This is a genomic window from Sphingomonas sp. Mn802worker (genome assembly GCF_000382485.1).
Classification (GTDB): Bacteria; Pseudomonadota; Alphaproteobacteria; order Sphingomonadales; family Sphingomonadaceae; genus Sphingomonas.
On the sequence record NZ_AORY01000001.1, the window covers coordinates 168,721 to 345,738 of the forward strand.

The 177,018-nt window shown below is 66.5% G+C and carries 166 protein-coding genes, 3 tRNA genes and 1 pseudogene (1 of these 170 only partly in view); 93 read left to right on the top strand and 77 right to left on the bottom strand.

Annotated elements, in window-relative coordinates:
• Both moaB and SMN802W_RS0100850 read left to right on the top strand, forming a co-directional pair.
• On the top strand, positions 1–140 hold the 3' end of the coding sequence (gene moaB, locus SMN802W_RS0100845) for a molybdenum cofactor biosynthesis protein B (protein ID WP_019514986.1). 388 nt of this gene lie to the left of the window's left edge; the window shows 140 of its 528 coding nt (coding positions 389–528); the start codon falls outside the window, past its left edge; it ends in the stop codon at positions 138–140.
• Between the two features lie 46 nt (positions 141–186).
• Positions 187–1,269, top strand: a complete 1,083-nt coding sequence (locus SMN802W_RS0100850; protein WP_019514987.1) for a PA0069 family radical SAM protein — start codon at positions 187–189, stop codon at positions 1,267–1,269.
• On the opposite strand, the gene dnaE is transcribed toward SMN802W_RS0100850, so the two are convergent.
• Positions 1,266–4,781 carry a DNA polymerase III subunit alpha gene (dnaE, locus tag SMN802W_RS0100855; protein WP_019514988.1) on the bottom strand — a complete coding sequence of 1,172 codons (3,516 nt, stop codon included), beginning with the start codon at positions 4,779–4,781 and terminating at the stop codon, positions 1,266–1,268. The two genes, SMN802W_RS0100850 and dnaE, sit on opposite strands and share 4 nt — an antisense overlap.
• Here dnaE and SMN802W_RS0100860 point away from each other — a divergent pair.
• Positions 4,773–5,447, top strand: a complete 675-nt coding sequence (locus tag SMN802W_RS0100860) for an HdeD family acid-resistance protein (RefSeq protein ID WP_019514989.1) — start codon at positions 4,773–4,775, stop codon at positions 5,445–5,447. The genes dnaE and SMN802W_RS0100860 overlap by 9 nt on opposite strands.
• A gap of 2 nt (positions 5,448–5,449) precedes the next feature.
• On the opposite strand, the gene SMN802W_RS0100865 is transcribed toward SMN802W_RS0100860, so the two are convergent.
• The 5 genes from SMN802W_RS0100865 to SMN802W_RS0100885 form a co-directional block, all read right to left on the bottom strand.
• The gene (locus tag SMN802W_RS0100865) at positions 5,450–5,929 is read right to left on the bottom strand and encodes a glutathione peroxidase (protein ID WP_019514990.1); all 480 of its coding nucleotides are present in this window, start codon (positions 5,927–5,929) and stop codon (positions 5,450–5,452) included.
• Positions 5,926–6,519 carry a GNAT family N-acetyltransferase gene (locus SMN802W_RS0100870; RefSeq protein ID WP_019514991.1) on the bottom strand — a complete coding sequence of 198 codons (594 nt, stop codon included), beginning with the start codon at positions 6,517–6,519 and terminating at the stop codon, positions 5,926–5,928. Before SMN802W_RS0100870 ends, SMN802W_RS0100865 begins: the two co-directional genes overlap by 4 nt.
• Positions 6,516–7,160, bottom strand: coding sequence for an ABC transporter ATP-binding protein (locus tag SMN802W_RS0100875; RefSeq protein WP_019514992.1), 645 nt, complete (start codon positions 7,158–7,160; stop codon positions 6,516–6,518). The genes SMN802W_RS0100870 and SMN802W_RS0100875 overlap by 4 nt, the downstream gene beginning before the upstream one ends.
• A gap of 109 nt (positions 7,161–7,269) precedes the next feature.
• The gene (locus SMN802W_RS0100880) at positions 7,270–8,520 is read right to left on the bottom strand and encodes a lipoprotein-releasing ABC transporter permease subunit (protein ID WP_019514993.1); all 1,251 of its coding nucleotides are present in this window, start codon (positions 8,518–8,520) and stop codon (positions 7,270–7,272) included.
• A gap of 418 nt (positions 8,521–8,938) precedes the next feature.
• Positions 8,939–11,440: a TonB-dependent receptor gene (locus SMN802W_RS0100885; RefSeq protein ID WP_019514994.1), complete on the bottom strand. Its 2,502-nt coding sequence runs from the start codon at positions 11,438–11,440 to the stop codon at positions 8,939–8,941.
• Between the two features lie 200 nt (positions 11,441–11,640).
• On the opposite strand from SMN802W_RS0100885, the gene SMN802W_RS0100890 reads away from it, so the two are divergent.
• On the top strand, positions 11,641–12,111 hold the full coding sequence (locus SMN802W_RS0100890) for an Hsp20 family protein (RefSeq protein WP_019514995.1): 471 nt from the start codon (positions 11,641–11,643) through the stop codon (positions 12,109–12,111).
• Between the two features lie 108 nt (positions 12,112–12,219).
• Here SMN802W_RS0100890 and SMN802W_RS0100895 read toward each other — a convergent pair whose 3' ends face one another.
• The 3 genes from SMN802W_RS0100895 to secG all read right to left on the bottom strand — a co-directional run bounded on the left by SMN802W_RS0100895 (position 12,220) and on the right by secG (position 14,724).
• Positions 12,220–12,435: a hypothetical protein gene (locus SMN802W_RS0100895; protein ID WP_019514996.1), complete on the bottom strand. Its 216-nt coding sequence runs from the start codon at positions 12,433–12,435 to the stop codon at positions 12,220–12,222.
• Positions 12,436–12,580: 145 nt separating this feature from the next.
• On the bottom strand, positions 12,581–14,215 hold the full coding sequence (locus tag SMN802W_RS0100900) for a CTP synthase (protein WP_019514997.1): 1,635 nt from the start codon (positions 14,213–14,215) through the stop codon (positions 12,581–12,583).
• A gap of 128 nt (positions 14,216–14,343) precedes the next feature.
• Positions 14,344–14,724 (bottom strand): preprotein translocase subunit SecG, encoded by a 381-nt coding sequence (secG, locus tag SMN802W_RS0100905; RefSeq protein WP_019514998.1) that lies wholly within the window; start codon positions 14,722–14,724, stop codon positions 14,344–14,346.
• A 290-nt stretch (positions 14,725–15,014) separates the two neighbouring features.
• Here secG and SMN802W_RS0100910 point away from each other — a divergent pair, with 290 nt between their 5' ends.
• The 8 genes from SMN802W_RS0100910 to eda all read left to right on the top strand — a co-directional run bounded on the left by SMN802W_RS0100910 (position 15,015) and on the right by eda (position 22,422).
• Positions 15,015–15,344, top strand: coding sequence for a MarR family transcriptional regulator (locus SMN802W_RS0100910; RefSeq protein WP_019514999.1), 330 nt, complete (start codon positions 15,015–15,017; stop codon positions 15,342–15,344).
• Positions 15,345–15,582: 238 nt separating this feature from the next.
• The gene (locus tag SMN802W_RS18785; RefSeq protein ID WP_274543653.1) at positions 15,583–15,711 is read left to right on the top strand and encodes a hypothetical protein; all 129 of its coding nucleotides are present in this window, start codon (positions 15,583–15,585) and stop codon (positions 15,709–15,711) included.
• A complete protein-coding gene (argC, locus tag SMN802W_RS0100920) occupies positions 15,708–16,637 on the top strand; it encodes an N-acetyl-gamma-glutamyl-phosphate reductase (RefSeq protein WP_019515001.1) in 930 nt (309 codons plus the stop codon). Before SMN802W_RS18785 ends, argC begins: the two co-directional genes overlap by 4 nt.
• A 78-nt stretch (positions 16,638–16,715) precedes the next feature.
• Positions 16,716–18,179, top strand: a complete 1,464-nt coding sequence (zwf, locus tag SMN802W_RS0100925) for a glucose-6-phosphate dehydrogenase (protein ID WP_019515002.1) — start codon at positions 16,716–16,718, stop codon at positions 18,177–18,179.
• 58 nt (positions 18,180–18,237) lie between these two features.
• Positions 18,238–18,945, top strand: a complete 708-nt coding sequence (pgl, locus tag SMN802W_RS0100930) for a 6-phosphogluconolactonase (protein ID WP_019515003.1) — start codon at positions 18,238–18,240, stop codon at positions 18,943–18,945.
• An 86-nt stretch (positions 18,946–19,031) separates the two neighbouring features.
• Positions 19,032–20,858, top strand: a complete 1,827-nt coding sequence (edd, locus tag SMN802W_RS0100935) for a phosphogluconate dehydratase (RefSeq protein ID WP_019515004.1) — start codon at positions 19,032–19,034, stop codon at positions 20,856–20,858.
• Entirely contained in the window at positions 20,855–21,823 is a 969-nt protein-coding gene (gene glk, locus SMN802W_RS0100940; protein WP_019515005.1) for a glucokinase, read from the top strand. The genes edd and glk overlap by 4 nt, the downstream gene beginning before the upstream one ends.
• The gene (gene eda / locus SMN802W_RS0100945; protein WP_019515006.1) at positions 21,820–22,422 is read left to right on the top strand and encodes a bifunctional 4-hydroxy-2-oxoglutarate aldolase/2-dehydro-3-deoxy-phosphogluconate aldolase; all 603 of its coding nucleotides are present in this window, start codon (positions 21,820–21,822) and stop codon (positions 22,420–22,422) included. The genes glk and eda overlap by 4 nt, the downstream gene beginning before the upstream one ends.
• Positions 22,423–22,432: 10 nt before the next feature.
• On the opposite strand, the gene SMN802W_RS0100950 is transcribed toward eda, so the two are convergent.
• The 7 genes from SMN802W_RS0100950 to SMN802W_RS16115 form a co-directional block, all read right to left on the bottom strand.
• Positions 22,433–23,368 (bottom strand): serine hydrolase, encoded by a 936-nt coding sequence (locus SMN802W_RS0100950; RefSeq protein WP_019515007.1) that lies wholly within the window; start codon positions 23,366–23,368, stop codon positions 22,433–22,435.
• Between the two features lie 359 nt (positions 23,369–23,727).
• Positions 23,728–24,696: an endolytic transglycosylase MltG gene (gene mltG, locus SMN802W_RS0100955; RefSeq protein ID WP_026325608.1), complete on the bottom strand. Its 969-nt coding sequence runs from the start codon at positions 24,694–24,696 to the stop codon at positions 23,728–23,730.
• A 10-nt stretch (positions 24,697–24,706) separates the two neighbouring features.
• Positions 24,707–25,963: a beta-ketoacyl-ACP synthase II gene (gene fabF, locus SMN802W_RS0100960; protein WP_019515009.1), complete on the bottom strand. Its 1,257-nt coding sequence runs from the start codon at positions 25,961–25,963 to the stop codon at positions 24,707–24,709.
• Positions 25,964–26,077: 114 nt separating this feature from the next.
• A complete protein-coding gene (locus SMN802W_RS0100965; RefSeq protein WP_019515010.1) occupies positions 26,078–26,314 on the bottom strand; it encodes an acyl carrier protein in 237 nt (78 codons plus the stop codon).
• A 125-nt stretch (positions 26,315–26,439) separates the two neighbouring features.
• Positions 26,440–27,180 carry a 3-oxoacyl-[acyl-carrier-protein] reductase gene (gene fabG, locus SMN802W_RS0100970; protein ID WP_019515011.1) on the bottom strand — a complete coding sequence of 247 codons (741 nt, stop codon included), beginning with the start codon at positions 27,178–27,180 and terminating at the stop codon, positions 26,440–26,442.
• 26 nt (positions 27,181–27,206) lie between these two features.
• Complete coding sequence (gene fabD / locus SMN802W_RS0100975) at positions 27,207–28,166, bottom strand: ACP S-malonyltransferase (protein WP_019515012.1); 960 nt, start codon at positions 28,164–28,166, stop codon at positions 27,207–27,209.
• A 52-nt stretch (positions 28,167–28,218) separates the two neighbouring features.
• Positions 28,219–29,673 (bottom strand): ArnT family glycosyltransferase, encoded by a 1,455-nt coding sequence (locus SMN802W_RS16115; protein ID WP_019515013.1) that lies wholly within the window; start codon positions 29,671–29,673, stop codon positions 28,219–28,221.
• 206 nt (positions 29,674–29,879) lie between these two features.
• On the opposite strand from SMN802W_RS16115, the gene SMN802W_RS0100990 reads away from it, so the two are divergent.
• The 4 genes from SMN802W_RS0100990 (at position 29,880) to rplI (ending at position 31,673) form a co-directional block, all read left to right on the top strand.
• Positions 29,880–30,239, top strand: a complete 360-nt coding sequence (locus tag SMN802W_RS0100990; RefSeq protein ID WP_026325609.1) for an RcnB family protein — start codon at positions 29,880–29,882, stop codon at positions 30,237–30,239.
• 160 nt (positions 30,240–30,399) lie between these two features.
• Positions 30,400–30,843, top strand: a complete 444-nt coding sequence (rpsF, locus tag SMN802W_RS0100995) for a 30S ribosomal protein S6 (RefSeq protein ID WP_019515015.1) — start codon at positions 30,400–30,402, stop codon at positions 30,841–30,843.
• Complete coding sequence (gene rpsR / locus SMN802W_RS0101000) at positions 30,843–31,067, top strand: 30S ribosomal protein S18 (RefSeq protein WP_010163758.1); 225 nt, start codon at positions 30,843–30,845, stop codon at positions 31,065–31,067. Before rpsF ends, rpsR begins: the two co-directional genes overlap by 1 nt.
• Positions 31,068–31,079: 12 nt before the next feature.
• Positions 31,080–31,673: a 50S ribosomal protein L9 gene (gene rplI / locus SMN802W_RS0101005; protein WP_019515016.1), complete on the top strand. Its 594-nt coding sequence runs from the start codon at positions 31,080–31,082 to the stop codon at positions 31,671–31,673.
• 292 nt (positions 31,674–31,965) lie between these two features.
• Here rplI and SMN802W_RS0101015 read toward each other — a convergent pair whose 3' ends face one another.
• Together SMN802W_RS0101015 and mutL are read right to left on the bottom strand one after the other, a co-directional pair.
• On the bottom strand, positions 31,966–32,457 hold the full coding sequence (locus SMN802W_RS0101015) for a MarR family winged helix-turn-helix transcriptional regulator (RefSeq protein WP_019515018.1): 492 nt from the start codon (positions 32,455–32,457) through the stop codon (positions 31,966–31,968).
• Positions 32,458–32,531: 74 nt separating this feature from the next.
• Positions 32,532–34,301 carry a DNA mismatch repair endonuclease MutL gene (gene mutL, locus SMN802W_RS0101020; protein WP_026325611.1) on the bottom strand — a complete coding sequence of 590 codons (1,770 nt, stop codon included), beginning with the start codon at positions 34,299–34,301 and terminating at the stop codon, positions 32,532–32,534.
• A 134-nt stretch (positions 34,302–34,435) separates the two neighbouring features.
• On the opposite strand from mutL, the gene SMN802W_RS0101025 reads away from it, so the two are divergent.
• The 7 genes from SMN802W_RS0101025 (at position 34,436) to SMN802W_RS17450 (ending at position 41,970) form a co-directional block, all read left to right on the top strand.
• On the top strand, positions 34,436–35,476 hold the full coding sequence (locus SMN802W_RS0101025) for a rod shape-determining protein (RefSeq protein WP_019515020.1): 1,041 nt from the start codon (positions 34,436–34,438) through the stop codon (positions 35,474–35,476).
• A 13-nt stretch (positions 35,477–35,489) separates the two neighbouring features.
• Positions 35,490–36,407 (top strand): rod shape-determining protein MreC, encoded by a 918-nt coding sequence (mreC, locus tag SMN802W_RS16120; RefSeq protein WP_051083412.1) that lies wholly within the window; start codon positions 35,490–35,492, stop codon positions 36,405–36,407.
• A complete protein-coding gene (gene mreD / locus SMN802W_RS0101035; RefSeq protein WP_019515022.1) occupies positions 36,407–36,913 on the top strand; it encodes a rod shape-determining protein MreD in 507 nt (168 codons plus the stop codon). The genes mreC and mreD overlap by 1 nt, the downstream gene beginning before the upstream one ends.
• The gene (gene mrdA / locus SMN802W_RS0101040; RefSeq protein ID WP_019515023.1) at positions 36,913–39,054 is read left to right on the top strand and encodes a penicillin-binding protein 2; all 2,142 of its coding nucleotides are present in this window, start codon (positions 36,913–36,915) and stop codon (positions 39,052–39,054) included. Before mreD ends, mrdA begins: the two co-directional genes overlap by 1 nt.
• On the top strand, positions 39,051–40,157 hold the full coding sequence (gene rodA / locus SMN802W_RS0101045; RefSeq protein WP_026325613.1) for a rod shape-determining protein RodA: 1,107 nt from the start codon (positions 39,051–39,053) through the stop codon (positions 40,155–40,157). Before mrdA ends, rodA begins: the two co-directional genes overlap by 4 nt.
• A 121-nt stretch (positions 40,158–40,278) precedes the next feature.
• Positions 40,279–40,354 (top strand) — tRNA-Lys (locus SMN802W_RS0101050).
• A 299-nt stretch (positions 40,355–40,653) separates the two neighbouring features.
• Positions 40,654–41,970, top strand: a complete 1,317-nt coding sequence (locus SMN802W_RS17450; RefSeq protein ID WP_083925511.1) for a glycosyltransferase family 87 protein — start codon at positions 40,654–40,656, stop codon at positions 41,968–41,970.
• 200 nt (positions 41,971–42,170) lie between these two features.
• On the opposite strand, the gene SMN802W_RS0101060 is transcribed toward SMN802W_RS17450, so the two are convergent.
• On the bottom strand, positions 42,171–42,536 hold the full coding sequence (locus SMN802W_RS0101060; RefSeq protein ID WP_019515026.1) for a hypothetical protein: 366 nt from the start codon (positions 42,534–42,536) through the stop codon (positions 42,171–42,173).
• Positions 42,537–42,711: 175 nt separating this feature from the next.
• Here SMN802W_RS0101060 and SMN802W_RS0101065 point away from each other — a divergent pair, with 175 nt between their 5' ends.
• On the top strand, positions 42,712–43,512 hold the full coding sequence (locus tag SMN802W_RS0101065) for a S1/P1 nuclease (RefSeq protein ID WP_026325614.1): 801 nt from the start codon (positions 42,712–42,714) through the stop codon (positions 43,510–43,512).
• A gap of 59 nt (positions 43,513–43,571) precedes the next feature.
• Here SMN802W_RS0101065 and ald read toward each other — a convergent pair whose 3' ends face one another.
• Entirely contained in the window at positions 43,572–44,651 is a 1,080-nt protein-coding gene (gene ald / locus SMN802W_RS0101070; protein WP_019515028.1) for an alanine dehydrogenase, read from the bottom strand.
• Positions 44,652–44,761: 110 nt separating this feature from the next.
• Here ald and SMN802W_RS0101075 point away from each other — a divergent pair, with 110 nt between their 5' ends.
• Positions 44,762–45,244, top strand: a complete 483-nt coding sequence (locus SMN802W_RS0101075) for an Lrp/AsnC family transcriptional regulator (protein ID WP_019515029.1) — start codon at positions 44,762–44,764, stop codon at positions 45,242–45,244.
• A 43-nt stretch (positions 45,245–45,287) separates the two neighbouring features.
• Positions 45,288–45,860 carry a Uma2 family endonuclease gene (locus tag SMN802W_RS0101080; protein WP_019515030.1) on the top strand — a complete coding sequence of 191 codons (573 nt, stop codon included), beginning with the start codon at positions 45,288–45,290 and terminating at the stop codon, positions 45,858–45,860.
• Positions 45,861–45,863: 3 nt separating this feature from the next.
• Here SMN802W_RS0101080 and SMN802W_RS0101085 read toward each other — a convergent pair whose 3' ends face one another.
• Both SMN802W_RS0101085 and ettA read right to left on the bottom strand, forming a co-directional pair.
• A complete protein-coding gene (locus SMN802W_RS0101085; RefSeq protein WP_019515031.1) occupies positions 45,864–46,298 on the bottom strand; it encodes a hypothetical protein in 435 nt (144 codons plus the stop codon).
• Entirely contained in the window at positions 46,298–47,977 is a 1,680-nt protein-coding gene (gene ettA, locus SMN802W_RS0101090; protein WP_019515032.1) for an energy-dependent translational throttle protein EttA, read from the bottom strand. The genes SMN802W_RS0101085 and ettA overlap by 1 nt, the downstream gene beginning before the upstream one ends.
• A 107-nt stretch (positions 47,978–48,084) precedes the next feature.
• On the opposite strand from ettA, the gene SMN802W_RS0101095 reads away from it, so the two are divergent.
• The 5 genes from SMN802W_RS0101095 (at position 48,085) to SMN802W_RS0101115 (ending at position 50,935) form a co-directional block, all read left to right on the top strand.
• The gene (locus SMN802W_RS0101095) at positions 48,085–49,527 is read left to right on the top strand and encodes a M20/M25/M40 family metallo-hydrolase (RefSeq protein WP_019515033.1); all 1,443 of its coding nucleotides are present in this window, start codon (positions 48,085–48,087) and stop codon (positions 49,525–49,527) included.
• A 140-nt stretch (positions 49,528–49,667) separates the two neighbouring features.
• Positions 49,668–49,931: a hypothetical protein gene (locus tag SMN802W_RS0101100; protein ID WP_019515034.1), complete on the top strand. Its 264-nt coding sequence runs from the start codon at positions 49,668–49,670 to the stop codon at positions 49,929–49,931.
• Between the two features lie 24 nt (positions 49,932–49,955).
• Positions 49,956–50,207, top strand: a complete 252-nt coding sequence (locus tag SMN802W_RS0101105) for a hypothetical protein (protein WP_156818670.1) — start codon at positions 49,956–49,958, stop codon at positions 50,205–50,207.
• A gap of 158 nt (positions 50,208–50,365) precedes the next feature.
• Positions 50,366–50,809, top strand: a complete 444-nt coding sequence (locus tag SMN802W_RS0101110) for a DUF4126 family protein (protein ID WP_037522836.1) — start codon at positions 50,366–50,368, stop codon at positions 50,807–50,809.
• A 50-nt stretch (positions 50,810–50,859) separates the two neighbouring features.
• Positions 50,860–50,935 (top strand) — tRNA-Ile (locus SMN802W_RS0101115).
• Here the strand turns inward: SMN802W_RS0101115 and SMN802W_RS17455 are convergent.
• Both SMN802W_RS17455 and SMN802W_RS0101125 read right to left on the bottom strand, forming a co-directional pair.
• The gene (locus SMN802W_RS17455; protein ID WP_051083429.1) at positions 50,901–51,929 is read right to left on the bottom strand and encodes a hypothetical protein; all 1,029 of its coding nucleotides are present in this window, start codon (positions 51,927–51,929) and stop codon (positions 50,901–50,903) included. The two genes, SMN802W_RS0101115 and SMN802W_RS17455, sit on opposite strands and share 35 nt — an antisense overlap.
• Positions 51,926–53,632 (bottom strand): sensor histidine kinase, encoded by a 1,707-nt coding sequence (locus SMN802W_RS0101125; protein WP_019515037.1) that lies wholly within the window; start codon positions 53,630–53,632, stop codon positions 51,926–51,928. The genes SMN802W_RS17455 and SMN802W_RS0101125 overlap by 4 nt, the downstream gene beginning before the upstream one ends.
• 199 nt (positions 53,633–53,831) lie before the next feature.
• On the opposite strand from SMN802W_RS0101125, the gene SMN802W_RS0101130 reads away from it, so the two are divergent.
• On the top strand, positions 53,832–54,293 hold the full coding sequence (locus SMN802W_RS0101130; protein WP_019515038.1) for an Lrp/AsnC family transcriptional regulator: 462 nt from the start codon (positions 53,832–53,834) through the stop codon (positions 54,291–54,293).
• 70 nt (positions 54,294–54,363) lie between these two features.
• Here the strand turns inward: SMN802W_RS0101130 and SMN802W_RS0101135 are convergent, their stop codons facing one another.
• Positions 54,364–55,638, bottom strand: a complete 1,275-nt coding sequence (locus SMN802W_RS0101135) for a hypothetical protein (RefSeq protein WP_019515039.1) — start codon at positions 55,636–55,638, stop codon at positions 54,364–54,366.
• 150 nt (positions 55,639–55,788) lie between these two features.
• Here SMN802W_RS0101135 and yaaA point away from each other — a divergent pair, with 150 nt between their 5' ends.
• From yaaA to SMN802W_RS0101160, 5 genes are all read left to right on the top strand, one after another.
• A complete protein-coding gene (gene yaaA, locus SMN802W_RS0101140; RefSeq protein WP_019515040.1) occupies positions 55,789–56,544 on the top strand; it encodes a peroxide stress protein YaaA in 756 nt (251 codons plus the stop codon).
• Positions 56,541–57,224, top strand: a complete 684-nt coding sequence (locus tag SMN802W_RS0101145; protein ID WP_019515041.1) for an SDR family NAD(P)-dependent oxidoreductase — start codon at positions 56,541–56,543, stop codon at positions 57,222–57,224. The genes yaaA and SMN802W_RS0101145 overlap by 4 nt, the downstream gene beginning before the upstream one ends.
• Before the next feature lie 115 nt (positions 57,225–57,339).
• Positions 57,340–57,645: a hypothetical protein gene (locus SMN802W_RS0101150; RefSeq protein WP_026325617.1), complete on the top strand. Its 306-nt coding sequence runs from the start codon at positions 57,340–57,342 to the stop codon at positions 57,643–57,645.
• A gap of 117 nt (positions 57,646–57,762) precedes the next feature.
• Positions 57,763–60,543: a DNA gyrase subunit A gene (gene gyrA / locus SMN802W_RS0101155; protein WP_019515044.1), complete on the top strand. Its 2,781-nt coding sequence runs from the start codon at positions 57,763–57,765 to the stop codon at positions 60,541–60,543.
• Positions 60,540–60,899, top strand: a complete 360-nt coding sequence (locus SMN802W_RS0101160; protein WP_019515045.1) for a DUF952 domain-containing protein — start codon at positions 60,540–60,542, stop codon at positions 60,897–60,899. Before gyrA ends, SMN802W_RS0101160 begins: the two co-directional genes overlap by 4 nt.
• Here SMN802W_RS0101160 and SMN802W_RS17735 read toward each other — a convergent pair.
• Positions 60,896–61,326 (bottom strand): annotated as a pseudogene (locus SMN802W_RS17735) (DUF488 domain-containing protein). The gene SMN802W_RS0101160 and the pseudogene SMN802W_RS17735 sit on opposite strands and share 4 nt — an antisense overlap.
• Before the next feature lie 66 nt (positions 61,327–61,392).
• Here SMN802W_RS17735 and SMN802W_RS0101170 point away from each other — a divergent pair.
• The gene (locus tag SMN802W_RS0101170; RefSeq protein ID WP_019515047.1) at positions 61,393–62,397 is read left to right on the top strand and encodes an aspartate carbamoyltransferase catalytic subunit; all 1,005 of its coding nucleotides are present in this window, start codon (positions 61,393–61,395) and stop codon (positions 62,395–62,397) included.
• On the top strand, positions 62,394–63,605 hold the full coding sequence (locus tag SMN802W_RS0101175; protein ID WP_019515048.1) for a dihydroorotase: 1,212 nt from the start codon (positions 62,394–62,396) through the stop codon (positions 63,603–63,605). The genes SMN802W_RS0101170 and SMN802W_RS0101175 overlap by 4 nt, the downstream gene beginning before the upstream one ends.
• A 27-nt stretch (positions 63,606–63,632) precedes the next feature.
• On the opposite strand, the gene SMN802W_RS16135 is transcribed toward SMN802W_RS0101175, so the two are convergent.
• Positions 63,633–65,033: an SPOR domain-containing protein gene (locus tag SMN802W_RS16135; protein ID WP_019515049.1), complete on the bottom strand. Its 1,401-nt coding sequence runs from the start codon at positions 65,031–65,033 to the stop codon at positions 63,633–63,635.
• 172 nt (positions 65,034–65,205) lie between these two features.
• Between SMN802W_RS16135 and SMN802W_RS0101185 the strand changes: the two genes are divergently transcribed.
• The 3 genes from SMN802W_RS0101185 (at position 65,206) to SMN802W_RS0101200 (ending at position 68,267) form a co-directional block, all read left to right on the top strand.
• A complete protein-coding gene (locus SMN802W_RS0101185; RefSeq protein ID WP_019515050.1) occupies positions 65,206–66,228 on the top strand; it encodes an SPOR domain-containing protein in 1,023 nt (340 codons plus the stop codon).
• A gap of 262 nt (positions 66,229–66,490) precedes the next feature.
• Positions 66,491–67,723, top strand: coding sequence for a M20 metallopeptidase family protein (locus SMN802W_RS0101195; RefSeq protein ID WP_019515052.1), 1,233 nt, complete (start codon positions 66,491–66,493; stop codon positions 67,721–67,723).
• Positions 67,724–67,736: 13 nt separating this feature from the next.
• Positions 67,737–68,267: a biliverdin-producing heme oxygenase gene (locus SMN802W_RS0101200; RefSeq protein ID WP_019515053.1), complete on the top strand. Its 531-nt coding sequence runs from the start codon at positions 67,737–67,739 to the stop codon at positions 68,265–68,267.
• 4 nt (positions 68,268–68,271) lie between these two features.
• On the opposite strand, the gene SMN802W_RS0101205 is transcribed toward SMN802W_RS0101200, so the two are convergent.
• A complete protein-coding gene (locus tag SMN802W_RS0101205; protein WP_019515054.1) occupies positions 68,272–70,383 on the bottom strand; it encodes a histidine kinase dimerization/phosphoacceptor domain -containing protein in 2,112 nt (703 codons plus the stop codon).
• A gap of 275 nt (positions 70,384–70,658) precedes the next feature.
• Between SMN802W_RS0101205 and SMN802W_RS0101210 the strand changes: the two genes are divergently transcribed.
• Positions 70,659–71,777, top strand: coding sequence for a CaiB/BaiF CoA transferase family protein (locus tag SMN802W_RS0101210; RefSeq protein WP_019515055.1), 1,119 nt, complete (start codon positions 70,659–70,661; stop codon positions 71,775–71,777).
• Here the strand turns inward: SMN802W_RS0101210 and SMN802W_RS0101215 are convergent.
• Positions 71,771–73,060 carry a glucose/galactose MFS transporter gene (locus SMN802W_RS0101215; RefSeq protein ID WP_019515056.1) on the bottom strand — a complete coding sequence of 430 codons (1,290 nt, stop codon included), beginning with the start codon at positions 73,058–73,060 and terminating at the stop codon, positions 71,771–71,773. The two genes, SMN802W_RS0101210 and SMN802W_RS0101215, sit on opposite strands and share 7 nt — an antisense overlap.
• A 98-nt stretch (positions 73,061–73,158) precedes the next feature.
• Here SMN802W_RS0101215 and SMN802W_RS0101220 point away from each other — a divergent pair, with 98 nt between their 5' ends.
• Positions 73,159–73,695 carry a (2Fe-2S)-binding protein gene (locus SMN802W_RS0101220; RefSeq protein ID WP_026325619.1) on the top strand — a complete coding sequence of 179 codons (537 nt, stop codon included), beginning with the start codon at positions 73,159–73,161 and terminating at the stop codon, positions 73,693–73,695.
• On the opposite strand, the gene SMN802W_RS0101225 is transcribed toward SMN802W_RS0101220, so the two are convergent.
• Together SMN802W_RS0101225 and SMN802W_RS0101230 are read right to left on the bottom strand one after the other, a co-directional pair.
• Positions 73,682–74,962, bottom strand: coding sequence for an MFS transporter (locus SMN802W_RS0101225; RefSeq protein WP_026325620.1), 1,281 nt, complete (start codon positions 74,960–74,962; stop codon positions 73,682–73,684). The two genes, SMN802W_RS0101220 and SMN802W_RS0101225, sit on opposite strands and share 14 nt — an antisense overlap.
• Positions 74,963–75,137: 175 nt before the next feature.
• Complete coding sequence (locus SMN802W_RS0101230) at positions 75,138–76,466, bottom strand: MFS transporter (RefSeq protein ID WP_019515059.1); 1,329 nt, start codon at positions 76,464–76,466, stop codon at positions 75,138–75,140.
• A 110-nt stretch (positions 76,467–76,576) separates the two neighbouring features.
• On the opposite strand from SMN802W_RS0101230, the gene cyoA reads away from it, so the two are divergent.
• The 8 genes from cyoA to SMN802W_RS0101270 all read left to right on the top strand — a co-directional run bounded on the left by cyoA (position 76,577) and on the right by SMN802W_RS0101270 (position 84,596).
• Positions 76,577–77,722, top strand: a complete 1,146-nt coding sequence (cyoA, locus tag SMN802W_RS0101235) for a ubiquinol oxidase subunit II (RefSeq protein ID WP_019515060.1) — start codon at positions 76,577–76,579, stop codon at positions 77,720–77,722.
• A gap of 6 nt (positions 77,723–77,728) precedes the next feature.
• Entirely contained in the window at positions 77,729–79,735 is a 2,007-nt protein-coding gene (cyoB, locus tag SMN802W_RS0101240; protein WP_019515061.1) for a cytochrome o ubiquinol oxidase subunit I, read from the top strand.
• Between the two features lie 3 nt (positions 79,736–79,738).
• On the top strand, positions 79,739–80,374 hold the full coding sequence (gene cyoC, locus SMN802W_RS0101245) for a cytochrome o ubiquinol oxidase subunit III (protein WP_019515062.1): 636 nt from the start codon (positions 79,739–79,741) through the stop codon (positions 80,372–80,374).
• Positions 80,371–80,838, top strand: coding sequence for a cytochrome o ubiquinol oxidase subunit IV (gene cyoD / locus SMN802W_RS16140; RefSeq protein ID WP_019515063.1), 468 nt, complete (start codon positions 80,371–80,373; stop codon positions 80,836–80,838). The genes cyoC and cyoD overlap by 4 nt, the downstream gene beginning before the upstream one ends.
• Positions 80,835–81,530 (top strand): SURF1 family protein, encoded by a 696-nt coding sequence (locus tag SMN802W_RS0101255; protein ID WP_019515064.1) that lies wholly within the window; start codon positions 80,835–80,837, stop codon positions 81,528–81,530. Before cyoD ends, SMN802W_RS0101255 begins: the two co-directional genes overlap by 4 nt.
• Positions 81,531–81,533: 3 nt before the next feature.
• Positions 81,534–82,832, top strand: coding sequence for an ATP-binding protein (locus SMN802W_RS0101260; RefSeq protein ID WP_019515065.1), 1,299 nt, complete (start codon positions 81,534–81,536; stop codon positions 82,830–82,832).
• Complete coding sequence (locus tag SMN802W_RS0101265) at positions 82,829–83,374, top strand: response regulator transcription factor (RefSeq protein WP_019515066.1); 546 nt, start codon at positions 82,829–82,831, stop codon at positions 83,372–83,374. Before SMN802W_RS0101260 ends, SMN802W_RS0101265 begins: the two co-directional genes overlap by 4 nt.
• A gap of 94 nt (positions 83,375–83,468) precedes the next feature.
• The gene (locus tag SMN802W_RS0101270) at positions 83,469–84,596 is read left to right on the top strand and encodes an SET domain-containing protein (protein WP_019515067.1); all 1,128 of its coding nucleotides are present in this window, start codon (positions 83,469–83,471) and stop codon (positions 84,594–84,596) included.
• A 120-nt stretch (positions 84,597–84,716) separates the two neighbouring features.
• On the opposite strand, the gene SMN802W_RS0101275 is transcribed toward SMN802W_RS0101270, so the two are convergent.
• The 4 genes from SMN802W_RS0101275 to SMN802W_RS0101290 form a co-directional block, all read right to left on the bottom strand.
• On the bottom strand, positions 84,717–86,573 hold the full coding sequence (locus SMN802W_RS0101275; RefSeq protein ID WP_019515068.1) for a sensor histidine kinase: 1,857 nt from the start codon (positions 86,571–86,573) through the stop codon (positions 84,717–84,719).
• Positions 86,574–86,586: 13 nt separating this feature from the next.
• On the bottom strand, positions 86,587–88,458 hold the full coding sequence (locus tag SMN802W_RS0101280) for a putative bifunctional diguanylate cyclase/phosphodiesterase (RefSeq protein WP_019515069.1): 1,872 nt from the start codon (positions 88,456–88,458) through the stop codon (positions 86,587–86,589).
• Between the two features lie 66 nt (positions 88,459–88,524).
• Positions 88,525–89,442 (bottom strand): ROK family protein, encoded by a 918-nt coding sequence (locus SMN802W_RS0101285; RefSeq protein ID WP_019515070.1) that lies wholly within the window; start codon positions 89,440–89,442, stop codon positions 88,525–88,527.
• On the bottom strand, positions 89,439–89,882 hold the full coding sequence (locus SMN802W_RS0101290; protein ID WP_019515071.1) for a MarR family winged helix-turn-helix transcriptional regulator: 444 nt from the start codon (positions 89,880–89,882) through the stop codon (positions 89,439–89,441). Before SMN802W_RS0101290 ends, SMN802W_RS0101285 begins: the two co-directional genes overlap by 4 nt.
• Positions 89,883–89,988: 106 nt before the next feature.
• Between SMN802W_RS0101290 and SMN802W_RS0101295 the strand changes: the two genes are divergently transcribed.
• A complete protein-coding gene (locus SMN802W_RS0101295; RefSeq protein ID WP_019515072.1) occupies positions 89,989–90,900 on the top strand; it encodes an alpha/beta fold hydrolase in 912 nt (303 codons plus the stop codon).
• 35 nt (positions 90,901–90,935) lie between these two features.
• On the opposite strand, the gene glmS is transcribed toward SMN802W_RS0101295, so the two are convergent.
• The gene (gene glmS, locus SMN802W_RS0101300; RefSeq protein WP_019515073.1) at positions 90,936–92,759 is read right to left on the bottom strand and encodes a glutamine--fructose-6-phosphate transaminase (isomerizing); all 1,824 of its coding nucleotides are present in this window, start codon (positions 92,757–92,759) and stop codon (positions 90,936–90,938) included.
• A gap of 122 nt (positions 92,760–92,881) precedes the next feature.
• Positions 92,882–94,264 (bottom strand): bifunctional UDP-N-acetylglucosamine diphosphorylase/glucosamine-1-phosphate N-acetyltransferase GlmU, encoded by a 1,383-nt coding sequence (gene glmU / locus SMN802W_RS0101305; protein ID WP_019515074.1) that lies wholly within the window; start codon positions 94,262–94,264, stop codon positions 92,882–92,884.
• Between the two features lie 116 nt (positions 94,265–94,380).
• Here glmU and SMN802W_RS0101310 point away from each other — a divergent pair, with 116 nt between their 5' ends.
• Together SMN802W_RS0101310 and SMN802W_RS0101315 are read left to right on the top strand one after the other, a co-directional pair.
• Positions 94,381–95,049: an HAD-IA family hydrolase gene (locus tag SMN802W_RS0101310; protein WP_019515075.1), complete on the top strand. Its 669-nt coding sequence runs from the start codon at positions 94,381–94,383 to the stop codon at positions 95,047–95,049.
• The gene (locus SMN802W_RS0101315; RefSeq protein ID WP_019515076.1) at positions 95,046–95,405 is read left to right on the top strand and encodes a hypothetical protein; all 360 of its coding nucleotides are present in this window, start codon (positions 95,046–95,048) and stop codon (positions 95,403–95,405) included. The genes SMN802W_RS0101310 and SMN802W_RS0101315 overlap by 4 nt, the downstream gene beginning before the upstream one ends.
• Here the strand turns inward: SMN802W_RS0101315 and SMN802W_RS0101320 are convergent.
• The 4 genes from SMN802W_RS0101320 to SMN802W_RS0101335 are packed head-to-tail and all read right to left on the bottom strand — an operon-like array spanning position 95,344 to position 97,934.
• Positions 95,344–96,396, bottom strand: a complete 1,053-nt coding sequence (locus SMN802W_RS0101320) for a nucleotidyltransferase domain-containing protein (protein ID WP_019515077.1) — start codon at positions 96,394–96,396, stop codon at positions 95,344–95,346. The genes SMN802W_RS0101315 and SMN802W_RS0101320 overlap by 62 nt on opposite strands.
• Complete coding sequence (locus SMN802W_RS0101325; RefSeq protein WP_019515078.1) at positions 96,393–97,247, bottom strand: HprK-related kinase A; 855 nt, start codon at positions 97,245–97,247, stop codon at positions 96,393–96,395. Before SMN802W_RS0101325 ends, SMN802W_RS0101320 begins: the two co-directional genes overlap by 4 nt.
• Positions 97,244–97,519, bottom strand: coding sequence for an HPr-rel-A system PqqD family peptide chaperone (locus tag SMN802W_RS0101330; RefSeq protein WP_019515079.1), 276 nt, complete (start codon positions 97,517–97,519; stop codon positions 97,244–97,246). The genes SMN802W_RS0101325 and SMN802W_RS0101330 overlap by 4 nt, the downstream gene beginning before the upstream one ends.
• 4 nt (positions 97,520–97,523) lie before the next feature.
• Positions 97,524–97,934 (bottom strand): hypothetical protein, encoded by a 411-nt coding sequence (locus SMN802W_RS0101335; RefSeq protein ID WP_019515080.1) that lies wholly within the window; start codon positions 97,932–97,934, stop codon positions 97,524–97,526.
• 181 nt (positions 97,935–98,115) lie between these two features.
• Between SMN802W_RS0101335 and SMN802W_RS0101340 the strand changes: the two genes are divergently transcribed.
• The 9 genes from SMN802W_RS0101340 (at position 98,116) to SMN802W_RS0101380 (ending at position 106,965) form a co-directional block, all read left to right on the top strand.
• A complete protein-coding gene (locus SMN802W_RS0101340; RefSeq protein WP_019515081.1) occupies positions 98,116–99,321 on the top strand; it encodes a sensor histidine kinase in 1,206 nt (401 codons plus the stop codon).
• Positions 99,322–99,424: 103 nt separating this feature from the next.
• Positions 99,425–100,507 (top strand): substrate-binding domain-containing protein, encoded by a 1,083-nt coding sequence (locus SMN802W_RS16145; protein ID WP_019515082.1) that lies wholly within the window; start codon positions 99,425–99,427, stop codon positions 100,505–100,507.
• Entirely contained in the window at positions 100,507–101,883 is a 1,377-nt protein-coding gene (pstC, locus tag SMN802W_RS0101350; RefSeq protein WP_019515083.1) for a phosphate ABC transporter permease subunit PstC, read from the top strand. The genes SMN802W_RS16145 and pstC overlap by 1 nt, the downstream gene beginning before the upstream one ends.
• A complete protein-coding gene (pstA, locus tag SMN802W_RS0101355; RefSeq protein ID WP_019515084.1) occupies positions 101,876–103,171 on the top strand; it encodes a phosphate ABC transporter permease PstA in 1,296 nt (431 codons plus the stop codon). Before pstC ends, pstA begins: the two co-directional genes overlap by 8 nt.
• Positions 103,171–103,938, top strand: a complete 768-nt coding sequence (gene pstB, locus SMN802W_RS0101360) for a phosphate ABC transporter ATP-binding protein PstB (protein ID WP_019515085.1) — start codon at positions 103,171–103,173, stop codon at positions 103,936–103,938. The genes pstA and pstB overlap by 1 nt, the downstream gene beginning before the upstream one ends.
• An 11-nt stretch (positions 103,939–103,949) precedes the next feature.
• Positions 103,950–104,657 carry a phosphate signaling complex protein PhoU gene (gene phoU, locus SMN802W_RS0101365; RefSeq protein ID WP_019515086.1) on the top strand — a complete coding sequence of 236 codons (708 nt, stop codon included), beginning with the start codon at positions 103,950–103,952 and terminating at the stop codon, positions 104,655–104,657.
• 4 nt (positions 104,658–104,661) lie between these two features.
• The gene (gene phoB, locus SMN802W_RS0101370; protein WP_019515087.1) at positions 104,662–105,354 is read left to right on the top strand and encodes a phosphate regulon transcriptional regulator PhoB; all 693 of its coding nucleotides are present in this window, start codon (positions 104,662–104,664) and stop codon (positions 105,352–105,354) included.
• A gap of 144 nt (positions 105,355–105,498) precedes the next feature.
• Positions 105,499–105,981, top strand: a complete 483-nt coding sequence (locus SMN802W_RS16150; protein ID WP_019515088.1) for a hypothetical protein — start codon at positions 105,499–105,501, stop codon at positions 105,979–105,981.
• 84 nt (positions 105,982–106,065) lie between these two features.
• A complete protein-coding gene (locus tag SMN802W_RS0101380; protein ID WP_019515089.1) occupies positions 106,066–106,965 on the top strand; it encodes an SDR family NAD(P)-dependent oxidoreductase in 900 nt (299 codons plus the stop codon).
• A gap of 39 nt (positions 106,966–107,004) precedes the next feature.
• Here the strand turns inward: SMN802W_RS0101380 and SMN802W_RS0101385 are convergent, their stop codons facing one another.
• Positions 107,005–107,349 carry a DUF2794 domain-containing protein gene (locus SMN802W_RS0101385; protein ID WP_019515090.1) on the bottom strand — a complete coding sequence of 115 codons (345 nt, stop codon included), beginning with the start codon at positions 107,347–107,349 and terminating at the stop codon, positions 107,005–107,007.
• A complete protein-coding gene (gene epsC, locus SMN802W_RS0101390; protein WP_026325623.1) occupies positions 107,349–108,041 on the bottom strand; it encodes a serine O-acetyltransferase EpsC in 693 nt (230 codons plus the stop codon). The genes SMN802W_RS0101385 and epsC overlap by 1 nt, the downstream gene beginning before the upstream one ends.
• Positions 108,042–108,185: 144 nt before the next feature.
• Between epsC and SMN802W_RS0101395 the strand changes: the two genes are divergently transcribed.
• On the top strand, positions 108,186–108,956 hold the full coding sequence (locus tag SMN802W_RS0101395) for a sulfite exporter TauE/SafE family protein (protein ID WP_019515092.1): 771 nt from the start codon (positions 108,186–108,188) through the stop codon (positions 108,954–108,956).
• 71 nt (positions 108,957–109,027) lie between these two features.
• A complete protein-coding gene (locus SMN802W_RS0101400; RefSeq protein ID WP_026325624.1) occupies positions 109,028–109,930 on the top strand; it encodes a hydrogen peroxide-inducible genes activator in 903 nt (300 codons plus the stop codon).
• Position 109,931: 1 nt separating this feature from the next.
• Here SMN802W_RS0101400 and SMN802W_RS0101405 read toward each other — a convergent pair whose 3' ends face one another.
• The 3 genes from SMN802W_RS0101405 to pgsA are packed head-to-tail and all read right to left on the bottom strand — an operon-like array spanning position 109,932 to position 111,194.
• Positions 109,932–110,375 (bottom strand): molybdenum cofactor biosynthesis protein MoaE, encoded by a 444-nt coding sequence (locus SMN802W_RS0101405; RefSeq protein WP_019515094.1) that lies wholly within the window; start codon positions 110,373–110,375, stop codon positions 109,932–109,934.
• Positions 110,372–110,623 carry a molybdopterin converting factor subunit 1 gene (moaD, locus tag SMN802W_RS0101410; RefSeq protein WP_019515095.1) on the bottom strand — a complete coding sequence of 84 codons (252 nt, stop codon included), beginning with the start codon at positions 110,621–110,623 and terminating at the stop codon, positions 110,372–110,374. The genes SMN802W_RS0101405 and moaD overlap by 4 nt, the downstream gene beginning before the upstream one ends.
• A gap of 4 nt (positions 110,624–110,627) precedes the next feature.
• A complete protein-coding gene (gene pgsA / locus SMN802W_RS0101415) occupies positions 110,628–111,194 on the bottom strand; it encodes a CDP-diacylglycerol--glycerol-3-phosphate 3-phosphatidyltransferase (RefSeq protein ID WP_019515096.1) in 567 nt (188 codons plus the stop codon).
• Between the two features lie 176 nt (positions 111,195–111,370).
• Here pgsA and SMN802W_RS0101420 point away from each other — a divergent pair, with 176 nt between their 5' ends.
• From SMN802W_RS0101420 to SMN802W_RS0101435, 3 genes are all read left to right on the top strand, one after another.
• Positions 111,371–112,690 (top strand): MFS transporter, encoded by a 1,320-nt coding sequence (locus SMN802W_RS0101420; RefSeq protein WP_019515097.1) that lies wholly within the window; start codon positions 111,371–111,373, stop codon positions 112,688–112,690.
• 276 nt (positions 112,691–112,966) lie between these two features.
• On the top strand, positions 112,967–113,491 hold the full coding sequence (locus SMN802W_RS0101430; RefSeq protein WP_019515099.1) for a gamma carbonic anhydrase family protein: 525 nt from the start codon (positions 112,967–112,969) through the stop codon (positions 113,489–113,491).
• A 40-nt stretch (positions 113,492–113,531) separates the two neighbouring features.
• A complete protein-coding gene (locus SMN802W_RS0101435) occupies positions 113,532–114,506 on the top strand; it encodes an NAD(P)H-dependent flavin oxidoreductase (RefSeq protein ID WP_019515100.1) in 975 nt (324 codons plus the stop codon).
• 19 nt (positions 114,507–114,525) lie between these two features.
• Here the strand turns inward: SMN802W_RS0101435 and SMN802W_RS0101440 are convergent, their stop codons facing one another.
• Both SMN802W_RS0101440 and SMN802W_RS0101445 read right to left on the bottom strand, forming a co-directional pair.
• Positions 114,526–114,987, bottom strand: a complete 462-nt coding sequence (locus SMN802W_RS0101440; protein WP_019515101.1) for a DUF1465 family protein — start codon at positions 114,985–114,987, stop codon at positions 114,526–114,528.
• Positions 114,988–115,069: 82 nt separating this feature from the next.
• Entirely contained in the window at positions 115,070–115,264 is a 195-nt protein-coding gene (locus SMN802W_RS0101445) for a YdcH family protein (RefSeq protein WP_019515102.1), read from the bottom strand.
• A gap of 196 nt (positions 115,265–115,460) precedes the next feature.
• Between SMN802W_RS0101445 and SMN802W_RS17740 the strand changes: the two genes are divergently transcribed.
• Positions 115,461–115,619 carry a YdcH family protein gene (locus SMN802W_RS17740; protein ID WP_019515103.1) on the top strand — a complete coding sequence of 53 codons (159 nt, stop codon included), beginning with the start codon at positions 115,461–115,463 and terminating at the stop codon, positions 115,617–115,619.
• A gap of 61 nt (positions 115,620–115,680) precedes the next feature.
• On the opposite strand, the gene SMN802W_RS0101455 is transcribed toward SMN802W_RS17740, so the two are convergent.
• The 3 genes from SMN802W_RS0101455 to SMN802W_RS0101465 are packed head-to-tail and all read right to left on the bottom strand — an operon-like array spanning position 115,681 to position 118,318.
• The gene (locus SMN802W_RS0101455; RefSeq protein ID WP_019515104.1) at positions 115,681–117,090 is read right to left on the bottom strand and encodes a coniferyl aldehyde dehydrogenase; all 1,410 of its coding nucleotides are present in this window, start codon (positions 117,088–117,090) and stop codon (positions 115,681–115,683) included.
• Positions 117,091–117,113: 23 nt separating this feature from the next.
• Positions 117,114–117,554 (bottom strand): hypothetical protein, encoded by a 441-nt coding sequence (locus SMN802W_RS0101460; RefSeq protein WP_019515105.1) that lies wholly within the window; start codon positions 117,552–117,554, stop codon positions 117,114–117,116.
• Positions 117,551–118,318, bottom strand: coding sequence for a prepilin peptidase (locus SMN802W_RS0101465; protein WP_019515106.1), 768 nt, complete (start codon positions 118,316–118,318; stop codon positions 117,551–117,553). The genes SMN802W_RS0101460 and SMN802W_RS0101465 overlap by 4 nt, the downstream gene beginning before the upstream one ends.
• A gap of 117 nt (positions 118,319–118,435) precedes the next feature.
• Between SMN802W_RS0101465 and SMN802W_RS0101470 the strand changes: the two genes are divergently transcribed.
• The gene (locus tag SMN802W_RS0101470; RefSeq protein WP_019515107.1) at positions 118,436–119,623 is read left to right on the top strand and encodes an acetyl-CoA C-acyltransferase; all 1,188 of its coding nucleotides are present in this window, start codon (positions 118,436–118,438) and stop codon (positions 119,621–119,623) included.
• Positions 119,624–119,658: 35 nt separating this feature from the next.
• On the opposite strand, the gene SMN802W_RS0101475 is transcribed toward SMN802W_RS0101470, so the two are convergent.
• Both SMN802W_RS0101475 and SMN802W_RS0101480 read right to left on the bottom strand, forming a co-directional pair.
• Positions 119,659–120,537, bottom strand: a complete 879-nt coding sequence (locus SMN802W_RS0101475) for an MBL fold metallo-hydrolase (protein WP_019515108.1) — start codon at positions 120,535–120,537, stop codon at positions 119,659–119,661.
• A 68-nt stretch (positions 120,538–120,605) separates the two neighbouring features.
• Positions 120,606–121,685, bottom strand: coding sequence for a branched-chain amino acid aminotransferase (locus SMN802W_RS0101480; protein ID WP_019515109.1), 1,080 nt, complete (start codon positions 121,683–121,685; stop codon positions 120,606–120,608).
• A 73-nt stretch (positions 121,686–121,758) separates the two neighbouring features.
• Between SMN802W_RS0101480 and SMN802W_RS0101485 the strand changes: the two genes are divergently transcribed.
• The gene (locus SMN802W_RS0101485; RefSeq protein WP_083925515.1) at positions 121,759–122,262 is read left to right on the top strand and encodes a MarR family winged helix-turn-helix transcriptional regulator; all 504 of its coding nucleotides are present in this window, start codon (positions 121,759–121,761) and stop codon (positions 122,260–122,262) included.
• Between the two features lies 1 nt (position 122,263).
• Here the strand turns inward: SMN802W_RS0101485 and SMN802W_RS0101490 are convergent, their stop codons facing one another.
• The 5 genes from SMN802W_RS0101490 to SMN802W_RS0101510 all read right to left on the bottom strand — a co-directional run bounded on the left by SMN802W_RS0101490 (position 122,264) and on the right by SMN802W_RS0101510 (position 125,315).
• A complete protein-coding gene (locus SMN802W_RS0101490) occupies positions 122,264–123,058 on the bottom strand; it encodes a pyrroline-5-carboxylate reductase family protein (protein WP_037522859.1) in 795 nt (264 codons plus the stop codon).
• Positions 123,059–123,063: 5 nt separating this feature from the next.
• Positions 123,064–123,573, bottom strand: a complete 510-nt coding sequence (locus SMN802W_RS0101495; protein ID WP_026325627.1) for a YbjN domain-containing protein — start codon at positions 123,571–123,573, stop codon at positions 123,064–123,066.
• 64 nt (positions 123,574–123,637) lie between these two features.
• The gene (locus SMN802W_RS0101500; RefSeq protein ID WP_019515113.1) at positions 123,638–123,895 is read right to left on the bottom strand and encodes an accessory factor UbiK family protein; all 258 of its coding nucleotides are present in this window, start codon (positions 123,893–123,895) and stop codon (positions 123,638–123,640) included.
• A 27-nt stretch (positions 123,896–123,922) separates the two neighbouring features.
• Positions 123,923–124,483 (bottom strand): TspO/MBR family protein, encoded by a 561-nt coding sequence (locus SMN802W_RS0101505; protein ID WP_238560080.1) that lies wholly within the window; start codon positions 124,481–124,483, stop codon positions 123,923–123,925.
• A 79-nt stretch (positions 124,484–124,562) separates the two neighbouring features.
• Positions 124,563–125,315, bottom strand: a complete 753-nt coding sequence (locus SMN802W_RS0101510; RefSeq protein ID WP_019515115.1) for a TlyA family RNA methyltransferase — start codon at positions 125,313–125,315, stop codon at positions 124,563–124,565.
• Between the two features lie 234 nt (positions 125,316–125,549).
• Between SMN802W_RS0101510 and SMN802W_RS0101515 the strand changes: the two genes are divergently transcribed.
• Positions 125,550–126,215 carry an RBBP9/YdeN family alpha/beta hydrolase gene (locus SMN802W_RS0101515; protein ID WP_019515116.1) on the top strand — a complete coding sequence of 222 codons (666 nt, stop codon included), beginning with the start codon at positions 125,550–125,552 and terminating at the stop codon, positions 126,213–126,215.
• Here the strand turns inward: SMN802W_RS0101515 and SMN802W_RS0101520 are convergent.
• The 4 genes from SMN802W_RS0101520 to SMN802W_RS0101535 all read right to left on the bottom strand — a co-directional run bounded on the left by SMN802W_RS0101520 (position 126,212) and on the right by SMN802W_RS0101535 (position 129,594).
• Complete coding sequence (locus SMN802W_RS0101520) at positions 126,212–126,607, bottom strand: hypothetical protein (protein ID WP_019515117.1); 396 nt, start codon at positions 126,605–126,607, stop codon at positions 126,212–126,214. The two genes, SMN802W_RS0101515 and SMN802W_RS0101520, sit on opposite strands and share 4 nt — an antisense overlap.
• 25 nt (positions 126,608–126,632) lie before the next feature.
• The gene (dxs, locus tag SMN802W_RS0101525; protein WP_026325629.1) at positions 126,633–128,561 is read right to left on the bottom strand and encodes a 1-deoxy-D-xylulose-5-phosphate synthase; all 1,929 of its coding nucleotides are present in this window, start codon (positions 128,559–128,561) and stop codon (positions 126,633–126,635) included.
• Positions 128,562–128,653: 92 nt separating this feature from the next.
• On the bottom strand, positions 128,654–129,127 hold the full coding sequence (locus SMN802W_RS0101530) for a Fur family transcriptional regulator (RefSeq protein WP_019515119.1): 474 nt from the start codon (positions 129,125–129,127) through the stop codon (positions 128,654–128,656).
• A gap of 68 nt (positions 129,128–129,195) precedes the next feature.
• Positions 129,196–129,594, bottom strand: coding sequence for a MerC domain-containing protein (locus SMN802W_RS0101535; RefSeq protein ID WP_026325630.1), 399 nt, complete (start codon positions 129,592–129,594; stop codon positions 129,196–129,198).
• A 117-nt stretch (positions 129,595–129,711) separates the two neighbouring features.
• On the opposite strand from SMN802W_RS0101535, the gene SMN802W_RS0101540 reads away from it, so the two are divergent.
• The 4 genes from SMN802W_RS0101540 to SMN802W_RS16155 all read left to right on the top strand — a co-directional run bounded on the left by SMN802W_RS0101540 (position 129,712) and on the right by SMN802W_RS16155 (position 133,084).
• Positions 129,712–130,776, top strand: coding sequence for a COX15/CtaA family protein (locus SMN802W_RS0101540; RefSeq protein WP_019515121.1), 1,065 nt, complete (start codon positions 129,712–129,714; stop codon positions 130,774–130,776).
• A gap of 123 nt (positions 130,777–130,899) precedes the next feature.
• Complete coding sequence (gene rplM, locus SMN802W_RS0101545) at positions 130,900–131,379, top strand: 50S ribosomal protein L13 (protein ID WP_019515122.1); 480 nt, start codon at positions 130,900–130,902, stop codon at positions 131,377–131,379.
• Positions 131,379–131,927 carry a 30S ribosomal protein S9 gene (gene rpsI, locus SMN802W_RS0101550; RefSeq protein ID WP_019515123.1) on the top strand — a complete coding sequence of 183 codons (549 nt, stop codon included), beginning with the start codon at positions 131,379–131,381 and terminating at the stop codon, positions 131,925–131,927. Before rplM ends, rpsI begins: the two co-directional genes overlap by 1 nt.
• A gap of 308 nt (positions 131,928–132,235) precedes the next feature.
• Positions 132,236–133,084: a hypothetical protein gene (locus tag SMN802W_RS16155; RefSeq protein WP_019515124.1), complete on the top strand. Its 849-nt coding sequence runs from the start codon at positions 132,236–132,238 to the stop codon at positions 133,082–133,084.
• A gap of 69 nt (positions 133,085–133,153) precedes the next feature.
• Here the strand turns inward: SMN802W_RS16155 and glpK are convergent, their stop codons facing one another.
• Complete coding sequence (gene glpK, locus SMN802W_RS0101560) at positions 133,154–134,638, bottom strand: glycerol kinase GlpK (protein ID WP_019515125.1); 1,485 nt, start codon at positions 134,636–134,638, stop codon at positions 133,154–133,156.
• 116 nt (positions 134,639–134,754) lie between these two features.
• Between glpK and SMN802W_RS0101565 the strand changes: the two genes are divergently transcribed.
• The gene (locus SMN802W_RS0101565; protein WP_026325631.1) at positions 134,755–136,242 is read left to right on the top strand and encodes a glycerol-3-phosphate dehydrogenase; all 1,488 of its coding nucleotides are present in this window, start codon (positions 134,755–134,757) and stop codon (positions 136,240–136,242) included.
• Positions 136,239–137,018 carry a DeoR/GlpR family DNA-binding transcription regulator gene (locus SMN802W_RS0101570; RefSeq protein ID WP_019515127.1) on the top strand — a complete coding sequence of 260 codons (780 nt, stop codon included), beginning with the start codon at positions 136,239–136,241 and terminating at the stop codon, positions 137,016–137,018. The genes SMN802W_RS0101565 and SMN802W_RS0101570 overlap by 4 nt, the downstream gene beginning before the upstream one ends.
• 6 nt (positions 137,019–137,024) lie before the next feature.
• Here SMN802W_RS0101570 and SMN802W_RS0101575 read toward each other — a convergent pair whose 3' ends face one another.
• Entirely contained in the window at positions 137,025–137,696 is a 672-nt protein-coding gene (locus SMN802W_RS0101575) for a spermidine synthase (protein ID WP_026325632.1), read from the bottom strand.
• 189 nt (positions 137,697–137,885) lie between these two features.
• On the opposite strand from SMN802W_RS0101575, the gene SMN802W_RS0101580 reads away from it, so the two are divergent.
• Complete coding sequence (locus SMN802W_RS0101580) at positions 137,886–138,239, top strand: DUF6481 family protein (protein ID WP_019515129.1); 354 nt, start codon at positions 137,886–137,888, stop codon at positions 138,237–138,239.
• Positions 138,240–138,375: 136 nt separating this feature from the next.
• On the opposite strand, the gene SMN802W_RS0101585 is transcribed toward SMN802W_RS0101580, so the two are convergent.
• From SMN802W_RS0101585 to SMN802W_RS0101600, 4 genes are all read right to left on the bottom strand, one after another.
• Positions 138,376–138,450 (bottom strand) — tRNA-Glu (locus tag SMN802W_RS0101585).
• A gap of 76 nt (positions 138,451–138,526) precedes the next feature.
• Positions 138,527–140,272: a single-stranded-DNA-specific exonuclease RecJ gene (gene recJ, locus SMN802W_RS0101590; protein WP_019515130.1), complete on the bottom strand. Its 1,746-nt coding sequence runs from the start codon at positions 140,270–140,272 to the stop codon at positions 138,527–138,529.
• A 71-nt stretch (positions 140,273–140,343) separates the two neighbouring features.
• On the bottom strand, positions 140,344–141,030 hold the full coding sequence (locus SMN802W_RS0101595; RefSeq protein ID WP_019515131.1) for a 2OG-Fe(II) oxygenase: 687 nt from the start codon (positions 141,028–141,030) through the stop codon (positions 140,344–140,346).
• 61 nt (positions 141,031–141,091) lie between these two features.
• Entirely contained in the window at positions 141,092–142,081 is a 990-nt protein-coding gene (locus SMN802W_RS0101600) for an RcnB family protein (protein ID WP_019515132.1), read from the bottom strand.
• A gap of 214 nt (positions 142,082–142,295) precedes the next feature.
• Between SMN802W_RS0101600 and SMN802W_RS0101610 the strand changes: the two genes are divergently transcribed.
• Genes SMN802W_RS0101610 through SMN802W_RS0101620 form a run of 3 tightly spaced genes read left to right on the top strand, consistent with a single transcriptional unit; the run spans position 142,296 to position 145,588 of the window.
• Entirely contained in the window at positions 142,296–142,898 is a 603-nt protein-coding gene (locus SMN802W_RS0101610; protein WP_156818673.1) for a TetR/AcrR family transcriptional regulator, read from the top strand.
• The gene (locus tag SMN802W_RS0101615; protein WP_019515134.1) at positions 142,895–143,914 is read left to right on the top strand and encodes an NADPH:quinone oxidoreductase family protein; all 1,020 of its coding nucleotides are present in this window, start codon (positions 142,895–142,897) and stop codon (positions 143,912–143,914) included. The genes SMN802W_RS0101610 and SMN802W_RS0101615 overlap by 4 nt, the downstream gene beginning before the upstream one ends.
• A 60-nt stretch (positions 143,915–143,974) precedes the next feature.
• Positions 143,975–145,588: a choline dehydrogenase gene (locus SMN802W_RS0101620; RefSeq protein WP_019515135.1), complete on the top strand. Its 1,614-nt coding sequence runs from the start codon at positions 143,975–143,977 to the stop codon at positions 145,586–145,588.
• Positions 145,589–145,609: 21 nt separating this feature from the next.
• Here the strand turns inward: SMN802W_RS0101620 and SMN802W_RS16160 are convergent, their stop codons facing one another.
• Positions 145,610–148,456, bottom strand: coding sequence for a PAS domain-containing hybrid sensor histidine kinase/response regulator (locus SMN802W_RS16160; RefSeq protein ID WP_019515136.1), 2,847 nt, complete (start codon positions 148,454–148,456; stop codon positions 145,610–145,612).
• Between the two features lie 78 nt (positions 148,457–148,534).
• On the opposite strand from SMN802W_RS16160, the gene SMN802W_RS0101630 reads away from it, so the two are divergent.
• On the top strand, positions 148,535–150,571 hold the full coding sequence (locus tag SMN802W_RS0101630) for an NAD(+) synthase (protein ID WP_019515137.1): 2,037 nt from the start codon (positions 148,535–148,537) through the stop codon (positions 150,569–150,571).
• Between the two features lie 64 nt (positions 150,572–150,635).
• The gene (locus tag SMN802W_RS0101635) at positions 150,636–151,649 is read left to right on the top strand and encodes an SDR family oxidoreductase (RefSeq protein WP_019515138.1); all 1,014 of its coding nucleotides are present in this window, start codon (positions 150,636–150,638) and stop codon (positions 151,647–151,649) included.
• A gap of 4 nt (positions 151,650–151,653) precedes the next feature.
• Here SMN802W_RS0101635 and SMN802W_RS0101640 read toward each other — a convergent pair whose 3' ends face one another.
• From SMN802W_RS0101640 to SMN802W_RS0101660, 5 genes are read right to left on the bottom strand one after another with little or no spacing between them, the layout of a single operon-like run.
• Complete coding sequence (locus SMN802W_RS0101640) at positions 151,654–152,664, bottom strand: glycosyltransferase family 4 protein (RefSeq protein WP_026325633.1); 1,011 nt, start codon at positions 152,662–152,664, stop codon at positions 151,654–151,656.
• Positions 152,665–152,666: 2 nt separating this feature from the next.
• On the bottom strand, positions 152,667–154,277 hold the full coding sequence (locus tag SMN802W_RS0101645) for an alpha-amylase family glycosyl hydrolase (protein ID WP_019515140.1): 1,611 nt from the start codon (positions 154,275–154,277) through the stop codon (positions 152,667–152,669).
• A gap of 18 nt (positions 154,278–154,295) precedes the next feature.
• Positions 154,296–155,654, bottom strand: a complete 1,359-nt coding sequence (locus SMN802W_RS0101650) for a sensor histidine kinase (protein ID WP_238560081.1) — start codon at positions 155,652–155,654, stop codon at positions 154,296–154,298.
• Positions 155,655–155,672: 18 nt separating this feature from the next.
• A complete protein-coding gene (locus SMN802W_RS0101655) occupies positions 155,673–156,359 on the bottom strand; it encodes a winged helix-turn-helix domain-containing protein (RefSeq protein WP_026325634.1) in 687 nt (228 codons plus the stop codon).
• Between the two features lie 56 nt (positions 156,360–156,415).
• Positions 156,416–156,964, bottom strand: coding sequence for a DUF1003 domain-containing protein (locus SMN802W_RS0101660; RefSeq protein WP_019515143.1), 549 nt, complete (start codon positions 156,962–156,964; stop codon positions 156,416–156,418).
• 247 nt (positions 156,965–157,211) lie between these two features.
• Between SMN802W_RS0101660 and SMN802W_RS0101665 the strand changes: the two genes are divergently transcribed.
• The 4 genes from SMN802W_RS0101665 (at position 157,212) to SMN802W_RS0101680 (ending at position 166,603) form a co-directional block, all read left to right on the top strand.
• On the top strand, positions 157,212–160,511 hold the full coding sequence (locus tag SMN802W_RS0101665) for a glycosyltransferase (protein WP_019515144.1): 3,300 nt from the start codon (positions 157,212–157,214) through the stop codon (positions 160,509–160,511).
• Positions 160,512–160,800: 289 nt separating this feature from the next.
• On the top strand, positions 160,801–163,557 hold the full coding sequence (locus tag SMN802W_RS17745) for a bifunctional diguanylate cyclase/phosphodiesterase (RefSeq protein WP_019515145.1): 2,757 nt from the start codon (positions 160,801–160,803) through the stop codon (positions 163,555–163,557).
• Positions 163,550–164,749, top strand: a complete 1,200-nt coding sequence (locus tag SMN802W_RS17460) for a GGDEF domain-containing protein (RefSeq protein WP_019515146.1) — start codon at positions 163,550–163,552, stop codon at positions 164,747–164,749. Before SMN802W_RS17745 ends, SMN802W_RS17460 begins: the two co-directional genes overlap by 8 nt.
• A gap of 60 nt (positions 164,750–164,809) precedes the next feature.
• The gene (locus SMN802W_RS0101680) at positions 164,810–166,603 is read left to right on the top strand and encodes a diguanylate cyclase (protein WP_019515147.1); all 1,794 of its coding nucleotides are present in this window, start codon (positions 164,810–164,812) and stop codon (positions 166,601–166,603) included.
• Between the two features lie 63 nt (positions 166,604–166,666).
• Here SMN802W_RS0101680 and SMN802W_RS0101685 read toward each other — a convergent pair whose 3' ends face one another.
• The 3 genes from SMN802W_RS0101685 to SMN802W_RS0101695 all read right to left on the bottom strand — a co-directional run bounded on the left by SMN802W_RS0101685 (position 166,667) and on the right by SMN802W_RS0101695 (position 171,885).
• Positions 166,667–167,929: a histidine-type phosphatase gene (locus tag SMN802W_RS0101685; RefSeq protein WP_019515148.1), complete on the bottom strand. Its 1,263-nt coding sequence runs from the start codon at positions 167,927–167,929 to the stop codon at positions 166,667–166,669.
• Positions 167,929–170,745, bottom strand: a complete 2,817-nt coding sequence (locus SMN802W_RS0101690) for a TonB-dependent receptor (protein WP_083925529.1) — start codon at positions 170,743–170,745, stop codon at positions 167,929–167,931. The genes SMN802W_RS0101685 and SMN802W_RS0101690 overlap by 1 nt, the downstream gene beginning before the upstream one ends.
• 234 nt (positions 170,746–170,979) lie before the next feature.
• Positions 170,980–171,885 carry a helix-turn-helix transcriptional regulator gene (locus SMN802W_RS0101695; RefSeq protein WP_019515150.1) on the bottom strand — a complete coding sequence of 302 codons (906 nt, stop codon included), beginning with the start codon at positions 171,883–171,885 and terminating at the stop codon, positions 170,980–170,982.
• Positions 171,886–171,964: 79 nt separating this feature from the next.
• Between SMN802W_RS0101695 and cysD the strand changes: the two genes are divergently transcribed.
• From cysD to SMN802W_RS0101715, 4 genes are all read left to right on the top strand, one after another.
• Entirely contained in the window at positions 171,965–172,867 is a 903-nt protein-coding gene (cysD, locus tag SMN802W_RS0101700) for a sulfate adenylyltransferase subunit CysD (RefSeq protein ID WP_019515151.1), read from the top strand.
• Positions 172,867–174,798 carry a sulfate adenylyltransferase subunit CysN gene (cysN, locus tag SMN802W_RS0101705; RefSeq protein ID WP_019515152.1) on the top strand — a complete coding sequence of 644 codons (1,932 nt, stop codon included), beginning with the start codon at positions 172,867–172,869 and terminating at the stop codon, positions 174,796–174,798. Before cysD ends, cysN begins: the two co-directional genes overlap by 1 nt.
• Positions 174,795–175,544, top strand: coding sequence for a 3'(2'),5'-bisphosphate nucleotidase CysQ (locus SMN802W_RS0101710; protein WP_019515153.1), 750 nt, complete (start codon positions 174,795–174,797; stop codon positions 175,542–175,544). The genes cysN and SMN802W_RS0101710 overlap by 4 nt, the downstream gene beginning before the upstream one ends.
• Before the next feature lie 211 nt (positions 175,545–175,755).
• Positions 175,756–177,006 carry an NAD(P)/FAD-dependent oxidoreductase gene (locus SMN802W_RS0101715; RefSeq protein WP_019515154.1) on the top strand — a complete coding sequence of 417 codons (1,251 nt, stop codon included), beginning with the start codon at positions 175,756–175,758 and terminating at the stop codon, positions 177,004–177,006.
• The last annotated feature ends 12 nt before the right edge of the window (positions 177,007–177,018 follow it).

The window sequence follows — 177,018 nt, forward strand, 5'->3', positions numbered from 1 at the left end:
GCGGCACCTACATCTTCGCGCTGCCGGGCTCGACCGGCGCGGTGAAGGACGCGTGGGACGGCATCCTCAAGGACCAGCTCGACAGCCGCCATCGACCCTGCAACTTCGTCGAATTGATGCCGCGCCTGCTGGAACGCTAAAACGTTCGTTCTTGCTATGTTCTCAACACTGCCGTAGTTTTGAGGCATGGCGGCGGAGAAGAAACGGGCGACCAGAGGCGCGACGCTGAACGCGGAGAGCCGCCGCTTCAACCTTCCGCAAACCGAGGTCGACGGCGACTGGCTCGACGCGCGGGAGGTAATCGACGGCGCGTCGGCTCCGCTACGTACAACCGTGACGATCGAGCATCCACGCACGATCATCTCACGCAACACCTCGCCCGACGTACCTTTCGACCGCTCGATCAACGCCTATCGTGGATGCGAACACGGCTGCATCTACTGTTTCGCGCGGCCGAGCCACGCCTTTCACAACCTGTCGCCCGGCCTCGATTTCGAAACCAAGTTGTTCGCCAAGCCCGACGCAGCCGAACTCCTCAAGACTGAACTTCGCAAGCCCGGCTATAGCTGCGCGCCGATCGCGATCGGGACCAACACCGACCCGTACCAGCCGATCGAGCGCGACTGGCAGATCACGCGCGCGCTGCTGGAGGTGCTCGCCGCCTGCGATCATCCGGTCGTGATCACGACCAAGTCCGATCGTGTCGTGCGCGACCTCGATGTTCTCGCCGCGATGGCGGAAAAGTGGCAAGCAGCCGTCGCGATCTCGATCACCTCGCTCGATCCGAGTGTCGCAATGACGATCGAGCCGCGGGCTCCCACCCCCAAGCGACGGCTAACGGCGGTCAGAAGGCTCGCAGATGCAGGCGTGCCGACCTACGTCAACATGGCGCCGGTGATCCCGGCGGTCACCGATCACGAGGTCGAGGCGGTCGTCGCGGCAGCGGCCGACGCGGGCGCGCTCGGTGTATCGTACATCCCCGTGCGCCTGCCGTGGGAGGTCGCACCCCTGTTCCGCGCCTGGCTCGACGCGCACTTCCCCGATCGCGCGGGCAAGGTGATGGCGACGATCCAGAGCTTGCGCGGCGGGCGTGACAACGATGCGGGGTTCTTTACGCGAATGCGCGGGCAAGGCGTATGGGCCGACCTGCTACGCACGCGCTTCCGCATTGCACGCGCGAAGCACGGCTTTTCCGACGATCGCCGCCGGCTGAACCTCGATTGCTCGCGCTTTCGCCCACCGCCGGGCGCGCAGGGCGAGTTGTTCTAGCCGACCGCGCGCAGCCGCACTTCCTCCACGTCGAAGCTGACCGACGTGACACCCGCCAGCCCCTCGATCTGCTCGGCCAGTTCGGCGTCGAGCGAGAAGTCGTGCCCCAACAGCACGCGCGCGGTGCCGCCGTCCGGCACCGGCACGCTCAGCGTCACCTTGCCGCGCTGCCCGCGCCGCTCCCCGATCAGCGCCGCCAGCGCCGGTATCGCCGCCGCGTCGGTCAACGCGATGCCGAGCGCGAAACGGGTCGTCGCCGCGAGCGTCTCGAACGGCTTGATCGCCTTGATGCTGACGCGTGGCGTCTCCTCGCCGGGACGGCGGTCCAGCTCGACCGTCAGCAGCCCGCAACCGCCGATCCGCGCCGCCTCCTCAAGGTCGGCCGTGGTGCCGTCCTCGAAACAGGTCGCCGCGAACTGCCCCGTTGCGTCGGAACAGGTCGCCATCATGAACCGCCGCCCCCGCGCCGAGGTGCGCCAGCGCGCTTCCTCGACCAGCACCGCCAGCGTCGCGCCGACGCGCGCGCCATCGGCGATGTGAAGCTCGTTCAACGACGCAAAGGTGCGCGCACCATGCATCTTGGCGAGCATGCGGTGGCGGTCGACCGGGTGCGCGGAGAAATAGAAGCCGAAGGCGTCCTTCTCCTGCTCCATCCGCTCCATCAGACTCCAACGTGCGGTCGCCGGCAGCTTGATGACGTCGCCCGCATGACTTTCCTCACCGAACAAACCGCCCTGCCCGCTGGTGCGGCCGTGATGCGCGCTCGCTGCAACCGCGAGGATCGTCTCCGCGACCGCGTGTACGCCGGCGCGGTTGGCCTCAAGCCCGTCGAACGCACCCGCGGCCGCCAGCGTTTCCAGCTGGCGCTTGTTGATGAGGCGCGGATCGACCCGGTCGGCCAGATCGCTAAGGCTCTTGAATGCGCCACCTGAGGTCCGCGCCTCGACCAGCCGCTCCATCGCGCCCTCGCCCACCGATTTCAGCGCCGCGAGCGCGAAGCGGACCGCCAGCGTGCCATCCGTCGCCGTCTCGACGTCGAACTCGGCCTGGCTGGCGTTGATGCACGGTGGCAGCAGCTCGACGTTCATCCGCCGCGCATCCTCGACGAAGATCGCGAGCTTGTCGGTCAGGTGCAGGTCGTAGCACATCGACGCGGCAAAGAATTCGTGCGGGTGATGCGCCTTCAACCACGCGGTCTGGTAGGCGAGCAGCGCATAGGCGGCCGCGTGGCTCTTGTTGAAACCGTAGCCCGCGAACTTGTCGATCAGGTCGAACAGCTCGTTCGCCTTGGCCTTGGGAATGCCGTTCACCTCCTGGCACCCGGCGACGAAGATCGAGCGCTGCGCGTCCATCTCCGCCTTGACCTTCTTGCCCATCGCGCGGCGCAGCAGGTCGGCGCCGCCGAGCGAATAGCCCGCCAGCACCTGCGCGGCCTGCATCACCTGTTCCTGGTAGACGAAGATGCCGTAGGTTTCGGCCAGGATAGGCTCTAGCAGCGCATGCGGATAGTCGATTGGTTCGGTGCCCTGCTTGCGGCGGCCGAACGACGGAATGTTGTCCATCGGACCAGGTCGATAAAGCGAGACAAGCGCGACGATGTCGCCGAAGTTGGTCGGGCGCACCGCCGACAGCGTGCGCCGCATGCCCTCGGATTCAAGCTGGAACACGCCGACGGTGTTGCCGCTCTGAAGCAGATCATAGACGGCTGTATCGTCCCACAGCAAGGCATCGAGATCGACGGAGATGCCGCGCTTCGCAAGCAGTTGTACTGCCTTCTTGAGAACAGACAGCGTCTTCAGCCCGAGGAAGTCGAACTTAACGAGCCCCGCCCCCTCGACGTACTTCATGTCGAACTGCGTCACCGGCATGTCCGAACGCGGGTCGCGGTAAAGCGGAACAAGCTGCGCGAGTGGCCGGTCGCCGATCACCACGCCAGCGGCGTGCGTTGACGAGTGGCGCGGCAAGCCCTCGAGCTGCGTCGCCAGGTCGAGCAGGTGTCGGACCTGATTGTCGTTGGCATATTCCTTGGCGAGCTCGGGCACGCCGTTCAGCGCGCGCTTCAGGTCCCAGGGATCGGTCGGATGGTTCGGCACCAGCTTGGCGAGGCGGTCGACCTGCCCGTAGCTCATCTGCAGCACGCGGCCCGTGTCCTTCAACACCGCGCGCGCCTTCAGCTTCCCGAAGGTGATGATCTGCGCGACCTGATCGCGGCCGTATTTCTCCTGCACGTAGCGGATCACCTCGCCACGCCGCGTTTCGCAGAAATCGATGTCGAAGTCGGGCATCGACACGCGCTCGGGGTTGAGGAAGCGTTCGAACAGCAGGCCGAGCTTGATCGGATCGAGATCGGTGATCGTCAACGCCCAGGCGACCGCACTGCCCGCGCCCGATCCGCGCCCCGGCCCGACAGGGATGTCATGCGACTTCGCCCATTGGATGAAGTCGGCAACGATCAGGAAATAACCGGGAAACCCCATCTGGATGATGACGTCGAGCTCAAACTCGAGTCGGTCGCGATAGCCCTGCTTCCAGTCCGGCGCGAGCGGTTCTGCCGCGTCACCGGCAACCAACGTCAGTTGCTCGATCCGAACAAGCCGCGCTTCAAGCCCTTCGCGTGCGCGATCGCGAAGCATCGCTGCCTCACCTTCGCGATCACCGGCAAGGCTGGGCAGGATCGGCTTGCGCTTGGGTGCCGCAACGGCACAGCGCCGCGCAATTACCAGCGTGTTGTCAATCGCCTCGGGCAGGTCGTGAAAGAGCGCCCGCATCTCGGCCGCGGGCTTCATCCACGCCTCGGGTGAGCTGCGCGGGCGATCCTCGGTCTCGACGTAGGTCGAGTTGGCGATGCACAGCATCGTGTCGTGCGCCTCACCAAAGCTTGCTTCCTCGAAGCACGAGGGGTTGGTCGCGACCAGTGGCAGGTCGCGCGCATAGGCGAGATCGAGCAGCGCCTCCTCCGCCGCCTCCTCGATCGCATCGCCGCGGCGGACGAGTTCGACGTAGAGGCGGTCGGGAAACAGCGTCTGCAAACGTTCGGCGTAGCTGGCGGCGCGGGCCGGCTGATCCTCGGCGAACAGGCGCGCCAGCGCACCCTCTCCACCCGCGGTCAGCGCGATCAGGCCGACGGTATGCCGTTCCAGCGCATCGAAGGTGACGTGCGGCGCGTGTTCGAGCGGTCGGTCGAGGTGCGCCTGACTGACAAGCGCGCACAGATTGTCGTAGCCGGCGCTGTCCTGCGCATAAAGCGCGATCCAGTCGACCACCGGCGCATTGCCCTCCGGCATGTCGGGGCGGCAGAGGCCCAGCATCGTGCCGATCACGGGCTGCACCCCGGCGGCGAACGCGCCGTCTGAAAACGCCATCGCGGCGTAGAGGCCATTGCGATCGGTCAACCCGGCGGCGGGGAAGCCGAGCTTCGCCGCACGCTTGGCGATCGCCTTCGGATCGATCGCGCCATCGAGCATGGTGTAGCAGGAGAAGATGCGGAGCGGCACGAACCCGGAATGCGGCATCGCTTCAACCTAGTCGTGGCGCAGCGATTCTACCAGCGCGGAACCGTGTGCTTCGGCACCCGTTCGGCGGCGCAGACAGGAGTATCGACGATGATGGACGTGCGCGGCGCCAATCCGGCGCGACAAGGCGAGGTCGGCGCCGGCTGGGGCTGGATCTTGGCGTACGGCATCGTCTCGGTCGTCCTCGGCATCACTGCCTTCGTGTGGCCATTCACGGCAACCTTTGCCGCGACCGTCGTGATCGGCGCGTTCTTTTTTGTCGCGGGCGGTTTCGCGATCGCCGCGGCCTTGTTCGGCCATGGCAGTACGCAACGCGGTTACTCGATCCTGTTCGGCGTGCTCTCGCTGATCGTCGGCTTGGTCATGCTGCTGGAGCCGGCGACGGGTGCACTGTCCTTGACGCTGATGGTCGCGGTGTGGCTGGGCGTGCGCGGCGTGTTGGAACTGATCTACGGCGTTCGACTAAAGCGCGGGCGTGGCATGCTGATCGCGCTTGGCGTCATCAATGTACTGCTGGCGTTGTTCATCCTTGCGACAGTCCCCTTCTCTGCGTTGGCGCTGCCAGGCTATATTCTCGGGATCAGCTTCATCTTCGGCGGCGCGACCTCGATCACCGCGGCGGCAGACCATCGTAAGGGCGCCAGCGCGTTTGCCGTTCCGAGCTGAGACTAGAGCAGCGCCTCGATGTCCTTGCGCATCTCAGCGGGCTTGGTCGTCGGCGCGTAGCGTGTCACCACTCCGCCGCTGCGGTCGATGAGAAACTTGGTGAAATTCCACTTGATTGCCTTGCTCCCCATCACACCGGGAGCAGCAGCCTTAAGGCGTTCGAACAGCGGATCCGCATTGTTGCCGTTCACGTCGATCTTGGCGAAGACCGGAAACGTGACATCGTAAGTGAGCGAGCAGAAATTGGCGATCTCCGCTGCATCTCCGGGTTCCTGCGCGCCGAACTGATTGCACGGAAACGCCAGCACCTCGAACCCGCGTGGTGAAAGATCGCGGTGCAACGCCTCAAGCCCCTCATATTGCGGCGTGAAGCCGCACTTGGAGGCGGTGTTGACGATCAGCAGCACCTTGCCGCGCCATTGATCGAGCGATGTCGGCGTTCCGTCCGCTGCCCGAACCGTCATGTCGGTAATCGCGTTCATCTTTGTTCTCCGCGGGTGAGCAGATAATCCAAATTGCGGCGAACCTGCGGCCATTCGTGCGCCATGATCGAATAAACCGCGCTGTCACGGACCTCGCCCTCTGCGGTCACCATATGCCCGCGAAGGATGCCATCCAGCCGCGCGCCGAGCCGCTCGATCGCCGTACGCGACGCACGGTTGAGGACGTTAGTGCGCAGTTGCACGCACTGGCACCCAAGTGTGTCAAACGCATGCGTCAACATCAGCCGCTTCGCCTCGGTATTCACCTTGGTGCGCTGGACGCGCGGGGCATAGACGGTGCCACCGATCTCGAGCCGGCGATATGCCTCGTTCATCCGCATGTAGCGCGTGACGCCTGCCACCTCGCCGGCCGCGTCCAGCACGACGAACGGCAGCGCGCGCCCCGCCTCGACCTGTCGTTCAACCGCTTGGTACCACGAGCCAATCGTCGCAGCGTCGGGGACGACGGTCGCGAAATTCGGGCCAATCTCGGCAAGCGCAGCGACGATCGCGTCACAGTCGTCAGCCTCAAGCGGGCGGAGCGTGACGTGCCGGCCCGAGAGCGTCACCGCCTCGCGCCACGCGCTCACTGTAACTGGCCCTCGTGCAGCCGGACGATGCGATCCATCCGCTTCGCCAGCCGCTCGTTATGCGTGGCGACGAGTGCGGCGGAGCCTTCCTCGCGCACCAACCGAAGGAACTCGGCCAGCACGACATCGGCCGTATGCTCGTCGAGGTTGCCGGTAGGCTCATCCGCCAGGATCAACGCAGGGCGATTGGCGAGCGCGCGCGCGACCGCGACGCGCTGCTGCTCGCCGCCCGACAGTTGCGACGGGCGATGCGTGAGGCGATGACCGAGCCCGAGCACCGTCAGCAGCGTGGTCGCGCGCGCCTCCGCTGCGGGTCGCTCCGCCCCGTGGACGAGCTGCGGCAGGATCACGTTCTCGATCGCGTTGAAGTCGGCGAGCAGGTGATGGAACTGGTAGACAAAGCCCAGCTGGTCGCGGCGCACCGCGGTGCGCCCCCTAGCATCAAGTCGCGCCGCCTCCTCGCCCGCGATCCGGATCGAGCCCTCGAACCCACCTTCAAGCAGGCCGATCGCCTGCAACATCGTCGACTTGCCCGAGCCCGAGGGACCGAGCAGTGCGACGATCTCACCCGGCGCGATCGACAGGTCGACGCCGCGCAGGACGTGGATCGTTTCGGAGCCTTGCGTGAAGCTTCGCGCCAAGCCGCGGGTTTGGAGGACGGGGCTACCTGTGGAAACCCCGCCGTCGTCAGTCGCGGCAAAGCCGCCACCTATGGCGGCTCCGATGCGCCGGCCGATAGCGTCTTCGCCACTATTCATAGCGCAGCACCTGCACCGGGTCGGTACTCGCCGCTTTATAGGCGGGGTAGATCGTTGCTAGGAACGTCATGATCAGCGTGATGACGACGATTGCCGCGATTTCGACCGGATCGGGCTTGGACGGCAGCTCGGTCAGATAGCGGATCGAGGGGTCCCACAAATTCTGACCGGTCACGAGCTGGACGAAATTGACCACCGCCTGCCGGTAAAACAGGAACACCGCACCGAGCAGCAATCCCGCGATCGTGCCGAGCACGCCGATCGTCGTGCCGACCGTCATGAAGATACGCAGCATCGCGCCCCTGCTCGCCCCCATCGTACGCAGGATCGCGATGTCGCGCGTCTTGGCGCGCACCAGCATGATCAGCGAACTGGCGATGTTGAACGCGGCGACGAGGATGATAATGCAGAGCACGACGAACATCGCCACGCGCTCGACCGCCAGCGCGTCGAACAGTTCCGCGTTCAGCTGCCGCCAGTCGCGGATGATCGCATAGCCCTGCACCTTGGGTGCGAGCGGCGCGAGGATCTCGCCCACCTTGTCGGCGTTTGCGGTCTCAAGCTCGATCATGCTGACCGAATCGCCCATCAGCAGCAGCGTCTGCGCGTCCTGGATCGGCATGATTACATAGGCCTTGTCGTAATCGTAGATGCCGACTTCAAAGATGGCGCCAACGGTGTAGCTGACCTGCCGTGGCACCGTGCCGAACGGAGTCGACTGCCCCTGCGGGTTCCAGATCGTGATCTGCGAGCCGACGGTTGCGCCCAGCGCCTCGGCCAGCCGCGCGCCGATCGCAACGTTGCCGCTGCCGGGTGTCACCGCGTTGAGGCTGCCGACCAGCACCTTCGACCGGATCGTCGCATTGTCGCGGATGTCCTGCACGCGCATGCCGCGCAGCAGGATGAACTCGGCGCGGCCATTGTAGGTGGCAAACAGCGGCTGCTCGATCAGCGGCGTCGCTTGCGTGACGCCGGGTGTCGCCCGCGCGTCGCGCACCACCTGCTGCCAATCGGGCAGGCGACCGCCGACACCTTGCACCACTGCGTGGCCGTTTAGTCCCACGATCTTGTCGAACAGCTCGGCGCGAAAGCCGTTCATCACGCTCATGACGATCACCAGCGCGGCGACGCCGAGCATCACCGCGCCCAGGCTGAACCCGGCGACCAGGACAATGAAGCGTTCACCACGTCCGGGCAGCAGGTACCGGCGCGCGATCATGCTCTCGTAGCGCGACAGCAACATGGCCGCCGCTCTAGGACGCACGCCCGCGGCTGGCAACGGGGAGGTAGGTGGCGTTCATGTCCGGTCCCGGTGCCACGGCACACGCCCGGGCTGTGGCGAATAAATCACAGCGGCGACACAATCGGTTTATGCGTCGTTCATGACAGTCGACAGCAGAGCCCGCCTCACCTAGCAACACTGTACTGGCACACAGGCACAAGCCGTGGTTCGGGGAAAGCAGACCAGCCCCGCTTCAACCAAGTTGAAGCGTGCGGGCGGAATGCAGGATTAGGGGGCTGACGAGTTGATCGTCACGCAGGCGCCCGGGTCGGAAACGATCCGGGCGTTTGCTTTTGCACCGCCTGGAAATACTTGGTGACGTGGCAATCAGGGCATCTTGGCAAGTACAGGCGCGGCCATGTCGCCGCGCCCTCGTTCTTCAGAACGATGCCGAGAAGGTAAGGCCATAGGTGCGCGGGTCCCCCGGCTGCCCGACCACGAGCCCCGTATTGCCCGACTGCGTGGCGAGCAGCTCGAAATAGTCTTGATCGAAGACGTTGCGCACCCAGCCGAAGACGTTGAGCCGGCTGCCCTCGCGGTAACCAACCCGCACGTTGGAGATCGAATAACCGTTCACCTGCGTGTAGATCGACTCGGAGGGGTTGGACGAGAAGTTCGACCGGTAGCTGCCGTCGTAGCCGAGGTAGAAGTTGCCGTCGGCGCCGCCGAAGTTGGTCGGAACGCCATATTCCGCACCGTAGGAGAAGGCCCATTTCGACACGCCGGGAATGCGCTGCCCCGAGATGTTGCAGAACGGCAGGCTGTTGCCCGGCGTGCCAGCGGCTGCGGGCGTGCCGACGACCTGTCCGTTGACGATCGGCAGCGCGGTGCCGCCCGACAGCTCGGGTGGGCACGGCGCATCGGTGAAGCGCTGGTATTTGGCGTCGGTGTAAGCCGCATTGGCGTAGACGTTCAGCCGGCTGGTCGGCCGAAACGCCGAATCGATCTCTACCCCCCGCGTGCGGACATGCCCGGCATTCGCGAGATAGCCGCGCAGCACGCTCAACTGGCTGTTGGTGACGGTTGCCTGATAATCGAAGATGTCGGTCCAGAAAGCGGCGATGTTGACGGTCGCGCGACGATCGAGGAACTGGTTCTTGAAGCCGAGCTCGTAATGGTTGACCGTTTCGGGCTTTACGGTCGCGGTGGTGAGGAGCGGCAGGTTGTCGCTGCCGAGCGGCAGACCCGACAGGTTGATGCCGCCCGACTTGTAGCTGCGCGCATAGGTCGCGTAGAAATGATGGTCGTCGGACAGGTCGTAGGCCAGCGTCACGTCGCCTGAGACGTTCCAATCGTCGAAATCGGGCTGGTAGCTCTGGGGGGCCAATACGCCGCAGCGGTCGCGCGTCACGCTGCTCGCACCTTGTGCCGTCGCGGAACAGTCGAGCGTCGCGCCGCTGCCGGTGGTAACCAGCGAAAGGTAATCACCCTTCTTCTTGTCGTAGTTCACGCGCAGGCCCGGCGCGATCGAGAGACGGTCGCTGACGTGCCACGTCACCTTGCCGAACGCCGCCGCGCTGGTGTTGCTGAACCCGATCGTGTTGCGCGAGGTCAGCCCGTTCAGCACCGCGGGATTGCACGCATTGGCGGTGCTGGCGGGCGTGCAGCCGCCGGCGGGCGGGTTGAGCAGCCAGCGGCTCGCCGCCGAGCCCTGCACCTGCAATCCTTGCGTGTCGATCGTTTGATGGAAGTAGAACAGCCCGGCGACGTAATCGAGCGTGTGGCGACCGTTCGAGGCGATGCGCAACTCCTGGCTTACCTGCCGTTGCTGCGACGGGTTGGCGGACACGGTCGTGATCGGCAGGCCGATGAAGTCGCGGTCGTTTGAAGGCTTCCAGTCCCAGAACCGCCATGCGCTAACCGACGTCAGCGACGCCGACCCGAGATCGAGTTCGCCCACCAGCGACACGCCGCCAAGTTCCTGTCGCGCGCGCAGCGGCGTGTCGAGGTCGGTCACGCGATCGAACGCGTCCGTCGACGGCGGCGCATAGCCGAACGCCGCGACGAGTGCCGCATATTGCCGTGTCAGCGGGCGCTGCGTCGCTCCGGTGCGCACGTAATATTGCGCGCAGCAATCCGGGTCCTGGTGGTTGTAATCGCCAGACAAAGTGAGGTCGAGCGTGTCGGTCGCGTGCCAGTAGAGTTGCCCGCGAATGCTCTGATTGTCCTGTGCGTTGACGTACTCGCCGCTCGCGACATTGTAGACGGTGCCGCGCCGCCGTGTTACCGACGCGGAGAGCCGGGCGGCGAGCTTGTCGTCGACCAGCGGACCCGACGCGGACGCCTTCGCCTGGACGAAGTCGTAATTGCCCGCGGTCAGCTCGACCCGTGCCTCGGGCGTGAAGCTGGGTTTGCGCGTCGTGATGTTGATCGCGCCCGCGGTCGTGTTCTTGCCGTAGAGCGTTCCCTGCGGTCCGCGCAGGATCTCGATCCGCTCGGTATCGGTGAAATCGAACGTCGCCGAGGCGATGCGGCTGTAATAGACCTGGTCGACATAGATACCGACGCCCTGCTCGATCCCGTCGTTGGTGAGCCCGAACGGCGCGCCAAGGCCACGAATGTTCGCCGCCGAGTTGCGCGGATTGGTGGAGTAGAATTGTAGCGAAGGCTGCAATTGCGTCAGCCGATTGACGTTGTACGCGCCGGTATCCGCCAGCGCCTGGCCGCCGATGACCGAGATCGCGATCGGCACCTGCTGCACCGTCTCGCTGCGTCTCCGGGCGGTCACGACGATGTCGCCGCCACCCTGCTGCGCATTGCCCAGTCGACCGGCCGCAGTTTCCTGTCCAGTCTCTTCCTGCGTCGCGGGCGGATCGACGACCGGAGCAGCGGGCGATTGCAGCGCGGCCTGGGCGAGCAGCAGCGCGAGCGTGACGGTCATGGCGTGATCCCCTTTGTTTCACGCAGCGTAAGCGCGAAGGTGAAACCCTATCAATGAAGTAGATGTTTAGCGGCAGCTTGAAACGCTTCGCCGGTCTACCATCTTGTCTAATGCGCGGTGCCGCTTGATCGGGCCGGGCGATGCCGGCGTCGCGGACACCCGGACGCCGCTTTTCAACTCGCTCAACCAGAGGATTTGAGATGCGTTTCGACCTTACCCCCTATCGCCGCTCTACCATCGGGTTCGATCGTCTGTTCGACATGATCGAGGCCAATGCGCGCGGCGCATCCGAGAATTACCCGCCGTTCAATCTCGAGCGGATCGCCGATGATCGCTACCGCATCACGCTGGCCGTCGCCGGGTTCAGCCGCGACGAGGTGGAGATCACCGCGCAGCAGAACCTGCTGCTGGTCGCCGGGCGCAAGGACGACAAGGCCGAGGGGCCGAGCTTCCTGCACGTCGGGATCGCCAACCGCAGCTTCGAGCGCCGTTTCGAGCTTGCCGACTTCGTCTTCGTTGAGGACGCGCGGCTGAACGACGGACTGCTGGTGATCGACTTGGTGCGCGAGGTGCCCGAGGCGATGAAGCCGAAGAAGATCGCGGTGCGTACCGGAGCGCCGCTCGCCGCGGTGGAGAACGAACCGACTGCGGGTGAGGCCAAAGCCGCCTGAGCACGGCAGCACCGACCAGTTCGGCGCCTCTTTGCTCCCTTTAGAGGCGTCGTGGGGCGTCCGGGCAACCGCCCGGGCGCCTTTTCCTTTATTGCGCCGGCGCGGCCCTCAACCGGTGATGACGCGCAGGACCGCCAATCCCGCGGCAGTCAGAACGACGTGCCCCATGAAGTGGCGCGTCAGCCCCATGTCGGACAGCAGCGACAGGATCGAGCGATCGGTATCAGGCGGCAGGAAGTGACGCGGCCCCGCCTGCCTTGCCGAGCACATCACGGAACGCGCGTGTTGTGGCAGGCCGGCGGCCGCCGTTGCTGCAAATGACATGGATGCGATCCCCACCGGTCCCAATGCACCGGGTACAGCATGGTCACTGCACCTCGATCAAGCAGGCGGGTAGCATGAAGCGATGAACGACAGCTTGACCGGGACGGGCTGAACGTCGGCCAAGGTCAAGGCCGCAGTGCCCCTATTAGACGAGCCGGCTCTGCTTGACCGCAGCCGCGATGAAGCTGGCGAACAGGGGGTGCGGATCGAACGGCTTCGACTTCAATTCGGGGTGGAACTGCACGCCGACGAACCACGGATGGTCGGGCCGCTCGACGATTTCGGGCAACATGCCGTCGGGTGACAGGCCGGAGAAGACGAGCCCGCCCGCCTCCAATCGGTCGCGATAGGCGGTGTTGACCTCGTAGCGGTGACGGTGCCGCTCCTCGATCTCGTCGGCGCCGTAGACCGAGGCGACGACGCTGTTGCCGGTCAGCTTCGCCGGATATGCGCCCAATCGCATCGTGCCGCCCAGATCGCCGTCCACCGCGCGCTTTTCCAGCCCGCGCTCGCCCATCCATTCGGTGATGAGGCCGACGACGGGCTCGGGCGTCGGGCCGAACTCGGTCGAGGACGCCTGGGCGATTCCGGCAAGGTCGCGTGCCCCCTCGACGCACGCCATCTGCATGCCGAAGCAGATGCCGAAATAGGGCACGCGCCGCTCGCGCGCGAAGCGCACCGACTCGATCTTTCCTTCCGCGCCGCGTGATCCGAACGCACCCGGCACGAGGATCGCGTGGCAGGGCTCCAAGTGGGCAGCGATCTCGGCCTCGTCGCCCTCGAACAGCTCGGCGTCGATCCAGCGGATGTTGACCTTGACGCGGTTGGCGATTCCGCCGTGGACCAGCGCCTCGTTCAGCGATTTGTACGCGTCCTGCAGTCCGACATATTTGCCGACGACGCCGATCGTGACCTCGCCCTCGGGATGTTCAAGCCGCTCAACGATCTCTTCCCAGCGGCTGAGATCGGGTGCCGAGGATGGCGTGATGCCGAAGGCGCGCAGCACCTCCGAGTCGAGCCCTTCGCCATGATATTGCAGCGGCACGGCGTAGATGCTCTTCGCGTCGAGTGCGGGGATCACCGCACTTTCGGGCACGTTGCAGAACAGCGCGATTTTGGCGCGCTCGGACGCGGGCAGCGGCTGCTCGCAGCGGCAGACGATCACGTCGGGCTGAACGCCCAATGCGGCGATCTCGCGCACAGAGTGCTGGGTCGGCTTGGTCTTCAGCTCGCCCGCCGCGGCGATGTACGGCACCAGAGTCACGTGGATCGAGATCGCGTTGGCCCGCCCCTCCTCGTTGCGGAGCTGGCGGATCGCCTCGATGAAGGGGAGCGACTCGATGTCGCCGACGGTGCCGCCGATCTCGCACAGCACGAAGTCGAGATCGTCGGTCTCAGCGCGCGCAAACGCCTTGATCGCGTCGGTGACGTGCGGGATCACCTGCACCGTTGCGCCGAGATAGTCGCCGCGCCGCTCACGCTCGATGATCGTCTTGTAGATGCGGCCCGAGGTGACGTTGTCCGACTGACGCGCCGACACGCCGGTGAAACGCTCATAATGGCCGAGGTCGAGATCGGTCTCGGCCCCGTCGTCGGTCACATAGACCTCGCCGTGCTGATACGGGCTCATCGTGCCGGGATCGACGTTCAGGTACGGATCGAACTTGCGGATACGGACCCGGTAGCCACGCGCCTGAAGGAGCGCGGCGAGGCTCGCCGCCATGAGACCCTTGCCGAGCGAGGAAACCACGCCGCCGGTGATGAAGATGAACCGCGCCATGGGGATAAACGCCTAACCCTGAAATACGAACGACCACAAGCGCGCGGTCGCCCACGCGCGGCGAAATTCACGATGAACCGAGCGTCGACACCATGCGCGGTGTCGACAGTTAGACAAGCAGATGAAGCCTAGCGCGCGAGCGGCACGCCGTTGTCGGCCTGCGCCGGTGCGGCCGCAGCAGCGGCGTTGCGCGCCGCGTCGGACAGCGCATCCTGACTGGTCTGCGCAGGCGCAGCAGCGGCGGCCGGCGCGCGGCGCTGGAACGAGGTGTCGACTGAGGTCGCGTTCCGGTTCGCCGCCAAGAATGCGAGCAGGATCGAGAGGAGAATGAACGCACCCGCCAGCACCGAGGTCGCGCGTGTCAGGAAGTCCGCCGCGCCGCGCGCCGACATCAACCCCGACGGACTGCCGCTCGAAGTCAGGCCGCCGCCTTCCGAACGCTGCATCAGGATAACAGTAACGAGCGCGGCGGCGACGATCGCGTGGATGACGAGCAGGAAGGTGAACATGGACCGGGCGCGCACTTCTTTGGACGGGGGCGCCATGCCGGCGCGACGCGCGGCGACATAGGCGAGAGCGCCCGCGCAATCAACCGCGGGCGGCAGACGCTCCCTTCCCGCGCCTGCCGCGACCACCCGTTTTCGCGTCACGACCAGTGCTCGTCAATTTCGTGACGTTGCTGAAACCAGTGCGTGGACAGGACGTTAAGCAATCCAACAGCCCCGGAACGACTTTCCGGGACGCGAGCAATCGGGACGAGGCAGTGGCAGGTCTTATTCAGCCCGAACTTGGTCAGTGGATGAACGCGCTGGTCGATTACGTGCGGTCGGGTGAGCCCGATCTGACCAATCGACAGATGGCGTTGCTGCTGGTCGTCTATCTGCGGCCGGGCCCGCATACGGTGCGCGGGCTGGCGCGCGCGCTCAACGTGTCGAAACCGGTCGTCACTCGCGCCTTGAACAGGCTGGGGACGCTCGGCTATCTGCGCCGCCAACGCGACGACAGCGACAAGCGCAACATCTTTGTCGCACGCACATCCGAAGGGGCAGATTTTCTTGAGGAGTTCGGGCAGTTCATCGGCGACGGCGACGGCCATGCCACACCCGTCAGGGCCGCAGCCCACGCTTGATCGACCGACGCCCGAGCATCCTGCATCGGCTGGTACATCCGCTCACGTGCGTGCCGCCCGCCGTACCTTCGCCCTTACGGGACCCTCGCAAGTGCTCGACGCCAGCACCAATGCGGTCCGGCCCGACATCGCGGATGTGCGGCTAGCCGACCGTGTGTTTGCTCCACATTATGCGGCCCCGCTTCGGCGCACGTTATCGAGCAGTGTCGATCTTCGGGAATCACGCGGGCGCGACGCGTTGACGATCGCCCACCTGCCCGTGGGTGCGACATTCGACCTGCTCGACCTGACGGGCGGTGTCGCGTGGGGGATTGCAGTTGACGCAGGTCTCGTCGGCTATCTCGACGCCGATGTGGTAGCGACATGAGCGTTTCGGTCTTCATCGACGGGGCAGTCGGCACGACTGGGCTGGAAATTCGCGAACGTCTGTCGGGTCGCGGTGACGTTTCACTGCTGATTTTGGATGAAGCGCGTCGCAAGGACGAGTTTGCCCGGCGCGACGCGTTGAACGACGCCGATATTGTCATCCTCTGTCTACCCGACGACGCGGCGAAGGAGGCGGTGGCAATGATCGACAACGCCACGACCCGCGTGATCGACGCGTCAACCGCGCACCGCATCGCCCATGGCTGGACCTACGGCTTCGCCGAGTTGGAGCGCGATCAGGCCAAACGGATCGCGGGTGCGCGCTTCGTCGCCAACCCGGGCTGCTACCCGACCGGCTTTCTGGCACTCGTCCGCCCTTTGGTGCGCGACGGATTGCTGCCTGCCGACGCACTCGTGACCGTCAACGCGACCTCGGGCTATTCGGGCGGCGGCAAGAGCATGATCGCCGAGTTCGAGAGCGGCGCGGCAGCGACGGCATTCCGCCCTTACGCGCTGTCGCTCGGACACAAGCATGTGCCCGAGATGACGCGTCATGCCGGGCTGTCGCACGGTCCGGTGTTCCAGCCTGCCGTCGCGAACACCTACCGCGGGATGGTGGTTGAGGTTCCGCTTCACTTGACGCAACTTGCGGCCGGAGCGGACCGGCGGTTGGTCCTGGATGCTTTCGAAGCAACGTACGAGGGTTGCGGCCTCGTGCGGGTGTCGGACGACACACCGGCGACGATCGCGATCGAGGACGACGCGGGTACCGATCGCATGACTCTGCACGTGTTCGCGCATCACGATCTGCGTCAGCTCCGCTTGGTCGCGACGCTTGACAATCTGGGCAAGGGTGCGGCGGGCGCGGCGGTGCAGAACCTGAATTTGATGGCGGGGCTGGACCCGTTGGCCGGGCTCGCGCGCTAACGCCGCTGACCAACTCAACCCGCCCGAGCGGCCGCGCCTACCCAGGTGCACCGCGGGCACAACGACCACGGAGCCACCATGCAGCGCAACCCCGTCGGCAAACTCCTCCTGTTCGGCGCCACCGGCGACCTGTCGAAACGGATGCTGTTGCCGTCGCTTTACGGGCTCCACGCCGACGGCCTGCTGCCCGAGGGATTGGCGATCACCGGCTCGGCGCGCGGGGACGAGAATGACGACACGTTCCGCGAGATCGCGCGCACCGCGCTCGACGCGCATCTGAGCAACGATCGCAAGGACAAGGAGAAGATCGCCTCCTTCCTCCAGCGGCTGTCGTTCCAGCCCGCCGACCTGTCGGACGAGACGACGTTCCAGGCGCTTGCCGACAAGGTCGGCGACGTGTCGGATGGCCTCGCGATCTTCCTGTCGACCGCGCCGTCGCTGTTCGAGCCGGCGGTCAAGGGACTTGAGAAGGTCGGGCTGGCCGGCAGCACGGTGCGGATCGGGCTGGAGAAGCCGCTCGGCTACGACCTCGCCTCCAGCCGGGAGATCAACGACACCGTCGCGGCGGTCTTCCCTGAGGATCGGATCTTCCGCATCGATCATTACCTCGGCAAAGAAACGGTTCAGAACATCCTGGCGCTCCGCTTCGGCAACAGCTTCTTCGAGCCGGTGTGGAACGCGCAGGGGATCGACAACGTCCAGATCACGATCGCGGAAACGGTCGGACTGGAGGATCGCGCGGGTTATTACGAGGGCGCGGGTGCGCTGCGCGACATGATCACCAACCACACGCTGCAACTGCTCGCGCTGATAGCGATGGAGCCGCCCGCGCGCTACAGCAAGGACGACATTCGCGACGAAAAGGCGAAGGTATTCCGCTCACTGCGCGTCATGTCGCCGGCCGACGTGCCGCACAACACCGTGACTGGCCAATATGAGGAAGGCGCGGTCAGCAGCAAGGTCGTCAAGGGCTATGATGATGAGCTCGGCTACGATTCGGACGTCGAAACCTTTGTTGCGATCAAGGCGCATGTCGACAATTGGCGCTGGCAGGGCGTACCCTTCTACCTGCGTACCGGCAAGCGGATGGCGAAACGGCGTAGCGAAATCGCGATCCAGTTCAAGCCGGTGCCGCACTCGATGTTCTCAGGCCGCGGCGGGCTGCTGCAACCGAACACGCTCGTCATCCGCCTGCAGCCGGAGGAATATATCGAGCTGCTGGTGATGGCGAAGGAACCGGGCCTCGATCGGGATGGCGTGCGCCTGCGCGAGGTGCCGCTGAAGCTGAGCCTCGATACCGAGTTCGCCGGACAGCGCCGCCGTATCGCCTATGAGCGCCTGCTACTCGACCTGATCGAGGGCGATCAGACGCTGTTCGTCCGCCGTGACGAGGTGGAGGCACAATGGGTGTGGACCGACGCGATCCGGGCCGGCTGGGCGGCGAACGGGACCAAGCCGAAACACTATCCCGCGGGCACCTGGGGTCCTTCCGCCGCAATCGCGCTGACCGAGCGCGATGGCGTTACCTGGCAGGACGATTGATCGCACTGCCGTACCCGGCCCCAATTTCATGTGCCCAATTTCAAGTGAGTGAGTGACGATGACGACCGAGATCGAATGGTGGGAATATGACGACGCGGCCGAATTGGCCGATGCGGTCGCGGGCGACATCCAATTCGTGATTGAGAGCGCGATCGACGCGCGCGGCTCCGCCGTGATCGCGCTTGCCGGTGGCAAGACGCCTTTGCCTGCCTACACGAAGCTCGCACAGGCGAAGCTTGATTGGAAGCGGGTGACGATCATCCCTGGTGACGAGCGCATCGTGCCGCTGGGCGATGCGCTGTCGAACGTCACCGCACTGGGCAAAACGTTCATACCCAAGGGCGCGCGCGTGATGCCGATCGTGCCGAAGGCGACCGACGACTACAAGGCGGCGGGCCGCTCCGCCGATGCGTTGATGCAAGACCTGCATTGGCCGCTCGACCTGTGCGTGCTGGGCGTCGGTGGCGATGGCCACACCGCGTCGATCTTCCCCGGCCCCGATTATGACGAGGCGTTGAACGGTCCGCGCGAGCGTCGCGCGTTGGGCGTCATGCCCGATCCGTTGCCCCCGGAGGCGCCGGTCGCGCGTGTGACGCTTAGCCGCGCCGGCATCATCACCGCACGCGCATTGCTGATCGCGGTGACGGGCGATGCCAAGCGCAAGGTGATCGAGGATGCGATCAGCGAGGGGGCTAGATCGCCCTATCCGATCGGGCGCGTGCTGGCGGACGTCGAGTTGCCGGTCGACATCCACTGGGCGCCGTGATCCTGCGACCATATACGGCATTGTCCTGACGCCCTGAGCAATTAGAAGCGCCCTTCGACCAGCTCAGGGCAGATGGAAGTTTTCGCATGAACCCCGCCGTACAGGCTGTCACCGATCGCATCATCGCGCGCTCGCAGCCTACGCGCCGCGCCTATCTCGACCTGATCGAGCGCGAGCGCGACACGTGGATCGGGCGCCCGCGGCTCGGCTGCGCCAATCTGGCGCACGCTTATGCCGGCACGCCCGAGGACCGCGCCGCGATGCGCGACGGCGCGGGCATGAACATCGGCGTTGTCACCTCGTACAACGACATGCTCTCGGCGCACGCGGTCTATTACCGCTATCCTGAACAGATGAAGGTCTGGGCGCGCGAGGTGGGTGCGACCGCACAGGTCGCGGGCGGCGTGCCCGCGATGTGCGACGGCGTGACGCAGGGTTATCCGGGCATGGAGCTGTCGCTGTTCAGCCGCGACACGATCGCGCTGTCGACCGCCATCGCGCTCAGCCACGGCACGTTCGAGGGCGCGGCGCTGCTCGGCATCTGCGACAAGATCGTGCCGGGGCTACTGATGGGGGCGCTGCGCTTCGGGCATCTGCCGATGGTGATGGTGCCGGGCGGGCCAATGCCCTCGGGGCTGCCCAACAAGGAAAAGGCCGCGGTGCGTGAGCGCTTTGCGGTCGGCGAGGCGGGCCGCGAGGAGCTGCTCGAGGCGGAGATCGGCGCCTATCACAGTCAGGGCACCTGTACCTTCTACGGCACCGCCAACACCAACCAGATGATGATGGAGGTGATGGGCCTGCACATGCCCGGCGCCGCCTTCGTCAATCCGGGCACCAAGCTGCGTCAGGCGCTGACCCGCGCCGCGGTCCACCGGCTCGCCGCGATCGGCACGTCGAGCGATGACTATCGACCGCTCGGGCGTTGCGTCGACGAGAAAGCGATCGTGAATGCCGCGGTCGGGCTGCTCGCAACGGGCGGTTCGACCAACCACCTGCTCCACGTCCCAGCGATCGCGCGTGCAGCCGGAATCGTGATCGACTGGGAGGATTTCGACCGGCTGTCGGCCGCGGTGCCGCTCCTTGCGCGCGTCTACCCCAACGGCTCCGCCGACGTGAACGCGTTCGAGGCGGCAGGCGGGATGCCCTATGTCATCGGCGAGCTGATCGGCAGTGGGCACCTCCACCGCGACATCATGACGGTCGCGGGCAACGACCTGTCGGCCTACGCCGCGAAGCCCATGCTCGACGGCGACGCGCTCGGCTGGACTGCACCAGGGGCGAGCGGTGACGAGACGATCCTGCGACCCGCCGCCGCCCCCTTCTCGCTCGACGGCGGCATGCGTATCCTGCAAGGCAATGTCGGCCGCGCCTGTATCAAGGTGTCGGCGGTGGAGCGTGAACGCTGGATCGTCGAGGCGCCCGCCCGCGTGTTCGACGACCAGCTTGACGTGATCGAGGCATTCGAGGCGGGTGAACTGGACCGCGACATCGTGGTCGTCGTCCGTTTCCAGGGCCCACGCGCCAACGGCATGCCGGAGTTGCACAAGCTCACTCCGCCGCTCGGCGTGCTGCAAAACCGCGGGTTCAAGGTCGCGCTTGTCACCGACGGACGCATGTCGGGGGCGAGCGGCAAGGTGCCGTGCGCCATCCACGTCAGCCCGGAGGCATTGCCGAACGCGCACGGTGTCGGCGGTGCGATCGGCCTGATCCGCGACGGTGACGTGGTGCGGGTCGACGCGGTTTCGGGTACGCTCGACATGCTGGTCGACGCCGGGACGCTCGCCGTGCGCGATCGGCCGACACCACCGCCGCCGCCTTCGGGGATGGGACGCGAGTTGTTCGGCATGTTCCGCGGTCAGGCAGACGAGGCGGAAAAGGGAGCGAGCGCGATGCTGGCGGGAGCGATGCTGTGACCGAGATCGTGACCGCGGACATCGGCGGCACCAACGCCCGCTTCGCGATCGCGGAGGTCGAGGGTGGAAAGGTCGTGTCGCTCGCCGAGCCGGTAACGCTGCGCACCGCCGACCACGCGAGCCTGCAAACCGCGTGGCAGGCCTTCGCCGCGACGCTCAACCGTCCGACACCCAGGGCAGCGGCATTGTCGGTCGCCTCGCCGATCACCGGTGACGTGATCCGGATGACCAACAATCCGTGGGTGATCCGCCCGTCGCTGATTCCGGAGCGGCTCGGCGCCGACGTTTATACGATCATCAACGATTTCGGCGCGGTCGGTCACGCAGTCGGGCAATTGCCGGCGGCCGACTTCGAACATCTGTGCGGTCCCGACGTGCCGCTGCCGACGCAGGGCGTCACGACCGTCTGCGGGCCCGGCACCGGCCTTGGTGTCGCGCAGGTGTTCAGGGCCGACGGCGGCTATCACGTGCTGTCGACCGAAGGCGGGCACATGGACTATGCCCCGCTTGACGGGATCGAGGACGCGATCCTCAAGCGCCTGCGCCGCACCTTCACCCGCGTTTCGACCGAGCGGATCGTCGCCGGACCCGGCATCGTCGCGATCTACGAAACGCTCGCCAGCCTCGAAGGCCGTGCGATCCGCGAGCGGACCGACAAGGAAATCTGGACCGACGCGCTTGACGGCGACGACTCGCTGGCACTCGCCGCGCTCGATCGCTTCTGCCTGGCGCTAGGCGCGGTCGCGGGCGACTTGGCGCTCGCGCACGGCGCAAAGGGCGTCGTTATCGCGGGCGGGCTGGGCCTGCGCATCAAGGACAAGCTCCTTCGTTCGGGCTTCGATCAACGCTTCGTCGCCAAAGGACGCTTCCAGCAGTTGATGGCGGCGATACCGGTCAAGCTCATCACCCATCCCCAGCCCGGTCTGTTCGGCGCCGCGGCGGCCTTCGCGCAGGAACACACATGAACATAACCGACATCATGCAGACTGCGCCGGTCATCCCGGTGCTGGTGATCCACGACGCGGCGCAGGCACGTCCGCTGGCCGAGGCGCTGGTAGCAGGGGGCCTGCGCGTGCTCGAGGTGACACTGCGCACCCCCGCTGCACTCGACGCGATCCGCGAGATGAAGCAGGTGCCGCGCGCGATCGTCGGCGCGGGCACGGTGGTATCGCCCGATCAATTCGATCAGGCCGTCGATGCCGGCGCAGAGTTCATCGTCTCGCCCGGCCTGTCGCATCGGCTGAGCGAGCGTATCATCGACAGCAAGCTGCCCTATCTGCCCGGCGTCGCCACCGCAGGCGACATCATGCGCGGGCTCGACCTCGGCCTCACCCATTTCAAGTTCTTTCCGGCCGAGACCTCGGGCGGGGTCAAGGCACTGAAGGCGCTCGCCGCGCCCTTCTACCAGTGCAAATTCTGCCCGACCGGGGGGATCAGCGCGAAGAACGCAGCCGACTGGCTCGCGCTCGATCCGGTCCTGTGCGTCGGTGGCAGCTGGGTGACCGAGGGAACGATGCCTGAAGTGACCGAGCGCGCGAAGAAGGCGATGGCGCTGAAGGGTTGAGCCGATCGCCTCAGCGCGCGGCGTAAGCGACAATCGCGCGCGTGACGTTTCCCATCAACCGCATGCGTGCGGGTATAGGCTGGTGCGTGCTCGCGATCATTACAGCGACAGCGTAGCGGTGGCCATCGGGGGCGACGAGCAGACCGACATCGTTGTAGCCGGTCGACCAGCTGCCCAGATCCTGTCCGGTCCCGGTCTTGTGCGCCAGCGTCCAGCCGGGCCGCAGCCCTGATTTGAGCCGCAGCGGCCCGGTCTTGCTCGACCGCATCAGCGTGAGGAGCGACGCGGTAGAGCGCGGCGTGAGCAGCTTGCCTTGTGCAAGCAGCGTCAGTCCCAGCGTGATCCCGTTCGCGGAGGCGCCATCCATCGGTGCGGCGAGATAGCGCCGCAAAGCCTTGGCGCGCGCCTCATAGGTCATCGCAGCGCGCGCCTGCAGGAAGCCCCAGCCACCGGCCCATTCGGAGCGCCATTCGAGCCCGACGGTGCGCGCCTGCAACTTGCGCTCACCCGGACCAAACCTGACCCCGACGATCCCCTTTCCGGCAAGCATACGGTTGATCGCCGCAGGGCCGCCGATGCGCCATAACAGCACATCGTTGCACGTGTTGTCGCTGCGCGTCATCGCACCGCGAAGCAGCGCGCCGACCGTCGTCGTGTAGCCTTCCTTTCCGACCAGCGCGCGGATCGGCTGGTGGAACAGGGTCAGATCCGATCGCCTGACCGTCACCCGGTCGGACAACGACATCGTGCCGCGATCGACCGCGTCCATCACCGCGACCGCGACCCACAATTTGCTTACGCTCTGCTGCGGGCGTGCGCGGTCGCCTTGCCACGCGACCACCCAGCCGTCGTCGATGTCGCGAACGCTGATCCCGACATCACCCTTTAAGCCTGATCCTAACGCCTGAACGGCATTGACGAGATCGGCCGACGGTTGCCGCGGCATCTCGGGTCGGATTGTCGCAGCAGATGCAACAGCCCGGCTTGTATCCACCCTGATCGGCACCGACGCAGGCGGCGCGGGTCGCTGCACAGCCGGAACACAGCCGGACAAAAACATGACGCCCGCGATAAGGCGAGCGCGACGAAACGGATCATTCAACGGCAACGGTGCTTCCCTTTTGGCCGTTGTATTGGCCGCGACAGCAAACAGCACCCTCGCTCATCGCGCGGCAGGCTCGGCCCATCCTGCGGATGGTCGATCATCGTAAAGACAGCAACTTAGCACCGAGGGCTGCGTCGGCTTGAAAGGTCATGCCGACGCTCACGACCTTCTAGGGCTGTGAGTAACGGTGAGGCGTGTTGTTACATCTCACCACGCGCATGCCGGATCGCGTACCACTTCTTTACGTTGGCGTTGTGCTCCGCCAGCGTGTCGGCGAAGACGTGGCCGCCGGTGCCATCGGCAACGAAATACAATGCCCTGGTCTGCGCCGGGTTAAGCACCGCATCGATCGACAGCCGACCGGGATTGGCGACCGGCCCGACCGGCAGCCCGGGCGAGGCATAGGTGTTGTAGCCGTTCTTCGCGCGCAGCTCCGACTGCTTGATGCGGCGACCAAGCGGGCGCCCATGCGTGATCGGATAAATTACCGTCGGGTCGGCCTGGAGCGGCATGCCGATCCGCAGGCGGTTGGAATAGACTGCCGCGACCATCCGCCGCTCGGACGGCTTACCCGTTTCCTTTTCGACGATCGAGGCGAGGATCACGGCCTCTCTCGGCGTTCGGGCGACGGTGGTCGGTTGTCGCTTGGACCAGCTTGCCGCGACGTAGCGCTTCATCGCCGCCTGCATCCGCGCGAGCACCGCTGCGCGAGCCTCGTCGCGCTCGAACGAATAGCCGTCGGGCAAGATCGAACCCTCGGCAGGCACGCCGACGCTCCCGGTCAGCGCCTCGGCCGCCATCAGCCTGTCGCGCACCATGACGGATGGCAGGCCCTCGGGAATGACGACGAGACGCTGCACGGCCTTCCCGCCTTGCAGGATCGACAGGATCGTCGACTCGCTCGCGCCTGCGGGGATCGCGAACTCGCCTGCCTTGATCGAGCCAGACCTGCCGAACAACCGTGCGTGCAGCCGGAAGCGCGAGGCGGAACGGATCGCGCCCGCTTTCTCCAGCTGTTCCCCCGCGCTCGCCAGGCTAGACCCTTGCGCGATCTCGACGTTGAGCGGCCGCGTCGCCGGGCCAGTGCCCGACCAGCCCAGCAGCACCCACGCCGCCATGGCGATCAGAACAATACCGGCGATCAGCGCCAAACAACCGGAACGGCGCATGGATGCTACCTCAGATCGCCTTCAACACCAGCGAGGCATTGGTGCCGCCGAAGCCGAAGCTGTTGTTGAGCACCGCGCGCACCTCGCGCTTCTTGGCGACAAGCGGAACGAGGTCGACCCCTTGCGTGCCCTCGTCCGGATTGTGGAGGTTGAGGGTCGGCGGCACCACCTGATCGCGCAGCGCCAGAATGCAGAAGATGCTTTCCACCGCGCCGGCGCCGCCGAGCAGATGCCCGATCGCCGACTTGGTGCTCGACATCGACGCACCCGACAGATCGTCGCCGAACACGCGCTTGGCCGCCGCCAGCTCGATCGTGTCCGCCATCGTGGAGGTGCCGTGGGCGTTGATGTAATCGATGTCGCCCGGTTCCATGCCCGCCTTGCGCAGCGCCATGCGCATCGCATTCTCGGCGCCCTTGCCCTCAGGATGGGGCGCGGTGACGTGATAGGCATCGCCCGACAGGCCGTAGCCGACCACCTCTGCGTAGATTTTCGCGCCGCGCGCCTTGGCATGCTCATATTCTTCCAGCACGACCACACCCGCGCCCTCGCCCATCACGAAGCCGTCGCGATCCTTGTCATACGGGCGGCTGGCCTCAGTCGGGCGATCGTTCATGCTCATGTTAAGTGCGCGCGCCTGCGCGAAACCGGCGACGCCGAGCGGGTTGACCGTGCTTTCCGCGCCGCCTGCCAGCATGATGTCGGCATCGTCATCGCGGATCATCCGCGCCGCATCACCGATCGAGTGCGCGCCGGTCGAGCAGGCGGTGACGACCGAGTGGTTCGGCCCCATCAGGCCATATTTAATCGACACCTGCCCGCTGATGAGGTTGATCAGCCGACCGTGAACGAAGTGCGGGCTGACGCGACCCGGGCCGCGCTCGTGCAGATTGATCGATTCGATCTCAATGCCCGGCAGTCCGCCGATGCCTGATCCGATCGAGACCCCGGCGCGCAGCTTGGTCGCTTCGTCCAGTTCGGTCAGACCCGCATCTTCCAGCGCCTGTCCGGCGGCATCAATGCCGTAGATGATAAACGGATCGACCTGACGCTGGACCTTGTGGTCGACGCGCTTGTCGGGATCGAAGCCGTATTCGTGATCCTTGGGCTTCACCTCGCACGCGATCGTGCATTTCTGGCCCGTGGTGTCGAAACGGGTGATCGTCCCCGCGCCCGACTTGCCGGCGATAAGGTTGGCCCATGCCGTTTCCACGTCCGCACCCAGCGGAGTCACGAGGCCAAGCCCGGTGACGACGACCCGACGCATAGCATTCTCCTGCCGCCTGACCCTGCGCGCGGCACCGCATCAAACCAAAACGGCTCCCCGCCCTCAAGCCGAGGATGGGGAGCCGCTCAAATCTCGACTCTCCGAGTTAAGGGATCAGCCCTTATGCTCGTCGATATAGGTGATCGCGTCCTTCACGGTCGTGATCTTCTCGGCGGCGTCGTCGGGAATCTCGACCCCGAACTCTTCCTCGAACGCCATCACCAGCTCGACGATATCGAGGCTGTCCGCGCCCAGATCGTCGATGAAGCTGGCGTCCTCGGTCACCTTGTCGGCTTCGACGCCCAGGTGCTCGACGACGATCTTCTTCACGCGGTCGGCAGTCTCGCTCATGGTAATCCCTCTTCTTCTTGGGGGGTCAGTAACTTCCTGAACGCAGGTAGAACGGGGAACGTTTCGTGACAAGTGCGACGTTTACCGGACTTCCCGGCCCATCTGCCGCACGACTGCCACCGGCGTCACACCATCGCCATGCCGCCGTTGACGTGCAGCGTCTGGCCGGTGACGTAGCCCGCCTCCTTCGATGTCAGATAGACGACGGCGGCGGCGATGTCCTCTCCGGTGCCCAGGTCGCCGTTGGGGATGCGGCCGAGGAGCGCGCTCTTCTGCGCCTCCGGCAGCACGTCGGTCATCGCCGAACGGATGAAGCCCGGCGCAACGCAATTGACCGTGATGTTGCGGCTGGCGAGCTCCTGCGCCAGCGCTTTCGACATGCCGACCAGCCCCGCTTTCGATGCGGCGTAGTTCGCCTGCCCCGGATTACCGGTCTGGCCGACGACCGAGGTGATCGAGACGATGCGACCGAAGCGCTGCTTCATCATCGGCTTGGCCGCCGCACGGATCAGGCGGAACGCGGCCTCCAGATTGACACGGATCACCGTGTCCCATTCCTCGTCCTTCATCCGCATCGCGAGGTTGTCGCGCGTCACGCCAGCGTTGTTGACGAGGATGTCGAGCCGTCCGCCCAGTGCCTGCACCGCCGCCGGCACAAGCCCGTCGACCGAGGCGGCGTCGGACAGGTTGGCGGGCACCGCGACATGATCACCGTCCAGCGTCGCGCGGAAAGCCTCCAGCTTGTCGGCGTTCGAGCCCGATACCGCGAGCCGTGCCCCCTGCGCCGCCAGCCCGCGCGCAATTGCCGAACCGATGCCGCCCGACGCGCCGGTCACCAGCGCCGTCATGCCTGAAAGATCGAACATTCCCGCTCTCCTCAAAGGGTTTTGGGTCACAAGGTCTTGGTCAGGGCTTCGACGTCGTCCATCGTCACCACGCTGGTGACGGTCGCGTCGGGGACGATGCGCTTGACCATGGGTGCGAGCACCTTGCCGCCGAACTCGACGAACTCGGTCACGCCCGCGTCGGCCATCGCGAGCACCGACTCGCGCCAGCGCACCCGGCCGGTCACCTGCTCGACGAGCAGGCGGCGGATCGCACCCGGATCCGCGACCGCAGCGGCATCGACGTTGGCGAACACGGGGACGAGCGGCGCGCGCAGGTCCGCCTCGGCAAGCGCCGCCTCCATCGCGGTCGCGGCATCGGCCATCAGCGCGCAGTGGAACGGCGCCGAGACGGGCAGCAGCACCGCGCGCTTCGCCCCCATCTCCTTCGCCAGCGCGACTGCGCGCTCGACCGCGGCACGATGGCCCGAGATCACGACCTGCGACGGATCATTGTCGTTGGCGACGGTGCAGACCTGCTCTGCGCCGCCCTCCGCCAGGATAGAGTCGACCGCGGCGCCCGCAATCACGCTCGCCTTCTCGACATCGGCGCCGAGGAGTGCGGCCATTGCCCCCTCGCCGACCGGTACCGCCGCCTGCATGGCGCGCCCGCGCAGTTTCAGCAGCCGCGCAGTGGTCGCGAGGTCGAGCGCTTCGGCCGCGCACAAGGCGCTATATTCGCCCAGCGAATGACCCGCGACATAATCGACCTTGTCCGCCAGCCGCACGCCGCCTTCTTGGGCGAGCACGCGCAAGGTCGCGATCGCATTCGCCATGATCGCGGGCTGCGCGTTCTCGGTCAGGGTCAGGTCGTCGGCCGGACCTTCCCACATCACGCGGCTCAGATGCTGGCCGAGCGCGTCGTCGACCTCCTCGAACACCGCGCGCGCGACCGGCGACGCGTCGCTGAGCGTTTTGCCCATGCCGACCGCCTGGCTGCCTTGCCCTGGAAAAATGAATGCGCGCATCGCCCTCTCCGTGCGTGAAGGGCTGCGCTGCTAGGCGCGAGCGCGAAAGTGGTCAACCGGAGCGGCGGACCAGTACGGCCTCCGGGCTCGGCGAAAACATGCGCCGCGCGATCGCGCCGGGCACCAGCGGCTCGAGCCCCAATGTGCGCAGGATGTCGCCGACCTTCGTCGGTGGCGACGGGTAGCGTGCGACGATCTGCCCCGCTGGCGCATGATCCGCATTGACGATCTCGAGCCCACCCGGCCGCGCAGGTGCGTAGCGCAAATTCTCGCGACCCGCGTACAGCATCGGGATCAGCGCGCGGCGCACCGTCTGCGGATCGGCGGCGATCAGCTCGCGGGAGTGCTGCGCGGACGCCTCGACCATCGCTTCCATGACCCAGCGCGGGTGCGCGTTGCCCACGCCCATCAGCAGGAGGTTGCTCGACACGATCGCTGCGAGCAGCAGCGTCCGCCATAGTGGCGCGAGCCGCGCCGCCCAGACTGCCACCATGACCACCGCCGCCAGCGCAGGCAGCGTGAAGTAACGCGGATTGAGCACCAGCTTGCCATAGAGCGCAGCGACCAGCAGGAACATCGCAACCGCCATCGCGCTCAACACCACCATCCGCGGGCGCTGCGCCACCGGCACCATGCGCCATGCGCCAAGCGCCACTGCTGCGCCCGCGACCCAGAACAGCGCGCCGAAATCGTCGTTGATCAGCAGCACCAGCAACGGATCGATCGGCGGCCACAGCAGGAAATTGCCCTCCATATTGGCGGCACGGTTGATGTGGTCGTCGTGATTGAACGCGATTGTGTAGCGGCGCAGCGGATCGCCGGTCAGCACCCATTGGTACAGCGCCTCGCCGCCCAGCACGATCGCGACACCGACACCGACCGCGATCAGCACGCCGCGCGGTACCGGGCGACCGAGCAGGAACAGCGGCACCAGCCCGACGAGCGGCAACACGCTCGTCTCGCGGCACAGCACCGCGACGCCGAACGCGACGCCGGCAGCGCCGCCGCTGATGTATCCGGCACGATCCGCCCGCGCGCCGCCCAGCAGCATGATGCCGAGGATCAGCGCCGCCGCCTCGATCAGGTCGACCGACACCGTGGTCGCGTGGCTCACGATAACCGGAAGCGTCGCAGTCAGCAGCGCGGCGATCCAGCCGCTTCGTGCGCCTGCGACCTTGCCAGCGAACACTCCAGTCACCGCGACGATGCAGGCGTAGAAGATCATCGCCGTCACCGCGAATGCCGCAAACCCCTGCCCCAGCAGCCGCAACATCGCAGCAAAGGTGATCGTCAGCGGAAAGCGCGTTGTCCAGTGATTGTCGCCCGCGAACGGCGGTTGCGTCATCACCTTCATCGCGCCCTGCCAGTAGAGCGAATCGTCCGACGCCTCGAAACCGATCCAGCCGATCCACAGCGCGAGCGCTGCACATCCGAGCAGCAGCAGGAGCCACGGCAGCGGTCGCGTGCGGTCCCCGGCGTCGACGCGATAGGTATGATCGATCTTCATGGGTTCGACGCCTAGCCCGCGGCCACTTGCGATTTGGTTGAAGCGCCTCAGACTGGCGTGTTTCTGTCCCCTCGTTCAGGAAAGACGCCGCCTCGCGACACTTTGCGACCAATTTGCATAGCCCCCGACACGGGAACGCGACACGCACTTCCTAATTTAGCTTTCGACGGCGGGTGACGCCGCCGCGAACAACGGGAGCCAAGATCATGTTCAAGAAGATCATCCTTTCCGCCATTTCCGCCTCGGTCGCGCTGACGCCGATCGTCGCTGCCTCCGCCGAGGCGCAGACCCGCACCGTGACCACCGTGAAGGAGCGTCGCAACGGCACGGTCGTGCAGCGCACGGTGACGACGCGGCAGAACAACGCACGCAATTGGCGCGCCGGACAGCGCTTCGATCGTCGCTACGCACCCAATTACCGGGTGATCGACTATCGCCAGTACCGCGGTCGCGGCCTGTATGCGCCGCCGCGTGGCTATCGCTGGGTCCGCTCGGGGAATGACGCGGTACTCGTCGCCGACCGTGGCGGCAACGTCCGCACCGTGGTGACGCGGATTTATCGCTGAACCCCTTCTGCCTTGCGCCGGACGCATTGATCCGGCATAGGGTAGGACGCTTCGGGCGGGACGGTTCAACCGTTCCGCCCTTCGCTTGTTTCAAGACGACAGCCGGAGGGCGGTGCGCATGGGGCGTCCGTCAGCGATCGGCCAACACAGAAGGTAGCACATGGCTCTCTACGAGCACGTGTTCCTTGCGCGCCAGGACTTGGCACAGGCGCAGGTGGACACGCTGGCTGAAAACGCCAGCAAGATCGTGACCGACCACGGCGGTCGCGTCGTGAAGACCGAGAATTGGGGCCTGCGCAGCCTCGCGTACCGCATCGCAAAGAACCGCAAGGCGCATTACGTGATGCTCGAGATCGACGCTCCGGGCGAGACCGTCGCCGAGATCGAGCGTCAGGCCGGCATCAACGAAGACATCATCCGCTACATGACCGTCCGCGTCGACGAGCTGGAGCAGGGTCCGACCGTCATGATGCGCAAGCAGGAGCGCGACCGTGAGCGTCGTGCCGACCGCGGCGAGCGCGGCGGCGACCGTGGTGAGCGTGGTGGTGATCGCGGCGACCGCGGCGGCGACCGTGGCCCCCGCCGTGAGGAGGAGTTCGCGTAATGGCCCGTCCGTTTTTCCGCCGTCGCAAGTCGTGCCCGTTCAGCGCCAAGGATGCGCCCCGGATCGACTACAAGGACGTCCGTCTGCTTCAGGGCTTCGTGTCCGAGCGCGGCAAGATCGTGCCCTCGCGCATCACCAGCGTGTCGGCCAAGAAGCAGCGTGAGCTCGCGCAGGCGATCAAGCGTTCGCGTCACCTGGGCCTGCTGCCCTACATCGTGAAGTAAGGAGTAGCAGACATGGACGTCATTCTGCTCGAGCGCGTCGAGAAGCTCGGCGCCATCGGCGACGTGGTGAAGGTGAAGGACGGGTTCGCCCGCAACTTCCTTCTGCCGCGCAAGAAGGCGCTGCGCGCCAACGAAGCCAACCGCAAGGTGTTCGAGGCCAATCGCGCCCGCATCGAGGCTGACAATGCGGCCCGCCGCGGCGATGCCGAGAAGGAAGCCGGCTCGTTCAAGGACGCGCAGGTCACGCTGATCCGCCAGTCGTCGAACACCGGTCAGCTCTACGGCTCGGTCGCGGTCCGCGATCTGGTGGAGGCGCTGAACGAAGCCAAGTACAAGGTCACGAAGAGCCAGGTCGTGCTCGATCGTCCGATCAAGGCGATCGGCCTGTACGACGTCAAGGTGCAGCTGCACCCCGAGGTCGTGGTGAACGTCAAGGTCAACGTCGCGCGCTCGCCCGAAGAGGCCGAGATGCAGGCGTCGGGCGTCGACGTCATGCAGCAGGTCTTCGAGGAAGGCCGCGACCAGGGCGGCTTCGTCGAGGCGTACGACCCTAACGCGGAGCCCGGTGCCACCGCCGAGGTCCAGCAGGAGCAGGCGCAGGGCTGAGCCCCACGTCGCTTCGGCAACGAAAAAGGCCGCTCGGGCAACCGGGCGGCCTTTTTCGTGTCGATATGGTTTGCGTTATTACGGGTTCATCAGCACCGCGGTAATCACGGCCGAGAACGGTATCAGCGCCATCATGACGGGGAAGAACTGCTTCATGATCGTACCTTGCAACAGCGAAGACGTGTTGCGCGGTACAATGCACGACGCGCTTTAGGGTTTCCGCAGGATTAACAAGCCGGCCGTCCCGCGATGACCCGATCGCGTGACCACGTGAACATGCCTGAGCGACGCCTCAGATGCCCTGTGTGGCGCGGAACTGCACCCGCGCTTCCTCGCCCATCAGATGCTGCATCACGATCCAAGCGCCCGCGACCGCTTCCGGCCCCGCTGCCTTGTACGCGCGGGCGACATTGTCATGCAGTTCATCGAAGATGGCTCGCTCCAGCTTCGCTCCTTCCGGGGTCAGCTTCATCAGCCGCTGTCGCCGATCGCGGTCGCCGGCCTGCTGCTCCATCAAGCCCTTGGTGATCAACTGCTTGGCGACGCGCCCGAACGACTGTTTGGTGATGCCGAGGATCGCCAGCAGCGCGGTCACGTTGATCCCCGGCTGCCGCGCGACGAAGTACAGGATCCGGTGGTGTGCGCGTCCAAGCCCAAGCGCCGCGAGCGTCTCGTCGGCGTGTCGCAGGTGACGCGTGTTGCTGAAGAACATCAGGTCCATCCCGCCGCGAATCGTCTCTTCGCGCAGGATCTGATCGTGGGGCGGGGTCACGATATCACTCATGGCAGGAGTGATGCCGCAGTAATTTATGTTACGCCATAGCCAGTTTGGACCATGCAGCGTCCTGAATCGGGCGATCAGCGCCGGCCGAACAGTTTCTCGATGTCGCCATGCGCCAGTTTGACCCAGGTCGGGCGACCGTGGTTGCACTGGCCGGAGTGCGGTGTCGCCTCCATTTCGCGCAGCAGCGCATTCATCTCCACCACAGACAGCACGCGGCCGGCGCGCACTGAGCCGTGGCACGCCATCGTGCCGGCGACCGCGTCGAGCCGCTCGCGCAAGCTCAGCGCCTCGTCGAACGCGGCCAGTTCATCGGCCAGATCGGTCACCAATCCGCTCGGGTCGGCGCTGCCAAGCAGCGCCGGCGTCGCACGCACCAGCATCGCGCGCGGGCCGAAGCGCTCCAGCTCCAGCCCCAGTTCGGCGAGCTCGCCGCTACGCGCCTCGAGCCGATCGCACGCAGGCTCCTCCAGTTCGACCACCTCGGGCAGCAGCAGCGCCTGGCTGGCGACGGTGCCGCCGGCGAGCGCACGACGCATGCGTTCCAACACCAGCCGCTCGTGCGCGGCATGCTGGTCGACCAGCACGAGACCGTCAGCCGCTTCTGCAACGATATAGGTCTTGCTCACCTGCCCGCGCGCGACACCGAGCGGGTGCTCGGCTGTCTCGGGTGGCGGCACCCAGGCCGGCTCTGCGCGCGCCTGTGGCGGCGCCGCGATGAAGCTTGGACGCCGATCATTGAGGTAGGTCGGCGGGCTCGTGCGCTCGATCAGGCTGGCCTGCACCTCGTATGCGGGCGTCGCCGGAAGTGGCTCGGGCTGCCACATTGCCAGCGCATCCTCGCTCGGTCGCTGCACCGCGCGGTGTCCGGCCGCGTCGAGCGCGCGGCGCAGGCCGGACACGATCGTGCCGCGGATCATGGCCGGATCGCGGAATCGCACCTCGGTCTTGGCCGGGTGGACGTTGACGTCGACCAGATCGGCGGGCAGGTCGAGGAACAGCGCCACCACCGCGTGCCGGTCACGCGGCATCATTTCGGCATAGGCACCGCGCAACGCGCCGAGCAGCAGCCGATCCTTCACCGGACGACCGTTGACGAAGAGATATTGGTGGTCCGCCACCCCGCGATGAAACGTCGGCAACCCGGCGACACCGCCCAGCACCACCTCGTCGCGAATGAAGTCGATCGCGACCGCATTGTCGGCGAGCGCGCGGTCGGTCAGCGCGGCGACGCGTTCGGGTCGGTCGTGCTGCGCTGGCACCGACAGCGTGCGACGCCCGTCATGCTCGACCGCGAAAGCGATCTCGGGTCGCGCCAGCGCCAGCCGACGTACAACATCGAGACAGGCGGCATATTCCGCGCGGGTGCTGCGCAGGAACTTGCGCCTGGCCGGCACGCGAGCGAACAGACCCTCGACCACCACGCGCGTACCCGGCGGCAGCGCGGCCGGTCCCTCGCGCACCACCGTGCCGTTGTCGACGACGCGCGCCCAGCCCTCCGAACCCGCCGGCCGGCTCTCGATCGTCACGCGCGCGACACTGGCGATCGAGGGCAGCGCCTCGCCGCGGAAACCCAGTGTCTCGACGCGATCGATGTCCTCGTGCGGCAGCTTGGAGGTGGCGTGGCGTTCGAGCGCGAGCGCGATCTCCGCCGGCGCCATGCCGCAGCCGTCATCGGCCACCGCGATCCGCTCGACCCCGCCTGCGGACAGTTCCACCGCGATCCGCGTCGCGCCGGCGTCGATTGCGTTCTCGACCAGTTCCTTCAACGCACTGGCCGGTCTTTCCACCACTTCACCGGCAGCGATACGGTTGACCAAATGCTCGGGCAGACGACGTATTGACACTGCGAAGCCCCTAGCCCAAGCGACGCCTTCCCGCGACCCGAAAGATGCACACGCGAAGGCCCCCGACGCGGCTTCGACGGGCGCGACACAGGCAAGAACCGCCGGCAAACGGCGCCACACGGAACGCATCCCACATGATCTTCTCGCGCTTGTTCAAGATGTCCTCGCACGACATGGCGATCGATCTCGGAACGGCGAACACCGTCGTCTACGTCCGCGGTCGCGGCATCGTGCTCAACGAACCGTCGGTGGTCGCGGTGGAGACGATCAACGGGCAGAAGCGCGTGAAGGCGGTCGGCGATGACGCCAAGCTGATGATGGGCAAGACGCCTGGCACGATCGAGGCGATCCGCCCGCTTCGTGACGGCGTGATCGCCGACATCGACGTCGCCGAGCAGATGATCAAATATTTCATCGAGAAGGTACATGGGCAGCGCCGCTTCATGCGCTGGCCCGAGATCGTGATCTGCGTCCCCTCGGGCTCGACCAAGGTGGAACGCCGCGCGATCCGCGACGCCGCGCAGAACGCGGGCGCGAGCCAGGTGTGGCTGATCGAGGAGCCGATGGCCGCGGCGATCGGCGCCGACATGCCGGTGACCGAGCCGGTCGGCAGCATGGTGGTCGACATCGGCGGCGGCACGACCGAGGTCGCGGTGCTCTCGCTCCGCGGTCTCGCCTACACCACGTCGGTGCGCGTCGGCGGCGACAAGATGGACGAGGCGATCGTCTCCTACGTCCGCCGCAACCACAACCTGCTAATCGGAGAGGCGACCGCCGAGCGGATCAAGCAGGAGCTCGGCTGCGCCAAGCCGCCTGCGGACGGCATCGGCAAGAAGGTCTTCATCAAGGGCCGCGACCTCGTCAACGGCGTGCCCAAGGAAATCGAGATCAATCAGGCGCAGATTGCGGAAGCGGTCAGCGAGCCGGTCGCGACGATCGTCGACGGTGTGCGCATCGCGCTGGAGAACACCGCGCCCGAGCTCGCCGCCGATATCGTCGATCAGGGCATCGTGCTGACCGGTGGCGGCGCGCTGCTGCAGGGACTGGACGAGGTGCTGCGCGACGAAACCGGTTTGCCCGTCACGATCGCGGACGATCCGCTGATCTGCGTCGCGATCGGCACCGGCCGCGCGCTGGAGGATCCGATGTTCCGCGCCGTCCTGCAAAGCGGCTGAGAGTCAGACGCACATGGCGCCGCCGCGTGATCGGCGCCCGGGTTTTTCGCGACGGGCGCAATATGGTGTGTTCTTCGGCTACATCCTCGCCATCGCCGGCGGGGTTGTGGGTGCGGTGTTGCTCGCGCTGTCGCTGTTGAACCCGACCGGCTTCTCCGCCGCGCGCGCAGCCGTGGCGGAGGTGACCGCTCCTGTATCCGGCGCGATTGCGGTCGCGGTCGATAGCGTGTCCGGCATCCCCGACGCGATCGCGTCTTGGTGGGACGTTCACGGCAAGAATGCGGCGCTGACGGCGCAGGTCGCGCGGGCGCGTCCGGCCCTCGTCGCCGGCCATCTGGCGCAGCTGGAGAACGCGCGGCTCCGTCGCCTGCTCGCCGTGCGCGACCTCGACCCCGCCGTCGTCGTCACCGCGCGGATCGTCAGCAGCAGCGCGACGAGCACGCGCCGATACGGGCTGCTCAATGCCGGTAGCTGGCAGGGCGTGCGCGAGGGGCAACCGGTGCTGGGCCCCGAGGGGCTCGTCGGACGCGTGCTGGAAACCGGCCCCAATACCGCACGCGTGCTGCTGCTGACCGATCCGCAGAGCATCGTGCCGGTCCGCCGACTTCGCGACGGCCTGCCCGCGCTCGCCGCTGGTCGCGGCGACGGGCTGGTCGACATTCGCGTGATCGACACCGATGACGCGCATTTCAGGCCGGGCGACCTCTTCGTCACGTCGGGCAGCGGCGGGATCTTCGGCCCCGGCGTCCTGGTCGCGCGTGCGTTGCGCGGCGGCCCCGAGGCTGCGCCGGCGAAGCCGTTCGCGCGCCCCGATACGCTCGACATCGTGTCGGTGCGGCGCATCTACGCGCCGCCGTTGCTGCCGGCCCGCGTCGCGGTGGCCGGCGCCGCAGCATTGCCTTCGCCGACCGCCACCCCACCTGCCCCGTGATGCCCGCTGCCGAGCCATTATTCCGCGAGCCGCTTCCACTCGGCAGCGCGCGACTGTTGCCGTGGACGACCGTCATGGCTGGATCGCTGCTGACGATCCTGCCGTTCGGCGCGACGCTATCGCTGCTGCCGCCGTTCGGGCTGCTGGTGTTACTATCGTGGCGGTTGCTTGCGCCGTTCGCAATCCGCTTGTGGGCGCTCGCCGCGCTAGGATTGTTCGACGACATCGTGTCGGGGCAGCCGATCGGTAGCGCGATGCTGTTGTGGACGCTCGCCTATTTTCTGGTCGGTGCGATGGAGGCACGGTCGGGCTTGCGTGATTTCTGGCAGAACTGGGCCATCGCCGCCGCGGCGATCGCATTGTGCCTGATTGGCGGACGCCTGATTGCGACCCCGCTTGCCGCGCATGTCGAGATCGCGCTCGGCGTGCAGATCCTGCTCTCGGTCTTGATCTTTCCCGCGGTTGCCTTCCTGATCGGCCGCGTTGATGCGAGGCGAGCACGCTGATGTTCCGCAGCCCTCGCGTCCTTACCGAATCGATGCAGGCGTTCAGCTTCTCGCGTCGTGCGTGGCTGCTGGGGGCGGGACAGATCGGCGTCGGCGGCCTGCTCGTCGGGCGCATGGCGTGGCTGTCGGTCGCCGAGAACGAGCACTACAACCTTCTGGCCGAGAGCAACCGCGTCAACAACACGATGATCCCGCCCCGACGCGGTTGGATCGTCGACCGGCACGGGCAGCCGATCGCGAATAATCGCACCGACTTCCGTGTCGACCTGATCCCCGATCGGATCGTCGACAAGGACGCGACGCTCGCCGCGCTACGCCGGCTGCTTGCACTCAATGACGAGGACATGCTGCGGATCGAGGCTGACCTGAAGAAGGCGGCCGGGTTCCAGCCGGTGCCCGTCGCCGAGAACATCGACTGGGAACGCTTCGCCGCGGTCTATGTCCGCCAGCCCGAAATGCCGGGCGTCGCGCCGACACGCGGGTTCGCGCGCAACTATCCGGCTGGCGCCGCGGTCGCGCATTTGACCGGCTATGTCGGCGCGCCGACCGCCGAGCAGTACCGCGAGACGCGCGATCCCCTGCTCGTCACGCCCGGGTTCAAGCTCGGCAAAGACGGGCTGGAGAAGACGCTGGAGCCGATCCTGCGCGGCAAGGCGGGGGCCAAGCGCGTCGAGGTCACGGCGCGTGGCAAGCTGGTGCAGGAACTCGCCACCCGCGCCGATCAGCCCGGTCGCACGGTGCGTCTGACGATCGACGCCGGGCTGCAGGAATATGCCGCGCGGCGAATGGGCACCAACTCGGGCTCATGCGTCGTCTTCGACTGCCTGTCGGGCGAGATGCTGGCGATGGTGTCGATGCCTGCCTACGATCCCAACAGCTTCTCCGAAGGGATCAGCCACCTGCAATGGGACATGTTGTCGAAGGACGACCACGTGCCTTTGATGAACAAGGTGACGCAGGGGCTGTATCCGCCGGGGTCGACCGTCAAGCCGATGAACGGCCTTGCCTTGATGGCGGCGGGCGTGAACCCGAATGAGCGCGTCTATTGCTCGGGCGCGATGCGGCTGGGGACCAGCGTCTTCCACTGCCACAAGCGGCACGGCCACGGTCCGCTCGATCTCAAGAACGCAATCATGCAGAGCTGCGACATCTATTTTTACGAAATGGTCCGCCGCGTCGGCTATGACAAGATCGCGCCGGTCGCGCGCGCGCTGGGGCTGGGGCAGAAGTTCGACCTGCCGTTCGCGACACAGCGCTACGGCACCGTACCCGACAGCGCGTGGAAGCAGCGCAAATATCACAAGCCATGGACCGCGGCCGACTCGGTCAATGCCTCGATCGGGCAAGGCTATGTGCTCGCCAACCCGCTGCAACTGGCGGTGATGGCGGCGCGGATGGCGTCGGGCAAGGCATTGGTGCCGACGATCCTGCGCGACCCGTTCAAGCCCGCGGCTCAGCCGCTCGCAATCGATCCCGACCACTTCCGGATCATCCGCGAGGCGATGAACGGCGTGGTCAATCTGGGCGGCACGGGTGGCGCGGCACGGTTGCAGGTGCCCGGCGTCGGGCTCGCCGCAAAGACCGGCACCGCGCAGGTGCGCCGCATCACTATGGCGGAGCGCCGTTCGGGCGTGCTCAAGAACGGACAACTGCCGTTCAAGCTGCGTGACCACGCGCTGCTCGTCTGCTTCGCGCCGTTCGACAATCCGCGCTACGCCGCCGCGGTGGTGCTGGAGCATAATGGCCATACCGTCCGCAACCTCGACTCGCCGCTGATCGGGCGCGACATCATGACCTACCTGTTCGATCGCGAGCGCGCGATGAAAGCGCTGGCGGAGGTCGAGCCGAGCTGGGGCGGCGACATCCGCACGCGCATGGCGGCGCAGGAGGCGGCTTTTCGTGCCGCGCACGCCACACCGCCCGCGCAGGCCGCCGGCACCGAGACCGATGCGCCCGCCCCGACCGAGGCACGCGCGGTCGAAGCTGCGACCGACATCCAGAACGAGAGCCAGGCCGCAGTCGAGCGCGACATCGCAAACGGTGCAGGCCCCGCGCAGACCGGATCGCCCGAACCCGACGTCGAGGCGTCACGCGTCGATGCACCACCCGCGGCACCAAATGCAGGAACAGCGCCGCGATGAGGTCAGTGATTCCCTCTCCGCTCGCGATCCTGCCGTGGCGCACGCTGTTGCTGGTGCTCGGCATCGGCTGTTTCGGACTGGTCGTGCTTTACTCCGCCGCGAACGGCAGCCTGCGTCCATGGGCCTTGCCGCAGGGCATTCGCTTCTTCGTCTTTCTCGCCGGCTCGGTGGTCCTGTCGCGCATTCCGCTCACCTGGTGGCGCAACCTCGCCTTCCCCGCTTATGGCGCCCTGGTGGTCGCGCTGTTGCTCGTCGAGCTGCTCGGCGCGGTACGCGGAGGGAGCCAGCGCTGGCTTGATTTGGGCTTCATCCGCCTCCAACCCTCCGAGTTGATGAAGATCGGCATCGTGCTCGCCGCCGCGCGCTTCTACGAGATGCTGCCGGCGGCCGAGACGCGCAAGTTCGTCGCGATCTGGCCGGTCGTCGCGTTGATCGGCGTGCCCGCCGCGCTGGTGATGCTCCAGCCCGATCTCGGCACCGCGTTGATGATCTGTGCAGGCGGTGTGACCGTCATGTTCCTCGCGGGTATCCCCTTGCGCCTGTTCGTCGGTGGCGCTGCTGCGCTCGCGGTTGCCGCCCCGCTCGCCTTCATGTTCCTGCTCCACGATTATCAGCGCAACCGCGTGCTGATCTTCATGGACCCGGAAAGTGATCCGCTCGGCACCGGGTACCATATCAGCCAGTCGAAGATCGCGATCGGTTCGGGCGGTATCCTCGGCAAGGGCTTTCTGAACGGCACGCAAAGCCACCTCGACTATCTGCCCGAGGGGCACACCGACTTTGTCTTCGCCACCATGGCGGAGGAATGGGGGCTGCTCGGCGGCATCTTCATCATCGTCGCATTCCTGCTGGTGATCCGTTGGGGCATCAACGTCGGCGTGCGCGCGGAAAGCCGCTTCGCCAAGCTAATCGCGGCGGGGCTGTCGACGACGATCTTCTTCTACGTTGCGATCAACCTGATGATGGTGATGGGCCTCGCCCCCGTCGTCGGCATTCCCTTGCCGCTCGTCAGTTTCGGCGGGTCGGCGCAGATGACGGTGCTGATCTCGCTCGGTATCCTGATGGGCATCGACCGGACCAGCCGCCGCACGACGCACTGGTGAGCCACGCGCAAGAAAATCAGCCGATGCGGCAAAAAGGGGGTTTGCAGATCAGAACAGCCGATGTAGAGGCGCGCTTCCCGATCGGAAGCGACACACCAAGCCGCTTCTTCCAACCGGTCCTGGACGCATAGCTCAGTTGGTAGAGCAGCTGACTCTTAATCAGCGGGTCCTTGGTTCGAGCCCAAGTGCGTCCACCACCACCTACGGGAAACTCCCACTATCAGCCGGTATGATGGCCTTCTGCGGTTCATTCCCCTTCGTGTAGGGAACGTAGATGTGTGCGAGTTACAGGTCGCTCAAGCCTACAAATCATACGTGCTGAGCAGCGCGGCTCCCGAACTTCCTCGCCGCAAATAAGTGACGCAAGCATGAAGGACAAAATCCTCCGCGTTCTCCACATGCACGCCGGCCGGCTCTTCCGATCAAATAATCTGCCAGTCGTTAACCCTGCTTAGGTCAGAACGCCGTAAGGTCACGTCGGGAAAGACGAACCGACATGACCGAGCACCCGAAGATGCCCGCACGCGCGTTTGCCTCACTGAGGACTGACGCGCATGAACGTTCCCCGTCAGGGACAGCCGTCCTGTGGGGCATCCTTGTGCTGAGTATCGCCTACGGCATCATCATCTTGTCACGCGTCTGGGTAGTAGGTCCGGACGGGATATCGCGTGGCACCGGCACCGTACCCTATTGGGACTTCTCCAATCTTTGGGGTGGCGCGAAGCTCGCGGCGAAGGGGCAACTGCACACCCTGTTCGATACGACGGCATACCGGCAGGAGCTGGCGAACCTGTTCGGAGCGCCGGTCATTACAGGAGAGTGGAGCTACCCGCCGACCATGCTGCTTGTCGGCGCTCCGCTCGCGATCCTGCCGGTCGGGATGGCGTACCTACTATGGATCTCCGGGACCATCCTCCTTTTTGCGCTCGCCGTGCGCCAGCTGCACCTACCCTGCCCTAACGCGGCCATCGCGGTCTTCAGCCCGGCCTTGGCGTGGAACGTCGCGTTGGGGCAGAATGGCGCCCTGACAGGCGCACTCCTGCTTGCCGGACTACTACAAGCGGAGCGGCGACCGTATCTCGGCGGTGCGTTGCTCGGATGCCTCATCATCAAGCCGCATCTAGCCGTGCTGACACCAGTGGTCCTGATCGCACGTGGGAACTGGCGCGGGCTCGGCGCTGCCGCGTTTACGGCGGCCTTGCTGCTTCTGCTCTCAATCGCGGTATATGGATGGGAGCCGTGGTACGGCTTTGTCACACATACCGGGCCGCTGATGCGCCGGATCATGGAGGCGCCCTTCCCGCAGGGCTATCAGGTGCGATCGATCACGATCTTCGTTCTCGCTCGCGCGCTCGGCTTCGGCCTATTGTCCAGCTATCTTGTGCAGGCCGTCGGCGCGGTGATGGCCGTTGTCATGGTGTGGCGGAGTGCGCGGTGGCCTTTGGCGGCAGCCACCCGCAGCGCTCTTGTGATCATGCTGACCTTTCTCGCTACGCCTTACAGCTACACCTATGACATGGTGCCGCTCGCCGCGCCGCTGGCGCTGCTGCTGCATCAGCGTAAACAGACGGATGGGCGCATCGATCTGCTGGCGCTGACTCTCTGGTTGCTGCCGTGCATGCCGTTTTTTGAGGTCGGCTCGATACAATTACTGCTCGCACCCATCCTGCTGCTTCTCCTTGTCGCAAGGACGCTCATCACCGCTAGGAAGACAAGGACTTCGGATGACCGAAGTCGATATCAGGTTCTTGGAACAAGAAGGGGCGTGGCGCTTCCTGCAACGTCGATCGAAAGCACCGAATCCGTTCACTAACAACATGAGGCGGTGATCGCGAGTAGCGCCGTCCTCCTGATGGATCACTCAAGAGACGTTGCGCAGTTCGGTACGTTATAGCGAACGCCGATCGAGTACCTTGCCGGTCAAGCTCAAACGCGTCTCGAACTTTATCCGACGCTCAAAAGCATCGTAGCGATGACCGGCGATGTGACCCTCACACCGCCGGTCGCGTCGCATCAGTCGCGGATCGCGGAGCCCGCGTTCTGGAGCGCGGCGCCGGTGCGGTCCGCGGCACGATCGCCAGCGCGGTCGATCTTCTCGCCGGCGCGATCCGCGGCGGCGTCGGCGTCGCGGGCGGCGTTCTTGGTCGCCGCGGCGGCGCGGTCACCGGCACGGTCCAGCTTCTCGCCCGCACGATCGGCAGCAGCCGCAACGTCGTCGGCCGCGCGGTCGGTTGCGGCGGCCGCGCGCGCACCGGCGTTCTTGGCATCGTCACCGATCGCGTCCGCTGCCTGCGAGGTCTGCTCCTGCGCGCGCTGGCTGCAGGCGGCGAGCGGCATCGCCACGATCGCCATTGCCAATCCGAAATGCACCTTCTTCATACATCCTCCCGAAACACGACGCGCGACGGCGCCCGACAAGGTGCCGCCGGGCGCACACGTCGCCCCGGCTGCGGCATCGTCAACCCTGCAGCGTCACGAAACGTTCCGCTGGAGGAATGACGTGCGCCGCACCCCGCATCATGACGCGGTCACAATCCTGTGGCACAGGGCGATCATGCGATATCTAACGTCCGCGCTCGCCTTCACTGCCGCCGCCCTATCCACGCTGCCAAGTCCCGCGCTCGCTTGGGGCAAGACCGGTCACCGCGTCGTCGGCGCGATCGCCGATCCGCTGCTCACGCCTGCCGCGCGTACCGGGGTGCGCAGCATCCTGGGCGTCGAGACGATGGCGGAGGCATCGAACTGGCCCGATTTCATGCGCTCTTCGCCCGACGCCTATTGGCAGCACTCGACGCCGTGGCACTATGTGACCGTACCCCCGGGCAAGACCTACGCGCAGGTGACGCCACCTCCCGAAGGCGATGCGGTGACCGCGCTGAAGGGCTTCACGGCGACCGTAAAGGACAAAAGCAAGCCGCTCGTCGAGCGTCAGGCAGCATTGCGCTTCATTATCCACATCATCGGCGATCTGCATCAACCGCTCCACGCCGGTAAAGGCGACGACAAGGGCGGGAACGAGGTAGCGGTGACCTTCTTCGGGCGTCCCACCAATCTGCACTCGGTATGGGATTCGGGGCTGATCGACGACGAACAGCTGTCTTACAGCGAGCTTGCCGCGTGGTTGTCGGCGCGGATCACGCCGGCGGATCGCCGTGCCTGGGCAAGCACCGATCCGGCTGTGTGGATCAAAGAAAGCACTGCGCTACGCGACCAGATCTACCCGAGCGATCCGGCGCTGTCGTATACCTACATCTACCAGAACAAGGCACGGGTCGAATTGCGACTTGAGATGGGCGGCGTCCGGCTGGCCGATTACCTCAACACGCTGTTCCAGCCGGTTGCCAAACGCCGCTGATGCGAAAAGGGACTGCGTGCCGCGACACGCCGTCCCCCTTGCTCAAACGTCCGAACGGATCAGGCGAGTGCGTCGGCCACAACCTTGTTGACGATCTTCCCGCCGCGCACGTTCAGACCTTCCATCAGCCCCGGGTTTTCCTCGCACGCCGCATAGCCCTTGTCGGCAAGCGCGAGCCCGTAAGGCAATGTCGCGTTGTTGAGCGCATGGCTGGAGGTCAGCGGAACCGCGCCGGGCATGTTGGCGACGCAGTAATGGATCACGCCATCGACCTCGTAAGTCGGCTCGGCATGGGTGGTCGCATGGCTGGTCTCGAAACAGCCGCCCTGATCGATCGCGACATCGACCAGCACCGCGCGCGGCTTCATGTGGCCGAGCATCGGGCGCGTGACGAGCTTGGGCGCCGAGGCACCAGGGATCAGCACCGCGCCGATCACCGCGTCGGCCTCGGCAATCTCCTGCTCGATCGACTCGAGCGTCGACACGCGCGTACGGACGCGACCGCCGAACAACTCGTCCAGTTCGCGCAGACGCGGGATCGAGCGATCGATGATCGTCACCTCGGCACCCAGGCCAACCGCCATGCGCGCCGCATGCGTGCCGACGACACCACCACCCAGAACCACGACACGACCCGGTTGCACGCCTGGGACGCCGCCGAGCAGCACGCCGCGCCCGCCATTCGGTGCCTTGAGCGCGTGACCCGCCGCCTCGATCGATAGACGTCCCGCGACCTCGCTCATGGGTGCCAACAGCGGCAGCTGGCCGCGCGCATCAGTGACGGTCTCATACGCGACTGCGGTCACGCCCGACGCCATCAGCCCCTTGGCCTGCTCGGGGTCGGGCGCAAGGTGGAGGTAGGTGAACAGGATCTGGTCGTCGCGCAGCTGCACCCACTCGCTCGGCTGCGGCTCCTTGACCTTCACGATCATCTGCGCGCGCGCGAACACTTCCTCGGCCGTATTGACGATTTCGGCGCCCGCCGCGCGGTATACGTCGTCCGAGGCGGCAATGCCCAGACCGGCGCCCGCCTGTACCAGCACCTCGTGCCCATGCGCGACATATTCGCGCACTGCGCCGGGCGTCAGGCCGACGCGATATTCGTGGTTCTTGATTTCCTTCGGCACACCGACGCGCATGACACTCTCCTCAAGTTTGCGCGCCTTTTAGTGCGTCACGCACGCCTTTTCCCGTCAAAGCTGATCACGCGCTTGCCGCCCGCCGTGATTATCCTGCATGATCTCTCGTAATGACGCCGCAATCCGAACCACTTGATCGCATCGATCGCCGCCTGCTTGGCGCGCTGGTCGAGAATGCGCGCGCGACCGCCTTCGCGCTGGCCGAGCGGATTGGACGCAGCGCGACGGCGATCGCGCGGCGTCAACGCGCGCTGGAGGAATCGGGCGTGATCGCGGGCTATGCCGCTCGACTCGATCTCGAGCGACTGGGACTGGGCACGACGGTTCACATCAAGATGACGCTGGAAAGCCAGCGCAAGGACGTGCTGGACGCGTTCGAGCAGGCTATCGCGCTCAGCCCCTCGGTCGCGCGTTGCGACCTGATGTCGGGGTCGTACGATTACCTCGTCACCGTGCAGGCGCGCGACCTGGCGCATTTCGCCGAGGTGCACCGCGAGGAACTGTCCCGCCTCCCCGGCGTCACCAGCATGGAGTCGGGCTTTGTGCTGCGCGAGGTGGTCGCGACGCGGCTGCCGCTCCATCTGCTCGATTGACACGCGGTTGGAACCCGCGGGCCCGCGTGATAGCTTCGCATCCATGACCGAGCATGTGCCGATCACCAACGTGCCGACACGCGTCAAGCTGCGGGTCGAGGATTACCTGTCACTCGACCGCGATGGCGCGTTCGACGGCTACGGCAAGACGGAGCTGATTGACGGTGAGGTGGTGTACATGAATGCGCAGCATCGGCCGCACGCGCGAATCAAATCGCGCCTCTACACGGCAGTCAGTGCGACGCTCTCGGCCCGATCGGAACGGCTCGAAGCACTCGTTGAGGGTTCGATTGCGGTGCCGCCGCACAACGTGCCGGAGCCAGACATAACGATCACCAGCGAGCCGGATGGCCGCGGATTGATCCCGCTCGAAACCGTCCGCCTAATCATCGAAGTCTCGGACACGACGCTCAGGTTGGACCTTGACCAGAAATCGTTCATCTACGCCGCGCACCGCGTACCGGAATATTGGGTGGTCGACGTGAATGGGCGCGAAGTCCATCAGATGTGGGCGCCCGAGACCGGCGTCTATAACGAGCGACACCTACATAGCTTCGGTGATCCGATCACCGCCATCACGATCGACGGACTTACCGTCACAACCGACCAGCTCTGACCATCATCGTTCGCGCCAGAAGTCGAACGCCTTGCCCTGCTCCGCCGCGACGAAGCGCATCGCCTCGCCGCCCTCCCACGCTCCGCGATAGCCGCGCCGTTCGGCTAGCGTCGTCCACCATCCCTGCCCCGGCAGCCGATCGCCCTCACGCACCACCAGCACGGCAAGCGCCGGTTCGCCGACCGCCTCACCCGCCAGATCGACCGCGTCGAGCGTCTTGCATAACGCGCGCATCTTCGGCCGGGTGAAGCGATGGCCGAGTGCCTTGAGCAGCTCGGAATAGCTTACCGCCCGCCCCTCACGCGCGGCCGTGACGAGGTGACTACGCACTAGCACCACATCGGCGATCGTGCCCGGCCCTTCGACCGGCACGATCCCCTCCGCCTCCAGCCAGCGCGACAGATCGTCGCCGTTGCCGGAGGCGGAGGCATCGCGCATCAGCGCGTCAGCTTCTTGTACGCCAGCCGCGTCGGACGGTCGGCCGCATCGCCTAGGCGGCGGCGCTTGTCCTCCTCGTAGCTCTCGTAATTGCCCTCGAACCATTCGACGTGGCTGTCGCCCTCGAACGCGAGGATGTGAGTGCACAAACGATCGAGGAAGAAGCGGTCGTGGCTGATGACCACCGCGCAGCCCGCGAAGGTCTCCAGCGCTTCCTCAAGCGCGCGCAGCGTCTCGACGTCGAGGTCGTTGGTCGGCTCGTCGAGCAGCAGGACGTTGCCGCCTTCCTTCAGCATCTTCGCCATGTGGACGCGATTGCGCTCACCGCCCGACAGCTGGCCGACCTTCTTCTGCTGGTCGGGGCCCCGAAAGTTGAACGCGCCCACGTACGCGCGCGTGCCCAGCTCCTGCTTGCCGAAGCGGAACACCTCCAGCTCGTCGGAGATTTCCTGCCAGACGTTCTTGTTCGGATCGAGGTGGTCGCGGCTCTGATCGACATAGCCGAGCTTGACGGTCGACCCGACGCTGATCTCGCCGCTGTCGGGCTGCTCCTGGCCTGTGATGAGCTTGAACAGCGTCGACTTGCCCGCGCCGTTTGGCCCGATAACGCCGACGATCCCGCCGGGTGGCAGCGTGAAGTCGAGGTTGTCGAACAGCAGGCGATCGCCGTAGGACTTGGTCAGGCCCTTCGCCTCGATCACCTTGCCGCCCAATCGCTCGGGCAACTGGATCAGGATCTGCGCCTTGCCGGCGACGCGGTTCTCCTGCTTCGCCATCAATTCGTCGAATGCACGGATACGCGCCTTCGACTTGGTCTGACGGGCCTTGGGCGTCTGGCGCATCCAGGCGAGCTCGTCGGCGATCGCCTTCTGCTTGCCCGCCTCCTCGCGCTCCTCCTGCTCGAGCCGCTTGGCCTTCTTTTCCAGATAGCCCGAATAGTTCGACTCGTAGGTGTAGTAGCGCCCACGATCGAGCTCGAGCACCCAATTGACGACGTTGTCGAGGAAGTAGCGGTCGTGGGTGACGAGGATTACGTTGCCGGTATATTCCTTCAGGAAGTTTTCCAGCCACGACACGCTTTCCGCGTCGAGGTGGTTGGTCGGCTCGTCGAGCAGCAGGATGTCGGGCTTCTCCAGCAGCAGCCGGCACAGCGCCACGCGGCGCTTCTCACCGCCCGACAGGTTGGTGACAGCCGAGTCGGACGGCGGGCAACGCAGCGCCTCCATCGCCTGTTCGAGCTGGCTGTCGAGGCTCCAGCCGTCAGCGGCGTCGATCTTCGCCTGCAGCTCGCCCATTTCCTCCATCAGCGCGTCGAAGTCGGTGTCGTCCTTGGGATCGCCCATCTCGGCCGAAATGGCGTTGAAGCGATCCACCATGCTTGCGACCGGTCCGGCGCCCAGCCGGACGTTCTCGATCACCGTCTTGCTGTCGTCGAGCTTCGGCTCCTGCGGCAGATAGCCGACGCGGATGCCCTCGGCCGCCCACGCCTCACCGGTGAACTCGGTGTCCATCCCGCCCATGATCTTCATCAGCGTCGACTTGCCGGCGCCGTTCGGACCGATGATCGCGATCTTCGCGCCGGGAATGAACTGCAGGTGGATGTTATTGAGCACGGGCTTGTTCGCGCCTGGGAAGGTCTTTGTCAGACCCTTCATGACATAGGTATATTGGACGGCCATGGGTCGCCTTTTCGCGTGATGATGCTGCGGGAAAAATTGTTCCCTTCACATGTAAGCGCCCGGCGCGACGTTGGCAAACCGGCAGGCGCCGGTTACGCCTCTCGTCCATGAAGCGCATCCTGCTCGCGGCCACCGCCGCTGCCGCCCTTTCCGCCCCCGTGCTCGCGCAGAGCGCGCCGGCGCCGACGTCCGCAGGCCAGCCTGCCGTGTCGCGTCCCGCGCCGACGCCCCCCGCCCTGGTCGATCAGCGCGTCGCGAGCTTGCGCGATGCAGCGCTGAAGGACGAGGTCGCCTATGACATTGTCGAGGGATTGACGACCGAGGTCGGCCAGCGGCTCGCCGGTACCGAGGCAGAGGCGCGCGCCCGCACGTGGGGCGCGGCGAAGCTAAAGGCGCTAGGCTTCAAGAACGTGCGGATCGAGACGTACCAGATGCCCGTCTGGGTACGCGGCACAGAGGAAGCCGAGATCGTTTCGCCCTTCCCGCAGAAGCTGAAACTCGCCGCGCTCGGCAATTCCGGCTCGACCGGCGCGCAGGGACTGACCGCCGACCTCGTCGTGTTTCCGAGCATGACCGAATTCGCCAACGCACCTGCGGCCGCGATCCGTGGCAAGATCGTCTATATCGGCAATTCGATGCAGCCGACACAGGACGGGTCAAGCTACGGCGCGAACGGCCCCGCGCGCTTCACCGGCCCCGCGATGGCGGCGGCGAAGGGTGCGGCGGCGATCGTGATCCGCTCGATCGGCACCGACACGCATCGCCTGCCGCACACCGGCGTGACGAACTTTCCCACTGGCGTAGCTGCGATCCCCGCGGCCGCGCTCGCCGTTCCCGATGCCGAGCAGATCGAGCGAATGGCGAAGCGCGGCAAGCCGATCCGCCTGCACCTCGTCCTCACCCCGCAACAGACCGGCAACCACGAATCGGGCAATGTCATCGCCGAGGTGCCCGGCACCGACCCGGCTGCGGGCATCGTCCTGATCGGCGGCCATCTCGACAGCTGGGATCTCGCCACCGGCGCGATCGACGATGCGAGCGGCGTTGCGATTACGACTGCGGCTGCGAAGCGCATCCTCGACTCGGGCAAGCGTCCGCGTCGCACGATCCGCGTTGTGTGGTTCGGCGCAGAGGAGGTCGGCGGCTTCGGCGGCGAGGATTACGCAAAGAAGCACGGAGCCGAGCGCCATGCGATCGCGGCGGAAAGCGACTTCGGTGCCGATCGCGTGTGGCGGTTTGAGACGACACTGCCAGCGGGCGCAAAGCCGATCGCGGACCGCCTCGCCAGCGCGCTCGCCCCGCTCGGCATCGTCCGCGGCACCGGTGGCGCGGGCGACGGATCGGATATCGAGGCGACGATCAGGACCGGCGTCGCGGGCATCGACCTCAATCAGTCCGGCGTGCGCTACTTCGATGTGCACCACACGCCCGACGACACACTTGACCGCGTTGACCCGGCGCAATTGCAGCAGAATGTCGCCGCTTGGACGACGATGCTTGCGATCGTCGCTGATGCACCCGAAGAGATCGGATCAGTAACGCGGCCATGATGTCAAGTGCACAACCGCTCGTCGCAACCTGTACCCCAGATGAATTTTCCTTATTGACCCCCTGAACCGCTAGGGTATTCGGACGTTTCGCGACGGCGTTGGGGTCGGCCGCGATTTTTGTGATGCTTGGGAGCATTCGAATGAAGAAGATCCTGCTCGTTGCCGCTGCCGCCGGCCTGATGTCCGTTGCTGCTTGCTCGAAGTCGCCGGAAGCTAACGCGGTCGAGAACAACGCCGACATGATGGCGGACAACATGGACGCGATGGCCGACAACGTCGCCGACATGTCGAACACCACTGCGAACCCGTTCTCCGAGGACAACGCCGAGGCGGTTGCCGAGAACATCCACGACGCGGCCGACAACGTCCGTGACTCGGCGGACGCCGCGACCACCAACATGTAATCGGACCCGGTTCGGGTCTTGCTGATGCCTAGGTTCATTCCTCTGGTTGGCGCCGCGCTCCTGATGCTCGGCGGCTGCAGCAAGCCCGAACCGGTTTCGGTCGAGAACGGTGCCGAGGCATTGTCCGCCAATCTTGAGCAGATGGCGAACGAGCTGGAGGCGGAAGCATCGGGACAGGTCAATGCGACCGAGCGTGACACGCTCACCGGTGCGGCTGCCACCCTCGACAATGCGTCGGATGCGATCAACGTGTCCGACACGCCTGCGAACTTTTAAGCTCGCAGGCATCCAGCGCCGCTCACTAGATCAAGGGCGTCCCGTTTGTCGGGGCGCCCTTTGTCGTTGCAGCCATGGCGCGTCCTCCGCCTTGCGATGAACCGGATCGACGTGCCCGAGTTGTGTCGCTGACCAGATACGACCAACGAGGCGGTGAGATGCGCAAATCCTTTCTGATGGGGCTAATCGGCGGACAGCGCGCGATGACTCCACTCGCGACCGTCGCTATTGCCGCCGCCCGCGGCCAGTTGCCGGCGGATAATGGCGCGCCGAAGCTGCTTGCCAATCCGCTAGTCGCCGCCGGCGCCTTGGCGCTCGCAATCGGTGAAATTGCAGGTGATAAGCAGAAGACTGCACCCGACCGCATCGTCCCGATCGGCCTTGCCGCCCGCTTCATCACGTCCGCTATTGCGGGCGCTGCGCTGGTGCCCAAGCGACAGCGCTGGATCGGCGCCGCGATCGGCGGCGTCACCGCTGTGGCGGCTTCCTACCCCGGTTGGCGCACGCGCATGGCGTGGCTACCTAAATACGGCCAGACACCGACAGGGTTTGCCGAGGATCTGGCGGTGCTCTCCTCCGCGGCGGCGATCGTCAGGCGATAGCCGCGCTTGCCAAGTCCGCGTCGAAGCCGCTACCTGCGGCGGCGCGCGGGGGGCCTGTAGCTCAACGGTTAGAGCTGGCCGCTCATAACGGCTAGGTTGCGGGTTCGAGTCCTGCCGGGCCCACCACGCGCGACCGTTCGATGGCGGCGATGATCTGGTCCAGTGCCGCGGGCCGGTAGCCGAGCCGGGCAAGCGCCGGCAGTACCTCGTCCCACCACGCGTGGAACCGTGCCAGCGCATGTTCGTCGCGCACATAGGGCGTATGCCCCGGCACCAGCGATGGTGAGTGAAACGTTAGCTGAAGCAGCCGCTCGCCGTCGTCAGCCGCCAGTTCGATCGCGCGGATCGCCTCGCGTGCGGGCGTTCCCTCCGGCGTCAGCGGTACGCGCGACAACAGCCGGGTGCGCGCAAACAGACCACGCGCCTTTGGTACGCGCCCGAGCAGCGGATGCAGCCAGCCGCCGTGTTCGCGCAACAGTCCGGTGTAGATCGTCGATAGCGGCAGCTCGACCAGCGAACCGTCGCCAAGCGGAAAGGCCGCCGCGCCGACCGAGGTGAAATCGGGACCCCCCTGACACGCGTAATCGAACCGCGCGCGCATCGAGGCATCGATGCGGAACCCGCGCGACGCGAGCGCGTGAAATGTGTGCGGCCCGACGCCGTAGCGGCCCGCGCGGTAGATCAACGATCGTCGCCCAAGCGAGCGTTCGATCATCGCGACCAACCGGTCGAGCTTCGCTGCCTCCACCTCGCGCGGCAGATTGCCCGCGAACGTCTCGACCCGCGTGCCGCTGCCGAGCGGCGGGGTCACCCAAGAGTGCAATTGCGCACCGATCGCGGATGCAGGATCGCGGCGCAGCAGGTCACGCAGGATCGCAGCCGCCGTCTCGTTCGCCGCAACGACGTAATCGACCATGTAGATCGGGCTGATGCCATGCGCGGAAAGCCGATCGTGCATCGCCGGCAGCGCGGCGATTGCGGTTACGTCGTAATCGTCGCTCGCTCCCGGCGACGACCAGTCGAACTCCTCCTCCGTGTCGATCGTGACGGCGAAGCGCCGACCGAACGACTCGGGCCATTGCAGCTCCGCGCCGGCCGGCGTCGCGAAGCGATGCGTCACGGATGAAGCGTGGAGGAAGCGTCCTTGCGCGACAGCGTCGGCTGCGGCAGCGCGACCGTCAGCTGCGTCGGCTCGAGCAGCAGATGCCCGCCCAGCTGGCTCGCCAGATTGCGCACCAGCCGCAGCGCGAAGCCGACGCCCAGCAACGGCGCACCGTCGCTATCGTCACCCTGATCGTCGAGGTGCAGCAGCCTCAGGTCGTCGCGCCCGACGAATGCGGCCGGTCGATCGATCGAGATATGGATCAACTCCGCTGCATCCGTTGAAACGGTGACGCGCAATGCCTCGCCTGCGGCACTCGCCGACAGCATCGTCGCGGTCAGCCGCGACAACAAACGCTCGACCGCGATCGGATCGGCCGCTACGCGCGCGTCCACCGCTTCGGGCAGCAGCAGCGTCGCGCCGCGTCTGGCCGCCAGCGGCGCCAGATCGTCCGCCACTTGGGCCAGCAAGGGCTGCAACGCAATTACATCGGCGCGCAGGTCTAGTGCGGCCGCCTCGATCCGCGCCGCCATATCGAGGTCCTCGATCGCCCCGATCAACCCCGACACCTGCGAGCGGATGACTGCCGCGCGCTCGCGGTACGTCTCGGGCACAGGGCCGAGCAGCTCGCGCTCGATCAGTTCGGAAAAGCCGGCGATCGCGTTGGTCGGGGTGCGCAGTTCGTGCACCAGCCGACGCAGCCCGTCCGCGCCGCGTGCGTCGATCGTCGTGGCCGGCGCCGGACGCGTGCGCGCCGCATCCTCCTCGATCCGCGGTCTACGCGCGCTGCCGCGATACCCCATGAACCGACCGCTGCTCTGCTCAAAGACCGGGACGCCCGCGATCCGCCAGTCACCGCCCAGCGGAGAATTACCCGCGACCACCAGCCGCGCGTCGCTGAACGCCGCGCGCTTGCGAAAGGCCCCGGCGGCGACGCCGTCGACACCGGTCCGCGCGACGCCGGCATGCGCCAGATGCGTGCCGATCACCGCGCCGCGCGGCGCACTGTCTATCCAGCGGACGATCCCGTCGGCATCGCTCTCAAACCGGAACGACGCCACCTGTGCCTCATCGGCAAGCGACAGCGGCGACGGCACGTTGCGGCCGCGCTGGAATTCCTCGATCCGGTGGACCAGATCGGCGATCTCGAACCGCTCGCCCGGCGCCGCGGTCTGGTCGACCGGTGATGCGCTGGTCAGCGCGGTGATATCGGCGACCGGTCGCGCAACCGCAGCAACTGCCGTGGGGGCCGCGGCCGCGACCGGAACGGCATCCGTCTGAGTCGAGGGGCGCTGGTCGCTCAAGGCGAAATCGGTCCGCCCCATCGTCTCCAGCGCGCGCACCGCGCTTGGCGGCAGATCGGCGCGCTGGCGCAGGACGCTGCGCCCCATCGGCGACAGGCGCGGAATTAGGGCGTCCCAATCCTCGGGCGTCAGCCGCGCGACGCGCAGCACGGCCGCCGCAACCTCGGGATCGTCGGCCGCAAACAGCGCCACCAGCCGAGCGGGCGGATCGGCGAGTGCCAGCCCACGCGCGACGGCTGCGCGCGTCGCCACCGGTACATTCTCCCCGATCGTGCTGAGCCGCGCGATCAGCGCATCGTCTGCCACTGCACGGCCGCGCGCGATCAGGTCGGTCAGCTGCCGGAACGCGGCGCGGGCGCCGAACGACGTCGATACATCGGCGGCGAGAACCGTCTTCAGACTGTCATCGAACCGCACGCGACCCTCCTTGCAGGGCTGACAACGATCGCTGCGCGACCTGATCCGCCCGGCCTACAACGCAGATGTCACCACGTCATCACCAAGCGACGGACAATTTGTCGCAGCTTGGCACAATTGCGTTGTCACGCAATTATCCTATAGCAGCACCGCGGACATGTGTCGTCATCGTTCGCTGGTTTGACATTGAGGCATAGTGATGGCGTTGGACAAGATCGATCGTGAGATCCTCTCGCTCTTGCAGGAGGATGGACGCATGACCAACGTCGATCTGGCCGAACGTGTCGGCCTCACCGCGCCGCCGTGTCTCAGGCGCGTGCGCGCGTTGGAACAGGCCGGTGTGATCCGCGGCTACCATGCCGATTGCGATCCCGCCAAGCTGGGCTACCCGATCACGGTCTTTGCGATGGTCAGCCTGCGCAGCCAGGCCGAGCAGGACCTTGCCCAGTTCGAGCAGCATATCGCCACCATCCCAGAGGTGCGCGAATGCCATATGCTCAACGGCGAGATCGACTTCATCATCAAGATCGTCGCATCCGACCTGGAAAGTTTCCAGCGGCTGCTGACGACGCAACTCACCGCTGCGCCCAATGTCGCCAGCGTCAAATCGTCGCTGACGATCCGCACCGCCAAGGCCCAGACAGGTGTCCCGATCCCGTAAGCGGTCACGCCACACCAACGAAAAAGGGGCGACCCGCCGGCCGCCCCTCCCTCGCATCGATCGTGCGCGATCAGCCGACCGGCGGATGATCCAGATATTCGATCCACAGCCCGGCCAGATCGGCGCGCGGCTGACCCTTGACCGCCTCGAACGCCGTCCGCGCACCCGCCTTGTCGCCCGAATAGGCGAGAGCGATCCCCAGGCGCGTGTTCACCGCGTCGGCATCGACCTGCCCCTTCTGCAAGGCGGTGCGATAAAGCGCGACCGCCTTGGCATATTCTCCGGTGCCGAAGAACGCATCGGCGGTGCTCGCCGCCAGCTTGCCGTTGGCCGCCGTATTGGCACGCGTTTCCAGACCCGACAGCGAGCCTTCATTGCCGATCGACTTGTTCGACGCGGCGAGCAGCCCCGAGGCGCTCGCGCTCGACGACGGGATCTTGCCCGTCGACGTGCCCTGCGTCAGCACGGTCTTCGCTTCCCACGGAATGCCGAGGTCGAACGCGAACTGCGCATACATTTCGTAATCATACTGGTCGGCCAGCGCCTTGCCATGGCGCAGCAGGCGGAACAGGTCGACCTTCTGCCCCTTGTCGAGCGTCGCCACGCCACCCGAGGTCAGGCCGAACGTCGTCACTACGTCGCGCCAGTTCTTGGCGGTCGGATACGCCTCGACATACTTCTTGAGCCAGGCGTAGGTCAGCGCGCCGTTGCGCTTCTGATTGCTCTTGGCGATCATGAACCGGTACAGGTCCTCGCCCGGCTTCTGCCCGGCCGCGACCTGCGCCGCGATCACCTTGTCCATCTCGGTCGATGCACCGGCGAGGTCGCCTGCGTCCGCCTTCGACTTGACCAGCTGGAGCGTCATGTTCGGGTTGGTGTAGCCGGCCGCCTGCGCCGCGGCGAAATATTGCGCCGCGCCGGCATTGTCCTTTGCGTTGGTCGCGATGCGGCCGAGCTCGTAATTGTAGCGACCGATATCGGCCGCAGGAGTCTTCGGGTTCGTCACCAGCACCTTGAGCGGCACGGCGAGTGACGCGTCGCTGCCTTGGTTCGCACCGATCTTCTTGGCTTCGAGGTTGAGGCGCAGCGCTGCCGAAATGTAGCGCTCGTCGTCGGTCTTCGCCGCCGCTTCGGCCTGCGCGATCGACGTTTCAGCAGCCGCGAAATCGTTGGCGGCAAGCGCGGTCTGCGCCGCGGCGGCGGGCGCCTGCACTTCCTTGCTTAGCTTCAGCGCCGGACCGTCGGCCTTCTTGTCCTTCTCCTTCGCAGCCGCAGGCTGGACAGCCAGCGACGCGCCACCGGCGAGCAGGGCGGCTGCGAACAAAGCGTTGGTGAACCTCTTCATCGACTATTCTCTCCGATACGGCCGCGAGTGTGCCTGCTGCCGCGATGCTCTACTGATCCAGCGTCGCGGGTTCAAGGAAGGGACGTTACGTACCCGTCACGCGCTGAACCCCGATTGAACACGGCCGTTCCCGCGGCTAGCGCGGACGCGATGATCGCCCTGCTCTCCCCCGCCAAGACGCTCGACCTAGATACGCCCGCGCCGTTCGATGCGACGCGACCGCGCTTCGCGGACGAGGCCGCGACGCTCGCCAAGGCCGCCTCCCACCTCAGCCAGAAGAAGCTGGCCGAGCTGATGCACATCAGCCCCGCACTCGCGAAGCTGAACGCCGACCGCTTCCACGACTTCGCGCACGCTGCCGAACGGCCGGCGATCTACACCTTTGCCGGTGACGTCTACACCGGGTTTGAGGTCGCGACGCTGGATGAACCGGCGATCCGCTTCGCGCAGGATCATCTGCGGCTGCTCTCCGGCCTCTATGGCCTGCTCCGCCCGCTCGACGCGATGCGGCCATACCGGCTCGAGATGGGAACGCGCTGGGCGCCCCGGCACAAGAAGCTGACCGACTGGTGGGGCACGCGCATCGCCGACGCGCTCGCCGCCGATCTGGCGGAGGAAGGATCGGGCGCGATCCTGAACCTTGCCTCGAACGAGTATTTCGCGGCTGTCGACGGCAAGCTGCCCGCCGGCACGCGCGTGATCGCGGTCGACTTCCGCGAGGCGGACGGCCGCTTCATCAGCTTCCACGCGAAAAAGGCACGCGGCACGATGGCACGCTGGATGGCGGAGCACCGCGTCACCGACACCGATGCGATGCGCGGCTTCGACAGCGACGGCTATTCCTACGACGCCGCGGCGAGCAGCGACGATCGCTGGACCTTCGCGCGCTCCGGCGCACGGACATGAGCGCCATCAAGAACGCCGTCGTCATCGGCGCCTCGGGAGGGATCGGCGCCGCGCTCGTCGGGGCTCTGGAGGACGAGGAGGTGCGCGTGCTCCCTTTCGCCCGCTCCTTCACCGGCGACCACCACCTCGACCTGGAGGATGAGGCAAGCATCGCCGCCGCCGCTGGCCGCGCCGGATCGCCCGACCTCGTGATCGTCGCCACCGGCCTGCTCCACGATGCCGCGCACGGCCCCGAAAAGGCGATCCGCGAGCTCGATCCCGCCTGGCTCGCGCGTCAGTTCGCAGTCAACGCGATCGGCCCCGCGCTCGTCGCCAAGCACTTCCTGCCGATCATGCCGAAGACCGGGCGGAGCGTGCTCGCCTTCCTGTCGGCACGTGTCGGCAGCATCACCGACAACCGCCTCGGCGGCTGGTACGGCTACCGCGCCTCGAAGGCCGCGCTCAACCAGCTCGTGCGCACGCTGGCGGTCGAGGACAAGCGCCGCAACGATCGCGGGCTCGTCGTCGCGCTCCATCCCGGCACGGTCGATACAGCCCTATCGCAACCGTTCCGGCAATCGGGCCGCGACCTGTTCAAGCCCGATCGCGCCGCGGTGCAATTGCTCGACGTGATCGACGGATTGAAGGTTACCGATAGCGGCCGCCATTTCGCCTGGGACGGCAGCGAGGTCGCACCCTGACTCGTGTGCGCGGGCTTGTTACGCAACCTTCATGAACGCGACAGCGCCATGTCACCCGGGCGCTTCTAATCAGGCACGAGGCGCGATGAAGCGCCGGACGATTAGGAGACCTTCGATGACCCGTTCGTTGCCCTTCGCGCTTCTCTCCACCGCCGCGCTGTTCTCCGCCGGGATGGCGGTCGCGCAGACACCGATGACGCACGCGACGACGTCGGCACACACCTCCATGCGCACGACGACGAAGACCTCCACCACCAAGCCCATGATCGCATCCAAGCCCGCGATGGCGACCACGCGCACGACGCAGACGCGTACCGCTACCGGCGGCCACATGGTTACCACCAAGACCGCGACCGGCAAGAGCGTGACCTACGATTGCTCCAAGGCGGGCAACAAGACCAAGCAGGCCTGCAAGCGCTGATCCGACTTCATATGCTCCCGCGCGCACGTGTACGCACGTACGCGCGCGGGGGTGGTCACGGGCCAACTGCTCGGCTAGGCTGCTCCTTTCCCTTGTAGCAGCGAAGAGCGTAGCACCTTGACCGACGAGACCGTCCTCGCCGACCCGTCCGACATTGCCCCCATCTCCATCGTTGAGGAGATGAAGACCTCCTACCTCGATTACGCGATGAGCGTGATCGTGGCGCGCGCACTGCCCGACGTGCGCGACGGGTTGAAGCCGGTCCACCGCCGCATCCTCTATTCCGCGAACGAAAGCGGGTTCCTCTACAACCGCCCGTACCGCAAATCGGCACGCATCGTCGGTGACGTGATCGGTAAGTACCACCCGCACGGCGACACCGCGATCTACGACGCTTTGGCGCGCATGACGCAGGATTGGTCGATGCGACTGCCGCTGATCGACGGTCAGGGCAACTTCGGCTCGATGGACCCCGATCCGCCCGCCGCGATGCGCTACACCGAGGCGCGTCTCGCCAAGGCGGCGAACTACCTGCTCGAAGACCTCGACAAGGACACGGTCGATTTCCAGCCGAACTACGACGGGTCGGAGCGTGAGCCGCAGGTACTGCCCGCGCGCTTCCCCAACCTGCTCGTCAACGGCGCGGGCGGCATCGCGGTCGGCATGGCGACCAACATCCCGCCGCACAATCTGGGCGAGGTGATCGACGCGTGCTTCGCCTACCTGAATAACGGCGCGATCACGACCGAGGAACTGATACAGATCGTTCCCGGCCCCGATTTCCCGACCGGCGCGATCATCCTCGGCCGCGCGGGCGCGCGCTCGGCCTATGAGACCGGCCGCGGTTCGATCATCGTGCGCTCGCGCCACATGATCGAGGAACGCGGCGGCCGCGGCGGCGAGGGTCGTCGCTCGATCGTGCTCACCTCGATCCCCTACCAGCAGGGCAAGAACGCGCTGGTCGAGAAGATCGCGGAAGCCGCCAAGGACAAGCGCATCGAGGGCGTCAGCGACATTCGCGACGAATCGAATCGTGAGGGCGTGCGGATCGTCATCGACCTGAAGCGCGACGCAACGCCTGAGGTCGTGCTCAACCAATTGTGGCGTCACACGCCGGCGCAGGGGTCGTTCGCCGCCAACATGCTCGCGATCCGCGGCGGCCGGCCCGAATTGCTCAACCTGCGCGACATCATCGCCGCGTTCATCACCTTCCGCGAGCAGGTCATCACCCGCCGCTCGAAGTTCGAACTCGCCAAGGCACGCGAGCGCGCGCACATCTTGCTCGGCCTCGTCATCGCGGTCACCAACCTCGACGAGATGGTGCGGATCATCCGCGGATCGTCGAGCCCGGCCGAGGCCCGGCAGAAGCTGCTCGCGCGCGAGTGGCCGATCGCGGAGATCGCGCCCTATATCCGGCTGGTCGAGGCGACCGATGTCGAGGTTACCGGCGACAGCTATCGCCTGTCGGAAACGCAGGTCCGCGCGATCCTCGACCTGCGCCTCCATCGCTTGACCGCGCTCGGCCGCGACGAGATCGGCAATGAGCTGGAGGGGCTCGCCGGGTCGATCGCCGAGCTGCTCGCGATCCTGTCCGACCGCGTAAAGCTGTACGGTGTGCTGCGCGACGAGCTGCGTGAGGTGCGCGAGCTGTTCGCGACACCGCGCCGGACCGAGATCGCCGCCGCCGCCGACGGGATCGAGGACGAGGATCTGATCGAGCGCGAGGAGATGGTCGTCACCGTCACGCTCGAAGGATATATCAAGCGCACCCCGCTCGACGCCTTTCGCGCCCAGGCGCGCGGCGGCAAGGGCCGCGCCGGCATGGCCACCAAGGACGAGGACGTCATCACCAAGCTGTTCGTCACATCGACGCACACGCCGGTGCTGTTCTTCTCGACGCTTGGCCGCGTCTATCGCATGAAGGTATGGCGCCTGCCCGAGGGAGGACCTGCGACGCGTGGTCGTCCGATGATCAACCTCCTGCCGCTAGAGGCTGGCGAGACGATCTCGACCGTGCTGCCGCTGCCCGAGGATGAGGCCGACTGGGGCAAGCTCCACGTCATGTTCGCGACCGCAAAGGGCAGCGTGCGGCGCAACTCGATGGACGCGTTCACCAACGTGCCGTCGAACGGCAAGATCGCGATGAAGTTCGAGGGCATCGATGCCGACGACCGGTTGATCGGCGTCGCCTTGCTCGACGAGGGCGACGACGTCCTGCTGGCGACGCGGCAGGGCAAGGCGATCCGCTTTGCCGCCGACGAGGTTCGCGAGTTCCAGAGCCGCAACTCGACCGGCGTGCGCGGGATCGCGCTGAAGGGCGACGATGCGGTCATCTCGCTCTCGGTGCTCCACCGCGTCGACGCGTCGCCGGAGGAACGCGAGCAATACCTGCGCAACGCGCCGTGGAAGGAGCGCGAAGGCGATCTCGACATGGAGCTGACGCTGTTCGAGCGGCTACGCGGGTGCGAGGAGTTCATCCTTACCGTCTGCGCCAACGGTTACGGCAAGATTTCCTCGGCCTATGAATATCGCCGCACCGGACGTGGTGGCCAGGGCATCACCAACATCGACAACGTGCGTCGTAACGGCCCCGTCGTCGCCAGCTTCCCCGCGACCAAGGCGGACCAGCTGATGCTCGTCACCGATCAGGCCAAGATGATCCGCATGCCGCTGACCAGCCTGCGCATCATCGGACGCGGCTCGGCCGGCGTGCGGCTGTTCAACGTGGCGGACGACGAGCACGTCGTCTCCGCCGCGCGAATCGACGAGGAGCCCGAGCCTGAGGATGCGGCCGAGGCGATGGTCGCGGCCGAACTCGCCGATGCGGTGGAAACCGCGCCCGCTGACGATGGTTCGATCGGTGACGATGCAGCCGCCGGACCGGAGGATGGCGAATGAGCAACACCGATAAGCCCCTCACCGCCTACAAGGTGCTGACCGCCGAGCAGATGGCGACGCTGGAGCGTGACGGAAGCTTCGCCGGCGCGCCGGTCGATTTGGCCGACGGCTACATCCATCTCTCCACCGCCGACCAGCTCGCCGAGACGATCGACAAGCATTTTGCCGGGCAGGCGGACCTTCATATCGTCGCGGTGGATCTTGCCGCCCACGGCGACAAGGTCCGGTGGGAGCCGTCGCGCGGCGGGCAGCTGTTCCCGCACCTCTACGCCCTGATGCTGCTTGAAACCACCATCGCCTATTCGCCGCTCGCCCGCCACGACGACGGCAGCATCCGCTTGCCGATCGCAGGCTAGGCGTAGAGGTCGACCACCGCACGCCCCCGCCTACCGCGCCCAACAACAGCGTGCGATGGCAGTGGCACGGATCGCGCTCGTAACACAGCAAGGCACTCGGCATCTCGTCGGCGAGCGCGAGCATCTGCGCAGCCGCGACCTGCGCCTCGGGCAGGTCCAGCTGTGCGTCGTACACTGCGGTCAGCGTCGCGACATCGCCCTTCTTCGCCGCATCGCGCCCCGGCTTGGGCGTGCCGAGCGCCTTCAGGTGCGCATAGTCGATCCCTGCGTCCTTCAACGACGCCGCCAGCGTTGACTTGGAAAAGCCCGGGCGGCGCGACAAGGGCAGCGCGCGCACGTCGATCACCCGTCGCACGCCTGCTGCGTGCAGCGCGGCGATGAACGCCTCCATCGTCGCACCCTCATAACCGATGGTGAAGATCGTCATCTAAGCCTCCGTTCGCTGCGCCCCAGCCTTGCGCCACGCGACGCCGCGCCATAATCACCGCGGCCGATGCAACGCTCGGACCACCGCCCCGGAACCCTGATCCCCGGCGGCGCGGTGTTTCCGCATCGCCACCTGACCGGGATCGACGGCCTCGAACCGCACGAGATCACCTTTCTCCTCGATGAGGCGGAGCAATGGGTCGAGGCGAACCGCGCACCCACCACCGCCGACAAGCGCCTCGCCGGGCTGACCCAGATCAACGCCTTTTTTGAGAATTCGACCCGTACGCTGCTCAGCTTCGAGATCGCCGGCAAACGCCTCGGTGCCGATGTGGTCAACATGCATGCCGCGCAATCCTCGGTGAAGAAGGGCGAGACGCTGATCGACACCGCGATGACGCTGAACGCGATGCGCGCCGATGTCATCGTCATTCGACACATGAGCTCGGGCGCGGTCCGCCTGATCGCCGACAAGGTCGACTGCCCGGTGCTGAACGCGGGCGATGGTCGGCACGAGCATCCGACGCAGGCGCTGCTCGACGCGCTCACCATCCGCCGCCGCCTCGGCAGCATCGCCAACAAGCGCGTCGTGATCTGCGGCGACCTGCTCCACAGCCGTGTCGCACGCTCGAACATCCTCGCGCTCACCGCACTCGCCGCCGAGGTCCGCGTCTGCGCGCCCTCCACGCTGATGCCGCCCGAGATCGAGCGGATGGGCGTTACCACCTTTACCGACTTCGACCAGGCGATCGCGCATGCCGATGTCGTGATGATGCTGCGGTTGCAGACCGAGCGGATGTCGGGCGGCTACGTGCCGTCGGTGCGCGAATACCATCTGCGCTACGGCTTGACGATGGAACGGCTGGAGCGTCACGCCCCCGATGCACTCGTCATGCATCCCGGCCCGATGAACCGCGGGGTCGAGATCGACTCGGCGGTCGCCGACCATGTCGAACGCTCCGCCATCACCGAACAGGTCGCGATGGGCGTCGCCGTCCGCATGGCGTGCCTCGACGTGCTGACCAGACGCGCGCGCGGCGTCGAAGGTTGGTCTTGGGAGGGCCGGGCATGACCGCGCTCCACCTCGTTAACGCGCGCACCGTCTGCCCGGTGGACGGTGAAGGACAAGGCGACCTGCTGATCGTCGACGGCGTGATCGCCGATGGCCTCGTGCCCGACGACGCCACCCGCATCGATTGCGCCGGCAAGATGATCCTACCCGGCATCGTCGACCTGGGCGTTGCGACGATCGACCGTGCCGCGTTTCGTGCCGGCGGAATCACCCGTGTCGCGCTGATGCCCGATCAGTCACCGGTGCTTGACGCGCCCGGCATCGTGCAGCGATCCGCCCTGATCGGTCGCCCCGATCTGTGGATCCACCCAATCGCCGCGGCCACCCGCGGCCTTGCCGGCACCGACCTCGCCGAGATGGCGATCTGTGCCTCGGCCGGCGCGCGCGCAGTTGGCACGGGGCGCGGCTGGATCGCCGACACCGGCGTCATGCACCGCGTGCTCAGCTACGCGCGCGACCTCGACCTCGTCGTCGTTTCTCATGCCGAGGATGGCGGGCTCACCGCCGGCGCGGTCGCGACTGCTGGAGAAACCGCGACCCGACTCGGCCTGCCCGCCGCCCCCGCGCTTGCCGAGCCGCTGGCGATCGCGCGCGACCTGATGCTCGCGGAGGAAACCGGCGCCCGGCTCCACCTGCGTCAGGTCACCACGGCGGCGGGGTTCGCGCTCGTCCGTGCGGCCAAGGCGCGGGGCGTGCGCGTCACCTGCGGGATCACACCCGCGCACCTGCTCCTGTCCGACAATGCGATGAGCGATTTCCGCACCTTTGCGCATCTGTCGCCCCCGCTCCGCAGCGAGGACGACCGCAAGGCCGCGCTCGCCGCACTTGCCGATGGAACAATCGATGTATTGTGCTCGGGCCACGATCCGCACGGTCCGGAGGAAAAGCGGCTGCCCTTCGCCGATTCGACTGCTGGCGCAGCCGGGGCGGCGACGTTGCTGCCGCTAGCGCTCGGGCTCGTACGCGACGGCGTGATCGCTCTGCCGCGCCTCGCGCAGCTGCTTGCCCACGCGCCCGCACGCCTGCTCGGGATCGAGGCGGGCACGCTTGCACCCGGCATGCCCGGCGATGTCATCCTCGTCGATCCCGACACGCCGTGGCAGATCGACGCCGACGCGATGCCCGGCGCGGCTGGAAACACACCGTTCGACGGCCTGCCGGTACAGGGTCGTGTGCTGCGCGTGTGGAAGGGCGGTCGCGAGCTCTAGCCCGCGGCCGCGTGATCGCGGATCACCTCAGCGCGCGGCGACCTGCACGCCCTTCGCGTTCTTCACCCAGGCCGCGACCTGATCGCCCGCCTGTTGCCGCACGAAGCAACGGCCGCCCTTGACGCGGTAGCCGCGGCACATGCGATCGGCATCGGCGCGCGCGAAGCCGCCGACCGACAGGCGATAATAGTTCGCGCCCTTGACCGAGGTCGACATGCCGGCGGGCGTCAGCCCCGCGAACGACCCGTAACGACGCGACGCACGCGTCCAGCCATCGCGCGCGACCGCGGCATTCTCATACGCGCCCAACTGAACGTACCAGCGCCCGGGCGAAGGCGTCCGCACCGTGGCGACATGCTCCGCGTGTGGCTTCGCAGCCGGCGCTGCCCCGCGCACCTTATAGTCGCCGCTTGACGGGATTAGGCTGGCAAGCCGCACCGGCTCGGGCTTAGCCTCGCTCGCCGGCGCCGGAGGCGGCGCAGCGGCCTGCGCGACCGCCATCTCGTCCATTGCGGGCTGCGGTGCCACCTCCTCGGCTTGCACCGACGCAGCCTCCGGGCGCCCCGGCATGTACCGGTCGACCGGATCGACCGCGGCAACTTGCGTCGGCGTCACCGCGGCGTTCAACGCGATCGCGACCGGCTGACCCGGATCGGCGGCCGGCGTGATGCCGAGCAGGCTCGCGACCTGCGTCGCCGCCGACGTCGGGTGTGCGAACTTCGCCCATTCGACGATCCGCGCGTCGGCGTCGGCGGGCGCCATGTCATAGCCGATCAGCGTGCGCGCGTCCTGCCAGCGCCCGCCGAGCGCCAGCGCGAGCGCGAGGTTCTGCCGCGTCTTCGCATCCGCATCGGGCGCGCGTGTCGCCGCGGTCAGCACCTCGATCGCGCTGTTCGGATCACCCGCCAGCGCCATCGCCAGGCCACGGTCCGCCGGCGCGATCACGCTCGCATGTCCGTCGAGCACCTGCCGCGCTGCATCCCATTGCCCAAGCGCAGTCTGCGCCAGTGCCAGGTTCAGCGCCGCCTTCGCGTTCGCGGGTTGCAGCGCCAACACGTCGCCGTACGTGGCGCGCGCCGAGTCGAACCGCCCGGCACGCAGGTACGCGTTGCCCAGGATCATGCGATAGCCCGCGTCACCCGGACTGCTGGCGACCGCTGCCTCGGCGAAGCGCACTGCCTTGTCCCACTTCTGCTTGCCTAGCAGCACCGATGCCTTGCGCGCATAGCCGGCCGCTTTCTTCGGATCGCTGCGCTGGGTCGCAACGGCGGGATCGATAAATTGGGCCGCCACCAGACCGCCGCTTGCCACTAACAGCGCCGACAGGCCGATGCCCGCCCGCTTCTTCGCCGAAAGCCTGTTTGCAGAAAGCGTCACCATCACCGTCCCCACCACTTCGCCGCTGGTGCACGCCAGATTGGTGAGCACCAGTGATCGCCGACGGCCGGCGCATTGTCATCGCAAGCACCCGCCTGTGTCGAAACGGGAATGGCAGAGGCTGCTCAACATACCGTTAACGCTCGACGCGCGTGGTTAAGCCACTTTCACCAACGCGCCGGCTCGGGCATGATGCGGCAACGGTTTTGGGGCGGGAACGGTGATGAAAACGCGTTTGGTGGTGCTGGCAGCGGCGATGATGGCGGCGACGCCCGCGCTCGCGGACGTGAAGTCGGGCGTGGAGGCATGGAGCCGCGGCGACTATCCCGCCGCCGTCGCACAATGGCGCGCGCCGGCCGCCGCCGGTGACGCCGACGCGCAGTTTAATCTGGGACAAGCATACAAGCTCGGCCGCGGCGTTCCTGCCGATCAGGCTCAGGCGACCGAACTCTACCGCAAGGCGGCTGCGCAGGGGCACCCGCAGGCGACCGACAATTACGCGCTTGCGCTGTTCCAGTCGGGCAAGAAGGCCGACGCACTGCCGTGGCTCGAAAAGTCGGTTGCGCGCGACGAGAAGCGGACCGAGCTCGTGCTCGGCACGATGCTGTTCAACGGCGACGGCGTTCCGCGCGACTGGACCCGCGCCTACGCGCTCGTCACCCGCTCGTCGCAGCAGGGCCTGCCGCAGGGTTCGCAGACGCTGGCGCAGATGGACAAGTACATCCCCGAGGATCAGCGCCGGCAAGGCATCGCGCTCGCGCAACAGATAGAGGCGCGCGGCCGTGCCGTCGCCAGCGCACCGACGACGGCGCTCGCCTCGGCCGAGCCCGCCGCTCGCCCTGCGCCTGCGCCGACCGGCGCGACCTCTACCCGACCGGGTACCTCCTACACGCAACCCGGCCGGCCGGAGCCGACGACACGCCCTGAGCAGCGCGCACGACCGGAGCGGACCGAGCGTCCGGCACCCGCCACGCCGACCCGCACCGCCGCAGCGAAGCCGGCACGCGAGCGGCCCGCTCCTGCAAAGGCGAGCGGCGGCGCATACCGGATCCAGCTCGGCGCGTTCGCCAACGATGCCAATGCACGCAGCCTGTGGTCGCGCGTCGGCGGCCGCGTCGGCGGGTCGGCCAGCTTCGCACGCAGCGGCGGCATCACCCGCCTGCAAGCCAGCGGTTTTGCCAGCAAAGCCGAGGCGCAGCAGGCGTGCGCGCGCGCCGGCAGCGGTTGCGTCGTGCTGCCGCGCTGATCGTTGCTTGAAGGATGACCGGTCGTAGCCACCTGTTGGTTTAAGTTGATCTCGTAGCACCGGTGCGACGCGTCGGTGCTGCGTCTCGCCATGTCAGGCCCGTTAAAGGCTGTGCTACACCGCGCATCCCAGCATCGATGATCCCGGTCGCGTGCTCCCGCGCGCACGCGTACTCGCGCAGGCTCGTGATCCTTGTGACCCTCCAGCGGCTTGGCGGCAGCGACGCGACGGCCTAGAGCCCATAAGCAAAGGAGCCGTTCGCATGACCGCCACCCTCGCCACCCGCACCGACTGGAGCGCGCTCGGCGCCGAGCAACTCGCCGACACGATCGCGCTGCGCCGCGCGATCCACGCCGAGCCCGAGGTCGGGCTCCACTGCCCGCGAACGACCGAGAAGGCGAAGGCCGCGCTCGCCGGACTGCCGCTCGAGATACACGACAGCACCTCAACCACCGGCTTCGTCGCGATCCTGCGCGGCGGGCGTGCCGGCGGCGCAGGCTCGAACGGCCGCACGGTGCTGCTGCGTGGCGACATGGACGCATTGCCGATGACCGAGGAAACGGGCCTCCCGTTCGCCTCGACCATTCCCGGTGCGATGCACGCCTGCGGACACGACGCGCATACCGCGATGCTGGCCGGTGCGGCCAAGGCGTTGTGCGCCCGCCGCGACGAACTGTCGGGCACGATTGTGTTCATGTTCCAACCCGGCGAAGAGGGACATCACGGCGCGCGCTGGATGATCGAGGACGGATTGCTCGACGTTGCGCGGCCCGAGGCGGCGTTCGCGCTCCACATCTCACCCAACGCACCCGCCGGCGTGTTCGTCAGCCGCGAAGGCGCGTTGCTCGCCTCGACCGACACCGTGCTCGCGACGATCAAGGGGCGTGGCGGCCACGCCGCGATGCCGCACGAGTGCGTCGATCCGATCCCCGTCGCCTGCGCGATCGTCACCGCGCTTCAGATGCACGTCGCCCGCCGCGTGCCAGTCGCCGATCCCGCGGTGCTGACGATCACGCAGATCCATGCCGGCTCATCGCACAACATCATTCCGTCGGAGGTAAAGCTGATGGGGACGCTGCGCACGCTATCGCCCGCGACGCGTGAGGCGATGCGCGCTGCCTTCCGCCAGATCTGCGAAAGCGTTGCGGCGGCGCACGATTGCACCGCCGAGGTGAACATCGACGAGGGGTATCCGGTCACGATGAACGATCCCCGTGCGGCCGGGCTGATGCGCAGTCTCGCGACCGAGATCAGCGGCGACGACGGCTGGTCTGTCATGCCCGCGCCGATGATGGGGGGAGAGGACTTCTCCTACGTGCTGCGCGAGGTGCCCGGCGCGATGGCTTTCATCGGCGTGGCGCCCGAGGGGACCGATCCGCGCACCAACCCGCCGCTCCACAACACCCGCATGACGATCGACGAGTCGGTCATGGCCAAGGGGATCGCGATGCATTGCGCGATCGCCGAGCGATTCTTGGAGAACGGCCTCGACTGACAGCACCTCCGCGGTGGCGCGGCTTCGCGCCGCCACCCGCGCCTCGCATGACACGGTCGATGCAGCCTTCGGCAGCTTCGACCTGTCGAGCCGCGCCGACTATCGCCGCTTTCTCCTCGCCCATGCCCGCGCACTGCCAGCAGTCGAGCAGGCGCTGGCAGCGCTCGATTTCGCGCGCGGGCTCTTGCCGCGTACGCCGCTGCTGGAACTTGATCTCGCCGACCTGGACGAGCGGATGCCGGCGCCACTGGCGTTCGCTTGTGCGAATGAGGCTGCGCGATGGGGGGCGCTCTACGTAGTCGAAGGTTCGCGATTGGGTGGCGTCATGCTGGCACGCTCGGTTGGCGCCGAACTGCCGCACCGCTACCTTTCTGCCGCGCACGGACCGGGGCAGTGGCGCGCGATCCGCGGCGCGGTCGACGCCGCCGGCCGCGATGCCTCGCCCGAATGGTATGACGCGTTGCTCAGCGGAGCGGCGGTAACCTTCGACCTCTACGCACAGGCTGCGGGTGTAATCGAACCAGCATTTGCGCAGGCTAAGTGAGGCGTCAGTCCTCTTCGATCGGGGCGGTCAGCACCGCACGCAGCCCCGGCTGGTTGTCCTGATACTCGACCTCGCCGCCGATCCTCTGCACGACCGCGCTCATCATCCGGCTACCGAACCCGACATTGTCGCCCTTCTTGCCGCGTCCTTGATCGGCGACGATCAGCCGCAGCTTGTTGCGGTGCTGCTCCAGCGCGATCTCGATCGGTCCGGGCCTGTCGGCGGAATAGGCGTATTTCGTCGCGTTGGTGATCAATTCCGCCGCGATCAGTCCGACGTTCACCGCGCGGTCGGTCGGGATCAACACCGGGGCGAGCTCGGCCGACAGCCGGTTCCCCCAGTCGCGCCCCAGCGACGTACGCATGTCGTCGAGCAGCTCGGTCAGGTAGCGTGACAGGTCGATCGTGGCGATCTGGTCGTCGCGGTACAGTCGCCGGTGGACCAGCGCGACCGCCGACAGCCGCGAGCGCGCCTCCTGCAACTGGTCCGCCACCTCGCCCGGACCGGCGGCGCGCGCCTGCAGCATGAGGAAAGATGCGACGAGTTGCAGGCTGTTCTGCACCCGGTGATCGACCTCGCGCATCAGCAGGTCCTTCTGCGCAAGGGCCGCGTCCTTGTCCGCATTTGCCCGGCTCAAGTCGGCGTTGACGCGCCGCAGCTCACCCAGCAGCCCCGCCTCGCGCAGCATGCGACGCAGCCGCTGGCCTGCATCGATCTGCTCCAGCGTCCAGCGCCGCGCCCGCCCGCTGACCGTCTGCGTCCACGTCTCGAAAGACGAACGCGGCGTCAACACGGCATTCGGGTCGTGCGCAACCGCCTTGTGCGGATTACCCGCCCACTCGACTTCCTCGACCTCCTCGGCACGCAGCCATAGCAACGTCAGCCGCTCCTGCGGCAAGCTGATCGCCAGCACGCCCGCAAACGGCGACATCGCCGCCGCACCGTCCCATTCGACACCGAGTTCGCGCGTCGCGAACACGCCGGCATCGTCACGCCGCCTCAGCCACGTAGCAAGCTTGCGCAGCTTGTCATCGGTTGGACAGAAGCCGGTCGTCTCGACCTGGTCGCCCACCATCGCAAATCCGTCTGCGCCCATCATCCGGCGCAGGTCCTCACGTCGGCGCGCGATTACGCGATCGAGCGGCTCGTCGCCGAACAGCGCCGGCAACAGCGTGTCCTCCTCGGTCCTAAGCGCCAGCCGCTCACGGTAGCTTTCGGCTTCCTCCTTGGCGGTGATCTGACGCGACAGACCGCCGGCCAGCGCCGCTGCCACCGTGCGCACGTCGCGCGACAATCGCCTGGGCGCGTGATGGTGGCAGGCGATCAACCCCCACAGGATGCCGTCCTTCACGATCGAGATCGATGCCGAGGCGCCGACGCCCATGTTGTGCAGATATTGCAGGTGGATCGGCGACACGCTGCGGATCGCGACATCGCTCAAGTCGACACCCGCGAACGCGGCGGGCCGGATCGGCTGCGGATGGTAGTCGATCGTCGGGATGACGCGCGTGCGATTACGTACGTAGAGCGCGCGCGCCTGCCGCGGGATGTCGCTGGCGGGGAAATGGTGGTTGAGGAACGTGTCGAGCGCCGGATCGCGGTCCTCGGCCACGACATAGCCCGCTTCATCGTCGAGAAAGCGGTACACCATGACGCGATCGAACCCCGTCAGGGTGCGGAACGCGACCGCCGCCCGCTCGCACAATGCCTTGAGGGTCGAGGTGCGCTCGAAGCCACTCGCGGTCGCATCGAGCCAGCCGAGCGTCTCTGCCGCCCCGCGCGGATCGTCATCGACCGGTTCCAGCTCGGCCAGCAGGTACGCGCCCGATCGATGAAAGGCGACATCATGCCCCTGCACGATGCCACCGATGACGGTACCGCCCGGCCCCGCAGCCGCGCGCGCCAGCACCGCCGCGACATCAATCCCAAGCACGTCCGACAGATCACGCCCGAGCCAATCTGCCGAAAGCACGCCTTCGATGTCGCCGGCACCGGCGACGATCGTCAGCGTCGTCGGCTCGGCGATTAGCAGCAATCCGTGCGGCTGCACCGCGCCGGGCACGTGGATCGGCTCGCGATCGCACGTGGTCAGGTCAAGCTGGGCTGCCGCACCCACCTCTCTCGCCGCCAAACCTTCGCCCGCCAAACGCCACTCCTGCACACGTATGTTCTTGCCCTAGAACACAATGCGTACCGCCTGCTAGTGGGTGAGCAGCATCGCTGCCCTGTTCCGGGTCAGATCGGCCGCATCGTCCACAATACGCCGCTAAAGAAGGAGTAGCCACGATGGCCATAAGTTCCACGTGACCGTCACGCGACAACCCAACATAACTTTTGTTGTGCAGTCCTTCCTCGCAGCCTAGTCTTCCCAATCGAAAGGAGAGGATGAATATGGGACGACCGCCACTCGACGGCATCCGGGTGATCGAGTTTGCCGGGATCGGACCTGGACCGTTCGCGGGAATGATGCTTGCAGATCACGGCGCAGAGGTGATCCGTATCGATCGGCCGAACACCGGCGGCTTTACGGTGGAAGCCAAGGACCCGCTGCTGCGCAGCCGCACTTCCATCTCGCTCGATCTCAAGGATCCGAATGCGATCGCGGCAGTTCGCCGGATCGTCCGCACCGCCGATGCACTGATCGAGGGGTTTCGTCCCGGCGTAATGGAGCGGCTCGGGCTCGGACCCGACACGCTGATCGGCGACAATCCGCGCCTCGTCTACGGTCGCATGACGGGTTGGGGACAGACCGGCCCGCGTGCGAACGAGCCCGGACACGACATCAACTATATCGCGTTGTCGGGCGTGCTCCATGCGCTAGGCCGCGCGGGTGAGAAGCCGACGCCGCCGATCAACCTGGCCGGCGATTTCGGCGGCGGTGCGATGTTCCTCGCCTTTGGGATGCTTGCAGCGCTCCTCCACGCGCAGCGCACCGGCGACGGTCAGGTCGTCGACGCCGCGATGACCGAGGGATCGTCGCTGCTGATGACGATGATGTGGGGCTTTCGCGCCATGGGGCGCTGGAACGACGAACGCGGCACCAACCTGCTCGACACCGCAGCCCATTTCTACGACAGCTATGAAACGCGCGATGGCAAGTACGTCTCGCTCGGCGCGATCGAGCCGCAGTTTTATGCCGAGTTTCGCCGTGTTCTCGGGCTCGAAGACGCGCGATGGGACCAGCAGATGAACCCAAGCGCCTGGCCCGAACTGAAGCAGGAGCTCACCGCGATGTTTCGCACCCGAACGCGCGCCGAGTGGGTCGCGTTGTTCGATGGCCACGACATCTGCTTCGCACCCGTGCTCGTCTTCGACGAGGCCCGCGCCGATCTGCACAATGTCGCGCGCGCCGCTTTCGTGGAGGCAGGCGGCGTTCCGCAACCCGCGCCCGCGCCGCGATATTCGCTCAGCGACACCGTTCCTCCACGCATGGCGGATCGCCGCGACGACGCTGCGGCACTTCGCGACCTCGGCTTCGACGCAGCCGAGATCGCTTCACTAGGTCACTGAACCGCAGCGACTGGCTTGCGCGCGAACATGCCGTAGGCGGCGATCACGAGATAGCAGAGCGCCGGCAGCACCAGCGCGAACTGCAGGCTGCCGCTCGTGTCGGCGAGCTGCCCGGTAAGATACGGCACAATCGCGCCGCCGACGATCGCGGTCGCGATCACGCCCGATCCTTCCGCCGCGCGCTTGCCGAGTCCCTCACTCGCCAGGCTGAAGATCGTCGGGAACATGATCGAATTGACCAGCCCGATCGCCAGCAACGACCAGCCCGCGATTGCACCATGCGCGTTGGCGGAGATCAGGATCAGCGTGATCGCGCCCGCTGCGACCGCCGCAAGCACCTTGCCCGGCGACACCTTGGTCAGCACCCACGCGCCGATGAAGCGGCCGATGAGTGCCCCGCCCCAGTAGAACGGCACGTGATCGCCCGCGACCTTGTCGGCAACGCCCCAGACACTCGGCTCCATCAGGTAATTGACGATCAGCGAACCGATGGACACCTCGGCGCCGACATAAAGGAAGATGCACGCCACGCCCCAGGCGAACCGCGGGCGCTTGAGCAAAGTCAGCGCGTGGAAGATGCTCCCCGCTTCCTCCTGCTCCTCGTTCAGCCGGTTGCGGCGCGTCCACACGACGGCGGCGATGACCAGCAACGCGACCGCGAGGCCCAGATAGGTGTGGACGATCGCGCGCGAGCTTTCGGCGCGGTAGGCGTCGAGCGCCGCGCCGCTCAGCGTCGACGCGCTCTGGTTGGCAAGCCCGCCCAGGATCAGCGCCGATCCCGCAAGCGGAAAGAGCGTGGTGCCGAGCGAGTTGAACCCTTGTGCGAAGGTCAGCCGGCTTGACGCGCTCTGCGGCTTGCCCAGCAGCGAGATCAGCGGATTGGCAACCACCTGCACGATGGTGATGCCCGCGCCCAGCACGAACAGCGCGACCAGAAACAGCCCGAACGCCGCATTGGCGGATGCCGGAATGAACAACAGGCACCCCGCCGTCATCGTCACCAGCCCGATCGAGGCAGTGCGCATGTAGCCGAACCGCCGCACGATCCCTGCGGCCGGCAGCGAGAACAGCGCGTAGGCGAAGAAGAACGCGGTCTGAACCAGCATCGCCGACGCATGGGTCAGCGTGAACAGCTCCTTCAGCTTCGGGATGATAATGTCGTTTAGGCTGGTGATGCCGCCGAAGATGAAGAACAATGCGAAGACGAAGATGCGCAGGTCTGGTGCGTCGTACCCGTGGCTCGCGTCCCCGCTTGCCGCCGGTGCGGAATTCATTGCCTGCATGCGCCCGTCACTCCCCTCGCCGATCGCGCCCCTGACGCGTCGCCCATCTCTTCTCAACAAAGCGGTTGTCCGTACGCGACTTGCGCTATGACACCCTGATGACGCGTCTAACCGTGAACAACGAACCGGTCGAGTATCTGATGGTCGCGGATACGCCGCTGCTCTGGGCGCTTCGCGACGGCTCCAATCTCACCGGCGCCAAATACGGCTGCGGCACTGGCAACTGCGGCGCGTGCACCGTCGATATCGACGGGCGTGCCGTGCGCTCGTGTCAGCAGCGGCTTGCGCGCTGCGAGGGTGCGTTCGTCACCACGATCGAGGGCTTGTCGCGCGAACGCGACCACCCGGTCCAGCTCGCCTTGCTGGCCGAGAACGTGACGCAATGCGGCTTCTGCATCCCCGGCATCGTCATGGCGGCCGCCGCGCTGCTCAAGCGGAATGCGTTGCCGAGCGAAGATGCGATCAGGGCGACGATCACCAACATATGCCCGTGCGGCATCTACCCGAGGCTGGTGGCGGCGATCCAGCGCGCGGGGCGTGCGATGCACGGCGACGAGTTGATCCCCGCGGGCGCGCGTCCCGGCATCGACCCAGCCGATGCGGCACAAGCGGTTCCGGCGCTCAGTCCTCGATGATGCGGCTCGTCGTGCGCGTATCGGGCATTCTGAGGTAGGTGACCAGCGAGACCGCGATCATCGCGGTCAGATACCAGTAAAAGCCCTGCTCCCATCCCGCCTGCTTGAACTTTAGCGCGATTGCCTCCGCCGTCCCGCCGAACAGCGCGTTCGCGACTGCATAGGGGAAGGCGACACCGAGTGCGCGGATGTGCGCGGGGAACAGCTCGGCCTTCACCACCGCGTTGATCGAGGTGTAGCCGGTCACGATCACCAGCGCGAACAGCACGATCGCGCACGCCGCGGCGGGGCTGCTGGTGTGCTCCAGCGCCCAGAATATCGGCCAGGTGAACACCACGCCCAAGATGCCGAATGCGACCATCAACGGCTTGCGCCCGACCCGGTCTGACAACGCTCCAGCGAGCGGTTGCAGGCACATGAAGACGAACAGCGTCCCCGCGCTGATCCAGGTCGCGGTCTGGCGTGAAAAGCCGGCCGAGTTGGCGAGGAACTTCTGCATGTAGATCGAGTAAGCGTAGAAGGCGAGCGTCCCACCCGCGGTCAGCAGCAGCACGGTCGTGAACTCACGCGGATGCTGCCGCAGCAGCGCGAGCAGTCCCGATCGGCCGGCATCCGCCGCCTTCGCCTTCTCGAAGCTTTCGGTCTCCGCAAGCTTTCGGCGCAGCCAGAACACGCCCAGTGCCAGGACGCCGCCGACCGCGAACGGGATGCGCCAGCCCCACGACTCCAGCGCCGCCTCGCTCATCACCGCCTGCAACAGCAGCAATACGCATAACGCGGTCAGCTGGCCTGCGATCAACGTGACATATTGGAAGCTGGAGAAGAACCCGCGACGCTCCCGTCCCGCCATCTCCGACAGATAGGTCGCGCTCGCGCCATATTCGCCGCCGACCGACAATCCCTGCATCAACCGCGCGACCGTCAGGATCGCGGGTGCGAGCCACCCGATCGCGGCATAGGTGGGCGTCACCGCGATCAACAGCGAACCCGCGCACATCAGCGTGACCGACAATGTCAGTCCCGCCTTGCGCCCGCGCCGGTCGGCGTAGACCCCCATCACCCAGCCGCCGACCGGCCGCATCACGAAGCCGACCGCGAAGATGATCGCGGCGCTCAGCAACTGCGTGGTCTGATCGGCCTCCGGAAAGAATTGCGGCGCAAAATAGAACGTGAACGACGAATACGCGTACCAGTCGTACCATTCGACCAGATTGCCGGCCGACCCGCCCATGATCGAGCGTAGCCGCTGAGAACGGTGGTCGCTCATGCGGCCGACCAACGCCGGAGCAGGCTATCTGCTTCGTCGATCTTACCCGTAACATTTGCCGCTATGACGTGTCGCAAGCATCATCCCCCGCCGCTGACAGAGCCTACGATGCCATTCCACGACGTTTCGCGCCAGCAGCGTACCATACCGTACGTTGCTGGCGCCGGACACGGCCTCAGTCGAGCCGTCGCGCCAATTCCTTGTTGAGCCCGAGCGCCACCAGCGTGCCGACCGCACCCGACAGCAAGTAGGTACCCGCCGCGACCAGCCCGAACTCCTCCGCCAAAACCAGCGCGGCGAGTGGCGCGAAGCCTGCACCGAACAGCCACGCCAGATCGGAGGTCAATGCGGCCCCGGTGTAGCGCGCGCGCTTCGGGAAGTTGCTGGTTACCGCGCCCGACGATTGACCGAACGACAGGCCCAGCAGGATGAACCCGCTGATCATGAACACCGCCTCGCCGACATAGCCCGCGTCGAGCAGCTGCGGCGCGAACCCGCTGAACACCGCGATCGCAGCGGCGGTGTAGCCGAGCAGCGACCGCCGCCCGATGCGATCGGCGAGCAGCCCCGATGCGACGATCGCACCGACGCACACGGTCGCGCCGAACATCTCGATCAGCAGGAAGCGCGTGATGTTCTCGCTGGTGTTGAGCGCCACCCATGACAGCGGAAATACCGTGACCATGTGGAACAGCGCGAAGCTGGCCAGCGGGGCGAATGCGCCGATGACGATGTTGCGCCATTGTGTCTTCAATGTCGCGGTGACGCGCGACGGCGTCAGTTCGCGCGACTTGAACATGTCGGTATATTCGGGCGTCACGACGATACGCAGCCGCGCGAACAGCGCCACGACGTTCAGCGCGAATGCGACGAAGAAGGGATAGCGCCAGCCCCATGACAGAAAATCTTCCGGCGACAACGTACCGAGCGCAAAGGCGAACAACCCCGCGGCGACGATCAGGCCGAGCGGCGCGCCGATCTGCGGCACCATCGCCCACCAGCCGCGCTTCTTGTCGGGCGCGTTGAGCGCGAGCAGCGATGCAAGGCCGTCCCATGCACCACCGAGCGCCAGGCCCTGCCCAATGCGGAACGCCGCCAGCAGCAGCGGCGAGAAGATACCCACCGACGCATAGCCCGGCAGGAACGCCATCGCCACGGTCGACGTACCGAGCAGGAACAACGCGATCGTCAGCTTCGTACCGCGCCCCAGTTCGCGATCGATCCGCATGAACAACTGGGTGCCGATCGGGCGCGCGATGAACGCGAGCGCGAACAGACCGAATGACCATAGCGTCCCTGACACGCGGTCAAGCTGGGGAAAGACGATCTGTGGGAACACCAGCACCGAAGCGATCGCGTAAACGAAGAAGTCGAAGAACTCGCTCGTCCGTCCGATGATGACGCCGATGGCGATCTCGCCCGGGTTGACGCCATGCTCGTCCTGCGCGTGCAGGACGCGGGCATCGCGCTCGAGCGGCGCGGACGAAGCGATCGACTGTGCCATAGATATGAAACTCCGAAGCTGGCTGGACGCTTTAGGTTCCATCGGCGCGACGCGGGATAGGACAAATTGTCCTATTTCGCAGTCGCACAACGGAGCCTAGCTCGATCGTGATGAAGAACCGGCCTTCCTTACCGCGGCGTTCGACCCGGCTCGCCCCCCTGCTCGCAGTCGGCGCGTCGACGTTGCTGTCGGGATGCGATCTGGTGGTGCTCGATCCCGCCGGCGATGTCGCGCGGCAGCAATCGCATCTGATCCTGTGGTCGACCGCGCTGATGCTGCTGATCATCATTCCGGTCATGGTGCTGACCGTCCTGTTCGCGTGGAAGTATCGCGCCGCGAACAAGGATGCGGAATATGCGCCCGACTGGGACCATTCGACCGGCCTGGAACTGGTGATCTGGGCCGCGCCGCTGATGATCGTCATCTCGCTCGGCGCGCTCACCTGGGTGTCGACGCACCTGCTCGATCCTTACCGCCCGCTCGGTCGTCTTGCGCCCGGCAAGCCGCTTGCGGCGAACGACCAGCCGCTCGAGGTGCAGGTCGTGGCGCTCGATTGGAAATGGCTGTTCATCTACCCTGAGCAGGGTATCGCGACGGTCAACCAGCTGGTGCTGCCGACCAACCGTCAGGTGCGCTTCCGCATGACGTCGTCGTCGGTGATGAACACCTTCTGGGTGCCGTCAATGGCGGGCATGATCTACACCATGCCGGGCATGGAGACGAAGCTCCACGCCGTCCTCAACAAGCCCGGTCGTTACGAGGGACGCTCCGCCAATTACAGCGGCGCCGGCTTCTCCGGCATGACGTTCTGGACCTACGCGGTCGATGATGCCGGCTTCTCGCGCTGGGTGTCGCAGACGCGCGCAGCGCAGGCGCGGCTGAACGACGCGACCTACCTGAAGCTTGAGCAGCCGAGTGAGAACGTGAAGCCGATGCGCTTTGGCGGCGTCAACGCCGACCTGTTCCGCCGCATCACGCAGATGTGCGTCAAGCCGGGCGTGCCGTGCATGAGCGACGTCATGTCGCACGACATGGCCGAGCCGGGCAGCCATGCCCCCGTCAACGACCGCCCGCCGGTCGACGCACCCAAGGGCGCGCTGCGCAAGGATCCGAGCGAGAAAGGCTCGGCCCCGCACATGACCGCGCCGCAGGGGCCTGCCGACGGCTCAACCGTCCGCGGCGCGCAGAACAACCGCAACATGACCCGCCTCGAGTCCGTTCGCCTTCCCGGCGCGGCCGTCACGGCACAGGGCTGATCCGCTATGTCCGACACTTTGCTCAAGACCATCTTCGGCCGGCTGACGCTGGAAAGCTTCCCGATCCACGAGCCGATCATCCTCGGCACGTTCATCGCGGTGATGCTCGGCGGCATCGCGCTGCTCGGCGCGATCACCTACTTCAAACTGTGGAAGTGGCTGTGGACCGAATGGTTCACCTCGGTCGACCACAAGAAGGTCGGCATCATGTACATGGTGCTCGGCACCGTGATGCTGCTGCGCGGCTTCTCCGACGCGATCATGATGCGCGCGCAACAGGCGATGGCGTTCGGCGCAAACGAAGGATATTTGAACGCGCATCATTACGACCAGGTGTTCACCGCACACGGCGTCATCATGATCTTCTTTGTCGCGATGCCGTTTGTGACGGGCATCATGAACTACGTCGTCCCGCTGCAGATCGGCGCGCGCGACGTGAGCTTCCCGTTCCTCAACAATTTCAGCTTCTGGATGACCGCGGCAGGTGCCGTGATCGTGATGGCGAGCCTGTTCGTCGGTGAGTTCGCACGGACCGGCTGGCTCGCGATGGCGCCGCTCTCGGGGCTCGACTACTCGCCCGATGTCGGCGTCGATTACTACGTCTGGGCGCTACAGATCGCCGGCGTCGGAACGCTGCTATCGGGCGTCAACCTGATAGCGACCATCGTCAAGATGCGCGCGCCGGGCATGACCATGTTCAAGATGCCGATCTTCACCTGGTCGGCGCTCGTCACCAACGTGCTGATCGTCGCCGCTTTTCCGGTGCTCACCGCAGTGCTCGCGATGCTCAGCCTCGACCGCTACGTCGGCACGCACTTCTTCACGAACACCGGCGGCGGCAACCCGATGATGTACGTGAACATGATCTGGATCTGGGGTCACCCGGAAGTGTACATCCTGATCCTGCCGCTGTTCGGTGTCTTCAGCGAGGTGACCTCGACCTTCTCGGGCAAGCGGCTCTTCGGCTACACGTCGATGGTCTACGCGCTGCTCGTCATCTGCATCCTCGCCTATCTTGTCTGGCTCCACCACTTCTTCACGATGGGGTCGGGGGCTAGCGTCAACAGCTTCTTCGGCATTACCACGATGATCATCTCGATCCCGACGGGCGCGAAGATCTTCAATTGGCTGTTCACGATGTACAAGGGCCGGATCCGGTTCGAACTGCCGATGATGTGGACGATCGCATTCATGCTGACCTTCGTGGTCGGCGGCATGACCGGGGTTCTGCTCGCGGTGCCGCCGGCCGACTTCCAGCTGCACAATTCGCTGTTCCTCGTTGCGCACTTCCACAACGTCATTATCGGCGGCGTGCTGTTTGGTGCCTTCGCTGCGATCAACTACTGGTTCCCCAAGGCGTTCGGCTTCAAGCTCGATCCCTGGTGGGGCAAGGTCAGCTTCTGGTCGTGGGTGGTCGGTTTCTGGGTCGCGTTCATGCCGCTCTACGTGCTCGGCCTGATGGGCGTGACGCGCCGCCTGCGCCACTTCGACGATCCGAGCCTCCAGATTTGGTTCATCATTGCCGCGGTCGGCGCAGCGATGATCGCGGTCGGCATCGCCGCCTTCCTGATCCAGATATACGTCAGTTTCCGCGATCGGGAGAAACTGCGCGACTGGACCGGCGACCCATGGGACGGCCGCTCGCTCGAATGGGCGACCTCCTCGCCGCCGCCGGCGTACAATTTCGCCTTTACCCCCATCATCCACGACCTGGACGCTTATTACGACATGAAGAGCCGCAATGCCGAGCGTCCGCTGACCGGCTTCCGCGACATCCACATGCCCAAGAACACGGGCACGGGCGTGATCCTCGCCGGACTGTCGGTCGCATTCGGCCTGTCGATGATCTGGTACATGTGGTGGCTGTCGGCGCTCAGCTTTGCCGGCATCCTGGCGGTGTCGATCTTCCACACATTCAACTACGACCGCGACTTCCACATCCACGCCGATGAGGTCGAACAGACCGAGGGCGAGCGTACGCGCGTCCTTGCCAATGCAGCCGCGGGGGTCTGAGCGATGAGCAGCACGACCAACGTGCCCCCCGGCGCGCAGGACGCGGTGACGTTCTACGACACCGATCCGCACGAGCATCCGCCGGGTGCGAGCACCATGCTCGGCTTCTGGCTATACCTGATGAGCGACTGCCTCATCTTTGCGATGCTGTTCGCGGCCTGGGGCGTCTTTGGCGGCAGCTATGCCGGCGGCCCGCGTCCGAGCGAGCTGTTCGAGCTGCCGCTGGTCGCGGTCAACACCGCAATGCTGCTGTTCTCCTCGATCACCTACGGCTTCGCCATGCTCGCGGCCGATCAGAAGAAGCAGGGCGCGACGCTCGGCTGGCTCGCCATCACCGGCGTGTTCGGCCTGTGCTTCCTCGGCATCGAGCTGTACGAATTCTCCAACCTGATTGCCGAGGGCGCAGGCCCGTGGCGCTCGGCGTTCCTGTCGTCGTTCTTCACGTTGGTCGGCACCCACGGCCTGCACGTGACCTTTGGCATCATCTGGCTCGTTACCTTGATGGTGCAGGTGTCGCGCAAGGGGCTGATCGACGCCAACATGCGTCGTTTGCAGTGCCTGTCGCTGTTCTGGCACTTCCTTGACGTCATCTGGATCGGCGTCTTCACCTTCGTCTACCTTCTGGGAGTGCTGCGATGAGCGCCGACACGCGAGGAGCACCCGTCGCCGCCGGACCTGAGGTCGCGCCGCAGGCCCATGCGCAGGGTCAGGCCGCCGGGCAGGATCAACACGGGCACGGCGACCACGCACACGACGGCGCGCCGCACGGCTCGATGAAGGGTTACGTCACCGGTTTCGTCCTGTCGGTGATCCTGACCGCAATCCCGTTCGGGCTCGTCATGTCCGGCGCGATCGCCGACAAGTCGGTTGCGGCCGGCATCTGCATGGTGCTCGCGATCGTGCAGATCGTCGTTCACATGATCTACTTCCTCCACATGAACCGCAAGTCGGAAAGCGGCTGGACGCTCATGTCGCTGATCTTCACGGTCATCATCGTCGTGATCGCGCTGACGGGATCGCTGTGGGTCATGTTCCACATGAACCAGAACATGATGCCGCCGATGAACCCGACGTCAGCGGCGGAGATGTCGGACCAGATGTGAGCCTAGCGCACGCCCGCGTCCTGCCGCTGGCCCTCGGCAGCATCGCAATCGCGGTGCTGATCGCGCTGGGTATCTGGCAGGTAGAGCGACGCGCGTGGAAGCTCGATCTGATCGCACGGGTCGAACACCGCCTTGCCGCCGCGCCGGTCGCGGCGCCCGGCCCGGCGCGCTGGACGACGATCGGCAAGGACGACGCCTATACCCGCGTCGCCCTCACCGGACATTATCGCGCCGGTGCCGATACCTATACGCAGGCAGCGACCGATCTCGGCGCCGGTTACTGGGTCGTGACACCGTTCGAGACAGACAGCGGCTGGACGGTGCTCGTCAATCGGGGCTTCGTGCCGGCGCGTGAGCGCGGCCGTCACCCCGCCGCGACGAACGAGCAACATGTCACCGGGCTGCTGCGGGTGAGCGAGCCCGGCGGCGGTTTCCTGCGCAGCAACGACGTCGCCGCCGACCGCTGGTACTCGCGCGATGTCGCCGCGATCGCCGCGAAACGGCGGCTGCGCGCGGTGGCGCCCTATTTCGTGGACGCCGATGTGAACGGCCGCGGCTGGCCGCGCACCGGGATGACGGTTGTCCGTTTTCCGAACAACCACCTCGTCTACGCCCTCACCTGGTTCGGCCTCGCGGCGCTGGTCGCCTTCCTGCTCGCGCGCGCAATCCGCGGCACGCAGGACGAAGGCTGACGCGTGGCAGGGCTCAGCGACGCGCCCATGCAGGACACCAGCCCCGACGACGCGCTGCGGCGCAACTTCATGCTGCTGGTGCAGCTCCGCTGGCTCGCGGTCGGCGGGCAGATCGCGACGATCCTCGCGGTACGTTACCTGCTCGACATCGCGTTACCGGTGCACACGATGTTGATGACGGCGATGCTGCTTGTCGTTCTGAACCTGCTCGTGCTGATCGCGGAGCGGCGGCATACACCCACCAATCTCCAGCTGCTCGCCGGGCTGGTCGTGGACGTTTCCTGCCTGACGCTGCAGCTGTTTCTCAGCGGTGGTGCGACCAACCCCTTCGTCACCCTGTTCCTGCTACAGGTCGTGCTCGGTGCGGTATTGCTCGAGGCATGGTCGAGCTGGCTGCTCGTGGCGCTCACCAGCCTTGCCTTCGCCGCCCTCACCATCATCTTCCATCCGGTGCCGCTGCCCGGTCTCTACGCCAGCCGCCTGTCCGCGCCGTACCTGTTCGCCTCGTGGTTCAACTTCACCCTCGCCGCGGTGCTGCTCGTCGCCTTTGTCACCCGCATCGCGCATAATCTGCGCGACCGTGACGCGCGGCTCGCGCGCCTGCGTCAGCGCGCGGTGGAGGAGGAACATATCGTCCGCATGGGCCTGCTCGCCAGCGGCGCCGCGCATGAGCTCGGCACACCACTCGCCTCGCTGTCGGTCGCGCTCGGCGACTGGCGGCGCGAGCCGGCGATACTCGCCGAACCGGCGCTCGCCGGCGAGGTGGAGGACATGCGAACCGAGGTTGCACGCTGCAAGCAGATCCTCGCCGGCATCCTCTTCGCTGCGGGCGAGGTGACGGGCGAGGCACCTGCCCGCATCGGCCTGCGACGCTTCATCGGCGATATCGTCGGGGGCTGGTCCGGTCCCGCCGTCGTCACGCTCGACGATCGGCTGCCCCATGATGCGACGATCGTCACCGATCGCGCGCTCGCGCAGGCATTGATCAATCTGGTCGACAATGCGGCGGAGGCCGGCGCGACGCGGATCCACGTCGGCGTGGAGCGCGATCGCGACCTGCTGGTCATCCGCGTCCGCGACGATGGTCAGGGCTTTCCGCCATCGATCCTCGGCAACATCGGCAAGCCGTATCACAGCAGCAAGGACCGGCGCGGCGCGGGCCTGGGCCTGTTCCTGTCCACCAACGTGCTCAGGACGCTCGGCGGGACGCTCGACGCACGCAACCTGTCGCACGGCGGGGCCGAGGTGACGCTGCAACTGCCCTTCGCCGCCCTGCTCGTCGATGAGGAACATCCAATATGACCCAGCCCGCTACCGATGGGCCTAGGCTGCTCATCATCGAGGATGACGCGGTGTTCGCGCGCACTCTCGCTCGCTCGTTCGAGCGCCGTGGCTACCAGGTCGAGGTGATCGGCGGCCCTGATCCGCTCGACACCGCCATGGAGACGTTTCGCCCGGAGTTCGCCGTCGTCGACCTGCGCCTTGCCGGCGCCTCGGGCCTGGCCTGTGTTGAGCGATTGCACCAGCGCGACCCTGCGACGCGGATCGTCGTCCTGACCGGTTTCGCCAGCATCGCGACCGCGGTTGAGGCGATCAAGCTCGGCGCAACGAATTACCTGACCAAACCCGCCAATACCGACGACATAGAAGCGGCGTTCGCGCGCGCTGACGGCGACGCGCAGGCCGACCTCGCCACGCGTCCGACCTCGATCAAGACGCTGGAATGGGAACATATCCACCAGACGCTCGCCGACACCGGCTTCAACGTGTCGGAGGCCGCGCGCCGCCTCGGTCTTCACCGCCGCACCCTCGCGCGGAAGCTCGACAAGCGCCACATGCCATAGGCTCGCCCGCGCGCGGTCGACCCGCTCGCGTCACCCTGCTGGACGATCCCAGCAACGATCGTTACGCTCGCATTAACCCTGTCTGGCCGCGAGCATGATCACCGACCTTTGGTTCCTTCTCGCCGTTGCCGCCAGCTTCACCGGCTACGCCATCTATCTCGCGGGCTTGCGCCGGCGGCTGGTGGAGCCGAACCGCGCATCCTGGCTGATCTGGAGCAGCGCCACGTTGGTGGAGGCGTTCACCTACGCCGCGGTCAATCCCGGTACCGCGCAATCGGTGGTGTTCCTGTTTTCCGCCGCTGCCTGCGTGATGATCGCAGTCGCCTTGTGGCAGCGATCGCGCTGGTCCGCGCCCGACCTGCTCGAGGGCATCTGCATGGGATCCTCGCTCGCCGCGATCCTGTTATGGCTCGTCTTTCGCGAGGCATTCTGGGCGCACATGCTGGTGGTCGCGGCCGTCCCCGTCAGCTTCTGGCCGACGTGGCGCAGCGTCGTTGCCGATCGTTCGCGTGAGCGATCCCCGGCCTGGGGGCTCTGGTCGATCGGAGATCTGGCGACGCTGATGCTGGCGACGCGGACAGGCGGGCAAGGCGTCGGCGAATACGCCTACATCCTTGTCGAGCTCACCTGCCATGCAAGTGTCTGGTTCATGATCGGGCTCGCCACGGTCAATCCGTTACGCTCGTTCGGCTGGCGCGAGGGTCGGTTGCGCGTACTCGACGTCTATGCGCCCGCCAATCCGTTCGCCGTGCGCGAGACGCATCTGGGCAAGGCGGTGTTCGCCGCACAGCCGTTCCGCAGCGGCGATCAGATTGTCGCCTTCGCCGGACGTCGCTTGCCCGCCGGACGGCTACCGCGGCGACTGAGCGGCCCGGCGGATCGCTTCGTTCAGATCGCGCGCGACACCTACCTCGGACCGTCGGGCGGCATCGACGATCTGATCAACCACAGCTGCGCACCCAACACCGGCCTGCGCTTCACCGGCGACACGCCGATCCTGGTCGCGATCCGCGACATCGCAGAAGGCGAGGAAATCGCCTGGGATTATTCAACCACGCTTGCTGACCCCGACTGGCGCATGACCTGTACGTGCGGTGCCCCCGATTGTCGCGGCACCATAGCCGCCTTCGACACACTGCCATCCGAGAGGCAGCGCTGGTACCTGTCGCGCGGGCTGGTCGCGCCCTACCTCACGCCGGATCGCAGCGACGTCGCTGCATGATTCGACGCCTCCACCGGGCAGACGAAGAGCTCAAGGTTCCGCCGATGGTCAGCCCGGCGGCCGGCTGCGGCATCTAACCGACCTCGCTTACCACGCTGCCGCGGTTGGGCCACGCCGACCTTATGCAGCGACGCTCATCTCGGCTGCGGTCGCGGCACGAAGCGTCAGGATAGCGCTGGCGCCTGTGCCCTTTCCCTCACTCTCCAGCCGCAGCGCACCGTCCATCGCAGTCATCGAATTGGCGCACCAATGCAGTCCCAGTCCGCCAGACTTGTGCGCGCGGGTCGAATAGCCGCGCTGGAACAGGGTCGCGCCGACCGTGGGATCGAACCCCTCGCCATCGTCGCTGATCCGCACGGCGACCGCATCGCCCGTGCGCGTGAAGGATGCCGTGATCCTGCCGCCGTTGCGTCCGGCCGCCGCAATCGCCTCCGCTGCATTGGCGAACAGGTTGCCGACCACCTGGCTCAGAATTACCCGGTTGGCGAGCACCGGGCACGGCTCAGCCGGGTAAGTGAAGGCGATGTGCGTCTTGCCCGAATAGCGCGCGATCGTCGCATTCTGGGCGATAACCTCGGTCATGTCGCACGTCGACAACGGCGGACGCTCGTGCGCGGCCGCCTGCTGCTGCCCGATGATGTCGAGCACATGGCCCAAGGCATCGCGCCCGATGCCCAGCTGCTCGATCTGCTCGGCACGCGCCGCCTCCATCGCGGTCACGCCGGCGCGCACGAACGCCGCCAGCTTCTCGCGTCGCGCGGGCGGCACGTCCGCCTTGCCCAGCTCGTCGGCCGCCCGTACCAGCATCGTCTGATCGACCGGCGGCGCGCGGTTGATGCCGTGGCTGATGACGGTGGAGATCGGCGACAAGGCGTTGCGGACATTGTGCATGACCGCCACCGCGCTTTCCGACCGGCCGAGCGCGAAACTCTGCGCCTCGATCTGCTCACGCAGGTTCTTCAACTGCGTCAGCATGCCGTTGAAGCTCAGTCCAAGCGAACCGATCTCGTCGCGCCGCCCGTTATCCTCAAGCAGCGCAAGCGAGCCTGAGACGCGAACGCGTTCCATGTGCCGCTCGACACGCGCAAGCGGCGAGAGGACGAGGCGTCCGATCATCCGACGCAGCACCATCAGCACCACCAGCAGCAGCAGCACCGATCCCGCGATCACCAGTAGCAGCATTCGCTGCCCAAGCATCGACACGTCGCGGGGCACGGTGAAGCGCGCGCTGGCGACGGGCGCGCCGCCCGCGCCATCAATCGGGACCGTGATGGTCATCCGCGCGCGCGATTGCTGCACCACCTCGTTGCTGGCCGGCGTCAGGTCGATCGTGGCATTGAGCTGGAGCAGGTCGGCGAGCTGGCGTGAGCTGATCTCCCGCGCCATCAGAACATATCCACGCGGCGCACCGGTGCCGTCGCTGCGGCGCACCTTGGCAACACCGACCGCCGCGACGACGCCGCCCATCCGGGCGTAGAAATTGGTGGCGCTCTTCGCACCCAGCAATCGCCGCAGGTCGAGCGCGGCGATCATCCGCACCAGCCGCGCGCGCATCGCCGGCTGGTCGTGCCGCGCTTCGTCGATCCAGCGTGCGATCACGATCCGGCGATCGTTCCCGACATAGGCCATCGCATTGACGTCCAGGTTCGCCATCGCGAGCGGCGAGAAGCTTTCCCGCTCGAACGTGACAGTCGGCCGCGTCATGTAATCATAGCTGTCGTTCCAGTCGCCATAATCCTTGACCGCGCTCTCGACCTTGTTGGCATATTCCGACAGCGCGGCATGGGTCCGCTCGACGTGCGCATCGACCGATCGCCGCTCGAGCTTGCCGAAACTCGGCGTGATGATCGCCGCGAGCAGCAGCGCGATCGCGACTGCGCCGCCTGCGCCGACAAGGGTCAGGATCAGCACAAGTTGTGCGCCAAGCGAGCGTGGATTGCGCAGCGCCCCAACGCGCCGCCTGACATGCGCTGCCATCAGCCCGCCACCATCAACCAAGCGTGCCGGTTGCGAGCTCGACCTCGATGAAGCGGGTATGTGCCATCTCGCGCGCCAGCGACTCGGCCAGCGGCTTGGCGAAGTAATAGCCCTGCAAGTGGCTCGCGCCCGCCACACGCAGCAGGTCGACCTGCGCGGCGGTCTCCACACCCTCCGCGATCACCGTTAGATTGAGCGATTGCGCCAGGTGGACGATCGAGCGCACTATCGCGGCCGACTCCTTCTCGCGCGACATGCCGTCGATGAAGCTGCGGTCGATCTTCAACGCATCGAGCGCGAACTTGCGAATGTTGTAGAGCGACGAATATCCGGTGCCGAAATCGTCCAGCGCGATGCGGAAGCCCATCTGGCGAAGGCGATACAGCGTCTCCGCCGCACGGTCGGCATCGTCGAAGATCGCGGTTTCGGTGATCTCGATCTGCAACCGGCCCGGCTCGACGCCCGCACGCTGGCAACGCTCCATGATGTAGCCGACGAAGTTATGCCGCCGGAACTGGCGCGGGCTGAAATTGACCGAGACATATTGGCCCGGCCACGTCTGCAATACGTCGAGGCTGTGTTCGAGCACCCAGTCGCCCAATTCGTGGATCAGGTTTGATTCTTCGGCGATCGGGATGAATGTCGCCGGGCTGATCGGGCCATATTCGCGCGTGTTCCAGCGCAACAGCGCCTCGAACCCGACGACCTCGAACGTGCCATGCGCGACGATCGGCTGGTAGACGAGCGCCAGTTCGTCGCGCGCGATCGCCTGCGACAGTCCGGTCTCGATCCGGCGACGGACGCGCACGCCTTCGTCCATGCTTTCATCGAACAATCGTGCGATCCCGCGTCCGCTCCGCTTCGCGTCGTTGAGCGCCAGATCGGCGCGGCGGATCAGGTCGATCGGATCACGATTGTCGCCCTCGCCCGCGGTAACGACGCCAGCCGAGGCCGCCGCCTGCACAGCGTGACCCAGCACCTTCAACTCGGTGGCGCAGGCATGGACGACACGCGTGCACGCCATTTCCGCCGCCTGCTCGCCCGCTGTTTCGAACAGCAGCCCGAATTCGTCGCCGCCCAGCCGTGCGACCAGCCCGCCGGCCGGGATCGTCTCCTGCAGGATCGCGCAGATTGCTCGGATCAGCTCGTCACCCGCCAGATGTCCGAGCGTGTCATTCACCAGCTTGAACCGGTCGAGGTCGATCATGCCCACGGCGAAGCGCCCCGGCTGTTTCGAGCGTTCGCCCAGCGCGCGCAGGAACGCGAGCCGGTTTGGCGCCTCGGTCAGCGAGTCGTGGGTGGCGACGTGCACCGCCTTCATCTCGTTGGCCGCAAGCTCGGCAGCCTGCTCTTCCAACTGCACCACCTGACGCGACAGCTGCTCGCGTGCAGCCTTGAGCGCGCGGTCGGCCTCCCAGCGGTGCGCGAGCGCGGTCGCGGTCTGGACGATCTCGGCAACCTCGAACGGCTTGGCGATGTAGAACAATTTGTCGGCCGGTCCGGCGACCTTGCTGATCTCGACCGGGGAAAAGTCGGAATAGCCGGTGACGATGACGATGTTGACCTCAGGGTCGGCGGCGCGGATGCGGCGGGCTGTTTCCTTGCCGTCGATGCCGGGCGGCATCCGTACGTCGATGAAGGCCACCGCAAACGGCGCGTCGTCTCGCTGCGCGCGCTCTATCTCGGCGACCGCGTCCATTCCCTGCATGTGGTGGACACAGTCGAATGCGATCGTACCCGCGTCATCGACAGGTCCGCCCTCGTCACCAAACAATTCGGCTGCCATCGCGGACAGCGCATCGTCCTGCGCACCCGACGCCGACGCGAAGCTGCGCCGATAGCTGTCGTGCATCGCCGGTTCGTCGTCCACGATCAATATGCGCATGCGTCGTCGCCTCTTGGTCGCGCCAGCCGATCGGGCAGCGCGTGACGAGACGGTAAGCGAAGAGGGTTAAACCCGCGTAAAACTTACCGCAGCGCGCTCCGCCAGCGCCTGTTGCCCCAGCACCACCGCGCCCAGCGGTCCAGCGTTCGCACCAAGCGCGGCGGGCACCAGGAACGTGTCCATGTCCTCCACCTCGGGCCGTGCGACGTAACCATTAAGCGTTGATCTGGTCGCGGCCCGCAGTCGCGGCAGCAGGTGCGGATTGCCGACCAACACCCCGCCACCCAGCACGATGCGTCGCGGCACACCGGTCAGCGCAAGCGTTCCCATCAAATTGGCGAGCGCGTCGACGACGCTGTCCCACGCAGCGTGATCCGCGGGAAGCTCCTCGCCCTTGATCCCCGCGCGAGCCGCGATCGCCGGGCCGGATGCGAGCCCTTCGACGCAAGCGCCGTGGTACGGGCACACGCCGCTCCAATCGTCACCGTGCGACCGCGGGACCCGGATATGACCGAGCTCGGCATGCGTCAGCCCGTCGACCGGCTGCCCATGCGCGATCATGCCCGCGCCGATGCCGGTCCCGACGGTCACATAGGCAAGCGCATTGAGCCCCTGCGCCGCGCCCCAGCGTGCCTCGCCGAGCGCCGCAGCAACGACATCGGTGTGAAATCCGACTGGTACGTCGTACCGCTCGGCAAAGCGGCGCGCGATGCTGGTGTTCGCCCAGCCGGGCTTGGGCGTGGACGTGATCTGTCCATAGTCGCGCGAGCGGCGATCGATCGACGCGGGTCCGAAGCTGCCGATCCCGATGCCTGCGAAGCCGCGCCAGCCGTCGAGCACCGCTTCCAACGCCGGAAGCGTTTCTTCGGGCCGGGTGGTCGGCACGCGCACTTCTTCGAGGATCGCGTCGGGACCGCTCGCCAGCATCGCGACGCACTTCGTTCCGCCCAGCTCCAGCGCGGCGATCAGCGGCTCGTCAGTCAATCGCGCTCTCCCGCCACGACGTCGATCCGCCGCAGCATGGCCGTGAATCGCGCGACCTCGTCGACGCTGAAGCGCGAGAAGATACGTGCTTCGAGCTCCTTCGCCTTCGGGGCCACCTCGGCGTAGAGCGTGCGGCCGGCGGCGCTCAGCATCAGGTGATGCGAGCGCCGATCCTGGCTGTTGGGGCTGCGCTCCAGCAGGCCGCGCTGCGTCAGCGCGATCGCCGCGCGGCTGACCGTCACCTTGTCCATCCGCGTGCGCTCGCCGATCTCCGCCTGCGTTGTCGCCTGCCCTTCGGCGATGACGGTGATGAGCCGCCACTCGGGAATGCTGAGACCGAACAGCGACTCATAAGCGGTGGCGATGCGGCCGCTGACGCGGTTCGACGTGACCGACAGCAGGAAGGGCACGAACTCATCAAGGATCAGGCGATCAGTCATCGCCGATGTGGCTATCACGCACCGCGTGCAGCGCAAAGCGTCGGAACACCCGCTGGTTCATTGCATTTTCATGACACGGGCCGCATCGTGGCGGTAGAGGAAAGCCATGGCGCAGGTTCGGGCAAACGGCATCACGATCGAGTATGAGGATCACGGCGACCGCGACGCGCCGCCGATCATGCTTGTCATGGGATTGGGGGCGCAGCTTGTCCGCTGGCCGATCGAGCTGGTCGATGATCTGGTGTCGCGCGGTTTTCGCGTGATCCGGTTCGACAATCGCGATGTCGGTTTGTCGACCAAGTTCGACCATGCGGGAACGCCCAACATCGTCTGGACCGCGATGATCCAGCAATTCGGCCGCACACCGCCCGTGCCCTACACGCTGCAGGATATGGCCGCCGATACGATCGGGCTGATGGATGCGCTCGGCATCGAGAGCGCACACATCGTCGGTGCTTCGATGGGCGGCATGATCGCGCAACTGGTCGCCGCCTCGTGGCCGGAGCGGACGCGGTCACTCACCTCAATCATGTCGACCACCGGACGAGCGGACTGCTCCCGTCCGACGATGCGCGCAACCGCCGTGCTGCTGCGTCATCCCCGCAGCGACGATCTGGAGGCGATCGTCGCACATGGTACGCTTGCTGCGAACGTTGTGGGTGGGCGCTTCCCGATGGAGGACGCATTTCTGGCCGAGCGGATCAGAAGCGAGACGTTGCGCAACCGGCACCCCGCGGGCTTCGTGCGTCAGATGGCGGCGATCATCGCGGACGGAGACCGCAGCGCGCGGCTATCGCGCATCACCGCGCCGACGCTCGTCATCCACGGCAGCGACGATCCGCTGGTGCCCGTGACCGGCGGGCGCGAGACCGCGCGCGCGATCCCCGGCGCGCGGCTGATCGAGATCGACGGCATGGGCCACACGCTCCCGCCGCAGGTGCTACCGCAGGTGGCAGATGCGATCGACGAGCATGTCCGCCAATCGACTACAACAGCGCCGATCGCCCACGCCGCCTGACGCGGGTCGGCATCGCTGCAACTCAGCGGGTCACGTCACTCGACGGTGACGCTCTTCGCCAGATTACGCGGCTGATCGACGTCGGTGCCCTTGGCGACGGCGACATGATAGGCGAGCAGCTGGATCGGAACCGCGTACACCAGCGGCGCGATCAGCGGGTGGACCTTCGGCATGGTGATGGTGGCGACGCAGCCCTCGCCCGCTGCCTGGATGCCGTCGTAATCGCTGATCAGCACCACGCGACCGCCACGCGCCTGCACTTCCTGCATGTTGCTGACGGTCTTGTCGAACAGCGGGCCTGACGGCGCGATCACCACGACCGGCACCGCATCGTCGATCAACGCGATCGGACCATGCTTCATCTCACCCGCGGCATAACCTTCGGCGTGGATGTAACTGATTTCCTTCAGCTTCAACGCGCCTTCGAGTGCGAGCGGATAGTCGGTGCCACGCCCGAGGTAGAGTACATCGCGTGCCACCGCGACGACGCTTGCCATCGCCTGTATTGCCTCGTCATAGGCGAGCGCGGCATTGATCGCGGCGGGTGCCTCGCCCAGGTGCCGCACGATCTGCCGCTCTTCACCGGGCTTCAGCTGCCCCTTCGCACGCGCCAGATTGGCAGCGAGCGCGGCGAGCACCGCAAGCTGGCAGGTGAAGGCTTTGGTCGAGGCGACCCCGATCTCCGGTCCGGCGTGCGTCGGCAGCAACAGGTCCGCCTCGCGCGCCATCGAACTGGTCGGCACGTTGCAGACAACCGCGATCGTCTGCGCCTCGCTGCGCGCGTGACGGAGCGCCGCCAGCGTGTCGGCGGTCTCGCCCGACTGGCTGATGAACAGGGCGAGCCCACCCGCCTCCATCACCGGCGCGCGGTAACGGAACTCGCTCGCGACATCCAGGTCGACCGGCACGCGCGCGAACTGCTCGAACCAGTATTTGGCGACCATCCCGGCGTAGAAACTGGTACCGCACGCGACGATAGTGACACGCTTGATGCCGGACAGGTCAAACTCGGGGATCGGCAGCGTGACGGACTCGTCCATTCGCTGCAGGTACGAGCGCAAGGTCTGCGCCACGACGATCGGCTGCTCGTAGATTTCCTTGAGCATGTAGTGGCGATGATTGCCCTTGGAGATCAGCTCTCCGGTCACGCCCGAGATCGTCACCGCGCGCTCGACCGGCGTGTTGTCACGGTCGAATACCTGCGCGCCCTCGCGCGTGCAGACGACCCAATCGCCCTCCTCGAGATACGCGATCCGCTGCGTCAGCGGCGCAAGCGCGAGCGCGTCGGAGCCGAGATACGTTTCGCCATCGCCGTGCCCGACGACGAGCGGCGAGCCAAGCCGCGCACCGATCAACAGGTCGGGATGGCGGCGGAACAGGATCGCGAGCGCGAACGCGCCGTGCAGCCGCGGCAGTATCGCGCGTACCGCACTCTGGGGATCGAGCCCCGCTTCGACCTGCTCGCTGACGAGGTGGGCCACGACCTCGGTATCAGTCTCGCTGGTGAAGACGCGACCGCGCGCGATCAGCTCCTCGCGCAGCGGCTTGAAGTTTTCGATGATGCCGTTGTGCACCACCGCAACCTCGCCGGTCGCGTGCGGGTGCGCGTTGTTGGTGGTCGGGCCGCCGTGCGTCGCCCACCGCGTGTGCGCGATGCCGGTGTGCCCAGGCAGCGGATGCTCGGCGAGTTCGCGCGCCAGATTGACCAGCTTGCCCGAGGCGCGCCGCCGCTCGATCGCACCGTCATGATCGGTCGCGATGCCAGCGGAGTCGTAGCCGCGATATTCCAGCCGCTTCAAGCCATCGAGCAGCCGGTCCGCCACGTCGTCCTGACCCACGATGCCGACGATGCCACACATACGCTTCTTCCCATCACTATCCGGGCACGCAGGTGTCCGCCGCCCAACCGCCGTTCCTTACGGCCTAGTCGCCAATAACGCGTTCACGCAACCCAAGCGCTTGCGGCCGCGTGAACATGCCGTCACGTCGCCTGCTGCGCCGCCTTGCGTGCACGCATCTTGTCGCGGAACCGCGTCGCCCAGCCGGGCTTGCTCACCTGCTCCGGGCGAACCAGCGCCAGCGCACCCGCCTCGACGTCGCGCGTCAGCACCGACCCGGCCGCGACGATCGCGCCATCGCCGACCGTCACGGGTGCGACCAGCGCCGAGTTCGAGCCGATGAACGCGCCCTCACCGACCACCGTCTTGTATTTGAAGAAGCCGTCGTAATTGCACGTGATCGTGCCCGCGCCGACATTGGCGCCCGCGCCGACCTCAGCATCGCCGAGATAGGTCAGGTGGTTGGCCTTGGCTCCCCTTCCCAACCGCGTCTTCTTGACCTCGACAAAGTTGCCGACCTTTGCTCCGTCCTCCAGCACCGCGCCGGGGCGAAGCCGCGCATAGGGACCGACCTCGACGCCCGAACCGATCTGCGTGCCCTCCAGGTGGCAGAATGCCCGGATGGTCGCGCCGTCGGCGACCGTCACGCCGGGTCCGAAGAAGACGTTCGGCTCGACCACAACATCGCGGCCGAGTTGCGTGTCGTGCGCGAACCACACCGTCTCGGGCGCAATCAGCGTCGCGCCGTCGGCCATCGCGCGGGCGCGGCGTTCGACCTGCCATGCCGCCTCCACCGCCGCGAGCTCGGCGCGACTGTTGACGCCTGCGACCTCTCCCTCGCCGGTCTCGATCACGGCGGTGACCCGGCCGTCGTCGCGCGCCAGCATGACGATGTCGGGCAGGTAATATTCGCCCGCCGCATTGTCGTTGCCGACGCGTGCGAGCAGCGCGAACAGGTCACGCGAGGCGACCGCCATCAGTCCCGAGTTACACAAGGTCTCGGCGCGCTCGTCCGCGCTCGCATCCTTGAACTCGACCATCTTGGCGATGTGATCGCTGGCGTTTACAGTGACGATGCGGCCGTAGGCGGCAGCATCGGCGGGGCGGAAGCCGAGCACCACGGCGGCGGGCGCATCGTCGTCATGCAGCCTGTCGAGCATCCGCTGCATCGTCGCCGCCCCGACCAGCGGCACATCGCCGTAGAGGATCAGCACGTCGCCCTCAAACCCGTCGAGCGCCACCTCCGCCTGCGCGACCGCATGCCCGGTACCGAGCTGCTCGATCTGATGCGCGATCGCCGCGCCGCGCGGGGCGACCGCTGCCTCGACCTGCTCGCGCCCGGCGCCGACCACCACCACGGTCCGTTCGGGTGCGAGTGCGGCGACCGTATCGATAAGGTGCAACAACATCGGCTTGCCCGCGAGCGGATGAAGCACCTTGTGCAGGTCGGACTTCATGCGCGTGCCCTTGCCCGCGGCAAGGATGACGACCGCGAGAGGCTTCGAGGCAAGAGGCGACTGGCTCATGACCCCCGCCCTGCCACCGTGTGCAAAGGATTGCCAGCGTGTGCTGCGACGATCGTAAGAGTCGCCGCCGACAAGCGTGCTTGCCTTGGCGGGCTGGCACGGGCACGGGCGCGGCGATGACCTTCTTCCCCTTCGCCATCGTCGGGTTCGACCTTGACGGCACGCTGGTCGACACCTCGCGCGACCTTGCCGCCTCGGTCAACCACACGCTTGCCGCAGCTGGTCGGGCACAATTGCCGGTGGAGCGGATCACCACGATGGTCGGCGGCGGCGCGCGCAAGATGCTGGCGCAGGCGCTCGATGCGACGGGTGGTGATGAGGCGGGCGAGCTGGATGCGCTACACGACGTGCTGCTCGATCATTATGCCGCTCACATCTGCGTCGACTCCGTGCCCTATGCAGGCATCGTCGACGCGCTCGACAGCCTTCGCGCGCGCAACGTCACGCTCGGCATCGTTACCAACAAGCTGGAGCGGTTCACGCGACCGCTGCTCGACCAACTCCGCCTGGCGGACCGCTTCGCTGCGATCATCAGCGGCGACACGCTGGGCGCCGGCATGACCAAACCATTGCCAGCGCCGATCCACGCGATGATCGAACGTTGCGGTGGCGGCCGCGCGGCCTTTGTGGGCGACTCGATCTATGACGTGTCCGCCGCGCACGCCGCGGGCATACCGGCGCTGGTCTATCGTGGCGGGTTCACGCTCGACGGCGTCGACCGGCTGGGCGCGGACGGCGTGATCGACGATTACGACCAACTGATCGCCATGTTGGAGCAGCTATGACCTTTCTGCGCGCGCCTCTTGTCTGGCGCATCCTGCTCGCGGCGGCGGCGGTGTTCGCCGTCACGATGGCGCTGCTGCCCCACCCGCCCAGCGTCGGCGACATTAACGATAAATACCAGCACATGACTGCGTTCGGCACGCTGACGATCCTCTACGCGCTGGCCTACCCGGCGACTCCGCTGTTGCGTATCGGCGAGCGACTGTCGTTCATGGGCGCATTGATCGAGGTGTTCCAGTCGATCCCGGCGCTGCACCGCGACTGCGACGTCATGGACTGGATCGCCGACACGTTCATCATCGTGGTGGTGCTGTTGAGTATCCGTGCCGGCCGTGCGCGCCGCGCCGCCGCGCCTTGACCAACAGATGTCGCGCGAGCAGCAGCGGCGGCATCCGGATCCAGTGCGAGCGGATGTAAAAGGCGAGGCGTGTGACCGGGCGTCTCTCCCGCCCCCAGCCATCGCGCGCGAGCAGCCGCCGCTGGTATAGGCGATCGCTCGGGTAAGGTCGCCGCTTGGCGGACGGGATCGGCGTGTCGAACAGGCGCGCCGACAGCCGTGCGGCGCGCGCGACGAAGGGTGCAGCCTGATGTTCGCCGGCGCGGGCATGAAGCTTGAGCCAGAAATCCGCGTCGTCTTCGGCAAATTCGCGCAGCAGCCGATCGATATCCCACAGGTTGCGCAGGCCACCCGCAAGGTCGCCATCGGCGAACAGGTGGAACGCGGCATGGATCACCATGTCGGCGGGCGCCAGGATGCTTAGCCCGTTGCCGAGCGGCACTGCACCCGCGATCAGCGCATCGGCATCAGGCGTCGGGCGCGCCGTCGGCGGCAGAATCGTGTGGTGCACGTCGATCATCCGGTCGCGCTCGCGGTGGAGCATGGGCGGCAGCTCGTGCATCCAACGGCGGTAATAATCGTCGTCATAGGCGTCGGGTTTGGCCCAGTCCCATCCGGCGTCGAGCAACGCCTGTTCGACCACCGCCAGGTCGGCGCGGGGCACGAGCAGGTCGAGGTCGCCGATGTGCCGCCCCTGCCCCGCCGCCAATCCGCCCGCGACGTAGGCCGTTCCTTTGAGCAGCACGGCCGACACCCCGAGCGGCGCAAGCACGCGGCGCATCATCTCGGCCTCCCACAAGGCCGCGCGACGTTGCTCGACTGCGACGTCACTGGCCTCGCGCAACACGTCGGCGATCACGGACGGCACAGCCGCATGGTCAATCCGCAGCGCGAGCGAGCCGGTCAGCTGCTCGGCACGAGCCGCGCTGATGATCGCATCCCACTCCGCCGCTCTCAGATCGGCCGCCAGCGCTGGTGCAGCGAGCAAGCGGGCAAGGAGACGGGCCGTCACAAGTTCCGCCTCAAATCTTCGATCAGGCGCAGTGCGGTGTCGCCGTCAGGATAGTCGATCGCGCGCGCTGGTATCGTTTGAACCAGATGCGTCAACGCGCGAAAGCCCCGCTCGCCGAGCGCGGTGTAGTTGGTCGACGCCTGCGTCAGTCGCACAAACGCCTCCGCTTGACCGACCGCGCGTACATCGGATGTAGCGCCGAAGGTGGGAAACAGCAGCATCGCCGGACGTGCCGGCTCATCCATGCGCGCAATCGCATCGGCGGGTGGGACCATGTGGCGGATGTCGCCCTTTGGCGTGCCGAGCAGCCGCGGCCCGAAGCGTGCCGTCGGACAGGCACGTTCGACTGCCGTGATCGCCTGATTCTTGAGGCTGATCGCGCGCGGAAATGCGTGGGCATCGCCATGCTCGGGATCGATCAGCACGAACTCGTCGCCCATGAAACGCCAGCCGTTCGCGCCGAGCAGCGTCGCCAGCGTCGATTTGCCCGAACCCGACTCGCCCGTCATCAGCAAGGCACGCCCACCGCGCTCGACACAGGAGGCATGAAGCAGCAGGTGGCGGCGATGGCCGAGCGCGACCTGCAGGTTCATCGCCATCTCGGCGGCGAGCAGACCGTGGCTTAGCGGCAGCGGCGCGGCATCCGGCAGCGTATAATCGCCCTCGATCGCGACCGAGCGGCGGAACAGCCGACGCCACGGGGCAGCGGCAGGCAGGCATACCGTAAAATGCGCGATCTCAGGCTTCGGATAATCGGCGTAGAGCGTCCGCAGCGCCGCAATCGGCGCGGCAAAGTCGCTGCCGATGCGAAAGCCGATCGGCCCGACACGGATCGACGTGACGTGCCTCACGTCACTTGTACCAACCCGACCGCGATCAACTCATCAAGGCGGGCGAGAAGCAGGTCGTTATCGGCATCCGCGACGTCGAACCGGTCGGTCAAGGCGTCGAGCAATTCTACCCGCGTCAGCGCACCTTCGCCGAGTATCTCGATTAACTCGGGCGCGGGCGATGCGAGCAGATGGGTCATGCCCGACGCACGATGATAGAGCGCGACCAGCCCGTCCAGCTCGCGGATCAACAACGCATCAGCAGGCGGCGCGCGGTAGCGCGTCGCGGTCAAGCGGCTACTTCCGCAGCATCTGAACCGAGGCGAAGCAGGTGAACCCCGCCGTACCCCGCTGCAACCGCTGCACGTATTTCAGATAAGCACGGCTGCGATCGTAGTCATAACCCGGCAGGTTCGATCCGCTGCCCATCGCGCGGCGCACGTCCTCGCCCTTCAACGGCCGCCCCGGCGGCGCAAAGGCACCCGCCGTGCCGGCCGCGACGACCTCGCCGTCCTTGTTGATATAGCCGCCCGCACGGCCCGCGTCAGGCACCGGGATGTCGCACATCAGCACCGACCCTGCAGCCTGCGCCAGAGCCGGGCGGATCGACACCACCGATGCCGCGCCGACTGCGCCAAGCATCAGCGCACGCCGTCGCGTCGTACGACCTGACTGATCGTCGGTATCGGGGATAGCGTCGTCGTCCATCGGCCTCTTCTACGCCGCGCCGCCCTTCCACATTACTAATGCCGCGGCAAGCGGGTCCACGAGGTCCGGCGGAGTGGCCGTGCCATTCGGGTACGTTTACCAGCGAACACACTGCACGTTCAGATCTGCCGAAACAACGCCGGGCCTTGCCGAGCCGCGTGAAGCGGCTAGTCAGCACGGCGTGATCGAAGGCTTCGCGCTCCGCACCTGGCTTGCCGGAACGATCGCGGTGGTAACAGCCGCGATCGTCTATGCTTATTCCGGCGACGTGCAACTTGCGCTCATCGCGCTGGTCGGCGGCGCGACCGCGACCGTGATCGCGCGCAGCATCGGCGACAACGACCTGGCGGAAGTGGATACCGCCATAGAGGGCGAGTCGCCGCTTGAACTCGCGCCGGTGCTGGAAGCGATCCTTGACCCGGTGGTGATGGTGCGCAGCGGGCGTGTCATCGCCGCCAACGCCCCTGCTCGTGCGCTGCTGGGTCAACACATCCTCGGCGAGGACGTACGCACCGCGATCCGGCATCCGGCGGCGAGCGATTATTTAACGACGTCACCGGCCGATCGCGGTAGCACGCCGATCGAGCTCGTGGGACTAGGAGCGCAGGAACGCCGCTGGCAGATGCGCGCGACCGAGACTGCCCCGGAAACCCAGATCGTCCACCTCCTCGACCAGACCGAGCAATATGCTGCCGAGCGGATGCGCGTCGACTTTGTCGCCAACGCCAGCCACGAACTGCGCACGCCGCTGTCATCGATCCTCGGCTACGTCGAAACATTAAGCGACGAGGCTGGCGAGGACGCCGCGATCCGCAGTCGTTTTCTACGCATCGTCTTCGACGAGGCCACGCGAATGGAACGGCTGGTCGAGGATCTGATGAGCCTGTCGCGGATCGAGGCGGAAAAGTTCCGGCTCCCCTCGGCAACCGTCGATCTGGGCGTGCTCGCGGTCGAGGTGCACGAGGCGCTGCGGCACAGTCGCGGCGCACGCGGAGAGGACGTCGTTCTCCATCTCGACCCCGCCGCACCCGCTGTTGCAGGCGACCGCGTACAATTGTCGCAGCTGCTCCACAATCTGATCGGCAACGCGATGAAATATGGCCGCGCCGGCACGCCGGTGACGGTAACGCTGACCCCGGGACCGCGCGACGCGGTTCTGGTGCGGATCGAGGACGAGGGAGACGGCATCGCACCCGAGCATATTCCGCGCCTGACCGAACGGTTCTACCGCGTCGACGCCGGGCGCAGTCGCTCGCTCGGCGGCACGGGCCTTGGCCTCGCGATCGTCAAGCACATCGTCGAGCGGCACCGCGGCCGGCTCGATATCGCCAGCTCCGTGGGCAAGGGAACGCGCGTGACGATCGCGCTCCGAGCGGCCGAGCACTGATCCCGCCATGGCGCAGCCGCTGTCATCAAGCGGTAACGCGAGTGTCACACTGGACGCTCGCGGGTCGGCACCGCGGGGGTGCGACTGTCTTTTCGGGGAATCGATGCGTCGTCTCGTCCTGGCGCTCGCGGCGATGGTGCCGGTCGCGCTCGGCGCCTGCGTGGATCAGGCGGCGGGCGGCGGCGCGGGCGCGCGCGACCAGATCCGCGTGGTCGGCTCCTCCACGGTCTATCCCTTCACGACGCTGGTAGCGGAACAGTATCTTGCCGCCGACCCGAACGCGCGGCCGCCAGTAATCGAGTCAACCGGCACGGGCGCCGGCATTCGTCTGTTCTGCGCCGGCGTCGGCGCTTCCTATCCCGACCTGGTCGATGCGTCGCGTCGCATCAAGCCCGCCGAATACGCCGACTGCGCGCGGCATGGAGCGGGCGACCTGATGGAGGTACAGATCGGCCTCGATGGCATCGCGCTGGCGCAGTCGCGCCGCGGCCCGGCGATGCGCCTGTCGCCGTTACTGCTGTTCCGCGCGCTCGCCGCTGCACCGGGCGGCCAGCCGAACCGGAGCCGAACGTGGCGCGATCTCGACCCCGCGCTGCCTGCTACGCCGATCCGGGTCTACGGTCCGCCCGCGACCAGCGGCACGCGTGACGCCTTCGCCGAGTTGATCCTGGCACGCGGGTGCGAAACGCTTCAGCCCGAACTGGCGACCCTGCGCGAGCATGATCGCCCCGCGTTCGATGCGCGTTGCCTGCGCGTGCGCGATGACGGGCCGTATATCGACGCGGGCGAGAACGATAATCTCATCGTCCAGAAACTCGGCGCCAACCCCGATGCGCTCGGCATCTTCGGCTACAGCTATCTCGAGGAAAACAGCGACGCGATCCGCGGCGTCGTGATTAGCGGAGTGGAGCCAAGCTATCGCGCGATCGCGGATGGCCGTTATCCCAGCGCGCGTCCGCTCTACGTCTACGTCAAGCGATCGCACCTGCGCGCCGTGCCGGGGCTGCGTCGTTTCCTCGCGCTCTACGCGGCCAATTGGTCGCCGGGTGGCGCGCTGTCGCGCCGTGGCCTGATTCCAAGCCCTGCGGACGTGCGGGTGCGGGCAGCCGACACGATCGCGCATGATCGCGCGCTCGATCCGAGCGCGCTTGATCCCGTGTCGTCCGAACCGCGCGTGACCGGCTGATGTCATCGCTCACGCTCTTGTTCCTGATCGCCGCGCTTGGGCTGGTTGCCTGGGTGGTCGCGCGAACGCGGGCGCGGCGTTTCCGACGCGGCGTGCGGCAGCGATTCAGTTCGTTGCCGCAGCATCACGGCTGGTATGTCGCCCTGTGCACAACGGTGCCCGCGCTGGCGTTTCTGCTGTTATGGTTGTTCGTGTCACCTGCGCTGGTGACGGACGCGGTGTTGGCGAGCCCGCACACGACAGCGCTGCCGCCGCCGGGCTTCGATCGCGCCGCGATCCTCTCGGAAGCGCGCGAGATCGCCGCGGGCCGCGCGTTCGGCGCCTTCACCCCGCTCGGCGAGGCGCTTGCTCCCGCCTACGCCGCCGCGCAGGCCCGGTTCGATACGATCGCGACGACGATCGCGCTGCTGCTGGCGTTCGCGGGCGGCACATGGTCGTTCCTGCGGGTGCGACCGGGCTTCTCCGCACGCACCCGCAACGAGCGGCTGGTGATGTGGCTGCTGCTCGCCGCGTCGCTGGTCGCGATCGCGACGACGGCCGGGATCGTGCTGAGCCTCGTGGTCGAGAGCGTGCGGTTCTTCCGCATCGTGCCGATCGGCGATTTCCTGTTCGGCACGCGGTGGAGCCCGAGCGTGATCGACCCGCGCGATCCCGGCGCGACGCTCGGCGCAGTGCCGCTGTTCTGGGGTACGTTCTTCATCGGCGCGGTGATCGCGATGGCGGTGGCGGTGCCGCTCGGACTGCTGAGCGCGATCTATTTGACGCAATATGCGCGTCCTGGCGCGCGTCGCTGGATGAAGCCGCTGCTGGAGGTGCTCGCAGGCGTACCGACCGTCGTCTACGGCTATTTCGCCGCGCTGACCGTTGCACCCGCCGTTCGCCAGCTCGGCAGCGGCCTGGGCATAGTCTCCGCCTCCTCGGAAAGCGCGCTGGCCGCAGGGCTTGTCATGGGCATCATGATCATCCCGTTCGTATCGTCCATGGCGGACGACTCGCTTGCCGCCGTTCCGTCCGCGATGCGCGACGGCAGTTTGGCGATGGGCGCGACCAGTGCGGAGACGATCAAGCGCGTGCTGGTGCCCGCCGCGCTGCCCGGCGTGGTCGGCGGCGTGCTGCTCGCGATCAGCCGCGCGGTCGGTGAGACGATGATCGTCGTCATGGCCTCGTCCGGCATCGCGACCCTGACGCTCAACCCATTTGCGAGCACCACCACCGTCACCAAGCAGATCGTCGACCTGCTAACCGGCGAGGCCGAGTTCGCATCGGCCAAGACGCTTGCCGCCTTTGCACTCGGCCTGACGCTGTTCGCTGTCACCTTGTTGCTCAACATCGTCGCGTTGATGGTCGTGCGCCGATACCGCGAAGCGTATGACTGAGACGCTCGTCCCCCAGGTGCCCGTCAGCCCGGCTGAGATCGCGGCGCATCGGCCGACCGACTGGCGCAGCGGCACGATGGAGCGTCGCATCCGTCGCCGCTACGCGGCCGAGCGGCGCTTTCGCCTGCTCGGGCTCTGCGCAGTGGTCGTGTCGGCCGGGTTCCTCGCCTTCCTGCTGATCGTCATGATCGCACAGGGTTATCAAGGCTTCTTCGAGACACGCATTGCGCTGCCGCTCGACCTGCACGAGGCGCGGCTAGGACTGTCGCCGGAGCGCCTGCGGGGACCGGCAGCCGATCTGGCGCTCGCCGGCGCCGGGCTGGAGCGGGTGGTCGACGCGGCCGCCGACCACGCCTATCCGGCGCAAGGTGGTGCGGCGCTGCTGTCCGACGGCGCGTGGCTGCGCGTGCGCGACGCGATCAAGCGCGACCCACGGCTGCTGGCGCACGCGTTCACGCTCGATCTGCCCGCATCGAGCGCGATCGACGTCGCCGCAAAGGGTGACGGCACCGTCGCCGCTGAACGCTCCGTCTCTGCTTTGGGCGCTAAGCTGTCACACGGGATTGCGTGGGAGTTCTTCACCGGCGCCGATTCGACCGATGCCACGCGTGCCGGCATCTGGGGGGCGCTCAAGGGCTCGCTCATGACCATGCTGGTCACGCTCGTGCTCGCATTGCCCGTCGGGGTGCTGTCGGCGATCTATCTGGAGGAATACGCGCCCAGAAACCGTGCGACCGACCTGCTGGAGGTATCGATCAACAATTTGGCGGCGGTGCCGTCGATCGTGTTCGGGCTGCTCGGGCTGGCGGTCTTTCTCGCGACGCTGAACCTGCCGCGATCGGCACCGATCGTCGGCGGCTTGACGCTGGCGTTGATGACCATGCCGGTGATCGTGATCGCGTCGAGGAGCGCGATCCGCGCGGTGCCCCCCTCGATCCGCGATGCGGCGCTGGCGGTCGGAGCATCGCCGATCCAGGTGGTGTCGCACCATGTCCTGCCGCTTGCCTTGCCCGGCATCCTGACCGGCACGATCATCGGCATGGCGCGCGCGCTCGGCGAGACCGCTCCGCTGCTGATGATCGGGATGCGCGCGTTCATTGCGGCGCCGCCCGACCGGTTGACCGATCCGGCGACGGCGTTGCCGGTACAGATCTTCCTTTGGTCCGATCAGGTGAGCCGCGGCTTTGTCGAGAAGACCTCGGCGGCGATCCTGGTGCTGCTCGTCTTCCTCCTCGCGATGAACGGCGTCGCGATCTACTTACGCAACCGTTTCGAGACGCGCTGGTGATGAGCAACAACCCGCCCAAGATGACCGCCAGCCACGTCGACGTATCCTATGGCGGCAACCACGCGATCCGCGACGTGTCGATCGACGTGTACCAGGAGGACGTCACCGCCTTCATCGGTCCGTCTGGCTGCGGCAAATCGACCTTCCTGCGCAGCCTGAACCGTATGAACGACACGATCCCGACCGCACGCGTGTCGGGTGACATCAGGCTCGACGGCGAAGACATCTACGCCCGCGAAATGGACGTGGTACAGTTGCGCGCGCGGGTCGGCATGGTGTTCCAGAAACCCAACCCGTTCCCGAAGTCGATCTACGAGAATGTCGCCTACGGGCCCAAGATACACGGGCTGGCGCAGTCGAAGGCCGAGCTCGACCGCATCGTCGAACGCTCGTTGACGCGCGCGGGCTTGTGGAACGAGGTGAAGGATCGCCTGTCCGACTCCGGCACCGCGCTGTCGGGCGGCCAGCAACAGCGGCTGTGCATCGCGCGCGCGATCGCGGTCGACCCGGAAGTGATCCTGATGGACGAACCGTGCTCGGCGCTCGATCCCGTCGCCACGGCGCGGATCGAGGAACTGATCCACGACCTGCGCGGGCGCTACGCGATCGTCATCGTCACGCACAACATGCAGCAGGCCGCGCGCGTCAGCCAGCGGACCGCCTTTTTTCATCTGGGTGAGCTGATCGAATACGGCGACACCTCCGACATCTTCACCAATCCTCGGCAGGAACGGACCAAGGATTACATCACCGGCCGGTACGGCTGAGGGACACGAACATGGCAAGCAGCCAGGAACATACGGTCAAGGCGTTCGACCAGGACATCGGACAGCTTCGCGGGCTGATCTCGCAGATGGGCGGGCTGGCGGAGGCAGCGATCGGCAACGCCATGCTGGCGCTGCAACGCGGCGACCATGAACTCGCGGCGCAGGTGCGCGCCGACGACAAGAAGATCGACGCGATCCAGCACGAAGTCGAACGCGCCGTGGTCCGCATCATCGCGCTGCGCGCTCCGATGGCGAACGACCTGCGCGAGGTCGTCGCCGCGCTGAAGATCGCGACGGTGGTCGAGCGCATCGGCGATTACGCCAAGAATATCGCGAAACGCGTACCGCAGATCGACAGCGAACACCGGATCGACCCCATCTCGACGCTGCCCGCGATGGCGCGGATGGCGTCCGACATGGTGCGCGACGTGCTCGATGCCTTTGCCGCGCGCGATCCCGACGCGGCAGTCGCGATCAGCGAGCGCGACGATGCGCTCGATGATTTCTACGACAGCATCTTCCGCACGCTCGTCACCTACATGGTCGAGAACCCGAAAACGATCAGCCAGTGCGCGCACCTGCTGTTCGTCGCCAAGCACTTGGAGCGGATCGGCGATCACGCGACCAACGTCGCCGAGATGATCCATTTCGCCGCGCACGGCACGCCGATCGCCGACCGTGACCGGTCCGACCCACCATTTTCCACGCCAAGGAGCTGAACCGATGGCACGCGCACGCATGTTGCTGGTCGAGGATGACGCTAGCCTCGCCGAGTTGCTCGTCTGGCATTTCTCACGCGAGAATTTCGACGTCCAGCACACCATCGACGGCGAGGAGGCGCTGCTGCTCGCGCGCGAGACGCCGCCCGACATCGTGCTGCTCGACTGGATGGTCGAGGGAATTTCGGGGATCGAGGTCTGTCGCCGCCTGCGCCGAACGGCGGAAACGCAGAACGTGCCGATCATCATGCTAACCGCGCGCGGCGAGGAGGAGGACCGCGTGCGCGGGCTGGAAACCGGCGCCGACGACTACGTCACCAAGCCGTTCAGCCCCCGCGAACTGGTGGCGCGCGTCGGCGCGGTGCTGCGCCGCGTGCGCCCGGCGCTCGCCGGCGAGGCGTTGAGCTACGCCGATCTCGAGATGGACACTGTTGGTCACAAGGTACGGCGCAGCGGCGAGGTGATCCCGCTGGGGCCGACCGAATTCCGGCTGCTCAAGCATTTCCTCGAACACCCCGGCCACGTCTTCTCGCGCGAGCGGCTGCTCGACAGCGTGTGGGGCCATGACAGCGATATCGAGAGCCGCACCGTCGACGTGCATATCCGTCGCCTGCGAAAGGCGATCAACGAAGGCGGACGCCCCGACATCATCCGCACCGTCCGCTCGGCCGGTTACGCGCTCGACGCCGGGCATTGAACGCTGGCCGGGCATTTAGCGCTGGATTGTCCCATTCCGGCGCTCAATCTCGGATCGCATCCGCAACAATGGACCCTTCCTGCCAATCGCACGTTGGCCGCCCGCGTGTCTTTCACACGATGATTTTCGATCAGGAGAGTTCTGATGAAGTCTATCCTTCTCGCAGCCGCGGCGTTGATCGCGACCCCGGCCATTGCGCAGACCACGACGACCCCGGCTGACGGCGGCGCGACCATGCCGCAGGACCAGACGGCGCCCCCCGCCGACTCGACCACGGCACCCGCAAGCGACCCGGCTATGTCGACGCCGCCCTCGGCCGCTGACCCGACGATGTCGTCGCAGAGCATGCCGACGACCCAGTCCTCGTCGATGCCTGCCCCGACCACCGGTGGCGACGGCACGATGGCCACTCCTGCCGGCGGCTACCAGCCGAGCCAGCCGGCAATGAGCGGCCAGATGGCACCGGGCGCGACCGTGCGTTATCAGGCGGCGCAGGATCCGAACACCGCTTATCCGCCGCCGGCGCCCAAGGCGAGCTACCCGATCTGCAAGGCCGGTCAGTATGACGGCTGCATGCAGGCGAGCGACGCGCGCGGCTCGCGCAAGGCGCCCCGCCGCCGTCGCTAAAACGACAATCAAGCGGGCGGTTGCGCCCGTTTGAATGATGAGTATGGAAAGGCGCTCCAGTTCATACGCAGGAGCGCCTTTTCCATGTCCATCCGTTTCGATGACAAGGTCGCGATCGTCACCGGGGCCGGCGGCGGTCTGGGGCGTGAATACGCACTCGAACTCGCACGTCGCGGGGCGAAGGTCGTCGTCAACGATCTCGGCGGTGATCGTAGCGGCACCGGCGCGTCCGACGCCGCGCAAAAGGTCGTGGCCGAGATCGAGGCGGCGGGGGGTCAGGCGATCGCGAACGGCGCCAGCGTCACCGAATACGATCAGATGGTCGAGATGGTCGCGCAGGCGAAGGAGAAATGGGGCAGCGTCCACGTCCTGATCAACAACGCCGGTGTGCTACGCGACAAGACCTTTGCGAAGATGGAGCCGGCCGACTTCGACTTCGTGGTCAAGGTTCACCTGATCGGCTCGGCCAACGCGACCAAGGCGTGCTGGGAAACCTTCCGCGAGCAGAATTATGGTCGCGTGCTGATGACGGCGTCCTCGACCGGCCTGTTCGGCAACTTCGGACAAGGAAATTACGGAGCTGCCAAGCTTGGGCTCGCCGGCTTGACGAAGACGCTGTACCTTGAAGGAGCCAAGAACAACATCAAGGTCAATACCCTTGCCCCGGTTGCGGGCACGCGCATGACGCAGGACATCTTCCCCGAGGAGCTGTTCAACGCCTTCTCGCCCGACAAGGTCGTACCGGCCGCGTTATTCCTCGTCAGCGAGGATGCACCGACCAACCAGATTCTTGGCGCAGGCGCCGGCGTGTTCCAGGCGAGCTACGTCACGCTGACCCAGGGCGTCGCGTTGAAGGGCGACGATCTCTCGCCCGAGGGTATTTCGGCGCATTGGGCGCAGATCACCGACCGCAGCGGTGAAATCGTCCCTGATTCAGGTGCAGCGCAAGCCATGTTGATCGGCAAGAAGCTGCAGGAAGGCTGAACGTCGGTGGCGGAGGCGCATCCCCCGGCGCCTCCGCTCCTATTCCTCGACCAGCTTGAGCAGGCGGCGCTCGACCGGCGCCAGCACGGGGCCAAGCTCGTGGCCGCGTTTCACCACCTGCCCCGCTTCGCCGACCAGCGCCCACATGCCCTGCCGCTGCCTGAGGCTCGGTCGTTTCTCGATCCGAAACTCGGGCCGCTCGGTCGCGCGCCGGAAGGCGGAGAAGGTCGCAGCTTCCCGCCCCAGATCAATCGCGTAATCGCGCCAGTGCCCTGCCGCGACCATCCGGCCGTAGAGGTCGAGAATGCGCGTCAACTCCTGCCGGTCGAACGCAACCTGCGACGGCGCGCCGGCTATCTTGGGAAATGGAGTGATCGTGCCCATCAGGCGCAGTTACGCTTAACCTCATCCTGCTCTCCCGCTTGATCGGACAGCAGGGCATCTAACCGCTTGCGCATCGCCTCCAGCTCGCACCGCAATAATTCGAGCTTCTGGGTTGCAGGATCGAACATCTCCGAACACGGCGTCCCATAGGGCACGAAGCGACGCTCGGGCGCCTGCCCGCCCTCGACCATCGTCGGGCGCGCTGGGATGCCGACCATCACCGCGCCGGCGGGCACATCGCGCGTGACGACCGCGTTGGCGCCGACCCGGGAGCGTTCGCCGACCGTAATCGGCCCCAGCACCTGAGCGCCGGAGCCGATGATCGCGCCGTCGGCGATCGTCGGGTGACGCTTGCCGCCGACACCATTGTCGGGGCTGGTGCCGCCCAGCGTGACACACTGGTAGATCGTCACGTTGTCACCGATCACCGCCGTCTCGCCGATGACGACGAAGCCGTGATCGATGAAGAAATTACGCCCGATCGTCGCGCCGGGATGGATGTCGATCGCGGTGGTGGCGCGTGAAAAGTGGTTCACACAGCGGGCGAGGAAGAATAGCCGGGCGCGAAAAAGTCGGTGAGCGACCTTGTGCCAACCAAGCGCCCAGACACCTGGGTAGGTCAGGATTTCGGCTCGGCTGCGCGGAGCCGGATCGCGCGCGCGGATCGAGTCGAGGTAAGAAAGAAGTGACATGGTACCGCGCCCCTATACGCGTGAACGATCCACTTAGGTGCACCGCCGTTCCTTTTCCAGCATCCAACGCGTCATCAACAAAGCCTAGCAACAACGTAGGATTTAACCGTCGACACCGGCCTGCAACACGATCAGAACAGGAAGGTGCCTGATTTCAGCTTGATCGACCCCGCCGCCGTTCTGCCCTTCATCGCGATCGGCTTTGCCGCGCAACTGGTCGATGGGGCGCTCGGCATGGCGTTTGGCGTGATCTGTAACGTGTTGCTGGTCGCGGTCGTCGGCGTCGCGCCGGCGCGTGCCTCGGCCAACGTCCACATCGTGGAGACATTCACGACCGCAGTGTCGGGGATCAGTCACGCGCTGCACGGCAACATCGACCGCAAGCTGTTCGTTCGGTTGCTCGTGCCGGGGCTGATCGGCGGCGTCGGCGGCGCCTATGTGTTGACCAGCATCGATGGCGCGGTCGTGAAGCCCTTCGTGCTCGGCTATCTGGTGTTGATGGGGCTCTATCTGCTGGTGCGCGGGCTAATGTCGACGCCGCAGCGTGGGCGTGCACGGATCGTCGCCCCGATCGGGCTCGTCGGCGGCTTTCTGGACGCGATCGGCGGTGGCGGCTGGGGACCGATGGTGACCTCCAACCTGCTGGTGCAGGGCGTCGAGCCACGCCGCGTCGTGGGCACAGTGAATTCAGTCGAGTTCTTCCTGACGCTGACCGTCTCCGCGGCGTTCATCTACCACCTGGGGCTGAAGGATTTCGCGACCGCGACGCTCGGGCTGCTGATCGGCGGCGTCGCGGCTGCGCCGTTCGGCGCGGTGCTGGCGAAGCGCATCCCGGCGCGGACGCTACTGATCCTGGTCGGCGCTGTCCTCACGATCACCAGCACCTACGGCTTCATCGTCGCGGTCTTGCTCTAGGCCGCTTCGATCTCCGCTTGCCTGATCGAGTGAAACGCTTATCGCTTGCGCTACGATCGAGCGGAGCGATGATGTCAGCCACCTACCTGCCGACGCTCAAGCAACTGCAATATCTGGTCGCGCTCAAGGATCACGGCCATTTCGGACGCGCTGCCGACGCATGCTTCGTCACTCAATCGACCTTGTCCGCCGGGCTGCGGGAGCTTGAGACGCTGATCGGTGTCACGCTGGTTGAGCGGACGCGCCGGGTCGTCCGCTTCACGCCGCTCGGCGATCAGATCGCGGCCAAGGCTCGCCGCGTGCTACGCGAAGCGGAGGAGCTGGGCGACATGGCGCGTGCTGCGGGGCGGCCGTTGTCGGGCGAGATGAGGTTAAGCGTCATTCCGACGATCGCGCCGTTTATGCTGCCGCGTATCCTGCCGCGGCTGCGTGAGGATTATCCCGAGCTGAAGCTGTTCCTGCGTGAGGAACCGAGCGGCCCGGCGTGCGAGGCGCTGGCAAACGGACGCGCCGACTGCGTGTTGCTGGCGCTGCCATACGCCTGCGGTGATGTTTCGGTCGCACCGCTGTTCGACGACCGATTGTTCCTGGCTTTCCCCGATGGGGAGATCGCAGCCTCGGCAGCCGCGGTCCGCCCGGCCGATATCGATGAAACGCGCCTGCTGCTGTTGGAGGACGGTCATTGCCTCAAGGATCACGCGCTCGCCGCCTGTAACCGCCCTGAGTTGCGCGCAGAGGCGACGATGCTTGGCACTTCGCTCCACACGGTCGTTCAGATGGTCGACAACGGCCTGGGCGTCACCATGCTGCCCAAGATCGCGCTCGACGCCGGCATCCTCGATCACACACGGGTATCGGCGCGTCCACTCGATGCCGAGCACCCCGCGCGGACGCTGGCGCTGGTGTGGCGACGCGCATCACCGCGTGAACGCGACTTCCAGTTGCTTGCCGAGGTGTTGAAGACCGCGCATTGACCTAGCGCCAGCGGTTGGCAGCGTCATCGTCGCTGTCACGCGCCTCGACCCAGCGCCCCTGCCCGGCGACGACTTCGCGCTTCCAGAACGGCGCATCGGTCTTCAAGCGGTCGATCAGGAACGCACATGCCTCCAGCGCGGCGGCACGGTGGGCGGAGGCGGCCCCGGTAAAGACGATCCGCTCGCCCGGCTTCATCGGTCCCACACGGTGGATGATCGTCGCGGCGGACAGCGACCAGCGTTGCACGGCCTGCTCGGCCAAATGCAGCAACGCCGCCTCGGTCGCGCCGGGGTAATGTTCCAGTTCCAGCGTCGAGACGCCGTCGTCCCGACGGACCAATCCAGTGAAGGTCGCGACCGCCCCGCCCTGCTCGAGTGCGACCAACTCCGCTGCGGGATCGATCGTCTCCGTCGTGACGAGGACGCGGATGCTCGCGCTGCTCACCCGCCCGTCACCGGCGGAAAGATCGCGATTTCGCGCGCGCCCGCGACCGGCGCATCGAGCGGGACGAACGCCTGATCGACGGCCGCACGCAGCCGGTCGGGCTCGGCGAAGGCGGCGGCATGGCCTTCGCTGCGAAGAGAGAGCCACGCGATCAGGTCGGCGACCGTCGCCACCGTTTGAGGCGGATCGACCTGTTCAGAGCCCACACCGATCCGCTCACGCACCCAGGCGAAATACAACAACTGCATATGCTTAATCCATATGCCTGACGCCGACGCGCAGGTAATCCCAGCCGGTGATAAGCGTCAATGCGGCCGCGCCCCACAAGCATGCCAGCCCGACGCCCTTGATCCACATCTGCGCCGGCAGCGCACCCGCCAGGATCAACGCGCCAAACGCGACGAGCTGCAACGTCGTCTTCCACTTCGCCAGTCGCGAAACCGGCAACGACACCTGCAGCCCGGCGAGGAACTCACGCAGGCCCGACACCGCGATCTCGCGAAGCAGGATGACCAGCGCGGCGATGATGTGGACGCCGGTGATGACCGCGACATCGTCGTGCCGCGTGCCGACCAGCATCAGGATGACCGCCGCCACCATGATCTTGTCTGCGATCGGATCGAGGAACACGCCCAGCTTCGACACCGTACCCTGCGCACGCGCCAGGTAACCGTCGAAATAATCGGTGACGCCCATCAGGCAGTAAAGCGCGAAGGCGATCCCGAACCCCGCCGCCCAGGTCGGCCACCACAGGAACCAGACAAGCAGCGGCACCGCCACGATGCGCGACAGGGTGAGGATGTTGGGGAGCGACAGCATGGCCCGACACGCTTGGACCCGGCACGACTATGGTGCAAGAGGCGCGGGCGAACAGCTCGACGCGCCGATTACGCCGGCGGGAGCGTCGGCCGCGGCGCACAAACGGCATTGGTCCGCGGGCGCGAAGCGGCTATGTCCTGCCCGATCCAGCCATTGGACGGGCCTTCTCACGCGTCATGATCAATGCCCTCGGGCTCCTAAAACGCCGCAATTTCCTGCCGCTGTTCACCACCCAGTTCCTGGGCGCCTTCAACGACAATCTGTTCAAGCAGGCCATGGTCCTGTTCGCGACCTATGCGATCTTCAACGATCCCAAGGTCGAGCAAAGCTTCAACGCCTTAGCAACGGCGCTGTCGACGCTGCCGTTCCTGCTGTTCTCCGCGCTGGCCGGGCAGTTGGCTGACAGCCACGACAAGGCGCGGATCATCCGCATCGTAAAGACGGCGGAGATCGGCATCATGCTGGTCGGTGCGGCCGGATTACTGGTGGCGCATACCGCGTGGCAGACGACGGGCATCGCGCTGATGCTGGGCGCGGTGTTCCTGCTCGGCATGCACTCGACCTTCTTCGGCCCGATCAAATACGCCATCCTGCCGCAGCATCTCGCGCGCGGCGACGTACTGGGCGGAACGGGTCTGGTCGAGGCGGGAACCTATCTCGCGATCCTGACCGGCACCGTCGTTGCCGGCTGGATCACGCCGCACAGCGCCGCGATCGCGGTCCTGATCTTCGCCGGCATCGGCTGGTTCTCGGGCCGGCAGGTGCCGCCGGCGCCGCGGCTGGGGCCGCCGATCAAGCTCGACCTCAATCCTTTCCGCTCGTCGTGGCAGCTGGTGTCGGCGACGCTGCACATCCCAAGGCTGTTCCTGGCGATCCTCTCGATCAGCTTCTTCTGGACGATCGGCGCGGTGCTGATCATTATTTTCCCGCCGCTCGTGAAGAACGTGCTGACGACCAGTCAGCAGGTCGCGAGCATCTTCACCGGCACGCTGTCGGTCGGCATCGCCATCGGATCTGTCGTCATCAACACGATGTTGAAGGGGCGGATTTCGGCCAGATATGCACCGGCCTCGGTGATCGCGATGGGCGCGTTCGTGGTGCTGTTCTCGCTATTGGTGCGGACGTGGGTGCCTGCCCCGGCGGGGCAGCTTTACGACTGGACCGCGTTCATCGCGCAGCCGCGCGCGGCGCTGGTGCTGCTGGTGCTGCTCGCGATCGCGGTGACCGGCGGCATGTTCGTCGTGCCGCTCTACGCCTTCCTGACCACGACCGTCGCCGAGGATCAGACCGCGCGCACGGTGGCGGCGAACAATGTCGTCAATTCGGGCGCGATGGTGGTGGGTGCTGGCGTCGTCACCGCGATCAGCATGGCGGGCGTCACGGCCGAGGACCTGCTGTTCGTCGTCGCGGCGATGTGCCTGCTGAGCGCATGGCTGGCGCAGAAGCTGCACCGCGCGTGCGACGACGGCTGCCCGGCGGCCGATTGCGCCGGTTAGCCGGGAGTCAAAAGATCAACGTATAAAAGCAGGTGAAGAAAGCGAAAAAGCTGAGCACGAAAAGCTTTATGTCCTGATCGTCGCGCCGCACCTTTGCGATGGGTGCGGGTGGCGGCAAGGTCCGGCGAAAGGGATGACCGGCGGCTTCGTTGGTAAGAACAAGTCTGCGCTTCATGGCGCTGGTAAACGCGACGTTTACGTTTCGGTCGATCCGCACCGTTGGTTAACACGCGTGCCGAAATGGGATGTACGGAAACGGCACAGCAGGAGAGATGGATGCCGCTCTACGCCTTCAAGGGACATCGCCCTACCCGCCATCCTACCGCATGGGTCGCGCCCAGCGCCGACGTTATCGGCGATGTCACCCTGGGTGAGGAGGTCAGCGTGTGGTTCCGTGCCGTGATCCGCGCGGACAACACGCCGATCCCGATCGGCGCGCGCAGCAACGTGCAGGAAGGCGCCATGCTCCACTCCGATCCCGGCTCTCCGCTGACGATCGGCGAGGACGTGACGATCGGTCATCACGCGATCCTGCACGGCTGCACGATCGGCGACCGCGTGCTGATCGGCATGGGCGCCACCGTCTTGAACGGCGCGGTCATCGCGGACGATTGCCTGGTCGGTGCCGGCGCGCTGGTGACGGAGGGCAAGACCTTTCCACCCGGCAGCCTGATCGTCGGCAGCCCGGCCAAGGCCGTCCGCCAATTGGACGAACGCGCGATCGCGATGCTGAAGGTGTCGGCCGCCCATTATGTCGAGAATGGCCGCGCCGCCGCGGCCGAGTTGGAGGAGGTGAAATAGCGCGCTGGACAGTAGCGGGCGCGTCTGCATAACCGGACTTATGTCGAAGCCTGCGATCCTCTCCCGCCTGCGCCTGCCGATCATCGGTTCGCCGTTGTTCATCATCTCGGGACCCGAACTGGTGATCGCGCAGTGCAAGGCCGGGATCGTGGGCTCGTTCCCGGCGCTCAATGCGCGGCCCGCGACCATGCTCGACGAATGGCTGCACCACGTGACCGAGGAGCTTGCCGCACACAATCGCGCCAACCCCGACCGGCCTGCCGCGCCCTTCGCGGTCAATCAGATCGTCCACAAGTCAAACGACCGGCTGGAGCAGGACTTGGCCGTCTGCGCCAAATGGCAGGTGCCGATCACGATTACCTCGCTCGGCGCGCGCGTCGAGGTCAACGACGCGGTGCACGGCTGGGGCGGGATGACGCTGCACGACGTGATCGACGACCGTTTCGCGCGCAAGGCGGTGGAGAAAGGCGCCGATGGCCTGATCGCAGTCGCCGCAGGTGCCGGCGGCCATGCCGGGCGGACCTCGCCCTTCGCGTTGGTGAGCGAGATCAGGCAATGGTTTGACGGGCCGCTTGCCCTGTCGGGTTCGATCGGCACCGGCGATGCGGTGCTGGCGGCCGAGGCGATGGGAGCCGACTTCGCCTATGCCGGTTCGATCTTCATCGCGACCGAAGAAGCGAACGCCGACGACGCCTACAAGCAGGGGATCGTCGAGGGTCGCGCCGCCGATATCGTCTATTCCGACCTGTTCACCGGCGTGCACGGCAATTACCTGCGCGGCTCGATCCAGGCCGCGGGGCTCGATCCCGACAATCTGCCCGCGGGCGACTATAAGACGATGAACTTCGGTGGCGGTGACAATGCCGGCAAGGCGAAGGCGTGGCGCGACATCTGGGGATCGGGCCAGGGCATCGGCGCGATCGACAAGGTCGAGAGCGTCGCCGCGCGGGTCGATCAGCTCGAGCGCGAATATGTCGCCGCACGCGCGCGTCTGGGGCTCGCCGCCTCCGCCTGACGGCTTGAGACCGACCCGCTCAGAACGCGGTCGCGAGTCGGTCCAACATCACGCGTGCCGGGCTTGTACTCGGCAAGCTATGCTCCTGTGCGGCATCCAGCCGGGCGACGCGGCGGTGCAGGTCGATGCTGCCTGCGATCATGCGCTGCGCCTCGATCGGCAGATCGACCGCGACAATCGGCTCGGTTGCGGGGGCTTCCCCCAACCGGCGTGACGGCTCGGTCGCCTGTGCCGCCGACAACTCGCCCGCCAGCACCGCGCGCTGTGTCAGCAGCCAGGCGATGACATGCATCAGCCGCGTCGTGACCTTGAGCGATTCGCAGCTGAACGACACACGTGTCATCGGCGACAGCATCTCGCGCTCCAGCCGCCCGATCTCGTCGAAGTAACTGCGCGCTTCGTCGGCGAGCAACATCGCCTCGACATAGATCGAATCGATCAGCCGGCGATGGATGCGGTCGTCGGGAAATCGGTGCAGCATGATTCAGGCTCGTGCCATAGCGCGCGGGCGGGCACCATCGCGCGATCGTCGGGCGCTGCGGTGGCGCAGTATCATTTCGGGATCAGGCGATGCTGTCGGGCATCAGATAGTCTTCAAGCTCGCTGATCTCGTCGCGAAGCCTGAGCTTGCGTTTCTTCAACCGGGCGAGTTGCAGCTGATCGGGCACGCCGCCCGCGAGCGCAGCGATCGCGCTGTCGAGGTCACGATGCTCGATCCTGAGCAGGTTTAGCCGCGCGAGAATATGCTGTTCGTCCACCCGCTTACGCCCCCCTGCCCGCATCGTTGCGCACTCGCACGCTTCTTATAGCCTGCGCGCGTGCGCTTGTGCAGCAAATCGCACCTCGTCGCAGCTACACCGCGGCCGATCGTTTGAACGTGATTTGTCACGAGACTTTCACACGATTTGGTGGTTCACTCCCTGGTCTCATTCAACCACGAAGGAGGAAAGAGCGATGCAGACTGCGTATGTGCAGGCACTTGAGGCGAAGCACGCCACACTCGACCAACGCATTCACGCCGAGTCGCAGCGACCCATGCCGGACGACACGGTGATCGCGGAGCTGAAGAAGCAGAAGCTGCGGTTGAAGGAAGAGATCATCGCGGCGCATTGACCGCCCGCGCGGCCTGGCGGGGGCGATCCGCCGGGCCTTGCCGCCGCGTTGGAACGAGCCGCTACCGTTTCATCTGCTGCGCAATCCCGCGCCTCGTCGCCGCGCCATAGGGCGGCGTCAGTCCGGCGAGCTTCGCGACATCGATCCTCGGTTGCCGGTACACTGCCTTGGTGTGACTGAACGTGCGGAAGCCGTCACGTCCGTGATAGCTGCCCATCCCCGATGGTCCCACGCCGCCGAAAGGCAGATCCTCCATCGAGACGTGAAAGATCACGTCGTTGATCGTCACCCCGCCCGAAATCGTCCGATCGAGCACGCGACGCTGCTCGCACTCGTCCTCGCCGAAATAATAAAGCGCCAGCGGGCGGTCGCGGCGGTTCACCTCGTCGATCGCGCCGTCCAGTGTCTCGTAGCGCCGGATCGGCAGGACGGGGCCGAAGATTTCCTCCTGCATCAGCGTCATGTCGTCGGTCACGTCGCGCACGATCGTCAACGGCATCTTGCGGCTGTTCGATGCGGCGAAATCCTCGTTCGCCGGATTGACCACTTCGACTCGTGCGCCTTTCGCGCGCGCGTCCTCGATCCAGTCGGTCAGTCGCTGATGATGGCGATCGTTGATGATCGCGGTGTAGTCGGGGTTCGCCAGCAGCGTCGGATACATCGCTGACGCCGCACGCCGCAGTCCGTCGACGACCGCCTGCTCCTGCTCCGCTCGCACCAGCATATAGTCGGGCGCGAGGCAGATCTGCCCTGCGTTCAGCATCTTGCCGAGCGCGACCCGCTCGGTTGTGCGCGTGATGTCGGCGCTTTCTCCCACGATCACCGGCGACTTGCCGCCGAGTTCGAGCGTGACTGGCACCAGGTGATCGGCGGCGGCGTGGAGGATGTGGCGCGCGATGCCAGTCGCGCCGGTGAATAGCAGGTGATCGAACGGCAGCGCGGCAAAGGCGGCACCGATCTCTGGTCCGCCCTCGACGAAGGCGAGCTCCTCGCCCGCGAAATATTGCGCGGCGATCTCCGCCATCAGCGCGCCCGTCGCGGGCGTGAACTCGCTCAGCTTCACCATCGCGCGATTACCCGCCGCAAAGATGCCGGCAAGCGGCGACATGACGAGGTTCACGGGAAAATTCCATGGCGCGATCACGCCGACCACACCCTTGGGTTGATACTCGACCGCGGCCCGCGCGCCCAGCAGCCCAAGCGGAAATTGCACGCGACGCTTTTCCGGGCGTGCCCATTCGTCCAGATGCTTGATGGCGTGGCGGATCGGCGCGATCGAACTCGCGACGTCGGTCATCATCGACTGTTCGCGGCTGCGATGGCCGAAATCCTCTGACAAGGCGTCGCACAGTCGAGCGGCATGGTCCGACACCATCGCCGCGGCACGCGTCAACCGATCGCGGCGAACCGACAAGGGTTCCGGGAGTGCCGCGGTGAACGCGGAACGCTGAGCCTCCAACAGGTCACGCATTACCTCTCCCTCTTCCCATCGATTCAGCTCGCGCAGCCGATCATCCCCGCGAGCGGCATGATGACACCGTCCTTGCCCGCACGCTCCACCAGCAGCGTCGCATCGGACACGATCGCCCCCTGCGCCAGATCGGCGCGACGCGTGATCGTCATGGTAAGCGTCGCCGCGGTGTCGCCCGCAACGTAGCGCGCCTGATCGGCGAAACCGAGGTCCGCCGCCGACTTGCCCGATGCGCGCGCGTAATCGCGCACCTGGCCGTCGAGCGCGATCCGCAGCGTGCCTGGGTCCGCGACGGCCATCGCAACGAGCGTCCGCGTCGCGCCGGTGCTGAACAGATAGGCGGCGCAGCCCTTGGCGGGCAACGACTGCCGCCCGATCCCGCCGATCGGATAACCGTCGATCGAGGACGGCAGGCGCGGATCGGCGGCGGCGAGCGCGGGCGCGAGCAGGAACGCGAAGATCATGAGGCGAGGAGTACCATGACCAGCCACGCCGGGTAAGCCGCCAGCCCGAGGAAGGTGCCGAACGGCAGCGCCGTATCGGCCGCGATCGCTCGTCCCCGCGTCGACTGGAACAGCGCAACGCCTAGCCCCACCAGCCCGGCGAGCAGCAGCACCGCGGGCAGCATCCGCCAGCCAAGCCACAGACCGATGGCACCGAACAGCTTCGGGTCGCCGCCGCCCAGCCCCTCTCGCCCGCGCACGCGCCGATAGCCCTCCCCAACAAGCCACAAGGCCGCAAACCCGCCTGCACCGCCGATCAAGCGGTCGGCGAGCGGCGGCGCACAGAAGGTCGCGCTGCCAAGTCCGGCGAGCGCGAGCACCGCGACCAGCGGGTCGGGCAACCAGAGTTCGGCCGCGTCGAGCGCGGCGAGCGTCAGCAGCACCCACCCGAACACCGCGCCTGCGACGCCCTGCGAGCCCGGCGCCGCCAGCATCGAGACCACCCCGATCGCCGCACAGCCAAGCTCGAGCCCAAGATGGCGCGGATCGATCGTCTGGCCACAGGCGCGGCATCGTCCGCGTGCGACGACCGCGCTGACGATCGGGACCAGCTCCCACGCAGCCAGCGTTCGACCGCAACCGTCGCAAACGGAGCGCCCGCGCAGCACCGAGCGACCTTCGGGCCAGCGCACCACGATCGTCGACAGGAAGCTGCCCGCGATCGCTCCGCCCACGCCGCCCAGCATGCCGAGCAGGGTCGTCGATCCGCCCAGCATGTCGAACATGTCCTCCGCTTCTCCGCTTGCCGCCGCCCTATGGCAATCGCGCGATCCATATCTTAGGTGCAGTGCAGCAACCAGCGTCGGCACGACATAGGCCGACCGTCCAGCAGGAGCATGTCCATGGCCACCGATCCCGTCGTCATCCTATCCTATGCCCGCACGCCGATGGGCTCGATGCAGGGCAGCCTTGCGGGCGCGAGCGCGCCGCAACTGGGCGCAACCGCAGTGAAGGCGGCCGTCGAGCGCGCCGGCGTGAGCGCGGAGGCGGTCGAGCGCATCTACATGGGCAACGTGCTGTCCGCCGGCCTGGGCCAGGCGCCCGCGCGGCAAGCTGCGATCTTCGCCGGGCTGGGCGAGCATGTCGAAGCGACCACGCTCAACAAGATGTGCGGATCGGGGCTGCAGGCCGCGATCATGGGTGCCGAGGCGCTCGGTGCCGGCTCGATCGACCTGCTCGTCGCCGGCGGCATGGAGAGCATGACCAACGCGCCCTATCTGTCAAAGGCGCACCGCGGCGGCGCACGCATCGGGCACGATCGCCTGTTCGACCACATGTTCCTCGACGGGCTGGAAGACGCCTATGAGCCCGGCAAGGCGATGGGCGTGTTCGCGGAGGAAACTGCGCAGGAGTATCAGTTCACCCGAGAGTCGCAGGACGATTTTGCGATCCGGTCGCTCGAGCGCGCGCAGGCGGCGCAGAAATCGGGCGCATTCGACCGCGAGATCGTCGCCGTAGAGATCACCGGTCGCAAGGGCACCACGACGGTCAGCCTCGACGAACAACCTGCCAAGGGTGATGTCGCCAAGATTCCGACGCTTAAGGCTGCATTTGCCAAGGACGGTACGATCACCGCCGCGAATGCCTCGTCGATCTCCGACGGTGCGGCGGCACTTGTCATGACGCGGCTGTCGGTTGCCGAGCGGCTGGGGATCAAGCCGGTCGCACGCGTCGTGGCCCACGCCGCGCACGCGCACGCACCCGCGCGCTTCACCACCGCGCCGGTCGCGGCGATGCGCAAGGCGCTGGAGCGGGCCGGCTGGAGCAAGGACGAGGTCGACCTGTTCGAGGTCAACGAGGCGTTCGCCTGCGTCGCGATGATCGCGATGCGTGACTTGGGCCTCGATCACGAGAAGCTGAACGTCAACGGCGGTGCCTGCGCGCTGGGTCACCCGATCGGCGCATCGGGCGCACGTGTGTTGGCGACGCTGCTGGGCGCTTTGGAGAACCGCGGTGAGAAGCGTGGACTCGCCTCGCTGTGCATCGGCGGCGGCGAAGCCGTGGCGATGGCGGTCGAACTGATGAACTGACCTGACCCGCGCTCCCGTTGGATCGGGAGCGCGGGTTATCGCCGTTCGGGCTGGAAGGCGTAACCTGCGCCCGAACGGACGACATAGCCGACACCCGGATAGGGAAAGTGCCCGGCGAAGATGCGCTGGTGTGTTGCCGCCAGTTGCGCAAGTTCGGCAACGCGCGTCCGCTCGCCCTGCGGTTTGTCGCCATCATATTGGATCGGCCACGCCGGCTGCGCGAGCGAGACGACCGCGCTATGCGCCAGGTCGCCGATGACGAGCAGGCTCTGCTTGCCCGAGGTGATCCGATAGCCGCTGTGTCCCGGCGTGTGACCGGGAAGCGCGACCGCGATGATCCCCGGCAAAACCGTCGCGCCCGGCTCGAAGGTAGTCACCTGCGCCTTGATGGCTGGCACCACGTCCATGCCGCGACCCTGCTGGATCGACTGCCACTCAGGTGCGGAGAGGTGCACGACCGCCTTGGGAAAGGCAGGCTTGCCGTTCGCATCGCCCAGCCCGCCGACATGGTCGGGGTGGCCGTGGGTGATCAGCACATCGGTGATCTGATCGGGGGCGACCCCGGCCTGCGACAGGCTTTGCATCAGCGTTCCGCCGACCTTCGGACCCAGCCCGGTGTCGATCAGCACTAGCCGGCCCGGCAGCCTCACCAGCAGTTGATCAACGCCGAGTGTGATCGAATCGGCCGGCGCGTCACGCGTGCGTAGCACCTGCGCCACTTCGGCCGGGGTGTGGCCGAGGCCGAACGTCTTGCCGTCGTTCGGCACCACGTTGACCGCATCGCGCAGCGACACGACCTCCACCGCACCGACACGGAACGTGGTGGCCGCCGGTCCAACCGCGCGCGGCGCGGCGGACACCGCAACCGCGGCGAAGGCAGCGCCGAGGGCAAGCGAGGCGAGCGGGCGAATCATGGAAAGCGTCCTCTGAGTGGTGTCAGAGACGGAATGACCGAGCCGCGCGCGCGTTCCCGCTTGCCGGATCAGGCGAGCACCGGCTCGCGCCAGCCATGCGGATCGGGCGCGCGCCCGCGCTGGATCGCGTTCAGCGTGTCGAGGATGCGCTGCGTCGTCTGACCCGTCGCGCCACTGCCGATGGTGAATTCATAACCCGGCCCTGCCGCGCGGCCGATCGGCGTGACGACCGCGGCGGTGCCACAGGCGAAGCTTTCGACCAACCGCCCGCTCGCTGCATCGTCGCGCCATTGCTCGATCGAGTACATCTCCTCGCGCACCACCATCCCTTCGTCGCGCGCGAGGCGAAGGATCGAGTCGCGCGTGATGCCGGGCAGGATCGTGCCGGTCAGCGGCGGTGTCTGGATCGAGCCGTCATCGAACACGAAGAAGATGTTCATGCCGCCCAGTTCCTCGATCCAGCGACGCTCGGCCGCATCGAGGAAGACGACCTGATCGTAACCGCGGCGGATCGCCTCCTGCTGCGCGACGAGACTGGTCGCGTAATTGCCGCCGCACTTTGCGGCACCAGTGCCGCCTGCGCCCGCGCGCGTGTAGTCGTGGCTGACCCACAGCGACACGGCGCGCGCGCCGCCCTTCCAATATGCGCCGACCGAAGAGGCGAGCACCATGTAGATGTACTGCGCCGCCGGTTTGACGCCCAGGAACACCTCCGACGCGATCATGAACGGGCGCAGGTAGAGCGAGCCCTCCGCGCTGGTCGGGATCCAGTCGCGGTCGGTCTTCACCAGTTCGTGGATCGACTGGAGGAACAGCTCGTCGGGCAACTCCGGCATCGCCATGCGGCGCGCGGAGGCACGAAACCGCTCGGCGTTCGCGCGCGGGCGGAACAGCGACACGCTGTCGTCCTCCTGCCGGTACGCCTTCATGCCCTCGAAGATTTCCTGTGCGTAATGGAGCACGGCCGACGCCGGGTCCATCGTCAGCGGTGCACGCGCGGTGATGCGGCCGTCGTGCCAGCCCTGCTCCTCGTTATAGAACAGCACCGCCATGTGATCGGTGAAGACGCGCCCGAATACCGGGTCCACCAGTCGCGCGGCACGGTCCTCGATCGAGACGGGGGTAGGGTGACGTTCAAGCGCGAACACAGGGGTTCCTCCAGTTCTGATCCGCCGCAAAGCGGGTTGCGGACGGTTATGGGCGATGGCAAAGCCGGTCAACATGACTGCCCCACCCCAGCCCGCCCCTTCCCAGATCGCGTCGCCGCAGTTTCTTCGGGAGCCCGAGCTGCGTCGAGGCTTGGAGCTGCTCTACTTCGGGAACAGCCATATTACACGCGCGATCGACCAGGGCCTGGCGAAACAGGGGCTGGGCCGCGCGCATCACCGCGCCTTGTACTTCATCGCGCGCCGGCCCGACATGCCGGTCAGCGAGTTGCTCGCACTGCTCAACATCACCAAGCAATCGCTCGGCCGCGTGCTGAACGAGTTGATCGAACGCGACTTTGTCGACACGCGGCCGGGCGAGCGCGATCGGCGGCAGCGGCTGCTGCGCCTGACCGAGGCGGGCGCGGCGTTGGAGGCGCAATTGTTCGACGCGCTGCGCGAGCGGCTGTCGGCGGCCTATTCGCGCGCCGGCATGAATGCGGTGACGGGGTTCTGGGCCGTGCTCGAAGGACTGATCCCGGCGGAGGAAATGCCGCGCGTCGAGGCGCTGCGGCGCTGATTTAGCCGCGTCGCTCGGCCGCCATGGCGCGGCCGCGGTGGATGGCGGCTTCCAGCGTGCGGGTCAGCAAGGTGGCGAGCGCGCGGTCGGCGTCGAGCACGTTCAACCCCTGCCGCGTCATGCCGCCGGGACTGGCGACCGCATCGGCCAGCGCCGCGGGCGTCCGTTCGTTCGCTGCCGCCATCTGCGCCGCTCCCGACACGGTGGTCATCGCGACGGCGGCGGCATCGGCGCGCGCAAGGCCCATCATCTCTCCGGCGGCGCTGAGCGCATCGATGAAGCGGAACAGAAATGCCGGCCCCGTCCCTGACAGCGCACCGGCGGCCTCGAATGCGTCGGCGTCATCGAACCAGCGTACGAGGCCGAGCGGCGCCATCAAGGCGTCGACCCGCGCCCGCGCGGTGTCACTGACGTCAGGAGCGTGGACCGCGACGACGCCCTGCCCGATCTCGACCGGCAGGTTCGGCATCACGACGACCGGTTCGGGTCCGGGAAAGCGCGTGCGCAGCATCGCCGCGTCGACGCCGGCGAGCATCGAAATGATCACGGATGCCGCGGCGACACGCACCGCATGGCGAACGGCCACCTCGTCAAGTTGCTGCGGCTTAACGCCCAGGATGACGAGATCGGGCGCGCCGTCCTCGGGCAGATCGCGCGCCTGGATGACGCCCGCGGGCAGATCACGATCGCCGCGGTTGACGACGTGAACGTCCTGCGCGCGCACCACGCCGCTCGCGATCCAGCGACGGAGCATGGCACCGGCCATGTTGCCGCAGCCGATCATCCACAATCGCATCGCGCTCACGCCTCGCCGTGCGTTTCGACCATCGCGGCGGCGATCGCCTCGGCGGGTGTCTTGCCGCCCCACAGCACGAACTGGAACACCGGATAGAAGCGCTCGCACTCGTCGATCGCGGTTTCGATCATCAGCTCGGCAGCGGTCAGCGACAGGCTGGGCTCATCGTCGACCGAATCGACCAAGGTCGCGTTGCGGTACAGCAGGATGCCGCTCGACGACCAAAGCTCGAAATGACCGAGCCAGAGCTGCTCGTTCACGAGCGCGAGCGTCTCCCAGATCGCGGGTCGACGATCCTCGGTCACCTTGACGTCGGGGAAGGCGAGGAACTGCAGCACGCCGTCTTCCTCGCGGAACAGCGCGCGCAGTTCATACTCGGTCCAGCTGCCCTTGATCGTCGCGGTGATTTCCTCATCGTGGCGATCACACGTCCAGCCGTGTGCGAGGAAATACGACTCGAGCATCTCGAGCGGCGCCTCGCGTTCGGGTTCCAGGTCAGCTTCGTCGAGCATCATCGACGTCATCGCACATCGGCGCGAAAAACGGAAAGGGGCTGGTGAAAGCGGGGCAGCGTGCGCCTCAGCCGTTCTGCGGCTTGTTCGCCGCCTCCAACGCGTCGAGCCGCGCGCGCAAAGCGTCATTCTCGTCGCGCGCCGCCGCCGCCATCGCCTTTACCGCCTCGAACTCGTCGCGGCTGACGAAATCAAGCCCGCCGACCCATTCACGCATCCGGTCACGCGCGCCCGCCTCAGCCTCGCGCCCGACGCCCGCCAACGTGCCGGCGGCACCGTTGAACAATTTGGCGAGGTCGCCGAAGATCTTGTTTTCCGTCTGCATGGCGCGTGTCGCTCTCGTTGATAAGTGTCAGCGTAACATCTGGGATGTTCCACCCGCCGGCACAACCGTGTCCGCATCGGGGTTCAATCGCGCGATCTGCCAGTTGAGTACGCCCGCGAAGGCGATCCATGCGAGGTACGGCAGCATCAACGCCGCAGCGCTGGGTCGAAACCGCGCGAATACCCAAGTCGTCGCCAGCGACAACGCGAAGATCAACGCGATCACCAGCAGCGCCGCGCCGACCTTGTGCGCGCCAAAGAACAGCGGCGTCCAGGCAAGGTTGAGCGCGAACTGCGCCGCGAACAGGATGACGCCGACGACACGCAGCGGCGCGCCGCGCGCCGACAGGGCGATCGCCAGCGCGAAGCCGATCAGAATATAGAGGACGGTCCAGGCGACGGGAAAGACCCAGCCCGGTGGGGTAAAGGCTGGTTTGGCGAGCGCGACATACCACGCGTTCTCGGCTCCGGCCGGTACGCTGCGCCCCGACAGAAAGCCGAGCAACAGCACGAGCGGCACGACAAACGCGGCCCAGCGCACGAACGACATCCGCAACTGGCCCCTGGACGCGATCGAACCCAATTTCATCCCCTTTCGGTCGTGTCGCCGGTGCACGATCGCCGCGCGCGCGTAAACCACCTATTACGCACCCACGTTCCGGGTCGGATCAATCAGCCGGTGGCAGGGCGGGCAGCGTGGCGGCGATCAAAAATTCGACGTTGCCGTTCGGGCCGGTGATCGGGCTCTCGACGATGCCCTGCACCGCCCATCCGCGCGCGGTAAACCAGTCGGCAACCTCTTGACAGACACGTGCGTGGACCTGCGCATCACGCACGACGCCGCCCTTCCCGACTTCGCCTCGCCCCGCCTCGAACTGCGGCTTGATGAGCGCGAGCGCGCGCCCGCCCGGACGCGCGAAACCGAGCGGCACGTCGAGCACCTTGGCCAAACCGATGAAACTGGCGTCGCAGATGACGAGGTCGATGCCCTCAGGCACGTGCGCGTGGGTCAGGATACGCGCGCTGGTCTGTTCGTGGACGATGACGCGCGGGTCCTGCCGCAGCTTCCACGCCAGCTGATTGCTGCCGCTGTCGACCGCATAGACGCGCGACGCGCCACGGGTCAGGAGCACGTCGGTGAAGCCACCGGTCGACGATCCGACGTCGATCGCGACCACTCCCGCCACATCCCAGCCGAAGTGATCGAGCCCGTGCGCCAGCTTCACCCCGCCGCGTGACACCCAGGGGTGATCGCGTCCGCGTACGTCGAGTAAGGCATCGTCGGCGAGTGCCTGCCCCGGCTTGTCGATTTTTCGATCACCGACAAACACCAGCCCTGCCATGATCAGCGCCTGCGCACGCGCACGCGATTCGACGAGGCCGCGGTCCACCAGCATCTGATCGGCGCGTTGCTTTGCCATCGTGCCGCCTTACCGCGTCGCGCCCGCCGGCTGACAGCGTTTTCAGCATAATTCACCAAAACGCCTCATCGCGTCCGCGTGTCGTCTCATGCGAAATGCTGCACTGCACGATTGTCCATCGAGTTAGTAGGTAATACTTTTTGGACGAGGCCGCGGTGGTGCCGACCCCTAGACTGCGCCGCGGCCTCGCCCTGCCGGCCCATCCTGACGCGCCGGCGAACAAGGAGGTGACGCATGGCTCGCGCGATGTCCGACCTGGCAGTGACGCCGACGATCCTCACCGTACCCGGCCTCGGCGGCTCCGGCCCCGCGCACTGGCAAAGCTTGTGGGAAAAGAGCCGCCCTGACACGCGGCGCGTCGATCTCGGCATGTGGGATCGACCGCACCGCAACACCTGGGTTACCAAGCTCGATCAGGCGATCTCGTCGGCGCGTGCGCCCGTGATCCTCGTCGCGCACTCGCTCGGCTGCATCGCGGTCGCCTGGTGGGCGGCGATGAGCCCGCAGCCTTACGGCTGGCCGGTCGCGGGCGCGCTGCTCGTCGCCCCGGCCGATGTCGACCGCGCCAACGTCGCCGCCGAGCTCGCGCCCTTTGCTCCCGCGCCGAAGCAGCCGCTGCCATTCCCCTCGATCGTGGTCGCATCGGGTGACGATCCCTGGATCGACCCGGCGCGCGCGCACAGCCTGGCGGTCGACTGGGGCAGTCATTTTGTCGACGCAGGGTTTCACGGTCACCTCAATGCCGCGAGCGGGCTGGGGCGCTGGCCGGAAGGCCTCGAACTGCTCGATCGTGTCGCCGCCGCCGCCGGTGGGCCACATGGAGAGGCCCGGTCACCCGGCGACGCGCGGATGATCCTGTCGCTACCAACGACGCGCGACGATCGCCTGCCGCTCGGCTAGGCGGAGCACTGCGCGTCGGCGTAGCGGACCAGCGCCGCAACGTCGGGCAACGCCGGGACGACACGGCCGCCCGCGATTGCGCCGGGATCGAGCCGGCGGACGACCTCCGTTGCAAGATCCTCGATCTCGCCACTGTCGAGCTTGAGGAAGCGTTTGAGCGTATCCTCGGGCCGGGGCACCACGCCCTCACCGTAGAATGGCGCGACCGCGGCGCGCACCGCTGGCGCGACGCGTGGGTCGCAGTCGGTGAACACCGCATCGAAGTCCTCGGCGGTCCAGGCGGCACGCACCGCCCGCGCGTGACGGACGCGGCGCACCATGGTCCAGTTCACCCACAGCAGTCCGACGACGTACAGCGTGGTCAGCGCCGCGACCTTCTGCCACCCGGTCATTCAGCGCGCACCCGGTCGACGTAGGTCAGGCGCTCGCTGCCTGCCCCGCGTCGCCGACCTCATTATAGCGTAGCGCCTTCAGCACCGTTTCGACGATGGCGTCGGCGTCTAGCCCGGCCTGCGCATATTGCACCTCGGGCTTGTCCTGGTCCTGAAACAGGTCGGGCAGTCGCATCGTGCGAATCTTCAGTCCCGCATCGGTCAACCCCTCGTCTGACGCCATCGTCAGCACATGTGCGCCGAGCCCGCCGACCGCATTCTCCTCGATCGTCACCGCAACCTCGTGGCTGGTCAGCAGGCGGCGGATCAACGCATTGTCGAGCGGCTTGGCGAAACGCAGGTCGGCGACCGTCGTCGACAGTCCGCGCGCCTCCAGCGTGTCGGCCGCACGCATCGCCTCGCCGAGGCGGGTGCCGAGCGACAGGATCGCGACCTTCTTGCCCTCGCGCACGATCCGTCCCTTGCCGATCTCGAGCAGCTCGGGCGTTTCGGGCAAGGCGACGCCGGTGCCGTTGCCGCGCGGGTAGCGCACTGCGATCGGTCCGGAATCATGTTCGACGCAGGTATGGACCATGTGGACCAACTCGGCCTCGTCCGCCGCCGCCATGACGACGAAATTGGGCAGCGTCGCCAGATAGGTCACGTCGAAGCTGCCGGCATGAGTCGCCCCGTCCGCGCCGACCAGTCCCGCGCGGTCGATCGCGAAGCGCACCGGCAGATTCTGGATCGCCACGTCGTGGATGACCTGATCATAGGCGCGCTGAAGGAAGGTCGAGTAGATCGCCGCGAACGGCCGCATGCCTTGCGCGGCCAGCCCGGCGGCAAAGGTCACCGCATGCTGCTCGGCGATGCCGACGTCGAAGAAGCGGTCGGGATAGGCTTGCGCGAACTTGTCCAGCCCGGTCCCCGACGGCATCGCCGCGGTGATCGCGCAGATGCGGGGGTCGCTCGCCGCCTCGCGGGTCAGCGCCTCGCCGAAGACGTTCTGATATTGCGGCGGTCCCGGCGGTGCCTTTGCCTGAGTACCGGTAATGACATCGAACTTCTGCACGCCATGGTACTTGTCCGCCGCGGCCTCGGCCGGAGCGTAGCCCTTGCCCTTCTTGGTCACGACATGAACCAGGATCGGGCCTTCCTCGGCGTCGCGCACGTTTTCCAGCACGGGGATCAGATGCTCTAGGTTGTGGCCGTCGATCGGGCCGACGTAGTAGAAGCCCAGCTCCTCGAACAGCGTGCCGCCCATCGTCATCCCGCGAGCGAACTCGTCGGTCTTGCGCGCGGCGGAGTGGAACGGGCGCGGCAGCTTGCGCGCCACCCTCTTCATCAACTCCCGCAAGCTCAGGAACTCGCGGCTCGAAACCATGCGCGACAGATAGGCCGAGAGCCCGCCGACCGGCGGTGCGATCGACATGTCGTTGTCGTTCAGGATCACGACCAGCCGGTTGCCCGCCGCCTCGGCGTTGTTCATCGCCTCATAGGCCATGCCGGCGCTCATCGCGCCGTCGCCGATCACCGCGATGCCCTTGCCCGGCGTGCCTGCCAGCTTGTTGGCGACCGCGAAGCCCAGAGCGGCGGAGATCGAGGTTGACGAGTGCGCCGCGCCGAACGGGTCGTACTCGCTTTCGCTACGCTTGGTGAAGCCCGACAGCCCGCCGCCCTGACGCAGCGTGCGGATGCGGTCGCGTCGCCCGGTCAGGATCTTGTGCGGATAGCATTGGTGCCCGACGTCCCAGATCAACCGGTCGCGCGGCGTGTCGAACACGTAGTGGATCGCGGTGGTCAGCTCGACCACGCCAAGGCCCGAACCGAGATGCCCGCCGGTCGTACCGACCGCGGAGATCGTCTCCTGTCGCAATTCGTCGGCCAGTTGCGGCAGTTGCTCCGGCGAGAGCTTGCGGAGGTCGGCGGGGGTGTGGACGGTGTCGAGCAGCGGCGTCACGGGAACATTGGCCATCGCGGCCGAATATACCAGCGTCACCCTCGTGTCGATTGCAACGATCTACCAGCCCGATCAGCGCGGTAGCAGCTTCCGACGGACGCTGTTCCTCAGTTGCTGGCGGCGGCCGAGCAGGCGGCGCAACGGCCGCGCACCTCGATGACTGGGCGCTCGGGCGTGAACCCCGCGTCAGTGGCGGCGGTGCGGACCGCGGCGGTGATGCGATCATTGTCGAGATGCGTCGTCGTGCCGCAGCCATCGCACACGAGGAAGATGCAGTCGTGGCGACAGTTGGGGTGCGTGTTGGCGACATAGGCGTTCTCGCTCTCGACCCGTCGTGCCAGATTGTTGCCGACGAAAAGATCGAGGATGCGGTAGACGCTGTTGGCGGCGACGCGCCGGTCCTGCGCCAGCGACACCGCCTCCGCGATGTCATAGGCAGACGCAGGGCGGCTGAACCCGGCAAGCGCGGTGAAAACGCTCTCGCGCATCTGCGTCCACTGCTCGCCCGATTGCTCCAGCTGCGCCTGCGCCGCGCGGGTCAATTCCTCGCCGCCGCGCTCGTGATGATCGTGCCCCGCCATGGGGTGCGAGATAGGGTGATCGTGGGTGCGCGGCAAGCTGTCCGCGGCTCGCGCGATCCGCGGGCCGCTCAGGCGTGACGGTGCCGATTGAGCGCGTGTCCGGTGGCGAGCACAACGACGCCCACGATCGTCAGCGCCGTCTCGGCCAGATGGTGTACGCCGTGCGGCGCGATCACCGCCGCGGCCATCATCGCCAGCCCGGCGCCACCCAGCAATAGCGGCAGCGGCCGACCATGCGCCATCACGCCCTTCCCGAACGCGACCGCGCCGATCAGGATCGCCAGCACCAGTCCGACCTCGTGGATGATCGGATTGCCCAGCAACCCGCCCGCGGTCGACAGCACCGCCACCATGACGGTGGTCGCGACGCAATGCACCAGGCACGCCGCCGACAGACCGATCGCCCAGCGATCAAGCCGACTGGCACCGGCTGCCGCCGCATCGGTCGAGGTGGTCTGTTGCGCCATTGCGGCCTGATCTAGGTCCATTCGAGCAAAGATACAATATCACATCGCGGGAAAACGTGCTCCCGTCCGATGATGCGAACTGATCGACGCGGCATGGCGCACATTGTATGAAGGGCCATGCTACAGGCGACACCCGGATATTCGACAACGGCGCGCCCGCTCGCGATCGCGCGCTGGCTCTACGTGGTGGCGGCGCTGATCGTCGCGATGGTGGTGGTCGGGGGCATCACACGCCTGACCGAATCGGGGCTGTCAATTACCGAGTGGAAGCCGATCAGCGGCATCATTCCACCGCTCACCACGGCGCAATGGCAGGCAGAATTCGCCAACTACCAGCGCATTCCCGAATATCAGCAGCTCAACCGCGGCATGACGCTGGACGGGTTCAAGGCGATCTTCTTCTGGGAATATCTGCACCGCGTGCTCGGTCGCGTGATCGGCATGGCATTCGCGCTGCCACTGATCTGGTTCGCGCTGCGCCGCCGTATTCCGCACGGCTATGGCTGGCGGCTTTGCGCGCTGCTGGCGCTTGGCGGGCTGCAGGGTGCGATCGGCTGGTGGATGGTCGCCTCCGGCCTGTCGGTCAGGACCGACGTCAGCCACGTGCGGCTGGCCGTCCACCTTATCACCGCGCTGACGATCCTCGCCGGGATCGTGTGGACCGCGCGCGACCTCGCCGCTCTGGCTGCGTCGCCGCTTGCGCACCCTGCCCGCCTGACGATTGGTGCGGCCGCCGTGCTGCTGCTGCTGTTCACGCAGATCACCTATGGGGCATTCACCGCCGGGCTCGATGCCGGCTATGCCTTCGCCAGCTGGCCGCTGATGGGCGACGCGTTGTTTCCCGCGGGCGTGCCGATGCTCAATCCCGGCGCGGCCAACCTCGTCGACAACCCGATCGTGGTGCAGTTCATCCATCGCTGGTTCGCCTTCGCCGCCGCAGCCGGGTTGCTGTGGCTGGCGTGGCGGGTGCGGCAACGCGGTCACCTGCGCGCGGCTGCAGCCGTCGTGGCGCTGGTCGCCCTGCAGATCACACTGGGTATCGCCACGCTGCTGAGCGGGGTCGAGATCGTGGTCGCGGTCGCGCACCAGGCGAATGCCGCGTTGCTGCTGATCGCGACCATCGTTGCTGCGCACACGCTCAACGCATCACCCGATCAACGCTTTTATAGCCAGGTATCATAATACCCGTCAGCAAAGCCGCCGAAACCTTGACTTGGACGGGGATCGGCGGCAGTTGGCCGGCAACGACGCGCGGGGCATCCTCGCCGCGTCGCTTTCCTTCGGTTCATAAAGGTCACGAAGCCCATGAAGGCGCTGATGAAGACCACCAAGTCGGCCAAGCCGCACGAGGTGGAGAAGAAGTGGCACATCGTCGATGCGGAGGGCCTGGTGGTCGGTCGCGCCGCGGTGGTGATCGCCAACGTGCTGCGCGGCAAGCACAAGACCAGCTTTACCCCCCACGTCGATTGCGGTGACAATGTCATCGTCATCAACGCGGACAAGATCCGCTTCACGTCGAACAAGGCGGAGAAGAAGATCTATTACAAGCACACCGGTTATGCCGGCGGCATCAAGGGCGTGACCGCGGCCAAGGTGCTCGAAGGCCGCTTCCCCGAGCGCGTGCTCGAGAAGGCTGTCGAGCGCATGATCCCGCGTGGTCCGCTCGGCCGTGAGCAGATGCGCCACCTGCGCATCTTCAAGGGCACCGAGCATCCGCACGAAGCCCAGAACCCCGAGGTTCTCGACATCGCCGGCATGAGCCGCAAGAACAAGGTGGGCGCATAATGTCCGACAATCGCCAGTCCCTTTCCGATCTCGGCGCCGCGCTGCAGCAGCAGTCGACCGCCGCGCAGGACTCGTCCGACAACCAGGCCGACGCCTACATGGCGGGCCAGATCGAAGAGCCGGTGCAGCGCGCCCCGCTGCGTGCGCAGGAGCTCGACAAGTACGGTCGCGCCTACGCCACCGGTCGCCGCAAGGACGCGGTCGCCCGCGTGTGGTTGAAGCCGGGTTCGGGCAAGATCACCATCAACGGTCGCGATCAGGAAACCTATTTCGCGCGTCCGACGCTGCGCCTCGTCATCAACCAGGTGTTCGGCATTACCGAGCGCGAAGGCCAGTATGACGTGATCTGCACCGTCAAGGGCGGCGGCCTGTCGGGTCAGGCCGGCGCGGTCAAGCACGGCATCAGCCAGGCGCTGACCAAGTACGAGCCGATCCTGCGCTCGCCGGTCAAGGCCGCAGGCTTCCTGACGCGCGACCCGCGCGTCGTCGAGCGCAAGAAGTACGGCCGCGCGAAGGCACGCCGCAGCTTCCAGTTCTCGAAGCGCTAAGGTTCAACCTTCCCGGTTGTACATGGGGGCGGTCCGGCAACGGGCCGCCCTTTTCGTTGACGTGCTGTTGCGGGGTTCGCCACTTCAAATGCGCCCCGCTGTCGAAAGAGAGAGCAGCCGTTCGCCCGAATGCCTCCCCGCGTTCTTACGAGCAACAGCATCCTGCCCGAGCCGGCGTGTCCGCAGAGGGCAATCAGCCAAGCGGACTAGGAGAAAGGCACCGTCGAGGTGGTGCGGAACACCATCTGTCTTGGTGACGTTCATCTGCCAAGCGCTACATATGCGAGTTTAACGACCAAGACGAAGCGATGAAGGCAAGCAAGTATCTCTGCTGGAGCCTGACAGGTGGCCTGGCCGTCGCCCTGTCCGGCTGCATGACCCCGCCGGTGCCGGTGCAGCCGCCACCCGTCGTCGCCACGCTGCCTCCGCCGCCGCCGTCGATGCCGGCGGGTGGCTACGTCGGCATGAAGAGTCCGGCGAAGCGCGCCGATGGCACCTATGGCACGCCCAACCTCAACAACACCGATCAGGCCGCCGTCTGGCACCTGCGCAATGCGTTGAACGTCGCCGCGCTGGGCTGCGAACAGGCCGGTGGCGGTGTCATCGAGCCATATAACAGTTGGATCACGTCGCACGCCGCCGTGCTCGATCGATACTACCATGCCTACATCAAGGAGTGGCAGGAGACAGGTTGGGGGGACTGGGAACGCGTCTATGACGACAATCAGACGCGCATCTACAATTTCTACGCACAACCGGCGATGCGGACAGCCTTTTGCGCGGTGGCGCGCAACGAGGTCACGCAGATCGGTCAGGTCGCCGACGACGATCTGGTTGCCTTTGCCCGAGCATCGCTGCTGCGACTGGATCGGCCGTTTGTCGAATTTTATGCGGCCTATGATGCATGGCGCAACTATTACGACCCGGCTCCACCACCCGTCGTCCGCACGGTCGACGTGCCGGTGACGCCGCCATCCGTCGTCAGCACCGTCCAGCCGGTCGCGGAACCTCCGACAACAGCGGCGGCTGCAAGCGACAACGTTTCTATGGAGAGTGGCACGGTCCCATCGATGGCTACACCGGTTGGGGAAACCTCGGTAAACCCGAGCGCTCACCTCAGTAGCGAGGCGCGCTCCTTTGCGGACATGCAGCCTTGAGCTTGAGTGTCGCCCACAACTTCGATTCATCCAAACTGCCTGAGTCCTTCACAGCGCAACATACCATCTTCACGCCAACGTCCGCCTGAGCGCGTCGCGCCAGCCCGCGATCAGCGGCGCGCGCGCCTCGGCCGTCATCTTCGGTTCGAAACATTGTTCGCGCGACCACAGCCGCTCGAGTTCGTCCAGCCCCGACCACACGCCCGTCGCCAGCCCGGCGTGGAATGCCGCCCCGCGGGCGGTCGTCTCCAGATCGTCGGGACGCTCGACCGGCACCTCGAGCAGGTCGGCGAGGAACCCGCATAGCCAGTCATTCGCCGCCATCCCCCCATCGACACGCATCGTCGCGGGGCGCGCGCTGCCGTCCGCCACCATCGCCTCCACCAGGTCCATCGTCTGATAGCCCACCGCCTCCAGCGCCGCACGCGCGAGATGCGCCTGCGTCGCGCCAAGCGTGAGCCCGAAGATCGCGGCGCGTGCATCCGGATCCCAATGCGGCGCGCCCAAGCCGACGAAGGCGGGCACCATGTAGACGCCGTGACTGTCGGGCACCTCCGTCGCCATGTCGTTGGTCTCGCTGGCGTGGGTGATGACCCCGATCCCGTCGCGCAGCCACTTGATCGCGGCGCCGGCGACGAAGATCGATCCCTCCAGCGCATAGGTCGTGCGTCCGTTCAGCCGGTAAGCGGGCGTCGTCAGCAGCCGGTTCTCCGACGCGATGGCCTCCTCGCCGGTGTTCAGGAGCATGAAGCAGCCGGTGCCATATGTGGACTTAGCCATGCCGCGCGCGAAACATGCCTGTCCAAACAGCGCCGCCTGCTGATCGCCCGCGATCCCCGCGATCGGTATCGACGCGTCGAACAGCCCGTCCGCCGTGTGGCCAAAGATGTGGGCGTTGTCGTGCACCTCGGGCAGGAGCGACATCGGCACGTCCAGTAGCTGGCACATCTGCTCGTCCCAGCATCCGTCGCGAATGTTCCACAGCAAGGTGCGTGAGGCATTGGTGACATCGGTGCCATGGACCTTGCCGCCGGTTAGCCGCCACAGAAGGAACGAGTCGATCGTCCCGAAGGCGAGTTCCCCTGCCTCTGCCCGCGCGCGTGCGCCGTCGACATGGTCGAGAATCCAGGCGAGCTTCGTGCCCGAGAAATATGGGTCGAGCAGCAGGCCGGTACGCGCGCGAACATCATTCTCATGACCATCCGCCTTCAAACGCGCGCAGGTCTCCGCGGTGCGGCGGTCCTGCCAGACGATCGCATTGTGGATCGGCTTGCCGGTGGCGCGATCCCAGACGAGCGTGGTCTCGCGCTGGTTGGTGATGCCGATGCCCGCGATCCGTTCCGCCCCTACCCCGCTGTCAGCGATCGCCTGCCGTGCGGTGGCGAGCACGTCACGCCAGATATCCTCGGGATCATGCTCGACCCAGCCGGGTGCTGGATAGTGTTGCGCGAACTCGGTCTGCCCGCTGGCGACGCGCGTTGCCGATGCATCAAAGACAATGCTGCGGGTCGAGGTGGTTCCCTGATCGATCGCCAATATATGCGTCTTCGCCATCGCTCACCCTCTCAATCACGCAGGCAGCAGCAGTCGCGCGCTTCTTGTGCTCGCGTCAACACTTTCGTTTCGGTTCGTTTCTACTACATACGAAAGGAGAAACGAAAGTGAGCGACATGGCCGAGCCTCTTACCTACGACCTGCTGATTGTCGGCGGCGGCATCAACGGTGCTGGCATCGCTCGCGATGCGGCGGGCCGAGGACTGTCGGTGCTGCTGGTCGAGCAGGACGATCTCGCCAGCCACACCTCCTCCGCCTCGACCAAGCTGATCCACGGCGGGTTGCGCTATCTCGAATATGGCGAGTTCCGGCTGGTGCGCGAGGCGTTGATCGAGCGCGAGCGGCTGTGGCGGATGGCACCGCACATCATCTGGCCGCTACGCTTCGTGCTGCCGCAGACACAATCGCCTCGCCCCGCCTGGATGGTGCGGCTGGGGCTGTTCCTCTACGATCATCTGGGCGGGCGCGAGGAACTGCCCGGCACCGACACGATCGCGCTGGGCGAAACGGTCTATGGCGACGGACTGAAGGACGCAGACGGCAAGGCGTTCGTTTATTCCGACTGCTGGGTAGAGGATAGCCGCATGGTCGTGCTGAACGCGCGCGACGCGGCCGAACACGGCGCCGACATCCGCACCCGTACGACGCTGATCGATGCGCGCCGCGATGGTGAATTGTGGTCGGCCACGATTGAAGGTCTGACCGGCCGCGAGTCGGTGCGCGCGCGCGCGCTGGTCAACGCTGCCGGCCCATGGGTCGCCGACGTGATCGGGCGCACGGGCGCGAACCGCAGCGAGCGCGGCGTGCGGCTGGTCAAGGGCAGCCACCTCGTCGTACCGAAGCTGTACGAGGGCGATCACGCGTTCATGCTGCAGAACCCCGATCGCCGCATCGTGTTCGCGATCCCCTACGAGGGCAAATATACACTCGTCGGCACCACCGACGAGCCGTGGGAGGGCGCCCCCGCCAAGGCGCAGATCAGCGAGAGCGAGACCGATTATCTGCTCGACACCGCCAACCGCTATTTCACGCGACGTCTGACGCGCGACGACGTTGCGTGGAGCTATGCGGGCATCCGCCCGCTCTACGACGATCAGGCGGGCAGCGCCTCGGCAGTGACGCGCGACTATGTGCTCGATCTCGACGGCGGAGCGGGCCGCGCGCCGATGCTGAGCATCTTCGGCGGCAAGATCACGACCTACCGCAAGCTTGCCGAACACGCGCTGGCGGAACTCGCGCCATTCTTCCCGCAGGCGAGCGCGGCGTGGACCGCAGGCGCGACGCTGCCGGGCGGCGACATGGACGATTTTGAGCGCTTCCTCGCGCATCTGGCGAACGATCATCCCGCGGTCGCCCCTGCCCTGCTGCGGCGGCTGGCACGCGCGTACGGCACGCGGATCAGTCGCATCCTCAAAGAGGGGTTGGGCGATGACCTGGGCGGCGGACTGACGACCGGCGAGGTCGACTACCTGATCGCGCAGGAATGGGCGCGCACCGCGGAGGACGTGCTGTACCGGCGCAGCAAGCTAGGGCTCCACGTCCCGCACGGCACCGAGGCGCGACTCGACGACTATCTCTCGCGCGTGAGGCGTACCGCAGGGTGAGCCAAACGACCGACCTCGTCGCCAATCGTCACCAGCATATCCTCGCGCTCGCACGGCAGACCGGAAGCGTGTCGGTCGAGGCGCTCGCCACGCGACTGGGCGTGACGCCGCAGACGATCCGCAAGGATCTGAACGACCTCGCCGCGCGGGCGATGCTGTCGCGCGTTCACGGCGGCGCGGTGGTGACCTCGGGCGTCGGCAATATCGACCATGCGACGCGCGCCGCCGTCGCCGCAGAAGCGAAAGCCGCCATCGGTGCGGCTACCGCGCGGCTGGTGCCAGAGGGTGCGAGCCTGTTCGTCAACATCGGCACCACGACCGAGGCGGTCGCCCGCGCGCTGGTCGATCACCGCGAGCTGCTGGTCATCACCAACAACCTGAACGTCGTCGACATATTGGCAGGACGCGATCCGATCGAGGTGATCGCCGCGGGGGGTCGTGTCCGCGCCAGCGACCGCGCGATCGTCGGCGCGTTGGCGATGGACTTCATCCGCGGATTCCGCGTCGACTATGCGGTGATCGGCACGTCCGCGATCGACTGTGACGGGACGCTGCTCGACTTCGATGTCGAGGAGGTGCGCGTGTCGCAGACGATCATCGCGCATGCACGCAAGGTGATCCTCGTCGCCGACGCGAGCAAGATCGGCCGCGCGGCCCCGGTCAGAATCGCGGGGCTCGACGCGGTCGACTATCTGGTCATCGACCGGATCGAGCCGGAACTCGCCCGCGCCTGCCGCGAGGCGCACGTCACGGTGATCGAGACCGAAGCGGGCTAGACCGGGTCAGGCCGCAGTCGCGAACCAGATCGTGTGGATCGCACCCTTGCCGTTGCTGCGTGCGCGAACGGTGCGTTCCTCGACCGCAAAGCCCGCCGACGCAAGCCGTCGTGCAAACGCCGCGTCGGGCGCGGCCGACCACACCGCCAGCACCCCGCCGGGCCGCAGCGCCTCACGCGCGAGATGCAGCCCCCGCATTGCGTAGAGGCGGTTGTTGGCAGCGCGCACCAGCCCGTCGGGCCCATTGTCGACGTCGAGCAGGATGGCGTCATACTCGCCCGCACCTTCGGAAATCATGTCCGCCACGTCGATCTGCGCAACGCCGACGCGCGGGTCATCGAGACAGCCCGCGGTCAGCGCCGCCATCGGGCCCTGCGCCCAGGCGATGATCTGCGGTACCAGCTCCGCCACCGTCACGCGCGCGTCGGCGGGCAGCACCGAAAGCGCGGCACGCAGCGTGAACCCCATGCCGTAGCCGCCGATCAGCAGCCGCGGCGCCGCGTGCGTGCGCAGCCGCTCGATCGTCATGGTGGCAAGCGCCTCCTCCGAACCGCTCATCCGGCTGTTCATCAACTCGTTGCGGTCGAGCACGATCATGAAATCGTCGCCGCGCCGGAACAGCCGCAACTCCTCGCCGCCGGGAACGCGCGCAGTGCCGATCAACTCTCTGGGAACCATGATGCTCGCTTGTACCTGAAGGAATATCGCATCGCGCGTTAACGTCGCACGCGACGCCTGGCGACCGTCCGCCGCCGCCCGGGGCGCAATCTTTTGGCAAAACCGCCCGATTGCGCTATATGACTGACAGGCCGCGCGCTCGTCGCACTCCGGCCTCGTCCACCAACAATCAGGAATTTATCGACCTTCATGGCTGCGTTCAAGGAACAGGGTTTTCAGGAGCGCGCCGCGCTCGCCGCCAAGGCCAAGCAGGCCGCGATCGAGAAGCTGCGCGCGAAGCCGCCGGTCGACGAGGCGGTGCTGGCCGAGCAGCGCAAGATCGCCGAGGCCCGCGCCGCCGAACAGGCACGCGTGAGCGCGGAAAAGAAGGCGGCGCGCGAGCAGGCCGCTGCCGAGAAGAAAGCCGCGCGCGAGGCCGCCGCCGAGGAAAAGCGGCTGGCCGACGAGGCACGTCAGAAGATGCGCAAGGTCCCGACCGAGGCCGAGATGAAGGCCGCCCGCGACGCGCGCTACGCCGCCCGCAAGGCGCGTCTGAAGCGATAAGATACGACGGCCGCGTCTTCAGGCGCGGCCGTTCTCCGATTGCTCGTCGACACACCTGCCATGTGCCGCATGCAAAATGATGAAGAGAGATATTTGTCCGCCCGCGCACGGACCAACGCCACCAACGCAACTGGCGTGGTGACCCCTACGGGAATCGAACCCGTGCTTCAGCCGTGAAAGGGCCGCGTCCTAACCGCTAGACGAAGGGGCCGTGAGGCGAGGCGGCGCATTGCGTCAAAAGCGGCGGTCGGTCAAGCCTCTTCGACGCGGCGTGCTTACCTTGGCGGTCAATTTGCCCACGCCGCGTCGTCGAGGTGCAATTCGGCCGCGGGTCGGCTGCCCCAGTCATCGAGCTTCGCGCGCCCGGCGAGCCACAACCGCCGCGTCGGACCGGCGGCGAGCAGCGCCTGCCCCAGCGCCGTATCAGCGGCGCGGAACGCCATCGCCTTGATGCTGCGCCCATCGTCGCCCGCCACGATCGCACGGACGTGGCCATTGCCGACGACATCGACCTTGATCGTCCGCACGGGACCAACGGCAACGCGCGGGCTGGGCCAGCCGGTGCCATAAGGCCCGCCGGCCTCCAGCGCCTGCACCAGGTCCGGGGTCACGCCGCCGGGTGCCAGCACGGTGTCGACCAGCAATGCGCGGTCGAGCACCGCCTGCGCGACCGCGGCCGACAGCCGCTCATCAAGGAAGGCGGCGAACGCGTCGATCCGGTCGGCCGTGACGGTCAGCCCCGCCGCCATCGCGTGCCCGCCGCCCGCGACCAGCAAGCCATGCTCCTTCGCCGCCAGGATCGCGGCCCCCAGATCGACGCCGGTGATCGATCGGCCCGACCCCTTGCCCATGCCGTGTTCGTCGATCGCGATGACGATCGCAGGCCGGCCGAGCTTCTCCTTCAATCGTCCCGCGACGATGCCGATCACGCCGGGGTGCCACCCCTGCCCCGCGACGACGACGATCGATCGATCGGTGACGATGTTCGCCTCCGCGCCCTCCTGCACGATCGCCTCGATCGCGCGACGCTCCTCGTTCAGCCGGTCGAGTTCGCCAGCGATCACGCGCGCCTCGTCCGCGTCCTGCGTGGTGAGCAGCCGGACACCGAGATCGGCGAGCCCGACGCGCCCGCCGGCGTTGACCCGGGGGCCAAGCGCAAAGCCCAGGTCCGTCGCGGTCGGCGCACGCGTCAGCCGCGATGCCTCGATCAGCGCGGCGATGCCGGGATTGCGCCGCGCCGCCATGACCTTCAATCCTTGCGCCACGAACGCGCGATTGAGGCCGCGTAGTTGCGCCACGTCGGCGACGGTCCCGAGCGCGACCAGATCGAGCAGGTCGAGCAGCCTGGGCTCGGGGCGGTCGGCGAAATAGCCGCGCGTTCTGAGCGCCCGGATCGTCGCGGCGGCGAGCAGGAAGCAGACGCCGACGGCGGCAAGATGCCCGTGCGCGGCGCCCTCCGTCTCGTCGAGCCGGTTGGGGTTCACCACCGCATGCGCGCGCGGCAGTTCGGTCGCGCATTTGTGATGATCGACGACCAGCACATCGACGGGCACGTCGGCCAGCGCGTCGAACGCCTGCGCGCCGCAATCGACGGTGACGATCAACGTCGCGCCTTCACCGGCGAGCAACCGCATTGCGGCGGCGTTCGGCCCGTACCCTTCTGTTAGCCGGTCGGGGATGTAAACGCGCGCATCGCGACCGAGCGCGCGCAGCAACAGCACGAGCAGCGCCGAAGAGGTCGCGCCATCCACGTCGTAATCGCCGAAGATCGCAATCCGCTCCCCCGCTTCGACCGCGTCGGCGAGACGCGCGGCACCCTTGTCCATGTCGCGGAAGATAGACGGGTCGGGCATGAAGCTGCGGATCGAGGGTGCGCGGTGGTCGTCGAGCGCTTCGCGCGGACACCCGCGCGACAGCAGTATCTGCGTGACCAGATCGTCGGGCACGAACCCAGCGCGCTGATCGTCGGCAAGCGCGCGCCAGCGCCATGCCTGCCCGAGGATCGAGCGATCGATATCCAAAACGTTCCGCATTAACGATACTTAGCCGAAAACACCCAAGCGGTCACGCGCGCGGGCACGGCGCTCCCCAGCGGCCAGCCGGATCACGCCTGCCGCATCACCCATGGCTGTTCGCGAAACCATTTGGTGACGATGTACTTGACGCCCTCCACCACCGGCATCCCTTCGTGCAGCGTGCGCGTGTTGGGGCGACCGTCTGCTTCCATGTTGTTCCACGCGAGCAACATGCCGCGCCGCGGCACCGCACGCACGCCGCCCTGCGGGAACCAGGTCGCGCCGCCCTCCTCCACCTCGTTCAGGTAGATCATCGCCGTCCAGGTGCGCTGCCCGCCGCTCGCCTGCATCCTGGGCCAGTAGCTTTCGCCCTCATGGAAATAATCGTGGTGGGTGCGGAAATGCTGGCCCGGCGCGTAGCGCTGCCCCTGCATCGTCTCGCCGTGTGCGGGGTCGAGCCCGAGCGCGCCGGCGATCAACTCGTCGACCGCGCGGATGTCGGGCGCGGTGCGATCCATGTCGCAGCTGTCGCTGGTACGGTTGGCGCTCTTGCCCGTGTCGGACAGCAGCGTCGAGGGTCGGCGCTGCCGCTCGATCAGCGCGACGAGATGGTCACAGGTGGCGTCGTCAAGAAAGCCGAGGCAGCGGTATGCCTGGATCGTCTCGCTCGGCAGCCGCGTCATGCGCGGATCGGCGTCAAGCCGCGCGGCGACCTGCGCGCCGATGCCAGCGCGGGCGGCCGAAGGGTGACCGGGGGGTACGCTCGTCGTGACCATGCCCTTCACTCGCAAGTCGATGCGGGCGAGGCAAGCCTGACCCGCCCGACACCTGATGCGATCACCAGAAGATGTCGTAGATCGCGTCGACGATCTCGCCGGTGTCGACGTCGACCAGCACCGCGTCATTGTAGTAACGCACCCAGCGATATGGGCCATATGGCTCGGGCAAACGATAAGCGAACGGATCGTCGATCCAGTAGCTTTGCGCGAACAGGACCGGCGACAGCCGTACGCCGACGGCGAAGCGACGGTAGCCGCCGTTCCAGCCATAGGGCGCATAGTAACGCGGCAGTCGATAGGCGGCGCGATTGCTGTTGCGGTATCCCGACCAGTCGTAGCGGCGCTGCTGCCGCCAGCCGCGATCCCAATCACGGCCGCGGCCCGCGCTCCAGCCGCGGTCCGATCCGCGCGGCGAAGCGCCCCAGCCCTGTTCGCGGCCGGCGCGGTTTCCGCGATCGTTCCAGCCGCTACGCCCAGCCCAGTCACGATTCGGTTGCGCACCGTTCCACGCGCGATCACCGCGCCCGCGATCATCCCGGTTGCGCTGCGATGGCGCGCGGTCCGCCCAATTGCCCTCACCCGGACCGCGCCCGGCCCAGCCGCCGCGTGCGTCGGGCACGCCGCCGTTCTCGCGTGCCCAATCCGGTGAACGAACACCTCCACGTCCGCCGCCGGGCCGCTCGCCGCGATCCCCGGACGACCAGCCCGCGGCACTGTCCGCTTGCCGCGGTGGGCCACCCGCCGGCCGGTTCCAGTCACGGTCCGGCGCCGGGGCGCTGATACCCTGTGGACCGGGGCCACGATCAGGTCGTGGACCGCGACCCTCACGGTGCCAATCGCCCCGTGCCGCACCTTCGGGACGCTGCCAGCCGCCACGGTCGCCGGTGCGCTCCTGCCCCGCCGGTCGTTCGACGCGGCCCTGCGCCTCGACCCGCGCCTGCATGCGCGCACGCATCATGTCGCGGACCGAGCCGTCCTGCGCGCTCGCCACTCCCGGTACGATCCCCGCCGCGGCTGCGAGCAGCCCGGCAACCAATGACCTGATCATTTCGCTACGCACTCCACCACGCCGACCGATCGATCGACACCATCTCGACCGCCACCCGGCGGATCCGGAAGGCGACGGTGAAGTGATGCACGAGGCGTGTCGAACCGTTGCTGAATTGATGCGTCAGCCAATTGACAGCTAAAGGACCCCGCAGGTCCGCAGCGCTGCTTTACGTACCGGCAGGCGCCGCGTAACCTTCGTTATGGCCAAGGGAATGACAAGCGCGGTTGCGGTGGAGACGCTCACGCCGGGCAAAGACGCTGTTGCGATCCGCTCGCCCGATCTGACGCCCGCCGCATGGCTGGAGGCGGGACAGTCATTGCTGCGGCGCGGCGGTCTGCGCGCGTTGAAGCTGCGTCCGCTTGCCGAGGAGCTGCGCGTCTCGACGGGCAGCTTCTATCACCACTTCCGCGACTTCGACGACTATCAGGGCCAGCTGGCGCGTTATTTCTCCGAGGACCAGCTCGGCAGCCTGATCGATGCGCTGGAACGCGCCGCGCCCGATCCGATCGACCGTATCCGGCTGCTCGGCCAGACGGTGCGGCGGCGGGGATCGTCGCGGCTCGCGATCGCAATGCGCGCCTGGGCGGAAAGCGACCCGCGCGCACGCGATGCGGTCGAGCGGCACGACACGCTGATGCTCGATTTCCTGGCGCGTTGCCTGACCGCGGCAGGGTTCACCCGCGCAGAGGCGGAGATTCGCGCCTATGGACTGATTACCCTGGGGTTGAGCAAGGTGCACGCGCCGCACCTGAACATCGCGACCCTGTTCGACGACCTGCTCGACATCATGATCGCGCGGGCACCGGTGCCGTGAAGGCGCTGCGCGTCTCCGCATTGTCGGCCGATCTGTCGGGCGTGACGCTGGACAATGTGCCGCCGCCCACGCCCCGCGACGGAGAGGTGCTGATCCGCGTCCGCGCCGCCGCGCTCAACTATCCCGACGTGCTGATGACGCGCGGTGCGTATCAACTCAAACCGCCGCTGCCGTTCGTACCCGGCATGGAGGTCGCGGGCGAGATCGTGTCGGGCGACGGCTTCGTACCCGGCATGGAGGTCGCGGGCGAGATCGTGTCGGGCGACGGCTTCGTACCCGGTGAGGCGGTGGTCGCGGGCACGCGACTGGGTGGCTTTGCCGAGTTCGTTGCAGTCGACGCAGCAACGGTCAGGCGCAAGCCGGCGCAACTGTCGTTTGCTCAGGCGGCGAGCGTCGGGGCGACGTACCTGACCGCCTATGTCGCGCTTGTTCGGCTGGCGCGGGTCGAGCCGGGCGAGTGGGTGATGGTGCACGGTGCGACCGGCGGCGTCGGCTGGGCCACGGTCGACCTCGCCCGCGCACTGGGAGCACGTGTCATCGCGACCGGCCGCGACGCCGCCAAGCTCGACATCCTGGGGCGCGAGCAACCCGGCACGGTCACCGTAACGCTATTGCCGACCGCACCCGGCTTTCGCGAACAGGTCAAGGAGATCACGGGTGGCGGCGCGGACGTGATCGTCGATTCAGTAGGCGGCGACGTGTTTGACGAGTCGACGCGCTGCATCGCGTTCGGTGGCCGATTGCTGGTCGTCGGCTTTACCTCTGGGCGGATCGCCGAAGTTCCGACCAACATACCGCTGATCAAAGGCTTTTCGGTGATCGGCGTGCGCGCAGGTGAATACGGCCGACGCTTTCCGACACGTGGGCGGGAGAATGTCGACGCGATCTGGCGGATGGCGGACGAGGGGCGAATCACCCCGCGGATCGACCGCGAATACGCGCTCTCGGATTGGCGTGAAGCTTTCGCGGCGATGAGCGAGAGCCGCATGGTTGGCAAGCTGGTTCTGATACCCTGAACGAAGATGCGGCGCGATCCCGTCGGATGAACGGGACGCGGCGATGATGGAGAGGACACGATGCCCGGCTACGATTACGTCATCATCGGCGGCGGCTCCGCCGGCTGCACGCTCGCCGCGCGGTTGAGCGAGGATCCGGCGGCAAGCGTCTGCCTGATCGAGGCGGGCGGCGCGAACAAGGAAATGCTGGTGCGGATGCCCGCGGGCGTCGGCAATCTCATCAAGGCGAAGGGCAAGCACAATTGGGGCTTCTGGACCGAGCCCGAGCCGCACCTGAACAATCGCCGCTTGTGGTGGCCACGCGGGCGCGGGCTCGGCGGATCGTCGTCGATCAACGGCATGATCTACACCCGCGGGCACCCGCGCGATTACGACGAGTGGCGGCAGACGGGGCTGGCCGGCTGGGGTTGGGACGACGTGCTCCCCTATTTCCGCCGGCTGGAGGGGCATCACCGCGGCAAAAGCAATGGGCTGCACGGGGCCGCAGGACCGCTGCACGTCTCGGCCGGGGAAAGCGACAGCCCGTTTCACGACGCGCTGGTCGAGGCCGGGCGGCAGGCTGGCTACCCGCTAACCGACGATTTCAACGGTGCGCAGCAGGAAGGGTTCGGTCGTTACGACCTGACGATCAGCAACGGGCAGCGCTGGTCCGCCGCCGCCGCCTATCTCCGCCCCGCGCTGTCGCGCCCCAACCTGACCGTCATCACCGACGCGCGCACGTCGCAAATCGTGGTCGAGCGCGGGCGTGCCGTTGCGGTGGAGTATCTGCGCGGGCGAGAACGTGCCCGGGCCGACGTGTTCGGGGAGGCACTGCTTACCGCCGGCGCGGTGCAGTCACCGCATATCCTGCAGCTGTCCGGGATCGGCGATGCCGCCGCGCTTCGCGATGCGGGCGTGACCCCGGTGCACGACCTGCCCGGCGTCGGCGCGAACATGCAGGATCACCTCGACGTCATCATGAACTGGACCACCAGGGGGCTGATGACGGGCTATTCGGCGACGCGCGGGCTGGCGATGCTGAGGACCGGGCTGGACTATGCTTTGCGCGGTCGCGGACTGGGGCGGCAGCAGTTCCTGGAAAGCGGCGCATTCCTGCGCTCACGCGACGGGCTGGAGCGACCCGATGTGCAGATCCACGGCGTGCTCGCCATCATGCGCGACCATGGGCGCACGCAGGTGAAAGAGGACGGCTTCTCGCTGCATCTGTGCCAGTTGCGCCCGGAAAGTCGAGGCCGGATCGCGCTCGGCTCAGCCGACCCGACCGACGAACCCCTGATCTACGCCAATTACCTCGCCACGCCGGAGGATCGACGCGTCATGCGCGAATGCGTCAAGATCGGGCGCGATGTCGCGAGCCAGCACGCGCTCGATCCTTACCGCGCCGACGAGATCTATCCGGGCATGACCGTGCGTACCGACCCGGAGATCGACGCCTGGGTCCGCGCCACGGCGGAAACGATCTACCACCCGGTCGGGACATGCAAGATGGGTCCAGACAGCGATCCGAATGCCGTGGTCGACGGCGCCTTGCGCGTGCGCGGCATCGAGCGGCTGCGCGTCGTCGACGCCTCGGTGATGCCGACGCTCGTCGGATCGAACACCAACGCGCCGACGATCATGATCGCGGAGAAGGCTGCCGACATGGTCCGCGGACGGACGCTGGCGGCGGCCTGACGCGGAGCCGGATGGACGCGATCAGGCGCAGATCGCGTGCAGCCGCGCGATCAGCTCGTCGCGCGTGAAAGGTTTGCGGATCACCCGCTCGTCGGGCACGTCACGGATCGCGTCGGCATCGGCGTAACCGGTGACGAACAGGACCGGCAGCCCCGGCCAGCGCCGCTGCGCCAGCGTGCGGAACTGCGCACCGTTCATCTGCGGCATCGCAAAATCGGCGACCACCGCGTCGACACGGCCGATCTCCTCCATCGCGTCAAGCGCACCCTGTCCGCCCGCCGCCTCGATCACCCGGCAACCAGCATCACGCAGCATGTCGGCGGTGACGCTGCGCACCGCATCCTCGTCGTCGAGCACCAGGATGGTGCGCCCGGAGATATCGCGCGGTCCTGCGGGAACTGGCCTCGCGACAGCAGGAACCGCAGCACCACGCGGCAGGAAGACGCTGACGGTTGTACCGCGATCGATCACCGAGTCGATCCGCACGCCGCCGCCCGATTGCTTGGCGAAGCCGAACACCTGCGCGAGGCCGAGGCCCGACCCCTTGCCGATCTCCTTGGTGGTGAAGAACGGCTCGAACGCGCGCGCCAGCACGTCCTCGCTCATGCCCGTGCCGGTGTCGGTCACCGACACCGCGACGTAATCGCCGGCGGGTGGTTCCTCCGGCCGATCGGCGGGCCCACGCGCGACATTGGCGGTCGCAACCGTCAGTGTGCCGCCGCCCGGCATCGCGTCACGCGCGTTGATCGCGAGGTTGAGGATGATGAGTTCGATCTGCGTCGGATCGACCAGCGCGGGCCACAATCCATCCGCCAGCGTCGTCTCGATCGCGATCGAGCGGCCAAGCGTGCTCTGCATCAGCGCGCTCATCCCCGACACGGTCTCGTTCAGGTCGACCGTTCTCGTCTCCAGATGCTGCCGGCGCGAAAAGGCAAGCAATTGCGCGGTCAGCGTCGCGCCGCGCTGCGCCGCGGTGCGGATGTGATCGAGCCGTTGCAGCGTCCGATCGTCGAGGCCCGCCTTGTGCGCAGTCCGCGCGAGCACGTCGACGTTGCCGAGCACCACCGTCAGCAGGTTGTTGAAATCATGCGCCACGCCCGAGGTTAGTTGCCCAACCGCCTCCAGCCGCTGCAACTGGTGCAGCGTCTCCTCGACCCGCTCGCGCTCGCCGATCTGTTCGCGAAGCTCGGCGGTACGCTCGGCGATGCGCGTCTCCAGCGCCTCGCCGGCCAGATGCGCGTCGGTCACGTCGATCGCGCAGCCGACATGGCCGAGGAACGTGTCGCCGACGAGATGCGGGCGCAGCTCGACATGAATCCAGCGCGTCTCGCCAACGGCGGTGCGCACCGCATAGTCGCGGCCGAGCGACTTTCGTCGTTCAAGAAAGACCGGACGCGCGGCATCGAGCGCGCGCACATCCGCGTCGGTCAGGATCGCGCCCCACCCTTCCCGCAGCATCCGCTCGGGAGGAACACCGAGCATCGTCTCAAAGCCACGATTGACGAACACCAGCCGACCGTCCTGATCGGACATCCACACCAATGCGGGCAAACTGTCCGACAGCGCGCGGAACCGACGCTCGCTTTCCTTCAACTGTTCGCCATCGACCTTGCGGCGGGTGACGTCGATCAAACTGCCGAGCGCGCGCGTGCACCGGTCCTCCGCGTCGAAGAAGGCGCGGCCCTTCGCCGTCAACCATCGAACGACGCCCGTATCCGCGCGGACGATCCGGTACTCGACATCATAGGCCGCGCGGCGAACCGGATCGGTCGTCGCCTGCAACGCGGCACGCACCATGTCACGGTCGTCGGCGTGCACGCGCGCGTAGAATTCGTCGATCGTCACCGACCGGTCGAACGGCAGGCCGAAGATCGTCTTGGTGCGCGACGAACAGTTGAGCACGCCGGTCGCCACGTCGACGTCCCACGTCCCGATCTCCGCCGCCTCGGTCGCGAGTTCCAGCGACTCCCTGCTGGCGAGCAGCGCTTCCTCGGCGCGGTGGCGCTCGGTGACGTCGATCCCTTCGACAAAGACGCCGGTCACCGCACCGGTGGCGTCCTTGATCGGTTGGTAGACGAAATCGAGCAGCCGCTCCTGATCGGCTTGCCCGTCAATGCCATCAAGGCGCAGCGTCCGGTTCTGCCCGAAGAAGGGCGTGCCCGTCGCAACCACGGTGTCGAGCAAGTCGAGGAATCCCTGCTCCACCGCCTCCGGTACTGCCTCGGCGATCGTTCGCCCGACCACGTCGCGTCCGCCCAGCAGCCGCCGGTACGATGCATTAGCAAGCTCGAAGCGATGGCCGGGTTCACGCATCACCGCCATGAAGCTGGGTGCGGCATCGAACATCTCGGCCAGCCGGGCATGGTCCTCCGCGATCGCCCGCGCGGCACGGACGCGGTCGGTCGTCTCCGACACGATGCACAGCACGCCGCCGACGCTGCCGTCGCGCAGCAATACCGGCGAGTAGGAAATATCGAAGAACACTTCCTCACCATAGCCGTGACGCTCGATATAGAACGGCCGGTCCTTCGCGGTGTAAGTCTCGCCTGTCTGACGCACATGATCGAGCAGCGGGTGCAGGTCGCCCCACAGCTCCGCCCACGCCTCACAGCCCGGTTGGCCAAGCGCGGCAGGATGTTTGGTCCCGATCGTCGGCGCATAGGCATCGTTGTAGAAAGCGACGTAATCTTCGCCCCAGAACAGCACGATCTCGGCGGCAGCAGGCAGGAGCAGCGCCACCGCGTTGACCAGTTCGGCCGGCCAATGCTCGACCGGGCCGAGCGAGGTGGTATCCCAATCGTGCGCGCTGATGCGCTCCCCCATTTCGGAGCCGGCGAACAGGGCGATCGGGGAGCGTACCTCGTTCATCGTGGCGCCACGATGCAACGGGGAACGGCGCGCGCGCAAGTTGGCATTTGCGGCCCCAACCGCGTAACGCTTGGCCGCATGAACGAACGCTTCCGGTCGATCCACCATCACCGCATGTTGCGCGTCGCCGCCGCGACCCCGCCCGCCAGCGTCGGGGACACCGCCGCCAATGCGCGGGCGACGATCGCGCTGGCGCGGGAGGCCGATGCGCAAGGAGTCGACCTCGTCGTCTTCCCCGAACTCAACCTGACGTCCTACGCGATCGACGACCTGCACCTGCAATCGGCGATGCAGGCGGCGACGCGCGCCGCGATCGAGGCGGTTCGCGTGGCGAGCGCTGAGCTGCGCGCGGTCCTGCTGGTCGGCGCCGCGATCGAGCGGAACGGGCGACTGTACAATTGCGCCCTCGCGATCGCACGCGGGCGCGTGCTGGGCGTGGTGCCCAAGACGTTTCTGCCGAACTACCGCGAATATTACGAGAAGCGCTGGTTCGCGAGCGGGATGGGACTGACGGGGCTCGACATACAGATCGGCGACGCGCGTGTGCCGTTCGGCACCGACCTGATCTTCGCCGCGGCCGACCTGCCGCATTTCGTCTTCCACGCCGAGATCTGCGAAGATTACTGGGCGCCGACCCCGCCCTCCACCAACGGCGCGCTCGCCGGCGCGCTGGTGTGCTGCAACCTGTCAGCCTCAAACGTCACGATCGGCAAGTCGCGCGAGCGGATGATGCTTTCAGCGTCGCAATCGGCGCGCGCGCTGTGCGCCTACGTCTATTCCGCCGCGGGACCTGGCGAGAGCACCACCGACCTCGCCTGGGACGGACAAGGCAGCGTCCACGAGCTGGGCGAATTGCTCGCGTCGTCAGGCCGCTTCGACCGGGCGGCGGAACTGCTCGTGGTTGACGTGGATTGCGAGCGGTTGATCGGTGAGCGGCTGCGCAACGGCACCTTCAACGATGCCGCGCGCGGCAGCGGCGATCCGGAGCGCGCTTTCCGGCGGGTCGGTTTCGACCACCGCCCCGACTATGCTGATATCGGGCTGCACCGTGAAATCAGGCGCTTCCCCTTCGTTCCGAACACGCCCGACAAGCTCGACGAGGATTGTTTCGAGGCATTCAACATCCAGGTCGAAGGGATCGCCAAGCGCCTGCAGGCGGTCGGTGCCGAGCGGCTGGTGATCGGCGTGTCGGGCGGACTCGATTCGACCCACGCGCTGATCGTCGCGGCAAAGGCGCTCGACCGGCTCGGCCGCCCGCGCTCTGATATCACCGGCATCACCATGCCCGGCTTCGCGACCAGTGACGGCACAAAGGCGAACGCCTGGGCGCTGATGCGCGCATTGGGATGCGCCGCCGAGGAGATCGACATCCGCCCGGCGGCGACGCGAATGCTCGCCGACATGGGTCATCCGTTCGGGCGCGGCGAGCCGGTCTATGACGTGACGTTCGAGAACGTGCAGGCGGGTCTGCGCACCGATTACCTATTCCGAATCGCCAACCAGCGCGGCGGCTTGGTGGTCGGCACCGGCGACCTGTCAGAGCTCGCGCTTGGCTGGTGCACCTACGGCGTCGGCGACCAGATGAGCCATTATGCGGTCAATGCCGGCGTGCCGAAGACGCTGATCCAGTTCCTGATCCGCTGGGCGATCGGCACCGACCAATATGACGCGGACACCGACCGCGTGCTGGAGGCGATCCTCGGCACCGAGATCTCTCCCGAACTGGTGCCGGGCGAGCAGATGCAGAGCACCGAAGCCAAGATCGGCCCCTATGCGCTCAACGACTTCTTCGCGCATTATGTGATCCGCCACGGGCTCGCCCCATCCAAAATTGCGTTCCTCGCCTGGCACGCGTGGCAGGATACGAGCGCCGGACGCTGGCCGATCGGCTATCCCGAGGAGGCGAAGACCGCTTACGATCTCGCCACGATCAAGCATTGGCTCGAACGGTTCCTGTTCCGCTTCTTTCAGATCAGCCAGTTCAAGCGGTCTGCGATTCCCAACGGACCAAAGGTATCGGCGGGCGGCGCATTGTCGCCGCGCGGCGACTGGCGTGCACCGTCGGACGGAACCGCCAAGGTCTGGCTCGACGAACTGGCCGCGAACGGTTCCTGAGCGTTCCTCGCATTGAACCTCCGTCACGCACGCCCGTTGCGGCAGTAGCAGGTGGAGAACGGCGATGGACGAGACGGGAACGAGCAGGCGCACAGTTCTGGGCGGCGCGGCGGCGGCAGCAGGCATGATGCTGGGCGGTAGCGCGGCCGAGGCTCAGATCAACAGCGGCAACGCGCCGGCACAGGGCACGCCCGCTGCTGGTCTGCAGGATCCGCGCACCAAATACACCAACACGCCTTTTCCCGAGCAGCGTCAGCCATGGCCGGCGCTGCAGAGCAAGATGACGCCGCGACCCGACTGCGGCGAAACCTCCTATCGTGGCTCGGGCAAGCTGACCGGGCGCAAGGCGCTGGTGACGGGCGGCGACAGCGGCATCGGGCGCGCCGCCGCGATCGCCTTCGCGCGCGAAGGCGCCGACGTCGCGATCAACTATTATCCGACTGAGGAGCCGGACGCGCAGGAGGTCGCACAGCTGATCCGAGCCGCCGGGCGCAAGGCGGTGCTGTTGCCCGCCGACATCCGCAGCCGCGACAATTGCGAGAAGATCGTCGCGAGCGCGGTCCGGCAGCTCGGCGGGCTCGACATCCTCGTCAACAATGCGGCGTACCAGCAAAGCAAGGAGAGCATCTTCGACATCAGCGACGAACAGATGGTCCGCACGTTCGAAACCAATTATTTCGCGATGTTCCGCATCAGCAAGGCCGCGATTCCCTCGATGCCGCCGGGTTCGGTCATCATCAACACCGGATCGGTCAACAGCTACGACCCCGAGCCGGAACTGCTCGACTATGCCTCGACCAAGGGCGCGATCCTGATCTTCACGAAGGGGCTAGCGAAGCAGCTCGCCAAGCGCGGCATCCGCGTCAACATGGTCGCGCCGGGGCCGTTCTGGACCCCGTTGCAGGTCGCAGGCGGGCAGTTGCCGGGCAAGATGGGCGAGTTCGGACAGACGCAGCCGCTCGGCCGCGCGGGTCAGCCCGCCGAGCTTGCCGCGCACTACGTCCTGCTCGCCTCGGGCGAATCGAGCTATACCACCGGCGGCGCTGTCGGCGGCAACGGCGGGAAGGGCAACCCGTAAGCGGTCAGCGGCCGAGGATGCGGCGGTAAAGCGCCAGATACTCCTCGGCCATCCGCTCGACGCTGAACCGCTCGACCACCGTGCGGCGGCAGCTGGCGCGGTCGATCTCGTCGACACGACCGATCGCGACTACCGCCTCGTCGATGCTGTCGACCAGGAAGCCGTTGACCCCGTCCTCGACCAGTTCGGGCATCGATCCGCGCCGCATGGCGATCACCGGCGTGCCGCACGCCATCGCCTCGATTACCGACAACCCGAACGGTTCGTCGAAGTTGATCAGGTGAAGCAGCGCCCTCGCCTGCGCCAGCGCACGCACTCGCGCCTCTCCGCCGACCGCACCGTGGTAGCGGATGTTCGTGCCGTCGACCTGCGGCGCAACCTCGCGATCGAAATAGCCCTGATCTTGCACGATCCCATAGAGGTCGAGCGCGCGCCCGCTCGAGCGTGCTGCCGCGATCGCCTCGACCGCACCCTTGTCGGGATGCATACGGCCGAAGAACAGCAGGTCGTCGCTGCCGTTCGCGTCAAAGGCGAAGTCACCCACCGGGATGCCGTGGTGGATCGTCGCGGCGTAGCGCAGCCGCGGGTGCCGGTCGGCGTCGCTGATCGCAACGTAATGCACGCGGTCCTGATAGGGCTCGTACATCGGCAGGATGCGGTCGGAGCCGAAGCCGTGGATCGTCGTGACCAGCGGCGTCGTGACCAGCGGCGCGAAGGCGTGCGCGGGGAAGTCGGCCTGGTTGTGGATGATGTCGAACTGGTCGGCGCGCTCGAACACGTAGGACAGGTGGCGATATTCCCACACCTTCGCGTCGACGCTCGGATCCTCGTTGTAGGACGCGGGCACGACGCCGTCGAGTTTGGCCGCGGTGACGCTGTCGAGCGTCGCGAACAGGGTCACGTCGACGCCGAGCGTGACCAGCGCTTCGGTCAGCAGCGAGGTGACGAGCTCCCACGGCCCGTAATGCCGCGGCGGAGTCCGCCACGCGATCGGCGCGAGCATCGCGACACGGATGGTCACGCGCCGACCAATCGCAGGATTAGTCCCTCGTCGGAGACAAGCGTCCCGTCCGGTGCGCGTGGCAGAAGGGTAGAAAGCATGACCGCGGCGATGTCGGTTCCCGGCGGCAGGATCAAGCGCCTGGGAGACGCCGACAGGTTGAGCACGACGAGCAAGCGGTCGCCATCGTGGGTCCGCTCGAACGCCAGCACGTCGGTGTCGGCCTCCGCCGGTGCGTACCCGCCAACCGACAGCGCGGGCGTACATCGCCTAAGGGCCAGCAAGGCGCGGTAGAGCGACAGCATCGATCCAGGCTCGTCCGCCTGCGCGGCGACGTTCCGGGTGGGCCAGTCGTCATGGAGCGGCAGCCACGGCTCCCCGGTGGTGAAGCCCGCGTTGGCGCTACGGTCCCACGCCATCGGTGTGCGCGAGCGGTCGCGCCCGATGTTGAGCGTCGGCTGGCGGAAATGCTGCGGGTCTCGGATGCGATCGGACGGGATCGTCACCTGTCCGATCCCGATCTCGTCGCCCTGGTACAGCGTCGGTGTTCCGGGCAGGCTGAGCAGCAGCATCGCGGCGACCCGCGCCTGCGCCTCACCCACGCGCGCGGCGATCCGGGCCGCGTCGTGGCTGCCGATCACCCAATTGGGCCAGCCGTGCGTCGGGATCGAACGTTCGTAATCGTCGATCACGCGCGCGAGCACGTCCGCCTGCCACGGCGTCTCGATCAGCGCGAAGTTGAACGGCAGATGCACCTCGGGCCGCTCGGGCGTACCGTGCCAGCGCGCGAGCCGGTCGTTCGGCAGAAAGATCTCGCCGACCAGAACCGCGTCATGTTCATCCGCCAGCGCGCGGAACTCGGCCGCGATCGCATGCGCCTCGGGCTGATCGGTCGAGTTAAGCTGCAACAGCCGGTCACGTTCGGTGATCCCCGCGTGCCAAGCGGGGTTCAGCGGGTTGTCGGGCAGCCCGTCCGCCTTCACGATGTGCCACAATACGTCGATGCGAAAGCCGTCGACACCGCGGTCGAACCAGAAACGCAGCACCTTCATCATCGCCGCGCGCAGATCGGGGTTACGCCAGTTGAGGTCGGGTTGCTCCTTCAGGAAGGCGTGCAGATAATATTGCACGGTCGCCCCGTCATATTCCCACGACGACCCGCCGAAGTCGCTGATCCAGTTGTTGGGCGGGCCGCCGCCGGGCGCGGGATCGCGCCAGATGTACCAGTCGCGCTTCGGATCATCGCGTGATGATCGGCTTGCCTCGAACCAGGGATGCTGATCGGACGAATGGTTGGGTACGAAGTCGAGCAGCAGCTTCAGCCCGCGCGCGTGGACGGCTGCGATCAGCCGATCAAACGCGACGAGATCACCGAAGAGCGGTGACACGTCGCAATAATCGGCGACGTCATAGCCGAAGTCCGCCATCGGCGAGGGGAAGATCGGCGACAGCCAGATCGCGTTGACGCCCAGCGACTGGACATGATCGAGATGCGCCTCGATCCCCGCCAGGTCGCCGATGCCGTCGCCGTTCGAGTCGGCAAAGGAGCGCGGATAGATCTGGTAGATCGTGCCGCGCTGCCACCATGGATGTTCGGTGCCGGCGGCGTCTTTGGATGCAAGCGTCATGCGCCCGCGCTAGCACGCTCACGCTGCGGTCGGCAGCTCGATCTCGACGCGCAAGCCCGGGCCGGCGTCACCCAACCGGATCGTGCCGCCGTGCAACCGGGCGACCGCGGCGACCAGCGACAGGCCCAGCCCCGAGCCGCCCGCGCTGCGCGCCTCATCCAGCCGTCCGTATCGACGCAGCGCCTCCGCCTGTCGCTCGACCGGAATGCCTGAGCCCTGATCGGCAACGCTGACCGTCGCCGCCCGGGCTCCGAGTGCAAGCCCGAGCGTGATCGTGCCCGCACCGTATTTCAGCGCATTGTCGACGAGGTTGCCGAGCGCCTGTCCGAACAGTTCGTGATGCACCGGCAGGGTCAGCGCGACCGGCGCATCGACCAAGATCGCGCGATCATGATCCTCGGCGAGCGGTCCGTAGATTTCCGCGATCTGCGCCAGTTCGTCGGCAAGGTCGGTGGCGACAAAGGCGTCGCGCCCGATCCCTGCCTCGGCCCGTGTGATACGGAGCGCAGTCTCGACCATCGCAAGCAGGCGCTCGCCTTCAGCGACCGCGCGATCGACCGCCTCTTGCGCGGCGGGTTCGCTGACCTCGATCGCGGCGCGCTCCAGTGCGGAACGCAGCCGGGTGAGCGGCGACTTCAGGTCGTGCGCCAGCGCATCGGTCGCCAGCGTCAGTTCGGCCAGCAACGCCTCGACACGGTCGAGTGTGGTGTTGACCTCACCCGCCAGCTCATCGAACGCATCGCCCGAGCGGTGCTGCTCGACGCGGCGGACGAAATCGCCGTCGCGCACGGCGCGCAGCGTTGCGACCGTCCGTCCCAGCCGTGCGACGATCATCCGCGCGGTGAGTGCGGCGGCGACCACCGCGAACAGCGCGGCGAGCGCCAGCGCGACCAGCGTCGCCGCCTCCAGTTCGTGGAGCAGTCGCCGGTCCTGTTCGACGATCACCCCGGTCAGCAGCCGCTCGCCGCCGGCAAGCCGCGACACGCGCACGCGCATCGCCTCGGGCTGTGCGTGCCCCTGCCGGACTTGCCGCACCTCGATCGAATGCGTCTCGCTGCCCAGGCCCGCAGGCCAGCCAACCAGATTGCCCGCCAAGGCACGACCATCGCGCGCGACCAGCAACATGACCGTGTTGGGCGTGATCTCGCGGCTGGAGCGGAGCGCGACCGTGTCGACCAGCGCGCGCTGCCCGCCGCGGGCATAGCTGGCGAGCAGGTCGTCGCGCAGGACCGCGGCGGTCGCAGCCGCGTCGCCTGCGCTCTGCTGCCGCACGATCGCGCCGACGCCCAGCAGCAGCACGATCGCCGCCGCCAGTTGCAGCACGAAGACGAGCGCGGCAATGCGCAGCGTGGTCGAGCGCGCGTTCACCCCCGGCACGCCCTCATCGCCGAAGGCTCATGGATTGACCCCGAGCCGGTAGCCCGCGCCGCGGACGGTGTGAAGCAGCGGCCGCGTGAATCCCTCATCCACCTTCTTGCGCAGCCGGCTGAGGTGGACGTCGATGACGTTGCTACCGGGATCAAAATGGTAGTCCCACACGCCTTCCAGCAACATGGTGCGGGTCACCACCTGATCGACGTGGCGCAGCAGGAACTCGAGCAGGCGGAATTCGCGTGGCTGCAGATCGATCGCCTTGCCACCACGCCGCACGCGGCGGGCGAGCAGGTCCATTTCCAGATCGTCGCAGCGCAGCAACGTATCGGGCGCGTTGCTGGGCGCGCCGCGCCGGATCAGCAGGCGGATGCGGGCGAGCAGCTCCGCAAAGGTGAACGGCTTCGTCAGGTAATCGTCGGCGCCACCGGTCAGCCCCTTGATCCGGTCCTCCGGCGCGCCGAGCGCGGAGAGCACGATCACCGGCGTCTCGACGCCTGCCCCGCGCATGCCCGCGAGCACTGCCATGCCGTCCATCCCGGGCAACATGCGGTCGAGTACGATGCAATGATAGCTGCCGTCGGTGGCGTGGAACAGGCCGTCCCGCCCGTTCGTGGCGCGGTCGACGACGAACCCTTCTTCACCCAGCCCCTTGGCGATGAAATCGGCGGTGGAGGCGTCGTCCTCCACCAGCAGGATCTTGTTCGCCACGCGTACGCTTTCCTCTTTGATGCTCATGGAATGAGGCCGAGAAAACGCGTCCGCTGTCAAGCGCGCATCGCCGATGCGGGCTGCGTGACGGGCGCACGCAATTGCTCCAACACCTCGTCGAGCCGCGCCGCCACGGCGAGGTCGATCTTGTCGTGCAGCCGCAGCATTTCGAGCTCGGTGCGCAGATTGACTTCGTAGTCCAGCCGTGCGGCAAGCCGGTCCTTCGCCGCCTGCCGGTTCTGGCTCATCATGATGATCGGCGCCTGCACCGCCGCGAGCGTCGACAGCATCAGGTTGAGGAAGATGTACGGATAAGGATCGAACGCATGGCCCCAATGCGTCAGCACGTCGCTGTTGAGCAGCATCCACCCGATCAACACCGCGGAGAAGGCGATAATGAAGCTCCACGACCCGCCGACCGCCGCGACCTTGTCCGACAGGCGATCACCGAAGGTCGCAACATCGTCCGCCACGTCGGCGGCATCGCGTGAGACGGGGCGCTTCTCCTGCATCGTCGTCAACACCCGCTGCTCCTCCGCATCGAGCGCGGCGGGGGTCTTGCCGATCAGGCGGCCGACGATCACGTGCAGCGGGTTGGTGGCCATGACGATATTCCTTTACGCCCGACCCGAGTGCCTCCCCTCGCCTTTTCGCCCGCTGAGCGCGACATGACAAAACGTCCATGAACCGGCATGGCGCGCAAGGAACATGAAACCGATTTAAGCTAGGCCTTAGTCGCGGGCCATCGCGCTTGGCATAGGGCGCCTATGTCGGGCATCATGTCCGCGACCGGGAGCCGCCATCATGATCTTGATCGTCACGCCGCCGTTGATCGTGGGAGCACGCTGAACGATGCGCGCACCCGTCTTCTTCGATCCGACCGGACGGCGCAGTCGCTGGTCCAAGCGGTTGCTCGGATTGATCCTGCTGTCGGTGATCGTGGCGGCGATCGCCTTCGCCTCGACACTGGTCGCGGTGCCGCATGAGCGTGACCTGGCCTTGCCGTTGCCGCAACCGCATGCGTCCCAGCTGCGTGGCAGCCCGCCACGGCGTGGTATTGCCGCCTGGCTGCCGCGGCGCGCGAACAAGGCCGCGAACACCGCGCTGTCGATCGGTTTCTATTCGCCCGGCGACGATGCGAGCATCGCCTCGCTTCGCCGTCACGTCGGGTCGCTCGACTGGGTGGTGCCGTCGCTGATCACCTTCGCCGGGCCGAAGCATCAGGTCACGGTCAACGACGACGTGCGCTTCAACCGCATGATCGCCGCGATGCCGCACCCGCCGAAGGTGCTGCCGATGGTGCAGAATTTCGGCAACGCCGATTGGGACGGTGCAGGCGCCGCTGCACTCCTGCACAACACCGCCGCGCGGCGCCAGTTCGCGATCAAGCTGGGCCAGATGGTCGCGCAGCGTCATTACGGCGGCGTGGTGCTCGATATCGAGGCGTTGCCGGCCAGCGCGATGCAGGATTACCTCCGCTTTCTGGGTGATGTGCGCGTGGCGCTGCCCGCGGGTGCGCAATTGGCGGTGACCGCGCCCGCGGAGGACGAGGCGTGGCCGCTCGCTGCGATCGCGCGCGCGTCGGACAAGCTGATCTTCATGGCCTACGACCAGCATTGGGAGGGCGGCACCGCCGGCCCGATCGCGGCGCAGGACTGGTTCGTGGCGCAGGTGCAGGACGCGTTAAAACGTGTTGGGCGCGAGAAGCTGGTCGTGGCACTCGGCAGCTACGGCTATGACTGGCACGGCGACGATACCGACGCGCTGACGATGGAAGAAGCGTGGATGGCGGCAAACGACAGCGACGCCGAAGTCAGCTTCGATCCCGTAAGCGGCAACGCCGGTTTCGCCTATGACGACAGCGGCGTCCACCACACGATCTGGATGCTCGATGCGGCGACCAGCTGGAACCAGATGCAGGTGTTGAAGCGGCTGGGGATTGGCGATGTCGCATTGTGGCGGCTGGGCAGCGAGGACCCGGGTTTCTGGTCCGACCTGGGTGCGTTTCGTACCGGCGGGAAGCCTGATCTGTCGACGCTGAAGCAATTGCTCAACACCGATGTCGAGGGTAGCGGCGAGATCCTGCGGATCACCCAGACACCACAGACCGGCCACCGCACGATCGCGACCGATAACAACGGCATCATCCGGCAGGAGCGCTACGACGTGCTTCCAACCCCCTATGTGGTGCGCCGCGCTGGCGCGGCCGATCCGAAGAAGCTGGCGCTCACCTTTGACGACGGACCCGATGGCACCTGGACACCCAAGATCCTGAACGTGCTGGAACAGGCGCACGTGCCCGGCACCTTCTTCGTCATTGGCGAGAACGCGCTCGAGCATCCCGGGCTGCTCAACCGCATCATCGCCGACGGCGGCGAGATCGGCAATCACACCTACACCCACCCCAACCTCGCTGCCGCCAGCACGCGCGAGACCGACCTGCAGATGAATGCGACGCAGCGGATGGTGCAGGCCTATACCGGCCGGTCGATGCGGCTGTTCCGCGCACCCTATTTCGGTGATGCCGAGCCCACCACGACCGACGAGCTCGGGCCGGCGCTTGCGGCGCAGGAGGCGGGCTATACCGTTGTCGGCCTCCACGTCGATCCGAACGACTGGCAACGCCCCGGCACCGACGCGATCGTCAGTCAGGTGATCGATCAGGTCCACGGCGCGACGCCCGACAATTCCGCCAACGTCATCCTGCTGCACGACGGCGGCGGCGACCGGTCGCAGACGGTGGCGGCGCTGCCGCGGATCATCGCCACGCTGAAGGCGGAAGGCTATCAGTTCGTCACCGCCTCCGAGCTGGTCGGCGTACCGCCCGCGCAGGCGATGCCGAAGGTGTCGGGCCACGATCTGCTCGCCGTGCGGACCGACGTCGCGGTGTTCATCGCGCTCGCCGCCATCTCCGCGCTGCTCGGCTGGCTGTTCTTCGTCGCGATCAGCCTTGGCATCGCGCGCGGCGTGATGATGGCGGGGCTCGCGTGGTTGCAGAGCCGCCGCAAGCGGCCCGAGCCGCCGGTGTTCACACCCAGCGTGTCGGTCATCATCCCCGCGTATAACGAGGAGCGCGTCATTGCCGCCTCGGTCGCGCGCGTGCTGGCGAGCGACTATCCGGCCTTGCAGGTGATCGTCGTCGACGACGGATCAAAGGACCGCACCAGCGCAATCGTCGCCGAAGCGTACCCTGACGACCCGCGCGTCACGCTGCTGACGCTCGCCAACGGCGGAAAGGCGGCCGCGCTCAACCGCGCACTGCGCGATGCGACCGGCGAGGTCGTGATCGCACTCGACGCCGACACGCAATTCGAGCCGCAGACGATCCGCCGTCTCGCACGCTGGTTCGCGGATGCCAGGATCGGCGCAGTCGCGGGCGACGCGCGCGTCGGCAACCGCGTCAACCTCGTCACACGCTGGCAAGCGGTCGAGTATATCACCTCACAGAACCTCGAACGCCGCGCGCTCGCCGGCTTCGATGCGATGACCGTGGTGCCGGGTGCGGTCGGCGCGTGGCGCCGCGCCGCGCTCGACGCTGTCGGCGGATATCCCGAGGACACGCTGGCGGAGGATCAGGACCTGACGATCGCGATCCAGCGCGCGGGGTGGCGGGTCACCTTCGATCCGGGCGCGGTCGCCTGGACCGAGGCACCGGAAAGTTTCCGCGCGCTTGCGAAGCAGCGGTACCGCTGGGCGTTCGGCACGCTGCAATGCCTGTGGAAACACCGCGGCATCCTGCGCCATCGTCGCCCGCGCGGGCTCGCCTTTGTCGGCATGCCGCAGGCGTGGCTGTTCCAGATCCTGTTCGCTGCGATCTCGCCGCTGATCGACCTGGCGCTGATCCTGTCGATCCTCGGCACCGCCGTGCGCGTGTCGCAGCATGGTTGGGCGCAGACGAGAGGCGATGTCGGCACCATGGCGCTCTACTGGATCGCCTTCACCACGATCGACGTTTTGTGCGGCTGGGTGGCCTATGTCCTCGACGGCGGGCGGGTGCGCTACCCTGCCCACCTGCTCGTCGCACAGCGGCTGGTCTACCGCCAGATCATGTACTGGGTCGTACTGCGCGCGATCGCGTCGGCGATCGGCGGCTGGGTGGTCGGCTGGAACAAGCTGGAGCGGAGCGGCCGCGTCTCGGCGTCCACTACGTAATCGCGTAAGCGTCGATCGACCGACGCGGTTGCGTCGGCAGTGACCGATCTTCCGATTACCGAACACGTCCGATCCTTAACTTAGGTTCGGGCGTGTTCAGCTTTGCATTGTTGAAGCTTTGTAACAAAAACCCCAGCAACAAAGAAGCAATGATATAATCTTAAGATTTTTGGGTCAGTGATCGCTCCACAATGGCGTAAAAAGATGGCTCATGGGCGCACTGGCACAACTTGCTCTCTACGTTCCGGCATACGTCTGTTTCGCTGCAGCAGCCCTCGTTTGCGTCATCATGGCATGGCTGTTGACGATGCTGCTGCACCCGGCCGCGCCTGTTGAACTCGCCGACCAACGCTGGCGTGGTCTGGCGATCGCGCTGCTCGGCGGGCTGGGCATCTGGACCGTCCACTTCCTTGCCATGCTCGGCTTTCGTCCCGATTATCCGATCAGTTACGACCCCGCGATCACTACTGCATCCATGGCGATTTCGATGTTGCTGGTCGGCACGCCGCTTGCGCTTGTCCCGACCACGAGAAGCAATCCCGCGCGGTTCGCGGGTGGCGCCGTGGCAGGCGCTGGCGTCGCGATCATGCACTTCGTCGGCATGTCGGCCCTTCGAGGCTGCGGCGTCAGACACAGCGATACGGCGCAGACGATCATCCTGCTGATCGGCGCGGTGTTGATGGGCAGTGCGGTCGCGCTGTCACACCGTGCGTCGTTCCGCCTGCTCGGCTGCGCGTTGATGGTTGCGTGCACGCTGCTCGTGCATACGCTTGCGATGCGGGTCATGACCGTCGAGCCCACGTACGACACCTATCCGACGGGTATGGCCAGTGATCTCTTCGGCCTGATCGTGACCGCCGCCGCCGCCGCGCTGCTGCTGGCCGGCATCGCCATACGCTTTTCGATCGTCCGCTTGGGTGAACGTCATCGCTACTCGATGCGGCTGTCGACCGCCTTGGCGCACATGTCGAACGGTTTGCTGGCAATCGAGCCCGACGGCACCGTCAGCATCGCCAACGAACAGTTCTTTCGCCTGCTGGGCCTGCCCCCCGCACGGGTTCCGAAGGGTATCGATTGGAAGACCTTCATCCGCCGCAATTGTATGGTGATGGGATGGAGCGAGGCGCGGATCGCCGATCTGCTCGACTTGCACGAGGTCTGGTTCGCGCGCGACACCCGCACTCAGGTCGAGATGGAGATCGGCGAAGGGCGCACCATCAGCGTTGCCTGCGATCCGTTGCCGAACGGCGGCGTGGTGCTGACCTTCGATGACCTGACCACCGTCCTCGCACAGGCGGCCGAGCGCGAGCGCCTCGCCGCCAAGGCCGACCAGTCGGAGCGCGTATTCGAGCGTCTGGTGCGCGGCATCAGCGACTATGCGATCTGCCTCATCAACCCGGACGGCACCGTTGCGAACTGGAATGTGGGGGCAGAACGCCTGAAAGGCTATCGCGCCGAAGAGATCGTCGGCGAGCATTTCGGCCGCTTCTACGGTGCAGCGGATCGATGGGCCGGCGTTCCCAATCGTAATCTCGCTACCGCGCTGCGCGAGGGACGTTTCGAGGATGAGGCGCCCCGCTTCCGCAAGGACGGCACCTCGTTCCTCGCCAACGTCGTCATCGATCCGATCTTTCTCGACGACGGATCGCTGCTCGGCTTTGCCAAGATCACGCGCGATCGCACCGAATACGTCCGGAACGCGCAAAGCATCGATTACATGGCGCGTCACGACGCCCTCACGCGACTATCCAATCGCAAGCATTTCCTCGATCAACTGGACACGACACTAAGCGCCATGCGTGAGCGTGGCAGTGGCGAGCCGGCCGAGCGCCTCGCCGTCATCAGCATCGACCTTGATGGGTTCAAGGGCATCAACGACGCATACGGTCACTCGACCGCCGACGCATTGTTGCAGGCGCTGGGCGCGCGCATGGCAAGCCGGTTGTTCGAGGGCGAGTTGATCGCACGGCTGGGCAGCGACGAGTTCATCGCGTTCAAACGATACGATGGCGCGGCCGAACTGGACGGGTTTCTTGAGCGCTTGCGGCACGCGACTTCGGAGCCGGTCACCCTACCCGGCTGCCGCCTGATCCCACAGGCGAGCATGGGCGTCGCGCGCTTCCCCGACGATGCCGCGACCCGCGACGCGTTGATGACCGAGGCCGATCTCGCGATGAACCGCGCCAAGGGCTCGCGCGACGCCAAGATCTGCTTCTTCGAGGCCGGGCTCGATACCGCTGCACGGCAGCAGCGTATGTTGATCGCCGACATGTGGGCTGCGATCGAGGCGGGCGACCAGTTCCACATCCATTACCAGTCGCAGCATTTCACCGGCTCGAAAGCGGTTTCGGGTTATGAGGCGCTGCTACGCTGGTCGCACCCCGTCCACGGCGCGATTTCGCCCGCGGTGTTCATCCCGCTGGCGGAGAGTTCCGGCGCGATCATGCGGCTGGGCGAATGGGTGCTCGAACAGGCGTGCCGCGACGCCGCCGCCTTTGACCTGCCGCGCATCGCGGTGAACCTGTCGCCGTTGCAGCTGAATGATCCTGCATTGCCCGAGCGCGTGCTGGCCGTGCTGATCCGCACCGGGCTGTCGCCGACGCGTCTGGAGCTGGAGATCACCGAGTCCGCGCTGATCGACGATCGCGCGCGCGCGCTTGACGTGCTTCGCCGGATCAAGGCGATGGGCGTCGCGATCGCGATGGACGATTTCGGCACCGGCTATTCCTCGCTTGAGACGCTGCGGCTGTTTCCGTTCGATCGCCTGAAACTCGATCGCTCCTTCACCCGCGGCCTTGACGACGATGCGCAGGCGCAGGCGTTCGTCCAGGCAATCATGAGCCTCGCCAACAGCCTGGACGTGACCGTCATCGCCGAGGGGATCGAGCTCGCGTCGCAGGTCGCCTTCCTCGACGCCGCCGGCTGCCATGAACTGCAGGGCTTCCTGTTCGGACGCCCCGCCCCAATCGACACGATCGTCCTGCCGCCGGCCATGGCGTCAGCGGCGATCGCCATCATGCCCGACGAAGCGCTTCGTCATGGATGATGCCACGCTTCATTTCACCGATGCCTTGGTCAACGTCGTCTGCGGGCTGACCTGCCTGTCGCTCTGGCTCAACCAGCGCCGGGATCGCTGCCTTGCATTTTGGGGCACGGGTCTGCTGATCTACGGCACGACCAATTCTCTGTTTCCGTTCACCCCTGATACGCCGTTGTGGAACAGCGTCGGGTTTACGGTCCTGAACATCGCCAACTTCATCATGTGGGGCGGTTATCGCCTGTTTGACGGGCGTTTGGCGCTCACCCCTGCAATGCGCGTCCTTCTGCCCGTTCCCGTCGTTGTGTGCGTACTGGCCGCGCTGTCGCTCGGCGATTGGAGCAGTGCTGAGCGAATGGCGCTGGTGGTCTATAGCGGCCTCGGCATCGCGCAGGTCAGCTATGTCCTGCGTGGCCGGCTGACATGGACGGGTCCGCGGACGATCTCGGGCATGGTCGTGCTGCTCAACATCGTCGTGATCCTCGTGACTGCTTTCGCGGGCGGCCGCTGGTTCTCAATCGAGTTCGGTCGTGCGGCCTTTCTGTTGACCGACCATGTGGTCACGATCGTCTTCACGCTTGCGGTTCTGGCGATGGTCGGCGAACGCGACTACCGAACGATCCGCGACACCGCACATCACGATCTGCTGACCGGAACCCTGAACCGATCCGGGCTTGCCGACGCGATCGAACAGGGCGCGGTTGCGCGGGCGTTGTTGTTGATCGATCTCGATTTCTTCAAGCAGATCAACGATCGCTACGGGCATGCCGGCGGCGACGCTGCCCTTCGCACCTTTGCGAGCAGCCTGCGCGCGTTGCTGATGCCATCCGACCTGCTGGTCAGGCTGGGCGGCGAAGAATTCCTGATCGTTACCGACATGACGTCGACCGACGCGGCGAAGGCGCTGGCAGAGCGGGTCCGCGCCTCGGCCGGGTCGGCGAGATTACAGATCGGAGCGGCGGAGGTCCGCTTCACCGTCAGCATCGGTGTGTCGATCCGCGTGGCGGACGAGGACCTCGACGAGGCGATCAAGCGCGCCGACGCAGCGCTGTACCACGCCAAGGCCGCGGGTCGTAATCGGGTCGAGTGCGCGAGCACCGTGGCACGAAGCGTCGAATACGCCGACCTAACGCGACGGCTCGTGGCCGACCACCCCGCGACCAAGCACGGCCGCACGATGCTACGTCGTACCGCGCTTTAGCAATCACTTTACCAACCGGCGTTAGCATTGGTCGTCGCAATCACGTGAGAGACAGATCGCATGCGCCTGGCGACGATCACCAACTGGGCATATGGCGTCACGGTCGTGCTGACCTTCGCGTCGGGCGCGACGATGCTGACCGCCTCGGCGATGCAGGAGAGCGAGCGCACGGCCGTCGCGCAACGTTACGCGCTTGATCGGGCCACCTCGCTGATCGAACAAGATGGCCTTTCGCTCAGTGACCTTGCGCGCAAATACGTCGTCAACGGCAACACGTCGGACCTAGTCATCTACCAGCGCGCACGACGCGATCTCGCCTCGGTTGAGGCGCGGGTCCGGCACGTGCGCGACGCGGGCGCGACTGATGATGAGGTGCGCGCGCTGCGCGACGGGCTGAACTGGATCGACGCGCTGCAGGCGCAGCAGGTGCAGGCAGTCGGCGCGGCGCAGGCGGGGGATCGCGCCAGCGCGATCGATGTCCTGTTCTCGGCCGAATATGAGCGCGAGCTCGACCGCTCGCGCGCGGCGATCGAGCGGTTCCAGTACCGGCTCGATCAACGCACCAGCGACGACCTGCTCGAAGCCGAGCGCGCCGCGCGACTGTGGCGGCGCGCGTCCGAGGTGATGCTGGCGATCACCGGCCTGTTGTTCCTGGGCGTGCTGTTCTTCATCTATCGTCGCCGCGTGCTGCATCCGGTGGTGAGGCTGAGCGACGTCGTCGGGCGCCTCGCGAAGCAGGATTTCGCCGTCGAGCCACCGCATTACGAACGCATCGACGAGATCGGCGACATGGCCGACGCGCTGCGCGTCTTTCGCGAGAACGGCATCGAGCGGCAGCGGCTAGAGCAGGAGCGCGACGCCGATCGCCGCGTGCGCGATCTCCTGTCGCGCATGACGCAGCGGATGCAGGGATGCGACACGATCGCCGATCTGCTGGTGGTGATCGAACGGTTCGTTCCTCATCTGGCACTCGACATGAAGGGCGGACTCTATCTGCATGATCCGGCGCGTAACGTCATGCGGCTGGGCTGCTCATGGACGGGGACGCTCGCTTCTTCGACCGACTTCGCCCCGACGGCGTGCTGGGGCCTGCGCCGCAACGCGCCGCATTGTGCCTCGGGCGAGCGGTTCGACGTGCCCTGCGCGCATCTGACCGAGGCCGTTGACAGCCAGTGCCTGCCGCTGAACGGACAAAACGGATTGCTCGGCCTGTTGTATCTCGAACGCGGCGAGAGCGATGTGGCAAGCCCGCTCGGTGAACACTACCTGCAGATGCTTGCCGAAAACGTCACGCTCGCGCTCGACAATCTGCGGCTGCGCGAAGCGCTGCATGGCATGGCGATGGCCGATCCGCTGACCACATTACCCAACCGACGACAGCTGGATCAGGTCGTCACGCGCGAGCTGGCCTTGGCCGAGGAGCATAACGAGCCGGTATGCTGCGCGATGATCGACATCGATCATTTCAAGCGGTTCAACGACGACCACGGCCATGACGCCGGTGACGCGGTGCTCCGCTCAGTCGGCGTCGTGCTCGCCGGCATGGTGCGCGACGATCACCTCGTCTTCCGTTACGGCGGCGAGGAGTTTCTCGTGCTGCTGAAGGGGATGACGATCGACACCGCCGAGCGGCGCGCCGAAGAAATTCGCACGCGCATGGCGGCGCTGACCGTCACGCATGAGGGTCGCAGCCTGGGGCCGATCACCGTCTCGATCGGTCTGGCCGCGGCGCCGCTGCACACGCATTGGAGCAAGCTGATCCAGACCGCGGACGCCGCGCTGCTGCGCGCCAAGCAGGCGGGCCGTAACCGCGTCCTCGTCGCAAGCGTGCGCGGCGACCAGCGCGCTGCCTGATGCCGCTCAAAGACGACAGTGGCTCGACCACATCGTCCTCGATCACCGCAACGCCTGACGAGCCTATATCGATGGCGGCTTCAACTTGTCCGTCGTCAGCTGCTCGAACGCTTCCAGCGTGCAGCGGTCGGCGCCGCAACCCGGGATCGCGATGATCCGGCGATCAGGCGCCTGCGCCGCCGTCAGCGGCGTCAGTCCGCGCACCTGATCCATCAACTGCGCCTGGCTGAACGCGCGGACATAGCGCTGTCCGTCGTGCGCTCGCACCACCTCGAACCCGATCGCGCCACCGGGTGCGATATCGTCCGCCGGATAGTCGGCCATGGTCCAGTGCAGGTCGTAGAACCCGCCGAGCGCCGCCAGATTGGTGTCGTGGCCGAACAACAGCGTGACCTTGCCCGATTTCCCCGCAACCGCATCGAGGATGCGGCGCGCAAGCGGGGCGGCCAGTCGCTGCGCCACATAGGGCGGCCGCGTCTCGTAGCGGAACTTGATCGGATGGAAGCGCAGCATCGTGCGGATGTCGGCGGCAGAGGCGCGCCCCCAGCCGACCTGCGCCATCGGCATGCCCTCCAGATACTGGAGCAGGATCGTCTGCCCCGCCGTCGAGGCGAACGACAGCGCGCCTTTCATGTCGGGCTTGTCGCCCGCCTCCGCGACAAGGCGCGAGCGGCGCTCCGCGGCGGTGCACGGCGCGGGTGCGACGTTCTTGTTCGTTCCGGTGTCGCAAGACTTGTCGGGGCAGCAGCCGACAACGCGTTCGAGCACGCGGAACGCGTCCGCGTTGCGCGCGACCTCGGCGTCGATGCCGCCCGCGGGCGCAATGCGCAGCGCGGCGGCGAGTGCCTTTTCGCCATCGATTGCCAGGCCCGCGTCCGCCGGGTGAAACGTCTCGTCCTCATCCTCGCTTGCGGGATGGTCGAGCGCCACCTGACAGCCCGGCTGCAATGTTTCGAGGAAGGCGTGACCGGTCTTGATCGCACGCGACGCGCCGCTCGCCCAGGCCGAGATCGTGCCTATGCCCGCACAGCCGGTGGCGGGCAGCAGCCCCTGTTGGACCAACAACCCGCGGTCGTACGCACCGAGAAGCCGGACCGCGGCGGCGCCGTGCGGCGTCAGGTCGCCCGCCTCGCTCGACCACGCCGACCACGGCTCGCGCGTCGTGCCGACGGGGGTCGCCGGGAACTTGGTCGATGGGCGCACGCCGTGGCGCATCACCATCACGACACGCTCGACGGTCTCGCCCGACGATGGGGTTGGAGGAGGCGCCGCCGCCGACAGCAACGCCGCGCCGGTGAGCGTCGCAAGCGTCTTTGCGGCGCGCATCACAGCGTCACCTTGAAGCCGAACTTGCCGGTCCATCCATATTCCTCATGCTGCGTCAGCCGGCGTCCACCAGCCACGGTGCCGGTATAATAACGATCGAACGGCTCGTTGCCGACGTTGATGAAATCGGCGGTCACCTGCACGCCCTTGGCGACGCGCAGCTTCGCGCCGACATCGAACAGCAGGCGATCGTCGACATAGACGTCGCCGACGCCGCCGCTCGCCACCTCGTCGAGATAGCGTCCGCGGTATGTGCCGCTGGCGCGCAGCTGCAACGCTCCCTTCTCATAGCCGACGCTCGCGTTCCAGATGTGCTTCGACGAGCCGGGCAGCGTAATACGACGACGAACACCATCCCCCTCGATGATTTTCGCCCTTGTGTCGACATAGGTATAGTTGCCGCCCACCAGCAGTCCGTCGAACGGGCTCGGCAGGAAGCTGAGCGACGCTTGCAGGTTGAGCTCCACGCCGGTCACCCTGGCGGTCACTCCGTTCTGCGGCGTTGTCACCTGATTGATGATGATCCCGGTGTAATTGTAATTGGCCAGCCGCGTGTCGAAGATGAAGTCCGACACGTCCTTGTGGAAGAAGGTCACCTCGGCAAGCGCGTTGGAGGCGAAATACCATTCCGCCGCCGCGTCATAGTTCCACGACCGGTACGGCCGCAGATTGGGGTTGCCGAAGGTCCCCTCCCCGTCCGTCTCATTGTACGAGAAACGCGGCGCCAGATCGGAGATGTTGGGGCGCGACAGGCTGCGCGTCACCGCGCCGCGCAGCACGACCTTGCTCATCGGCGCGAACCGCAAGTTCAGGCTTGGTAGCCAGTTGGTGTATGAGCGGTCGACGTTGACCGCGGTCGCAACGAGGCTGTCGGTGTCGAGCGAGTTGCCGCGCATCTTGTTGCGCGTATGCTCCATGCGAACACCGCCGACTGCACGCAGGGCGCCGTTGTCGAAGCGCAGCTGACCGTAGCCGGCGTAGATATCCTCGTCGACGCGGTACGCCGCCGACAGGCTGTCGAGATCGCTGTCGTCGGCGTTGCGCACCAGCCGGTCACGATTGGCGTTGAACCAGCCACGCACCAGCAGCGGGTCGACCGCCGGGTTCATGTCGACCAACCCCTTGTCGCCGATCGAGCGCGACAGTCCGGCGAGCGTCGGAAAACTACCGGTGGTCAACGCATCGTAGCTGTTGAAGTCGAGGTCGTACTGCTTCTTGCGGAAGCGCCCCTTGGCGCCCGCCTTCACCTCCAACGACCCCGCCGACAACGGGATTTCGCGCGCGATATCGAGCCGGGCGGCATATTCCTGGTCGGTGCTGAGCCCGTCGGTAGTCTCGATCTTCGACAAGGGATCGCTACGGTTGGTGAACAGCGCGTCGTTGCTGGTGCCGTATTCGGGCGTTTGCGTGTCGAGGCCGGTCAGCGTCACGTTCAACTGGCTCGCGCCGTTCTGGAAACGGCGATCGAAGATCGTGTCTTGCCGGTTCGGCTCCTGTTCTTCCGAATAGGAATAGCTGCCCTGATAGGTCAGCGTCCACAGATCGGCGCGCGTCTCGCCTCCTGTCGTCACGCTGTAGACATTCTGTATCTCGGTGCGATCCTTCATCTCGCGCCGCACACGGACGCGATTGGCCGAGCCCGCGCCCGAGGCGAAGGTCGCGCTTGCCGTATCGCCCATCACCGGTGCCGGCGTGAAGTTGAAGCGCAACCGGCTGCGCAACTCGTCGTCGCGGAAGCTGTTGATGATCCCGCGCGCATACATCGTCGTCGTGTCGCTCGGCCGCCAGTCGAGCGACAGGGCGCCGGCGATGCGCGTGCGCACCACGTCATAGGCACGATAATCGAGCTGCGCCGGATAGGCGACGCCCGTGCCCGCCCCCGCACCCGCCCGCGTCCAGTCGCTCGCCTCGACGCTGTCGGTGCCGAAACGCCGGCGATAGTAAGAGAAGCCGCCCGAGATGCCGAAATCGTCGCTCAGCAGCTTGGAGAAATCGACCGCACCCTTCGGGCTCCACTTGTCGCGCAGGTCGTTGCGTGATCCCTCGAGCGAGACGCTGAACAGGTCCTTTTTACGGTCGAACGCGCTGGTCGTCTTGATCTCGATCGAGCCGCCGATCGTGTCGCCGTCCATGTCGGGTGTCAGCGTCTTCTTGACCTCGATCGACTGGACCAATTCGCTTGGCACCGTGTCGAGCGCCAATGCACGGTTGTCGGCCTCGGGCGACGGGATGCGCGCACCGTTGATCGACACTGAATTCAACGCCGGCGCGAGCCCGCGCAGCACCACGAAGCGACCTTCGCCCTGGTCGTCCTGGATCGACACGCCAGGCACGCGGCGCAGCGCTTCCGCGACGTTCTGGTCGGGGTTCTGCCCAATCGCATCGCGCGACAGCACGCTTTCGACGCCATCGGCGGCACGTTTCTGCGACAAGGCGCTCGCCTGGTTGGCAGCGAGGCCGACGACCAGAATGTCGGCCCCACGATCGGTCCCGTCGGAGGCGGTCAGTGCGAAGTTCTCGCTGACGACGCCGGTCGCGGGCACGGTGACGCGCCGCGTCTCGGATGCCGCGCCGACGTAGCGGACGACGATGGTGTAGTTGCCGGGCGACACGTCGGTGAAGCGGAAGCTGCCGTCGCGCGCCGCCTCCGTCACGCGGCCCAACTCGACAATCCGCACCTCGGCACCAGCCAGCGTGCGCGTATTGGTGCTATCGGCGACGATCCCCGCCACGTCCTGCGCGAGCGCGGGCGTAGCAATGGCGCACGATGCAAGCAGGGCAAGGCGCAACGCCCTGCCGGTCGACGTCTTCGACACGATCATTCCCCCGGATTTCGCCGATCCCATGCTCACGCGGATCGTGCTTCACAGGCGGCCGGCTAGCCTTGAAAAGGGAAGTATTGATGACGCAGAGATGAAGCTTCTGTGACAGCGGTGTCGTGGCCGGCGGGTCAGGCGAGATGGAACAAGCGAGCCGGCATTTTCAGCGCGCTCCCCATGCCTCAAACACTGGAGCGACCAGATCTACCAAGACTCTCGCCACGCCCTTGCTCACGCCAGCGCCGCCACGCTCGTCCAGACAAGGCGCACCAATTCGGCCTGCCCGCGCGTGCCGGTCGCGGTGTACAGCCGCTTCGAATAATGCCGCGCGGTCTGTTCGGTGATGTTGAGCCTGGTGGCAGCCTCGACGATCGACGCACCCTCAGCCAGCGCGACAGCCATCCGCGCCTCCGCCCACGTCAGGCCGTAGGCGGCCGCGAACGCAGCGGCGCGGTCGATCGGCTGCACGGGCTTACGGTAAAGCGCAACCGCCGCGCCCTGCCCGGCCGTTGCGAACGGCAGCGCGATCGTCTGCCCCGCCGCCGCCAACTCCGCTCCGGCATGGATGGCCGTGACCAGCGCGGCGCGCTGCCGCGCCGACGCGTCGAGACCTGAATGCCCGTCCGCCTCTCCATGTTCGTCGAGCACCGCCCACCCTACGCCCGCCCGGTCGAGCGCCGCCCGTGCGGCGGCGAGCGCGACCTGACCGTCGTGGAAGCGGGCAAGATTGGTAAAGGCAATGGCGACGTGCGAGACCAATGCGGACAACAACGCGCCATCACCGGCGTCGAAGCTGTCGGGCGCGCCGCCACGAATACCCAGCCAGATATCGCCCCGGCTGCTCGCCGCACGGATCGATTTTCCGCTCTCTCCTTCGCTTAGCCCTTCAAGATCATAGAGCCGCCCGGAGCGCAGCGGTCGCAGCAGCTCAGGCGACAAGGGAGAAAGCTGTCTCCCGCTCGCGTCACGGGACACGTAGGCCTTACAGCCAGACGTATCGCTACGCGTGATCACGAACGTCTCACGCGCGCGTGTGCGGCGGCGAAGCCGTTCGAGGAACATCGCAAACGGTGTCGCCTCGTCGAGCGCATAAAGCGTCAACAGCAACTCGTCCCGGTCGACCCGTGATAACACCATCGTTAGCCGACCTCCCATATGGGAGGTGCTTTCGCAACGCTGCAGGGCAAGGAAGTTCCATCCGCAAAGGAGTGCCGCCATGACCGACCTGAACCATCTCCAGCGGCTGGAGTCGGAGAGTATTTATATCCTGCGCGAGGTTGTTGCCGAGTGCGAGAAGCCGGTGATGCTTTATTCCGTCGGTAAAGACTCAGCCGTCATGGTGCATCTCGCGCGTAAGGCCTTCTTCCCGTCGCCGCCGCCGTTTCCGCTGCTGCACGTCGACACGACATGGAAGTTCCGCGCGATGTACGCGCTGCGCGATCAGATCGCACGCGACCCCGGCATGGAGCTACTCGTCTACCAAAACCCCGAAGCGAAGGAGCGCGGGATCAATCCGTTCGATCACGGCCCGCTCCACACCGACATGTGGAAGACCGAGGGGCTGAAGCAGGCGCTTGATCTCCACGGCTTCGACGCAGCCTTCGGCGGCGCGCGGCGTGACGAGGAGAAAAGTCGCGCCAAGGAACGCGTTTTCAGCTTCCGCTCGGCCAATCATCGCTGGGATCCGAAGAACCAGCGTCCCGAGCTGTGGAACCTCTACAACACGCGCAAAGCCAAGGGCGAGTCGATCCGCGTCTTCCCGATCTCCAACTGGACCGAGCTCGATGTGTGGCAATATATCCAGCTCGAGAATATCCCGATCGTGCCGCTGTATTTCGCGGCACCCCGTCCCACGGTCGAGCGCGACGGCATGCTGCTGATGGTCGATGACGATCGTTTTCGCCTGAACCCGGGCGAGGTGCCGGTCGAGCGGTCGATCCGCTTTCGGACGCTCGGCTGCTACCCGCTGACGGGCGCGGTGGAGAGCGAGGCTGCGACGCTCAGCGACGTCATTCAGGAGATGCTGCTGACCACGACGAGCGAGCGGCAGGGTCGCGCGATCGACAAGGACGCGGGCTCCGCCAGCATGGAGAAGAAGAAGCAGGAGGGGTATTTCTGATGGCCAGCACCATGCCCGCCGACGTGCCGTCAGACGATCGCGCTTATCAGGTCGACCGGCTGATCGCCGAGGACATCGACGCCTATCTGGAGCGACATCGCAACAAGAGCCTGTTGCGCTTCATCACGTGCGGATCGGTCGACGACGGCAAGTCGACGCTGATCGGCCGGCTGCTCTACGATTCTAAAATGATCTTCGAGGATCAGCTTGCGGCTTTGGAGAACGACTCCAAGCGGGTCGGCACCCAGGGACAGGAGATCGATTTCGCGCTGCTGGTCGACGGTCTGGCCGCCGAGCGCGAGCAGGGCATCACGATTGACGTCGCCTACCGCTTCTTCGCGACCGAGACGCGCAAATTCATCGTCGCCGATACGCCGGGGCATGAGCAATATACCCGCAACATGGTGACAGGCGCCTCGACCGCCGATCTCGCCGTCATCCTGATCGACGCGCGCAAGGGCGTGCTGACGCAGACGCGACGGCACAGCTATCTGGCGCACCTCGTCGGCATTCGTCACCTCGTGCTGGCGGTGAACAAGATGGACCTGGTCGGCTACGACCAGCAAAAATTCGATACGATCGTGGCCGATTATCGATCGTTCGCGGCGAGCATCGGCATCACCGATTTCACCCCGATGCCGATCTCGGGCTTCAGGGGCGACAACATTACCGCTCGCTCGGCCAACATGCCGTGGTACGAGGGACCGTCGCTGATCGAACATCTCGAAACGGTCGAGATCGATGCCGAACGCGATCGCGCGAAGCCGTTCCGGCTGCCGGTCCAGTGGGTCAATCGGCCAAACCTCGATTTCCGCGGCTTCGCCGGCCTGATCGCGACCGGCGGGATCGCTCCGGGTGACAAGGTGCGTGTGCTGCCCTCCGGCAAAACCTCGACTGTCGAGCGAATCGTCAGCTTTGACGGCGACCTGGGCAATGCGGTCGCGGGTCAGTCGGTGACGTTGACGCTGGCCGACGAGATCGACTGTTCGCGCGGTGACGTAATCGCCGCGGCCGACGCACCACCGCAGGCCGCCGACCAGTTCGAGGCGACGCTCGTCTGGCTGGCCGACGAGGAGATGCTGCCGGGGCGCGGCTATTGGCTGAAACTCGGCACGCAGATGGTGAGTGCAACGGTACAGGCGCCGAAATACCAGATCGCTGTCAACACGATGGAGAAACTGGCGGCCAAGACGTTCGACCTGAACGCAATCGGCGTCGCCAATCTGTCGACCGACAAGCCGATCGTTTTCGAACCCTACGCCGACAATCGCGCGCTCGGCGGCTTCATCCTGATCGACAAGCTGACCAACGCGACGGTAGCGGCAGGTATGCTGCACTTCAGCCTGCGTCGGTCGCAGAACGTCCATTGGCAACCGGTCGATCTCGGCCGCGACCACCATGCCGGGATGAAGAACCAGAAGCCCGCCTTGCTCTGGTTCACCGGCCTGTCGGGTGCGGGAAAGTCGACGATCGCCAATCTGGTCGAAAAGAGGCTGGCTCGGATGAACCGCCATACCTTTCTGCTCGACGGGGACAATGTGCGCCACGGCCTCAACAAGGATCTCGGCTTCACCGACGCCGATCGGGTTGAGAACATCCGCCGTGTCGGCGAGGTCGCCAAACTGATGACCGATGCCGGACTGATCGTCATCACCGCCTTCATCTCGCCGTTCCGCGCCGAGCGGGATATGGTGCGGCAGATGGTGGCACCGGGCGAGTTCTTCGAGGTGCATATCGACACGCCGCTCGCCGAGGCCGAGGCGCGCGACGTCAAGGGTCTGTACGCCAAGGCGCGCGCAGGCCAGCTCGCCAACTTCACCGGAATCGACAGCCCCTACGAGGCGCCGGACAATCCGGAAATCCGCATCGACACTACCGGCATGACCGCGGAGCAAGCAGCGGATGCGATCGTGGCTAGGTTGATCCCATGAGCGGGCTCGACGACGCCGGTCTCGCCGCGCACCTCGCCGAAACCGCCGGACGCATCCTCCTTGATGTGCGTGAAAGCGGCGTCTTCTCGCCGGCCGCGCTCGGCAAGGCGGGAGACCAGACCGCCAACGCCTTCCTCGTCCATGCGCTGCGCGATGCGCGGCCCAATGACGGACTCCTCTCGGAGGAAGCGAAATGCGACGGCGCACGGCTTGGTAAATCCCGCGTGTGGATCGTCGATCCCGTCGACGGCACGCGCGAATATGGCGAAGCGCGCGCGGACTGGGCGGTACACGTCGGGCTCGCGGTTGACGGCGTGCCCATGATCGGCGCGGTGGCGCTGCCCGATGCCGGGGTCGTGCTGCGCTCCGACCGGCCCAACCCGCTGCCACCACCCGCCGATCCGCTGCGCATAGTGGTCAGCCGCACGCGCCCCGCGCATGAGGCGGTCGCGATCGCCGCGCGGCTCTACGCCACGCTCGTACCCATGGGATCGGCGGGTGCCAAGGCGATGGCGGTGGTACGCGGCGAGGCCGACATCTACCTCCATTCCGGCGGCCAGTATGAATGGGACTCGATGGCGCCGGTCGCGGTCGCGCTGGCGCACGGGCTGCATTGTTCACGCATTGATGGCGCGCCGCTTCGCTACAACATGGAGGACGTGTATGTTCCCGATCTGCTGATCTGCTCGAAGCAACTGGCCGGGCAGGTGTTGGCGATGTTGCGCGAACACCCACCTGCGCAATAGCCAAAGGAACGATGTCGCCAGAGATACTGAACCCGTTTGTCAGCAAACCGAGACCATCGCTGCACTGTCACCCGTCTTAGGCGTGACCGGATTGAACGTATCAAGCCCGGCAAGCTATGAACGTGCTGCCTGATCGACCGTTCGCTGGTGAGACAAAGGTAAGACCGTCGACGCCCTTCACCAACGCGCAAAATGTCATCGAAAGAACGTTATGACTACGGAAGCCGAGACCACTGAGCGATATGACGTGGTGATCGTGGGAGCCGGGCATGGCGGCGCGCAATGCGCGATCGCGCTGCGCCAGCACGGATTCGCCGGCTTGATCGCGATGATCGGTCGCGAGCCGGAACTGCCGTACGAACGACCGCCGCTCTCAAAGGAATATCTCGCGCGCGAGAAGAGCTTCGACCGTCTCTACATACGCCCCGCCGGCTTTTGGAAGGACAAGGCAGTGACGATGGAGCTCGGCGTCGCGGCCATGGCCGTCGATCCCGCGGCCCGGCGGCTGTCGCTCTCCGACGGTCGGAACGTGACGTATAACAATCTCGTCTGGGCGACTGGCGGGGAACCACGCCGGCTGACTTGTGCGGGCGCTACGCTCGCCGGTGTACATGCGGTGCGCACGCGTGCCGACTGCGATCAACTGATGAAGGAGATCGACGATGGCGCGCGCACGATCGTCGTGATCGGCGGCGGCTATATCGGGCTGGAGGCGGCTGCAGTTCTGACCAAGCTCGGCTGCCGGGTAACGCTGCTTGAAGCATTGCCGCGCGTTCTGGCGCGTGTCGCTGGACCGGAGCTGTCGAGCTTCTATGAACGGGAGCATCGCGAGCACGGCGTCGACCTGCGAACGGGTGTCGCGGTGGACTGCCTCTTGGGATCGGACCGGGTCGATGGGGTACGACTGGCCGACGGCACCGTGCTGCCCGCAGATGCAGTGATCGTCGGCATCGGCATCACCCCCGCGGTAGAGCCGTTGCTTGCCGCCGGTGCCGCAGGCGGCAATGGCGTCGATGTCGACGCCCATTGCCGTACCTCGCTTCCTCATATCTACGCTATCGGCGATTGCGCCGCGTTTGCGAGCATCCACTCAGGAGGCGTGCGGATGCGGATCGAATCGGTGCAAAACGCGATGGATCAGGCGACCTGTGTTGCTCGCGGCATCATCGGTGACGCTCGGCCCTACGTCGCCTTCCCCTGGTTCTGGTCGAACCAATATGACCTGAAGCTGCAGACCGCTGGCGTATCGGCCGGCTTCGATCAAAGCGTGATACGCGGCGATCCGGCAACGCGATCCTTCTCGGTTGCATATATGAATGAGGGGCGTTTGATCGCGATCGATGCGGTCAACAACGTGAAGGACTACGTCCAAGGCCGCAAACTGATTGAGGCGGGCGCCCATGCCAACCCTATCATACTTGCTGATACCAGTGTGCCGCTAAAACAGCACCTACTGATCTAGGTATGAGACCAT

Coding starts and splice junctions, on each gene's coding strand:
- SMN802W_RS0101135 (WP_019515039.1), bottom strand. CDS start 55,638: ATGAAGAGGTTCACCAACGCTTTGTTCGCAGCCGCCCTGCTCGCCGGT.
- SMN802W_RS0100990 (WP_026325609.1), top strand. CDS start 29,880: ATGTTCAAGAAGATCATCCTTTCCGCCATTTCCGCCTCGGTCGCGCTG.
- SMN802W_RS0101440 (WP_019515101.1), bottom strand. CDS start 114,987: ATGCTGCACCGATTTCCCGACGACCGCATCCATCGCCGGCTGATCGAT.
- ald (WP_019515028.1), bottom strand. CDS start 44,651: ATGCGCGTCGGTGTGCCGAAGGAAATCAAGAACCACGAATATCGCGTC.
- SMN802W_RS0101160 (WP_019515045.1), top strand. CDS start 60,540: ATGAGCAACACCGATAAGCCCCTCACCGCCTACAAGGTGCTGACCGCC.
- SMN802W_RS0101420 (WP_019515097.1), top strand. CDS start 111,371: ATGATCAATGCCCTCGGGCTCCTAAAACGCCGCAATTTCCTGCCGCTG.
- SMN802W_RS0101065 (WP_026325614.1), top strand. CDS start 42,712: ATGCGATATCTAACGTCCGCGCTCGCCTTCACTGCCGCCGCCCTATCC.
- SMN802W_RS0101220 (WP_026325619.1), top strand. CDS start 73,159: ATGACGCGTCTAACCGTGAACAACGAACCGGTCGAGTATCTGATGGTC.
- glmS (WP_019515073.1), bottom strand. CDS start 92,759: ATGTGTGGCATCGTCGGCATCGTGGGTCAGGACGACGTGGCGGACCGG.
- SMN802W_RS0101380 (WP_019515089.1), top strand. CDS start 106,066: ATGTCCATCCGTTTCGATGACAAGGTCGCGATCGTCACCGGGGCCGGC.
- fabF (WP_019515009.1), bottom strand. CDS start 25,963: ATGCGTCGGGTCGTCGTCACCGGGCTTGGCCTCGTGACTCCGCTGGGT.
- SMN802W_RS0100850 (WP_019514987.1), top strand. CDS start 187: ATGGCGGCGGAGAAGAAACGGGCGACCAGAGGCGCGACGCTGAACGCG.
- SMN802W_RS0101315 (WP_019515076.1), top strand. CDS start 95,046: ATGACCTTTCTGCGCGCGCCTCTTGTCTGGCGCATCCTGCTCGCGGCG.
- cysN (WP_019515152.1), top strand. CDS start 172,867: ATGGCCAGCACCATGCCCGCCGACGTGCCGTCAGACGATCGCGCTTAT.
- SMN802W_RS0101575 (WP_026325632.1), bottom strand. CDS start 137,696: ATGGTTCCCAGAGAGTTGATCGGCACTGCGCGCGTTCCCGGCGGCGAG.
- SMN802W_RS0100865 (WP_019514990.1), bottom strand. CDS start 5,929: ATGAACGCGATTACCGACATGACGGTTCGGGCAGCGGACGGAACGCCG.
- SMN802W_RS0101535 (WP_026325630.1), bottom strand. CDS start 129,594: ATGGCGCAACAGACCACCTCGACCGATGCGGCGGCAGCCGGTGCCAGT.
- cyoD (WP_019515063.1), top strand. CDS start 80,371: ATGAGCGCCGACACGCGAGGAGCACCCGTCGCCGCCGGACCTGAGGTC.
- SMN802W_RS0101660 (WP_019515143.1), bottom strand. CDS start 156,964: ATGGCCACCAACCCGCTGCACGTGATCGTCGGCCGCCTGATCGGCAAG.
- SMN802W_RS0101150 (WP_026325617.1), top strand. CDS start 57,340: ATGACCCGTTCGTTGCCCTTCGCGCTTCTCTCCACCGCCGCGCTGTTC.
- SMN802W_RS16115 (WP_019515013.1), bottom strand. CDS start 29,673: ATGAAGATCGATCATACCTATCGCGTCGACGCCGGGGACCGCACGCGA.
- SMN802W_RS0101490 (WP_037522859.1), bottom strand. CDS start 123,058: ATGCGATTGTGGATGATCGGCTGCGGCAACATGGCCGGTGCCATGCTC.
- SMN802W_RS0101680 (WP_019515147.1), top strand. CDS start 164,810: ATGCGCCTGGCGACGATCACCAACTGGGCATATGGCGTCACGGTCGTG.
- glmU (WP_019515074.1), bottom strand. CDS start 94,264: ATGAGCCAGTCGCCTCTTGCCTCGAAGCCTCTCGCGGTCGTCATCCTT.
- ettA (WP_019515032.1), bottom strand. CDS start 47,977: ATGGCCGTCCAATATACCTATGTCATGAAGGGTCTGACAAAGACCTTC.
- SMN802W_RS0101630 (WP_019515137.1), top strand. CDS start 148,535: ATGAACGAACGCTTCCGGTCGATCCACCATCACCGCATGTTGCGCGTC.
- SMN802W_RS17745 (WP_019515145.1), top strand. CDS start 160,801: ATGGCATGGCTGTTGACGATGCTGCTGCACCCGGCCGCGCCTGTTGAA.
- mreD (WP_019515022.1), top strand. CDS start 36,407: ATGCCCGCTGCCGAGCCATTATTCCGCGAGCCGCTTCCACTCGGCAGC.
- SMN802W_RS0101465 (WP_019515106.1), bottom strand. CDS start 118,318: ATGTTCGACATGCTGGGCGGATCGACGACCCTGCTCGGCATGCTGGGC.
- phoB (WP_019515087.1), top strand. CDS start 104,662: ATGGCACGCGCACGCATGTTGCTGGTCGAGGATGACGCTAGCCTCGCC.
- SMN802W_RS0101695 (WP_019515150.1), bottom strand. CDS start 171,885: ATGGTGTTATCACGGGTCGACCGGGACGAGTTGCTGTTGACGCTTTAT.
- SMN802W_RS0101565 (WP_026325631.1), top strand. CDS start 134,755: ATGGCCGAGCCTCTTACCTACGACCTGCTGATTGTCGGCGGCGGCATC.
- rpsI (WP_019515123.1), top strand. CDS start 131,379: ATGTCCGACAATCGCCAGTCCCTTTCCGATCTCGGCGCCGCGCTGCAG.
- pstA (WP_019515084.1), top strand. CDS start 101,876: ATGACTGAGACGCTCGTCCCCCAGGTGCCCGTCAGCCCGGCTGAGATC.
- SMN802W_RS0101595 (WP_019515131.1), bottom strand. CDS start 141,030: ATGGTCACGACGAGCGTACCCCCCGGTCACCCTTCGGCCGCCCGCGCT.
- SMN802W_RS0101685 (WP_019515148.1), bottom strand. CDS start 167,929: ATGCGCGCCGCAAAGACGCTTGCGACGCTCACCGGCGCGGCGTTGCTG.
- SMN802W_RS0101635 (WP_019515138.1), top strand. CDS start 150,636: ATGGACGAGACGGGAACGAGCAGGCGCACAGTTCTGGGCGGCGCGGCG.
- SMN802W_RS0101515 (WP_019515116.1), top strand. CDS start 125,550: ATGGCTCGCGCGATGTCCGACCTGGCAGTGACGCCGACGATCCTCACC.
- SMN802W_RS0101485 (WP_083925515.1), top strand. CDS start 121,759: ATGACTGCCCCACCCCAGCCCGCCCCTTCCCAGATCGCGTCGCCGCAG.
- SMN802W_RS0101715 (WP_019515154.1), top strand. CDS start 175,756: ATGACTACGGAAGCCGAGACCACTGAGCGATATGACGTGGTGATCGTG.
- SMN802W_RS0101665 (WP_019515144.1), top strand. CDS start 157,212: ATGCGCGCACCCGTCTTCTTCGATCCGACCGGACGGCGCAGTCGCTGG.
- SMN802W_RS0101290 (WP_019515071.1), bottom strand. CDS start 89,882: ATGACTGATCGCCTGATCCTTGATGAGTTCGTGCCCTTCCTGCTGTCG.
- SMN802W_RS0101610 (WP_156818673.1), top strand. CDS start 142,296: ATGACAAGCGCGGTTGCGGTGGAGACGCTCACGCCGGGCAAAGACGCT.
- SMN802W_RS16150 (WP_019515088.1), top strand. CDS start 105,499: ATGAAGTCTATCCTTCTCGCAGCCGCGGCGTTGATCGCGACCCCGGCC.
- SMN802W_RS17740 (WP_019515103.1), top strand. CDS start 115,461: ATGCAGACTGCGTATGTGCAGGCACTTGAGGCGAAGCACGCCACACTC.
- cyoB (WP_019515061.1), top strand. CDS start 77,729: ATGTCCGACACTTTGCTCAAGACCATCTTCGGCCGGCTGACGCTGGAA.
- SMN802W_RS0101505 (WP_238560080.1), bottom strand. CDS start 124,483: ATGAAATTGGGTTCGATCGCGTCCAGGGGCCAGTTGCGGATGTCGTTC.
- SMN802W_RS0101175 (WP_019515048.1), top strand. CDS start 62,394: ATGACCGCGCTCCACCTCGTTAACGCGCGCACCGTCTGCCCGGTGGAC.
- SMN802W_RS0101470 (WP_019515107.1), top strand. CDS start 118,436: ATGGCCACCGATCCCGTCGTCATCCTATCCTATGCCCGCACGCCGATG.
- SMN802W_RS0101385 (WP_019515090.1), bottom strand. CDS start 107,349: ATGGGCACGATCACTCCATTTCCCAAGATAGCCGGCGCGCCGTCGCAG.
- rplM (WP_019515122.1), top strand. CDS start 130,900: ATGAAGGCGCTGATGAAGACCACCAAGTCGGCCAAGCCGCACGAGGTG.
- SMN802W_RS0101025 (WP_019515020.1), top strand. CDS start 34,436: ATGATCTTCTCGCGCTTGTTCAAGATGTCCTCGCACGACATGGCGATC.
- eda (WP_019515006.1), top strand. CDS start 21,820: ATGAACATAACCGACATCATGCAGACTGCGCCGGTCATCCCGGTGCTG.
- SMN802W_RS0101310 (WP_019515075.1), top strand. CDS start 94,381: ATGACCTTCTTCCCCTTCGCCATCGTCGGGTTCGACCTTGACGGCACG.
- SMN802W_RS0101270 (WP_019515067.1), top strand. CDS start 83,469: ATGATCACCGACCTTTGGTTCCTTCTCGCCGTTGCCGCCAGCTTCACC.
- SMN802W_RS0101265 (WP_019515066.1), top strand. CDS start 82,829: ATGACCCAGCCCGCTACCGATGGGCCTAGGCTGCTCATCATCGAGGAT.
- SMN802W_RS0101105 (WP_156818670.1), top strand. CDS start 49,956: ATGCCTAGGTTCATTCCTCTGGTTGGCGCCGCGCTCCTGATGCTCGGC.
- SMN802W_RS16155 (WP_019515124.1), top strand. CDS start 132,236: ATGAAGGCAAGCAAGTATCTCTGCTGGAGCCTGACAGGTGGCCTGGCC.
- SMN802W_RS0101460 (WP_019515105.1), bottom strand. CDS start 117,554: ATGATCTTCGCGTTCCTGCTCGCGCCCGCGCTCGCCGCCGCCGATCCG.
- SMN802W_RS0100860 (WP_019514989.1), top strand. CDS start 4,773: ATGCGGCATCGCTTCAACCTAGTCGTGGCGCAGCGATTCTACCAGCGC.
- cysD (WP_019515151.1), top strand. CDS start 171,965: ATGACCGACCTGAACCATCTCCAGCGGCTGGAGTCGGAGAGTATTTAT.
- SMN802W_RS0101580 (WP_019515129.1), top strand. CDS start 137,886: ATGGCTGCGTTCAAGGAACAGGGTTTTCAGGAGCGCGCCGCGCTCGCC.
- SMN802W_RS0101195 (WP_019515052.1), top strand. CDS start 66,491: ATGACCGCCACCCTCGCCACCCGCACCGACTGGAGCGCGCTCGGCGCC.
- SMN802W_RS0100910 (WP_019514999.1), top strand. CDS start 15,015: ATGAACGCGCTGGTCGATTACGTGCGGTCGGGTGAGCCCGATCTGACC.
- fabD (WP_019515012.1), bottom strand. CDS start 28,166: ATGCGCGCATTCATTTTTCCAGGGCAAGGCAGCCAGGCGGTCGGCATG.
- yaaA (WP_019515040.1), top strand. CDS start 55,789: ATGATCGCCCTGCTCTCCCCCGCCAAGACGCTCGACCTAGATACGCCC.
- SMN802W_RS0101710 (WP_019515153.1), top strand. CDS start 174,795: ATGAGCGGGCTCGACGACGCCGGTCTCGCCGCGCACCTCGCCGAAACC.
- mrdA (WP_019515023.1), top strand. CDS start 36,913: ATGTTCCGCAGCCCTCGCGTCCTTACCGAATCGATGCAGGCGTTCAGC.
- SMN802W_RS0101510 (WP_019515115.1), bottom strand. CDS start 125,315: ATGGCAAAGCAACGCGCCGATCAGATGCTGGTGGACCGCGGCCTCGTC.
- SMN802W_RS0101495 (WP_026325627.1), bottom strand. CDS start 123,573: ATGATGCTCGACGAAGCTGACCTGGAACCCGAACGCGAGGCGCCGCTC.
- mltG (WP_026325608.1), bottom strand. CDS start 24,696: ATGCGCCGTTCCGGTTGTTTGGCGCTGATCGCCGGTATTGTTCTGATC.
- cyoC (WP_019515062.1), top strand. CDS start 79,739: ATGAGCAGCACGACCAACGTGCCCCCCGGCGCGCAGGACGCGGTGACG.
- SMN802W_RS0101075 (WP_019515029.1), top strand. CDS start 44,762: ATGACGCCGCAATCCGAACCACTTGATCGCATCGATCGCCGCCTGCTT.
- SMN802W_RS0101500 (WP_019515113.1), bottom strand. CDS start 123,895: ATGCAGACGGAAAACAAGATCTTCGGCGACCTCGCCAAATTGTTCAAC.
- pstB (WP_019515085.1), top strand. CDS start 103,171: ATGAGCAACAACCCGCCCAAGATGACCGCCAGCCACGTCGACGTATCC.
- SMN802W_RS0101280 (WP_019515069.1), bottom strand. CDS start 88,458: ATGCGCATATTGATCGTGGACGACGAACCGGCGATGCACGACAGCTAT.
- SMN802W_RS17450 (WP_083925511.1), top strand. CDS start 40,654: ATGACCGAGCACCCGAAGATGCCCGCACGCGCGTTTGCCTCACTGAGG.
- SMN802W_RS0101335 (WP_019515080.1), bottom strand. CDS start 97,934: ATGGACGACGACGCTATCCCCGATACCGACGATCAGTCAGGTCGTACG.
- SMN802W_RS0101475 (WP_019515108.1), bottom strand. CDS start 120,537: ATGATTCGCCCGCTCGCCTCGCTTGCCCTCGGCGCTGCCTTCGCCGCG.
- SMN802W_RS0101130 (WP_019515038.1), top strand. CDS start 53,832: ATGGCGTTGGACAAGATCGATCGTGAGATCCTCTCGCTCTTGCAGGAG.
- SMN802W_RS0101095 (WP_019515033.1), top strand. CDS start 48,085: ATGAAGCGCATCCTGCTCGCGGCCACCGCCGCTGCCGCCCTTTCCGCC.
- recJ (WP_019515130.1), bottom strand. CDS start 140,272: ATGCGGAACGTTTTGGATATCGATCGCTCGATCCTCGGGCAGGCATGG.
- SMN802W_RS0100965 (WP_019515010.1), bottom strand. CDS start 26,314: ATGAGCGAGACTGCCGACCGCGTGAAGAAGATCGTCGTCGAGCACCTG.
- SMN802W_RS0101185 (WP_019515050.1), top strand. CDS start 65,206: ATGAAAACGCGTTTGGTGGTGCTGGCAGCGGCGATGATGGCGGCGACG.
- SMN802W_RS0101620 (WP_019515135.1), top strand. CDS start 143,975: ATGCCCGGCTACGATTACGTCATCATCGGCGGCGGCTCCGCCGGCTGC.
- phoU (WP_019515086.1), top strand. CDS start 103,950: ATGGCAAGCAGCCAGGAACATACGGTCAAGGCGTTCGACCAGGACATC.
- SMN802W_RS0101600 (WP_019515132.1), bottom strand. CDS start 142,081: ATGATCAGGTCATTGGTTGCCGGGCTGCTCGCAGCCGCGGCGGGGATC.
- SMN802W_RS0101540 (WP_019515121.1), top strand. CDS start 129,712: ATGCTACAGGCGACACCCGGATATTCGACAACGGCGCGCCCGCTCGCG.
- SMN802W_RS16160 (WP_019515136.1), bottom strand. CDS start 148,456: ATGAACGAGGTACGCTCCCCGATCGCCCTGTTCGCCGGCTCCGAAATG.
- SMN802W_RS0100890 (WP_019514995.1), top strand. CDS start 11,641: ATGCGTTTCGACCTTACCCCCTATCGCCGCTCTACCATCGGGTTCGAT.
- rplI (WP_019515016.1), top strand. CDS start 31,080: ATGGACGTCATTCTGCTCGAGCGCGTCGAGAAGCTCGGCGCCATCGGC.
- SMN802W_RS0101295 (WP_019515072.1), top strand. CDS start 89,989: ATGGCGCAGGTTCGGGCAAACGGCATCACGATCGAGTATGAGGATCAC.
- SMN802W_RS0101085 (WP_019515031.1), bottom strand. CDS start 46,298: ATGCGCGATGCCTCCGCCTCCGGCAACGGCGACGATCTGTCGCGCTGG.
- SMN802W_RS0100885 (WP_019514994.1), bottom strand. CDS start 11,440: ATGACCGTCACGCTCGCGCTGCTGCTCGCCCAGGCCGCGCTGCAATCG.
- secG (WP_019514998.1), bottom strand. CDS start 14,724: ATGTTCACCTTCCTGCTCGTCATCCACGCGATCGTCGCCGCCGCGCTC.
- pgsA (WP_019515096.1), bottom strand. CDS start 111,194: ATGCTGTCGCTCCCCAACATCCTCACCCTGTCGCGCATCGTGGCGGTG.
- SMN802W_RS0101170 (WP_019515047.1), top strand. CDS start 61,393: ATGCAACGCTCGGACCACCGCCCCGGAACCCTGATCCCCGGCGGCGCG.
- SMN802W_RS0100880 (WP_019514993.1), bottom strand. CDS start 8,520: ATGTTGCTGTCGCGCTACGAGAGCATGATCGCGCGCCGGTACCTGCTG.
- zwf (WP_019515002.1), top strand. CDS start 16,716: ATGCAGCGCAACCCCGTCGGCAAACTCCTCCTGTTCGGCGCCACCGGC.
- argC (WP_019515001.1), top strand. CDS start 15,708: ATGAGCGTTTCGGTCTTCATCGACGGGGCAGTCGGCACGACTGGGCTG.
- SMN802W_RS0101225 (WP_026325620.1), bottom strand. CDS start 74,962: ATGAGCGACCACCGTTCTCAGCGGCTACGCTCGATCATGGGCGGGTCG.
- SMN802W_RS0101400 (WP_026325624.1), top strand. CDS start 109,028: ATGTCAGCCACCTACCTGCCGACGCTCAAGCAACTGCAATATCTGGTC.
- glpK (WP_019515125.1), bottom strand. CDS start 134,638: ATGGCGAAGACGCATATATTGGCGATCGATCAGGGAACCACCTCGACC.
- SMN802W_RS0100895 (WP_019514996.1), bottom strand. CDS start 12,435: ATGTCATTTGCAGCAACGGCGGCCGCCGGCCTGCCACAACACGCGCGT.
- SMN802W_RS0101215 (WP_019515056.1), bottom strand. CDS start 73,060: ATGCAGGCAATGAATTCCGCACCGGCGGCAAGCGGGGACGCGAGCCAC.
- cyoA (WP_019515060.1), top strand. CDS start 76,577: ATGAAGAACCGGCCTTCCTTACCGCGGCGTTCGACCCGGCTCGCCCCC.
- SMN802W_RS0101080 (WP_019515030.1), top strand. CDS start 45,288: ATGACCGAGCATGTGCCGATCACCAACGTGCCGACACGCGTCAAGCTG.
- SMN802W_RS0101530 (WP_019515119.1), bottom strand. CDS start 129,127: ATGGCGGGGCACGATCATCACGAGCGCGGCGGCGAGGAATTGACCCGC.
- SMN802W_RS0101435 (WP_019515100.1), top strand. CDS start 113,532: ATGTCGAAGCCTGCGATCCTCTCCCGCCTGCGCCTGCCGATCATCGGT.
- edd (WP_019515004.1), top strand. CDS start 19,032: ATGAACCCCGCCGTACAGGCTGTCACCGATCGCATCATCGCGCGCTCG.
- epsC (WP_026325623.1), bottom strand. CDS start 108,041: ATGTCACTTCTTTCTTACCTCGACTCGATCCGCGCGCGCGATCCGGCT.
- SMN802W_RS0101455 (WP_019515104.1), bottom strand. CDS start 117,090: ATGCGTGACCTGTTGGAGGCTCAGCGTTCCGCGTTCACCGCGGCACTC.
- SMN802W_RS0101110 (WP_037522836.1), top strand. CDS start 50,366: ATGCGCAAATCCTTTCTGATGGGGCTAATCGGCGGACAGCGCGCGATG.
- SMN802W_RS0100900 (WP_019514997.1), bottom strand. CDS start 14,215: ATGGCGCGGTTCATCTTCATCACCGGCGGCGTGGTTTCCTCGCTCGGC.
- dnaE (WP_019514988.1), bottom strand. CDS start 4,781: ATGCCGCATTCCGGGTTCGTGCCGCTCCGCATCTTCTCCTGCTACACC.
- SMN802W_RS0101430 (WP_019515099.1), top strand. CDS start 112,967: ATGCCGCTCTACGCCTTCAAGGGACATCGCCCTACCCGCCATCCTACC.
- fabG (WP_019515011.1), bottom strand. CDS start 27,180: ATGTTCGATCTTTCAGGCATGACGGCGCTGGTGACCGGCGCGTCGGGC.
- SMN802W_RS0101015 (WP_019515018.1), bottom strand. CDS start 32,457: ATGAGTGATATCGTGACCCCGCCCCACGATCAGATCCTGCGCGAAGAG.
- rpsF (WP_019515015.1), top strand. CDS start 30,400: ATGGCTCTCTACGAGCACGTGTTCCTTGCGCGCCAGGACTTGGCACAG.
- dxs (WP_026325629.1), bottom strand. CDS start 128,561: ATGGCCAATGTTCCCGTGACGCCGCTGCTCGACACCGTCCACACCCCC.
- SMN802W_RS17460 (WP_019515146.1), top strand. CDS start 163,550: ATGGATGATGCCACGCTTCATTTCACCGATGCCTTGGTCAACGTCGTC.
- SMN802W_RS0101100 (WP_019515034.1), top strand. CDS start 49,668: ATGAAGAAGATCCTGCTCGTTGCCGCTGCCGCCGGCCTGATGTCCGTT.
- SMN802W_RS0101145 (WP_019515041.1), top strand. CDS start 56,541: ATGAGCGCCATCAAGAACGCCGTCGTCATCGGCGCCTCGGGAGGGATC.
- SMN802W_RS0101230 (WP_019515059.1), bottom strand. CDS start 76,466: ATGGCACAGTCGATCGCTTCGTCCGCGCCGCTCGAGCGCGATGCCCGC.
- rpsR (WP_010163758.1), top strand. CDS start 30,843: ATGGCCCGTCCGTTTTTCCGCCGTCGCAAGTCGTGCCCGTTCAGCGCC.
- SMN802W_RS0101275 (WP_019515068.1), bottom strand. CDS start 86,573: ATGGCAGCGCATGTCAGGCGGCGCGTTGGGGCGCTGCGCAATCCACGC.
- pstC (WP_019515083.1), top strand. CDS start 100,507: ATGTCATCGCTCACGCTCTTGTTCCTGATCGCCGCGCTTGGGCTGGTT.
- SMN802W_RS16145 (WP_019515082.1), top strand. CDS start 99,425: ATGCGTCGTCTCGTCCTGGCGCTCGCGGCGATGGTGCCGGTCGCGCTC.
- moaD (WP_019515095.1), bottom strand. CDS start 110,623: ATGCAGTTGTTGTATTTCGCCTGGGTGCGTGAGCGGATCGGTGTGGGC.
- SMN802W_RS0101060 (WP_019515026.1), bottom strand. CDS start 42,536: ATGAAGAAGGTGCATTTCGGATTGGCAATGGCGATCGTGGCGATGCCG.
- mreC (WP_051083412.1), top strand. CDS start 35,490: ATGGCGCCGCCGCGTGATCGGCGCCCGGGTTTTTCGCGACGGGCGCAA.
- SMN802W_RS0101520 (WP_019515117.1), bottom strand. CDS start 126,607: ATGACCGGGTGGCAGAAGGTCGCGGCGCTGACCACGCTGTACGTCGTC.
- SMN802W_RS0101210 (WP_019515055.1), top strand. CDS start 70,659: ATGGGACGACCGCCACTCGACGGCATCCGGGTGATCGAGTTTGCCGGG.
- pgl (WP_019515003.1), top strand. CDS start 18,238: ATGACGACCGAGATCGAATGGTGGGAATATGACGACGCGGCCGAATTG.
- SMN802W_RS0101645 (WP_019515140.1), bottom strand. CDS start 154,277: ATGACGCTTGCATCCAAAGACGCCGCCGGCACCGAACATCCATGGTGG.
- SMN802W_RS0100950 (WP_019515007.1), bottom strand. CDS start 23,368: ATGCCGCGGCAACCGTCGGCCGATCTCGTCAATGCCGTTCAGGCGTTA.
- rodA (WP_026325613.1), top strand. CDS start 39,051: ATGAGGTCAGTGATTCCCTCTCCGCTCGCGATCCTGCCGTGGCGCACG.